This is a genomic window from Bradyrhizobium sp. URHC0002 (genome assembly GCF_054059515.1).
Genome location: NZ_JBSSCF010000001.1, coordinates 55608 through 242500, shown reverse-complemented (window position 1 = coordinate 242500; position 186893 = coordinate 55608). Strand labels below are relative to the sequence as shown.

163 protein-coding genes, 3 tRNA genes and 10 pseudogenes (2 of these 176 cut by a window edge) are annotated in these 186893 nt (G+C 62.7%); 109 read left to right on the top strand and 67 right to left on the bottom strand.

Annotated features, from left to right (window positions below; translation table 11 throughout):
• The 4 genes from ACVWVY_RS01140 to ACVWVY_RS01125 all read right to left on the bottom strand — a co-directional run.
• Positions 1–495: the beginning of a TRAP transporter substrate-binding protein gene (locus tag ACVWVY_RS01140; RefSeq protein WP_456624674.1), read on the bottom strand. 594 nt of this gene lie to the left of the window's left edge; 495 of the gene's 1089 nt are visible here — the first part of the coding sequence; its start codon is at positions 493–495; the stop codon falls past the left edge of the window.
• Between the two features lie 415 nt (positions 496–910).
• Positions 911–2224 carry an NAD(P)H-dependent oxidoreductase gene (locus ACVWVY_RS01135; protein WP_456624673.1) on the bottom strand — a complete coding sequence of 438 codons (1314 nt, stop codon included), beginning with the start codon at positions 2222–2224 and terminating at the stop codon, positions 911–913.
• Between the two features lie 164 nt (positions 2225–2388).
• Positions 2389–3189, bottom strand: a complete 801-nt coding sequence (locus ACVWVY_RS01130; protein ID WP_456624672.1) for a phytanoyl-CoA dioxygenase family protein — start codon at positions 3187–3189, stop codon at positions 2389–2391.
• 33 nt (positions 3190–3222) lie between these two features.
• A complete protein-coding gene (locus tag ACVWVY_RS01125) occupies positions 3223–3900 on the bottom strand; it encodes a GntR family transcriptional regulator (protein WP_456624671.1) in 678 nt (225 codons plus the stop codon).
• Positions 3901–4090: 190 nt separating this feature from the next.
• Between ACVWVY_RS01125 and ACVWVY_RS01120 the strand changes: the two genes are divergently transcribed.
• On the top strand, positions 4091–5824 hold the full coding sequence (locus ACVWVY_RS01120) for an adenylate/guanylate cyclase domain-containing protein (protein ID WP_456624670.1): 1734 nt from the start codon (positions 4091–4093) through the stop codon (positions 5822–5824).
• A 15-nt stretch (positions 5825–5839) separates the two neighbouring features.
• Here the strand turns inward: ACVWVY_RS01120 and ACVWVY_RS01115 are convergent, their stop codons facing one another.
• Together ACVWVY_RS01115 and ACVWVY_RS01110 are read right to left on the bottom strand one after the other, a co-directional pair.
• A complete protein-coding gene (locus tag ACVWVY_RS01115) occupies positions 5840–6664 on the bottom strand; it encodes an alpha/beta fold hydrolase (protein WP_456624669.1) in 825 nt (274 codons plus the stop codon).
• A 5-nt stretch (positions 6665–6669) separates the two neighbouring features.
• Positions 6670–7494, bottom strand: coding sequence for an alpha/beta fold hydrolase (locus ACVWVY_RS01110; protein WP_456624668.1), 825 nt, complete (start codon positions 7492–7494; stop codon positions 6670–6672).
• A gap of 180 nt (positions 7495–7674) precedes the next feature.
• On the opposite strand from ACVWVY_RS01110, the gene ACVWVY_RS01105 reads away from it, so the two are divergent.
• The gene (locus ACVWVY_RS01105; RefSeq protein WP_456624667.1) at positions 7675–8217 is read left to right on the top strand and encodes a methylated-DNA--[protein]-cysteine S-methyltransferase; all 543 of its coding nucleotides are present in this window, start codon (positions 7675–7677) and stop codon (positions 8215–8217) included.
• Positions 8218–8223: 6 nt separating this feature from the next.
• On the opposite strand, the gene ACVWVY_RS01100 is transcribed toward ACVWVY_RS01105, so the two are convergent.
• From ACVWVY_RS01100 to ACVWVY_RS01075, 6 genes and pseudogenes are all read right to left on the bottom strand, one after another.
• Positions 8224–9027 (bottom strand): enoyl-CoA hydratase/isomerase family protein, encoded by an 804-nt coding sequence (locus ACVWVY_RS01100; protein ID WP_456624666.1) that lies wholly within the window; start codon positions 9025–9027, stop codon positions 8224–8226.
• Positions 9024–9787: pseudogene (locus tag ACVWVY_RS01095) on the bottom strand (MBL fold metallo-hydrolase). The gene ACVWVY_RS01100 and the pseudogene ACVWVY_RS01095 overlap by 4 nt, the downstream one beginning before the upstream one ends.
• The gene (locus ACVWVY_RS01090) at positions 9784–10998 is read right to left on the bottom strand and encodes a serine hydrolase domain-containing protein (protein WP_456624665.1); all 1215 of its coding nucleotides are present in this window, start codon (positions 10996–10998) and stop codon (positions 9784–9786) included. Before ACVWVY_RS01090 ends, ACVWVY_RS01095 begins: the two are co-directional and overlap by 4 nt.
• 23 nt (positions 10999–11021) lie before the next feature.
• A complete protein-coding gene (locus ACVWVY_RS01085) occupies positions 11022–11636 on the bottom strand; it encodes a glutathione S-transferase family protein (protein ID WP_456624664.1) in 615 nt (204 codons plus the stop codon).
• A 160-nt stretch (positions 11637–11796) separates the two neighbouring features.
• A complete protein-coding gene (locus tag ACVWVY_RS01080; RefSeq protein WP_456624663.1) occupies positions 11797–12639 on the bottom strand; it encodes a fumarylacetoacetate hydrolase family protein in 843 nt (280 codons plus the stop codon).
• Between the two features lie 222 nt (positions 12640–12861).
• Positions 12862–13707: an MBL fold metallo-hydrolase gene (locus ACVWVY_RS01075; protein WP_456624662.1), complete on the bottom strand. Its 846-nt coding sequence runs from the start codon at positions 13705–13707 to the stop codon at positions 12862–12864.
• A gap of 116 nt (positions 13708–13823) precedes the next feature.
• Between ACVWVY_RS01075 and ACVWVY_RS01070 the strand changes: the two genes are divergently transcribed.
• Entirely contained in the window at positions 13824–14240 is a 417-nt protein-coding gene (locus ACVWVY_RS01070; protein WP_456624661.1) for a DUF3775 domain-containing protein, read from the top strand.
• A gap of 19 nt (positions 14241–14259) precedes the next feature.
• Here ACVWVY_RS01070 and ACVWVY_RS01065 read toward each other — a convergent pair whose 3' ends face one another.
• The 4 genes from ACVWVY_RS01065 to ACVWVY_RS01050 form a co-directional block, all read right to left on the bottom strand.
• Positions 14260–15249 (bottom strand): NADPH:quinone reductase, encoded by a 990-nt coding sequence (locus tag ACVWVY_RS01065; RefSeq protein ID WP_456624660.1) that lies wholly within the window; start codon positions 15247–15249, stop codon positions 14260–14262.
• The gene (locus tag ACVWVY_RS01060; protein WP_456624659.1) at positions 15246–16028 is read right to left on the bottom strand and encodes an SDR family oxidoreductase; all 783 of its coding nucleotides are present in this window, start codon (positions 16026–16028) and stop codon (positions 15246–15248) included. Before ACVWVY_RS01060 ends, ACVWVY_RS01065 begins: the two co-directional genes overlap by 4 nt.
• Positions 16029–16161: 133 nt before the next feature.
• Complete coding sequence (locus tag ACVWVY_RS01055) at positions 16162–16677, bottom strand: CvpA family protein (RefSeq protein ID WP_456624658.1); 516 nt, start codon at positions 16675–16677, stop codon at positions 16162–16164.
• Positions 16678–16964: 287 nt separating this feature from the next.
• Positions 16965–18572 (bottom strand): GMC family oxidoreductase, encoded by a 1608-nt coding sequence (locus tag ACVWVY_RS01050; protein ID WP_456624657.1) that lies wholly within the window; start codon positions 18570–18572, stop codon positions 16965–16967.
• 324 nt (positions 18573–18896) lie between these two features.
• Here ACVWVY_RS01050 and ACVWVY_RS01045 point away from each other — a divergent pair.
• From ACVWVY_RS01045 to ACVWVY_RS01015, 7 genes are all read left to right on the top strand, one after another.
• Positions 18897–18973 (top strand) — tRNA-Met (locus ACVWVY_RS01045).
• A gap of 823 nt (positions 18974–19796) precedes the next feature.
• Positions 19797–21740 carry an AMP-dependent synthetase/ligase gene (locus ACVWVY_RS01040; protein WP_456624656.1) on the top strand — a complete coding sequence of 648 codons (1944 nt, stop codon included), beginning with the start codon at positions 19797–19799 and terminating at the stop codon, positions 21738–21740.
• A 2-nt stretch (positions 21741–21742) separates the two neighbouring features.
• A complete protein-coding gene (locus ACVWVY_RS01035; protein ID WP_456624655.1) occupies positions 21743–22567 on the top strand; it encodes an ABC transporter ATP-binding protein in 825 nt (274 codons plus the stop codon).
• 9 nt (positions 22568–22576) lie between these two features.
• The gene (locus ACVWVY_RS01030) at positions 22577–23479 is read left to right on the top strand and encodes a branched-chain amino acid ABC transporter permease (protein WP_456624654.1); all 903 of its coding nucleotides are present in this window, start codon (positions 22577–22579) and stop codon (positions 23477–23479) included.
• 28 nt (positions 23480–23507) lie between these two features.
• Positions 23508–24572 carry a branched-chain amino acid ABC transporter permease gene (locus ACVWVY_RS01025; protein WP_456624653.1) on the top strand — a complete coding sequence of 355 codons (1065 nt, stop codon included), beginning with the start codon at positions 23508–23510 and terminating at the stop codon, positions 24570–24572.
• 59 nt (positions 24573–24631) lie between these two features.
• Positions 24632–25984: an ABC transporter substrate-binding protein gene (locus ACVWVY_RS01020; protein WP_456624652.1), complete on the top strand. Its 1353-nt coding sequence runs from the start codon at positions 24632–24634 to the stop codon at positions 25982–25984.
• 94 nt (positions 25985–26078) lie between these two features.
• The gene (locus tag ACVWVY_RS01015) at positions 26079–26933 is read left to right on the top strand and encodes an ABC transporter ATP-binding protein (RefSeq protein ID WP_456624651.1); all 855 of its coding nucleotides are present in this window, start codon (positions 26079–26081) and stop codon (positions 26931–26933) included.
• A gap of 74 nt (positions 26934–27007) precedes the next feature.
• On the opposite strand, the gene ACVWVY_RS01010 is transcribed toward ACVWVY_RS01015, so the two are convergent.
• Positions 27008–27676, bottom strand: a complete 669-nt coding sequence (locus tag ACVWVY_RS01010) for a TetR/AcrR family transcriptional regulator (RefSeq protein WP_456624650.1) — start codon at positions 27674–27676, stop codon at positions 27008–27010.
• A gap of 130 nt (positions 27677–27806) precedes the next feature.
• On the opposite strand from ACVWVY_RS01010, the gene ACVWVY_RS01005 reads away from it, so the two are divergent.
• The 7 genes from ACVWVY_RS01005 to ACVWVY_RS00975 all read left to right on the top strand — a co-directional run bounded on the left by ACVWVY_RS01005 (position 27807) and on the right by ACVWVY_RS00975 (position 34394).
• Positions 27807–28661 carry a sugar phosphate isomerase/epimerase family protein gene (locus tag ACVWVY_RS01005; protein ID WP_456624649.1) on the top strand — a complete coding sequence of 285 codons (855 nt, stop codon included), beginning with the start codon at positions 27807–27809 and terminating at the stop codon, positions 28659–28661.
• A gap of 13 nt (positions 28662–28674) precedes the next feature.
• Positions 28675–29763 carry a Gfo/Idh/MocA family protein gene (locus tag ACVWVY_RS01000; protein WP_456624648.1) on the top strand — a complete coding sequence of 363 codons (1089 nt, stop codon included), beginning with the start codon at positions 28675–28677 and terminating at the stop codon, positions 29761–29763.
• Between the two features lie 88 nt (positions 29764–29851).
• Positions 29852–30520, top strand: a complete 669-nt coding sequence (locus tag ACVWVY_RS00995; protein WP_456624647.1) for an amino acid ABC transporter permease — start codon at positions 29852–29854, stop codon at positions 30518–30520.
• A gap of 9 nt (positions 30521–30529) precedes the next feature.
• Positions 30530–31171 carry an amino acid ABC transporter permease gene (locus ACVWVY_RS00990; RefSeq protein WP_456624646.1) on the top strand — a complete coding sequence of 214 codons (642 nt, stop codon included), beginning with the start codon at positions 30530–30532 and terminating at the stop codon, positions 31169–31171.
• A gap of 44 nt (positions 31172–31215) precedes the next feature.
• A complete protein-coding gene (locus tag ACVWVY_RS00985) occupies positions 31216–32058 on the top strand; it encodes a transporter substrate-binding domain-containing protein (protein ID WP_456624645.1) in 843 nt (280 codons plus the stop codon).
• 43 nt (positions 32059–32101) lie between these two features.
• Positions 32102–32833 (top strand): amino acid ABC transporter ATP-binding protein, encoded by a 732-nt coding sequence (locus ACVWVY_RS00980; RefSeq protein WP_456632060.1) that lies wholly within the window; start codon positions 32102–32104, stop codon positions 32831–32833.
• A 361-nt stretch (positions 32834–33194) separates the two neighbouring features.
• Positions 33195–34394, top strand: a complete 1200-nt coding sequence (locus ACVWVY_RS00975) for an adenylate/guanylate cyclase domain-containing protein (protein ID WP_456624644.1) — start codon at positions 33195–33197, stop codon at positions 34392–34394.
• Positions 34395–34438: 44 nt separating this feature from the next.
• Here ACVWVY_RS00975 and ACVWVY_RS00970 read toward each other — a convergent pair whose 3' ends face one another.
• From ACVWVY_RS00970 to ACVWVY_RS00960, 3 genes are all read right to left on the bottom strand, one after another.
• On the bottom strand, positions 34439–35344 hold the full coding sequence (locus tag ACVWVY_RS00970) for an amino acid ABC transporter substrate-binding protein (protein WP_456624643.1): 906 nt from the start codon (positions 35342–35344) through the stop codon (positions 34439–34441).
• Between the two features lie 347 nt (positions 35345–35691).
• The gene (locus tag ACVWVY_RS00965) at positions 35692–36732 is read right to left on the bottom strand and encodes an AraC family transcriptional regulator (RefSeq protein ID WP_456624642.1); all 1041 of its coding nucleotides are present in this window, start codon (positions 36730–36732) and stop codon (positions 35692–35694) included.
• Between the two features lie 476 nt (positions 36733–37208).
• A complete protein-coding gene (locus ACVWVY_RS00960; RefSeq protein ID WP_456624641.1) occupies positions 37209–38183 on the bottom strand; it encodes a helix-turn-helix domain-containing protein in 975 nt (324 codons plus the stop codon).
• A gap of 181 nt (positions 38184–38364) precedes the next feature.
• Here ACVWVY_RS00960 and ACVWVY_RS00955 point away from each other — a divergent pair.
• The 4 genes and pseudogenes from ACVWVY_RS00955 to ACVWVY_RS00940 all read left to right on the top strand — a co-directional run bounded on the left by ACVWVY_RS00955 (position 38365) and on the right by ACVWVY_RS00940 (position 43967).
• Positions 38365–40313 (top strand): annotated as a pseudogene (locus tag ACVWVY_RS00955) (primary-amine oxidase).
• Positions 40314–40359: 46 nt separating this feature from the next.
• Positions 40360–41445, top strand: coding sequence for a TRAP transporter substrate-binding protein (locus tag ACVWVY_RS00950; protein ID WP_456624640.1), 1086 nt, complete (start codon positions 40360–40362; stop codon positions 41443–41445).
• Between the two features lie 21 nt (positions 41446–41466).
• Complete coding sequence (gene ggt / locus ACVWVY_RS00945; protein WP_456624639.1) at positions 41467–43089, top strand: gamma-glutamyltransferase; 1623 nt, start codon at positions 41467–41469, stop codon at positions 43087–43089.
• Positions 43090–43160: 71 nt separating this feature from the next.
• Positions 43161–43967: an MBL fold metallo-hydrolase gene (locus ACVWVY_RS00940; RefSeq protein ID WP_456624638.1), complete on the top strand. Its 807-nt coding sequence runs from the start codon at positions 43161–43163 to the stop codon at positions 43965–43967.
• A 48-nt stretch (positions 43968–44015) separates the two neighbouring features.
• Here ACVWVY_RS00940 and ACVWVY_RS00935 read toward each other — a convergent pair whose 3' ends face one another.
• The 3 genes from ACVWVY_RS00935 to ACVWVY_RS00925 all read right to left on the bottom strand — a co-directional run bounded on the left by ACVWVY_RS00935 (position 44016) and on the right by ACVWVY_RS00925 (position 48456).
• On the bottom strand, positions 44016–45098 hold the full coding sequence (locus tag ACVWVY_RS00935) for a 2Fe-2S iron-sulfur cluster-binding protein (RefSeq protein WP_456624637.1): 1083 nt from the start codon (positions 45096–45098) through the stop codon (positions 44016–44018).
• Positions 45099–46970: an ethylbenzene dehydrogenase-related protein gene (locus tag ACVWVY_RS00930; RefSeq protein ID WP_456624636.1), complete on the bottom strand. Its 1872-nt coding sequence runs from the start codon at positions 46968–46970 to the stop codon at positions 45099–45101.
• A gap of 262 nt (positions 46971–47232) precedes the next feature.
• The gene (locus ACVWVY_RS00925) at positions 47233–48456 is read right to left on the bottom strand and encodes a hypothetical protein (RefSeq protein ID WP_456624635.1); all 1224 of its coding nucleotides are present in this window, start codon (positions 48454–48456) and stop codon (positions 47233–47235) included.
• Between the two features lie 873 nt (positions 48457–49329).
• Here ACVWVY_RS00925 and ACVWVY_RS00920 point away from each other — a divergent pair.
• The 4 genes from ACVWVY_RS00920 to ACVWVY_RS00905 all read left to right on the top strand — a co-directional run bounded on the left by ACVWVY_RS00920 (position 49330) and on the right by ACVWVY_RS00905 (position 56351).
• Positions 49330–51042, top strand: a complete 1713-nt coding sequence (locus ACVWVY_RS00920; protein WP_456632059.1) for a type I secretion system permease/ATPase — start codon at positions 49330–49332, stop codon at positions 51040–51042.
• The gene (locus tag ACVWVY_RS00915; protein WP_456624634.1) at positions 51039–53048 is read left to right on the top strand and encodes an HlyD family type I secretion periplasmic adaptor subunit; all 2010 of its coding nucleotides are present in this window, start codon (positions 51039–51041) and stop codon (positions 53046–53048) included. The genes ACVWVY_RS00920 and ACVWVY_RS00915 overlap by 4 nt, the downstream gene beginning before the upstream one ends.
• Before the next feature lie 99 nt (positions 53049–53147).
• Positions 53148–55016 (top strand): molecular chaperone HtpG, encoded by a 1869-nt coding sequence (htpG, locus tag ACVWVY_RS00910; RefSeq protein WP_456624633.1) that lies wholly within the window; start codon positions 53148–53150, stop codon positions 55014–55016.
• A 180-nt stretch (positions 55017–55196) separates the two neighbouring features.
• Complete coding sequence (locus ACVWVY_RS00905) at positions 55197–56351, top strand: DUF3095 domain-containing protein (RefSeq protein ID WP_456624632.1); 1155 nt, start codon at positions 55197–55199, stop codon at positions 56349–56351.
• A gap of 1 nt (position 56352) precedes the next feature.
• Here the strand turns inward: ACVWVY_RS00905 and ACVWVY_RS00900 are convergent, their stop codons facing one another.
• The 3 genes from ACVWVY_RS00900 to ACVWVY_RS00890 all read right to left on the bottom strand — a co-directional run bounded on the left by ACVWVY_RS00900 (position 56353) and on the right by ACVWVY_RS00890 (position 58908).
• Positions 56353–56814, bottom strand: a complete 462-nt coding sequence (locus tag ACVWVY_RS00900; RefSeq protein ID WP_456624631.1) for a DUF2147 domain-containing protein — start codon at positions 56812–56814, stop codon at positions 56353–56355.
• 87 nt (positions 56815–56901) lie between these two features.
• On the bottom strand, positions 56902–58284 hold the full coding sequence (locus tag ACVWVY_RS00895; protein ID WP_456624630.1) for an MATE family efflux transporter: 1383 nt from the start codon (positions 58282–58284) through the stop codon (positions 56902–56904).
• A gap of 84 nt (positions 58285–58368) precedes the next feature.
• Positions 58369–58908 carry a GNAT family N-acetyltransferase gene (locus ACVWVY_RS00890; RefSeq protein ID WP_456624629.1) on the bottom strand — a complete coding sequence of 180 codons (540 nt, stop codon included), beginning with the start codon at positions 58906–58908 and terminating at the stop codon, positions 58369–58371.
• Positions 58909–59081: 173 nt separating this feature from the next.
• Here ACVWVY_RS00890 and ACVWVY_RS00885 point away from each other — a divergent pair, with 173 nt between their 5' ends.
• The 5 genes from ACVWVY_RS00885 (at position 59082) to ACVWVY_RS00865 (ending at position 62134) form a co-directional block, all read left to right on the top strand.
• Complete coding sequence (locus ACVWVY_RS00885; RefSeq protein ID WP_108520946.1) at positions 59082–59678, top strand: superoxide dismutase; 597 nt, start codon at positions 59082–59084, stop codon at positions 59676–59678.
• 158 nt (positions 59679–59836) lie between these two features.
• On the top strand, positions 59837–60211 hold the full coding sequence (gene crcB / locus ACVWVY_RS00880) for a fluoride efflux transporter CrcB (RefSeq protein ID WP_456624628.1): 375 nt from the start codon (positions 59837–59839) through the stop codon (positions 60209–60211).
• A gap of 153 nt (positions 60212–60364) precedes the next feature.
• A complete protein-coding gene (locus ACVWVY_RS00875; RefSeq protein WP_456624627.1) occupies positions 60365–60967 on the top strand; it encodes a permease in 603 nt (200 codons plus the stop codon).
• Positions 60964–61467 (top strand): hypothetical protein, encoded by a 504-nt coding sequence (locus ACVWVY_RS00870; RefSeq protein ID WP_456624626.1) that lies wholly within the window; start codon positions 60964–60966, stop codon positions 61465–61467. Before ACVWVY_RS00875 ends, ACVWVY_RS00870 begins: the two co-directional genes overlap by 4 nt.
• Before the next feature lie 478 nt (positions 61468–61945).
• Positions 61946–62134, top strand: a complete 189-nt coding sequence (locus ACVWVY_RS00865) for a hypothetical protein (RefSeq protein ID WP_456624625.1) — start codon at positions 61946–61948, stop codon at positions 62132–62134.
• Between the two features lie 624 nt (positions 62135–62758).
• Here the strand turns inward: ACVWVY_RS00865 and ACVWVY_RS00860 are convergent.
• On the bottom strand, positions 62759–63292 hold the full coding sequence (locus ACVWVY_RS00860) for a hypothetical protein (RefSeq protein WP_456624624.1): 534 nt from the start codon (positions 63290–63292) through the stop codon (positions 62759–62761).
• Positions 63293–63463: 171 nt separating this feature from the next.
• Here ACVWVY_RS00860 and ACVWVY_RS00855 point away from each other — a divergent pair, with 171 nt between their 5' ends.
• The 15 genes from ACVWVY_RS00855 (at position 63464) to ACVWVY_RS00785 (ending at position 76307) form a co-directional block, all read left to right on the top strand.
• A complete protein-coding gene (locus ACVWVY_RS00855; protein WP_456624623.1) occupies positions 63464–63724 on the top strand; it encodes a hypothetical protein in 261 nt (86 codons plus the stop codon).
• Between the two features lie 2 nt (positions 63725–63726).
• The gene (locus ACVWVY_RS00850; protein WP_456624622.1) at positions 63727–64485 is read left to right on the top strand and encodes a metal ABC transporter ATP-binding protein; all 759 of its coding nucleotides are present in this window, start codon (positions 63727–63729) and stop codon (positions 64483–64485) included.
• Positions 64485–65354 carry a metal ABC transporter permease gene (locus ACVWVY_RS00845; protein ID WP_456624621.1) on the top strand — a complete coding sequence of 290 codons (870 nt, stop codon included), beginning with the start codon at positions 64485–64487 and terminating at the stop codon, positions 65352–65354. Before ACVWVY_RS00850 ends, ACVWVY_RS00845 begins: the two co-directional genes overlap by 1 nt.
• A 2-nt stretch (positions 65355–65356) precedes the next feature.
• A complete protein-coding gene (locus ACVWVY_RS00840; protein WP_456624620.1) occupies positions 65357–66226 on the top strand; it encodes a metal ABC transporter solute-binding protein, Zn/Mn family in 870 nt (289 codons plus the stop codon).
• A gap of 107 nt (positions 66227–66333) precedes the next feature.
• Complete coding sequence (locus ACVWVY_RS00835; RefSeq protein ID WP_456624619.1) at positions 66334–67392, top strand: CobW family GTP-binding protein; 1059 nt, start codon at positions 66334–66336, stop codon at positions 67390–67392.
• Entirely contained in the window at positions 67392–68408 is a 1017-nt protein-coding gene (locus ACVWVY_RS00830; protein WP_456624618.1) for a WD40 repeat domain-containing protein, read from the top strand. Before ACVWVY_RS00835 ends, ACVWVY_RS00830 begins: the two co-directional genes overlap by 1 nt.
• A 33-nt stretch (positions 68409–68441) precedes the next feature.
• On the top strand, positions 68442–69158 hold the full coding sequence (locus ACVWVY_RS00825; protein ID WP_456624617.1) for an MgtC/SapB family protein: 717 nt from the start codon (positions 68442–68444) through the stop codon (positions 69156–69158).
• 55 nt (positions 69159–69213) lie between these two features.
• Positions 69214–69591, top strand: coding sequence for a hypothetical protein (locus tag ACVWVY_RS00820; RefSeq protein WP_456624616.1), 378 nt, complete (start codon positions 69214–69216; stop codon positions 69589–69591).
• Between the two features lie 231 nt (positions 69592–69822).
• Positions 69823–70764 carry a dioxygenase family protein gene (locus ACVWVY_RS00815; protein WP_456624615.1) on the top strand — a complete coding sequence of 314 codons (942 nt, stop codon included), beginning with the start codon at positions 69823–69825 and terminating at the stop codon, positions 70762–70764.
• Positions 70765–70854: 90 nt separating this feature from the next.
• Positions 70855–72099 (top strand): amino acid ABC transporter substrate-binding protein, encoded by a 1245-nt coding sequence (locus ACVWVY_RS00810; RefSeq protein ID WP_456624614.1) that lies wholly within the window; start codon positions 70855–70857, stop codon positions 72097–72099.
• Between the two features lie 56 nt (positions 72100–72155).
• A complete protein-coding gene (locus tag ACVWVY_RS00805; RefSeq protein ID WP_456632058.1) occupies positions 72156–73022 on the top strand; it encodes a branched-chain amino acid ABC transporter permease in 867 nt (288 codons plus the stop codon).
• Positions 73019–73984: a branched-chain amino acid ABC transporter permease gene (locus ACVWVY_RS00800; RefSeq protein WP_456624613.1), complete on the top strand. Its 966-nt coding sequence runs from the start codon at positions 73019–73021 to the stop codon at positions 73982–73984. Before ACVWVY_RS00805 ends, ACVWVY_RS00800 begins: the two co-directional genes overlap by 4 nt.
• Entirely contained in the window at positions 73981–74718 is a 738-nt protein-coding gene (locus tag ACVWVY_RS00795) for an ABC transporter ATP-binding protein (protein ID WP_456624612.1), read from the top strand. Before ACVWVY_RS00800 ends, ACVWVY_RS00795 begins: the two co-directional genes overlap by 4 nt.
• Positions 74708–75445 (top strand): ABC transporter ATP-binding protein, encoded by a 738-nt coding sequence (locus ACVWVY_RS00790; protein WP_456624611.1) that lies wholly within the window; start codon positions 74708–74710, stop codon positions 75443–75445. Before ACVWVY_RS00795 ends, ACVWVY_RS00790 begins: the two co-directional genes overlap by 11 nt.
• Positions 75446–75566: 121 nt before the next feature.
• Entirely contained in the window at positions 75567–76307 is a 741-nt protein-coding gene (locus ACVWVY_RS00785) for an acetoacetate decarboxylase (protein WP_456624610.1), read from the top strand.
• Between the two features lie 22 nt (positions 76308–76329).
• Here the strand turns inward: ACVWVY_RS00785 and ACVWVY_RS00780 are convergent, their stop codons facing one another.
• From ACVWVY_RS00780 to ACVWVY_RS00750, 7 genes are all read right to left on the bottom strand, one after another.
• Complete coding sequence (locus ACVWVY_RS00780) at positions 76330–76551, bottom strand: hypothetical protein (RefSeq protein WP_456624609.1); 222 nt, start codon at positions 76549–76551, stop codon at positions 76330–76332.
• Between the two features lie 276 nt (positions 76552–76827).
• Complete coding sequence (locus ACVWVY_RS00775) at positions 76828–78270, bottom strand: homospermidine synthase (RefSeq protein WP_456624608.1); 1443 nt, start codon at positions 78268–78270, stop codon at positions 76828–76830.
• Positions 78271–78312: 42 nt separating this feature from the next.
• Positions 78313–78702, bottom strand: a complete 390-nt coding sequence (locus tag ACVWVY_RS00770; protein WP_456624607.1) for a RidA family protein — start codon at positions 78700–78702, stop codon at positions 78313–78315.
• An 85-nt stretch (positions 78703–78787) separates the two neighbouring features.
• Positions 78788–78958, bottom strand: a complete 171-nt coding sequence (locus ACVWVY_RS00765) for a hypothetical protein (protein WP_456624606.1) — start codon at positions 78956–78958, stop codon at positions 78788–78790.
• A gap of 4 nt (positions 78959–78962) precedes the next feature.
• Complete coding sequence (locus tag ACVWVY_RS00760; RefSeq protein ID WP_456624605.1) at positions 78963–79562, bottom strand: GNAT family N-acetyltransferase; 600 nt, start codon at positions 79560–79562, stop codon at positions 78963–78965.
• A 120-nt stretch (positions 79563–79682) separates the two neighbouring features.
• A complete protein-coding gene (locus ACVWVY_RS00755) occupies positions 79683–80825 on the bottom strand; it encodes a type III PLP-dependent enzyme (protein ID WP_456624604.1) in 1143 nt (380 codons plus the stop codon).
• 649 nt (positions 80826–81474) lie between these two features.
• A complete protein-coding gene (locus ACVWVY_RS00750) occupies positions 81475–81735 on the bottom strand; it encodes a hypothetical protein (protein ID WP_108521008.1) in 261 nt (86 codons plus the stop codon).
• A 129-nt stretch (positions 81736–81864) separates the two neighbouring features.
• Between ACVWVY_RS00750 and ACVWVY_RS00745 the strand changes: the two are divergent.
• From ACVWVY_RS00745 to ACVWVY_RS00735, 3 genes and pseudogenes are all read left to right on the top strand, one after another.
• Positions 81865–83956 (top strand): annotated as a pseudogene (locus ACVWVY_RS00745) (M3 family metallopeptidase).
• A 143-nt stretch (positions 83957–84099) separates the two neighbouring features.
• Positions 84100–84735: a DUF1007 family protein gene (locus ACVWVY_RS00740; protein WP_456632057.1), complete on the top strand. Its 636-nt coding sequence runs from the start codon at positions 84100–84102 to the stop codon at positions 84733–84735.
• A gap of 62 nt (positions 84736–84797) precedes the next feature.
• Positions 84798–85859, top strand: a complete 1062-nt coding sequence (locus tag ACVWVY_RS00735) for a nickel/cobalt transporter (protein ID WP_456632056.1) — start codon at positions 84798–84800, stop codon at positions 85857–85859.
• Positions 85860–85902: 43 nt separating this feature from the next.
• Here the strand turns inward: ACVWVY_RS00735 and ACVWVY_RS00730 are convergent, their stop codons facing one another.
• On the bottom strand, positions 85903–86862 hold the full coding sequence (locus ACVWVY_RS00730; protein ID WP_456624603.1) for a hypothetical protein: 960 nt from the start codon (positions 86860–86862) through the stop codon (positions 85903–85905).
• A gap of 474 nt (positions 86863–87336) precedes the next feature.
• Here ACVWVY_RS00730 and ACVWVY_RS00725 point away from each other — a divergent pair, with 474 nt between their 5' ends.
• Positions 87337–87771: an acyl-CoA thioesterase gene (locus ACVWVY_RS00725; protein ID WP_456624602.1), complete on the top strand. Its 435-nt coding sequence runs from the start codon at positions 87337–87339 to the stop codon at positions 87769–87771.
• 44 nt (positions 87772–87815) lie between these two features.
• On the opposite strand, the gene ACVWVY_RS00720 is transcribed toward ACVWVY_RS00725, so the two are convergent.
• Complete coding sequence (locus ACVWVY_RS00720) at positions 87816–88214, bottom strand: MAPEG family protein (RefSeq protein ID WP_456624601.1); 399 nt, start codon at positions 88212–88214, stop codon at positions 87816–87818.
• An 81-nt stretch (positions 88215–88295) separates the two neighbouring features.
• Between ACVWVY_RS00720 and hemH the strand changes: the two genes are divergently transcribed.
• From hemH to ACVWVY_RS00705, 3 genes are all read left to right on the top strand, one after another.
• A complete protein-coding gene (gene hemH, locus ACVWVY_RS00715) occupies positions 88296–89333 on the top strand; it encodes a ferrochelatase (RefSeq protein ID WP_456624600.1) in 1038 nt (345 codons plus the stop codon).
• A gap of 187 nt (positions 89334–89520) precedes the next feature.
• The gene (locus ACVWVY_RS00710; protein ID WP_456624599.1) at positions 89521–90522 is read left to right on the top strand and encodes an SPFH domain-containing protein; all 1002 of its coding nucleotides are present in this window, start codon (positions 89521–89523) and stop codon (positions 90520–90522) included.
• 44 nt (positions 90523–90566) lie between these two features.
• Positions 90567–91013 carry an NfeD family protein gene (locus tag ACVWVY_RS00705; RefSeq protein ID WP_456624598.1) on the top strand — a complete coding sequence of 149 codons (447 nt, stop codon included), beginning with the start codon at positions 90567–90569 and terminating at the stop codon, positions 91011–91013.
• Here the strand turns inward: ACVWVY_RS00705 and ACVWVY_RS00700 are convergent.
• Positions 91010–91354, bottom strand: a complete 345-nt coding sequence (locus ACVWVY_RS00700) for a winged helix-turn-helix transcriptional regulator (RefSeq protein ID WP_456624597.1) — start codon at positions 91352–91354, stop codon at positions 91010–91012. The genes ACVWVY_RS00705 and ACVWVY_RS00700 overlap by 4 nt on opposite strands.
• A 73-nt stretch (positions 91355–91427) precedes the next feature.
• On the opposite strand from ACVWVY_RS00700, the gene ACVWVY_RS00695 reads away from it, so the two are divergent.
• A complete protein-coding gene (locus ACVWVY_RS00695) occupies positions 91428–91991 on the top strand; it encodes a carboxymuconolactone decarboxylase family protein (RefSeq protein ID WP_456624596.1) in 564 nt (187 codons plus the stop codon).
• Between the two features lie 100 nt (positions 91992–92091).
• On the opposite strand, the gene ACVWVY_RS00690 is transcribed toward ACVWVY_RS00695, so the two are convergent.
• Positions 92092–93111: a KpsF/GutQ family sugar-phosphate isomerase gene (locus ACVWVY_RS00690; protein ID WP_456624595.1), complete on the bottom strand. Its 1020-nt coding sequence runs from the start codon at positions 93109–93111 to the stop codon at positions 92092–92094.
• 209 nt (positions 93112–93320) lie between these two features.
• Between ACVWVY_RS00690 and ACVWVY_RS00685 the strand changes: the two genes are divergently transcribed.
• Entirely contained in the window at positions 93321–95009 is a 1689-nt protein-coding gene (locus tag ACVWVY_RS00685) for an outer membrane beta-barrel protein (RefSeq protein ID WP_456624594.1), read from the top strand.
• Between the two features lie 183 nt (positions 95010–95192).
• Here the strand turns inward: ACVWVY_RS00685 and ACVWVY_RS00680 are convergent, their stop codons facing one another.
• Entirely contained in the window at positions 95193–96650 is a 1458-nt protein-coding gene (locus tag ACVWVY_RS00680) for a glutamate synthase subunit beta (RefSeq protein WP_456624593.1), read from the bottom strand.
• Between the two features lie 150 nt (positions 96651–96800).
• Positions 96801–101549 carry a glutamate synthase large subunit gene (gene gltB, locus ACVWVY_RS00675; RefSeq protein WP_456624592.1) on the bottom strand — a complete coding sequence of 1583 codons (4749 nt, stop codon included), beginning with the start codon at positions 101547–101549 and terminating at the stop codon, positions 96801–96803.
• Positions 101550–102031: 482 nt separating this feature from the next.
• On the opposite strand from gltB, the gene ACVWVY_RS00670 reads away from it, so the two are divergent.
• On the top strand, positions 102032–102727 hold the full coding sequence (locus ACVWVY_RS00670) for a hypothetical protein (protein ID WP_456624591.1): 696 nt from the start codon (positions 102032–102034) through the stop codon (positions 102725–102727).
• Positions 102728–102812: 85 nt separating this feature from the next.
• Here the strand turns inward: ACVWVY_RS00670 and ACVWVY_RS00665 are convergent, their stop codons facing one another.
• Both ACVWVY_RS00665 and ACVWVY_RS00660 read right to left on the bottom strand, forming a co-directional pair.
• Positions 102813–103586, bottom strand: coding sequence for an alpha/beta fold hydrolase (locus ACVWVY_RS00665; protein ID WP_456624590.1), 774 nt, complete (start codon positions 103584–103586; stop codon positions 102813–102815).
• Between the two features lie 208 nt (positions 103587–103794).
• Complete coding sequence (locus ACVWVY_RS00660) at positions 103795–104262, bottom strand: Hsp20 family protein (protein ID WP_456624589.1); 468 nt, start codon at positions 104260–104262, stop codon at positions 103795–103797.
• A 222-nt stretch (positions 104263–104484) separates the two neighbouring features.
• Between ACVWVY_RS00660 and ACVWVY_RS00655 the strand changes: the two genes are divergently transcribed.
• Positions 104485–105432: an alpha/beta hydrolase gene (locus ACVWVY_RS00655; RefSeq protein ID WP_456624588.1), complete on the top strand. Its 948-nt coding sequence runs from the start codon at positions 104485–104487 to the stop codon at positions 105430–105432.
• 9 nt (positions 105433–105441) lie between these two features.
• Here ACVWVY_RS00655 and ACVWVY_RS00650 read toward each other — a convergent pair.
• Positions 105442–106107: pseudogene (locus ACVWVY_RS00650) on the bottom strand (di-heme-cytochrome C peroxidase); the annotation flags it as partial.
• Positions 106108–106264: 157 nt separating this feature from the next.
• Positions 106265–108079: a tetratricopeptide repeat protein gene (locus tag ACVWVY_RS00645; protein WP_456624587.1), complete on the bottom strand. Its 1815-nt coding sequence runs from the start codon at positions 108077–108079 to the stop codon at positions 106265–106267.
• A gap of 204 nt (positions 108080–108283) precedes the next feature.
• On the opposite strand from ACVWVY_RS00645, the gene ACVWVY_RS00640 reads away from it, so the two are divergent.
• Positions 108284–108931, top strand: a complete 648-nt coding sequence (locus ACVWVY_RS00640; protein ID WP_456624586.1) for a LysE family translocator — start codon at positions 108284–108286, stop codon at positions 108929–108931.
• 74 nt (positions 108932–109005) lie between these two features.
• On the opposite strand, the gene ACVWVY_RS00635 is transcribed toward ACVWVY_RS00640, so the two are convergent.
• Positions 109006–109758, bottom strand: coding sequence for a sulfite exporter TauE/SafE family protein (locus ACVWVY_RS00635; RefSeq protein WP_456624585.1), 753 nt, complete (start codon positions 109756–109758; stop codon positions 109006–109008).
• A gap of 200 nt (positions 109759–109958) precedes the next feature.
• Here ACVWVY_RS00635 and ACVWVY_RS00630 point away from each other — a divergent pair, with 200 nt between their 5' ends.
• Positions 109959–110852 (top strand): LysR substrate-binding domain-containing protein, encoded by an 894-nt coding sequence (locus tag ACVWVY_RS00630; protein ID WP_456624584.1) that lies wholly within the window; start codon positions 109959–109961, stop codon positions 110850–110852.
• A gap of 137 nt (positions 110853–110989) precedes the next feature.
• On the opposite strand, the gene ACVWVY_RS00625 is transcribed toward ACVWVY_RS00630, so the two are convergent.
• The 4 genes from ACVWVY_RS00625 to ACVWVY_RS00610 all read right to left on the bottom strand — a co-directional run bounded on the left by ACVWVY_RS00625 (position 110990) and on the right by ACVWVY_RS00610 (position 114826).
• The gene (locus ACVWVY_RS00625) at positions 110990–111958 is read right to left on the bottom strand and encodes a Bug family tripartite tricarboxylate transporter substrate binding protein (RefSeq protein WP_456624583.1); all 969 of its coding nucleotides are present in this window, start codon (positions 111956–111958) and stop codon (positions 110990–110992) included.
• Positions 111959–112061: 103 nt separating this feature from the next.
• Positions 112062–112589, bottom strand: coding sequence for an isochorismatase family protein (locus ACVWVY_RS00620; protein ID WP_456624582.1), 528 nt, complete (start codon positions 112587–112589; stop codon positions 112062–112064).
• 22 nt (positions 112590–112611) lie between these two features.
• A complete protein-coding gene (gene hisN / locus ACVWVY_RS00615) occupies positions 112612–113391 on the bottom strand; it encodes a histidinol-phosphatase (RefSeq protein WP_456624581.1) in 780 nt (259 codons plus the stop codon).
• 547 nt (positions 113392–113938) lie between these two features.
• Positions 113939–114826 carry an N-formylglutamate amidohydrolase gene (locus ACVWVY_RS00610; RefSeq protein ID WP_456624580.1) on the bottom strand — a complete coding sequence of 296 codons (888 nt, stop codon included), beginning with the start codon at positions 114824–114826 and terminating at the stop codon, positions 113939–113941.
• 321 nt (positions 114827–115147) lie between these two features.
• Between ACVWVY_RS00610 and cpdR the strand changes: the two genes are divergently transcribed.
• Positions 115148–115507: a cell cycle two-component system response regulator CpdR gene (gene cpdR / locus ACVWVY_RS00605; protein WP_074823489.1), complete on the top strand. Its 360-nt coding sequence runs from the start codon at positions 115148–115150 to the stop codon at positions 115505–115507.
• Between the two features lie 136 nt (positions 115508–115643).
• A tRNA-Val gene (locus ACVWVY_RS00600) sits at positions 115644–115718 on the top strand.
• A 2083-nt stretch (positions 115719–117801) separates the two neighbouring features.
• Here ACVWVY_RS00600 and ACVWVY_RS00595 read toward each other — a convergent pair.
• Both ACVWVY_RS00595 and traA read right to left on the bottom strand, forming a co-directional pair.
• On the bottom strand, positions 117802–118017 hold the full coding sequence (locus tag ACVWVY_RS00595) for a helix-turn-helix transcriptional regulator (protein ID WP_456624579.1): 216 nt from the start codon (positions 118015–118017) through the stop codon (positions 117802–117804).
• Between the two features lie 128 nt (positions 118018–118145).
• Positions 118146–121109, bottom strand: a complete 2964-nt coding sequence (gene traA / locus ACVWVY_RS00590; RefSeq protein ID WP_456624578.1) for a Ti-type conjugative transfer relaxase TraA — start codon at positions 121107–121109, stop codon at positions 118146–118148.
• Positions 121110–121280: 171 nt separating this feature from the next.
• Here traA and ACVWVY_RS00585 point away from each other — a divergent pair, with 171 nt between their 5' ends.
• The 15 genes and pseudogenes from ACVWVY_RS00585 to ACVWVY_RS00515 form a co-directional block, all read left to right on the top strand.
• On the top strand, positions 121281–121607 hold the full coding sequence (locus ACVWVY_RS00585) for a conjugal transfer protein TraD (RefSeq protein ID WP_456632055.1): 327 nt from the start codon (positions 121281–121283) through the stop codon (positions 121605–121607).
• Position 121608: 1 nt separating this feature from the next.
• Positions 121609–121878 carry a conjugal transfer protein TraD gene (locus tag ACVWVY_RS00580; protein WP_456624577.1) on the top strand — a complete coding sequence of 90 codons (270 nt, stop codon included), beginning with the start codon at positions 121609–121611 and terminating at the stop codon, positions 121876–121878.
• Positions 121875–122147, top strand: a complete 273-nt coding sequence (locus tag ACVWVY_RS00575; RefSeq protein ID WP_456624576.1) for a hypothetical protein — start codon at positions 121875–121877, stop codon at positions 122145–122147. Before ACVWVY_RS00580 ends, ACVWVY_RS00575 begins: the two co-directional genes overlap by 4 nt.
• A 239-nt stretch (positions 122148–122386) precedes the next feature.
• Positions 122387–122623, top strand: a pseudogene (locus tag ACVWVY_RS00570) (aldo/keto reductase); the annotation flags it as partial.
• Positions 122624–122636: 13 nt separating this feature from the next.
• On the top strand, positions 122637–122897 hold the full coding sequence (locus tag ACVWVY_RS00565; protein WP_456624575.1) for an aldo/keto reductase: 261 nt from the start codon (positions 122637–122639) through the stop codon (positions 122895–122897).
• 42 nt (positions 122898–122939) lie between these two features.
• Positions 122940–123912 (top strand): annotated as a pseudogene (locus ACVWVY_RS00560) (aldo/keto reductase).
• A 71-nt stretch (positions 123913–123983) separates the two neighbouring features.
• Positions 123984–124532 carry an SDR family oxidoreductase gene (locus ACVWVY_RS00555; RefSeq protein WP_456624574.1) on the top strand — a complete coding sequence of 183 codons (549 nt, stop codon included), beginning with the start codon at positions 123984–123986 and terminating at the stop codon, positions 124530–124532.
• A gap of 20 nt (positions 124533–124552) precedes the next feature.
• Positions 124553–124789, top strand: coding sequence for a hypothetical protein (locus ACVWVY_RS00550; RefSeq protein ID WP_456624573.1), 237 nt, complete (start codon positions 124553–124555; stop codon positions 124787–124789).
• Positions 124790–124855: 66 nt separating this feature from the next.
• Complete coding sequence (locus tag ACVWVY_RS00545; protein ID WP_456624572.1) at positions 124856–125341, top strand: SDR family oxidoreductase; 486 nt, start codon at positions 124856–124858, stop codon at positions 125339–125341.
• Positions 125338–125682, top strand: a complete 345-nt coding sequence (locus ACVWVY_RS00540; RefSeq protein ID WP_456624571.1) for an SDR family oxidoreductase — start codon at positions 125338–125340, stop codon at positions 125680–125682. Before ACVWVY_RS00545 ends, ACVWVY_RS00540 begins: the two co-directional genes overlap by 4 nt.
• Positions 125683–125780: 98 nt before the next feature.
• Positions 125781–126434 carry an aldehyde dehydrogenase iron-sulfur subunit PaoA gene (gene paoA / locus ACVWVY_RS00535; RefSeq protein ID WP_456624570.1) on the top strand — a complete coding sequence of 218 codons (654 nt, stop codon included), beginning with the start codon at positions 125781–125783 and terminating at the stop codon, positions 126432–126434.
• A complete protein-coding gene (locus ACVWVY_RS00530) occupies positions 126431–127381 on the top strand; it encodes an FAD binding domain-containing protein (RefSeq protein WP_456624569.1) in 951 nt (316 codons plus the stop codon). Before paoA ends, ACVWVY_RS00530 begins: the two co-directional genes overlap by 4 nt.
• A 5-nt stretch (positions 127382–127386) precedes the next feature.
• On the top strand, positions 127387–129651 hold the full coding sequence (locus tag ACVWVY_RS00525) for a molybdopterin cofactor-binding domain-containing protein (RefSeq protein ID WP_456624568.1): 2265 nt from the start codon (positions 127387–127389) through the stop codon (positions 129649–129651).
• A gap of 165 nt (positions 129652–129816) precedes the next feature.
• Positions 129817–130213 (top strand): annotated as a pseudogene (locus ACVWVY_RS00520) ((R)-mandelonitrile lyase).
• A 7-nt stretch (positions 130214–130220) separates the two neighbouring features.
• Positions 130221–130856, top strand: a pseudogene (locus tag ACVWVY_RS00515) (dihydrofolate reductase family protein); the annotation flags it as partial.
• Positions 130857–130948: 92 nt separating this feature from the next.
• Here ACVWVY_RS00515 and ACVWVY_RS00510 read toward each other — a convergent pair.
• Both ACVWVY_RS00510 and ACVWVY_RS00505 read right to left on the bottom strand, forming a co-directional pair.
• Positions 130949–131227: pseudogene (locus ACVWVY_RS00510) on the bottom strand (dioxygenase family protein); the annotation flags it as partial.
• Positions 131145–132245 carry a Bug family tripartite tricarboxylate transporter substrate binding protein gene (locus tag ACVWVY_RS00505; RefSeq protein WP_456624567.1) on the bottom strand — a complete coding sequence of 367 codons (1101 nt, stop codon included), beginning with the start codon at positions 132243–132245 and terminating at the stop codon, positions 131145–131147. The pseudogene ACVWVY_RS00510 and the gene ACVWVY_RS00505, both read right to left, overlap by 83 nt.
• A gap of 100 nt (positions 132246–132345) precedes the next feature.
• On the opposite strand from ACVWVY_RS00505, the gene ACVWVY_RS00500 reads away from it, so the two are divergent.
• From ACVWVY_RS00500 to ACVWVY_RS00475, 6 genes are all read left to right on the top strand, one after another.
• Complete coding sequence (locus ACVWVY_RS00500; protein ID WP_456624566.1) at positions 132346–133299, top strand: LysR family transcriptional regulator; 954 nt, start codon at positions 132346–132348, stop codon at positions 133297–133299.
• Between the two features lie 715 nt (positions 133300–134014).
• Positions 134015–134635: a septal ring lytic transglycosylase RlpA family protein gene (locus tag ACVWVY_RS00495; protein WP_456624565.1), complete on the top strand. Its 621-nt coding sequence runs from the start codon at positions 134015–134017 to the stop codon at positions 134633–134635.
• Positions 134636–135243: 608 nt separating this feature from the next.
• Positions 135244–135453: a hypothetical protein gene (locus tag ACVWVY_RS00490; protein WP_456624564.1), complete on the top strand. Its 210-nt coding sequence runs from the start codon at positions 135244–135246 to the stop codon at positions 135451–135453.
• 137 nt (positions 135454–135590) lie between these two features.
• Positions 135591–136655, top strand: a complete 1065-nt coding sequence (locus ACVWVY_RS00485) for a glycosyltransferase family 4 protein (RefSeq protein WP_456624563.1) — start codon at positions 135591–135593, stop codon at positions 136653–136655.
• Positions 136656–136667: 12 nt separating this feature from the next.
• A complete protein-coding gene (locus tag ACVWVY_RS00480) occupies positions 136668–137663 on the top strand; it encodes a L,D-transpeptidase family protein (RefSeq protein WP_456624562.1) in 996 nt (331 codons plus the stop codon).
• A 282-nt stretch (positions 137664–137945) separates the two neighbouring features.
• Positions 137946–139565, top strand: coding sequence for a peptidoglycan-binding protein (locus tag ACVWVY_RS00475; RefSeq protein WP_456624561.1), 1620 nt, complete (start codon positions 137946–137948; stop codon positions 139563–139565).
• 112 nt (positions 139566–139677) lie between these two features.
• On the opposite strand, the gene ACVWVY_RS00470 is transcribed toward ACVWVY_RS00475, so the two are convergent.
• Positions 139678–139830 (bottom strand): hypothetical protein, encoded by a 153-nt coding sequence (locus ACVWVY_RS00470; protein WP_456624560.1) that lies wholly within the window; start codon positions 139828–139830, stop codon positions 139678–139680.
• 598 nt (positions 139831–140428) lie between these two features.
• Positions 140429–140620, bottom strand: coding sequence for a CsbD family protein (locus tag ACVWVY_RS00465; protein ID WP_135179626.1), 192 nt, complete (start codon positions 140618–140620; stop codon positions 140429–140431).
• 399 nt (positions 140621–141019) lie between these two features.
• On the opposite strand from ACVWVY_RS00465, the gene ku reads away from it, so the two are divergent.
• Positions 141020–142153, top strand: a complete 1134-nt coding sequence (ku, locus tag ACVWVY_RS00460) for a non-homologous end joining protein Ku (RefSeq protein WP_456624559.1) — start codon at positions 141020–141022, stop codon at positions 142151–142153.
• Between the two features lie 720 nt (positions 142154–142873).
• Here the strand turns inward: ku and nagA are convergent.
• Positions 142874–143959, bottom strand: a complete 1086-nt coding sequence (nagA, locus tag ACVWVY_RS00455) for an N-acetylglucosamine-6-phosphate deacetylase (RefSeq protein WP_456632054.1) — start codon at positions 143957–143959, stop codon at positions 142874–142876.
• Between the two features lie 171 nt (positions 143960–144130).
• Here nagA and ACVWVY_RS00450 point away from each other — a divergent pair, with 171 nt between their 5' ends.
• The 14 genes and pseudogenes from ACVWVY_RS00450 to ACVWVY_RS00385 all read left to right on the top strand — a co-directional run bounded on the left by ACVWVY_RS00450 (position 144131) and on the right by ACVWVY_RS00385 (position 164973).
• Positions 144131–145054: a BadF/BadG/BcrA/BcrD ATPase family protein gene (locus ACVWVY_RS00450; protein ID WP_456632053.1), complete on the top strand. Its 924-nt coding sequence runs from the start codon at positions 144131–144133 to the stop codon at positions 145052–145054.
• A 19-nt stretch (positions 145055–145073) separates the two neighbouring features.
• Entirely contained in the window at positions 145074–146018 is a 945-nt protein-coding gene (locus ACVWVY_RS00445) for an N-acetylmuramic acid 6-phosphate etherase (protein ID WP_456632052.1), read from the top strand.
• An 11-nt stretch (positions 146019–146029) separates the two neighbouring features.
• Positions 146030–147028 (top strand): SIS domain-containing protein, encoded by a 999-nt coding sequence (locus tag ACVWVY_RS00440; protein WP_456624558.1) that lies wholly within the window; start codon positions 146030–146032, stop codon positions 147026–147028.
• A gap of 308 nt (positions 147029–147336) precedes the next feature.
• Positions 147337–147591 (top strand): hypothetical protein, encoded by a 255-nt coding sequence (locus ACVWVY_RS00435; protein ID WP_456624557.1) that lies wholly within the window; start codon positions 147337–147339, stop codon positions 147589–147591.
• A 392-nt stretch (positions 147592–147983) separates the two neighbouring features.
• Positions 147984–148451, top strand: a complete 468-nt coding sequence (locus ACVWVY_RS00430; RefSeq protein ID WP_456624556.1) for a hypothetical protein — start codon at positions 147984–147986, stop codon at positions 148449–148451.
• A 107-nt stretch (positions 148452–148558) separates the two neighbouring features.
• Positions 148559–150061: a glucan biosynthesis protein G gene (locus ACVWVY_RS00425; RefSeq protein ID WP_456624555.1), complete on the top strand. Its 1503-nt coding sequence runs from the start codon at positions 148559–148561 to the stop codon at positions 150059–150061.
• Positions 150049–152223 carry a glucans biosynthesis glucosyltransferase MdoH gene (gene mdoH, locus ACVWVY_RS00420; protein ID WP_456624554.1) on the top strand — a complete coding sequence of 725 codons (2175 nt, stop codon included), beginning with the start codon at positions 150049–150051 and terminating at the stop codon, positions 152221–152223. The genes ACVWVY_RS00425 and mdoH overlap by 13 nt, the downstream gene beginning before the upstream one ends.
• 2687 nt (positions 152224–154910) lie before the next feature.
• Positions 154911–156818 (top strand): VTT domain-containing protein, encoded by a 1908-nt coding sequence (locus tag ACVWVY_RS00415; RefSeq protein ID WP_456624553.1) that lies wholly within the window; start codon positions 154911–154913, stop codon positions 156816–156818.
• Positions 156815–157516, top strand: a complete 702-nt coding sequence (locus ACVWVY_RS00410) for an endonuclease/exonuclease/phosphatase family protein (protein WP_456624552.1) — start codon at positions 156815–156817, stop codon at positions 157514–157516. Before ACVWVY_RS00415 ends, ACVWVY_RS00410 begins: the two co-directional genes overlap by 4 nt.
• A gap of 341 nt (positions 157517–157857) precedes the next feature.
• Positions 157858–158426 (top strand): annotated as a pseudogene (locus ACVWVY_RS00405) (winged helix-turn-helix domain-containing protein); the annotation flags it as partial.
• Between the two features lie 404 nt (positions 158427–158830).
• On the top strand, positions 158831–159265 hold the full coding sequence (locus ACVWVY_RS00400; RefSeq protein WP_456624551.1) for a hypothetical protein: 435 nt from the start codon (positions 158831–158833) through the stop codon (positions 159263–159265).
• A 313-nt stretch (positions 159266–159578) separates the two neighbouring features.
• A complete protein-coding gene (locus ACVWVY_RS00395) occupies positions 159579–160190 on the top strand; it encodes a DUF2760 domain-containing protein (RefSeq protein ID WP_456624550.1) in 612 nt (203 codons plus the stop codon).
• A gap of 108 nt (positions 160191–160298) precedes the next feature.
• The gene (locus ACVWVY_RS00390; RefSeq protein WP_456624549.1) at positions 160299–162131 is read left to right on the top strand and encodes an Hsp70 family protein; all 1833 of its coding nucleotides are present in this window, start codon (positions 160299–160301) and stop codon (positions 162129–162131) included.
• A gap of 28 nt (positions 162132–162159) precedes the next feature.
• Positions 162160–164973: an Hsp70 family protein gene (locus ACVWVY_RS00385; RefSeq protein ID WP_456624548.1), complete on the top strand. Its 2814-nt coding sequence runs from the start codon at positions 162160–162162 to the stop codon at positions 164971–164973.
• 991 nt (positions 164974–165964) lie between these two features.
• Here the strand turns inward: ACVWVY_RS00385 and ACVWVY_RS00380 are convergent.
• The 3 genes from ACVWVY_RS00380 to ACVWVY_RS00370 form a co-directional block, all read right to left on the bottom strand.
• Positions 165965–166039 (bottom strand) — tRNA-Val (locus tag ACVWVY_RS00380).
• A gap of 116 nt (positions 166040–166155) precedes the next feature.
• Positions 166156–167436 carry a hypothetical protein gene (locus ACVWVY_RS00375; protein WP_456624547.1) on the bottom strand — a complete coding sequence of 427 codons (1281 nt, stop codon included), beginning with the start codon at positions 167434–167436 and terminating at the stop codon, positions 166156–166158.
• 124 nt (positions 167437–167560) lie between these two features.
• Positions 167561–168232: a DUF1134 domain-containing protein gene (locus ACVWVY_RS00370; RefSeq protein ID WP_456624546.1), complete on the bottom strand. Its 672-nt coding sequence runs from the start codon at positions 168230–168232 to the stop codon at positions 167561–167563.
• A gap of 110 nt (positions 168233–168342) precedes the next feature.
• Here ACVWVY_RS00370 and ACVWVY_RS00365 point away from each other — a divergent pair, with 110 nt between their 5' ends.
• On the top strand, positions 168343–168849 hold the full coding sequence (locus ACVWVY_RS00365; RefSeq protein ID WP_456624545.1) for a YHS domain-containing (seleno)protein: 507 nt from the start codon (positions 168343–168345) through the stop codon (positions 168847–168849).
• Between the two features lie 36 nt (positions 168850–168885).
• On the opposite strand, the gene cysQ is transcribed toward ACVWVY_RS00365, so the two are convergent.
• On the bottom strand, positions 168886–169704 hold the full coding sequence (gene cysQ / locus ACVWVY_RS00360; protein ID WP_456624544.1) for a 3'(2'),5'-bisphosphate nucleotidase CysQ: 819 nt from the start codon (positions 169702–169704) through the stop codon (positions 168886–168888).
• Positions 169705–169853: 149 nt separating this feature from the next.
• Here cysQ and chpT point away from each other — a divergent pair, with 149 nt between their 5' ends.
• From chpT to ACVWVY_RS00330, 6 genes are all read left to right on the top strand, one after another.
• Positions 169854–170501 (top strand): histidine phosphotransferase ChpT, encoded by a 648-nt coding sequence (gene chpT, locus ACVWVY_RS00355; protein WP_456624543.1) that lies wholly within the window; start codon positions 169854–169856, stop codon positions 170499–170501.
• Positions 170502–170694: 193 nt separating this feature from the next.
• A complete protein-coding gene (locus ACVWVY_RS00350) occupies positions 170695–173472 on the top strand; it encodes a hybrid sensor histidine kinase/response regulator (protein ID WP_456624542.1) in 2778 nt (925 codons plus the stop codon).
• Between the two features lie 72 nt (positions 173473–173544).
• Positions 173545–174015, top strand: a complete 471-nt coding sequence (locus tag ACVWVY_RS00345) for a chemotaxis protein CheW (protein WP_456624541.1) — start codon at positions 173545–173547, stop codon at positions 174013–174015.
• A gap of 58 nt (positions 174016–174073) precedes the next feature.
• Complete coding sequence (locus tag ACVWVY_RS00340; protein WP_108517399.1) at positions 174074–174439, top strand: response regulator; 366 nt, start codon at positions 174074–174076, stop codon at positions 174437–174439.
• Between the two features lie 83 nt (positions 174440–174522).
• Positions 174523–175692 (top strand): protein-glutamate methylesterase/protein-glutamine glutaminase, encoded by a 1170-nt coding sequence (locus tag ACVWVY_RS00335; protein ID WP_456624540.1) that lies wholly within the window; start codon positions 174523–174525, stop codon positions 175690–175692.
• Positions 175689–176567, top strand: coding sequence for a CheR family methyltransferase (locus ACVWVY_RS00330; RefSeq protein WP_456624539.1), 879 nt, complete (start codon positions 175689–175691; stop codon positions 176565–176567). Before ACVWVY_RS00335 ends, ACVWVY_RS00330 begins: the two co-directional genes overlap by 4 nt.
• 34 nt (positions 176568–176601) lie before the next feature.
• Here ACVWVY_RS00330 and ACVWVY_RS00325 read toward each other — a convergent pair whose 3' ends face one another.
• From ACVWVY_RS00325 to ACVWVY_RS00300, 6 genes are all read right to left on the bottom strand, one after another.
• Positions 176602–177759 carry a glutathionylspermidine synthase family protein gene (locus tag ACVWVY_RS00325; protein WP_456624538.1) on the bottom strand — a complete coding sequence of 386 codons (1158 nt, stop codon included), beginning with the start codon at positions 177757–177759 and terminating at the stop codon, positions 176602–176604.
• A 4-nt stretch (positions 177760–177763) separates the two neighbouring features.
• Positions 177764–178183, bottom strand: a complete 420-nt coding sequence (locus ACVWVY_RS00320; protein ID WP_456624537.1) for a hypothetical protein — start codon at positions 178181–178183, stop codon at positions 177764–177766.
• 2 nt (positions 178184–178185) lie between these two features.
• Positions 178186–178590: a DUF350 domain-containing protein gene (locus tag ACVWVY_RS00315; RefSeq protein WP_456624536.1), complete on the bottom strand. Its 405-nt coding sequence runs from the start codon at positions 178588–178590 to the stop codon at positions 178186–178188.
• A 159-nt stretch (positions 178591–178749) separates the two neighbouring features.
• The gene (locus ACVWVY_RS00310; RefSeq protein WP_456624535.1) at positions 178750–179556 is read right to left on the bottom strand and encodes a cytochrome P460 family protein; all 807 of its coding nucleotides are present in this window, start codon (positions 179554–179556) and stop codon (positions 178750–178752) included.
• A gap of 89 nt (positions 179557–179645) precedes the next feature.
• Positions 179646–180230: a DUF4126 domain-containing protein gene (locus ACVWVY_RS00305; protein ID WP_456624534.1), complete on the bottom strand. Its 585-nt coding sequence runs from the start codon at positions 180228–180230 to the stop codon at positions 179646–179648.
• 116 nt (positions 180231–180346) lie between these two features.
• On the bottom strand, positions 180347–180604 hold the full coding sequence (locus ACVWVY_RS00300; RefSeq protein WP_456624533.1) for a GlsB/YeaQ/YmgE family stress response membrane protein: 258 nt from the start codon (positions 180602–180604) through the stop codon (positions 180347–180349).
• A gap of 184 nt (positions 180605–180788) precedes the next feature.
• Between ACVWVY_RS00300 and ACVWVY_RS00295 the strand changes: the two genes are divergently transcribed.
• Both ACVWVY_RS00295 and ACVWVY_RS00290 read left to right on the top strand, forming a co-directional pair.
• Positions 180789–181943, top strand: a complete 1155-nt coding sequence (locus ACVWVY_RS00295; RefSeq protein ID WP_456624532.1) for a DUF937 domain-containing protein — start codon at positions 180789–180791, stop codon at positions 181941–181943.
• A gap of 182 nt (positions 181944–182125) precedes the next feature.
• Positions 182126–182563, top strand: a complete 438-nt coding sequence (locus tag ACVWVY_RS00290) for a hypothetical protein (protein WP_456624531.1) — start codon at positions 182126–182128, stop codon at positions 182561–182563.
• Between the two features lie 109 nt (positions 182564–182672).
• Here ACVWVY_RS00290 and ctrA read toward each other — a convergent pair whose 3' ends face one another.
• The gene (gene ctrA / locus ACVWVY_RS00285; RefSeq protein ID WP_008138878.1) at positions 182673–183374 is read right to left on the bottom strand and encodes a response regulator transcription factor CtrA; all 702 of its coding nucleotides are present in this window, start codon (positions 183372–183374) and stop codon (positions 182673–182675) included.
• 360 nt (positions 183375–183734) lie between these two features.
• Between ctrA and fliI the strand changes: the two genes are divergently transcribed.
• The 4 genes from fliI to ACVWVY_RS00265 all read left to right on the top strand — a co-directional run.
• Positions 183735–185060 carry a flagellar protein export ATPase FliI gene (gene fliI, locus ACVWVY_RS00280; protein ID WP_456624530.1) on the top strand — a complete coding sequence of 442 codons (1326 nt, stop codon included), beginning with the start codon at positions 183735–183737 and terminating at the stop codon, positions 185058–185060.
• 109 nt (positions 185061–185169) lie between these two features.
• On the top strand, positions 185170–185586 hold the full coding sequence (gene fliJ / locus ACVWVY_RS00275; protein WP_057842912.1) for a flagellar export protein FliJ: 417 nt from the start codon (positions 185170–185172) through the stop codon (positions 185584–185586).
• 182 nt (positions 185587–185768) lie between these two features.
• A complete protein-coding gene (locus ACVWVY_RS00270) occupies positions 185769–186314 on the top strand; it encodes a sigma-70 family RNA polymerase sigma factor (RefSeq protein WP_456624529.1) in 546 nt (181 codons plus the stop codon).
• Positions 186315–186331: 17 nt separating this feature from the next.
• Positions 186332–186893, top strand: partial view of an anti-sigma factor gene (locus ACVWVY_RS00265; protein WP_456624528.1) — the 5' portion only. Its footprint extends 341 nt past the window's final position; 562 of the gene's 903 nt are visible here — the first part of the coding sequence; its start codon is at positions 186332–186334; its stop codon lies off the right edge, out of view.

The window sequence follows — 186893 nt, the reverse complement described above, 5'->3', positions numbered from 1 at the left end:
CTTGATCTCTTTCCGGAACCAGCCGCCCATCTGGGCGCCGGTAGAACCGGTAGGCACGCCGACGCAGCCATATTCCTTCAGCAGGTCGTTGAGCATGTCCATGCCGCCACCGAAACGCAGCCAGGAAATATGCGAGCGCGTGTTGAGACCGAACGGCAGCGACGTGCCGAAGGTGAAGGCCGGGTTCTTGCCCCAGTAGTAGTAAAGCGCCGTGTTGCCCATCTCGACGGTGCCGTTCGAGACGGCGTCGAGTACCTGCAGACCCGGGACGATTTCGCCCGCAGCAAATGATTGAATCTGAAATTTATTGTCGGTGATCTCGGCAACGCGTTTGACGAAATATTCGCAGCCGCCGTAGAGCGTGTCGAGGGCCTTCGGCCAACTCGCCGTCAACCGCCACTTTATTTCTGGATTCGATTGCGCAATCGCAGGCGCTGCAACCGCGCTCGCGGCGAGACCGACGCCACCGACCTTCAAGAAATCACGACGTTTCATTTTGCTTCCCCTCCATGTTTTTGCCGATACCGACCAACGGACGACGATCTGATGTCGTCTTCTCGGGTTTACCGATGGCCGGTGCTGGACTGTTGTTTAGGAATGTGGGCCCCGAAACCTAGGCTCTTGGTGTTCGATGCAATCAATTTCCCGGCTTTATGGACCTGCAGGCAGGATGACGAATTAGTGATTGATAATCAAGGGTCTGGTTCCTCCGCAGTCTGCCCGAATATCAAGCGATTGGGCGGCTTCCACCCGACGAAAGACTAAGACGGCGAGTGATGCGTGGATGCTCGGCAAGCTAGTCGGAAATGCCGCATTGCAGTAATTCTGCCGGGCGAGCCCTCGGCGACGGCTGAACCTCATGCGCAGGGCGAAGAGATTTCCCGCCCCTGTGCCGGTGTGCGTCGCGTGATCATCGTCTTGCGGAGAATGCGGCTTCCATCGCCCGGCGCGTCTTGATGGTGTCGCTATTTTCGTCGACCTCGACATCGCTCCAGCGCACCACCGAGCCGTGGGCCACGTCGCTCTTCAGCTTGACGCGATGGGCAAGGCCGATCGGCAGTGCGCCGACGGAGAGACTTTTTCGTGCCGGCATCAGTTTGCCCCACACCGTGTAGCCGCCTTCGCCGTCGAGCATTTCGCCGGCGCGCAGATCGCGCTTTGCAACCGCTGCGACATCGCCGCGAAAATCATGCGGCTGCCCGGTCGGCTCGTTGCGCAGCGCCGCCGACAGGATCGAAATATTCAGTTCGAGCCCGATCAGATGATACGGCTTGTACATCGCTGCATATCGGCCTGAAGCATCGGTCTTCAGCCCATATTGCTTAAAGCAATCGGCGGCGTAGTCGTTCGGCGCTTCCAGCACGACATAGACACCCCAGCGCAGGTCCCGGAAGACAGGACGGCCGTCCCGCTCGAGCGACGAGACGACCTCTGCAAGGCCGGCCTTCTCCAGCACGCCGCCCGCATCGCGCGGCCGCATCACATGCGGCAGATCGTCGACGCCGCAAGGCGGAAACAGCAAGCCGTCCGATGGCACGTCGAGCCCGCAAGCGTTCGCAATCGCTGCCATCTCGATCGCGGATTTGGTGCCGTCCAGAAACGAATTGAACATCTGCGGGTTCATGCCGGCCGATTGCGCTTCGCCGGCGGTCAGTCCGTAATGGCTCCAGACGCCATCCGGCGTCACGTCGTGATAGGCCGGCAGATATTTGGTGCCTTTGCCGGCGGCGACGACGCGAAAGCCCGTTGCCCGCGCCCAGTCCACCATTTCAGCTGTCAGCGCCGGCTGGTCGCCATAGGCCAGCGAATAGACCACGCCGGCCTTGCGGGCTTCCTCGGCCAACAGCGGCCCGGCCAGCACGTCGGCCTCGACATTGACCATCACGACATGCTTGCCGGCTGCAATGGCCGCGCGGGCATGCCTGATGCCGACGGCCGGGTTACCGGTCGCTTCCACCACGACGTCCATTGCGCCGCCGGCAATCGCGCGCACGCCGTCATCGGTGAAGGCCGTTCGCGCGATCCGCTCTGCGTCCCAGCCGACGGTGCGGCACGCTTCGCGGGCGCGGTCGCGATCGAGATCGATGATGACGGACACTTCGAGTCCCGGCGTGTGCGGCACTTGCGACAGGAACATCGAGCCGAATTTGCCAGCGCCGATCAGCGCGACGCGAACCGGCTTGCCGGCCGCGGCGCGGGCGTTGAGGAGGCGATGGAGGTTCATGAGAGGGGTCCAACGAGTGAAATTGCTTGCGAACGCGTGGTGTATCTGTACTCGTCATGGCCGGGCTTGTCCCGGCCATCCACGTTCTTTGCAGCCGCGTATCAGGACGTGGATGCCCGGCACAAGGCCGGGCATGACGACCAATTGGTTTGGCGTGCGTGCGCCTACTCCGCGGCTTGCCGATGCGCACGCGCAAGCCGCAGCAGCGCATCGTCCTCCACCGTCTGGATCGGCGTGAAGTCGCGATGGGCGATATATTCCGGCCGGGTCGGCGTGCGGATGTAGTTCGAAACTGCGTTCAGCGTCAGGTAAACGATCTTGCGCGGATAGGGCGTGATGTTGCCGCTCGATCCGTGCACCAGATTGCCGTGGAACATCAGCATGCCGCCGGCCTTGCCGGTGGGTGCGACGATGCCGCCTTCCTTCACCAGCCGGGTGACGGTCGCCTCGTCGAGCGTCCACAGCGGATAGGAGGTGGTCTCCAGGTCGTGGGAGGCCTTGAGGTCGCCGGCGTGCTGGCTCTTCGGCACCAGCATCAAGGGTCCATTGATCGGCATCACCTCGTCGAGGAAGATGGCGATGTTCATCGCGCGCGGCTCAAGCATGCCGTCGTCGCGCTTCCAGGTGCCGTAATCCTGGTGCCACTGCCAGACGTCGCCCGTGAAGGCGGCTTTGGCGTTGATCTTGAACTGATGCATGTAGAGTTTTTCGCCAAAAATCTGCTCGATCGGCTCGATCATGCGTGGATGGGCGCCGAGAGCGCCGAACGCCTCGTTATAGAGATGCGCGGCAAAGGCGGTGCGCGGCGCGCCGCTCTTCTCGCGCCACACCTCGGGGCGATTGGCGTCGTAAATGCCTTCGGCTTCGCGCGCGAGATAGGCGACTTCCTCGGCGCTGAACAGCTCGGGCAGAAACAGCCAGCCTTCGCGGTTGAAGAATTCGATCTGCTGTGGCGTCAGTTTCATGGTGTTTCCTCCTGTGATTTTAATTGTCGGCGGTTATGCCGCCTTGTCGTCCGTCGCTCTCAGTCTCTCCTCAGTCATTCGTCCGGCGGTCTGCGCATGCGCCAGCGCGGCGGCTTCCGCCGCCTTGGCGTTGCCGGCCAAAATCTGCGCGGCGATCGCGTCGTGTTCGGCCCAGGCGCTTTCGCGGTAATCGAGCTCGGCCAGCACGGTCGCCATCGAGCGGCGCATATGCGGCCATTGCGGCGCGATCATTTCCTCGATCGCGGGATTGCCCGCGAGGCGATAGATCGCGCTGTGGAAATCGACGTCGAGCGCGATCAGCCGCGCCAGCGGCGTATCTTTGCCGATGGTCCGCCCCGCGCGCAGGGCCGCGTCGAGCTGCGCGCGTCCCGATGCATCGGACTTGGCCTGTCCGGCTGCCAGTCGTGCGGCCAGCGCGTCGATGGCGCCGCGCACCTCGTAGAGCTGGCGGATGCGCGAGGGATCGAGCCGGGTGACTTCAAAGCCGCGGCGGCCGCTTTCGGCGACGAGTCCCTGCCGGTGCAGCAGATGCAGCGCATGGGATACCGGCTGGCGCGATACGCCGAGCTTTTCCGCCAACTCGTTCTGCCGGATGCGATGCCCGGGCGGCAGCGAACGGTCGGTGATTGCCTCGAGGATCCGGGCATAGACCTGGTCGATCAGGTTGGGGAGGGGATCCAGGGGGATCATGCCGGCGAAATCCATTTCGGAATACGGAATTCCGTATTCAATACTCCCCGGCCAGGCGCGCGTCAACCGCCTTCCCGCGGGGAACGTGCCAAATCCGGCGCCACGCGCTAAGCAACGGACCCGCCCAATCGCAGATCGACCGGGCGTTCGCGTCATTCCCATTCTGTCCGCCACCTCAGGGCGCCACTCCATGCTGCAACCGACAATCCGAAAGCGAATCCTCGGCATCGCCCTCGGACTGATCTTCCTGATGGCGATCACGTCGGCGCTGTCGATGGTGATGACGCGCAAGATTGCCCACCAGCTCGACGAGTTTAGTTCCAAATATGTCGAGGCGTATGGGCATCTGGCGCGGATGAATATCCGTTCGCTGGAGCAGGCTCTTGCGCTGCGCCGGCTGATGATCGGCAAGATGCAGTCGCCGCCCGACGAGTCATCCATGGCGGACCAGCGCAAAATCTATGAGGCCAAGGGCCAGGAAATAGAGCAGGAAGCGCAGGCGGCGCGCGCCCTGGTCAATGCGATCATCGACGACAGCTCGACTGCATCCGATAATGCCCGGCTCGGCCGGATCGACGATCGGATCGAGCGCGTGACCAGCGATCTTCACCGCTACCTCGGTGAAGAATATAAGCGGCTGCTGATGCTGCTCGATGCCGGGAATATCGCGGAGGCACGGGTCAGCGTGGCGCGGACCGACACGCTGCGCGACGACCTCAACCAGAGGATCGAGGTTATTCGCACCGACATGCTCGCGCTGGTCCGCGAGGATGCTGTGATGACGATGCGCGACCAGAAGACGGCCATTGTCATCTCCGTGGTCCTGACCCTGCTCGCGAGCATTCTTGGATTGATATTTTCACTTTTTATAAGCACCGGAATAACCGGCCCGGTGCGGCGCCTTCTGGACGGCACCCGCGCCGTCGAAGCCGGCCAGCTCGATGGTTCCATCGATGTCACCACCCGCGACGAGATCGGCCAGCTCACGACGGCGTTCAACAACATGGTCGAGCAATTGCGTCACAAGGAACGCTTGCGCGAAACTTTCGGCCGCTACGTCGACCCGCGCGTCGTGGAAGGCCTGATCGAACGTCAATCCCAGACCGCCAGCGACGGCGAGCGACGGGTGATGACGGTGCTGTTCTGCGACATGAAGGGCTTTACCCGGCTGAGCGAAGGCACGACGCCGCAGGGCCTCGTCAAGGTGATGAACCACTATCTCTCGACGATGTCGGGGCCGATCCGCAGCCATCGCGGCATCATCGACAAATATATCGGCGACGCGATCATGGCCTACTGGGGCCCTCCATTTACCGAGCATAGCGAGCAGGCGCGGCTGGCCTGCCTGGCCGCCGTCGAGATGGCCGATCGGGGCGCGGCGCTGCGGACGGAATTGCCCGAACTGCTTGGCGTGCGCACGGTGCCGAGCGACTGCGACGTCCGTATCGGTGTGGCCACCGGCGAGGTGCTGGTCGGCAGCATCGGTTCGGAATTCATGATGAGCTACACGGTGATGGGCGACGCGGTGAACCTGGCGTCGCGGCTGGAGAACGTCAACAAGATCTACGGCACTCACTCGCTGGCCTCAGAACCCGCGATTACGGCGGCCGGCGATGCAGTCGCGGTTCGCGAGATCGACAGGCTGGTGGTGGTTGGACAGACCAAACCTGAAGCGGTATTCGAGATCATGGGCCGCAAGGGCGAGCTCGGTGAGAAACTGCTGGTGCTGCGGGAGCGATATGCCGAGGGACTCGTCGCCTATCGTGCGCAGCGTTGGGATGAGGCGCGCCGGGCATTCAGGGCTTGCCTCGAAGCGGTCCCCGGCGACGGGCCGTCGATGGCGCTGGCTCAGCGCGTCGAGGATTTTCAGGCCAACCCGCCCCCCGCCGATTGGGATGGCGCGTGGCGGCTCGATCAGAAGTAACGCGCCGCGGCGCGTTCACGCCTGCAGGAAATCCAGCACCACGTCGCTAAATTGCTGCGGCGCCTGTTCGAACATCCAGTGGCGCGTGCCCGGTATCACGGCGGTCCTCGCGCCTGGAATATGTTCGGCCAGCACACGCCAGATCACCGCCAGCGCGCCCTTGGTGTCGCCGCCGCCGATCAGCAATGTCGGTGTCCTGATCGATTCCGCTTCGCTCTTCAGGAACGGCTTGCGGTTCTCGCCGACCTGACCAAGCAGCGTATGGATATTGTCGCGTAACTGCTGCCGTGGTGCCGCAGGCCACCGCGCCCACGCGCCTTCGCCGTCGATCCCGTCGACGAACAGGGCGAGCGCGGCGTCAATGTCGCCGTTTCGCACCATCTCGGCTGCGATCGGAACGCGCGGCCCCAGCGGCACGGGGCCGGGAGGCGGACTGGCCGGCTGCAGTGATGGTTCGAGGTCGCCGCCTGGTTCAGCAAGAATGGCCTTGCGCAACAGATCCGGCCGCGCCTGCGCCACCCGGAATCCAATATGGCCGCCGCGGGAATGCCCCATCAGATCGACCGGCCCGGCGTTCAGCTTCTCGATGAAACCGATGACGTCGCCTGTGTGCTGCGCCATCAGATAGTCGTTGCCGACGCCGTCCCAATGCTCCGGAAAGAATCGCCGCAGGCTCAGCGCCACCACGCGGTGTTTTTTCGACAACGGGCCCAGCACGGCATTCCACGTGCGGAAATCGCCCAGCGTGCCGTGGACGAGAACCAGCGGCGGGCTGTTGGCCGTGCCCTTGCCGACATCGAGATAGGCCATGTCGTAGCCGTTAACGCTGAGTGTCTGCATCGCGATCAATCCTCCGCGAGATACGCCAGCACGATCTCGCAATATTTCCGTGGCGCCTGCTCGAACATGGGATGCGTGGTGTTCGGGATCATTTCGGTGCGCGATCCCCTCACGTTGGCCGCCAGCGCATGTAGCACCTGCGGGAACGTGCCCTTGGTGTTGGCGCCGCCGATGAACAGCGTCGGTGTCCGGATCGCTTCTGCATCCGCCTTGGAGAGCGGCGAACGCTGGTCGCGGGCCTGCCCGATCAACGTCGTGGCGTTGTCGCGCAAAAGCTGTTTCGGCGTCGCGGGCAAGCGCCTCCAAGCGCCGGGGCCTTCCAGCGCATCCAGGAAGATCTGCAGGCCGCCGTCGATGTCGGCTTTGCTGATCGCCTCGGCCGAAGCCGCGATCATTCCCGCGAGCGGCGAGGGGCCGGGCTTGTAGGCAGGATCGAGCGTAGCGTCGAGTTCGCCGCCGGGTTCGGCCAGGATCAGCTTGCGCAACAGATCAGGCCGGTGCTGCGCGACGCGAAAGCAGATGTTCCCGCCGCGGGAATGGCCCATCAGATCGACGGGCTTTGTGTCCAGCCTTTCGATGAAGCCGATGACGTCGTCGACATGCTGTGCGGTCGAGTAGGTTTCGCCGGCGCCGTCCCAATGGTCGGGGAAAAAATGCCGCAACGAAGGCGCGATGACGCGGTGCTTGCGCGTCAGCGCTCCTAGCACCGACGACCAGATCCGAAAATCGCACAGCGAACCATGCACGCAGACCAGCGGCGGGCGATTGCCAGCGCTTTTGCCGACCTCGAGATAGGCCATGTCATAGCCGTTGACATTTATGGTTTGCATGGGGGCTCGTAAGGGGGGCCAAGGGCCGTTGAAGGGCGCTGGCGAGACCCCAGATCATCGGAAGTTGTTCATGCCGTCAAGTTCCCTCAGGTTTCGGGTGGATAGCAATAATCTCCAAGCCTAGATTTGGGCTCAAGAGGAAGCTGGGGTGGCATTGACCAGGAGAATATGGAGCCAGCCATGACCGGGCACCATTTTACGATATTCGACACCCCGATCGGCCGCTGCGGCATCGTGTGGGGTGAGCGCGGCATCATCTCGGTGCAACTGCCGATGGGCGATGAAAAGAAGACCCGCGCCCGCCTGCAGCAACGCCATGCCGATCTCATCGAGGCGACGCCACCGGCGAAAGTGCAGGCCGCGATCGACGGGATCGTCGAGCTGCTCGCAGGCAAGCCGAACGACCTTGCCGACGTCGTGCTCGATCTCGACGGCGTCCCCGAATTCAACCGCGGCGTCTATGACATCGCGCGCACCATCCCGCCGGGCAAGACCATGACCTATGGCGATATCGCCAAGAAACTCGGCGGCGTTGAGCTGTCGCGCGACGTCGGCCAGGCGCTGGGTCGCAACCCCTGTCCGATCGTGGTGCCGTGCCACCGCGTGCTGGCGGCCGGCAACAAGCCCGGCGGTTTCTCCGCCAATGGCGGGGTGGTGACGAAACTGAAGATGCTGGCGATCGAAGGCGCGGCGGTGAACCACACGCCGAGCCTGTTCGATTGAGCGTAATTACCGCCCCTTGAAGTTCGGCGGCCGCTTCTCGTTGAAGGCCAGCACGCCCTCGCGGCGGTCCTCGGTCGGAACCATGCGGTTATAGGCCTCGATTTCCAGCGCGAGGCCATCCCGCAACGACAGTTGCAGGCCACGATGGATCGACAGCTTTGCCTGGCGGACGGAAATCGGCGCGTTGCGGGCGATCCGTGCCGCGGTGGCCAGCGCCGCCGGCAGCAGTTCGGATAGCGGAAACACTTCGTTCACAAGACCCCAGGCGTGGGCTTCGGCTGCGGTAAACGGCTTGCCGGTCAGGATCAGCTCCTTGGCGCGGCGCTCGCCGACGGCCCGGGCTAAGGTTTGCGTGCCGCCGCCGCCCGGCATGATGCCGAGCGTCACCTCGGTCAGCGCGAAGCGTGCGCTCTCCGCCGCATAGAGAAAATCGCAACAACCCGCGATCTCGCAGCCGCCGCCATAGGCCGCGCCATTGACGGCGCCGATGATCGGGACCGGGCAGTCGATCAGCGCCCGCACCATGCGCTCGAAGATGACGTGCTGGCGCGTCCACGCCTCGTCCGTCATGCCGCGCCGCTCCTTCAGGTCGCCGCCGGCGCAGAACGCCTTGTCGCCGGCGCCGGTCAGGATAATGCAGCGCAGGCTCTTCGGATCGAGTGCCGCATCCTCGAAACAGCGCACGAGGTCGCGGCCCATCTGGGTGTTGAGCGCGTTGGACGCGTCCGGCCGATTGAGCCTGACGATTGTCACATGCTCGTCGACCGGTTCGATCGAAAGCGTCTCGAACGTAGGCGTGTCCGCGTTCATATCGCCTCGCAGGAAAATCCGTTGCCCTTGCGCCGGATCTTTCCGACCGAAGGGGAGGGGAAATGCGCGGTGCAGCATAGCGTATCCGTATCGCAATAGCGCTCCATGAAATTGCGCCGCGTCGCCGCCGCCTGCGCCTGATCGACGTCGAACTTCACGGACATTTCCGGGTAGCGCGTTTGCAGCGGCGAATGCATCAGGTCGCCCGAGAACACGGCGGCGTCCTTGCCGCGGCCGAAGGTGAAGGCGACATGGCCGGGCGTGTGGCCTGGCGTCGGCAGGATGCGGGTGTGGTCGCCGATCTGGTAGTCGCTGCGGACGATCTCGGCCTGCCGCGCCTCGACGACAGGCAGCACGCTGTCGCCAAACGCCGGCACGGGTGTCTTGGCGTGCGTATCGGTCCAGTAGTCGAACTCGGTCTTGTCGAACACGTAGCGCGCCTTCGGAAAGGTCGGCACCCAGCGGCCGTTGTCGAGCCGCGTGTTCCAGCCGACATGGTCGACATGCAGATGCGTGCACATGACATAGTCGATGTCGCCGACGGAAAGCCCGGCGGCGGCCAACCCGCGCGCGTAAGTGTCGTCGGTCTTCATGTTCCATTTCGGTCGTCGAGCGCGCCGGCCTTTTGCATCCACGCCCGGTTCTCTGCGAGGATTTCCGGCGTCAGGCCCGGCAGCATTTCCAGGGCTGGCAGGAAGGTGGTTTCCTGTTCGATGATACGGTGGACGGTGAGGTCGCCGACGGCAAATTTCAGGCTCATGATTTCCCCGGCTTGATTATCGCGTTGTTGTCCCTGATGTAAGGAATGATGAAGTTGGCGAGGATATCGAGCGGAGCATTTCCTTGCCGGGGGCTGCCATAAAGGCCTGAAGTGGTCACCATCACAAGGTCGAGTTCGGGGACGATGAAGATCCGCTGGCCGCCGAGGCCCTGGGCCGCAATCCACTTCACGTCCTTGTCGCCGGATAGCGTGCGACCCATCCACCATTGCAGCCCGTAGTAGAACAGGCCCCCGAAAAAGCCGATCGCCTGGAAGCGCGGCGTGACCGACTGTTCGATCCATTTCGCCGAGACAATCTGTTTGCCGTTCCAGTCACCCTTGTTGAGCACGAGCTGGCCGATCTTTGCAGCGTCGCGCGGGCGCAGGCGAAGACCCGCGGCCGCCGAAATATGCTCGTTCCGGTTCTTCATCCATTCCCAGTCCGTAATGCCGAGGGGCGCGAACAGCGCCTCGCGCGCGAACGCCTCCAGCGACTTGCCTGATACACGCTCGATGACGTTGCCGAGCAGGTCCGTTCCACCGCTGGTGTAATTCCAGACGGTGTCCGGAGGTGCCGTGATCGGCTTCGACAGGACATAGCGGAACGGGTCGGCCTCGTTGCTGAGTTGCCGTTCGTCATTTTGCGGATCGGCCCAGGGGCGGTTCTGATCCCATTGCATGCCCGATGTCATGGTCAGGAGATGACGGAGGGTGACGGTGTCCCAGCCCGCGGTTTTCAGCGCCGAGTAGTCCGGAAAGAATTTAAGGATGGGCTCATCCACGCCCTTGATCAGTTCGCGATCGATCGCAATCCCCACCAGCAGCGAAGTCACGCTTTTCGAAACCGATCGCATGTCGTGCTTGGTGGTTGCGTCGAACTCGTGCGGCCCCCTGTCCGTTCCCCAGAGTTCGTCTTGTCCATTGAAGTATTGCTCGAACACCAGTCTGCCATGGCGCGCGATCACCACGGCATGCACGTTGGCATTGGTGGCCGCGAGCTTCGCCGCGATGCCGCACAGGCGTGGGCCATCGAGGCCGACGCTCTCCGGTGTCGCCGTCGGCCAGCTATCGTCGAGAGATGCCGGACTTCCGCAGGCGAGATTGCGCTGGCCGGTGGAGAATTCCTGCGTTTGCGCGCCGGCAGCGGATGCCGCGAGCATGAAGAGGGCGGCAAGGCCAAGGCGCCGCAATTTTTTGCCACCCTCGCGCATGCCGCTATCTCCATTCCCTTACGTTACGCCGGCGGCGGTACCGAGATTTTCACCGACGGCCGTTCCAGCATCTTCTGATGAAAGGCATCGAGCTTCGGATAGGCCTTGCGCCAGCCGCTATCGGCAAAGCGGAAATCGGCATAGCCGAGCACGCAAACAAGGCCGATCTGCGTAATATTGAACGGCCCGGACAACACGTCGGGCTTGTTCTCGAACCGCGCCATACCGGTCCAGGCCCGGTTCCAGTGATCGTCGGACCACGCCTTCCACCGCAGCGGCTCCGGCCGCACCATGGCCTCGTAGCGGCACAGCAGCATCGAATCGAGCATACCCTGCAGCAGGGAATGGTCGCTCTTCACCTTCCATCGGTCGGGGCCGGAGGTCGGGATCAATTTTCCGCCGCCGGCGAGCTCGTCGAGGTATTCGACGATGACGTAGGAATCGAGGATGACGTCGCCATTGTCGAGGATCAGCACCGGCAGCTTCTTCAGCGGCGTGATCTTCGAATATTCCTCGTTGGCCTGACCCGGCGCGACGGTCGCGGGGGTGAATTCTATTCTGTCGATCAGGCCGGTCTCGATCGCGGCGATGCGGACTTTTCGGGCGAACGGCGAGGCGGGGGAGAAGGTGAGTTTCATGCTGGGAATTCCTCGGAGGGCTTCTTCTTGTTATGTCCGGCGATGACGACTGCGCGATGTCATCATCCGCGAAGGCGGATGATCCAGTACGCCGCGGCCGTTCGGTTCTTTCACCAAGGCCGCGGCGTACTGGATACCCCGCCTTCGCGGGGTATGACGGCTAGGCCGCGATGATTTCCTGGCGCTGCTCGCCGAGCCCTTCGATGCCGAGCGTAACGACGTCGCCCACGTTGAGGAAGGTCGGCGGCTTCATACCGAGACCGACGCCAGGCGGGGTGCCTGTCGTGACGATGTCACCCGGCAACAGCGTCATGAACTGCGAGACGTAGGAAATGCACTTCGCCATCGAGAAGATCATGGTCGAGGTGTTGCCGGTTTGGCGGCGCTGGCCGTTGACGTCGAGCCACATGCCGAGCTTCTGCACGTCAGGGATTTCGTCCCTGGTCACCAGCCACGGGCCGAGCGGGCCGAAGGTGTCGTGCGACTTGCCCTTGGTCCACTGGCCGCCGCGCTCCTGCTGGAAATTGCGCTCGGAAACGTCATTGCAGACGCAATAGCCGGCGAGGTGATTGAGCGCGTCGGCTTCCGAGACGTACTTGGCGCGGGTGCCGATGATGGCGGCGATCTCGACTTCCCAGTCGAGCTTGGTGGAGCCGCGCGGCTTTTCGACCGCGTCGTTCGGACCCGACAGCGAGGTGTTGGCTTTGATGAAGAAGATCGGTTCGGTCGGGATCGGCGATCCCGTCTCCTTGGCGTGGTCGCTGTAATTCAGGCCGATCGCTACGAATTTCGAGATGCCGGTGACCGGGGCGCCGAAGCGCTGTTTGCCGTCGACGGCGGGAAGCTTGGAGGCATCCAGCGCGGCAAGCTTGGCGATGGAGGCCGGCGAATAGGCCTCGCCGTCGAGATCCCTGACCTGCGCCGAAAGATCGCGCAACTGGCCGGACTTATCGATCAGGCCGGGCTTTTCCGCGCCCTTGGCGCCGTAACGAACTAGCTTCATTTTATCGCTCCCTGCGGGGGTTTCTTGGGATTTGTCGGGGAATTTCTGCCCTTCAGACGCTTCTTGGAACAGCGGGCGCGGAAATTCAACTGCCGAAAGCGCAGGGTAGGGTGGGCAAAGGCGCCCTTTCGCCGTGCCACCACCAGCGTCTCGCACACGATGGTGGGCACGCGGAGCCTGTCATCGGGCGCGCCTTCGCGCGACCCGGTGGCTTTGCCTACCCTACAAGTTGTCGAACCGGAACGCGCCTCCGTCGCGCTTGAGGTGACCGGCACCGAAGTGGCCGCCGATCACCAGCGTCGGCGTATCGGCGAAGCGCGAGAATAGCTCGCGACGGGTCACCACGGACTGGGCGGGATCGGAATCGGCCGTGGACGACCAGTCGAGATGGGCCATCTGGCAGGGATGGTGGGCGGCGTCCCCTGTGAGCAGGGCCTCCGTGCCGTCCGACTTGATGTGAACGCTCATATGGCCGGGGCTGTGGCCGGGGGTCGGGATCAGGGTGATCTCGTCCGCAAGCTGGGCGTCGCTGGCGACGAGATCGGCCTTGCCGGCATCCGCAATCGGCTTCACGGAATCGTTGAACACCGCTGCCCTGTCAGGCGCGCCGCTGTGGTCGCGCCAATACTCAAACTCGGTCTTGCCGAACACATATCGGGCGTTGGTGAAGGTCGGCACCCATTTGCCGTCCACCAGTCGCGTGTTCCACCCGACATGGTCGACATGCAGATGCGTGCACAGCACCGTATCGATGCTGTCGGGCGGGAAGCCCGCCGCCGTCAGCCTGTCGAGGAACGGATCGTTGCGGTTGTTCCAGGTCGGCACGTTGCGACCCTGCTTGTCATTGCCGAGCCCGGTGTCGACGATGATGCGGCGCGACGGCGTTTCCACCAGCAGCGAGTGGATCGACATTTTGAGCCGGCCATCCTCCGTCGCGAAATCAGGGATCAGCCAGGGCAGTTTCTGGATTTCCTCGTGGCTCGCGAGCGGCAGGATGAAACGGGTGCTGCCGACGGTCTCCGTTTCGATGATTTTTGTGATTTTGACCCTGCCCACCGTCCAGCTCATCCGGCGCTTCCTTACGTTTCTGTTGTTGGGGCAAGGATGCGGGTTTCCATGTTCCGGTGCAATGGATCATCTGACGGCATCGGGCGTTATCGCATAGCCCGTATGAGGAACATGTGATGCCAGAACTCATGATTTCGTCCGAAAAAGTCGGCTTCCTGATCGAGAAGGCCCGCCAGTTCGACGTCAAGGAAGCCGCGTCCGATCCGGACTCCGGATCCAATCCCACCGACGACGATATGGTTGATGTGCTCGAGGACGATGGGCGCGACCTTGTCGCGCGCGAGATCGCCGGTTTCATCAATGCGCTGAGTGAGGACGAGCAGATCGACCTCGTCGCGCTGATGCGGCTCGGCCGCGGCGACGGAACCATCGAGGAATGGAAGGACTTGCGGCAGCAGGCCGCGGAGGGACGCAGTGGTGGCCCAACCGCGCGCTATCTGCTCGGCGAGCCGATGCTGGGCGACCTTCTCGCTGAAGGTCTCGGCGAGTTCGGCCTTTCCTGGACGGAGGCGCGGACCACGCCGGTCCAGTAGCTATCTGTAGCTGCTTGGGTTACTTGGCGCAGTCCACGATTACGGTGCCCAGCTTGTCGCCTTTCTCCACCGCAAGATGCGCCTGTGCGGTGTCCGAGAGGGCGAACTGCGCGGCTACGTTGTGAATGCGCGGACCCGCCGCCAGCCACTTCGAAATGTCCGCCTGCGCCGCCGCCAATAGCGGCTGTGGCAGCGCGAACAGCACCAGCGTGCGCAGCGCGATGCATTTTTCCATCAACTCGCGCATCGGCACGACGGGCGTGCGGTTGCCATTGGTGGCATACACCGCGATCGTCGAATTCATGCCCATCAGTTTCAGCGTGGTCTGGATATTGCCGCCGAAATCGACATCGACGACGCGGTCGACGCCGCGCTGCCCGGTGTAGGCCATCGCTTTGGCGGCGACGTCTTCGCTTCTGTAGTTGATGACGAGATCGGCGCCGGCAAGCCGGGCCTGCTCGGCCTTGGCCGCCGAACTGACGGTCGCGATCACCTTGGCGCCGCCCCATTTGGCGAGTTGCACGGCATAGTGACCGACGGCTCCGGCGCCACCGGTGACCAGCACCGTCTGTCCCACGATCGGGCCGTCGCAGAAGAGGCAGGTCCACGCGGTCATGCCGGGGATGCCGAGGGTGGCGCCTTCCGCAAACGACAAATTGTCGGGCAGCGGCGTCACCAGATGTTCGGCGAGCGCAATGTATTCAGCCGCGGTGCCGAACGCGCGGCCGTTGCGCTGGCCGTTGAACAGCCAGACGCGCTGGCCAATCTTGAGCCGCGTGACGCCGTCGCCGACCTGGTCGATGATCCCCGCACCGTCGCTGTTTGGAATGACGCGCGGATATTCCATCGCGCGATAGCTGCCGCCGCGGCGGCCGACATCGGCGGGATTGACGCCGGACGCCTCCAGCCGCACCCGGACTTCGCCCGGGCCGGCCAGTGGCGTCGGCATCTCGCCATAGCTCAGCACCTCGGGCGCGGGGCCCGCTCGCTCGTACCAGACTGCCTTCATAGCGTGCCCGGAAACGCGCCGCCGTCGAGCAGGATGTTCTGGCCGGTGATGTAGCCGGCCTTGGCGCCGCACAGGAACGCACAGGCATAGCCGAACTCATCGGGCTCGCCGAATCGCCCCGCCGGATTCTGCTTGGCGCGCTCGGCAAACACCTGGTCCGCCGTGATGCCGCGCTTCTCGGCTTCCGCTTTCCCCACACCGCGCAGGCGGTCGGTGTCGAACGGTCCCGGCAGCAGCGCGTTGATGGTGACGTTGCTGATCACGGTCTTGCGCGACAGCCCGGCGACGAAGCCGGTGAGGCCGGCACGCGCGCCGTTGGAAAGGCCGAGAATATCGATCGGCGCCTTCACCGCGGCGGAGGTGATGTTGACGATGCGGCCGAATTTCCGCGCCATCATGCCGTCCACCGTCGCCTTGATCAGTTCGATCGGTGTCAGCATGTTGGCGTCGATCGCCTTGATCCAGTCGTCGCGGGTCCAGTTGCGGAAATCGCCGGGCGGCGGGCCGCCGGCATTGTTGATCAGGATGTCCGGATCGGGACAGGCTTTCAGCGCGGCTTCGCGCCCTGCCGGAGTGGTGATGTCGCCGGCGACTTCCGTGACGGTGACGGTCGGATAGGCTTTGCGGATTTCGTCGGCGGTCTTTTTCAGTGCCTCCGCGCCGCGCGCGGTCAGCGTGACGTGCACGCCTTCATTGGCCAGCGCTATGGCGCAGGCGCGCCCCAGGCCCTTGCTCGATGCGCAGACGATGGCGCGGCGGTCTTTGATCCCAAGATCCACTGTTTCTCTCCCGTTGTGTCAGGTGATTTTCTGAAAGTCGGATGAGCCCACTTTAACCAAGTCGAGCGGCCCTGATAAGGAAGCGGCTACCGCCGAAACGCATATCAGGGAGACGGCGCCGATGACATGCCGATTATATGTGGCGGTCTTTCTTCAGGCGGTCGATCGCAGCCACGAGATCCGGCGGAAGGGAATTGACGCCCATTTGCCCGGCGGCCGACAGCATAGGCCGCAACCGCGAGCCGGTCATGAATGCCGGCTGAAGTTTTGCCGGCACAAGCTGGTCGAAGATCAGCACAACCGTGATCGCAATCAGGCCGACGCGCACTGCGCCGAGGGCGGCACCGCCAAGGCGGTCTCCGATGCCGGCTTGCGGTCCAATGATGTCGTCGAGGACCAGGCAGACCAGCTTTCCGAGCACCATGCCGATGACCAGAAAAGCTCCGAAGAACAGCGGCGAATTCTGCGCAAACGGCAGCGCATGCTGGCCGTCGGGCTGCGGCGACACCAGTGGCACCAGCCCTATCGCAATCGGCATCGCGGCGATGTAGGCCAGAATTGCAATTGCGCTACGCAATAGCCCGGTATTGAAACCGATGACCACCGCAATAATCAGTCCGAGATAGACGACGGCATCGAAACTGTTCATGGGGAAAACTCCACCCCGTTCCGATACCGATGCTTCGTCAATGAATCGGACCAACGATCGCTAAAATCGTCTGTATCAACCAAAGCGTGTGTGGTCGGAACTATGGAGCGCCGGCCTTGGACATCGCTTCGCTCAACCGGGCTACTGCACTGTGTCCGGCAGCGTGCATACGTGCTCGGGCTCGCTCCACGTCATTGCGGACAGCTGGATTGCTTCGTCGCGGGAGCCTGTTATCGGGCGCGCATTCGCGCGACCCGTTGGCTCCTCGCAATGACGGGTGCAATAAATCAACCCGCCCGCATCTCCGCCTTGATCATGTCGGCGGCCTTCTCGCCGATCATGATGGTCGGCGCGTTGGTGTTGCCGCCGATCAGCGTCGGCATGATGGAGGCATCGACCACCCGCAATCCCTCGACGCCGTACACTTTCAGCGTCGGATCGACCACGGCCAAGGGATCGTTGACGCCCATCTTGGCGGTGCCGACCGGGTGATAGACGGTGTCGACGCGGGCGCGCAGGAGGTTGCGGATCTCGTCATCGCTATGCACGCCTTCGGTGAACATCTCCTTTTTCTGCAACGCGCGCAGCGCCGGCGTCTCCATCAGCCGCCGCGTGGTCTTGAAGCCAGCGACCATGGCTTCCAGGTCGGCCTCTTCGCCGAAGAAGTTCGGATCGATCACCGGCGGGAGAAGCGGATGGGCGCTGCCGAGCGAAACGCTGCCGCGGCTCTTCGGCCGCAGCAGGCAGACGTGGCAGGTAAAGCCGGTGCCGCGATGGCGCTTGCGGCCGTGATCGTCGGCCAGCGCCATGCCGAAATGGAGCTGGATATCGGGCACCTCGAGGTCCGGCCGGGTTTTCAGGAAGCCGCCGCATTCGGCGAAGTTCGACGTCATCGGCCCGCGTCGTTCGCGCCGGTACTGGCTGATAGCGCGCATCAGCCGTGGCAACGCTTTGAGCGAGATGCCGTTGAAGTTCGGATTGTCGGACATGTAGCCGAACACGAAATCGGGATGATCCTGCAGGTTCTGTCCGACGCCGGGCAAATGATGCACGGTGGCGATGCCGTGGTTGCCAAGGGCCGCGCTGTCGCCGACGCCGGAGAGCATCAGGAGTTGCGGGGTCTGGAACGCACCGGCGGACACGATCACCTCGCGCCGGGCGCGGATCCGCTTGATTTCCTTGCCCTGGCGGTATTCGACGCCGACCGCGCGCTTGCCCTCGAACAGGATGCGGCTGGCGTGGGCATGCGTCTCGACGCGCAGATTGGCGCGGTTTCCCATATGCGGGTGGATATAGGCGCGCGCGGCGCTGCACCGCTCGCCGTTCTTCTGCGTCAGTTGATAGATGCCGAGCCCCTCATGGTCGTCGGCATTGAAATCCTCGCGCAGGCGAAACTGCGCTTCCTGCGCCGCTTGCAGAAAAATCTGCTGCACCGGATTGTCGCTGCGCGATTTGTTGACAGCCAGCGGCCCACCCTTGCCGTGATACTCGCCGCCGAAATCGGAATTGTCTTCCGCGCGCTTGAAGTAGGGCAGCACGTCGGCGAACGACCAGCCGGCATTGCCGAGCGAGGCCCATTGATCGTAGTCGGCGCGGTGGCCGCGGATATAGACCATCGCGTTGATGGCGGACGAGCCGCCGAGCCCCTTGCCGCGCGGCTGATAGCCGATGCGGCCGTTGAGGCCCTTTTGCGGCACGGTGTTGAAGGCCCAGTTGTTGACGTTGCCGGCGACCATCAGCACGAGTGCGAACGGCGTCGTGACCACCCAATTGTCGTTCCTGCCGCCGGCGTCCAGCACCGCCACCGAAATGTTCGGATCCTCCGACAGCCGTCCCGCCACCGTGCAGCCGCCGGAGCCGCCGCCCACCACCACGAAGTCGAATGTATCCGTCACGCGCATCCCCCGTTTTTTTGTTCTGGCAGGCCCGCACGGCCACGCTTTGGGGGCCAAAACTCCGCTTTTGCGGCGTTTATGGCAAGAGCGGTTCCACGAGGCGGTTTTTCCCCCTCAAACCCTCGTTTTTGCTGTCATAAAATCCTCAAAAGCGGAGCCTTGCCCCTTTCCAAAGCGGGACGACGTTGATACATACCCATCGCGCCCGACGGCTTCGGCCCGGTCGCCTTCTCAGGAAGCCTCCGGACGGGATCGATCGGCGTCATCTGGCGTTCGCCGTGAACGTTTCGGCACCGGCTTTTCGAAGGCAGCGCAACGGTTTAACGCGGGGTGGAGCAGCCCGGTAGCTCGTCAGGCTCATAACCTGAAGGTCATAGGTTCAAATCCTATCCCCGCAACCAACTACAATGCAAAACCCCGGCCCCGCGGCCGGGGTTTTCGTTTTTAGGGCAACCCGTCAAGCCGTCAACGCGTGATGCCGACGGGTGTCGGCGAGCGCCGTGCTGCGCGCGTCGGCCACTTCAGGGATCGAGAGGTCATCGGAAAGTTTGCCGCGACGTTATATCGCGTGGGACACAACCGCTTCACCACGGCGCATCATTTTTATCACCGTTCAAATCAACGGCGTTCGGACGCGCGTCATTCAAACGAATGAGTCAGACTAAAGTTCGACGCTCAATCAATTGTCCAAATTATGTCATCGGGATTCGCAATCAGTCGACGTAAGAATTTTTGTGCCCATAGGCTTTGCCTATGTCCCTTTGCCGATGTCATTCGCGCACACACACTTGGAATAAATCCAATCGGAAATCGACTCCGCATGATTGATACTGCATGTTGGCGCAACTCCCGACTGACACATTCTGCGCGTAAGCATTGGTCAGAGGAAAAACATGCGGGCGAAAACGGAGCAAAGGAATCTGGGAGCGCGAGGCGACCCTGAGTTCGGGTCGTGGCTTGCGTGCGCTTCGATTCTTGTCGTCGATAACGAAGGGACATCGTCACCGACAAGGATCAGGCATCGGGCCGATCCTTGCGCCGGACGATATGATTGCGAACATCGTGCGTTGTGTCGGCTAGCGCCGCGCGTGACTCATGGGTTTGCCAATCGTTGCACGCCGATCGCGGCGCAGCAGATCACTGCATTCCGACATTCTGTGGATGGTTTCGCCAGGCGCGCTCCGCGCGCCTCGGCGGCTGTGGAGGCATTGGGGAACGCGGCTAATGACAACTGGGAATTTGGACCTCGATACGTTTCCGAAGCTGCTCATGCATCACTCCCGCGAGCGGGGTGAACGTCCGGCCATCCGCGAAAAGAGCCGCGGCATCTGGTGCACCGTAACTTGGCGCGAACTGGCCGAAGAAGCCGCCGCGCTTGCAGCCGCGGCGTCGGAACGAGGCCTGCAACGCGGCGCCCATGTCGCTTTGCTGGGCGACAACCGGCCGCGGCTGTATGCGGCAATGTGCGCGGCGCAGTGGCTCGGCGCCGTCGTGGTGCCGCTCTATCAGGATGCGACGGCTGACGAGATCGCGTCGTCGATCGACAGCGCGAAAGTTACCCACGTCTTTGCCGAAAACCAGGAGCAGGTCGACAAGTTGCTCGAAATATTGCCGCGCTGTCCCACAGTTCGATGCATTGTCTACGACAAGGACCGCGGCATGCGCCACTACAAGCAGCCGGAGCTTGTCAGCTACGCTTCTTTGCTGCAGCACGGCCACCAACTCGCCGCCGAAAAGCGTGACTTCCTGCATGCCGAGGCCGCGCGCGGCAGCGGGCAGGATTCAGCCTTCGTGTTCTATACATCGGGCACGACCGGCCCCGCCAAGGGCGTCGTCCTCACCCATGCCTCGCTGATCGATCGCGCGCGTGTGGCCGCGTCGATGGGAGAATTGAAGGATACCGACGTGGCGATGGCCTACCTTCCGCCCGGATGGATCGGCCAGAACCTGTTCGGCTACGTCCAGCCGATGGTCGTCGGCTACTGCATCTGTTGCCCCGAATCCTCCGACACCATGCTTGCCGATATGCGCGAGATGGGTCCGACATATTTCCTCGCCACACCGCGCGTGCTTGAGACGCTGGCCAAACAGGTGTCGCTCCGAATGGAGGAGGCCGGCGGCTTCAATCAGGCTCTCTATCGCTATTGCATGGCAGTCGCGCGGCGGGTCAGTGCGCGGACGTTGGCCGGCGAAGCCGTTTCGGTCGGCGACCGGCTGGTGTCGATGGCGACCGATCTCTTGATGCGCGGACCGCTCCGCGATGTGCTCGGGATGAGCAAGGTGCGCCTGGCCTACACCGCCGGCGATGCGATCGATCCCGATCTGTTGATGTTTTTTCGTGCGCTGGGAATCAACCTGAAGCAGCTCTACGGCTCCACTGAAACCGGATTCTTCGTCGCGATGCAGCGCGACGGCGCGGTCAGGCCGGATACGGTCGGATCTCCGGTCGAAGGTGTGGAACTGAAAATGACGCCGCAGCGCGAAATCCTGGTGCGCTCACCCGGCCTTTTCAGGGAGTACCATGGTGACTCCGAGAGAACGGCGCGGGCATTAGACGCCGAGGGCTGGTTTCACACCGGCGACGCCGGTTACCTCGGCCAGGACGGGCAATTGCGGATCGTCGATCGCATGGCCTATGTCGGCGCGTTGAAAGACGGCACGCCATATGCGCCCAGGCTGCTCGAAAGCAAACTCAAGTTCCTGCCCTACATCAGGGAAGCGGTGGCGTTCGGCGACGGGCGCGACACGGTCTGCGCGCTCATCGACATCGAAATGGCCGCCACCAGCCGGTGGGCCGACAAGCTGAGCATTTCGTACATGGGGCACGCCGATCTCGCCTCGCGCGACGAAGTTTATGCACTGATTGCGGATTGTATCGCCAACGTAAACGCGCAGCTGGCGTCGGAGCCCTCGCTGGCGCAATCGCAGATCCAGCGCTTTGTCATCCTGAACCATGAGCTGAGCGCGGATGACGGCGTCCTCACGCGTACCGGCAAGCTGCGCCGCGACGTCATCGCGGAGCGATACCGGGCGCTGGTGGACGCGATGTATGACGGCCGAACCGAAATGCGTTTCGAGGCTGGAAGCGTCGAAGGGGCCGCGCCCGCAGAGATGAAAATCCGCGACGCGAAAGTCGTTGCATCCGCGCAGAACCGGAGAGCCGCCTGAACATGACGATATCAGTACAATCCTCCATTCTGCAGTCCGCGCAACGCGCCTTTGCTTTCGGTTCGCCGATCCTCGAACTCGACTCGATCTCGTTGCGCTTTGGCGGCGTGCAGGCGTTGTCCAATATTTCCTTCAATGTGCTCGAGCACGAGATCCGCGCCATCATCGGTCCGAACGGCGCCGGCAAGAGCTCGATGCTTAACGTCATCAACGGCATCTATGTGCCGCAGGAAGGCGGCATCACCTTCCGGGGCGAACGCCTGTCGGAAATGGCGCCGACACACGCTGCCCGGCTCGGTATCGCGCGCACCTTCCAGAACATTGCGCTGTTTCGGGGCATGTCGGTGCTCGACAACATCATGGCCGGCCGCAACCTGCATATGCACGCAAGCTTTCTCGAAGTGGCGCTGCAGTTGCCTCGTGCCCGTCGCGAGGAGGCCGAAAATCGCGCCGCGGTCGAGGAAATCATCGAGTTCCTCGAGATCGAGCACATCCGCAAGACGCCGGTGGCGCGCCTGCCCTACGGGCTGCAGAAGCGCGTCGAACTTGGCCGTGCGCTCGCCGCCGAACCGACCATCCTGCTGCTCGACGAGCCGATGGCCGGCATGAACATCGAGGAGAAGCAGGACATGTGCCGCTTCATCCTCGATGTCAACGACCACTACGGCACGACCATCGTGCTGATCGAGCACGACATGGGTGTGGTGATGGACATCTCCGACCGTGTCGTCGTGCTGGACTACGGCAAGAAGATCGGGGACGGCACGCCTGAAGAAGTGCGGGCGGACCAGAACGTCATCGACGCCTATCTCGGCGTCCCACACTGAGGACAGGCAATGCCGGACTTTTGGTTTTTTCTCGAGGTTCTGGTCGGCGGCCTGCTTTCGGGAACGATGTACGCGCTGGTCGCGCTCGGTTTTGTGCTCATCTACAAGGCCTCGTCGGTGTTCAACTTCGCGCAGGGCGCGATGGTCTTCTTCGCCGTGCTGTCCTTTGTCGGCTTCATGGAGCTCGGGCTGCCGTTCTGGGCGGCGCTGCCCGTCACTGTCGGCCTGATGATCCTCGTCGGCATGGGCACCGAACGCTTCGTTCTGCGTCCGCTGGTAAATCAGAGCGAGGACACGCTGCTGATGGCCACGATCGGTCTCGCCTTCGTCATCGAAGGCGTGGCGCAACTTGCTTGGGGCGTCGACGTGCGGCGCCTGGATCTCGGCATTCGGGACGAGCCGATCAACTGGGTGATGGACAAGACGGGCATGCTCGTCAGCCAGCTCGACGTCACGGCGGCAGCGGTCGCCGGCATCATGGTGGCGGCGCTGGCGCTGCTGTTCTCGCACACCAAGGTTGGGCGCGGGTTGCGTGCGGTCGCGGACGACCATGCCGCGGCGCTGTCGATCGGCATTCCCTTAAAACACATCTGGATGCTCGTGTGGGCCACGGCGGGCGTCGTTGCCCTGGTTGCGGGCATGCTGTGGGGCGCGCGCAGCGGCGTTCAGTTCGCGCTGGTGTGGGTCGCGCTCAAGGCCTTGCCGGTGCTGATCATCGGAGGTTTCACCTCGGTGCCGGGCGTCATCCTCGCCGGCCTGATCGTGGGCGCGGTCGAAAAACTCGGCGAGGTCTTCATCGGCCCGTTTTTCGGTGGCGGCATCGAGGGGTGGGCCCCGTACATGCTCGCCGTTCTCTTCCTGCTGATCAGACCGGAAGGCCTGTTCGGCGAAAAGATCATCCGTCGCGTCTGACGTCGCGCAACCCCGAGGATTCCGTTTCATGCTCTACCGAGAAGCCGGACAGTTCCGCACCAGTTACGCGCAGGACTCGCAGATCTTTCCGCTGCGTCAGGATCGTATCGGCATCGCGATCATGCTGATCGCTGCGGTGATGCTCCCGTTCGTCGCCAACAGCTACTGGCTGAGCGCGATCCTTATTCCATGGCTCGTACTTTCCCTGGTGGCGCTCGGGCAGAACATCCTGATGGGCTATGCCGGCCAGCTTTCGCTCGGATCGGCCGGCTTCATGGCTGTCGGAGCGTTCGCCTGTTACAACCTCATTCTTCGTATCGACGGCATTCCGTTTGTGGTCGCGGTCGGACTTTCCGGCGTCTGCGCAGCTTTGGTCGGCATCGTCTTCGGTCTGCCGAGCTTGCGTATTCGCGGACTGTATCTCGCGGTCGCGACGCTCGCATCGCAGTTCTTCATCGTCTGGGCGCTGGACAAGTTCGGCTGGTTCAAGAACTACGACCCGGCGGGCGTGATCACCGCGCAGCCGATCGTGATGTTCGGCCACAACTTCGCAACGCCCCGTGAGAAGTATTGGGTGGTGCTTGCGATCGTCGCAGTGCTCGCGCTTCTGGCCAAGAACATGGCGCGCGGCAGCATCGGGCGCGGCTGGATGGCGGTGCGTGACATGGATGTCGCGGCCGAAGTGATGGGTTTTTCGCTGCTGCGCACCAAGCTGCAGGCTTTTGCGATCAGTTCGTTCTATTGCGGCGTCGGCGGTGCGCTGTTCGCATTCGCCTACCTGCAGACCGTGGAGCCGTCGGCCTTCGGCATCGACCTGTCGTTCCGAATTCTCTTCATGGTCATCATCGGCGGTCTCGGCACCATTATGGGCTCGTTCCTGGGCGCGGGCTTCATCCTCCTGATGCCGATCTTCCTGAACATCTTCTTCCACACCGTTTTCGGCAAATCCGTCGACGCCACCATCACGTCGGCGCTCGAGCAGGTCATTTTCGGCGTGATGATCATCATGTTCCTGATCTTCGAGCCGCTCGGGCTGGCGCGGCTCTGGCAACTGACAAAGGAGAGACTGCGGCTATGGCCGTTCAAGCACTGAGGGTGATCATCCCAAAGAAACCAGCACGTCCAATAAACGCAGCAAGGGGAGAACCAGTAATGTTGACCAACAAGATGCTTCGCCGTGTAGTTCCCGCTATTTCCGCCGCCGCCACCTTCATCGCGATCGCAGCCGCATCGACGGCTGCAATGGTGCAGGAGGCCCAGGAACAGTATTTCGGAATTCCGAGCAGCCGCGTCGGACCGTACTCGGCCATGGGTACCGGCTACTACGGCGGCATCATCGACTATCTTAACTACGTAAACATCAAGGGCGGCGTCAATGGCGTGAAGCTGACCTATGATGAGTGCGAGACCGAATATAACGCCGCGCGCACCGTGGAATGCTACCAGCGCCTGCTCAACAAGGGCGATCAGAAGATGGTGGTGTTCGATACGCTTGGCACGCCCGGCGCCTATGCCGTGATCGGCCGCATGGCGCAGGACCACGTCGTGCTGGCTCAGTACGGCTATGGGCGAACCGATGCCGCCGACGGACGCGTCTGGCCATGGGTGTTCAATGCGGCAGGCCACTACTGGGGGCAGATCGCGGTCAAGATGAACTACATCGCCGAAAAGGAAGGCGGTGTCGACAAGATGAAGGGCAAGACGATCGTGCATCTGCACATCGACACGGCCTACGGCCGTGAGCCGTTGCCGGCGATGCGCCAGATTGCCAAGGACTGGGACTTCAAGCTGATCGAGATCGCCGTGCCGGCCCCGGGTCTGGAGCAGCAGTCGCAGTGGCTGCAAATCCGCAAGGAGAAGGCCGACTGGGTCACATTCTGGGGCGCTGGCTCCGGCATGAACTCAACCGCGATCACCACCGCCGCTCGTGTCGGCTTCCCGCGCGAGAAGATGTTTTATGTCACCTTCGGCGGCGCCGAGGAGGACATGATTCCGGCCGGCGACGCCGCGAAAGGTACTTATGTCGCCGCCAACGCCGCGCCCGGCAAGGACTACCCGCTGATCGCTGACATCCTGAAGGTGGTCTACGGCGCCGGCAAGGGCAACATGCAGAACCCGGAGCGGGTGGGGACGGTCTACTATAATCGCGGCGTCGGCGCGGCGGCGATGTGGATTGAAGCACTCAAGAACGCCCAGCAGATCCACAACAAGGTCGGCAAGACGGTCAACGGTGACGAGTTCCGCGATGGGTACGAAGCGCTCGACATCACCGACGAGAAGCTCAAGGAGATCGGCATTCTCGGCATGTCGGCGCCGTTCAAGATGTCGTGCGCGAAGCATGATGGCTCCGAGCGCTTCAAGGTCATGCAATGGGACGGCAAGAAGTTCCAGATATTGACGGACTGGGTGCCGGCGCCCGACCCGGCCTTCATCCGCAAGCTGATCGAAGACTCGGCGGCGAAGTTTGCCGCCGAGAACAACATCACGCCGCGCAAGTGCTCCTGATCGACAAGGCACGCTGCAAACGCGTCACAAGCGATGTCAGAGGGATGGGGTGACACCCATCCCCCGGACGGTTTCGACTTAAAGGGAGGCTGCCATGAATGTTTCTGTTGCACCGGCTGTTGATCGAACCGCAGCGGTTCAAGCTGCGGCGCGGCCTGTCCTGGCGGTGAAGAATATCGAGGTGATCTACAATCACGTGATCCTCGTGCTCCGCGGCGTTTCTCTCGAAGTGCCGCAAGGCAAGATCGTTGCGCTGCTTGGCGGCAACGGCGCCGGCAAGAGTACGACGCTGAAATCGATCTCGACGCTGCTGGGTTCGGAGAGAGGCGCCGTGACCAAGGGATCGATCGAATTCCGCGGGCAGCGAACTGACCAGCTCACGCCGGGCGAACTGGTCGGCATGGGTCTGGTGCAGGTGATGGAGGGAAGGCATTGCTTCGGGCATCTGACCGCCGAGGAGAACCTGATTACCGGGGCCTACGCGCGTTCCATCAGCAGGGCGCAGCTGCGCGAAGAGCTTGACCGGATCTACGCATACTTCCCACGGCTGAAAGTGCGGCGCAGCAGCCTTGCGGGCTACACGTCGGGCGGCGAACAGCAGATGATCGCCATCGGCCGCGCCATGATGGCGAAGCCGAACATGCTGTTGCTCGATGAGCCGTCGATGGGCTTGGCCCCGCAGATCGTAGCTGAGATTTTTGAAATCGTTCGCGACCTCAACCAGAAGGAGGGCGTGAGCATCCTGCTGGCCGAGCAGAATACCAACGTGGCGCTGAAATACGCCGACTACGGCTACATCCTGGAAAGCGGGCGCATCATGATGGACGGCCCGGCCAAGGCCCTGGCGGACAACAAGGACGTCAAGGAGTTCTATCTCGGAATGTCGTCGGAAGGGCGCAAGAGCTTTCGCGACATGAAGTCGTACCGCCGCCGCAAGCGCTGGGTTTGAGATCGACCGCTGGATAGCGTTTTCGAGCGAAGTGGGTAGCGGTTCGCGTGAAGAAAACGCGTCAAAACAAGAATCTACTCCTTGCGCACGTGGCGCCACAGCAGGTCGGCGATTTCGCGGCGGCGTTGCGCCCTGGCCTTGGGCGATGACATGTCCCAGCCGAATTGCGCCTCGAAGGTGTGGCGGTTCGCGACCGAGAAGAAGCAGAGCGCGTTCAGCGTCATGTGCAGTTCGATCGGATCGATGCCTGGTCTGATTGCACCGCTGCGAACGCCTCGCTCCAGCACCTTGCCGATCTGGTTGATGATGGGCCGCGTCATCTCCTTGAGCGTCCGGCTGGCGCTGATGTGCCGGCCGCGGTGGATGTTCTCGATCGTGACCAGGCGGATGTATTCCGGGTTGGCCTGGTCGAAATCGAAGGTGAATTCCGCAAGCCTTCGGATCGCGGCCTCCGGCTCCAGTGCCTCGAGATGCAGGTCTTCTTCGGCAAGGCGCATCTTGGCGTAGGCCATTTCGAGCACGGCGGTGAACAGCTCTTCCTTCGAGTTGAAGTAATAGAAGATCAGCCGCTTGGTGATGTTGGCGCGCGCGGCGATCGCGTCGGTGTTGCCGCCAAACAGGCCATTTTCGGCGAATTCCGCAAACGCAATCTCCAGGATCTCACGTTTGGTCCGTTCCCGGTCGCGCCGCCGGATCGGCGGCTCTTTCGCCTTCGCTGATGCGGGTGTTTTCGCAAGTGCCATCTGGCTGTCCGCTCCTTCCGCGCCCGAGCGGGCGCTTGCCCGCATCATGGATCGAATCGATCGCTATTGACAGCAATTATCCAATGGATTAATTATTACTATCCCATAGGTTAATTAGGGGAGGGAGGAGATGACGCGCATGGGGCTCGGCCTTGCCCACCTGACGGCCCTCGAATTGTCGCCGCCCGCGCTGGTCACCGAGGCGGCGCGCGCCGGTTTTGGGTCGGTTGGCCTGCGGGTTGTGCCGGCGACAGCAGGCGGTCCGGCCTATCCGACGCGGGTCGGAACGGAAGCCCACCGCGCGCTCAAACAAGTCCTGACGGCGGAGGGGGTCCGCGTCAGCGATATCGAATTCATCCAGCTCACGCCTGAAATCGACGTGCAGGCCTTCGCCGGCGTGTTAGAGGCTGCCGCCGATCTCGGCGCGATTTCGGCCACCGTATCCGGTGACGATCACGATCCTGCGCGGCTCACGGCGCACTTCGCCGAACTCTGCGACCTCGCGCATCCATTCGGTCTGCGCGTCGATCTCGAATTCATGCGCTGGCGCGCGATCGGCGCGCTGCCACAGGCCCTGGCAATCGTGCGAGAGGCGAACAAATCGAACGGCGCCATTCTCGTCGACGCCCTGCATCTCACCCGCTCCGGCGGCAAGGCAGCCGATTTGATCCCGACCCCTGACGAATGGCTGCGTGCGGCGCAAATCTGCGACGCCGGCGCTGAAGTGCCCACAACCGAGGCCGCCATCATCGCCGAGGCGCGCGAAGGACGGCTGCCGCCGGGAGAAGGCGCGCTGCCGCTCGGCGACCTTTTGGAAGCGCTCCCCGCCGACGCCTTCCTCAGCGTCGAGATGCCGATGCCGGCGCTGGCGACGCGGGCACGGATCGCCGCGGCCCATGACGCAACAAGGCGCCTGCTCGACCACAAGCAACTGGGCGCGATGCGACCCGAGCCCGGCCGCGCAGGTCGCGGGCCAAATCATTGACGGGATTCACGACATGAAGAACATCACCATCGGCGTGATCGGCGCGGGACTGATCGGACGCAAGCATCTTCGAAAGCTCGCCGAGCGAAGCGACTATGATCTGGTTGGCATCGCCGACGTGAATGTCGATCAGGTCAAGGCCGAGCATCCGAAGACACGCGTGTTTGCGGACTACCGTCACTTGCTCGACGAGACCCGGCCGGACGCCGTGATCATCGCTTCACCGAACCAGCTTCATGCCGAGACCGGCATCGATTGCGCAAGGCGGGGCATTGATATCCTGATCGAGAAGCCGGTCACCGATACGCTGGAGAGCGCGGTGGCTTTGCTGACTGAAGTCCACAAGAGCGGCATCAAATCGCTGGTCGGTCATCACCGCCGCCACCATCAGCAGGTGAGGGCGCTGAAGGCGCTGCTCGGCGAAGGGCGGATCGGCGACATCGTCGGGGTCTCGGCGATCTGGGCCACGCACAAGCCCGAAAGCTATTTTGAGGTTGCGCCGTGGCGGCGCCAGGCCGGTGGCGGTCCGGTCCTGATCAACCTGATCCACGAGATCGATTTCCTGCGCTTCACGGTCGGCGAAATCGTGGCCGTCGAGGCGATCGCCTCGAACCGCCAGCGCGGCTTTGCCGTCGAGGATACTGCTGCTGCGCTGATCGAATTCGCTGGTGGCGCGCTCGGCAGCTTCTTCATCAGCGACAGCGCGGTCTCTCCCTGGACGATGGAGCAGGGGCTCGGCGAGTCCGTGGAATTCCCGTTCAGCGGACAAGGCAGCTACCGCCTGATGGGCCGCCGCGGCGCAATCGAGTTTCCGAACCTGGTGCAATGGGCGCAAGCTGATGGCGCACAGGACTGGAACCAGCCGATCCAGGCCCGGCATATCCATGCCGGCTCGATCGATCCCTATGTCGCGCAACTCGACCATTTCCGCGACGTGATCCACGGCACCGCGTCATCGCTGCAGCCTGTCGAGGACGGCGCCCGCTCCCTGATCGCAACGCTTGCCATTGCCGAGGCCGCCACAGCCGGCCGCCGCATCGACCTGCGCGACCGCTACGCGGCGCTCGAACCTGCATTGAAGGACAAGCGAACGGTGCCGTAACGCAGACGATTTCGACAACAACGGGCAGAGCCACGGCGCCGGCGCTACCGGCGTCACACAAGAGGGCCGCTCGGAGGGGAGGAGCAACATGAACTACCAATTCGATTTTGCGCCCGTCATCGACGGTCTGCCGGATCTATTATGGGGCTGTGCCGGAACGCTCGGCCTGGCGCTTTCCGGCATGGCGCTCGCACTCGTCATTGGTATCGGCGGCGTCATGCTGCGCGACTCCCGCATTCCGGCATTGCGCTGGCTCGTCATCTCTTTCGTCGAGGTAATCCGGAACACGCCGTTCCTGGGGCAGATCTATTTCATCTTCTTTGCGCTGCCGCTCGCAGGCGTCAAACTCAATCCAACCGTTACGGCGATCATCGCGCTCGGCGTCAACGGCGGCGCCTACGCGATCGAGATCATCCGCGGCGGAGTGCAGTCGATCAACAAGGGACAGATCGAAGCGGGCTACGCGCTTGGCCTGAGCCGGACGCTGGTATTCCGCCTGATCGTGCTGAAGCCGGCGCTGCGGGCGATTTTCCCGTCGCTCACCAGCCAGTTCATCATGCTGACGCTGACGACGAGCATCGCGTCGGCGATATCGGCCTATGAACTGACCTCGGTCGGACAGGCGATCGAGAGCAACACGTTCCGCAGCTTCGAGGTCTATGGGGTCGTCACCCTGATGTATCTCGTCATGTCGTGGATGCTGATGCAGATGTTCGCGCAGATCAACGCGCGCTACCTCAGCTATCCCTTGAAGTGAGGGCGCGCCATGGACTGGAACCAGCTCCTGTTTCTGCTCGGCGGCCTCAAATGGACGCTTGCTCTCTCCACGATCGGCTTTGTGGTCGGCGCGATCGCCGGCCTTGGCGTCGCACTCGCGCGCACGTCGGGCCATCGCATGCTCGAGCGCTGCACCGCGGGCTACATCGCCCTGTTTCAGGGCACGCCGCTGCTGATGCAATTATTCGTGGTCTATTACGGCCTCGCGCTGATCGGCCTGAAACTCGATTCCTGGGTCGCGGTCGCGATCGGCTTCACCCTGCACGCCAGCGCCTATCTCGGTGAAATCTGGCGCGGCTCGATCGAGGCGGTGCCGCGCGGCCAGAGCGAAGCCGCCAAGGCGCTCAGCCTCAACTACATCTCGCGGATGAAGGATGTCGTGCTGCCGCAGGCGATCCGCATCTCGCTGCCGGCGACGATCGGGTTTCTGGTCCAGTTGATCAAGGGCACCTCGCTCGCCGCGATCATCGGCTTCACCGAGTTGATGCGGGCAGGAACCATCGTTTCCAACCAGAACTTCAAGCCGCTGCTCGTCCTCGGCGTGGTGGGTGTCTTCTATTTCGCAATCTGCTGGCCGCTCTCGTTCTACGGCGGGCGGCTCGAGCGCCGGCTCGCCACGGCCGCGCGATGAAGTCAGGTGGCAAACGAATGAACGGAACAACGGAGGAGGAAATCATGACAGGGAAGAAGAATACGACATTCAACCGGCGCCGCTTTCTGGCGCTGGGGGCCGCGGCATTGGCGTCACCAATGATACTGACGCGGACGGCCTTTGCCGTGACTCCATCGGAGATCAAGGCGCGGGGCAAGGTGCTGATCGGCATCCAGGGCGACAATCCGCCATGGGGATTTCTCGATGCTTCCGGAAAGCAGGATGGCTTCGATGGCGATATTTCCACGCTCTTCGCCAAAGAACTTGGCGTTCCCGCCGAATACACCCAACTGGCGGTGGCCAATCGCATCCCGGCCCTGACTTCGGGCCGCATCGATATTCTGTTCGCGACCATGGCGATGCTGCCGGAGCGGGCCAAGGCCGTGCAGTTCAGCAAGCCGTATGGCGCCAATATCATCACCGTCATTGCGCCAAAGGACGTCGAGATCAAATCGCCCGCCGACTTGGGGAAGTATGTCATCGGCGTTGCGCGCGGCAGCGTCCAGGACAGCGACGTGACCAAGGCCGCACCGGCTGGCACCACCATCCGGCGCTTCGACGGCGACGCGCCGACGATGCAGGCGCTGCTGTCCGGCCAGGTTCAGGCCGTGGGCGGCAACATCTTCTACGTGCCGCGCCTCAATGAATCCAAGCCAGGCACCTACGAGAACAAGCTGGAGTTCACCAAGCTCTACAACGGCGCCTGCACGCGGCTCGGCGAGAAGGAGATCAACGCCTTCGCCAACGAGTTCATCGACAAGATCAGGAACAACGGCGAGCTGGCGAAGATCTATCCGAAATGGATGAACAATCCGATGCCGGCCTTTCCGGACAGCATTCCGGGCATTTCCTTCACCGTCAGCTAAAGCCAAGGAGAGCGCCATGTCGGGCGGAACCGCGACGGAATCCATGATCGCCATGCACGGGGTCAACAAATGGTACGGGACGTTCCAGGTTTTGACCGATATCAACCTTTCGGTCCGCACCGGCGAAAAGATCGTTCTGTGCGGACCGTCCGGATCCGGCAAATCCACTCTTATCCGCTGCATCAACGCACTGGAGACCTATCAGAAGGGCGAGATCATCGTCGACGGTGTCAGCGTCAACGACAGTTCGCGGACCATCGAGGCGGTGCGGCGCGAGGTCGGAATGGTGTTCCAGCAGTTCAACCTGTTTCCGCACATGACGATCCTGGAGAATTGCATGCTGGCTCCGATGCGCTCCCGGGGCGCGCCGCGGGCGCAGGCGGAGGCCACGGCGCGGCGCCTGCTCGACAGGGTCAAGATCCTGAACCAGGCGGAGAAGTATCCGGCGCAAATGTCCGGCGGTCAGCAGCAGCGCGTGGCCATTGCCCGCGCGCTCTGCATGGAGCCCAAGGTCATGCTGTTCGACGAGCCGACCTCTGCGCTCGATCCCGAAATGGTCAAGGAGGTGCTCGATACCATGATCGGGCTTGCGACCGATGGCATGACTATGATCTGCGTGACCCACGAGATGGGTTTTGCGCGGCAGGTCGCCGATCGCGTGATCTTCATGGCTGATGGCGCAATCGTCGAGGAGGCTGTGCCGGAAACCTTCTTCAAAAACCCGCGGCACGACCGCACGAAGAAGTTTCTGGGCGAGATCCTGCGGCAGCAGTGAAGCCGCATGCGCAGGCGAAGCGAATGTCGGTATTGGCGGTTGCATCTCCCCGCAACCAAAACCGGCCTCCGATATCGAGAAACTGCAGAGGCTCAGTCCCGTTCGAGGCCCTGGCGGACAACAAGGACGTCAAGGAGTTCTATCTCGGAATGTCGTCCGAAGGGCGCAAGAGCTTTCGCGACATGAAATCATATCGCCGCCGCCAGCGCTGGGTTTGAGGCGCTTGCCCTCGAAGCGGCTTGCCGAGCGGTTCCGTCAGCCGGTGCGCGCAAAGAGATTGCGTCGGACGCCGTTGACGCCGTCGGGTAGGAACACGACATATCCTGTACCGCCGATCCAGGTCACTGCTCAGGAGCAAGATATGCACGCGCCGCCAAACATCGATCCCGTCGCCGCGCATTCTGACAACGAAATTGTGCACTGGCTGACAAACGGCACCCGCGAAGAGCGCTTCATCGATAATATTTTCGCTGAACTGTGTGTCCGGCTCCAGCGAGCGGGCATTCCCGTCAAGCGGGCGACGCTTCATCTCCTGATCCACCACCCGCAATGGCTTGGCGCCCGGATCTTGTGGGCCGACGGGATGCGTGAGGCCGAGCTTGCGCGGGTCGACTACGATGTCAGGGAGCGATCCGAATTCATCGGCAGTCCCGCCAACGAAATGCTTGATGGCGCCACCGAGGTGCGCGAGAATCTCGAACGCGATCCCACGCTGGGCCGCAAGCACGCCGTCTATGACGAGATGCGGGCGAAAGGCCTGACCGACTATGTGGCGTGGCCGCTGTACCATACGCTCGGCAAGCGGCATATCGTGACCTTTGCAACCGACCGGCCCGGTGGTTTCGACGACGCGCATATCGCCCGCCTGTCGCAACTGTTGCCGGTTCTGGCGCTGGTCAGCGAAATCCGCATGAAGAACCGGCTGGCGCGAACGCTGCTGGAGACCTATGTCGGGTCGCATGCCAGCGAGCTCATTTTGGCCGGCGCCACCAGGCGCGGCAGCGGGACGACGGTGCGCGCCGCCATCATGATCTGCGATCTGCGTGATTTCACCAGGATCTCCGACAACTGGCCGCGCGATGACGTCATTGATCTTCTGAACGGCTATTTCGACGCGATGTCGGAGCCGATTGCGCGACATGGCGGAGAAATACTGAAATTCATCGGCGACGGTCTGCTCGCCATTTTTCCGCTCAGCCAGCCGTCGGCCTGCGCAAATCTGCTGCGTGCCGTGACTGAGGCCCGTCAGGCCATGGTTGCCCTGAACGAAATGAACAGCGAAACCGGTCGTGCGCCGCTGAATTACGGCATCGGCGTCCACGTCGGAGACGTCATGTACGGCAATATCGGTTCGCGCAGCCGGCTCGACTTCACCGTTATCGGTCCTGCGGTCAACATGGCTTCGCGCCTCGAAACGCTCACCAAACAATTGGGGAGAACGGTGCTGCTGTCCCGCGCATTCGCCGACCTTGTCGAAAGCGATTTCGATCTCGAACGCGTCGGCGAACATCCGGTACGCGGCTTCAACGACCCCATCGAGCTGTTTGCGTATCACGGCTGAATGCCGCTTGCCGACGTCCCGCTACGAGCGCTGACCGTGGGCCCTCAGCGCTCGTAGCTTGCCGGGTCCGGGCTATCTGACGGATGTGCAAACGCCTTGCGCAAAACCGCTGACATCGGAGTCTTGAAATTGAGGCCGCTGGGCGGCACCGGCGATTCGAACCACTTCCCGTAAATCGCTTCAATCTCCGGGCTTCCATATAGGTCCGCGGTCGCCCGATCGGCCACGGCCTTGAAGAGGGCATCGTCCTTGCGCAGCATGATGCCATAGGGTTCAGCCCTGGATAAGGTTTCCGCGCTGATCATGTAGGCAGACGAATCCTTTGATCTCGCGATCGCGACGGCGAGTTGTACGTCGTCGAGGACATAGGCGGCCGCGCGGCCGGTCTCCAACATGAGAAACGCCTCCGCCTGGTCCTTGGCAGCGAGCGCCGTGATGCCCAGATTTCGCGCGGTATTGACCTGGTTGAGCTGCACCATGTTGGTCGAGCCCGATATCGCGACAACGGGCTTGCCTTTCAGCTGGTCAATCGTTGTGATGTTGTCGGATTTCCGCGCGGCAAAGCGGGTAGCCGACAGGAAATGCGAGTTTGTGAACGCCACCTGGCGCTGCCGCTCCGCATTGTTGGTGGTGGAAGAACAGACGAGATCGACGGTTCCGTTCATCATGAGCGGGATGCGATTGGACGATGTGACCGGAAGCGTCTCGACGGCAATGTCCGATACTTTGAGTTCGCGTTTGGCCGCGTCGACGATCCTCATGCAGATATCGACGGCGAATCCAATCGCCTTCTGGTCCCCGTCCAGATAGCTGAAAGGCACCGAGGCTTCTTGAATGCCGAGGATGATCCTGTTGGTCTCCTTGATCTTCTGGAGTGTCCCTGTCAGTTCGCCGGCATTTGCCGACATGCTTATCAGGGCAGCCGAGATCGTTACCGCAAATAGACGCATCGAGTTCACTCCAGGGACATCGGCAGTTCTTGTGAATGCCTGAGAAAATCTGCTCGCAGCAAAACGATCGCTCAGCTTTAGCCGATATTGTTCGCGCGAGGTATCAAAGGTTTCTTCTATCAGCTATCGAACGATTTTATCGGTGAGCCGCATATCCGGCCGCGAACGCCGGAGCCACCAATATCGCGCTCATGTGGCGTTCATCTTCGCGGCCCCGGGTCCCGGATGGACATGGATGGCATCCACAGGTTTGCTGGCTGGTATCGCAGCGATTGCCGAGCCTGGCCCGGCGCAGTTCGGCGCCTTAGTGTTCTGACAGCGTGCTGTCCTTTGCCACACTGCGCGCGCTAACAGGAAGGCTTGCCGGCGCGCAATTGCCGCGGGGTTATTCCTGTCCAGCGCCTGAAAGCATGGGTGAATGCGCTCACTTCCCGGTACCCCAGAAGCCATGCAATCTGCGAAATCGCCAGGTCGCCATGTGTAAGATATGCCTTGGCAAGGTTCACTCGATATTGATCCAGCAGTGCCGAGAAGGTCAGCCCCTCGGCTGCAAGCGCACGCGCGAGGGTACGACGGCTCATGCCAAGCTCACGGGCAATGGCCGCGACGCTTGCTCTGCCGTGGGGGAGTCGCGGCGCAATTGCCGCCTCGACCCTTGAGCGCACGCTCGCCTTGATAGGCGCGCTATCAACAAGCGCTTCCTCCGCGTATCGCACGAGCATCTCGTGAAGATGACAATCGGCGCTCGCGATCGGAAGCGAACCGACGGATTTCGGAAAGATGATCTCGTTTGCATCCGATGCAAATTCGACATCGCATCCGAGGAAGGTTCGGAATTCGGGAGGTGGCGCGTCTCGGGAATGCCTGACCTTCAGTTGACGTGGCGCCAATCGTGTGTCGGTGAGTTGTCGGCACATACGGATCACCGCGAACAGCCAAAATTCCATTTGATGCTGGCTGGATCCTGGTTTCACTCCGACACAATCGAGAGCGATTGCAGTCGCGCGGTCCAGACGGATGCGCAGCCGAATGCCCTCGTTGACAATCCGCGTATACCGTTCGGCATCGCTCAAGGCGTCGGCAAGTGTGTTGGAGGACGAGCATATGTAGTAAGGCAGGCCGATTTTACGCAGTTCGAAATCCGCTGCCATTCGGAATCCGAAAAGGTCGTCCTTGAGCTTTTCGGCGGCGATATCGAAAAGCTGGATCTGAGCCTTGACCTCAATGCGAGCCGCCGGATCATCAATCTGCTCGGCCTTCAGTCCTGCTTGCGACAAGAGAGGAGCGAGTGGTACTCCGGCCTCAAGCAGCTTCGCGCAGGCAAACCTTGCGGCTGCTCCAGTTGTGCTCGGAATCGAGTATAACGGCGAAAGTCCGGGCGCGCCCATGAGAGGCACCTCGTAATGCCATCTTCCGGATGGCGGTTCGTCGAGACCTTCTGGCACAAAATACCAAATCGTTGGCGCAATATAGCAAGATGTCGCTGAGGTTGTCCTCCTAAATGCTCCTGACATAGATCAATATACCAAAACGAAATATCTGGAGGCGGTTGCAAAGCTGTCCGGGGCTACCGTGACCACGGCAAAGCCTAGCGGCAGAATAACCAATGTGATCTACCGGCAGCCATTCAGCAAAGACGCCAAAATGCTTGGAACACGCTGGATAGAATGGGCGAAACCTGACGACCGGGACCGTCTTCTGAAGAGTTGGCGGAAGACATCCCAGCGAGGCGAGGAGTTCGAGTCTGAAGTTTCCTGACGGCTCATTTCACTCCGTCTGTTCGTATCTGACACCGCAAAGCGTCTTGGCCGTTGGGGCCGCCGAATAGAGCTGCCTTGGCTTCCATTCGTGCCACTTCTGGCGCTCAGGCGCGGCGTGTTGCCGCCTGTCCGAACGCAAGACGTTGCGCTCCGTGCTCGCGAAAGTCCCGTGGCGTGGCGCCAAATCGGTCCTTGAATGTGCGCGTGGCATGGGCGGCATCGGCGAAGCCGCACTGATGCGCAAGTCTCGCGATCGGAATGCTTATCAGGGAAGGCTGCCGCAGCAGGTCTTTGAACAATTCGACACGCAGATGAAGGACATGGCGTTCGAACGTGGTCGCGCGGTCGGCGAAGATACGATGAAAGGTCCGTTCCGAAATGCCGAACTCGGTGGCAAGCGCAGGCGCCGGCCGGATCGTGGCAATGTTTGCCCTCAGATAAGTGTCGATCAGCCTGAACAGACCCGGGCGGCTGAGCCCATGGCCAGCGCCGGCGGCAAGGCGGAGTATCGCCGAGAGATAAGCGACGATGTCAGGCTCGCTTTGTCTTGCCGGTGCGTCCGGCACGGAGATCGCATCGCGTACCAGCGCTGCAATGGCGCGCGCAACCGTCCCGGACAAGGGAATAGGTTTCGCACATAGTCGCTCCGCTTCGGGGATGGACCGCAGCAGCGACGAGGCGCGGACGGTGGCGATCAGCAATTCCACACGCGGCTCGGGACCGAACAGGCGATCCTCGAACGGACGCCGCGCATCGTAGAGCACGCCGTATCCCGGTTCGATCGTGCTTTCGTTTCCACCTTGCATGATCGAGCTTCGGCCGCGCCGCTGGAAATCGAACATGAATTCGTCCGAACCGGCCATGTTCACGAGCCGGGCATCGCGGGTGTAGCATTGTGGACTGCTGTCGAAGCGGACCAGCTTCGCACCGCCGATTTCGACGAATTCAAAATGACCGCTGACGACCGCCGAGCCGAGCGGCTTGGTCTCGACACTGGCGAACGACCGGCAGATCGCCTCGGTCCAATAGGCTGTTCTCTCGGCAGGGCGGATCGGGTCGGTGGAGACGCTGATCGGCATCGTGCGAATAAGATCCGGTTTGTGGTTCCCCAGCGTCGCCCAGGACCGGTGGCTCTGGCAAGGGCGATCCGGCCGGAGGTGGCAGGTTCATTCAAGACGCGGTGCCCCCGGCCGCCGTAGCCTGCGGCCAGATCCCCGGGGAATTCGGTCCGATATGGTACGCACAAAGCCATCTGCCGGCATGGATGCCGGTCATCCGCTCGATCCGCTCAGCGAGACCGAAGTCGCGCTGGCGTCCGAAATATTGCGGAAGGAAAAGAGGCTCGGCCCGCATGCGCGATTTACGCATGTGCAACTCGAAGAGCCGGCCAAATCCGACGTCCTGGGATGGAAGCGGGCTGCCGGGCACTCGCGGCGGGCCGCCGTCACCCTGTTCGACAGCAAGACGGTGCGACGCATGTCGCGACGGTAAATCTCGATTCGAAGCGCGTGACGGCGTGGCTGGAGTATCCGACCAAAGCCCATCCTTACGGCCAGCCGCCGATCACCATCGAGGAGGTGTTCAAGGTCGGCGACATCGTCAAGGCCGACGCGGACTGGCGGTGTGCCATGAAGCGACGCGGCTTGAAGGATGAGGACATCGAGTTGATTCAGGTCGATCCGTTTTCGGCCGGCTATTTCGACCGGGAGGTGGAGAAGGGCCGCAGGCTGGTCAGCGCCGTGTCCTACTGGCGCAAGGATATCAAGGACAATGGCTATGCGCACCCGATCGAAGGCGTGGTCGCGCTCGTCGACCTGATCGAGAACAAAATCGTCCACCTGGTCGATGAGCCCGACATCATTCCGATCCCGAAGAAATCGCGCAACTACGACCGCGCCTCGATCCCGCAAACCCGGAACGACGTGAAGCCGCTGGATGTCGTGCAGAAGGACGGCCCGAGCTTTAGGGTCGAGGGCTGGAAGGTCGATTGGCAGAACTGGTCGTTCCGCGTCGGCTGGACCGCGCGCGAGGGTCTCGTGCTGCATCAGTTAGCCTTCCACGACGGTGCCAGCGAGCGGCCGATCATTTACCGGGCCAGCGTCACCGACATGATCGTTCCCTACGCCGATCCGACCGCCAACCATTTCTGGAAATGCGCGTTCGATGCCGGAGAATATGGACTAGGCAAGCTCGCCAACGCGCTCGAACTCGGCTGCGACTGCCTCGGCCACATTCATTATTTCGACGTGCCGGTCGCCGACGATTACGGCAAGCCGGCCGTGATGAAGAATGCGATCTGCCTGCACGAGGAGGATTACGGGATCCTCTGGAAGCACTACGAATTCCGCAACGAGACATTTGAGGTGCGGCGATCACGCCGTCTCGTCGTCTCCTTCTTCACGACAGTCGGAAACTACGACTACGGCTTCTTCTGGTACTTCTACCAGGACGGCACCATCCAGCTCGAAGTCAAGCTCACCGGCATCATCCAGACGGCCGCGATCGCGCCGGGCAAGCCCTATCCGTGGGGCGGCATGGTCGCTGAAGATCTCGGCGGTCCCACCCACCAGCACTTCTTCAATGCCCGCCTGCACATGATGCTGGATGGCGAGGGCAATACGGTGACGGAGCATGAGTTCCGGCCACGGCCATGGGGAACAGATAATCCCTATGGTAACGTGTTCGACACCGCCACGCGCGTTCTCTCGCGCGAGCGCGATGCGGTCCGCGAGGCGGACGGGCGGACCGGGCGATACTGGAAGATCACCAATCCTAACAAGAAGAATAGCGTCGGCGGCCCGACGGCGTACAAACTGCTGGCACACAGCGCGCCGGTGATGCTGGCACAGCCGGGCTGCTACATGACCGAGCGCGGCGGATTTGCGACCAAGCACATCTGGGTGACGCGCTACGCGCCCGACGAGCGCTACGCCAGCGGCGAGTTTCCGAACCAGCATGCCGGCGGTGACGGCCTGCCGAAATATGTTGCCCAGAACCGCGAAATCGAAAACCAGGATATCGTAGTCTGGCACAGCTTTGGCGCGACGCATGTCTGCCGTCCCGAGGATTTTCCGGTGATGCCAGTCGAATATGTCGGCTTCACGCTGAAGCCGAACGGCTTCTTTGCCGAGAATCCGGCGATGGATCTGCCGCCCGACCGAAACAGCGCGAGCCGCGATAACCGCGACAAGGGGGCATGCTGTGGCTGATGGTCCGCGCGTTCGCTTTTCATTTCACCATGCAAGGAGACTGACCATGAATCGCAGGAAGCTCCTCAAGACCGCCGGTGCCGCCATCGCCTCCACGGCGGTCGCCGCGCCCGCGATCGCGCAGTCCACGCCCGCCTTGCGCTGGCGCCTCACCACATCCTTCCCCAAGACGCTAGATACGCTCTACGGCGCGTGCGAGATGTTTGCGAAGGCGATCGGCGAACTGTCGGATCAGAAATTCCAGATCAGCGTGTACGGTCCGGGTGAGATCGTACCGGCGTTTCAGGTGTTCGATGCGGTGGCGAACAACACCGTGGAGATGGGCAACAGCGCCTCGTACTACTACATCGGCAAGGATCTGGCGTTCGCGTTCGGCACTGCTGTTCCGTTCGGCCTCAACACGCGCCAGATGAATGCCTGGCTCGCCTATGGCGGCGGCCTCGACATGCTCAACGAGCTCTACGGGACCTTCGGAATTTTGGGCATCCCGTTCGGCAACACGACCGCACAGATGGGCGGATGGTTCCGTAAGGAGATCAAGACGCTCGACGACATGAAGGGTCTAAAATTCCGGGTCGGCGGCGTCGCAGGTCAGGTGTTGAGCCGGCTCGGCGTCGTGCCGCAGCAGATTCCGCCGGGCGACATCTATCCCGCGTTAGAGAAAGGCACCATCGACGCCGCCGAGTGGATCGGCCCCTATGATGACGAGAAGCTCGGTTTCCTCAAGGTCGCGCCCTATTACTACTATCCCGGCTGGTGGGAAGGATGCGCGAACGGCTTCCTCTATATCAACAGCGCGAAATGGGCCGAACTGCCAAAGCTCTATCAGAACATGGTGACGATTGCGGCCGCGCAGGTCGCGGCTGATCTCGCTGCCAAATATGATGCGCGCAACGCGGCCGCCATCAAGCGCCTGGTTGCGGCCGGCGCGCAATTGAGGCCGTTTTCGACCGAGATATTGGATGCGTCGTTCAAGGCGACCAACGAGCTGTTTGCCGAAGTTGCGGCAAAGAACCCGAAGTTCAAGGGACTGTACGATTCGACGATCGCATTCCGGAACGAACAGTACCAATGGCATCAGGTCTGCGAGGCCACCTACGACAATTACATGATCCGGCGGATTCGCGGTTGAGCGCAGACCAGGGGGCTTGAATTGGACATTCGTACCGGCCGGCCCGTCACGCTTGCTTCGAACGGCATGGTGACGTCGCCGCATTCGCTCGCCTCTGCGGCCGGCCTTGACGCGCTTCGCGCCGGCGGCTCCGCCATCGATGCGGCGATCGCGACCAGTGCGGTGCTCGCGGTCGTCTATCCGCACATGACCGGTCTCGGCGGCGATGCGTTCTGGCTTGTTCATGACGGCGCGAGCGGCGAGATCCGCACCCTCAATGGCGGCGGCAAGGCGGCGGAGGGCGCCACGCTGTCGGCGCTCGAAGCGCGTGGGCTGAATGAGATCCCGCTTCGGGGCATTGTGCCGGCGACGCTAACGGTGCCGGGCGCGGTGGCGAGCTGGACCGAGGCGCACAGCGTCCACGGGCGGCTGCCGCTCCGGCGTGTGCTGGACAGCGCTATTGGCTACGCGCGCGACGGCTTTCCGGTCACCGGCCGCGTTGCAAGCTTCATCGAGATGGTGCGCGATGATCTCTTGCGGAACCGCGAAGCCGCCGCGTTGTTTTTCCCGCAAGGCGCGCCCGCTGCGCCGGGCGAAAGGCTCGCCAACGCCAACCTGGCGCGCACGCTGCAGTCGATCGCAGATGAGGGATGGCAGGGCTTTTACCAGGGGCCGGTGGCCGCCGAGATGGCGCGCTTCTCGGAGGAAAACGCCGGCCTGTTCAGGCTTGCCGATTTCGGCCGGCAAAAGGCCGGTTGGGGCGAGCCCCTTATTGGCCGCTACCGCGACGTCACGGTCTTCAACACGCCGCCGCCGACGCAGGGTTTTACCGTGCTCGAAATGCTCAACCTCGTCGAGCCGCATGACCTGCACCGAAAGGACTTTCTTGGTCCCGACCATATCCATCTCCTGGTGCAGGCCAAGCAGATCGCCTATCACGACCGCGATCAGGTGCTGGCCGATCCCGCGTTCGCCGATGTGCCGGTCGAGCGTTTGATATCGAAGCAATACGCGGCCGAGCGCGGCCGGCTGATCGACGCAAGGTCGGCATTGAAATGGGACATGGTGCCGTCATTTGGCAGTCTGTCCGGCGATACGGTCTATGTCGCCGCTGTCGATCGCGACGGCAATGCGGCGTCGCTGATTCAAAGCCTGTATGGCGCATTCGGATCCTGCGTGGTTGCGGGAAACACCGGCGTCGTCCTGCAAAACCGCAGCGCGTATTTCTCGCTGGATCGCAACCACCCTAATCGCCTCGAGCCCGGCAAGATCCCGCTGCATACGCTGATTGCCTCGATGGCCAAGCGCGACGGCAAGCTCTGGAGCGTGCTGGGCTGCATGGGTGCAGATGGCCAGCCGCAAATCCAGATGCAGCTCTATTCAGCGATGATCGATTTCGGTCTCGACATCCAGGAAGCGATCGAGATGCCGCGGTTTCTTTCCGGCCGCTTCGCCATCGGTGAGGCGCGCGACACGTTGCATATCGAGAGCCGCTTCCCCGAAGCTACGATCGACGCGCTCGCGCGACGCGGCCATACGATCAACCGTTGGGACGCCTGGAACGAAATGGCCGGTCATGCGCACGGCATCACGATCGATCAGCGGAACGGCACGTTAAGCGGCGGCTCGGATCCACGCAGCGATGGGGCGGCGATCGGGTACTAGCGCCTTGCTAGCTTGGCATTGGCTCGTCCTTTCATTTTGCGCTACCACTCCTTTGGATGGGAGTGACGCCGATGCCGCTATGGACTTGCGAACAATGTGGGGCCCAGTTTCCCGAAAGCGCCGCGCCGCCTGCGGCGTGTCCCGTCTGCGAAGACGAACGGCAATATGTGAACTGGAAGGGCCAGGTGTGGCTGACGCGCGAGGAGCTGGCGAAGCGTCACAAGCTGGTCTGGCGCGACGATCTCGGCATCCCCGGCATCGGCGGCGAGCCGGCTTTTGCGATCGGACAGCGCGCGCTGTTGGTCCCTAAGGCCGATGGCTGCGTGATGTGGGATTGTGTGCCGCTGGCCACCCGCGAAGCCATCGATTACGTCCGCTCGCTCGGCGGCCTGAAGGCGATCGCCGTCTCGCATCCGCATTATTATGGCGCGGTTGCCGACTGGAGCGAGGCGTTCGGCGGCGTACCGGTCTATCTGCATGGCGACGATCGCGCCTTCGTCACGCGGCAGCACTCCGCCATCGTGCCATGGACCGGCGACAGCCACAGGCTCTCTGACGACATTGTTCTGGTGCGGACCGGCGGACATTTCGCTGGCGGCACGATCATGCACTGGCGCGCGGGCGCGGAGGGCCGGGGCGCGCTGCTCACCGGCGATGTCGCGATGGTGGCGGGGGACCGACGTTCGGTCAGCTTCATGTACAGTTTTCCGAACTACATCCCGCTCAACGCCACGGCGGTGCGCCGCATCGCTGGCGCGGTCGAACCGCTGGCGTTCGACCGCATCTATGGTGCGTGGTGGGACCGCAACATCGCCGACAATGCCAAGGCGGCGTTCGAGATGTCCGTCCGGCGCTATATCGCGGCGATCTCCGGCTGAAGGCGCATCTCGCCGATCCCATCTTTATGGGGGTTCGCTTGCGGCCGGCTAGCGGTTGCCCGCACCAACCGCGGCTACTCCCCGCGGCATCGGCGCCGGCTTTTGCGCCGGAACTGTCCCGCCGCTTTTGGGCTCGTTGAGCCAGCCGGTGAGGCGCGACATCAGGCCCGCCTGTTCCGCAGTCCTTGGCTCCTGCACGAAGGGGTCGGTGTAGCACTGGGCACCCGCGGCCTTGGCAACCCGCGCCACCGCATCGGTCATCGCCGGCGCGCCCGCGGTATAGACCACGTCGTCGGGCGACAGTTTTGGCAGATGATCGGTCGGCCGGCCGCCCTGAATGGCGTGCGAGATCTGTTGCGGCTCCGACACCATCGGGATCAGCGTGACGTTGGGAAACAGCGCCAGCCGGCACAGCGCCGTGTGCATGTAGAGCGAGCGGATGCTGCGGGCCTGCACGATGAAGACCATTTCGCGCTGCGGCTGCTCCATGATCGCGGCGACCGCGACCGACCACATCGGGGCGAAACCGGTACCGCTGGCGACGAGAACGATGCGGCCGGCATGGCCTTGCCTGAAAAAGGCGCGGCCGTACGGTCCCGTCAATCTGACGCGGTGCCCGGGGCGGATTTCGTGGCCGAGCGCCGAGGAAACCAGCCCGTCCGTGACCTTCCGGATGTGGAAGTGCAGCATGCGATCGTCAGGAGCGCCCTCCAGCGGAAAGGTCGGGCTGTAGGACCTTGCCGGGAATCCCTGAAACTGCAGCTTGCAATACTGGCCGGGAAGGTAGTCGAGCGGCTTCGGCAGTTCGATGTCGACGCCCACGATATCGGGCGCGAGCTGAACGGTTTGCGCCACTTCCGCCGACAGCGCCATCGGCTCAGGGGCGGCCTCGATCGAAATCTTGAGATCGGAGACGATTCGGGCCTGGCAGGCATGGATCATGTCGTCGCCCCGGCTGTGGCCGCCGAACACCTGTCCGTCGACCAGGCGCACGCGGCAGGCGCCGCAGATTCCGGAGCGGCAATCGTGCGGAAGATCGACGCCGTTCATCAATGCCCAATCGAGCAGAAGCTCGCCGCGATTCGCCAGAAACGGCTCGTCGTTGATGGTGACTTTGCAAATCTTGGACATTTATTCCACCTCGATACGAATCGGCCGAACGTGCCGTGTATGTCTGATCTGGCTGTGGTCGAAAGCGGCGACCCGCATGAAGACGCCGGTCTTGATCGGCACGTCAAACTGGCTTGTTGTGTCGAGCCGGCGTTTCACCTCAAGCGCCCAAAGGCCGGAGGCCCAGCGGGCTGCAGATTGAACGTCGGCGCGATCGCCTGAAAATTCGCCGTTCACGATGACGCCCGGGATCACGGTCCCGGTCGGGATGCGGGCGTCGACATCGGTCGAATAGGGAACGGAATCCTTCTCGGTCATGAACCAGCGCGCGCCGTCGCTTTCGCCGTGATTGGGATCGAGGTCGATATCCCCCAGCGCGTCCGTCGTGGCGGCGACGACTTTGGGCAGGCGCAGTGGGGCAACCAGGCGGCTGCGGCGCGGACCGCCTGACGAGTCGGCCTCGACGGTGAAATTGTCCCGGTAATTTGCCGTTCCAGGATCCGGCGCGAACCCGCCCTTGTACGGAACGACGTTTGCCGCCTGCATCGGGGTCGGATTCAACGGCGGCCCGAAATGGGCGTCGTCCATCCATCCGGTCGCACCGCTGGTGGCTTTCCACTGCCAGACGTCGGCATAGCCGGCTTCCGTGTAGTGCAGTCCGCGGCCGCTCATGGTGGCTGGCGCGCCGGCGACCGGCTGTGGCCCTGGATGAAAGGTTCGGCCACCGGCCAGCGTGACATCCGAGGTGGTCAGCAGCACGGAAAACTTGTCTTCGTTGTATTGATGCTCGTCGCCGAGCTGAAAGCCGGAATGAAGCAGGTGCCATCCGTCGGCTTCCTTGACGAGCGGCAGGTGCTTGAGCGAACGCGTCGAATCCTGCCAGGTAAAGAGGAGGTACGCATAGGTGCCGTCGTGCACCGCGCGGACCTCGATCCTGGCTTCTCCCTTGCCGTCGAAATTTCCGCCTTCTCCGGTCAGCAGCGAAAACGGCTTGACGCCGCGCCAGGCCCGATCGGACGTGTCGCCGTCGAGGATCGGTGCGTCGGCGGCGTTGATGCGGCGAATCTGCACGCTATCCACCGCCAGCCGATCCGTGGCGACGATGAGCGAACCACCGGTGATAGCGGCGGCTGCCGCGACCACGAACGCATTGGCCTGCAGGGTCGGATTTCGCGATCGCGCAGGCCTGGCTGCCGGATCCGGCTCACCCGTTCGATCGCGACGCATGTCGGCGCGGGGCTGCAACGGGTGGGACGAGGCATCGGGCGGCGCATCCTGGTTTTCGGATTCCTGCGAACGCGCCGACTGCTCGACCAAGAGGCCCAGCAGTTCGACGGCATCGAGCCGCGGCGGCGGCGCAGGCAGCGGGGCGGGACGAAAGATGCGCAGCAGTTGCGCTGCGCCGCCGCTTTTGAACTGGGTCAGGACATGCAGGACGACAAAGGCGAGGATCACCCAGGTCCCCACCCAGTGCAGCATCGCCACGTCATAGCCGGAGTAGAAACCGAAATAGAGCAGGCCGCCGCTGACCAATAGCCCCGACATCGTGACAAAGAAAATCCAGTACATCAGGGCGATCACGGCGCTCAACCTCGCCTGCCCGCGGCCGAACAGTCCACGCAGCCGAACCCTGTCGATCTGGACGCGGCGGCCGAGTCCGGAGCGGAGCATATAGACGACGTAGCCGATCGCCACTGCGACCAGGACGACGGCGGCCTGCATATGGGCGACCCACACGCTGTCGCGCGGCAACACGACGTCGAACCAGTTGATCCAGGTTCGATCGGGTGTTTCAGTCGCAATACGTAAACCGGTAACGAGCGCAACGGCGAAGGCTGCCACGAACGTCCAGTGTAGAATGATGGTCCCATAGTCCGTCTTACGTTGCCTCACGCATACGCCCCGCTACTTTAGTTCCGGGGCAACAACCGCGCCGATTCCTCCAACCGCCGATGTCGCTGCCGTACCAATGATGGTCCCCAATGCCGTCGTTGGGGCCATCGTCTAAAGATCGTCCTTTGCGGGCGCAGGCCGATGAAAAGGTCTTCTGTGCATCCGCCGCGTGAGCCGGATCGGCGAACGCGTTCTTGACTCGATGTATCGGCCTCCAGCATCCCCGGAGCATCAGGGAAGCTGGAGGCCGCGCCGCGCGTCGCTATCCCCACGTGTGATGTAAATGATGCGCCAAATCGGGCATGCCCGACTGGGCGTGGTCCTCGACCCCGACGGTGACGTCGGCTGTTGCTAGCGTTACCGGCTCGCCGGTGGTGGGGGCTGCGGGGTGTGCCGGGGCCGGCTCCGCGGCTGCGGCAGTGGTGGCCGGCGTTTCGGCCACCGGCGCCGTCCCCAGTACTTCAGCGACCGTCACACCGTCAGTATGGTAGGTGCCTCCGGTGAGGGGAATATTGTTGCCGCCGACATCGGCCGCGTTGCCGTGCATCTGGTCCGCCGCCGCCGTGACCAGGGTGGCGTCGCCGCTTTGCAGCCCCTTGATCATCGCGGCAACCTCGGCGCCGAGCGCGCCGGTCGCATCGAGCAATGCGTTGCCGCCCTGCGCCGCGTCGAAATCGGCCACGAACTTTTCGAATGCCTTGAGGTCGGCGATCAGCGCGGCAATGGCTTTGGTGTCGCCGCTGCCGACGAGGTCGATGGCCTGCTGCCCGAGCGAATTGGACTGGGCGATGAAGTTGGCCGCGAACACCGTCTGCACATCATTTTCGAGATGCGTTGGCGCCTGATTTGCGGCACCCGGAAGCGGCGAGAAGCCGCTGATGCCATTTTGCGTCGCCATGTCAGCCAGTTTGGGGTCGCCCTGAATGATATCTATGATGTCGAGGATGTTGTCGACGCTGGCGCGTGCCGCATCGGGGCTGATGTTGGGGTCATTGATATAGGTGAGCTCGAGCTGGAGCTGACGCACCACCGCGTCGGCATGTTCGCCGGTCAACCCCTCGAACAGTTGCGGGTTGGCGCTGATCAACGCCTCCATGTCCGTGATCACGGCATTGATGTCGTCGGTGATCTCGGCCCGGTTGGCGTCATTGACGCCAGTGAGGATCTTGTCGGCCGCGTCATTGAAGATCGCGCCGATCTCCGCGAGGTTGGCGTGCGGCGCGTCCGGCGCCGCCGGAGTACCCGGCGCGGCCGCAAGTGCGAGGTTGGTCAGTGCGACATCGGTCTTGACGGTGTTGATGATGTCGAGATGGCTGGCGCGGAGCGCTTGTTCTGCGGCAGCCGTGCTGCCGAACGTGCTGCTGTTTACCGTGGCGTTGGCCGTCGAAATCGCAGTGTTGATGTCGGACAGGATGGCCTGAACATGGCCGAGCGCGGCGCCGGATAATTGCCCTTTGTTGACCTCCGCCAGCAGGCCGTTATGCACCGCGGTGAGCTCGGTCGTAAAATTGTTGACGCTGCCAGGCGCCTGGCCGCCTCCCTCCACCGGGGTTTGCGACAGGCCGCCCGCCGGCGCCTGAGTGGCGTTGTAGAAGGTCGTGCCGAGGCCGGAGAAGCTCGGTGCGGTGGATGGCGACGGCGTCTCAATGACCGGAGGTGCTTCCTCCGGTGCTGTTGTGGACGGAGGAGCGGGGGCCACCGGCGGGCTCGGGGCCTCATCGATCGGCAGATCGAGATCGAGGAGGCGCTGATCTCCTCTGAGAGTGAAACGAGCCATTCTTGGTCCCCTGTCATCCAGTCGAATTTATTGATGTGTGGGCGCGGTCATCCGCCAGGGAGCAGGATGGGCGCACGGTGAAGGATCAGTTAGGTTCGTGGCGTCAATCGGCCGACACAGCGACCATTGAGCGTCGAAGCAAGGTGATAGGCGGACGAATCCATGACGTGCGCCGCGCCGAAAAACTGCGAATGATCCGCACTCGAATCAAAGATGTGGCGGCCCTTGTGCGTCCGTTGCGAGAATCCGCGGCGCTATTCCTCTTGTGCCGGAATTTTATCCGGCCGCGCACACACGGGATGGACGACAACGAGGCCTTTGCCATCGTTCTACCCGCGAGCGAACTTGAACAATCGGCATTCGTCGCATTCCTGCCGAAAAATGGTCTGCATCCCGCGTCAAGGAGACTTCAGGGAGATCCGACGGTCGAGCGGGTCGAAGGGCAATTCAATGGGTATCGCTCAGGGGCAGGCACAGAACCGAGCGCGGGCAGTGCCGACGCCCCGCGCAATTTCGGGTCTGCTTTCGACGCTGGCCGCCGACGATCCCGTCGCGAGCGCGATGCGGGCGAGCGCGCGCCGCATGATCGGCGTCGCCGTGTTCAGCGGCGTCATCAACATTCTGATGCTGTCGGGCTCCCTTTATATGTTGCAGGTGTACGACCGGGTGATTCCGAGCCGTAACCTCGCGACCCTGTTCGGCCTGTCCTTGATGGTGCTGATCGCCTACCTTGTGCAGGGATATTTCGATGCGATGCGGTCGCGGATGCTTTGCCGGATCGCTACGCTGTTCGACGGCGCGCTGCAGGAATCGATCCATTCGGCGCTCGCTACCCTGCCGCTGCGCGGGGTGAAGCCGGTCCTGATGCAGCAGCCGCTGCGCGATCTCGATCAGGTGCGCACCTTCATGTCGGGCATGGGACCGACGGCGTTCCTGGACATGCCGTGGATTCCCGTCTTTCTGATCGGGCTGTTTCTGTTTCACCCGATGATCGGCTTCACGGCGCTGCTTGGCACCGCGGCGATCGTTGCCATGACGCTGGTGACCGAGCGGATCTCGCGCGGCGCGACCAAGGCGGCGACGGAATTGAACGCGCAGCGGCAGGTGCTGGCGGATGCGACACAGCGCAATGCGGAAATCGTTCGCGCGCTCGGCATGACGGATCGGCTGACGGCGCGCTGGTCGCAGGCCAACGAGCGCTACCTGCAGGAAAACATCCGCGCGACCGACGTCTATGCCAATCTCGGCGCGAGCGCGAAGGTGCTGCGCTACATCCTGCAGTCGGGAATGCTGGGCATGGGCGCCTATCTCGTCGTCGCCGACAAGGCGTCGGGCGGCATCATGATCGCGTCCTCGATCCTGATGGGGCGCGCGCTCGCGCCCGTCGAAATCGCGCTTGGCACCTGGAAGCAACTGTCGGCCGCGCGCCAGGGCCTCGCGCGCCTGCGCGACATCTTGAAGGCGACCGCTCAGCCTCCGGCACCGCCGGTCAAGCTGCCGCGACCGGGCCGCGAATTGTCCGTGCAGAATCTCGCGGTGGCAGCGCCGGGTTTTGACATGCCGATCGTGTCGGGTGTCACGTTTTCGCTCAAGGCCGGTTCGGGGCTGGCGCTATTGGGCGCCAGCGCGTCGGGCAAGACCTCGCTCTCGAAGGCGCTGGTTGGAATCTGGCCGGCGCATCGCGGCGCCGTGCGGCTCGACGGCGCGGCGCTCGATCAATGGCGCAACGAGGACCTCGGCCGGCATATCGGCTATCTGCCGCAGGATGTCGGCCTGTTCGACGGCACCGTGGCGGAGAACATCTGCCGCTTCGACGAACACGCAAGTTCGGATGCCATCCTGAAGGCTGCGCAGATCGCAGGTGTCCACGACATCATCCTGCGCCTGCCGGAGGGCTATGCGACGCGAATAGGGCAGGGCGGCATGTCGCTGTCAGCTGGCCAGAAGCAGCGGGTTGGCTTGGCGCGGGCGGTGTTCGGTGACCCGTTCCTGCTGGTGCTCGATGAGCCCAACGCCAATCTGGATGCCGACGGTGAGAACGCCTTGACGCGCGCCATCGGGATCATGCGCCAGAACAAATCCATCGTCGTCGTCATCTCGCATCGCCCGAGCGCGCTCTCCGCGCTGGATATGACGATGGTGCTCTACGAAGGCAAGGCGATTGCGTTCGGCCCGAGCGCAGAAGTGTTCGCGCGCGTCCGCAACGCCGGCGGCAAGGCGCCGGGATCGCCGCAGCCGCCGCCGCAGGCCAAGGCAGAGCAGCGCGCATCTATTGCCGAGAGTGTTTCATCATGAAGGGTTTTGATCACGTGCATGCCGATGAAAGAGTGGCGCGCCACCGGACCGGCGGGACGGATGAGGACGTCGCGGCACCGCAGGGCCAGGCGCTGATCCTCGAGCTGCAGCGATTGCGGCAGGCCTTCGAGCACGACAATCAGCAGGACCAGCGGGCGCCGCTTCGTCGCCCGGCGAATGACGAACCACGTCAGGGCGCGCGGCGTTCGCGCCAGGCCCGGCCGAAGCGGTCGAAAAAGAAAGGCAAGATGGGACGGGTGCTGGATTGGCTCGGCCCCTTCGGATCCCAGTCCGACGGCTTCGAGGCCGAGCCGCCGCCGCGCGTCGGACGCAGCACGCGACAGCCGCAGTTCATGCCCCCGCCGGCGGCGAACGGCACGCGCGGGCCGGCAGGCAATGCTTCGGCAAACAATGCTCCCTCAGGCAATTATTGGCGGAATGAACGGCAGGCGCGCGGTCCGATGATCGCGCCCGACGATCCGTCGCTCATGAACATACCGAGGTCGCGGCCGGAGGTTTTGTCGATCGACGACACGCGGCTGCCGCCTCGCATCGAGGCTCCCCAATTGGCGCCGCCGAGCCCGGCGGGCCCGGTGCCGCGCGATCGTTCCGTGACGGGAGTCGTTCGCAATGGCTTGACCGCTGGCGTCGCATTCCTTGCCAATCGCGATGGTTCGGCGGACGTGGCGGGCGCACCCGGCGAAAGCATCGTGGTGCGGGCGGGGCGCGCCTTTGAGGGCGAATTGCGCACAGGCTTGCGGGCGTTGCTCGTCGTCGGCGGGTTGGCGGGCGGGTGGATGACGCTGGTGCCGTTGTCGGGCGCTGTCGTGGTGCCGGGCAATCTGGTGGTGCAGTCCAACGTCAAGACCATCCAGCATCCGACCGGCGGCGTGGTCGCGCAGATCCCGGTCCATAACGGCATGCGGGTCAACGCCGGCGATCTGCTGCTGCGGCTGGACGCCACGCAGGCGCAGGCCAGCCTTCAGGTGGTCAGCAAGCAACTCGACGAAGTGCGGGCGAAGAGCGCGCGGCTGGTCGCCGAGCGCGACGGTCTGCCCCGGCCGGCGATCCCACCCGAAATGTCGTCGCGGCTGGACGACAACAATGTCAAGACGGTGCTGGCTTCAGAGGCATCGCTGTTCCGGGCGCGGACGACCGCCCGCGAGAGCCAGAAGGAACTGCTCAAGAGCAAGGTATCGCAGCTCGGCGAGGAGATCGTGGGCCTTGAGGCGCAGGTCGCGTCCAAGGCCAAGCAACTGGAGTTGATCACGGGCGAACTCACGGGCGTGCAGGAGCTGTTCGACAAGCGTCTCGTGCCGATCGCGCGGCTCACGGCCCTGCAGCGCGAGGCCGCCAGAATCGAGGGTGAACGGGGACAGTTGATCTCCACCATCGCCGAAACCAAGACCAAGGTCGACGAGGCGAAGCTGCAACTGGTCAGGCTCGACCAGGATGTCCGCACCGAAGTCGTCAAGGATCTCGGCGAGGCGCAGGGCAAGGAAGCCGAACTCAGCGAGCGAAGCGTCGCCGCGCGCGACGTCCTCGAGCGCATCGAGATGCGCGCGCCGACGTCGGGCGTGATCCATCAGTTGAACGCGCACACCATCGGCGGCGTGATTCGCGCCGGCGACGCCGTCATGGAGGTGGTGCCGGATTCCGATGATCTGCAGATCGAGGCGAGGTTGCAGCCGAACGACATCGACCAGGTGCGCAAAGGCCAGCAGGCTTTCGTCCGCTTCTCGGCCTTCAACCAGCGGGTGACACCGCAGCTGATCGGTCAGGTGTCCTATGTCTCGCCCGACACCACCCGCGACCAGCAGACCAGCACGTCCTATTTCACGGTCCGGATCATGCTGCCGGAAGAAGAGCGCCGGCGGCTGGCCGGGTTGCAGCTCTCCTCGGGCATGCCGGCGGAAGTGTTCATGCAAACCGGCAGCCGGACCATGCTGAGCTATCTGCTCAAGCCGATCCTGGATCAGTTCCAGCGCGCATTCGTCGAGCGGTGAGGGGACGACATAGGGTTGCAGCGAGGCTAAATCTTGCCACCCGAGATGGTATCGCTATATCAGGGCTTTGCTTTGGCCCTGTTCCCTGCGAGCCCCCGTATGACCACCACCACTGCCCCCGAATCCCAGCCGTTCCAGGCCGAGGTCGCCGAACTTTTGAACCTGATGGTGCACTCGGTCTATTCGGAGACCGACATCTTCCTGCGCGAGCTGATTTCGAACGCATCGGATGCCTGCGACAAGCTGCGCTATGAGGCGATATCAGCGCCCGAACTGATCGCCGACGGCGCGCCGCCCAGGATCCGCATCGCGCCGAACAAGAAGGCCGATACGCTTTCCGTCGTCGACAGCGGCATCGGCATGGACCGGCAGGAGCTGATCGACAATCTCGGCACCATCGCACGCTCCGGCACCAAGTCCTTTCTCTCCCGCCTCACCGAGGCCAAGGACGGCACCAATCTGATCGGCCAGTTCGGGGTCGGCTTCTATGCGGCGTTCATGGTTGCCGATCGTATCGTGGTCACCAGCCGCCGCGCCGGTTCGGATGAGGTTTTCGTCTGGTCGTCCTCGGGCGGCAGCGGGTTTGAAATCGCGCCGGCCAGCGATGAGGACGCTGCGCGGGTCACGCGCGGCACCGAGATCGTCCTGCATCTGAAAAAGGACGCGGCGAAATATCTCGAGACGCACGAGATCGAGCGCATCGTCCGCGCCTGGTCCGACAACATCCAGTTCCCGATCGAACTGGTGCCGGAGGAGGGCGAGCCACGCCAGATCAATTCGGCCAGCGCGCTGTGGCAGCGGCCGAAATCGGAACTCTCGGTGGAGGACTACAAGCAGGCCTACCAGCAGATCGCCGGCGCATTCGACGAGCCGGCGATGACGCTGCATTATCGCGCCGAGGGCCGGCAGTCCTATGCGGTGCTGCTGTTCGCGCCATCGACGAAGCCGTTCGATCTGTTCGATCAGGCGCGCAAGGGAAAGATCAAGCTGTATGTCCGCCGCGTCTTCATCGCCGACGACGCCGATGTCCTGCCGGCTTACTTGCGCTTCATCCGCGGCGTGATCGACAGCGAGGATTTGCCGCTCAACATTTCCAGAGAGATGCTGCAGAACAATCCGCAGCTCACCCAGATCCGAAAGGCCGTCACCGGCCGCGTGATATCGGAGCTGGAAAGCCTCGGCGACAAGGAGCCGGAAGCGTTCGCCAAAATCTGGGACGCGTTCGGCCCCGTGATCAAGGAAGGCATCTGGGAGGACTTTGAGCGCCGCGAGAAACTGTTGGGATTGTCGCGCTTCACTACGACCAAGGGCGAGAACCGCTCGCTCAAGCAGTATGTCGAGGATCTCAAGCCGAACCAGACCGACATCTATTACCTGACCGGCGACAGCATCGAACGGCTGAAGGCGAACCCGAAGCTGGAGTCCGCCACCGCCCGCGGCATCGAAGTGCTGCTGTTGACCGATCCGGTCGATGCGTTCTGGACCTCGGCGCCGCTCGATTTCGGCGGCAAGCCGCTGAAGTCGCTGAGCCAGGGCGATCTCGATTTCGCCCTGATCCCGCTCCTGGATGACAAGGCCGACGACAAGAAGGACGAGCCCGGCGCAGACGAGGCCACCACGATTGCGCTGATCAAGGATGCGCTCGGCGAGCGCGTCTCCGACGTCCGCGCCTCGCAGCGGCTGACGGCGAGCGCCTCATGCCTGGTCGCCGGCGGCGGCGCGCACGACCGCATGCTCGAACGCCTGCTGGTGATGCAGAACAAGGTTCCCACCACCAAGCCGATCCTGGAGATCAACATGCGCCATCCCCTGGTCGCGGCGATCGCCGGCGACAAGGATGCGGCCAAGGACCTGTCGTTCCTGCTCCTGGAGCAGGCGCAGATCCTCGACGGCGAGTTGCCGGAAGATCCGGCGGCGTTTGCCAGCCGGCTCAATCAGCTGGTGCTGCGCGGGCTGGCGAAGGGGTAGGACGTTTAGCCGCGCCAACCGATTTCAGAATCGGCCGTATCTGCTGCAGCATGATGCGGAAAATTGGATACCGGTTTTCCGAAAAGATCATGCTCGAACAAAAAGTTAGAGCGAGATGACGAATCGAAGAGAAGTCATCTGCGCTCTGGAGAGGTTTGATAACCGGGGGCCTTCATCGCCATGACGACGCCTGACGGAACCGACATTTTCTACGGCTCGATCCCGGTCTTTCGCGGCTTTGGCAGCCTGATGGACCCGGCGATGTATGCGCCGTTGCCTGATGACTGGACCGTCGGCGTCGCCGACATTGTGGAATCGACCAAGGCGATTGCGAACCAGCGGTACAAGGCGGTCAACATGGCCGGCGCTGCCGTGATCGCCGCCGTTACCAACGCGCTTGACGGGCGCGAATTTCCGTTCGTGTTCGGCGGCGATGGCGCCAGCTTCGCGGTGTCGCCCGGCGACCTCGCGCGCGCCCGCGACGCACTGGCGGCGACGGCGGCATGGGTCCGCGAAGATCTCGATCTGATGATGCGGGTGGCGCTGGTGCCGGTGAGGGACATCCGCGCGCAAGGCCTCGATATCAGGGTCGCCCGCTTCGGCCCGTCGGCGAATCTCTCCTATGCGATGTTTTCCGGCGGGGGGGTGGGCTGGGCGGATGCCGCGATGAAGCGGGGCGAGTTTGCGGTGCCGGCGGCTGCGCCGGGCACGCAACCCGATCTGTCCGGGCTGTCGTGCCGGTTCGAGGAAATGCCTTCCACGCGTGGGATCATTCTGTCCGTGCTGGTGGTGCCCACAAAGGGTGCCGATCCGCATCATTTCCGCAAGGTGATCGAGGACGTCATCAAACTGGTCGAACAGTCTCCGGATGCCGGTCGGCCGGTGCCGCCGGGCGGGCCGCCGCTGCGCTGGCCGCCGGCCGGCGTGGAGTATGAAGCGCGCGCCGCGCGCGGCGGGCCGCTGTTGAAGCGGCGCGGAGTCGTGCTCGCGGTGACGTTGTGGGCCTATGTCGTGATGCGCCTCGGCATCAAGGTCGGCAATTTCGTGCCGAAGAATTATGTGAAGCAGGTGGTGGAGAATTCCGACTTCCGCAAATATGACGACGGCCTGCGGATGATCCTCGATTGCACGGAGGAGCTGGAGCGCGCACTGGCGGAGCTTCTGGCCAAGGCGGCTTCAGCGAGGGTCGTGCGCTACGGCCTGCACCGGCAGGACGCGGCGATGATGACCTGCTTCACGCCATCGGTGATGCGCAGCGATCACGTTCACTTTATCGACGGCGCCCGCGGCGGCTACGCCTCGGCGGCGACCGCGTTGAAGGCGATGGCGGCGTAATCTACCGCCCGACCCGCGTCCAGGTCTCGCCGCCGCAGAGCGCGCCGACGCAGCCTTCGACGCGCAGCGTATCCGGGCCTGCCACCGTGATGCTGCTCGCATAGGTGCCGCCGTCATCGGCGTTGTAGATCTGGCCCGACCATTTGTTGGGCGCGACCGGGTGCATGCCGCTGAACAGCGCCAGGCCGATCATCGGCCGCCGCTTCAGGGCCGGGTTGGGATTCTTGTCATCGACCTGGGGCTTGCCGGTGGCCGGATCGATCGGGTCTTTGAGGCCGACGATCACGCCGCAGAGACCGCCACCGCATTTGCTGACTTTCACCCGCGCGTCGCCGGCCTGCGTCAGCCAGACACCGGTCGGCTCAGTGGTGCCCTGCGCGCGAGCCGATGGGGCGGCCAGCAATGCCGCCGCAATCGCGATGATGAAAGCGGTCGCAATGATGGAAGATGTTTTGCAAGCCATGAACCATTCCTTCGAAAAAGCAGGCTTGCATAGCAACAAATCAGATTCGTGCAACTTCACATTAAGTTCGGTTTACAACCTGGCCGATCATTTGCTCCAGCGGGTGAGGCGGATCGACAGCGCCGTGCCGAGGCCGTAAACGACCATCGCCGCGCCCACCAGCGCGAACAGCGTCCATGCCGGCGCGCCCCCGGAGGCCAGCCACCAGCCACCGCCGCCGACGATCAGCAATCGCGCTGTGCCGGCCATCACGGGACCGCCGACCTTGGCGGCCCCCTGCGACGAGAAATAGAGGCAGGCGCCCATCCCGAAAAAGGCGAATGCCGGGCCAGCCCAGACCAGATAGGAAGACGCCGCGGCGGTGACGCCGGGATCGCTGGTGAACAGCGACACCCAGAGCGACGGCATCACGGCGACGATCAGTCCGATGGCGCCCACGGTGATGCCGGCCGCGGCGCCCGCGGTCCACGCCACCTGCCGTGCGCGCGTCACGAGGCCGGCGCCCATTGCCATGCCGACCATCGGCACCGAGGCGACACCAAAAGCAAATGCGATCGGGGTCAGCAAAAATTCCAGCCGCGAGCCCATCCCGTAGCCGGCCAGCGTCTCGGTGCCGTAACCGGCCAGGATTTTGGTGAAGATCAGCACCGTCAGCACGGTTTGCAGCGGCGACAGACACGCCACCGCGCCGACCCTCAGAATGTCGAAGAACATGGCGCGCTGGAATCTGAAGCCCTTGAAGTTCAGTGTCAGCCGGCTGCGGCCGCTGATGAGATACCAGGCGAGGAAGATCGCACCGAGCGTGAAAGCGGTGAGCTGGCCCGCGGCGACGCCGCTCATGCCGAGTTTGGGCAGGCCGAGCAGCCCGAGGCCCAGCGCACCGCCAACCGTGATCTGCACCAGCGCGGTGCCGATCAATGTTATCGATGGAATCCGCATGTCGCCGGTGCCGCGCACCACCGAGGCCAGCGTGTTGACAAGCCAGATCGCCATCGCGCCGGAGAACAGCACGTGCGAATATTGCATGGCCTGATCGAGCACGCCGCCGCGCCCGCCGAGCAGCGCGTAAAACGCGTGGCCGAAAATCAGCATCGTCACGGTGAAAAAGATTCCGGCGCAGGCGCCGATCATCGCGGCATGCAGCGCCAGCGTTGCGGCGCGGTCGCGATCGCCTGCGCCGATCGCCCGGCTGATGGCGGAGGAAACGCCGCCGCCCATCGCGCCCGCCGACATCATCTGCGTCAGCATCACGAAGGGAAACACCAGCGCGATGCCGGCGAGCGGCTCGGTGCCGAGCCGGCCGATATAGGAAGTCTCGGCGACGGCAACCAGCGTCGTGCCCACCATGGCGATCGCATTGGGCAGCGCGAGCTTCAACAGCGTCGGCAGGATCGGCGAGGTGAGCAGGCCGTTGATGGGAGCGGCCGGGACCGCGGCGGGGCGCATGTCGAGCTGTGCGTCAATGGTCATCCGTCACCGGTCATCCAAATCAATAGATTATGCATGACATGTTATGCGGGCGTCCGGCCGCAACCACCCACAGCCATGCAGGGGTCACCATGGCAGGCCGCATAGGTCGATTATTCCATCACGCGGCTTGCGCGTGAAATCGAATACATAGGGCGCCATCGCCTCGAAGCGAATTCTTCCCTCCGGCTGCTCGGCATAGACCTCGCCGCTGAACGCATGCCAGCCGCGCGCCTGATAGAACGCTTCATTATGCGGCTCGCAGAACAGCATCGCAAACCGCACCGCTTCGTGATCGCGCAGGGTCCGGATCGCGGCGTTGAGCGCCAGGGTAGCGTAGCCGCGTCCCCGGCAATCCTCGCGGGTCGAGACGCCGCCAATGCCGCCGATCTGGACCTTGCGCCCATCCCAAAGGGCGGTGCGGAAGTAGATGCCGACATGGCAGGCAAGTCCCGGCCTCGGAGAATCCTCGCCCGTCTCGATCAGCACGCGCAAATCGGCATGGGCCCATTCGATGTGACCCCATGCCAGCTTCTCGACCACATGACGTGGCCAGACCGCCTTCATCAGCGGTTCGACCTTCGCCCATGATGCGTCTCCGTTCAGGACGTCGATCTCGATGCTCATTTCATCACCCTGTTGCGCCAATACCGCTGCCGTCCCGTCATACGCCGGACGCGGAGCGGCTGTACCGGAGAAGCTCCCGTTCTTGCCAAATTGCGGTGTTTATGCGCAATGGAACCTTCTATAAGGGTTCCCGTTAGACCAGACCACGTCTCCCATCAGTTCGGACATCACCCATGACCTTCACGCTGCCCAATCTGCCCTATTCCCACGACGCCCTTGCGCCCCACATGTCCAAGGAAACGCTGGAATACCACCACGACAAGCATCACCAGGCTTACGTGACCAACGGAAACAACGCGATCAAGGGGACCGAATTCGAAGGCAAGTCCCTGGAAGAGATCGTCAAGGGTTCGTTCGGCAAGAATCCGGCCGTGTTCAACAATGCCGGCCAGCACTACAACCATCTCCATTTCTGGAACTGGATGAAGCCGAACGGCGGCGGCAGCAAGCTGCCCGGCCGGCTGGAAAAGAAGATCACCGAAGACCTCGGCGGTCTCGACAAGTTCAAAGCCGATTTCGCCGCTGCCGGCGTCGGTCAGTTCGGCTCCGGCTGGTGCTGGCTGTCGGTCAAGAACGGCAAGCTCGAAATCTCCAAGACTGCGAACGGCGAAAGCCCGCTGGTCCATGGCGCCACGCCGATCCTCGGCTGCGACGTCTGGGAGCACTCCTACTACATCGACTATCGCAACCGCCGTCCCGACTATCTGAAGGCGTTCTGCGATAACCTGATCAACTGGGACTATGTCGACGAGCTGTTTGGCAAGGTCTGATTCCAGACCGCTCGAAGCCAGCGATTTCGAAGGGGCGGTAGCTGCGGCTGCCGCCCCTTTTTCGTTGGGCGTAGCGCCGTCCTGATCCTTGCAGGGAGCGCTGCTAACAGGCACAAGCGGTTTGCCGGGTGACTTCGCCGATCTGGGAAAATGCTGCGATGAGCTATTTGCTGGTCTTTATCGGTGGCGGGCTTGGCGCGAGCCTCCGCCATCTCATCAACGTCACCTGCGCCCGCTGCCTCGGCACCGGATTTCCCTGGGGCACCTTCATCATCAACATCACGGGCTCGACCGTGATGGGGTTGATCGCGGGCTATCTCGCCTTCAAGGGCGAGGCGTCGCAGCCCTGGCGGCTGTTTTTGATGACCGGCATTCTCGGCGGCTACACCACGTTCTCGGCCTACTCGCTCGATGCGGCGCTGCTCTACGAGCGCGGCGAACTCGCATCCGCGGCGCTTTACGTCGTTGGCTCGGTCGTGCTCTCGATTGCCGGACTGTTTGCCGGCCTTGCGCTGGTTCGCCAGTTCACCTGAACGAATGGCCCGCGGCGCGCGGTCAGAGCCGCGTGACGCCCCCGCATGGGCATGCCCCGGGATGCGCATGGGTATCGGCCAGCTTCCGTTTGCGTCGCCACCATGGCGGGACTAAGCAGGGTGAATTCGCATCACTCCTCCGACTCATCGCCTTTGTCAGAACCTCCGATAAAAGATCCGGCACCTGCCGATGACGGCGAGACGCGCCCAAAGCGCGCCCGCAAGCCGGTCGGCTGGTCGATGATCGTGATCGGCGCGCTGGTCGCGCTTTGCGCGGGCCTGGTCTGGCGGCGCGACGGCATCGATGGCGTGCTCAAGATCCTCACCCATGATCTCTGGCTGTTCGGGGAAATCATGCCGCGCGTGCTGGCCGGCTGCCTGCTCGGCGCCTTCATCGCGGAAATTCTGCCGCACGAGAAAGTCTCGCTGGCGCTGGGGCCGAACTCGGGCCTGAAGGGACTTTTGATCGGGACGGCGTTCGGCGCGATCCTGCCCGGCGGTCCCTTCACCGCCTATCCGGTGGCGGCGGCGCTGCTCACGGTCGGCGCCGATTTCGGGGCCACCATCGCCATGGTCGTGAGCTGGACGCTGATCGGCTACGGCCGCGCGGTCGCCTGGGAATTGCCGATCCTCGGCACTGAGTTCACGCTTTGGCGGATCGTGATCTCGCTGCCGATCCCGATTCTTGCGGGCGCGCTCGGCCGCTTCGTCTTCGTGCGGATGTACCCGAAGGGCGAGCCGGAGCCGCCGGCATGACCCTCTCCGCGCTGATCATCGACATCACCCTGTGGGGCTCGGTCGCCATCCTCGGCTTCATGGCCTGGCGGCGCGGCCGCGTGGTGCTGGTGTCGTCGGTGCGCGAGGGCAGCATGGACTTCATCAACATCGTGCCGCGCATTGCGCTCGGCGTGATCGGTTCGGGCTACATCGCCGCCGTGATTCCGCCGGAAGTTATCACCGGCTGGCTCGGGCCGGACTCGGGCTGGTTCGGCGTGCTGACTGCTGTGATTGCAGGTGCTGCGACCCCGGGCGGCCCGGTGGTCGGCTTTTCGATCGGCGCGGTGGCGTTGAAAGTCGGCGGCGGCCCGCCGCAGGTGATCGCCTATGTCGTCGCCTGGGCGCTGTTCGCCTTCCAGCGCATGATCTTGTGGGAAATCCCGTTCATGCCGGCCCGGTTCGTCTGGTTTCGTGCCGCGGTCTCGGTGCCGTTTCCGTTCATGGCGGCGGCGATCGCGATGGTGATCGGGAAGCCGTGAATTCGCGCGCACAGGGTGTGCCGGATGGATTGTTGATACCAGAGGCTGGCAGTCACCCGTAATTTTACGGATAAAGAGCGTTGTTCCGCCCTTGGACCTCGGATATGAATCCCCGCCGGGGTGGGTCAGCCTTTAAGGGGTGCAAATGAAGAAGGGTGACGTAACGTGCCCAAACTGCGGAGCCGGATTCAGACGGCTTGAGCTTTCGTCACAAGTTGGGGCCAAGGGCGAATATCACTGCCCTGTCTGCGATATGGCGCTGGAGGTCATGGACGGTAGCAAGCTCGTTGCTTATCGCCTCACGATCCAGCCTTCCACTCGGACCTTGAGAGCCTAGCGGGGCCGCCTGCCTTGCTCTGAAATTCAGTTGGCCCCTGCCGGCCATATTAATCGTCCTGCCCCGTAGGCAGCGGCTATGGTCAGCAAACGAAACACAAGCAAATCTATTTGAAAGTCTTATGACAGAGGCCGTCTCCGGTTGGCGGCCTCTTTGCAGGCGCCTACGCAAGAGATCGCGCCGGACGTTCGGATGGATGTTTTCAAGTACGTCGGGATCGTCCACCGCATCGAAGATCTGTTTCCGTTTCGCGTGGATGTTTCACACCGGATTGCGCTCAAGCCTCATGTGAAGCCGATTGCCGAGCGCGAAGCCATTTATGCATTCTGAGTCCGTCAAGCAGGCCCTGTACAACATTCGGGACAATGTCCTGCTCGCCAGCGAATTTGTCGAAGGCTTGACTTCCGAGACGTTCGGCGAGTCACTTTGCATCTCCATGCCGTGACGCGGGTACCTCGAAATTATCTCGGAAGCCAGCCGCCGGTTGCCCGACGATCTGCGCGATCGACATCCGCAATTGCCTCGGCGGTCCATCCGCGATGTTGGCAATTTCTACCGGCATGGAAGCTTGGGGTACAGTAAGGCCGCCTCAGTTGGCGGCCTCTTTCATTTCGCGGTCGGGAGAGAGGCGGCCCCAGCAGCGGGGGGCTAGAGGCTGAAACCGGGACCGCCCATTCCAACCGCCGGCAACGCGGATACAAGCGGCCAACGGTCAGCCAAATTACCGCAACTCGGGTGATCGTTCCGAACTAGTTTGGAGTACCCCCGGTGGAGCGGATCGCGGCCGGAACCCGTGCCGCATCTTCATCGTTAACAACTTATGAAAGCCGTCGCCGCCGCATTTGTTGCGCTGTTCGTCCTGTGGGTCGTTGACGTCAACTTCAACGGCGGCCGTTACACCGACGTTGCGATGCGGATGATCCGGCCGGTGGCCTCATCGATTGGCATTCGAAATTAAGGCCGCCTCAGTTTCGGAAGTGGCTTCATCTGGACGCGGTGCTGTCTCAGCGAATGCGGCGCACGCCAGCCGACCAACATGATCTGCGCAAAAATCCTGATCCCAAGCAGCGCCAGCCACGCCGCGCACAGCAAGGTCAGCGGGTGAGACGAGGTGGCCGTCGCCGGCCACAACTCCCAAAGCCAGTAGGCTTGAGCGATCCCGGGCAGCAGGAACGTGAAGACCAGTCCCATGGCGCTGGTGCCTGCGGGAACCATCATGAGGGTGCCCAGATGGATCGCCGGGGCGAGCCAGACGAGCAGGACTTCGCAAATTCCCGCGAGCAATTTCCAATTCAGGCCGTGCAGGGAATGCGTCAGCGTGTAAGCGCCGACGAAAACGATGAGCCCGGCGAGGCCGCCTTCTGGACGGTAATAGAAGACGGCCAGCGCACCCACGCCCAGCGCCAGCGCGTCGATCAGCCATGCGCGCAGGCTGTTGCCGCGCTCGGGATCGGCGGGACGGCTCTCTGGATTGGCGTTCTCGGTCATCATGGGAATTGGTCGCCTTCGTCGGCGGCCGCGTTCAAGCGGCGGGGTTCCGGCTTCTCCTGGCCTCGCGGAAATAGCGGCGTCAAAGTCGGGCCGGGCCGTTCGATAAGGCCGGCCTAGCCGCCGTGCCAACGCGTAGACTCCCGTAATGTTATATTATAACGTCTCCCCATGCCTCACGACCATTCCCACGACCCCGGCCATCACCATGGCCCCGGCCATCACCATGGCCCCGGCCATCACCATGGCCCCGGCCATCACCATGGCTCCGGTCATCACCACGGCCACGCCCATTCCCATGGCCCGGCAACGCCGCATCCGGCGCAGCCCGCGCCCTGGTCGATCCTGCGCATGACCGTGACCGCGCGTCTCGCCGCGGCACTGGCGGTCAGCGCCGGGCTGTGGGTCGTCGTCCTGGTGGCGATGAGGTGAGCATGGCCGCGCAGCTCAAATTCCGCGACGTCACGCTGGGCTACGACCGCCATCCGGCGGTGCATCATCTCAATGGCGAGGTTGCGCAAGGCGCGCTGCTGGCGGTGGTCGGGCCGAACGGCGCCGGCAAGTCGACATTGTTTCGCGGGCTCGCCGGCATTTTGAAGCCGCTTTCGGGGTCGATCGACCTCGGCGGCCTCGATGTCAGGGACATCGCCTATCTGCCGCAGAGCGTCGACATCGACCGGACTTTTCCGATCTCGGTGTTCGATCTGGTCGGCACCGGCCTGTGGCGGTCGACCGGCTTTTTCGGCGGCATGGGCAAACAGGCGCGCGAGAAGATCACGCAGGCGCTCGCCGCCGTCGGCCTCAACGGGTTCGAAAACCGCTCGATCGGCACGCTGTCCGGCGGCCAGATGCAGCGCATGTTGTTCGCACGCGTGCTGCTGCAGGACGCGCGGCTGATCGTGCTCGACGAGCCGTTCAACGCCATCGACGCCAAAACCTCGACCGACCTGCTGGCGCTGGTGCAGCGCTGGCACGGCGAGGGGCGCACAGTGCTGGCGGCGCTGCACGACATGGACCTGGTGCGCGCGCATTTTCCGGAAACGCTGCTGCTCGCGCGCGGGCCGGTGGCGTGGGGCTTGACCGCGCAAGTGCTCACGCCCGAAAACCTCGCCGAGGCGCGACGGATGTGCGAGGCGTTCGACGAGACGGCGGCCGCCTGCGCCGTGGACGCCATGCCGTCGCAGGCCGCCTGATGCTGTACGACGCGCTGATCGCGCCCTTCACCGAATTCGAGTTCATGCGCCGCGCGCTCGCCGCCGTGATCGCGCTCGCGCTTGGCGCAGCACCCATCGGCGTGTTCCTGATGCTGCGGCGGATGAGCCTCGTCGGCGACGCCATGGCGCACGCGATCCTGCCGGGGGCGGCGATCGGCTTCCTAGTCTCCGGGCTCAATCTGTTCGCGATGACGACGGGCGGGCTGCTCGCAGGCTTTACAGTCGCGCTGCTTGCAGGCCTTGTCGCGCGCCACACGGAGCTGAAGGAAGACGCCTCGCTTGCGACCTTCTATCTGGTGTCGCTGGCGCTCGGCGTCACCATCGTTTCCGTCAAGGGCACCAATATCGATCTCTTGCACGTGCTGTTCGGCAACATCCTGGCGATGGACGACCAGACGCTGCTCGTCATCGCCTTCAACGCCACCATCACGCTGCTGGTGATGGCCGTGATCTACCGGCCGCTGGTGATCGAATGCGTCGATCCGGTGTTCCTGCGCACCGTCTCTCGCGCCGGGGCGCCCGCGCACCTGGCCTTCCTGGCGCTGGTCGTGATCAACCTCGTCAACGGTTTTCACGCGCTCGGCACGCTGCTCGGTGTCGGCCTGATGATCCTGCCCGCCGGCATCGCGCGGTTCTGGTCGCCCGACATCACCGGCATGATCTGCATCGCGGTCGCAAGCGCCATTGTCTCGGGCTATGCCGGGCTGGTGCTGTCGTTCCAGACCAAGATTCCTTCGGGGCCGGCGATCATCCTGGTCGCGGCAGTGCTCTATGTGGCCTCGCTGTTGTTCGGCCCCGTCAGCGGATTGGTGCGGCAGATGTTCCCCGGCCGTCACCTCGAGGCGTAGCCATGATCCGGGTTTGGCTGATCGCTCTCACTTTGATCGCGGTTGTTGGTCCGGCCCGCGCCGCGGAGCGCCTCAACGTCGTCGCCAGCTTCTCGATCCTCGGCGATTTCGTCCGCAATGTCGGTGGCGATCGCGTCAATGTCACCACGTTGGTCGGCCCCAATAGCGATGCCCATGTCTATCTGCCGACGCCTGCGGATGCAAAAAAAGTGGCGGATGCGAAGCTCGTCTTCGTCAACGGTCTCGGCTTTGAGGGCTGGCTGCCGCGGCTGGTAAAATCCGCCGGCGGCAAGGCTGCTGTCGTGACCGTTACAACTGGCATCGCGCCGCTCAAGCTCGGCTCGGAGGCCGATCCGCACGCCTGGCAATCGGTTGCGAACGCGAAGATCTATGTCGCCAATGTCAGCGATGCGCTGTCAGCGGCGGCGCCTGCGGATGCCGAGGCCTTCAAATCCAGGGCGGGGGCCTATCTGGTTGAGCTCGACGCGCTGGAACGTGAGGTGCGCGAGGCGATCGCGAAAATTCCGGAAAACCGCCGCAAGGTGATCTCAACCCACAATGCCTTCGGCTATTTCGCCGCCGCCTATGGCGTCGAATTCATCGCGCCGCTCCGCGTCTCGACCGAGTCCGAGGCTAGCGCCCGCGATATCGCAGGAATCATCACCCAGGTCAGGGCGGCTAAAATACCGGCCGTGTTTCTGGAAAATATCAGCGATCCCCGCCTGATGGGCCGGATCTCGGCCGAGACCGGCGCCAGGGTCGGCGGAACGCTCTATTCGGACAGCCTGACGGCCGAAAAGGGCGATTCTCCCACTTACATTGCAATGGTCAGGCACAATATAAAGGCCCTGACCAGCGCGCTGAGCCCATAGGGCAGGGGCCTCCCTGCTTGCTCGCGCGGCCATACAGCATGATCCGGAAAAGTGGGTACCGGTTTTCCGATAAGATCATGCTCAGCTAAGGTGATGCCGGAGTTATTATGTCTGATCTTTCGTCTCAAAAAATTCCAGTGACCGTGCTGACGGGCTATCTCGGCGCCGGCAAGACCACGCTGCTCAACCGCATCCTGTCGGAAAACCACGGCAAGAAATACGCCGTCATCGTCAACGAATTCGGCGAGATCGGCATCGACAACGACCTCATCATCGGCGCCGACGAGGAAGTGTTCGAGATGAACAATGGCTGCGTCTGCTGCACCGTGCGCGGCGACCTCGTCCGCATTCTCGACGGCCTGATGAAGCGCAAGGGCAAGTTCGACGCCATCATCGTCGAGACGACGGGATTGGCGGACCCGGCCCCGGTGGCGCAGACCTTCTTCGTCGATGAGGACGTGCAGAAGAACGCCCGGCTCGATGCGGTGGTGACGGTCGCCGACGCCAAATGGCTGAGCGACCGCCTGAAGGATGCGCCGGAAGCCAAGAACCAGATCGCGTTCGCCGACGTCATCGTGCTGAACAAGACCGACCTCGTTTCCAAGCCGGAGCTGGCCGAGGTCGAGGCCCGGATCCGCGGCATCAACCCTTACGCAAAACTGCACCGCACCGAGCGTTGCAAGGTCGCTCTCTCGGACGTGCTGGAGCGCGGCGCGTTCGATCTGGATCGGATCCTCGAGATCGAGCCGGAATTCCTCGACGCCGGCGACGGTCACGATCATCACCATGACCACGATCATCATCACGGCCATGACCATCACCACGATCACGGCCACAGCCATGGCGGGCTGAAGCACTATCACGACGAGGACATGCAATCGCTGTCGCTGCGGTCGGACAAGCCGCTCGACCCCACCCTATTCATGCCGTGGCTGCAAAACCTCGTCGCCACCGAGGGTCAGAAGATTTTGCGCTCGAAGGGCATCCTCGCCTTCAGCGACGACGACGACCGCTACGTATTCCAGGGCGTGCACATGATGCTGGAAGGCGATCATCAGAGGAAGTGGAAGGAAGGCGAACGCCGCGAAAGCCGCGTCGTCTTCATCGGCCGTGAATTGCCGGAGCAGATTATCCGCGACGGTTTTGAAAGCTGTATCGTCACGTGATGAAAGAGTTTGATCCGGGCGACGCGCCCTCCATTGCTTCCCTCACCGACAAGGTGCGGACGGTGCCGGTCGGCATGCCCGTGACCTCGATCCATTTCCTTGGCGATACCGCGGTGTTCGTCGGCGCCGAGGAAAACGCTGTCATGGTGAACGAAGCGAGCGAAGTTTCGAAAGTCGCCATTCACGGCGGCGCCGTGCTGTGCGTGGCCTCCGACGGCAAGCGTATCGTCACCGGCGGCGATGACGGCAAGGTCGTCGCGCTCGACGCCAAGGGCGAGGTAGCGGTGCTCGCGACCGACGCAAAACGGCGCTGGATCGATAACATCGCGCTGCATCCCGAGGGTACAGTGGCGTGGTCGGCCGGCAAGACCGCGTTCGTCCGCAGTAGCAAGGGCGACGAGAAGACTTTTGATGCGCCGTCGACCGTCGGCGGGCTCGCCTTCGCGCCCAAGGGCTTGCGGGTGGCGGTTGCCCATTACAATGGCGTGACGCTGTGGTTTCCAAACATGGCGGCGAAGCCGGAATTTCTGGAATGGGCCGGCTCGCATCTCGGCGTGATCTTCAGCCCCGACAACAAATTCCTGGTCACCGCGATGCACGAGCCGGCGCTGCACGGCTGGCGGCTTGCCGATAACAGGCACATGCGGATGAGCGGCTATCCCGGCCGTGTCCGTTCGATGTCGTGGAGCGTGGGCGGCAAGGGGCTCGCCACTTCGGGCGCCGACACCGTGATCATCTGGCCGTTCACCAGCAAGGACGGCCCGATGGGCAAGGAGCCGGCGATGCTGGCGCCGCTGCAGGCGCGCGTCTCCATGGTCGCCTGTCACCCGAAGCAGGACATCATGGCGACAGGCTATAGCGATGGCACCGTGCTGATCGTGCGGCTCGAGGACGGCGCGGAAATTCTGGTGCGCCGCAATGGCAGCGAGCCGGTCTCGGCGCTGGCCTGGAACGCCAGGGGCACGCTGCTGGCCTTTGGCACGGAGGACGGCGACGCCGGGATGCTGGAATTTTAATCGATCTGTCGTATTCAGCCGTTATGTGGGGCCATGCGGTTTCTGACCACCTTCCAGATTCACGATTTCATCGACACGCTGGTCAGCCTGACCGCCGCGTTTGTACTCGGCACCTTGATCGGTGCGGAGCGGCAATATAGGCAGCGCACCGCGGGCTTGCGCACCAACGTGCTCGTCGCCGTTGGCGCGGCGGCCTTCGTCGACCTCGCCATGCACCTGACCGGTGCTGACGGTGCGGTGCGCGTGGTCGCCTATGTCGTGTCGGGGATCGGCTTCCTCGGCGCCGGCGTCATCATGAAGCAGGGCATGGACGTGCGCGGCCTCAACACCGCGGCGACGCTGTGGGCGTCGGCTGCGGTCGGATCCTGCGCCGGCGCCGACATGATCGCGCAGGCGGTGGCGCTCACCGTCTTCGTGATCGCCGGCAATACGTTGCTGCGTCCCCTCGTGAACGCGATTAACCGTATTCCGCTGAACGAGCAGTCGTCGGAAGCAACCTATTATTTCAAGCTCGCGGTCACCCCTGAAGCGCTGCCCGACATGCGCGACCGCCTGGTCGAGAGGCTGGAAGCCGCCAACTACCCGGTGGCCGATGTCAACGTGGTCGAACTCGGCGACGATCTCCTGGAGATCGTGGCGACGCTGGTCAGTACCGCGGTCAATCCCAACGAACTCAATCCCGTTGTGGTCGACCTGCAGCATCAACCCGGCGTGAGGCATGCCACCTGGGAGGTGAGCACGACGGATTAGTTCCGCGTGGTTAGCGCAGTTCCACCGCAGGCGTTCCGCGGAACCAGGCTCCGCCATGTTCGTTGATGTCGTGAACAATTTCGTGGGGTTGAACGACATGCCTGCCCAAGACCGCCAACGCGAATACCGACGCGAAATGCTGCTCGCGTCCCTGCTGATCGCGGCCGGGCTGGCCGTTTCGGCGCTGGCACTGACCGTGCTTACCGCCCGCGATCCCCTGCAGATCGCGCAGGCGACGCAGCCTACGCAATCGACGCCGGGCGCGGAAACGAAGCCAACCGCGCCGGCCGAGCCGGGCACGACCGGCCAGAGGCCGTCAGACATTCCGCCGCAACCGGCCCGGCCTGATCCGGACGCGCAGAAGGCGGGCGCTCAGCCCGCGCTGCCGCCGGCGCCGGCAGAGAAGGTCGCGCCGCCGATCCGCGAGAGGTGATCCCACTTCCGCGGCCCTGAATGAGCAATCGCAATATCGTGGGCCGCCGAACCGCGGTGCGCGCTGACGCATCATTGTGCAACCAAGTGCCCCCATAGCCTCGTATCAATTCGTAGGAGGGGGCGTTGGCGTCGCCTCCGAACGCCTTGTGTTGATCCCCAACAAGCGGTTAGGCTTGCTGCAATAACAGCCGGCAGGTCGAATAACGGCCGGCAGCTCAGGGAGTGACGCATGCGTGAGTTAACGCCTGAAACGATCACGGATGCCGTGCTCGACCAGATGGCGACAACGCCCGACCCGCGCCTGAAGACGATCATGGCGTCGGCGGTCAAGCACCTCCATGCGTTCGCCCGCGAGGTCAATCTGACCCCGGCGGAATGGATCAAGGGCATCGAATTCATGACCGCCGCCGGCAAGATGTGCTCGCCGGAGCGGCAGGAATTCATCCTGCTGTCCGACACGCTCGGCCTTTCGGCGCTCGTCAACGGCCTGCACGACGCCACCGCCCTCGAGGAAGCCACCAACACCAGCCTGCTCGGCCCATTCTACCGCGAGGCCACGCCGACGCTGGCCGCCGGCAGTTCGATCGCCAAAAACCCGCAGCCGGGCAGCGAATGCGCTCTTTATGGCCGCGTCACCGATGCCACCGGCAAGCCGGTCGCCAACGCCACCGTCTCGATCTGGCAGACCGGCGCCGACGGTCTCTACGACATTCAGGCCAGCGCGACATCGGTCGATTATCGCGGCGTGTTCGCAACCGACGCCGATGGACACTATGTGCTGCGGACCGTCAAGCCGCTCGGATATTCGATTCCCATGGACGGGCCTGTCGGCACGATGGTGAAGGCGCAGGCGCGGCATGGCATGCGGCCGGCGCATATTCACTTCCTGGTCGGTGCAGCAGGCTATCGCGAGTTGGTCACCGCGCTCTATCTGCGCGACGATCCCCACCTGGCCGACGACGTCGTATTCGGTTCGTCGGGCGATCTCGCCGTCGACGTGGCGGCAAATGATCCGGACTGCCCGATCAAGGGGATGCCCAGCATCCGCTTCGACATGCGCCTTGCGCGCGAAAGCGAGGCCGACAAGACCAGCGGGCGCGTCGGCGCCGATCCGTCGGCGATCATGAAAAAATCAGCCAGAAACGAATCCGCGCCGGTCGGAGCCAAATAGTCTCGGCCAGACCTGACCATTCGCCGCGACCGGGCAGAGATCCGGCGGAGCCGAAATGACTGACAGCAATGACAAAATAAGGGGGACTCAATGAAACGCAGGACATTTCTCGGCGGTGCGATGGCGGTGGCGGTGGCTGGGCGGGGCTCAAGCGCACTCGCACAGCAGCCGCCGATCAAGATCGGCATGTCGATGGCACAGACCGGCGGCCTCGCGGGTGGTGGCAAGGCTTCGCAGCTCGGCATCGAGGTCTGGCGCGACGACGTCAACGCCAAGGGTGGCCTGCTCGGCCGCAAGGTTGAACTCATCGTCTATGACGACAAGTCGAGTGCATCGGAGACGCCGGCGATCTACGCCAAGCTGGTCGACGTCGACAAGGTCGACCTGCTGTTCGCGCCCTACGCGACTGTGCCCACCGCGCCGCTCATGCCGTTCGTCAAGCAGCGCGGCATGCTGCTGATGGGGAATTTCTCGTTCCAGGTAAACAGCAAGGTCGGCCACGATATGTGGTTCAACAATGCACCGTGGGGCCCGGCGGATAGCTGGGCATCCTCGTTCCTCGATCTCGGTCAAAAGGCGGGAGGCAAGAGCATGGCGCTGCTTGCGGCGGACCAGGAGTTCGCCCAGAACCTCGCCCTGACCGCGCGGGATGTTGCCAAGCAGCGAGGCCTCCCCATTGTGTTCGACCAGTCCTATCCGCCGAACACGGTGGAATTCGCTTCCATCATCCGCGCGCTCAAGGCCGCCAAGCCCGACATCGTTTATGTCGCGTCTTATCCGCCCGACTCGGCCGGCATTTTGCGCGCCGTGAACGAGATCGGCATCGGCGACGATGTCAAGATTTTCGGCGGCGGCATGGTCGGTCTGCAGTTCGCGGCCGTGATGTCCAATCTGGGCTCGCTGCTCAATGGTGTCGTGAACTACAATACCTGGCTGCCGGAATCGAGCATGTATTTCGACGGCACCAAGGCGTTTTTCGACACCTACACCAAGCGCGCCATCGAGGCCAAGGTCGATCCGCTCGGCTATTATCTGGCGCCGTTTGGCTATGCGATGGGACAGATGATCGAGGCGGCGGTCAATTCTACCAAGTCGCTCGACCAGAAAGGCATCGCCAAATATCTGCGCGAGAATGAGCACAAGACCATCGTCGGGCCGATCGCGTTTTCGGCGGATGGCGAACGCAAGGAAACGGCGACGCTACAGGCCCAGTTCCGGAGCGTGAAGGACAAGGACATCGAACAGTTCCGCTCCTCCGGCAAGCAGGTGATCCTGTTCCCGGATAAACTGAAGACTGGAAATCTCATCAGTCCCTTCGAGGCTGCCCGCAAATAGGCTAGCGGCCGTTTTTCCGGTCCTGAACGGGCCAAGGGGGATCTGAATTGTTTTCGATGGACCTGCTGCTAGGTGCTGTCGTGCTTGGGGTGCTGCTCGGCTGCTTCTATGCCGCCGTCAGCGTCGGGCTGTCCGTTTCGTTCGGATTGCTCGACGTTCCCCATGTCGCGCATCCGGCGTTTCTGGTGCTCGCCTCCTACGGTGTGTTTCAGCTCAACGAAAGCTACGACATCGACCCGTTGCTGGCGGGGCTCGCGATCACGCCGCTGTTTTTCCTGTTCGGCCTGCTCGCCTACCGCGTTTATTATGAGACCTTCGAGCGGCGCGGCAGCGATGCTGGCGTGCGCGGCATTGCGTTTTTCTTCGGCATCGCCTTCATCATCGAGGTGCTGATCATCATGCAATTCGGCGTCGACCAGCGCTCGGTCACGGCGACCTATATCGGTAAGTCCTGGCGGTTCGGCGAGTTTCGGATCCCGATCCGGCAACTCGTCGCGTTCGCGGTGGCGCTGGCGCTGACGGTGCTGCTCTCGGTGTATCTGTCGAAAACCTTCATGGGCCGCGCGATCCGCGCCGTTGCGCAGGATGAGGAGGCGCTGCGGCTGATGGGCGCCAATCCGGTCCGCATCAAGCAGTTTGCCTTCGGCATCGCCACCGCCGTGCTCGGGATCGCCGGCGCGCTGCTGATCATCGTCGCTCCCGTGGAGCCGACGCTCGACCGCGCCTATATCGGGCGGACCTTCTGCGTCGTCGTCATGGCCGGGCTCGGCAGCATCAGCGGAACGCTGATCGCGGCCATCATCCTCGGTGTCGCCGAATCGATCGTGCTGACGATGTTCGGCGCTTCCTGGGCGCCGGCGATCTCGTTCGCGATGCTACTCGGCGTGCTCGCCGTCCGGCCGCAAGGTCTGCTTGGCCGATGATGAAGCATCGCAACAGCATCGTATTCTGGGCCGGTGTCGTCATCTTCCTCGCCGCCGTGCTGTCGATGACGCAAATCGTCCGCAACGAATATCCGTTCTTCGCCGGCTACGTCATCCTGCAGTTCATCGCGCTCGCGGTCGCCTGGAGCATCCTGGGCGGCTATGCCGGATACGTCAATTTCGGCACCAACGCCTTCTTCGGCGTCGGCGTCTACACGGCGGTCGCCCTGTTCAAGGCGACGGGGGCGCCGCTCGTGGTACAGATCGCCGCCGCCGCTGTGATCGGCATGCTGCTCGGCTTTGGCGTCGGCCTGCTGACCCTGCGGATGCGCGGCATCTTCTTCTCGATTGCGACCATCGCGCTTGCGATCATCATCGAGACCTTCGTGATGAACTGGCGGTTCGTCGGCGGCGCAGCCGGCATCCAGTTGCAGCGGCCACCGGTGACGGCGCCGTTCGACAGTTACGTGAAAATGCTGTTCTTCGTGCAGGCAGTGCTAGTAGTCATTGCTGTTTCGATCTCGCGCTACATCCAGAACTCCCGGATCGGTCGCGGCCTGCAAGCGCTGAGGGACGACGAACTTGCCGCCGAATGCACGGGTGTACCGACCCTGAAGCTGAAACTGGTCGCCTGCATGATATCGGGCGCGTTGATCTCGGCCGCCGGGGCGCCCGCTGCCATGTACCTGCAGTATGCCGATCCCTCCTCGGCATTCAATTTGAGCTACTCGGTGTCGGCGCTGGCGATGGCGCTGATCGGCGGAACCGCCCACTGGATCGGCCCGGTGCTCGGCGCCATCCTGCTCGGCTCGACGCAACAGCTCCTCGCCGTGACCATCTCATCGGAAGTCAACGTGCTGGTGCTCGGCATCATGCTGGTGCTGTTCGTGGTCGGCGCGCCCAAGGGCATCATCGGGCTGCTGCGGCCGCGCTACCGTCTGCGCGCGGGAGGCAAGCCATGACGGTGATATCAGCGCCGGACGCACCCCTGCTGCAAGTCGGAACCCTCACCAAGACCTTCGGCGGGTTCACCGCGCTCGACAGTATCAGCGTGGATATAAAACAAGGCGAACGGTTCGGCCTGATCGGGCCGAACGGCTCGGGCAAGACCACGTTGATCAACTGTATATCCGGCGCGCTGCGTCCGCAGGTCGGCAGCGTGATTTTCTGCGGCGAGGACATCACCCAATTGCCGCCGCATCAGCGCGCGCGCCGCGGCATCGCCCGCAGCTTCCAGATTCCGCGCCCCTTCAAGAGCATGACGGTGCTCGAAAACCTCATGGTCGGGCTCGACTTCGCCTCCGTCGGTTCGAGCCTGCCGGAGGAAGACGTCGCGATGTCGATCCTGACGCGGATGGGCCTTGCCTCGAAGGCCGGCGCGCCGACCGATACGCTGAGCCAGGTGGAATTGCGCAAGATGGAGCTCGCGCGTGCGCTGGCAGTGCGGCCGAAACTCTTGATTTCCGACGAGGCCATGGCGGGACTTTCCTCGTCCGAAGTCGACGAGGTGCTGGATCTTCTGATCAGTCTCGGTGAGGAGGACATCACCATCATCATGATCGAGCACATCATGCAGGCGGTGATGCGCTTTTCGGAGCGGGTGATGTGCCTGGACGCGGGAAAAATCATCGCGATCGGCGCGCCGGCCGAGGTGATGGCCAACAAGCGGGTGCAGGAGGCCTATCTTGGCACTTAGCCTTGCCATCGAGGGTCTCGATGCCGGCTACGGCGCCGTCAAGGCGCTGCGCGGCGTGACGCTGCATGTCGAGGCTGGCGAGACCGTCGCCTTGCTCGGCACCAACGGCAACGGCAAGAGCACGCTGATGAAGTGCATCATGGGTCTGGTCCGGCCGGACCGCGGCCGGCTGTCTCTGACGATCGACGGCGAGGTGCACGACCTTACAAGGCTCTCGCCTGAGGCGATTGTCGATCTCGGCGTGGCGCTGGTGCCGGAGGGGCGGCGGCTGTTTCCCAAGCTGACGGTGGCGGAAAACCTGATGCTCGGTGCATTCCGCAAGGTCGCGCGCAGCGCCATCGATCGCAATCTGGCGCTGGCCTATGAGACGTTTCCCGCGCTGAAGGAGCGCCGCAACCAGCTCGCGGGCACCATGTCCGGCGGACAGCAGCAGATGCTCGCGATTGCGCGGGCGCTGATGTCCTCGCCGCGGCTGCTGCTGATCGACGAGCCGTCGGTCGGCCTGTCACCGCTATTGGTGTCGCAGACCATCGCCAAGATCGGCGAACTCAAGCAGCGCGTGGGACTGACGGTCTTGATGGCCGAGCAGAATTTCAACCAGGCGATCCGGATCGCCGACCGCGGCTACATCATCGTCCATGGCGAGATCGCAGTGGCGGCACAGTCGGTCGACGAGTTGAAGGCCAACGATATCGTCAAGCGGCTTTATCTCGGCGGCGTCGCCTGACGGATATAACGGCATCGTGACGGTGTCTGGGCCGTTCTGCCGATTTTACAGCCTCGCCTGTTGCCATCGGCTGCCCCATAATCTCTCATCGCGTCAGTGTAGATGACAGATGAGGCAGGCGATGAAGATCGATGACGTCAGGCGAACCGCCTATTCGATGCCGCTCACCAACCCGTCGTTCCCGCCGGGGCCGTATCGTTTCTTCAACCGTGAATATTTCATCATCACCTATCGCACCGACCCCGATGCGCTTGCCGCTGTCGTACCCGAGCCGCTCGAAGTGGCTGAGCCGGTCGTAAAATACGAATTCATCCGCATGCCTGATTCAACCGGCTTCGGTGACTACACCGAGACCGGCCAGGTGATCCCGGTCCGCTTCAAGGGCGAGGAGGGCGTCTACGTTCATTCGATGTATCTGGACGACGAGGGGCCGATCGCCGGCGGGCGGGAGCTCTGGGGCTTTCCCAAGAAACTGGCTTCACCGAAAATCGTCGTCGAGAGCGACGTGCTGGTCGGCACCTTGCACTACGGCTCGGTGCTGTGCGCTTCCGCCACCATGGGCTACAAGCACCGCCCGGTCGATCACGACGCGGTGCTGAAAGCGATGAAGGCGCCGAACTTCATGCTCAAGATCATTCCGCATGTCGACGGCAGCCATCGGATCTGCGAACTGGTGCGCTATTATCTGGAAGACATCACGCTGAAGGAGGCATGGACCGGCCCTGCGGCGCTCGGCCTTTTCCCGCATGCGCTTTGCGACGTGGCGCGGCTGCCGGTTCGCGAGGTGGTCTCCGCGCTGCATTTCAAGGCGGACCTGACGTTGGGCCTGGGGACGGTGGCGTTCGATTATCTGGCGAAGTGACGCGCGGGATTTTTACCCGTGATCACTGCGCCCCCCTCAGCGTGCAGGCGGTGGAGCAGGTGGTGGTCACGCCGCGCTCGCAGGCGATGCACACCGCGACGCACTGTTTCTTGTCCTTGGGATTGTACTGGCTGTAGAGCTTGCGGGCACAGTTGTCGACCGAGCCCGTGACGTCATTGTTGCTCTCAGGCGTGCACGCGGCCAGCGCCGCGGCCGTCAGGATGATGGCAATAATGACGCGCATGTTGGTCGCTCCAACCGGGAGCCCCTCGCTCAAAACGCTGCGGCGACGGCCGTGAGCCGTCGCAAAAGTTACCCCTCAGGGTCGCGCGATTGAATTAATCGAGTGTTACGACGGGGGCGGGTTCCCGTGGGTAGTTCTACGCCCGGAATCCAGGGGCAGGCTGTGCCCTGCAGCGGCAACCGCCGGGACTCGCCTGCCGCCTCACGCAGCCGGCCTTAACTCGATTTCGACAATGGCCGGCGCAGCGCATCTTGGGCTTGCGCCGGTGCCGCACGGCTACCGCACCAGAACGTTCCTGAACTGCCAGGGGTCCGACGTGTCGATGTCCTCCGGGAACAGTCCCGGCCGGTCGGTGAGCGGCGTCCAGTCGGTGTAAAAGCCTTTCACCGGGCCGAGATACGGCATCTGGATTTCCAGCAGACGATCGAAATCCATCTCGTCGGCTTCGACGATGCCTTCGTTCGGGTTTTCCAGCGCCCACACCATGCCGCCGAGCACGGCGGAGGTCACTTGCAGGCCGGTGGCGTTCTGATAAGGCGCGAGTTTGCGGGTCTCTTCGATGGAGAGCTGCGAGCCGTACCAGTAGGCGTTGTTGTCATGGCCGAACAGCAGCACGCCGAGTTCGTCGATGCCGTCGACGATTTCGTTCTCATCGAGGATGTGGTGCTTTTCCTGCATCTTCGCCGCGCGGCCGAACATTTCATGCAGCGACAGCACGGCATCGTCAGCCGGATGATAGGCATAATGGCAGGTCGGCCGATAGATCGCCTTGCCAGATGGGTCACGCACCGTGAAGTAGTCGGCGATCGAGATCGACTCGTTGTGGGTGACGAGGAAGCCATACTGCGCGCCGCGGGTCGGGCACCAGGTGCGTACGCGCGTGTTGGCGCCGGGCTGCATCAGATAGATGGCGGCGCCGCAGCCGGCTTCGTGGGTACGCGCATTCTCGGGCATCCATTTTTCATGGGTGCCCCAACCGAGTTCGGACGGCTGTACGCCTTCCGACAGGAAACCTTCCACCGACCAGGTGTTGACGAAGACATCAGGTTCTTTCGGCGACTTGGAGCGCTGGGTGTCGCGTTCGGCGATGTGGATGCCTTTGATCCCAGCCTGCCGCATCAGGTCCGCCCATTCGGCCTTGGTCTTCGGCTTGGGGGCATTGAGCTTCAGATCCGCGGCGACATTTAGCAGCGCCTGCTTGACGAAAAACGAGACCATGCCCGGATTGGCGCCGCAGCAGGAGACGGCCGTCGTCGAGCCCGCGGGGCGCGCCTTCTTGGCGGCCAGCGTCGCTTCGCGAAGGGCGTAGTTGGAGCGCGCTTCCGGGCCCTTCGAGGAATCGAAATAGAAGCCGAGCCACGGCTCGTTGACGGTGTCGATATAGAGAGCACCAAGCTCGTTGCAGAGTTCCATGATGTCGGTCGAGCCGGTATCGACCGAGAGATTGACGCAAAAGCCCTGGCCGCCGCCCTCCGTGAGCAGCGGGGTCAGCAACTCGCGATAATTGTCCCTGGTCACGCCCTTCTGGATGAAGCGTACATTGTGCTTCTCGCAATGCGCCTTGCGGCCCTCGTCCTTGGGATCGATCACGGTGACGCGCGACTTGTCATAGTCGAGGTGCCGCTCGATCAGTGGCAACGTGCCTTTGCCGATGGAGCCGAAGCCGACCATGACGATGGGGCCGGTAATCTTGGCGTAGATCTGCGAGGCGGGGCTCATGAGCGGGTCTCCGGAAAAATGCGGTCTGTCGTGAATGTGGGATCAGGCGGTGCGGCGCTTTGCGGTGACTTCGATCTCGACCTTCATCTCGGGTCTTGCGAGACCAACGACGATCAGCAGCGTCGCCGCGGGGCGAATGTCGCCGAGGACTTCGCCACAGACGGCGAAGTGGGCATCCACGTCCTTGGCGTCGGTGACGTAGTAGGTCGCGCGGACAATATCGGCCATCGCGAAGCCGCCCTCTTTCAGGGCGGCCTCGATGGTCCTGAAGCAGTTCCGTGACTGGCTCGTGACATCCGGTGGCATCGTCATGGTGGCGTAGTCATAGCCGGTGGTACCGGCGACGAAGGCGAAGTCGCCGTCAATGACGGCGCGGCTGTAGCCGACAGTCTTCTCAAGGGGCGAGCCGGTGGAAATCAGGCGGCGGGGCATCAGGAACCTCGGTCCAGGCTTGATCGGGGAGCGGGATTGGCGCGGTTTAAGGGCTTTTCCCCGACGCGCGCAACCCCTGGCGGGTTTACCGGGATTGCCGGGTCAGGTCGGATGCTGGGGGCGTGGCCGCGCCCCAGCGACGTACGAAGATGTCCCTGACGATCATGACCGATATCATGATCAGCAGGACCGTCGTGATCGCGCTGCGGACGCGCGAACGCGTACCGTCATACGGTGCGGGAAGGCTCTCCGGCATGGCATCAAGCCACGCGCGGCACGAGCAGTGCCTTCCTGACGCGGCTTGCCCTCGGTTCAGGCAGCGGCCTGCCGGTCGGAGCGATCATCCCCCAGGTGCCGTCGAGCGCGCCTTCGCGGAGTTCGAGGCCGAGCAGCCGGTCGCGCTCGAAGGTGCCCGGCAGCGTCAACTCCGCGGTCTTGGCGGCCGAGAAGCCGAAGCGGGCGTAATAGGGCGCGTCGCCCAGCAGGATTACCGCGCGATGGCCACGCGCCTTCGCCGCCGCGAGCGCGTGGTCCATCAGCGCAGCCCCGACGCCGAGCTGGCGGGAGGATGCCTCCACCGCCAGCGGGCCGAGCATGAGCGCCGGGATGCCCCCGGCGCTGACGTGCCACAACCGCACGGATCCGACCAGGCGGCCCTGGCGCACGGCCGACAAGGCAAGGCCTTCGGCGGGCGCGCGTCCGTCGCGCAGGCGCTGGCAGGTGCGCGTATGGCGGTTGTCGCCAAAGCAGGCATCCAGCAGCGCCTCGCGCGCAGCGACGTCCGAGGCTCGCTCCGCACGGATCGCGAACGGAGCGGCATCGGAGATGAGGGCAGCAGTGGTCTTCCGCAAAGCAGTCATGGCACGTCAGTCCCCGCTCGCAACGGCAAGCTGCCGCGCAAAGCGTTGTCTTGAATTCGCATAGGAAGGGGAGGGAGCCGGCGCACCGGCTCCCGTTATTCAAGCCTCAAACGAGGCTGATCAGATGTGGTAGGTCCGCAGCGGCGGGATGCCGTTGAACGCCACCGACGAGTAGGTCGACGTATAGGCGCCGGTGCCTTCGATCAGCAGCTTGTCGCCGATCTCGAGCGTCACCGGAAGCGGATACGGCATCTTCTCGTACAGTACGTCGGCGCTATCGCAGGTGGGCCCAGCGAGCACGCACGGCGTCATCTCCGCACCGTCATGCGGGGTGCGGATGGCGTAGCGGATCGACTCGTCCATCGTCTCGGCGAGACCGCCGAATTTGCCGATGTCGAGATATACCCAGCGCACCTCGTCCTCGTCGCTCTTCCTGGAGATCAGGACGACTTCGGTCTCGATGATCCCTGCATTTCCGACCATGCCGCGGCCCGGCTCGATGATGGTCTCCGGGATCTGGTTGCCGAAATGCTTGCGCAGCGCACGGAAGATCGACCGGCCGTACTGCACGACCGGAGGAACGTCCTTGAGGTACTTGGTCGGGAAGCCGCCGCCCATGTTAACCATGGACAGGTTGATCCCGCGCTCGGCGCAGTCACGAAACACCGTCGAGGCCATCGACAGGGCACGATCCCACGCCTTCACCTTGCGCTGCTGCGAGCCGACATGGAACGAGATGCCGCACGGCTCCAGGCCCAGACGCTTGGCGAGATCGAGCACCTCGACCGCCATCTCCGGATCGCAACCGAACTTGCGCGACAGCGGCCACTCGGCGCCTGCGCAGTCATAGAGGATGCGGCAGAACACCTTGGCGCCGGGGGCGGCACGGGCGATCTTCTCGACCTCTGCTGCGCAGTCGACCGCGAACAGGCGAATGCCGAGCGCGAAGGCACGCGCGATGTCGCGCTCCTTCTTGATCGTATTGCCATAGGAGATGCGGTCCGGCGTCGCTCCAGCGGACAGCGCCATTTCGATCTCGGCAACGGTCGCCGTGTCGAAGCACGAGCCCATGGAGGCCAAGAGCTGCAGCACTTCCGGCGAAGGGTTCGCCTTCACCGCGTAGAACACGCGGCTGTCCGGCAGGGCCTTCGCGAAGGTCTGGTAGTTGTCGCGCACGACTTCGAGGTCGACCACGAGGCACGGCTCGGTGTCCTGGCCCTCGCTGCGGCGGTTGCGCAGGAATTCCTGAATACGTTCGGTCATAGCACCCTCCAAACGGCCCAGCGACGGGACCCGTTCAAATGTGATCTCGGACATGAGTTTGCTGGCGTTGCCGCACGATGGAGACGCGACAAGGCCTTGAACTCAGACCGAATTGTGCTGCCGTGGATTGGTTGGGAATTTCCCGCCCGCACACCTGGCAATGAAGGACAAGCCTTTTCAGTAGCCCGCGCCGGCGTTGGAATGCCGGTAGAGACCAAAAAAGCCCGATCCGTCGTTGCTTTAAGTCGCGTCCCCCGTTGAGAGCGGGGTGCGCCGGTTCGCCTCCGGCTGCCAGTCACGGTTGCAAAGGATGCAGAGACCTTCAACGGCATCTCTTGAGAGAGATGCTGGCCGCTTATGGAGCGACCCTCGGTTCTTCATCCCTTGGCGGCTGTCCGGCCTCTTGTCCGGATACCTACCGACTGACACACGACCACAGGCACGTGCGAAATTGGGCAAGGCTGGAAATAAGACTTTTGATTCTGCTTCGCAACAATTTTTTTAGGCTGGGGACAAATTTCCCCATGCGTGCTTACAAATTGGTTCTCAGCGCGCGCCGGTGACGACGAATATGAATGGACGTTAAGATTCCTGGGAGATGCGTGAGCGCTTCAGCGCCTGTGCCGCAGCGCTTTCTTGAACGCGCGCGTCAGGCGCGCTTGAAGAACGGCTCGATGCGTTGCGCGGCGCGGATGAACGCCACCATGATCAGCACGCCGATCCCGAACAGCACCGCCTGGAGGATGTGCGCGGCGGTGTCGTCGAGCCCGAACAGGATCGCGAGCGCCCAGCCGCCGGCAAACGCCGCGCCGAACACTTCGGCGCCGATCAGGATCGCCGCCGAGATGACGGTGATGACGCTCGGCCAGACGATCGCGCGGGAGGAGGTGGAAGCGGGCTGTGGGCTCATGGAAAAGGTCCTGTTCAAGGGGCGCAATCTCTCCGAAAAGGGCCCATCTATCAAGCGCAAAAGGCCCAAAAATGCCTCATCGCGTGATATAGATTGCCGCATGTTTTCAAGGAAAAGGCGGGATTTATGATGTCAGAAACCCTGCAGACGGCGGCTGCTCCGGAAGCTGGAGCAAATCCGCTGCTCAAGCCGTGGCAGACGCCGTTCGAGACGCCGCCTTTTGCCGAGATCGAGCCGGCGCACTTCCTGCCCGCCTTCGAGCAGGCCTTTGCCGACCATGCCGCCGAGATCGCGGCGATCAGCCATGATCCCACCCTGCCGGACTTCGCCAACACCATCACGGCGCTGGAGCGCTCCGGCAAGCTGCTCTCCAAGGTCGCAGCCGTGTTCTACGACCTGGTCTCGGCGCACTCCAATCCGGCGATCCTCGAGATCGACAAGGAAGTCTCCTTGCGGATGGCGCGGCACTGGAACCCGATCATGATGAACGCGGTGCTGTTCGGCCGCATCGCGATGCTGCACGAGAAGCGCCCCACGCTCGGCCTGACCGGTGAGCAGATGCGGCTCCTGGAGCGCACCTACACCAATTTCTACCGCGCCGGCGCCGGCCTCGACGAGGTTGCCAAGAAGCGCCGGGCCGAGATCAACGAGCGGCTGGCCCAGCTCGGCACCTCGTTCAGCCACCATCTGCTCGGCGACGAGCAGGACTGGTTCATGGAGCTCGGCGAGGACGATCGCGCCGGCCTTCCCGAGGCCTTCGTCGCCCGCGGCCAGGGCGGATGCGGAAGCGCGGGGCATGGAAGGCAAGGCGATCGTGACGTTGTCGCGCTCGTCCGTGGAGCCGTTCCTGAAGAGCTCCTCCCGCCGCGACCTGCGCGAGAAGGTCTTCAAGGCCTTTACCGCGCGCGGCGACAATGGCAACGCCAACGACAACAACGCCACCATCGTGGAGATCCTTGAGCTCCGCGAGGAGGCCGCCAAGATCATGGGCTTTGCGACCTACGCCGCCTACCGGCTGGAGGATTCCATGGCCAAGACGCCGGAGGCCGTGCGCAGCCTGCTGGAGCGGGTCTGGAAGCCGGCCCGGGCACGGGCGCTGGCCGACCGCGACGCCCTGCAGGCGCTGATCGCGGAGGAGGGCGGCAACTTCACCCTGTCCCCGTGGGACTGGCGCTACTACGCCGAGATCCTCCGCCAGCGCCGCGCCAATTTCGACGACGCCGCGATCAAGCCCTATCTCGTCCTCGACCACATGATCGATGCCGCCTTCGACTGCGCCACCCGCCTGTTCGGGATCACCTTCTCGGAGCGGAAAGACATCCCGGTCTGGCACCCGGACGTCCGGGTCTGGGAGGTCAGGGATGCCGATGGCAAGCACAAGGCGCTGTTCTATGGAGATTACTTCGCCAGGCCTTCGAAGCGCTCCGGCGCCTGGATGACCTCGCTGCGCGACCAGCAGAAGCTCGACGGCGAGATCGCCCCGCTGGTCATCAACGTCTGCAACTTTGCCAGGGGCGCCAATGGCGAGCCGTCGCTGCTGTCGCCGGACGACGCCCGGACCCTGTTCCACGAGTTCGGCCATGGCCTGCACGGCATGCTGTCCAACGTGACCTACCCCTCGTTGTCCGGCACGTCTGTCTTCACCGACTTCGTCGAACTGCCCTCGCAGCTCTACGAGCACTGGCAGGAGCAGCCGCAGGTGCTGCGGCAGTTCGCAAAGCATTACCAGACCGGCGAGCCGCTGCCGGACGACCTGCTGGCCCGCTTCCTCGCCGCCCGCAAGTTCAACCAGGGCTTTGCCACCGTGGAGTTCGTCTCCTCGGCGCTGATCGACCTTGAATTCCACACCCAGCCGGCCGAGGCCAGCCGCGACGTCTCGGCGTTCGAGAAGGCCGAGCTGGAAAAGATCGGGATGCCCGCGGAAATCGCGCTGCGGCACCGGCCCACGCAGTTCGGCCACATCTTCTCCGGCGATCATTATGCGTCCGGATATTACAGCTACATGTGGTCGGAAGTGATGGATGCCGACGCGTTCGGCGCGTTCGAGGAAGCCGGCGACATCTTCGATCCCGCCACCGCCAGGCGACTGCATGACGACATCTATTCGTCGGGCGGCTCGCGCGAGCCCGAGGATGCCTATGTCGCGTTCCGTGGCCGCGAGCCGGAGGCGGACGCGCTGTTGCGGCGTCGGGGCCTGCTCGAAACGCCGGAGGCCGCTTGATCAGCCGACACAGCCTCCACGCGTCGTCCCTGCGAAAGCAGGGACCCATAACCCCCGTCGTTCGTCGTGAGGGAAGGCCTTTGCCACATTACCAGAAAGAAACCGCGCGGCGTACGGGTCCCTGCGTTCGCAGGGACGACGTGCTGCGCGTGCTGTTCGGATTGGTGGGCTTGATCGTCGCGTGGTCGCTCGGCGCCTCGCGCGCCGAAGCGCATCCGCATGTCTGGATCACCGCAAAGAGCGAGGTGGTCTACGCCCCCGACGGCTCGATCACCGGCGTCCGCCACGCCTGGACCTTTGACGAGATGTTCACGACCTACGCGCTTCAGGGTCTCGCGGCCAAGACCAAGGGAGTCTACACCCGCGAAGAGCTGGCGCCGCTGGCGCAGACCAATGTCGAATCGCTGAAGGAGTTCAACTTCTTCACCTTCGCCAAGGCCGACGGCAAGAAGGAGAAGTTTGTCGAGCCGGTCGATTACTTCCTCGAATACAAGGACAATGAGCTGACGCTGCATTTCACCCTGCCGGTCAAGACGCCGTTCAAGGCGAAGCAGACCGCGCTTGAAGTCTTCGACCCATCCTACTTCATCGACTTCAAGTTCGACGACAAGGACCCGATCAAGCTCAACGGCGCGCCTGCCGCCTGCAAGATGCAGTTCCAGCGGCCGACTGACGGCACTGCCAATGCACAACGCCTCAACGAACAGAATTTCATGAACGGCGACAATTCCAACTATGGCGCGATGTACGCCAACAAGATCATGGTTGACTGCCCGTGAGGCGGGCGCCGGCACGCCTTGCGCAAGGCATAACGGTCACGCTTGCCGCGCTTGCGGCCGTCATGGTGTTCGACGCGACCGTGCACGCGTTGATGGCGCAGAATCCGTTCGGCGGGCCGCGCCCGCCGGCCGAGCCGCAGGTCGGCGGCATCATCGGATGGATCCTCGCCAAGCAATCCGAATTCTATCGCGAGATGTCGGCGACCATACGCGCGGCGAAGTCGGATGGCAGCGCGGTCTGGACGCTGCTTGGGATTTCCTTTGCCTACGGCATCTTTCACGCCGCCGGCCCCGGCCACGGCAAGGCGGTGATCTCGTCCTATCTCGTCGCCAACGAGGAAACCGCGCGGCGCGGCATCGCACTGTCGTTCGCCTCGGCCCTGCTGCAGGCGCTGGTGGCGGTCGCGCTGGTTGCGGTCCTCGCCTGGCTGCTCTCCTCCACCGCCAAGACGATGTGCTCCGCGGAGAAAGCAATCGAGATCGCAAGCTATGGCCTGATCGCGGCCTTCGGCGCCCGGCTGGTCTGGACCAAGGGTGGCGGTTTCATGCGCGCGTTGCAGGCGAAGCCGGCGCCGGCGATGGCGGCGGCGCACCATCATCATGATCATGGCCCCCACGATCACGGACATGACCACGGTCATCACCACCACGGTCACGATCATGGCCGTGATCAAGGACATGACCATGGTCATCACCACCATGATCATGCTCACGGCGACGACCATGTTCATGACGAGCATTGCGGCCATTCGCACGGGCCGACGCCGGATCAACTGGCCGGTCCCGGCGGCTGGCAGCGCGGCCTCGGCGCGATCTTCGCCGTCGGCATGCGGCCCTGTTCGGGCGCGATCCTGGTGCTGGTGTTTTCGCTGGCGCAGGGGCTGTTCTGGGCCGGCATCGCCGCGACCTTCGTGATGGGGTTAGGGACCGCGATCACGGTCGCGACCATTGCCGTCGTTGCCGTGTCCGCCAAGGGGCTCGCCCGGCGGGTCAGCGCAGGAAGCGAGGGCGGCGGCACGCTCATCATGCGCGGCATCGAATTCGGTGCGGCCGGGCTCGTGCTGCTGTTCGGCCTCGGTCTGTTGTTCGGCTATCTCGCCGCCGAACGCGCGACGTGTCTCTGATCGCCAGCCACCGACAACGGACATTCGACTGCGAAGTTCAGCATCAAGAGGCCGTGTCGCGATCGATTTTTCGCAACCGGACGAAGGCGGCCCAAGCTTTGGGAAATTCCTCATCCTTCGGATTGATTGCGAGCAGCGCGCGGCAGGCTTCTTTGATCTCGTCAGATGAAGGACGCGAGTTGGAGGCTCCAGAATTCGATTGCTTCCAACGGTCCTCGACATCCTTGGCCAAGGCCATGGCTTGAGCCGTGGTCCGTTTTTGCGCTGGTCTCGCCAGCGGGTGGTCCAAGGGAAACGTCGGCCATGCGGCGGGTGGCTGTTCGCTGCGCCACTCGCTCTCGTTCCCTAGTGCGGCCTTGAATCTCGAATTTGCCTGTTGCTGTCCTGCTAACCCAGGCTTTCCTCCTAACCCGGGCTGGCCTGCCGAACTGAGCTGGCTTGCCATCTGACCAACTTGTTGTTCCAACGTTCCACCGGACGACTTTGCGCCTCCCGCTGACATATCCGGCATCATGGTGGACAGAACCGAGGGATCCGCTGTTGGCATGATCGTTTGAATGGCTTTCGCCATCGAGGCTGTGCCGGGCGTTATCGGCATCTTGCGCCGGGCTACGTCTTCTTCCTCCGAGATTGGGCATCTCCTGAAGGCACCATGCCGATATGCAATCCGACCATCGTCGTCGATACGGGCAAGGTCGGTCGTCACCGTGTAAACGAAGGCGCGGTACTCGACGTAATGGCCGGATTTATCTTTCGCCCTGACGGTGCCGCAAACGTACTCCGCCGCGTTTTCCTCAACCGATCGCAACGCACTGAAATCCGCCGATGCCGGATCGATCAGCAAACGCGTGACTGCAGTGCGAGCTTTCGAGTGCTTCGTTGCGAAGACCATGCCCAGCGAGTAGTCGGGTGTGATCAAAGAAGACCGATACTGAAAGGCATTCATCGCCGCGAATAATGCTGCGCCGATGGCGGCGGAGATGATTGCGGCGGGTACGTTCATATGTGCAGCTCCAAGACCACGCCGCCCGCAACCATCATCATCGCGTAAAGCGTCGCTCCTGCCGTAGAGCCAGCGAGATGACGGCGATTTGACTGCGATGAATCTATAGTTGTAATTTTTTACATTTACGATCTTAAGGTGGGCGACTTAATGAACGGTAAAATAAGGTGTGCAAGCTGAAATGGAACCCTCTGGTTGTGTTGGTTGATGAAAGAAGAAAAGTCCCTGACCCACGAGTCAATGTGAAGCGGCGAGCCCACGATCATCAGAAGAAGGGTCTGCCTTTGACACTTTTTTGGGCCTTCACACGATGCACGACGTGAGTCCGGAATGCGTTTCAAGGCAGACATCGGCCGGCCAATCTGAATTTTTGGGGTTCACGCTCTAATCCGGCCTACGCCTCGGCTTTATGAAACGGATTCCGTGGGATATGCAGGCAGCATTTGAACACGCCAAGGCACAGCCGGAGCCCCGATGTCACGCGAGCAATTCTGGTTCTTTCACCCGTTTCGGGTGCGCTATTCCGAGATCGACGGCCAGGGCGTTGTCTTCAACGCGCATTACCTGACTTATTTCGACACCACCATCACCGAGTATTTCCGCGCGCTCGGCTACGATCAGTATGCCGACGCCAAGCAGACGGGCGAGGATTTCCACGTCGTCAAATCGGTCATCGAATACAAGGCGCCGGTCCGGTTCGACCAGGAGTTGGACGTCGGTGCGCGGGTGGCGCGGATCGGCAATTCGAGCCTCACCTTCGAACTCGCGATCTTCCTGAAGGGCGGCCATGAGGCACTCGTGACTGGCGAGATCGTCTGGGTCAACACCAACCAGCAAACCCATCGCCCGGTCCCGGTATCGAAGGCGATCCGGGAGCGGATCGCTGCGCGGGAGAAGCATCTGGCCTGATCCACGCGTCATTGCGGGAGCAGGAGATGGCGACCGGGCCTGCCCTACACCGGCAAGTATCCCTTGATCGCCGGCAGGAAGAAAATTGCGATGTTGATCGCAAAGCCAATGCTCCAGAGAATCGAGCGCAGCGTCGGGCGATTGCCGAGATAGGTGAAGACATAGGCGATCCGCACGATCAGGAACAGAACCGCGAGCTCGTCGATCAGGTGCTGTGGCGCCAGGCGGAATTCCGCCAGCAGGACGGCGGCCGCAAAGAACGGAAACGCCTCGATGCCGTTCTGGTGGGCGCCGAGCGCGCGGGCACGGATCGCGTCATCGTAGAAGGTGGGATCGCGCGGTCTGGCATTGTCGAAATGGCGATGCCCGCCCCATTTGACCGAGACGATCGTCAGCAAATAGAGCATCAGCGTTCCGAAAACGCACCACTCGGCGATCGTCATGGTTCCTCCCGCCCGCGGCAATCGTACCGAACGGAGGGTTGTCTTGACAAGGATAGTGCAACGCGCGAAGCCATCGAAATCATGACCGCGGTCGCCTCCATTGGACATCCAAAGCCGGCATCGGCAGCCCTGCCGCAACGCGTCGGCGTGCTGCTGGTCAATCTCGGCACCCCCGATACATCGGACGCCCGGGGCGTGCGTGTCTACCTCAAGGAATTTCTCTCCGACCCGCGTGTGATCGAGGATCAGGGCCTGCTCTGGAAGCTGATCCTCAACGGCATTATTCTGCGCGTGCGTCCGTCCCGCAAGGCGCGCGACTACCAGAAGATCTGGAACACCGAGCGAGACGAATCCCCGCTCAAGACGATCACCCGTGCGCAGGCCGAGAAGCTCGCGGAGGCGATCGCCGATCACGACCACGTCGTGGTCGATTGGGCGATGCGCTACGGCAACCCGTCGATCCGCTCGCGCATCGATGCGCTGACCGCGCAGGGCTGCGACCGGTTGCTGGTCGTGCCGCTCTATCCCCAATATTCCGCGGCGACGTCGGCGACCGTCTGCGACGAAGTGTTTCGCGTTTTGGCCGACATGCGCGCGCAGCCGACGCTGCGGGTGAGCCCGCCTTATTACGACGATCCTGATTATATCGAGGCGCTCGCGGTCTCGATCAAGGCGCATCTGGCGACCTTGCCGTTTCAGCCTGAACTGATCGTGGCGTCGTTTCACGGCATGCCGCAGAAATATGTCGACAAGGGCGATCCCTACCAGGCGCAGTGCGTTGCAACAACGGACGCGCTTCGCAAGCGCATGGGCCTTGATGCCGCAAAACTGATCCTTACATTTCAATCGCGCTTCGGCTTCGACGAGTGGCTGCAGCCCTATACGGACAAGACCATCGAAAAACTTGCGAAAGACGGTGTGAAACGCATTGCCGTCGTGACCCCCGGCTTCTCCGCCGATTGCCTGGAGACGCTGGAGGAGATCGCGCAGGAAAATGCCGAAATCTTCAAGCACAATGGCGGCGAGCAATTTTCCGCCATTCCGTGCCTCAACGATAGCGATCCCGGCATGGACGTCATCCGCCAGCTTGTTTTGCGCGAGCTTCAAGGCTGGATATAGCTGCCTGAAAATTTTTAGATACCTTGCCGCCGTTCGGGCCTTGCGAAGATCTGGTGGCCGCAAAGCCGTTCCCTAGCTATATAACGATAAACTGAGAATAGCCGGTCGAACCGGCGACGCGGCCTTGCCGACTCATGATGAGAGACCGCGTCCGGCAACGCTCACCTTGCCGGCTTTGGAGGACTTTATGACTGGTTTCGACATTTTCGCGATCGCCTTTGTTCTGCTCGTCATTGTGACGCTGTTTGCGGGCGTCAAGACGGTGCCGCAGGGCTATGACTGGACCATCGAGCGGTTCGGCAAATATACGCGCACGTTAGCGCCTGGGTTGAATCTCATCATTCCCTATTTCGATCGCGTCGGCCGCAAGATGAACATGATGGAGCAGGTGATCAACATTCCCGAGCAGGAGGTGATCACCAAGGACAATGCCACCGTGACGGTGGACGGCGTCGCGTTCTTCCAGGTGTTCGATGCTGCGAAGGCGAGCTACGAGGTTGCCAATCTCGAGCAGGCGATCATCGTCCTGACCATGACCAACATCCGTTCGGTGATGGGTTCGATGGATCTCGACCAGGTGCTGTCGCATCGCGACGAGATCAACGAGCGGCTGCTGCGTGTGGTCGACGCCGCAGTGTCGCCGTGGGGCCTGAAGGTCAACCGCATCGAGATCAAGGACATCGTGCCGCCGGCCGATCTGGTCGAGGCGATGGGCCGGCAGATGAAGGCCGAGCGCGTCAAGCGCGCCGACATCCTGCAGGCCGAAGGCCAGCGCCAGTCGGAAATCCTGCGCGCGGAAGGCGCCAAGCAGGGCCAGATTTTGCAGGCCGAAGGCCGCAAGGAGGCTGCGTTCCGCGACGCCGAGGCGCGCGAACGTTCCGCGGAGGCCGAGGCCAAGGCGACGCAGATGGTCTCCGAGGCCATCGCCAAGGGCGACGTCGCTGCGCTGAACTATTTTATCGCCGACAAATACATCAAGGCGTTCGGGCAGCTTGCGGATTCGCCGAACCAGAAGATCGTCATGCTGCCGATCGAAGCGATGAGCATTTTGGGATCGCTGGCCGGCATCGGCGAGATCGCCAAGGCGACCTTCGGCGAAAGCGCGGCCTCAGCGGCAGCCGCTGCACGGCGGACGTCTTCGGTGCCGAACACCGGCCCGACGCCGCCGCCAGTCGCGCCGCAGCGGTGAGTATCGATCCCAAAGTTCATTCTCGCTGATTAGAGGTTCGTGTCATGGCCGAGATGTTTTCTACCCTGGGCACCTGGAACTGGCTGATTTTCGGCTTCATCCTGATGGCGCTGGAGCTGCTCGCGCCGGGTGTCTTCATGTTCTGGCTCGGGCTTGCCGCGCTGTTGGTGGGGCTGCTGTCGTTTGCGATCAACCCGTCCTGGCAGACGCAGCTCCTGATGTTTGCGGTGTTCGCGGTAGCCGCCGTGCCGGCGTGGCGGCATTTTGCGCGCAGCGAGAGCAGCCGCAGCCAGAGCAACCCGTTCCTCAACAAGCGGACCGAGGCGCTGATCGGCCGGGAATTCACCCTGGAGAGGCCGATCGTCGACGGGACGGGCACCGTGCGGATCGACGACACGATCTGGCGCGTCGCCGGCCCCGACGCGCCGGCCGGCAGCCGCGTGAGGGTCGTGCAGGCCGATGGCGCGAGCCTGACGGTGGCCGTGGCTTAGCCTGCTGTTCGCTTGTTGCTCCATCGCTCGGCGAAGTGATGCAATGGCAGGAAGCTCTCCATCAGCTCCCGGCCCAGCGGCGTCAGGCGATAGCCGTCGCCCGCCAGGAGTTCGACGAGGCCGGCCTCGCGCAGCTCGGTCAGCCGGGCCTGCATCACGGTCGGCGACGCCTCGTCGCAGGCGGTGCGCAGCGCGCGTGACGTCAGCGGACCGTCGCGAAGCTCCCAGATGATGCGGAGCGTCCAGCGCCGCCCCAGCAGATCGAGCAGGGCCATGATCGGCCGGCCCGTTCTGGAGCCGCGAACGGCAGTTTTCCTGGTGACGGCGGCCGGTTTCGGCATCGAAAGCCCTCTTGCATGTCGCTACAGATAATGTAGCGTTCTGCTACGTTATTTGTAGCACGGGAGCCCGCCGATGTCACAGACCATGCCGCGTATCGCGCCGCTGCAGCCGCCCTATGCACCTGACATTGCCGGGCAGTTCGACCGCATCATGCGCGGCGCGCCGCCGCTGGTGCTGTTTCGCGTCATGGCCAGCAATGCCCGCGCCTGGGAAAAATTCCGCGCCGGTGGCCTGTTGGATCGCGGGCCGCTGTCGTTGCGGGAGCGCGAGATCGTCATCGATCGCACCTGCGCACGAACGGGGTGCGAGTACGAATGGGGCGTGCATGTCACGACGTTCGCCGAAGCGGCGAAACTGACGGAACAACAAGTCCGCGCCACCGTGCATGGCGCCGCCAACGAGGCCTGCTGGTCGGAGGCCGAGCAGGCGCTGATCGCCGCCGTCGATGCGCTGCACGAGCGGGCGACGCTGGGTGAAGCCGAATTCGCTGACCTGTCGGCGCATTATGACGAGGCGCAGATATTCGAGGTCATCCTGCTATGCGGATTCTACCGCACGGTGTCATATCTCGCGAATGGACTGGCGCTGCCGCTGGAGGAGAAGGCGGCACGGTTTCCGAACGTGACGGAGCCGTAGGGTGGGCAAAGCGAAGCGTGCCCACCATCTCGCAGCTCGGGGGCTGATGGTTGGTGGGCACGTCGCTTCGCGCCTTTGCCCACCCTACGAGACCTTCGAACTACGCCACGCCCGCGCGCAAAAAATCGTGCAGGTGCACGATGCCGACCGGCTTGCCGGCATCCGTCACGATCAGCGTCGTGATCTTCGAGGAGTTGAGGATCTCCAGCGCCTCGCCGGCCAGCACGTCGCGATCGATCGTCTTCGGATTTTTGGTCATCACCTCGTCGACGGTGGCGATCATCAGATCGGGCCCCATGTGCATGTGGCGGCGTAGATCGCCGTCGGTGACGATGCCGGCGAGGTGTCCTCTGCTGTCAACGATGCCGACGCAGCCAAAGCCCTTCGACGTCATCTCGACCAGCGCGTCGGACATTTTGGTCCCCAGCGGTTTCAGCGGCACCGCGTCGCCGGAATGCATGAGGTCGCGGGTGTATTTCAGCAGCGCGCCGAGCTTGCCGCCCGGATGCAGCACGCTGAAATCGATGGACGTAAAGCCGCGGCCTTCCAAGAGCGCGATCGCCAGCGCATCGCCGAGCGCCAGCATCATCAGCGAGGAGGTGGTGGGGGCGAGATTATGCGGGCAGGCCTCGCGCGCCTTGGGCAGCGTCAGCGCGACGTCGGCCGCCTTCGCTAGCGAGGATTCCCGCTCCGAGGTCATCGCGATCACGGCAATCCGGAACCGTGCGGCGTAACTGATCAGGTTCTTCATCTCCGGCTGCTCGCCGGACCATGACAGCGCCAGGATGACGTCCTCGGCCGTGATCATGCCGAGGTCGCCATGGCTGGCTTCCGCGGCATGGACGAAGAAGGCGGGGGTGCCGGTGGAGGCAAAGGTCGCGGCAATCTTGCGGCCGATATGGCCCGACTTGCCGAGCCCGGTGACGATCAGCCGTCCCTTGGCATTCCGGATCAGGTCGGCGGCGGCGACGAACGGCGCCCGCAGATCGGATTGCAGCGCCGCTGACAAGGCGGCGATCCCGCCGCCCTCGGCATCGAGCGTGCGCAGGGCCGACTGGACGGCAGCGTCAGCGGGTTCGGTGCCGGATGATTTTGCCATCAGCGGGTTCGGATTAGCCATGTCGGTTTCCAGGGAGAGGGGCGTTGCCCCCGAGCCCTTCCTTAGCATGGCCCGTCCCGCGATGCGACGCGCGCGGCGCGGCTCTCAACGGCTCATTAACCATAATTGTTTTAACTCCATTAACGACGTGATCCTGCGGGCGCTTGGGGCGTACCAATCAAGTATCTGTTTTTGTTGGAGTATTTATTGTCGTGATGGCGGGGCCAGCAATGGGCCGGAACAGCCGCGCGCGCGTCTTTCGCGCAGCCTTGCCGTGCCTTGCGCTGATGGCGCTGTTGGGAACCGCAGCGAGAGCGCAGACCGTCACGCCGGACCTGTTCAGCTCAACGCGCACCAGCCAGGTCACGTCGCCGGATTCGCCGCTGCGCCGGACCGCGGCAGAGGTGAACGATCCGCTCAATAGTCCGAAGCTGCAGGAGCGTGACCAGCCCGCGCCGTCACGGATCGGGCAGATCCTGAAATACGGTCTGCCGGCCGCGAGTGGCGCTGCCGATTCCGGCTACGACTCGCTCAACCGCAAGCGCAAGAAACCGAAATTCTATCCTGGGCAGGCCAAGCCGAAGCCGCCGGTCGGTCCCGGCAGTCCACCGCCGCCGATTGCCGCGAATACGCGGCTGCGGCTTTCGGTTCCTCCGTCGGAGTCGGCGCACAAAACGCCCATCCCGCCGGCGATGGCGGGCACGGTGGTGGGGCAGCCGGCGCGCAAGCGCCTTCGGATCGACGACGATCCCTTCGGCGCGGTCGGCGATTACGCCGGCAGTTTCCTGATCAAGTCAGCAGTCGAATTCTCGGGCGGCTACGACACCAATCCCGGCCGGCTCGCCGCTGCCCAAGCCAAGCCGTTCTACGTGATCGCGCCGGAATTCGTCGCGTTCTCCGACTGGGAACGTCACGCGCTGGTCGCCGATCTGCGCGGCTCCTTCACCGGCTACACCAGCAATCTCACGCCGAACGCCGATGGTACGGCGCTGTCGGCGCCGCTCGATATCGACCGGCCCAACTTCATCGGCCATGTCGACGGCCGGCTCGATGTCAGCCGCGACACAAGGCTGCTGGCGCAAGGGCGGCTGTTTGTCTCGACCGACAATCCCGGCAGCCCGAACGTGCAGGCGGGCCTTGCCAGATACCCGATCTACACCACGGTCGGCGGCACCGTCGGCGTCGACCAGAGCTTCAACCGGTTGCAGGTTTCCGCCGGCGCCACCGTCGATCGCACTGACTATACCAACTCAAAGCTCACCGACGGCACGTCGAGCACCAACGACGACCGCAACTTCAATCAGTACGGCGGCATCGGCCGCGTCAGCTATGATTTGCGGCCCGGCCTGAAGCCGTTCGTCGAAGTGCAGGGCGACAGCCGCGTGCATGACCTCAGGCTCGACCGCAGCGGATACGCGCGCGATTCCGCTGGCGGTTACGTCAAGGGCGGCACCAGCTTCGAATTCTCGCGGCTCTTGACCGGCGAAATTGCCGTCGGCTACGCCGCGCGCGATTATGTCGATCCGAGGCTGAATCGCTTGGAAGGCCTGCTCGTCTCGTCCTCGCTGGTGTGGACCGCGACGCCGCTGACCACCGCAAAGTTCTATTCCGACACCTCGATCGCAGAGACCACGCTGCCCGGCACGTCGGGCGTGCTGACGCACATCTACACCGTCGAAGTCGACCACGACTTCCGCCGCTGGCTGACCGCGATCGGCAAGTTCACCTGGGGCACGCTCGACTACCAGGGCGACAACCGCAAGGACAGGATCTACACGGTCTCGGGCGAGGCGATCTACAAGATGAACCGCAACGTCTGGCTCCGGGGCACGCTGCGCCGCGACTGGCTGGATTCGAATCTGCCGGGGAATAGCACGGTGTCGACGGTGGGAATGCTGGGGGTGAGGGTGCAGAATTGAGGGTGCGTTCGCGCTCCACTCGTCATGCCCCGCGCAGGCGGGGCATCCAGTACGCCGCGGCTTATCCGAATCCCCCAGGGGTCTCTGGAATACTGGATCACCCGCTCCAGTGCGCAATTGCGCACAAGGCGGGTGATGACAGCCTTGATTGTTGGTTGAGGTCGCCTTCGATGGGCTAATCGCTCACCGCGGCAGCGTCGTCGACCCCATCAGATACTGATCGATCGCCCGCGCGCACAGCCGGCCCTCGCGGATCGCCCAGACCACCAGCGACTGGCCGCGGCGCATGTCGCCGGCGGAGAACACGTTGGGCAGCGAGGTCTGGTAGTCGTGCGTGTTGGCGCGGACGTTGCCGCGCTGGTCGAGATCGACACCGAGGCTCTTCAGCATGCCCTCGTGCACCGGATGCACGAAGCCCATGGCGAGCAGCACGAGCTGCGCGTCGAGTTCGAATTCGGTTCCCGCTATCGGCTTGAACTTGTCGTCGACCTGGACGCAGTGCAGCTTTTGCACCTTGCCGTCGACGCCCGAGAATTTCTGCGTCAGCACCGCGAATTCGCGCTTGGCGCCTTCGGCCTGGCTCGACGAGGTCCGCATCTTCAAGGGCCAGTTCGGCCAGGTGATGCCCTTGTTCTCGTGCTCGGGCGGCGCCGGCATGATTTCAAGTTGCGTGACGGATTTCGCGCCCTGCCGGAACGAGGTGCCGATGCAGTCCGAACCGGTGTCGCCGCCGCCGATGACGACGACATGCTTGCCTTCGGCGAGAATCTCGGTGGCGTCGCCGAGCGGCTCGGAGGAGACGCGGCGATTTTGTTGCGGCAGGAAATCCATCGCAAAGTGGATGCCGTCGAGGTCGCGGCCGGGGATCGGCAGATCTCGGCCGGCTTCGGCGCCGCCGGTCAATGCCACCGCGTCATACTGGTTCAGCAGCTCGCGCGGATCGATCGCTCCTTGCGAAGTGCCGCCGACATGGACGCCGTAATGGAACGTCACGCCCTCGGCTTCCATCTGCGCCACGCGGCGGTCGATGACGTGCTTTTCCATCTTGAAGTCGGGAATGCCGTAACGAAGCAACCCGCCGGCCTTGGCGAATTTTTCGTAGACGTGGACGTCGTGGCCGGCGCGCGCGAGCTGCTGCGCAGCCGCAAGTCCTGCGGGTCCGGAGCCGATGATCGCGACCTTCTTGCCGGTCTTGACCGGCGCAATCTCCGGCTTCAGCCAGCCATTGTCCCAGGCGCGATCGACGATGGCGCATTCGATGGTCTTGATGGTGACCGGGTTGTCGTCGATGTTGAGCGTGCAGGACGCTTCGCACGGCGCGGGGCAGATGCGACCGGTGAACTCGGGGAAATTGTTGGTCGAGTGCAGGTTGCGCGAGGCCTCTTCCCAGTTGGCCTGATAGACGAGGTCGTTGAAATCGGGGATCTGGTTGTTGACCGGGCAGCCCGGCGTGCCCGGCGCCACCGAACCGGTGCCGTGGCAATAGGGGATGCCGCAATTCATGCAGCGCGCGGCCTGGTCGCGGGTGTCCTTCTCGCTTAAGGGAATGACGAATTCGCGATAATGCTTCAAACGATCCGCGACCGGCGCATACTTGCGATCATGCCGGTCGATTTCCAGAAAACCTGTGATCTTGCCCATTAAACCTGATGCCCCTGCATCTCTCGTTCGTATCTATTTGTTTCCGTCACTCTCCGTCATTGCGAGGTGCGCTGGCGACGAAGCAATCCATGGTTCGGCTTGTGGCGCTATGGATTGCTTCGCTGCGCTCGCAATGACGGGCTCGTATAACTAGGCCCCGATCGCGATTTTTGGCTCGGCGTCGGCGTTCGCCTTCATTTCCTTCAGTGCGCGGCGGTATTCCACCGGCATCACCTTGCGGAATTTCAGGAGCCACGTCTTCCAGTCGGCGAGGATTTCGGCCGCTTTCTTCGAGCCCGTCAGCTTGGCGTGGCGCGTGATCAGGATGTGCAGCCGCTCGATATCGGACTCCAGCAGATTGGCGAACACGTCGACCCGGCCATGCGCTTCGAGGTCACCGGAGTGGTTGTAGGTGTTGGCGTTGATCAGCTCTTCCGACAGCACAGGTTCGAGCTCGACCATCGCCATGTTGCAGAGTTTGGCGAAGTCGCCGGCCTCGTCCAGCACATAGGCGATGCCGCCCGACATGCCGGCCGCGAAATTGCGCCCGGTCTTGCCAAGCACCACGACGATGCCGCCGGTCATGTATTCGCAGCAATGGTCGCCGGCGCCTTCGACGACCGCAATCGCGCCGGAGTTACGCACCGCAAAGCGCTCGCCGGCGATACCGCGGAAGTAGCATTCGCCCTCGATCGCGCCGTACATCACCGTGTTGCCGACGATGATGGATTCCTCCGGCACGATGCCGGAGTTCCGCGGCGGCTTGACGATGATGCGGCCGCCGGAAAGGCCCTTGCCGACATAGTCGTTGCCTTCGCCTTCGAGATCGAAGGTGACGCCGCGCGCCAGCCACGCGCCAAATGCCTGGCCCGCGGTGCCCTTCAGGCTGACATGAATGGTGTCATGCGGCAGCCCGGCATGGCCGTAGATCCTGGCCACCGTGCCCGACAGCATCGCGCCGGCGGAGCGGTCGGTGTTGTTGATCTCTTCCTCGATTTTGACCGGCGCGCCGCGGTCGAGCGCGGCCTGCGCCTTCTCGATCAGCCGGCGGTCGAGCACCTTCTCCAGATGATGGTTCTGTGCCTCGGCGTGATAGATCTTCTGGCCCTTCTCTTCCTTCTGGCGGACGAAGAGTTTTGAGAAATCGAGCCCCTTGGCCTTCCAGTGCGCCACCAGCGTGGACTGGTCGAGCATCTGGGTCTGGCCGACCATCTCGTCGAACTTCTTGTAGCCGAGCTGTGCCATGATCTCGCGCACCTCTTCCGCCACGAAGAAGAAGTAGTTGATGACGTGCTCGGGCTGGCCGGTGAAGCGCTTGCGCAGCACCGGATCCTGCGTCGCGACGCCGACCGGGCAGGTGTTGAGGTGGCACTTGCGCATCATGATGCAGCCGGCCGCGATCAAAGGCGCGGTGGCAAAGCCGAATTCGTCGGCGCCCAGGAGCGCGCCGATCACGACGTCGCGTCCGGTGCGGAAGCCGCCGTCGACCTGGACCACGATGCGGCTGCGCAGCCGCTCGCGCACCAGCGTCTGGTGGGTTTCGGCAAGGCCGATTTCCCACGGCGAACCGGCGTGCTTGATCGAGGTTAAGGGGGACGCGCCGGTGCCGCCCTCGAAGCCTGCAATCGTCACGTGGTCGGCGCGTGCTTTCGCCACGCCCGCGGCCACCGTGCCGACGCCGATTTCGGACACCAGCTTGACCGAGACCTGTCCGTCCGGATTGACGTTCTTGAGGTCGTAGATCAGCTGCGCCAGATCCTCGATCGAATAGATGTCGTGATGCGGCGGCGGCGAAATGAGACCGACGCCCGGCGTCGAATGCCGCACGCGCGCAATCGTCGCGTCGACCTTGTGGCCGGGCAACTGGCCGCCTTCGCCGGGCTTGGCGCCCTGCGCCATCTTGATCTGCATCATGTCGGAGTTGACGAGATATTCCGTCGTCACGCCGAACCGGCCCGAGGCGACCTGCTTGATCGCCGAGCGCATGCTGTCGCCGTTCGGCAGCGGCTTGAAGCGATCGGATTCTTCACCGCCTTCGCCGGTGTTGGACTTGCCGCCGATCCGGTTCATGGCGATCGCCAGCGTGGTGTGCGCCTCGCGCGAGATCGAGCCGAACGACATGGCTCCCGTGGCGAAGCGCTTGACGATTTCGGCGGCCGGCTCGACCTGGTCGAGCTTCACGGGCTTCCGCTTCTCGTCCTCGGCAGTCTTGAGGCGGAACAGGCCGCGCAGCGTCAGGAGCCGTTCCGACTGCTCGTTGAGGATCTTGGCGAACGCCCGGTAGCGCTCCTGCGAATTGCCGCGCACGGCATGTTGCAGTGTCGAGACGGACTCAGCCGTCCAGGCATGGTCCTCGCCGCGGGTGCGGTAGGCGTATTCGCCGCCGACATCGAGCGCGGTCTTGTAGACCTGCGCTTCGCCGAACGCGTCCGTATGGCGGCGCGCGGTTTCCTCGGCGATTTCGGCCAGGCCCACGCCCTCGATGCGGGTATGGGTACCGGCGAAATACTTGGCGACGAAATCCGCCTTCAGCCCGACGGCGTCAAAAATCTGCGCGCCGCAATAGGATTGATAGGTCGAGATGCCCATCTTGGACATCACCTTCAACAGGCCCTTGCCGATCGACTTGATGTAGCGCTTGACGATTTCATAGTCGTCGAGCGAGCCGGGCAGGCGATCCTTCATCGCGATGATGGTTTCGAACGCGAGGTAAGGATTGATCGCTTCGGCGCCGTAGCCCGCCAGACATGCGAAATGATGCACTTCGCGCGGTTCGCCGGATTCGACGACGAGACCGACCGAGGTGCGCAATCCCGTGCGGATCAGATGATGATGCACGGCGGCGCAGGCCAGGAGCGAGGGGATCGGAATCCGGTCCGAACCCGCCATGCGGTCGGACAGGATGATGATGTTGACGCCTTCGCGCACCGCGCCTTCGGCGCGCGCACAGAGTTCGTCGAGCACCTGCTCCATCCCCGCCGCGCCGAAGCCGGCATGGAATGTGGTGTCGAGCGTGCGCGACTTGAAATGGGTGCCCGCGACATCGGAGATCGAGCGGATCTTTTCCAGGTCCGCATCGGTCAGGATCGGCTGGCGCACTTCGAGCCGCTTGGTCGAGGCCATGCCCTGCAGGTCGAACAGGTTCGGTCGCGGCCCGATGATCGAGACCAGGCTCATCACGAGCTCCTCGCGGATCGGATCGATCGGCGGGTTGGTGACCTGCGCAAAGTTCTGCTTGAAATAGGTGAACAGCGGCTTCGGCCGGTGCGACAGCGCCGAGATCGGCGTGTCGTTGCCCATCGAGCCCGCGGCTTCCTCACCGGTGGCCGCCATCGGCGTCATCAGGATGGTGACGTCTTCCTGGCTGTAGCCAAACGCCTGCTGCCGGTCGAGCAGCGGCAGGTTTGAGCGCATGCCCTTGGTGGGCGCGTCAGGCAGTTCCTCCAGCACGAGCTGGGTGCGATGCAGCCAGTCGCTGTAGGGATGGCTCTTGGCCAGCGTCGCCTTGATCTCGTCGTCGGGAATGAGGCGTCCCTGTTCGAGGTCGACCAGCAGCATCTTGCCGGGCTGCAGCCGCCACTTGGTGACGATCTGGTCCTCGGGAATCTTCAGCACGCCCATTTCGGACGCCATCACGATGCGGTCGTCCTTGGTGACGAGATAGCGCGCCGGACGAAGCCCGTTGCGGTCGAGGGTCGCGCCGATCTGACGGCCGTCGGTGAAGGCGATCGCGGCGGGGCCGTCCCACGGCTCCATCAGTGCGGCGTGATATTCGTAGAAGGCGCGGCGCGTCTCATCCATCAGGGGATTGCCGGCCCACGCTTCCGGAATCATCATCATGACGGCGTGCGGCAGCGAGTAGCCGCCCTGCACCAGGAATTCGAGTGCGTTGTCGAAGCAGGCGGTGTCGCTCTGGCCTTCATAGGAAATCGGCCACAGACGGCTGATATCCTTGCCGTAGAGCTCCGAATGCACGGAGGCCTGGCGCGCCGCCATCCAGTTGACGTTGCCGCGCAGCGTGTTGATTTCGCCGTTATGGGCGATCATCCGGTAGGGATGCGCCAGCGACCAGGTCGGGAACGTGTTGGTCGAGAAGCGCTGATGCACCAGCGCCAGCGCGCTCTCGAAATCCGCTTCGTGCAAATCCGGATAGTACTTGCCGAGTTGGTCGGCGAGGAACATGCCCTTGTAGATCACGGTGCGGCACGACAGCGAGACCGGGTAGTAGCCGGCCATGCCGCGGTCGCGGCGCTGATAGATCGCCTGCGAGATCGACTTGCGCAGGATGTAGAGCCTGCGCTCGAACTCTTCCTCGGTCTTCGCCGTGCCGTTGCGGCCGATGAACACCTGCATGTGGTAGGGCTCGGTCGGCTTGACGGTTACGCCGAGCGAAGCGTTGTCGGACGGCACGTCGCGCCAGCCGAGCAGCACGAGGCCCTCTTCCTTGATCTGTTCGGCGATGATGCTCTGGATCACCTTTCGCCACGCCGTCTCCTTCGGCATGAACAGCGCGCCGATCGCGTAGTGACCGGGCTCCGGCAGCTTGAAGCCGATCTCGGCGGCCTTGCGAGCGAAGAAGGCATGCGGGATCTGCACCAGAATGCCGGCGCCGTCGCCGGCACGCGGATCGGCGCCGACCGCGCCGCGATGTTCGAGGTTGCAGAGAATGTTGATCGCGTCGGAGACGATCTGATGCGACTTCTTGCCCTTGATGTTGGCGATGAAGCCGACGCCGCAGGAATCCTTCTCCATCGAGAGGTCGTACATGCCCTCGGCCGGCGGGCGCCAGCTGTGCTCGCGCGGAGAATCTTCAAGCAAAGTGTCGGCCGGTTTCGAAGCCGCGGTCGCCGACAGTGCTTCTGCCACGATGTTTTCGCGCTCGAATTCCGACCCGCTCATCTTATTCCTCTCAAAAAAAGGCTAAGGGCCTCACCGCATCGTCGGCGCACCTTGGACGCTTGCGGCACCCACCGGGCCACCGCTCGTCCTCCGCGAGCCGCAATTTCTTAAATTCAGGCTTGGGCGTTCAACGTCCCTGAGGAACGGCCTTGCCTGCACTGCCCTGGAGCTCGTGGCACCACGGTTTCGTTGCAATCCCTGTGCCGGGATGGCCCCGCAATTGAGACAGTGATACTGTCCTAACTCCGACAATGCCAAATTTTTGTCTATCACACAAGCGCGTGAAAGTCCTCGCCCGCATGTGGATCGGCGCTTTGCGGCCGGGGAAAAACCCGCCGGCGCGGGTTTACGGCGGCGGCGCCCCGATCCCGCCCAAGGACCGCCGGATTTCGCAATGAAATATTGGCCTGGGCCGGCAGGCGAGCGAGCGAAATGCTCCCGTTCAGGGCTCGGTGGCTGCGGGGTTACAGGAGCTTTCGGTGATGAAGTTTTTCACGGGATCTTTGGCGGCGGGACTGGTCCTTCTGGCGGGCAGCGCGCAGGCGCAGGTACCCGGGCCCTACACGGCGGCATCGGATGTCGAGACCCCCTATGCGGCAGCACCGCAGGTGGTTCCCCCGCCGAACTACGGACCCGGGCCGCGCTACGGAAACAGCCCAAGCCTGCTGCCGTCGACGGAAGTCTATTCCGTGCTCCGCGATAACGGATTCTCGCCGCTCGGCATCCCCAGGCTCCGCGGCTTCGTCTACACGATCGCTGCCATCGATCGCGGCGGCGCGGACGGACGGCTGATTATCGACGCGCGAAATGGCCGGATCATCCGCTTCCTGCCGGCCTACCGCATGGGCGGGGACAATTACTACGAAGAGCAGAGCGCCCTCCGTGGGCCCTTCATGGATCAGCCGCCGCAGGCCCACCTGGCGCCGGACCATGTCCAGGCCGCGCCGCAGCCGTCACGGCCAGCTCCTCGCGTCGCGAGCCGCACGGTGCCGATGCCGAAGGCCAATCCACTGGCCTCCAAACCTGATACCGCGCCGATTAAGCAGGCGGCCGCGCCTGCGCCAAAACCGGCTGAGGCGCTGGTAGCCGCGCCGGTGACAACCGGCTCGGCTCCAGCCAAGCCTGCCCCGCAGATTGCGCCGACCCAGGACATGCCTTCGATGCAGGGTCTGGAATAGCCTCTACCGTGGTCCCTGCTTTCGCAGGGAGGACAAAAAACGCCCCGGTCTTTCCGGGGCGTTTTTCATTGCCGCACGTTGCGAGCTATTCGCGCGCGCCTGCGGCGGCCAGGATCAGGTCGGCGACCTTGTCGGGCTGCGAGACCAGCGACAGATGGCCGGCGTCCAGTTCGACCGTCGTCGCATTCATCCGCTTGGCGAGAAACCGCTCGAGATCGGGATTGATGGTGTAGTCGAGCTTCGACACGGCATACCAGCTCGGCTTGCTGCGCCACGCCGCCTCCGTGGTGCGGCCGGTGAAAATGGAAGCCGCAGTCGGCCATTGCACGGCATAGAGGACTTTCGCGGTCGTCGGATCGACCCCATTGGCGAAATATTTCAGGAAGGCATCCTCGGATAATTTGGTGAAGCCGTCATGCTCCTGCACGCCGGCTCGCGCGGGGCCTGCCGGAAACTTCTGCGAAAGCGCGACGAAATCCTCGCCCGCATCCGGCGCGCGCGCCGCGATATAGACGAGCCCTGTGACCTTCGGGTCGGTGCCGACTTCGCTGATCACGGTGCCACCCCAGGAATGCGCCACCAGCACCGTCGGGCCGTCCTGTTGCGCCAACACGCGGCGTGTCTCGGCAACGGAGTCTGCCAACGAGGTCAGCGGATTCTGTACCGCGGTGACGTGAAGTCCCGCCGCCTGAAGCTTTGGAATGACCTGCGCCCAGCTCGATCCGTCAGCCCATGCGCCGTGCACCAGCACGACATTCTTCGCCTTGACGGTGCCGGCGGCCAGCGCCGGCGCGGCTTGCACGCCGAGTGATCCCGCAAGGACGCCGGCAACGATTGTCAGTGTTCGTAACATGCTCATCGGTCTGCTCCATGATCGGCTTGATAAGCGGCTCGCCCGCTCCAGTTCCAAATTCGAGGAGAGCGACCGCATCGTTACACAACCTCACGGCGACGTGAGCCCCGCGAGGCCTTCAAAATTGCAGGTCAGGAATGCGCGCAAAAAAAAACGCCCCGGTTTCCCGGGGCGTTTTCGCGTTCAGCCAATATCGGCTGAAACCTGTACCGTGTTACGCCGCGACCGAAGCATCGACCACCTGCGGGGTCTGCGCGCCGGAATTGATCGGAATGCTGCGCGGCTTCTTGGCCTCGGGAATCTCGCGGACGAGATCGACGTGAAGCAGGCCGTTCTCGAGCGAGGCGTTCTTCACCTGCACGAAATCGGCAAGCTGGAATGCGCGCTCGAAGGCACGCGCGGCGATGCCGCGGTAGAGCACTTCGGAATTGTCCTTGCCGTTTTCGTTGGCTGACTTCTCGCCCTTGATCGTCAGCGTGTTTTCTTTCGCGACGATCGAAAGCTCGCCTTGCGAGAAGCCGGAAACCGCAACGCTGATGCGGTAGGCGTTCTCGCCGGTGCGCTCGATATTGTAGGGGGGATAGCCGGGGCTGCCGTCTGACGTTGCCTGGTCGAGCAGATTGAAGAAGCGGTCGAAGCCGACGGTGGAGCGATAGAACGGGGTGAGATCGTAGGTACGCATGGGTAGTCCTCCATTGAGCGACTGTTTCAGGTAACCCGCCCGCCATCGGGCCGGGCTTTCGCAACTGCGCAGCCTTTGTGTTTCGGTTCTGAAACACTGGTAGCGGCCTGCACAGAAATGATATGGGAGGGGTGAAACAGCGTTCAAGAGGGGTCAAACAGGCTCGTTTTCGACGCTCCCACCCTTGATTTCCAGTCCTTTTCACCTAGCCGGTTGCCCGTCATGACGCTCGTCTCTATCCCCGCCAATCCGGTTCCGGAGGACGTCGTCTCAGGCACCATCAAGACGCCCGACGGCGCGGAATTGCGGTTCGCGCGCTGGGCGCCACCGGCAGGACGCAAGGGCACGGTCTGCGTCTTCCCCGGGCGGACCGAGCCGATCGAGAAATATTTCGAGACGGTGCGTGACTTGCGCGATCGCGGGTTTGCGGTGGCGATGATCGACTGGCGCGGCCAAGGGCATTCCTCGCGCCGCCTGCGCGACCCGCGCAAGGGCTATGTCCGCGACTTCTCCGATTACGAGGTCGACGTCGAAACCTTCGTGCAGCAGGTGGTGCTGCCGGATTGCCCGCCGCCCTTTTTCGCGCTGGCGCATTCGATGGGCGGGGCAGTCATGCTGCGGGTGGCGCGTGCGGGAAAACGCTGGTTCGACCGCATGGTGCTGTCGGCGCCGATGATCGACCTGCCGGGGCGCACGACCGCGTTCCCGACGCGGGCATTGCTTCGGGTCATGCGGCTGATGGGGCAGGGCGGCCGCTACGTGCCCGGCGGCAGCGACGCGCTGACCGGAACGGAATCCTTCATCAACAACCCCTTCACCAGCGATCCCGTGCGCTTCGCCCGCAACGCTGCGATCCTGGAAGAAGACCCGACGCTGGGCATCGGCTCGCCGACGGTGGCCTGGGCCGATACCGCCTTCAGCGCGATGCATACCTTTCGTGGCGTGAGCTACCCGTCCGAAATCCGCCAGCCGATCCTGATGCTGGCCGCCAGCAACGACACCATTGTCTCCACGGCCGCGATCGAGGAATTCGCCTATCATCTGCGCGCCGGCTCGCATCTGGTGATCGCGGGCTCCAGGCACGAGATCCTGCAGGAGCAGGATCGCTACCGCGCGCAATTCTGGGCGGCGTTCGACGCCTTCGTACCGGGCACGCCACTGTTCAAGTGATGCTCAGCGCGAGGCCGGCTTCGGCAGCCGCGCCGTGATCCGCCCGGGCAGCCGCTTCTCGACGAACAGGGTCCTGACTTCGGCGACGCTGAGATAACGCTCCTCGCCTTCGCCCTTGCCGAGAATTTTCAGCAGCACCGGCCATTCGCCCTTCATCAGCATGGGGTAGTACCAGCGCGCCGCATCGCCGTCGCGCTTGAGATTGGCCTTCATGAAGGTGTCGATCTCCTTTGCCGTCAGCCCGCGCTCGACGCCGCCTCCGACAGGATCCTTGCGGTCCTTGCCGAAGCCGGCGAGCCGGGCGATTTCGTCCTCATGGACCTTCGCATCGACGTCGAGAATGCGCGAGCCGCCGCCATGCTTGTCGAGCGGGCCATCGCGCAGTTCGTCGAGAACGGCGCCGGAGGTTGCGCTCTTCAACACGCTCAGCGGACCGAGGCCGTTCGCAATGACAGCGACCATTTTGGTTTTCAGCCGCACCTCGTTTTGGGCAGAGCCGGTTTCGCCGCTCGCCAATCCGATCATTTCGGAGAGTTGCGAAAGCGGCACGACGTGACCGCCAACATAGCCGTTGGCGACCAGCGCGCGCAAAAACGGGCAGGGATTGTTGGGTGAAACGGCAAACTGCCCGGCGGGCGCAGCGCCCGTGGTGGTGGCAATGCGGTCGTCTGACATGGTTCAAATCCTTAAATGGCGCCGAATCTGAAAAATGGCCAGTGCCCGCCGCGGAGCGGATGACGGTTCTGAAAAGGGAGTTCGGCGGCGCGCTACTTCAGCGTGTAGGCAAGTTTTGGCGGAATTCGACGCTGTGTCAACCGGCCGGCTTACACGCTCAGGATTCTGCGGCGAGCTTTGGCGAGGATTCGACGAGGGTCAATCTGTTGAAGGGGATGCCGGCCTTCACAAGGCCGCCACGGTAATGGGCAACATCGCCCGGCAGCTTCCAGCGGAAATTGCGCAAGTGCCGGTCAACGGTCAGGCCGGGATAGTTGCTCAGCAGAACCTCGGTGGCGTTTACCGCTTCCGCAGTCCGGCCCAATTGAGCCAGGGCCGCAGCCCGGATGGCGAGCGCCTGAAGATGATTGGGATTCACATAAAGCTGTTCGCGCGCCCAGGACAGCGAAGCATCGTACTGTCCGAGCAGGTAATGGGCGAACGCGTTCACGGCGGCCCATTGGTACCGGGGGTCGTTGCTGCCGCTCTGCGCCGCCGTCGTAAACAGTTCGATAGCGTGCCGATGTTCGCCGCACACGAGATGACAGACCCCAAGCACGCCGCGGGCGCCCATATCATACGGATTGAGCCCGACTGCCCGCTTGGCGGCATCCATCGCCGCGTCGTACTGCCCTTCAGCCGCGTGAACGTAGGCGAGAATCTGGAACGCGAAGGACGAACGGGGATCGAGCCGGACGCTGCTCTCCGCAAGGCACATCGTGGAATCCCACACTTCGCGCGTGCCCTTGATCCAGCCGAGCTGGATGGCCTGAACCTGGATGGTGGCGAGATAGGCGCGCGCGATCGACAGCGTCGGATCGAGCGCGATGGCTTCCTTGAACAGGCCGATCGAGGTTTCGACGTCGGCTTTGGTCTGCAGGTAATAGTAGGACAGCCCCTTGAGGAAGCGATCCCATGCGGTGATGTCGTTCGACGACGAGCGGGGCGGGGCGGAGGCCTCCGCCCGGTAGATCTCGGCCGCGATCGCCGCGGACAGGCTGGTCGTGAGCTCATCCTGCATCGCAAACAGGTCGCCGATGTCGCGGTCGAACCGGCCGGTCCACAACTGCTCGCCATTCTCCGGCGCAATCAGCTCGGCGGTGACGCGGATCTTGGTTGCGGCGCGCCGGACCGAGCCCTGGATCAGGTAGCTCGCATCGATCTCGCGCGCGATCAGGCGGGTGCTCACATTCCGGCCCTTGAAGGAGAAGGTCGAGTTGCGGCTCAGTACCCGGTAGAACGATTGCAGTGAAAGCGCGTGGATCAGGTCTTCGGTCAGCCCGTCGGAAAAATACTCGTCCGCGCTTTCGCTCAGATTCGCAAACGGCAGCACGCCCACGATCGCCGTCCGATACTGGGCCGGAAGATTGGTGACCGATGTTTCGGTCGCGGCTTTGGGCATAGGTCCGCTGGCGTCGGAGCCGGCGGGTTGCCAGGTCCAGACCTGGATCGGCTCGTCGATGTTCTTGAACCGGTGCGGGCCGGCGTCGGCGAGCGCGACGCTGAGGCGTTTGCCGGCCTCATGGCAGGCCTTGCCCGAAACCGCCACGCCGCCGGGGGCGGCGACCGATTCGAGGCGGACGGCGATGTTGACGTTGTCGCCGAACACCTCGTCCTCGTCGGCCATCACGTCGCCCATGTGGATGCCCATGCGGAACTGCATGGATCGATCGGCAGGGAGGTGCTCGTTTCGCTCGGCCATCACCATCTGCATCGCGATCGCGGCCTCGATGGCGCCGACGATAGAGGGAAACTCCAGCAGAAAGCCGTCGCCGGTGTTCTTCACCAGGCGGCCGCCGTGATTGAGGATGATCGGGTAGATCGCGGTGCGATGGGCCTTGAACGTGGCGTGCGTCCCCGCCTCGTCGGCTCCCATCATGCGGGAATAGCCGGCGACGTCCGCGCACACGATGGCTGCAAGGCGTCTTTCCATGTCTCGACTATATCCCCAATGGCGCTGGAATGAGCTGGATAACAACTACGTGGTCGGTCGACCGATTCCAATGTTTATAAAATATGCGCAATCTCGTGGAAGCCCGATTTGCTCATGATAGTACTGCAAACCGTCTAGAATTGGCACACGCGCAAATCAGCACACGCTCAAATTAAGAGTAGGCAGGGTTAGGGAACCGGTCAAATGATGGTTGAGACGCTCGGCATTCACGAACTCTGGCTTTTCATCCTCTCCGGGTTGCTGCTCAACATCACGCCGGGGCCGGACACGGCCTATATTATCGGCCGCAGCATCCAGTTCGGCTGGCGCGGCGGGGCGGCAGCGGCGATCGGCATCTGCTGCGGCTGTCTGGTCCATGTATTCGGCGCCGCCATCGGGCTTTCGGCGCTGTTGATGGCGTCATCGACCGCCTTCACGGTGCTGAAATGGGCCGGTGCCGCCTATCTGTTGTTTACGGGCGTCCAGATGTTGCTGTCACATTCACGCCCGCTGGTGGAGGCGGCCGGGGAAAGCAACGAGACGTCGCTTTCCCGCGTGTTTTGGCAGGGCGCGTTGACCAACGTGCTCAATCCGAAGGTGGCGCTGTTCTTTCTGGCATTCCTGCCGCAATTCGTGGTGGCGGAATCTGCCCACAAGACGCTGGCCTTCCTGGCTCTGGGCATGATCTTCATCTCCACCGGCACGCTGTGGTGCCTCGGGATTGCAGCCTTCGCGGCGAGAGCGGCCAGCCGTATCCGGCAATCGGCCAACGTGATGGCCTGGATCAACCGCGTACTCGGCGGGCTGTTCGTCTATCTCGGCATCCGCGTTGCGATGCTGGAGGCGCGATAGGTTCGACTGTCCGCCTGTCCTCAGAATTCCGTCGCTGGGAATTCGCAGGCTTTCCTGCGCGGCTTCCGGGGAAGTTACGACATCAGCTTCGCAAGCGCATTGCTGGCGAGGTAGAGGCCGAGAACAATCATGCCGATCTGGAACCAGTGCCGAAAGACTTCAGGCTGAAGTCGCGTCCGCACCGCCTGTCCGACAAACATGCCGGCAAAGGACGCCGCCATGGCCACCGCGCCCGGCAGTGCGGTTGCGGCCGTCAGCAGACCGGCGCCGGTGAGGTTGAGGCCAAGTGCGAGGGTCGCGACCGTGAAGAACACGCCCAATGCCTGGATCAGCTCTTCCTTCTCCATGCCGATCGCCTGCAGGAACGGCACCGACGGAATGACCTGCACGCCGGTGGCCGCCGAAATCATGCCGGTGATCAGCCCGACGATGCCGCCGACCCACTTTTCGTTTCGGCGGGCAACGGTGAAATCGAATTTGCTCAGGCCGATGACGGCATTGATCGCCAGCAGCAGGCCGAGTGCGATCGTGGTGTAGCGCGCATAGGGCCCCGTCAGCGATCCCGCGTTCAGCCAGATGCCGGCGGCCGTTCCGGCCAGCAATGGCCATAGCCGCCGGAAAATATCGCGCAAGTAAGGACCGCCGAAGGTTTGCCAGATGTTGGTGACGATCGCCGGCACGATGACGATGGCGATCGCCTGGGCCGGCGGCATCGACACGGCAAGCAGGCCCATCGACACCGTCGGCAGGCCGAGCCCGAGTGCGCCCTTCACGAAGCCTGCGAGCAGGAAGGTGGCGGTGACGAGGAGAAGCAGGGAATCGAACATGGGGGCGACATTGACCTATCGGCATAAAGCGCACAATCTGGAGATTACGGAGACAGCCTTCGGCTAGGCCGAAGGCTGGGTTGACTCTTCCGTCATTGCGAGCGAAGCGAAGCAATCCATCTATCAGTTCTGCCGCGCCAGGATTGCTTCGCTTCGCTCGCAATGACGGCTCAAAGCCGATCACTTCGCAAGGAATACCGATGCGCTTCGATCTGGTCGATCTTCAGCTCTTCGTCGCGGTGGCCGAGACGCGCAGCATCACCAACGGCGCGGCAAAAGTTCATCTCGCGCTGGCCTCGGGGAGTGAGCGAATCAAGGGGCTGGAAGAAGCGCTCGGCGTATCGCTGCTGGCGCGCGGCCGACGCGGCGTCGAGCTGACGCCGGCCGGCGAAAGCCTGCTCGATCACGCCAGGCTCGTGCTCCACAATGTGGAGGCGATGCGCGGCGATCTGGCCGCTTTTGCCCGCGGTGAGAAGGCCACCGTCCGCTTCTTCGCCAACACATCGGGGCTTTCGGAATACCTGCCGAAGGCACTGGCTGCCTTTCTGGCCGCGCATCCTCACATTTCGATCGACGTCGAGGAACGCGAAAGCGCCGACATCGCCCGCGCGATTCTGACCGGCGCCGCCGATCTCGGACTCGCCGCCGAACACGCGCTTGCGGACAATATCGAGCGGATCCCGTTCAGCGAAGACCGCCTGGTGCTGGTCACCTCGCGCGAGGACGAACTGGCGAACCGGCGGCAGGTCGATTTTAGTGAAGTGGTGGAGCGCGATTTCGTCGGACTGATCAGCTCGATCGCGTTGCACACCCATATCAGTGGGCACGCGGCGCGGCTCGGCGCGCGTCTGCGCTTTCGTGCGCGGCTGAACAGTTTCGATGCGATCGGCCAGATGGTCGCCGCCGGCATCGGGATCGGCGTGATGCCTGAAGTCGCGGCAAAACGATGCGCGCGATCGATGAAGATCAATGTCGTCAGGATCAGGGATAGCTGGGCCAACCGGCGGCTCGTGATCTGCACGCGGAGCTTTCGGGCGTTGCCCAAGCCGGCGCAGCAATTGGCCGAGCATCTGCGCAAGTGCGCGCCGCGTTGAAGGCCGGGAGGAGACCGACATGCTTAAAAGTCGGGGGATGCCGCGCTATGGGAACGCGAAGCGTTCCGAAGCCACATCATGATTCCGTTCGGGGAATTGCGTGGACGCCTTGATTCTCGATGGGCGGAAGCCTGACCTCATTTGCCCGTGGCAAGGCCAGCGGCCTTGATGACGTGCGCCCACTTCTGGGTCTCGGCTCCGATGTAGTCGCGAAAATGCCCCGGCGTGTCGCCGGCAACCGTCAGGCCCTGATCGGCGAGCTTCTGCTTCACCTGCGGGTCGTTCATCGCCTCGTTGGCGATACGGTTCAGAGTGGTGACGATCGCCTCGGACGTCCCGCCCGGCGCGACCATGCCGTACCAGTTTTCGATCAGGAGGCCTGGCATGCCGACCTCCGCGGTGGTCGGTACGTCAGGTGAGGTGGGCGCGCGTTGCGGAGCGCCAAGCGCAATCGGGCGCAGGGTGCCCGCCTTGATATGCGGCAGCAGCACCGGCAAATCGAGGAACGCCATCTGCACCTGCTGGCCGAGCAGATCGTTGATGGCGGGCGCCGCGCCCCGGTAGGGCACGTGCACAATGTCGATCCTGGCCGTCAGCTTGAGCAATTCACCGGCAAGATGCGGCAGGCCGCCGACGCCGGCGGATGCGAAATTGAGTTTCCCCGGCTGGGCCTTGGCGAGCGCGACCAGGTCCTTCATGTCGCTGGCGGGCACGTTGCTGGCGACGACAAGCATTTCCGGCACCGTCGCCACCAGCGTGACGGGCGCAAGATCCTTCGTCACGTCGTAGGGCACCTTCTCCATCGTCGGGTTGATGACCAGCGCGCTCGCGCTAACGATCCCGATCGTGTAGCCGTCGGGGGCTGCCTTGGCGATCGCATCGGTGCCGAGCACGCCGGCCTGGCCGCCGCGATTGTCGATCAGCACCGGCTGCCTGGTGATTTCCGACATGCGCTGGCCGACCAGGCGCGCGATGATGTCGTTGGGACCCCCGGCCGGGAACGGCACGATCAGCTTGATGGGTTTTGCGGGGAAGTCCTGGGCCGAGGCCAGGGCGGGTAACAACAGCAGCGTCAGTCCGGCAAGCAGCTTGCTCAGCAGTCTCATGACTACTCCCCGACGGCGCATCTGTCGTGCGCGTTGGCGGGCATCGTACGCGATGAAGTGTTCGATGCAAGGTTTTGTCGGCTGGGACCGGAGCCGCGCCTCGTCAAAGCATGAGTTCGTCGGTGCGCGCGAGCCTGACCGATCGTTGCGTGATCAGATTGCCCCAGACCCAGTTGTGGTGACGAATGACGCTCGCCGCGTCGAGGTGGGGACGGTCGTTCAAGGTGTGGGCGTCCGCGACCACGACGACATCGTAATGGTTTGAAACAGCGGACCGCACAGTCGCATCGACGCAAAAATCCGTCGCCCATCCCGCGACGAGGACCCGGTCCGGCGCGATCGCTTGCAGGCGGGCGGAGAGTTCGGTCCCGGCAAAAGGATCGTTCAGGGTCTTCCGAATCACGACATCGGCAGGGTCGCGGCGCAGTTCTGGAAGCAGGGCCCAACCCGGCGTTTCCGGCTCGAAATCATCTCCCTTGCCGCCGCAGTGCTGGACAAAGATGACGCGGCCTGACCGTTCGCGGACTTTGGCCGCGAGCAGGTTGATGCGCCCGATGACGCCGTGCAGATCGTGCTTCGGCTGCCCGGCGAGGAGCCCGACCTGCATATCGACGACGATCAATGCATCCATCGGGCCCTGCGCGGTGGTGTCCCTAGCTGTTGAGAAGTTTCAGCGTGGCCTCGTGCAGGCGGGGGTCGCCGGCCGCGACGATGCGGCCTCCGCTCTGGGCGGGCTTGCCTTCCCAGTCGGTCACGACGCCGCCGGCGCCGGTGACGATCGGGATCAAGGCTGCGATGTCGTAGGGCTTGAGTTCGGTCTCGATCACGAGGTCGAGATGGCCGGCCGCCAGCATGCAGTAGGAATAGCAGTCGCCGCCATAGCGCGACAGCTTTACCGCACTCTCGACCCGGCCGAAGATCTCGCGGTCGGCGGCGTTCATCAGCAGTGGACTGGTGGTGAAGGAGGTCGCTTCCTTCAGCGTCGCGCAGCGCCGCACCGTCAGCCGCCGCTCACCGGACGGCCCGGAATACTGCGCCGAGCCGGAATCGCCGGAAAAGCGCTCGCCGATATAGGGCTGGTGCATCATGCCGAACACCGGCGTGCCCTTGTGCAGGAGCGCGATCAGTGTGCCCCAGATCGGAAATCCCGCGATGAAGGAGTTGGTGCCGTCGATGGGATCGAGCACCCAGACATATTCGGCGTCCTCGCGCTCGTTGCCGAACTCCTCGCCGACGATGCCGTGCTCGGGAAAGTTGGCCTTGATCAGGCGGCGCATCACCGCTTCGGCGGCGCGGTCGGCCTCGGTGACCGGATCGAAGTCGCTGGCGCTCTTGTTGTCGATCGAGAGCGAGGTCCGGAAGAACGGCAGGATGGTTTCGCCGGACGCAGTCGCGAGGCGGCCGATGAAGGCTGTGAAATCGATGACCGTCACGGCTGTCCCTTACCGCACTAGAGAAAGAATTCTTGCCTCTTGCCTAGCTCAATCCGCACCGTCGCGCACCGCCAACGGCGCGTTATTCCCATTCGTATTACGAACTGGCTTTCGAATCGGCTTTCGAAAAGGCTTCGTTTAAGCGTGGATTTTTGGTTAGCCCTGCCATCACGAAGTTGCGAGTTTTGGCATACCAGCACTGCAGTGGGGCCGGGACTTGGCCAGGTGTCCTCATAACATATTGATTTTGCTTGCTTAAAACTCATGTCGGAGCGGTGTTGCCGATCCGCCAGCCTGTTCCACTTTGGATACAAACCGAACCGAAAACCCTTGCGTTTTGTGCAGCGCGGCCGCATATTGTTGCGGTGCGGTAGGGCCTCGCCCTATCGCTGCCCTCCTTGGGCGTTTCCTCCCTAGACTTGGGCCGCTTGTTCATTCAAGCGGCCCTTTTTTCTTGGGCGAATTTCTCTCTGCTCGTTATTCCCCGATGTGCAATGGCAGATCTGAGGACGACGCGCAGCGCAAGTCGGAATGATGAAGTTAGAGTCTACTCCGCCGCCGCCTGGAACGGCCCGAGATCCCCGAGCGGCACCTTCGCCAGTGCGTCGGCGAGCGCGGCGAAATCGGTGGCCACTTGCGCAAAGCGCGGGCTGCGCTCGCGCCGCCGCTCGTCCATATAGATCGCACGGTTGAGCTCGAGCTGCACGGTATGCAGTCCGCTGGCCGGGTTGCCGTAGTGCTCGGTGATGAAGCCGCCGGCATAGGGCTTGTTGCGGCCGATCGAATAGCCGAGCTTGCTCATGATTTCCTCGACGACATCGGGCAGCAGGCTGGCGCAACTGGTGCCGTAGCGGTCGCCGATCACGATGTCGGGCCGCCGCGGCTCGTCGCGCGAGACGCCCACCGACGGCATCGAATGGCAATCCACCAGGATCACGGTCCCGAACGCCTGATGGGCCTTGTTGATCAGCCGCCGCAGCGCGCGGTGATACGGCTTGTAGAGCGCCTCGATCCGCCCCAGCGCGTCGTCCACCGAAAGCCGTTCGCGATAGATTTCCTGCCCGTCCCCGACCACTCGCGGGATGGTGCCGAGGCCGCCGGCCACCCGCATCGAGCGGGTATTGGCGAAGCTCGGCAGGCGCCCGGTGAACATCCGCGGATCGAGCTCATAGGGCTCGCGGTTCACGTCGACATAGGAGCGGGGGAAATTGACCCGGACGGTCGGAAAGCCCTGCTCGCTCAGGTCTCCAATCAACTCGTCCATGAACGAATCCTCGGAGCGGCGCAGCGCGGCGAGGTCGATCCGGGACGCGTTGAGAAACTCGAGCGGATACACCGATCCGGAATGGGGCGAGTTGAAGATGATCGGCGCACGCCAATGCGCGGGCTCCACGATCTCGAACGGGGGCGACAGCTCGCCATCAAACTGGGTCATCGTGGGGCGCCGTCCCTTGAATGTCCGCATTTCCCTTCGGCGGAATCGACCATGCGACCGATTCTGCCGAAGGGCAGGGCTTTGTAAGGATGTATTGTCCGTAATCGTAATCATTCTGCCAAGCGAAAAAAGCCGCTGAACTACTGGAAGGTGTCGCAAACGCCTGAAAAGCGCCGCCTTGATCTATCTTGGTACATTTCGCTACAGAAATAGCGCCGCCCGCCGCCGCCAAGACACCGTTACCTTTTAACTGAAATTTACCCTCTGTCGGGCTTAGTGGGCGCCAATGATCCTCCAAGCCAGGCTCGATGACTGACCGCCATGCACAAGATTCTCCTCGCCGAAGACGACAACGACATGCGCCGCTTCCTGGTCAAGGCGCTGGAAAACGCGGGGTTTCAGGTCTCGCCCCACGACAATGGCTTGTCGGCCTATCAACGGCTGCGCGAGGAGCCATTCGAGATGCTGCTCACCGATATCGTGATGCCCGAAATGGACGGCATCGAGCTGGCGCGCCGGGCCTCGGAACTCGACCCCGACATCAAGATCATGTTCATCACCGGCTTTGCTGCGGTGGCGCTGAATTCCGATTCGGAAGCGCCCAAGAACGCCAAGGTGCTGGCCAAGCCGGTTCACCTGCGTGAACTGGTCAGCGAAGTGAACAAGATGCTGGCGGCCTGATTCGGCCTCGATTTCCGTCGAAATCACATCAGAAATTACGTCCAAGCGTCCTTGCGGGCGCGCTTTGGAGCCGATATACGGACCCCACCCAATACGATTAAAGCTGGAGCGGGATGACAAGGTCATTCCATTTCCAGGGCGCGTAGCTCAGCGGGAGAGCACTACCTTGACATGGTAGGGGTCACAGGTTCGATCCCTGTCGCGCCCACCACCAACTCTCTGTTTTCTCAGCATTTCTGGAATCACCCTCGCCCCGATCGCGTGCAAATCCTTCTTCGTCAACAGTACGTCAACAGCAAATAGCGGCCTGCCGCAGTGCTGCTGGATTAGTGCGATTACGCAATCGGTGGCCAGCGCGACATCCGCGAGCATTTCCGGATCGTCTGACTCGTAATTCGCCGTTGTGCGCGAGCCGTCACGCACGACGTGACCCATCCACAATGAGCGCTGCTCGCGCGGCACATTCCGGAAAAGCTTCTTTATTTGGTCGGCCATGAAATGGCGCAAGCTGTACTGCGAAAACCCCATCAGTCCGAGCTCTGCGCCGATACGTCGAAAGGCGCGCTTCACGGTTGCGACACGCTTGCCCTTGTACACGATGAGTCCGAGCTCAGGTGGGGTCCGATCCGCGGCAAGGGCGGCCGCTCGCCGAGCCTCATCTTCTATGTTCCAGACCGGCAGCCAGCCCGCGAGGCACCCCGTGAGCGGCTGGCGGGGCCGGCGCTTCTTCGTGGGTACCCAACCGATCGGAGCGAGATCAATCAAGCCACCGTTCCAATCAACCTGAGTTGCCGGATCGAAATCGATGATGGCTTGTGGCCGAGCCCATGTGCACAGACTTATTATGGCGAAACGGAAGAGATGGGGGGTTTTGAGTGATTCCAGCACCGCGGCCATCTGCTCGACGGAGAGTGTCGCCGGTCGCGGCCGACGTGCTGGGATTTTGAGTTCAGTAGCGATTGCCTCACGTTTCCACACTATTTTCGGCGCGTGGCTCATCAGCGCCGTCTCGACCTTGTTACCGACGGCATCCAATCGAATTTTGGTGACGCATGCGTCGTTGAATGCAGATCTCATCACATTGAACAACCGTTCGATGTAGCCCGCGGAATGCCGGTGTTTTTCGACGCACCATTTAGCCAACTCGAGCTGCCGGGCTGGCGTCCAAAATGCGACAGGTGCATCGATCTTGCTTATGCTGGCAAGATAGTCCGTGAACAGCTCCACCGCCCGCTCGGCCGCACCCTCTGATGCAATGTGTGACCCGCGTTCGTCGAGATATGCCTTGAGCGCGGCCACACTGAGGATCTGGTCGGGTCCGGGTGGTCCTACCCGGTTCGCGCTGCTGGGAGCGGACGCGACAAGCGCCGCAAGCCTGACTTTGGCCTCTTCGAAATCTGTTGTCTTAAGACTTCTGCGGCGGACTTGGCGAGTTCCGGGGTCATATCTGCAAGCGTACCAGAAGCCGAGATGCTCTGGATGGGGGCGCTCGAGATAGTAGCCGCCGAGCTCGAATCTCCACTGCTGCTGAGTGCCTGGTGAGGCGCCCTGCTGTCTAATTGCGGGCATTCAGATATCCTAAGATATGTACGGTCAATGTAGCTCTGCACCTGCTCTGGCGTATAGCGAGGCCCGCCGCTTTTCTTTCGGAAACTGTAGAACTCGATCCTTGGCGGGTTCGCTCGGCGGGCGCGCCGCAGCTCCGCCTTCGTGAGCATAGGCCATCGCTCGAGCACCTCGTTTTCAAACAAGAAATCCGCCGGATCAATGACACGCATCGAAAATTTCTCTCACGGCCAATCGAGCAATGAGCTCGGACGAACCATCACGGTCGCAGAGGGCTGACCCGAGGTGAACAAGTTGATGCTGAGGTCGTTGAATCGGTGGCCAAGTCGTGCAAATAGGTGGGTTGCTCCGAATGTCGTTGAGCTCAACTCCGCCTGCGCGAGCCGCCGACAGACTACGAATCTGAGGGTCGGACGTTCGAATCGTTCCGGGCGCGCCAGCTATCTTCTTCATGTGTCGTCGATTTTCAGTACGTCCCCCGGACTAAAATTTGCGTTTAGTCTGGGATTTAGTCTGGGGAAATTTTTCGCCGGCAAGCTCCGCTGCTTTCCGTCCCGGATTGGAAGCGTGACCGCTTCCAATCTGCCCTTGTCTGCTCGGAGAGCCCAAACCGGGGCGGCGTCAGGCCGTCAAGGCCGAAGCCGCGAAGCGGGGGCGCGATAGCGTCCGCCTTTACTGCCTGACGCCGGTCCGGTTCACTGTCGCCGGCAGCAAGCCGACCGCGGACGTCATCTGGCCGCATCGAACTCGCGCTTCGGTCGCCATGCGACGGGATCAGCAATCCAGCGGTTGATGTCGGACTCATGCCAGCCGCTCCCGTTGACGCTGATCCTGATCTGCGGCGGGAACGTGCCCTCGGCGATCTTGCGGTAGATGGTGGACCGGGACAGCCCGGTCCGGGAAAGAACGGTTATGAGGCGGATGATACGTTCTGGTTCGCGCATAGCTGCGCTGCCTCCTGCTGGCTACTTCTGAGGGCCTCTGAGCCCAGACAGGACAAGCAAGTGTAGGCGGGCAAGAGGGTTGTTCGACCCGTCGTAGCGTGGCGTCGAGACGGCGGCAGATGGATGGATCAAATTCCGATGCCGCGGCCTCTGCCGATGTCGAGGCCGTGAGTGAAAGCCAATTCCTGGCCGAGTCGGCGGCCTGATTCGAACGATATGCCGAGCTCTCGCTTGCGGTTGGCGAGGATGGATTCCAGTTGCGGATCGCGTTCAAGGCTTTTGGCCATGTCGCCCATCGCCGAGCGCGTCGCCTTGTAGCCGGAGATGTCGCCCGCCTGATAGTGGCGCTGGCTGGCCTGGTCGAGCTTCTGCCAGCGTTCCACGAAACGGTCGGCACGGCGGCCGGGATCGGTGCGCAACTCGGTCTCGAGCTGGAGAGCGCGGACGGCGCGGGCGGAGTTGCCCGAAGCGGCTTCAAGCGCGAGTTCCGGGTTCTTCTTGTAGGCCGCTTCGGCGTCGTGCGAGCCGTACGGCCGCACCTCCTCGAAGACCTTGCGGGCCTCCTGCAATTCCTTCACCTGCTCCGGGCTGGCCTTGCCGCCCTGCTCCTGCATATCGAAGATCGCATTCACGGCTCGGGCATGACGGATGAGAGCCTTCGTGCGGGCCTTACGCAGCGCCGCTTCCGGGTCTTCCACCACCTTCCTTTCCGGCGCTTCCCGTTGCGGCCTCCGCGCGCTGCCTGTGCCAGGCACAGCTTCGGCAGACGGGCGCAGGCCATCGAACATGCCGCGCAACTTTTCCGGAACGACCTTGCGCACGATCTCGGCCAGGCGCTCGCGGAAGGTGATCCCACGCCGCTCGGCATAGTTTTGGGCCGGATCGGCGCGTTCGTAATCCGAGGCCATGTCTTTGGCCCGGTCGCGCGACAGGGTGCGGACAAGCCGGTCCCGACTGGCAAAATCGTCACGGCCATAATGCAGGTCCACACCGTCGCGGTGCCGCGACAAGGCGACATAGCTGCCATGGACGTCCATGCCTGGCGTCGCCAGCACATGGGCGCGGTCCACCGTCATGCCCTGAGCCTTGTGGATGGTCGCGGCATAGCCATGGTCGATCCGGTTATAATCCCTGAGGTCGAAGCGAACGGATCGGCCATCGTCGGTCTGCACGGCCATGGATTGCGCGCTGACCTGTTCGATGGTTCCAAGCGTGCCGTTCTTCACGCTGAGTCCGCGCTCGTTTTGCAGGAACATGACGCGGTCCCCGCTGGCGAAGCGGCGCTCGCCGCGCTCGACCGTCAGGCGCACGTCATCCCCAAGACCACCCTCAACCCGCATCCGCTCCCGCGCAGCCTCGTTGAGGGCGCGGACCTCGTCGTTGGTGTGGGTGAGAATGATCCGGCTGCGCTTCGGTGCTGCCTGCCGGTCGCGATCCCAGCGCTCGATCAGATCGCCGCGCGCCTGCTCGCGTGTTGCCGCCTCATGCACCATGCCTCGGGAGCGGTAGGCTTCGAGCGCATTGCCGGTCCTGCCGGTCGCCAGATCGCGCGTGGCATCGCGCTGCCAGTCCTCGCGCTGGCGGCGCACCTCGCCGATTTCGGCCCCGCCGTGACGTTCATGGATGGACCGGAACGCCGCGCCAGCTTCGATGGCTTGCAACTGCTTGACATCGCCAACCAGCACGACTTTCGCGTTGGCCTCTGCCGCATGCGATAGGACGCGCTCCAACTGGCGCGTGCCGACCATGCCCGCCTCGTCGATTACCAGAACGTCGCGCGCAGTGAGAAGATCGCGACCCTGTCCCCAGCCATGTTCCATGCTGGCGATGGTGCGGGACGCAATGCCCGATCCGCTTTCGAGATTTTCCGCAGCGATGCCGGAAAGAGCGACACCGCGAACCTCATAACCCGCCGCTTCCCATGCCCCCCGCGCCACGCCCAGCATGGCGCTCTTGCCGGTCCCGGCATAGCCGACCACGATCGAAAGATCGCGCCCGTCCGTGACATGCGTCAGCGCGTCGGCCTGCTCGCGGGACAGGACAAGGCCGCGCTGTTCGCCAGGTGCCAAAGCGGCTTGGCGGTGCCTGTCATTCACCTCATGGCGTTCCCGCTCGGCCATCAATTCCGCTGCGCGGTGCAGGCGTTGTTCCGCCTCGATCATCTGCCGGGTAGTGAAGCGACTATCGCCGCGCCCGTCCCTGCCGAGTTCGACCAGATCGGGCGCTCCGCGCATCGCACCCATGACCTTATTAAACTGGTCGATGCCGTCGCTGTGACGATGCGCAAACTTCGCCATGTCGCGGCTTGTGAAGGTCGATTGCTGATGAGTGATCGCGTGCAATGCAAGCGAAGGATCGGCGATGATCCGCGCGCCATTGACGCGCGCAATCTCGTGGTGCATCTCGGCGCGGTCGGCCTCGATCCCTTCGCCCTCGATGCGCCGGTCCTCGATACCTTTGGCGGGCGCACCGATCTGGCTTTGCGGCTCCAGCGCGATGCCCTGCGCCTCTAGGCTGCGATGGTCGATGCGCGCGTCAATGTCGAGTTCGGCCAGGCGCTCATTGGCGAGCTCCGCCCAGCGTTCGCGCCAGCGCTCGACCATCTCCGTGCGGTTCCAGTCCCGCACCTTCGGGCCGAAATCGTTCTCGTCCACCGCGCGCATTGTCAGCATGACATGGGCATGCGGTTTGGGGCTTCCATCCTCCGCCATATCCCAATGCACATTGAGATCGGCGATCATGCCCCGGTCCACAAACTCAGCCTGCACGAAGTCGCGGGCCAGCTCGATGCCCTGAGCCTGGGTCATCTCGCGGGGAAGCGCGAATTCCACCTCGCGGGCAAGCTGGGCGTCCTTGCGGACTTCGAACGCCTCGACATCGTTCCAGAGCCGTTCGCGGTCCTTCCACACAGCGGGCGCGTTCTCCGGCAGCAGCACCTCGGAATGGACGACGCCGCGCTTTGCGGAAAAATCGTGGCTGCGATCAAGCCGCTCGTCGCGCAGCCGCGAGCCCGAGCGGTAGGCGGCTGACGCCACCGCGCTGCTCCCGGCCTTGCGGCCAATGACCTTGACGTGAAGATGATAGATCGCCATCGCGATCGGATCAGTGGCACGGTCAAGCGCACGTCGGAACGACGTATAAGCGCGCCCTCCCTCGAAAAATTCTCGGGCGGGACTACACCGTCTCAAGCCGTCCCGGCGACGTTAAAGCATTATGCCCAGGGCTCAACTATCATCGCTCCATCAACATTGCTGGAGGACGTGATGCGCAAGCCGCGGGATTTCGACGGGGAACTGAAAGCGCTTCAGGACAAGGCGCGCGACCTCAAGAGCCGCAAGGTGCAGCAGCTCGGCGAGTTGGTCATCGCCACCGGGGCAGACAGCCTCAGCGTCGATGAACTGGCAGGCGCGCTGATCGTGCTGACTGAGACCAAAGATGCTGGAAAGAGGGAGGCATGGGCCAGGCGAGGAGCTGCGTTCTTTCAGAGCCGGGCGCGGCGAACTGCTCCGGCAGCTGAGCGCCACACTGGCGGCGCTCGAGCGCAACCGGGCGGCGCGCAACCGTCAACAGGCAACAAGGGCGCGGCATGATATGCGCGCATGGCAAGTCGAGCGCCGCAAGCGCACGCGGCACCTGATTGAACTGGGCGGCCTCGTCGTCAAAGCTGGTGTGGTGGACCTGACCGGCGATGATCGCGCCATCATCCTCGGCGCGCTGCTCTGGATGGCAGACAGGCTCAAAAGCAATCACGGCGAACAGGCGCGGGTGCTCTGGGCCGCAAAGGGAAAGGGGGCATTCGCTGTGGAACGGGCGACAGATGCGTCCACCATCTCGCAGGAAACGCCACAGGATCGGGCATGACCGATGGCCGGCGGCGCGGAGACTCCAAATATCGCAGCGCTGCCCGCCATCGCGCGGCTTGGCGCCGACCGGAAAGCCACCGTACAGTTCCCGCGGCTCCCTGCGCAGATCTTGGTCAGCAATTGCTGTTCAAGGGCAATGTCAATCAGGTTGTCATCCGTGATCATTCGGAACTGGGCGCCAAGGTTGTCACGAAGATCGAAACTACTCAGAGCGCTCCTCCTTTTGCGCGTGGTTATGTCGAAACAACTATTGCGCCTTTTCGATAGGCTATTTGGGATAGATCAACGGGCAACCGACACGCGACCCTGTGCCTCGTCCGCATTTCTTAGGGTCGGTATTGCCATTGCGCGCAACTGTTTTTGCGACGCTCGCGCCAGCAACGTTATAGGAATCGCATAGTTGCAGCGCGATTTTCGGTCTCTTGCTGCGGAGCGCCAGTTCGGTATGGAACGCCGCTCGCTTCCCATTCAGCGACTCGCGTCGCCACCGGAGAGACATTGAATTTATGTTTCACGCGGCTCACGCGCCAATGAAGTTTGGTGCATACTCGGCTAGCTTTTCATGGATGCGCGAACCGGAAGAAACGAAGTTCGCACTGTGTGAAGAGCTCGGCATCGGCCTGGTCGCCTGGGGACCGCTCGGTCAGGGATTCCTGACGGGCGCCATCACAAGGGACATGAAATTCGACGATCCGGACGACCTCAGGAAAGACTTTCCGCGCTTCACCCCTGAAGCGCTGGAAGCCAACTTCAGAATTGTCGATTTCCTCATGGAGCTCGCCGCCCAAAAGGGCATCACACCCGGCTCAGATCGCGCTGGCGTGGCTGCTGGCCCAGAAACCTTGGATCGTACCGATCCCTGGCGGCACCAAGCTTGCGCATCTGGACGACAACCTGGCCGCTGCGAACGTCGAGCTGTCCACCGAAGACCTGGGCGAGATCGATAGCGCCTTCTCCAGCATCGACATCAAGGGCGCGCCGCTTTCGACTGCGCTGGATGCCGCGATCGACCGCTGACCGGCGGTGCACCGGCACGACTGACTGACAGGAGTTTAGAACATGAAAATGCGTGAACTTGGCAGAAGCGGTCTCAAGGTCTCGGCTTTGGGGCTGGGCTGCATGGAATGACCGGCAATTACGGCCCACCCGAAGATAAGCAGGCCACGATCGCGCTGTTGCGGACGGCGTTCGAGCGCGGAGTGACCTTTTTCGATACGGCGGAAGTGTACGGTCCGTTCGCCAACGAGGAACTGGTCGGCGAAGGCTTGGCTCCCGTTCGCGATCGGGTCGTGATCGCCACGAAATTCGGGTTCGACATCGATCCTGCGACGCGCGAGCGGCGCGGCTTTGACAGTCGTCCGGAACATATCAAGAGGGTTGTCGAAGGCGCCTGAAGACGGACCGCATCGATCTGCTCTATCAGCATCGCGTCGATCCGAACGTGCCGATCGAAGAGGTCGCGGGCGCCGTGAAGGACCTCGTCGCCGAAGGCAAAGTGAAGCACTTCGGTCTGTCGGAGACCGGAGCCAAGACCATCCGCCGGGCTCACGCCGTTCGGCCAGTCGCCGCAGTTCAGAACGAGTATTCGTTATGGGCGCGGGATCCGGAAGCAGAAGTGCTGCCAACCTGCGAGGAGCTCGGAATTGGCTTCGTGCCGTGGCGCCCGTTCGGACAAGGTTTCCTGACGGGAAAGGTCGCCCCAGACTCGACCTTCGCGAAATCCGACGTGAGGTCGTGGTTTCCTCGGTTCACGCCTGAAGCCATGAAGAACAACCAGGCTCTGGTTGATCTGTTGGTGCAGATTGCCGAGAGCAAGAAAGCGACCCCGGCACAAATCGCGTTGGCATGGCTGTTGGCGCAAGAACCCTGGATCGTGCCTATCCCCGGCACGCGCAAGCTCAGCCATCTCGATGAGAATCTCGCGTCGATCGAGATCGATCTCACCGCCGACGACCTGCGTGAGATCGACGCTGCTGCATCGACGATCGAAATCCAGGGTGCGCGAGGAACCGGAAACGAACGGTACTTGTAGTCGTCAAGGCTGCAGACGCGTTGCATCGGAGCCGAGCGCAGCGAGCCTGAAGGGCAAAAAGGAAACTCAAAATGACCGAAGCACCCCTTACCGTGTTGGTTGTTGGCGCGACCGGAAGCATCGGGCGCCTGCTTGTCGAGGAAGCTCTCGGTCAGGGCCACGTCGTTCGCGCCTTGGTGCGTACGGAGTGCAAGGCTCGCCAGGTCAACTCTCGGGCGCAGGTGGTCGTCGGCGACGTGACCCGCCCGGATACGCTTGGTGATGTCGTCGACGGTATCGACGCAATCGTTTTCACGCTCGGTTCCGATGGCCTGGGCAAAGCTGGTGCGGAGACGGTCGACTATGGTGGCGTGCGCAATGTCCTTGCGGCGCTGAGTTCAAAGAACGTGAGGATCGCCCTGATGACATCCATCGGGGTGACCGATCGAGTGGGCAGCTACAACCGCACGACCGAGGCCCATGACTGGAAGCGGCGGTCGGAGCGGCTCGTCCGCGCGAGCGGCATGCCGTACACGATCGCACGTCCCGGCTGGTTCGATTACAACGCCAAGGATCAGCACTGGCTCGTCCTGCTACAGGGCGATCGGCGGCACGCCGGCACAGTAGCGATGGGGTCATAGCGCGTCGGCAGATCGCGCAAGTGCTGGTCAACAGCCTCCGCTCCGACCTGGCTTTGCGCAAGACGTTCGAGCTGGTCGCCGATACGGGCGCCGCCACGCACGACTTCGACGCGCTGTTCGCCCGGCTCGATGCCGACCCGGAGGGGGCGCTCGATGGAGTGCGCGACCTGCCCAACATGCCACTTGCGGAGGAGCCGCAACGCGTCCGCGACGATCTTGCAAAGGTCGCCGCGCACCGGGCGGCAGCCGCGGCCTGAAGAGAAAGCGCGGACAACGAATGCAACGGCGACAACCGGTCGCCATTTTCGAGAAGGGAAAGTGCCATGACCAACGTTATCGTCGTCATCGGAGCCGGATCAATCGGCCAAGCGATCGCGCGGCGCGTCAGCGCGGGCAAGCACGTTTTGCTGGCCGACCTGCGTCCGGAGAATGCCGACGCGGCGGCAAAGGTGCTGAGCGAAGCCGGCTTCGAGGTGAGTACCGCGACCGTCGATGTGTCTTCGCGCGAGTCGGTCCACGCGCTCGTTGAGACAGCGACGGCGATCGGCGAGCGCTCCGGCGTCATTCACGCCGCCGGCGTCTCGCCGTCACAGGCACCGCCGGCAGTCATCCTGAATGTCGACCTCTACGGGACGGCACTAGTGCTCGAGGAATTCGGCAATGTCATTGCCCAGGGCGGCTCTTGCGTCGTCATCGCTTCGATGTCCGGCCATCGCCTGCCGGCGCTGACGGCCGAACAGGACAAGGCTCTTGCAACGACACCTGCCGACGAGCTGTTTCGCTTGCCATGTTGCAGCCTGATCCGGTGACGGATCCCCTCCATGCCTATCAGATATCCAAGCGCTGCAATTCGCTGCGGGTCATGGCCGAAGCGGTGAGGTGGGGTAAACGCGGTGCGCGGGTGAACACCATCAGCCCAGGCATCATCATCACTCCGCTCGCCAAGGACGAACTGTCAGGCCCGCGAGGAGAAGGCTACCGGCGCATGATCGATTTGTGTCCGACCGGCCGGGCCGGAACGCCGGATGAGGTCGGGACCGTGGGGGCTCTCCTGATGGGCGCCGACGGCGCCTTCATCACCGGCAGCGACTTCCTCATGGATGGTGGAGTCACTGCCTCTTACTGGTTCGGCGATCTTGCGTCGAAATAACGCGCCGATCTCGCGGCCCCCACGGATTTTTCCTTGTGGGGAACATTCGGCGCCACCGACGTTGATTCAAGACTTCAGCAAGCGACGGAACCCGTGAAATGCACAAACTTGGCACATTCGAGCTTTCTAGGCGGAACATGTTGATGGGAACCGCCGCTACTGTGGCCCTTGGCGTCAAATCGTCGCCTTCCCAAGCTCAGACCAGCCCGCCCGCAGTCCCGGCCATCACCGATGGTCTTGCGAACAGTCGGGTCTCGTTCACGGTCAACGGCTTGCCACGGGACCTGGAACTCGATACCCGCACCACGCTCCTCGATGCGCTGCGCGAGCACCTGCATCTGACGGGTTCCAAGAAGGGTTGCGACCACGGTCAATGCGGCGCTTGCACGGTGATCGTCGACGGACGGCGGATCAACTCCTGCCTGTCGCTGGCTGTGATGCATGACGGCGACAGTGTCACGACGATCGAGGGACTCGGCACGCCCGACAACCTGCACGCGATGCAGGCGGCGTTCGTCAAACACGACGGCTACCAGTGCGGCTACTGCACGCCTGGCCAGATCTGCTCCGCGGTAGCCGTCCTCGACGAGATCAAGGCCGGGATCCCGAGCCATGTCACCGTCGATCTGAACGCGCCGGCACAATTGACGAACGCCGAGCTGCGCGAACGCATGAGCGGCAACATCTGCCGCTGCGGAGCCTACTCCAACATCGCTGAGGCGATCACCGAGGTTGCCGGGAGGCCGTCATGAAATCATTCACCTATGAACGCGCCAAATCGCCCGCTGAGGCCGCAGCGGCTGCTGCACGAGTCCCGGACGCAAAGTTCATCGCGGGCGGCACCAATCTGCTCGATCTGATGAAGCTCGAGATCGAGAAGCCGGCCCACCTCATCGACGTCAACCGTCTGGCGCTCGACAAGATCGAAGCGTTGCCGGACGGCGGATTGCGCATCGGAGCACTGGTCCGCAACACGGATCTCGCCGCCGATGAACGTGTGAAGCGGGACTACGCAGTGCTCTCGCGTGCCTTGCTTGCCGGCGCGTCCGGCCAGTTGCGCAACAAGGCGACTACGGCGGGCAACCTTCTGCAGCGAACCCGCTGTCCCTATTTTTACGACACCAACATGCCATGCAACAAACGCCAGCCGGATAGCGGCTGTTCGGCGATCGGCGGCTTCAGCCGGCAACACGCCATCATTGGCGGAAGTGATGCCTGCATTGCAACCCATCCGAGCGACATGGCGGTCGCCATGCGCGCCCTCGACGCGAAAGTCGAGACCGTGCGCCCCGATGGATCGGCACGTTCGGTCCCGATCGCTGACTTCCATCGGCTGCCGGGTGACACTCCGCAGATCGAGACGGTGCTTGTGCCCGGCGAGCTCATCACGGCGGTCTCGCTGCCGAAGCCTGTCGGCGGTACGCACATCTACCGCAAGGTCCGGGACCGCGCGTCGTACGCCTTCGCGCTGGTTTCGGTCGCAGCCATCGTGCAGCGCGACAGCAGCGGATCCGTCGCGCTCGGAGGCGTCGCCCACAAGCCATGGCGGGTAGAAGCCGCGGAGCGCGAACTGCCGCGCGGCGCCAGGGCGGCGACGGCGCAGCTTCTGGCAGGTGCGCAACCGACCGATCAGAATGCGTTCAAGGTCTCGCTGGCCGAGCGCACGCTCGCCTCAGTGTTGGCGGAAGCGAAAGGCTAGATCCCATGAAGTTCGAAACACCAGCGACCACCAATCCGATCGACCAATTGAAGATCGTCGGCAAGCCCGTGGACCGGATCGACGGTCGACTGAAGACCACCGGAACGGCGCCCTACGCTTATGAACGGCACGACGCCGTGGCGAATCCCGCCTACGGCTACGTGGTCGGCTCGGCGATCGCCAAGGGCCGCATCGCATCGATCGACCTCGCGAGCGCCAAGGCCGCGTCTGGCGTGCTTGCCATCGTCACGGCGGAGAATGCCGGCAAGCTCGACAAGGGCAATCTCAACACCGCCAAGTTGTTGGGAGGTCCCGAGATCCAGCACTATCACCAGGCCGTCGCCGTCGTCGTCGCGGAGACCTTCGAGCAGGCCCGTGCCGCAGCGCAGTTGGTCAAAGTCGATTACGTCCGCGCGGACGGCGCTTTTGACCTGTCGAGCGAATTAGGCGCTGCGAAGCCGCAGAAAATTACCGGGGGGGCCGGCGACAGCGCGGTCGGCGATTTTGAGGGCACATTCTCATCGGCGCAGGTCCAGCTCGATGCCACCTACACAACGCCCGACGAGGCGCATGCGATGATGGAGCCGCATGCTTCGACGGCGGCCTGGGAAGGCGACAAGCTGACGCTCTGGACCTCGAACCAGATGATTGCCTGGAATACGGCCGACATCGCCAAGACGCTCGGCATCCCGAAAGAAAAGGTGCGTCTTATCTCGCCATTCATCGGCGGGGGGTTCGGCGGCAAACTTTTTCCGCGTGCGGATGCGCTGCTCGCTGCACTCGGAGCCAGGGCGGCCGGACGCCCGGTCAAGGTCGCCCTGCAACGTCCGCTGGTGTTCAACAACACCACCCACCGTCCGGCAACGATCCAGCGGGTCAGGATCGGAGCGACCAAGGACGGCAAGATCACGGTGATCGGCCACGAAAGCTGGTCAGGCGACCTGCCCGGCGGCAAGGCCGACGGCGCCGTTGCGCCGACGCGGATGCTCTACGCCGGCGCCAACCGAATGACGGCGACAAAGCTCACCGTGCTCGACCTGCCCGAGGGCAACGCCATGCGTGCGCCCGGCGAAGCCACCGGCATGATGGCGCTCGAGATAGCGATCGACGAAATGGCGGAAAAGCTTGGCATCGATCCGATCGAGTTCCGCATTCTCAACGATACCCAGGTCGTTCCGGACCGGCCCAGCCCCACTTCGTCGCAGGATCCCCAGAATCATGCGGACGCGCAGACCGACAAACAGCCGAGCCTTCCGTTCTCGCAACGCCAGCTTGTGGAGTGTTTTCGGCTCGGCGCCCAGCGCTTCGGCTGGAGCAAACGGAACGCTGAACCCGGTCAAGTCCGCGACGGGCACTGGATGACGGGAGTCGGGACGGCCGCCGCGTTCCGAAACAATCAACTGACGAAGTCCGCCGCGCGGGTCCGGCTTGAAAAGGACGGGTCCGTGACCGTCGAGACCGACATGACCGACATCGGCACCGGCACCTACACCATCATCGCGCAAACCGCCGCTGAGATGATGGGCCTGCCGCTTGATCGGGTGACCGTCCGTCTCGGCGACTCGACGTTCCCGGTTTCAGCCGGTTCGGGCGGTCAATGGGGCGCCAACAATTCCACCGCAGGCGTCTACGCCGCGTGCGTGAAGCTGCGGGAGATGATCGCGCAGAAGCTCGGCTTCAACTCAGCTGAGACCGAGTTCGCAGAAGGCGAGGTTCGCGCCGGCAATCGTGGCGTGCCATTGGCCGAGGCCGCGCGAAAGGGCAGCCTCAGTGCGGAAGATGCCATCGAATACGGAGATCTTCATAAGAAGTACCAGCAGTCGACTTTCGGCGCGCATTTCGTCGAGGTCGGCGTTGATATTGCGACGGCGGAAATCCGCGTTCGGCGTATGCTGGCCGTGTGCGCCGCGGGCCGCATTCTCAACCCCAAATCGGCGCGCAGCCAGGTGATCGGTGCGATGACGATGGGAGTGGGCGCCGCACTGATGGAAGAGCTCGTCGTGGACAAGCGCGTCGGCTTCTTCGTCAACCACGATCTGGCCGCGTACGAAGTGCCGGTTCATGCCGACATTCCCCATCAGGAGATGATCTTCCTCGACGAGACCGATCCAATGTCCTCGCCGATGAAGGCCAAGGGCGTCGCCGAATTGGGCATTTGCGGGGTCGCCGCCGCCGTCGCCAACGCGATCTACAACGCTACAGGCGTCCGCGTGCGCAATTATCCGATCACCCTCGATAAGCTGATCGATAAGCTGCCGGCGGTTGGCTGACGCAGAGCCAAACGTTGAAGAACCTCTCTTGCCGATTTCACGAAGAAAGCTGCTTGCCTGGTCGGCCAAAGTCTTCACGTTCGTTGTGTGAACATCGCTGCCCGAAAGATGTTCGATATCGCGGCCTCCGCGACCATTATGAAAACGACAGGAAGGACAGCGCAGATGGAGATCACCCGAAGCGGTTCGCAGCCGTCTGCGAAAGGTCCCGAACAGTATTTTACCGGCAGCGTCAGGATCGATGCGCCGTTCAAGGGCACCGGCGCAGCCCGGGTAGGCGGCGCGACCGTCACCTTCGAGCCCGGTGCACGCACCGCCTGGCATACCCATCCTCTCGGCCAGACGTTGCTCATTTCCGCCGGCCTCGGCCGCGTCCAGCGCGAGGGTGGGCCGATCGAGAGCATCCGTCCTGGAGACATCGTCTGGTTCGCGCCGGGAGAGAAGCATTGGCATGGCGCCGTGCCCGATTGCGCGATGACGCACGTCGCCATTGCCGAAGCGCTCGACGGCAAGGTCGTCGAATGGATGGAGAAAGGTCACCGACGAGCAATACGGAAAGTGATGATCGAATGAAACCGCAAGTCATCTGCCTCATGGCCTCCAGCGTCGACGGCCGAACGCTTCCGAGCCGTTGGCGTCCCAAGGGAGCGGCCGGAGAGGCGTTCGAGTGGTTGCATGACGACTCGCCGGCGACGCCTGGTTCGTCGGGCGCGTCACCGGCCGGGAGTTCGCCAAGGGTAAGCCTTATCCCCTGTCGACGCAGCAGACCTTTGCGCGGGAGCCATGGTTCGCGCGGCGCGATGCAAAGGCATATGGCATCGTGCTGGATGCCAACGGAAAGATAGCTTGGGGCCGTTCCGACATCGGCGGCGATCCGATCGTGGTCGTCCTATCCGAGGCGGTCGGGGATGCGCACCTGGCCGGCCTGCGCAGGGAAGGCGTATCCTACGTATTCGGCGGAAAATCGAAGCTCGACCTGGAACTCACCTTGGGCATCCTCGGTCGCGAACTCGGCGAGAAGCGCCTGTTGCTCGAAGGTGGGGGCGGAGCCAATGGCGCCTTTCTGCGCGCCGGGCTGGTCGACGAGCTCAACCTGATCATCTGCCCCGCCGTGGACGGCGAAAGGGGCGCCGAGCGTCTTCGACTCCACGGAAGCCGCGGCCGACCAGCGCGCCCCCGTTACGGCGATGACGCTGGAGAGCAGCCAACGCCGATTGACATGCGGCGCCCGCGTCCAGCCGTCCATCGCTGGATATGCGCCCGGCTTCACGGTCCGGATCCGATATGAGCCGCTTCGTTGGAGTGGACTTCGCAGAAATCCGTGGAAGTTCGGATCTAGCGGCGCTTTCGTCAGATCATTGGGTTGTGCGTAACGGCCAAAGCAGTTGGCTTGCCAAACAAGGATTCGAGCGCCCCGAATCGGCTCGTTCTCAACATTGACGACGCGGCCACCGATTTCGACGATCTCCCCCAGCGCGCGACCAGCACCCCCACTATTCGATGTCAGGTCGCCGCTGGTCACGGGGCTTATTCCCGTCGGGAAGTAAGGACCGAGAATCTGCTCTGGCGTACGCATTATACTCTTTCGGGATGAGGTCGAGGGTGAAGGGTCGCCTATTGCGGCATCTTGATCCCGGACTCTCGGATGACCTTTCCCAGCAAGCAACCTGCTCCGTGAGCAGAGCTCCGAACGCGTCGGGCGTTCCTCCCGCCGGCGTTGCGCCAAGCTTGGCAAAGGTTTCAACGATCCTGGGTTTCTGAAGCGCCTTGTTCATCGCCTTGTTAAGGGTCGCCACGATATCGCCGGGGGTGCCGCTCTTGACAGCGAAGCCCACGTAGTCTTCTAGAACCAGTTCAGGAAAGCCTTGCTCGACCACCGTCGGTACGTCCTTCAGCCCAGCCACACGCTCAGGCGCGGTCACGCCGAGGGCGCGAAGCCGGCCGGTTTCTACGAAATCGGCTACTGTAACTGTCGCAAGAAAATCGAAATGGTTGGTGCCATTCATGAGGTCGCCGACACGTTGCTGTTGCTGCTGATAAGGCACGTGGATTGCTTGTACGCCTGTCTGCATTTTGAACATCTCTCCGATGAGGTGCGCCGGGGTTCCAAATCCAGCTGATGAGAAATTGTATTTTCCAGGCTCCCGCTTGAGGATGGCTACCAACTCGGCAATGGACTTCGCCGGAAAAGAAGGGGGCACCACGAGTGCGTTGTAAGACTTCGAAAGCTTGATAACGGGGATGAAATCGACCTCTGGCCGCATCCCCAGGTTCGGCATCAGGGCGGGCACGGCCGCGGTCGGTACGCTCATGGAATAGATCGTGTAGCCGTCCGCCGGCTGCTTAAGTACCTCGGCTATACCAATGCTTTGAAGCGCGCCGGGCTTATTCTCTACAACCGTCCGCCAGCCCTCTGCTTCGAGTTCGGTTGCGATAACCCGGCTGATGACGTCTGGTGGCGTCCCCGGTCCGGTTGGGACCACGATGCGGATAAGATTCGAAGGATACCCCTCCGCGTGAGCCGCCACAACGCCGCTGCCAAGCAACGGCAACGCCGTTACGATATATCGAGCGATGCATCTGATTGCATTCATTGAGGCTCTCCTGGGGTCTTGAATGTCCTAACCTTGTGGGCTTTTGGCATAGACGTTAAGTTCTATTTTCCACAGGGCCTATAGCTTTTTGGAATGTCGCATGGCGCAACGCTCCGAGACGATCAGTCGCCGACTTAAATTGCGGCAACTAAATGTGCTTGTTGCAGTGGCCCGTTGGGGCAGCATGGCGAAAGCAGCCGAACACCTCGCAATCTCGCAACCCGTTGTATCGAAGGCGATCGCGGAGCTGGAGCAGGTCGTGGGCGTACGTTTGTTTGACCGCGTGGCTGGCGGGGTCGAACCCACACCTCATGGACGGGCGTTGGTGAAGCGCAGCGTTGCGATCTTCGATGATCTACGGACGAGCGTGAGTGAACTAGAGACCTTATCCGATCCGACGGCCGGGGAACTGCGGATCGGATGTGAGGAGAACTTGAGCACCGGTTTGCTTCCGACACTGATCGACCAACTGACGCAACGATATCCGAGGTTGCTGTTCGACGTTGCTCTCGGGGACCCGGCGACATTACAGCAGCGGGACTTGCTGAACCGGCGGGTTGAACTTGCGATCATGCGAATTGCACACGGTGACCTCGATCAAGCTTTAGAAGCTTCAGTCCTTTGTCACGATCGAATGTGGGTCGTCGCAGGCGCCGACAGTCCGTTGGCTCGGCGACGAAAGCTGGGGCTGGCCGACTTGGTAAACGAAAGATGGTGTCTTCCACCACCGGATCACCCCGTGGGTGCTTTGGTCATCGAGGCATTCAACAGTATTGGCCTTGATCCTCCCCAAAGAGCTGTCTCCGTAGGGTCAGCGCTTTGCACGAGTAACATCGTGGCACGAGGCCACTACCTCGGGGTCCTTGGGAGCATGTTCCTGCACTTCAATCCGCCTAGTGTGAAATTGAAAGTGCTCCCGATAAATTTTCCCGTAGGGGCGCCACCGATCAGCGTCATCATGCTGAAGGACCGGACACTCAGCCCTGCCGCTCAGCTGTTTCTCGAATTTACGCGCGGGATCGTTAAGCCTGTGGCTTCCCCCAAATTGGGATAGATAACCGCACATAGCTGCCCCAAATGAGGTATGCGGACCTTGAGGTATGCTTCTGGCGGCAAAGCAGACGTTCCGTCGCAACCAGGCCGCTAGCGCGATGCACGCCTCTTCGTTTGCGTTGTCCGATTCGTCATTACCCCTGGTTGGCTAGGTAAAAGCTTCGATTAAGCGAAAGCAGGGGGAGCTTCTGGGGAGCACGGAAACAACAAAGCGATGATCGTCGCAAGCGGCTTGGCAATGACAGGAGCGCGGGTCAATGTTTCAGATCTTTGGTCTGTCTGGCAAAGCGCAATCTTACCCGGATACGAAATCTGGGCACCCCACACGCAACTCGGGGCGCGGCAAGGTTTTGGCCCCGATCAGATATTCGAAAATACGATGGGGGCTACGTCCACCGAGAGGCAAGCGCGGCTACGCCTCCAAGGTAATCCGAACTGCGCGCCGCTAACATCGCTGGTGGACTTGGCCTGCGCCGTTTTCCCGCACCTGACCTGCCCATATTTGCGGGCCCCAACCGATGTCCCCTAGAAGGTGGAGAGACGACGGGCGCGATGAACTCTCCCTGAGATACGGTGCGAATAGTGACTTGCTGCGTTGCGCCTAAGCGCTGGATGGTATCGAATCACCTTTATCGCATCTAACCATCCAGGGGTAGGAACAGAGTACTGTGGGCTTGCGTTGTTCTTCTGTTTTTACATTGGGCGTGAGGCCGTTCATGAGGGTGCTTTTTGGAATAGTAACCATAGTCTCAATCCCGGTTTGGCTATGCGCGCCTGCTAATACTGTCGCAGCACAGACCTTCAATGATAGATGGTCTATCATTCCAAAAGCCCACGCTGAACCGGCTCCTGAGGCTTCCGACCAGGCAAAGCAAGATACGCAAGAGCGGTCAGAGACTCAAAATACGTCAGAGCGGACTGGGGGTGGAGAACCGACGGTTCGGCCGGATGTTCGCTCAGGCCGTCGATCTTCCAAACGAGTGTTCTCCGGAAAAGCTTCTTACTATTCATATTCAGGAGGAAAAACAGCGAGTGGTTCGCCGTTCAATCGGCATTCCTTGACCGCTGCCCATCGCAATCTACCCTTCGGCACGAAAGTTCGCGTAACTGATCTCGCAAGCAGCAAGTCCGTCGTGGTTCGTATCACCGACCGGGGTCCATGGATCCGCGACCGCGTCCTCGACCTTTCACTGGGCGCTGCGCCGCAATTTGGGGATCTCAGAAAAAGGCGTGGCTCGGGTTCGCGCCGAGGTGCTTTAGTACGAAGGGGGCCGTCTCGGTTAGAGGTTAACGCCCAACAGATTGGGGCCCATGCCACCAAGCCAACCGGTTCATGAACTGCGTCTTGATCAACTACCCAGCCATAGAGGACCGCGAATGGGATGCGGTTGTCACCCGGATCAGTTTGTCACTGGCTAAATAGTGATTCTTCGCCTTAGCATACCTGCGCCAACCAAAGAGCTTCAACAAGCATGGATCGGTTGCGAGCGATAGAGAGGCGCTCGGGCAAACCCGTCCGAAATCACTTCCTAGTTCACGAAAGCAAAGCGCTGATGGAACGGGTCTAGGTCGCCTCGTGAGCCGGTTAGGGAGAGGGTCATGGGGGTGTTCATCGAAGCTCCTGCATCGATTGCTTACAGGAGCTCCGAAAAGTACAAACTCGCACTGACTGGCGCGGGAGGAGCTCTCTAAGCGATCCGCTGCCGCGGGACACCTCTAGCGGGCTCTTCGACCTTCCTAATGCCGGATCGCCGCGTGCTCGAAGATCGCGGATAAGGCGTGGCGACTGGCCAATCCCGGCCGTGACGCAAAGATCTGCGCCGCGGTTGCGTTGCGTCAGTTCGGGTTGCGTCAGTTCGGATGGTGCGGTTACCCGGGAAAAAGTGGAAACATTTCGCACTTCGGCGAGTTGCCAAGGACTGATGTCTCCGCGCTCGGAGCTTGAATGGTCGACACTGTTACCTTGCGGACGGCGGTCGAAACGGCCTGGTCCATCTTTTCCGCGACCCATGATGGTGTCGATGTCGCCGACAGTCGTCGCTGCCTGCTCGAGCGTCATCTCCAAGGGAGATGCGAAGCGCGCGAAGAGGAGGTGGACGAGCTCGCAAGCTTCGGCCTCGCCTATCTCGCGCGGCTTCCTGAAGACGAATGTTGAGGCCGCTGGCGAGACTGGCGGAGTGGATCGTCTTCCGCAGCGCTCGCCCTCAGTGGACGCTTCTGGCCGTGTCCTACCTGATATCGGGTGCCGTGACCTGGGTCATGCGCGCCGTCTTCGGGGAGGCCGGGTAACGAATGCGCATCGCCCAGCTCGCTCCTCTTGCCGAAAGCGTGCCTCCAAAGCTCTACGGCGGCACCGAGCGTGTGGTCGCCTGGGTGGTAGACGAGCTGGTGGGGCTCGGCCACGATGTCACGCTGTTCGCGAGCGGCGACTCCCGGACCGAGGGAAAGCTCCATTCGGTGTGGCCGAGGGCGCTGCGACTCGGTCGCAAGGGCGCAGACCCGAGCGCCGCGTGCGCCCTTTCTCTGGAAGTGATCGCCAAACGCGCCGCCGACTTCGACGTCATTCACTTCCACGTCGACTGGCTACCGCTCCCACTGCTCAGCCGGCTCGGAGTGCCGTTTCTCACGACGGCGCATGGTCGGCTGGACCTTCCGGGATTGCCCGACGTCGTTCGGGAGTTTTCGGGAGCGGGGTTCGTCGCGATTTCCGACAACCAGCGCCGACAGCTTCCGGAGGCCAGATGGATCGCACGGATCCATCACGGCTTGCCCTGCGGCTTATTCAGCCCTTCTTACGATCAAGGGTCCTACCTGGCGTTCCTAGGGCGCTTGACCGCGGAGAAGGGGCCGGAGGATGCCATTCGCATCGCGGAAGCTGTCGGAATGCCGCTGCGCATCGCCGCCAAAATTCCGAGGGCCGAAACCGCCTACTTTAAGAGGCAGCTGCAGCCCCACATCGATGGCGAAAGGGTAACTCTGGTCGGCGAAGTCGACGACGAGAAGAAGCAGCCTTTCTTGGCCGGCGCCGCCGCATTGCTATTTCCGATCGACTGGCCCGAGCCGTTCGGTCTGGTTATGATCGAGGCGATGGCGTGCGGGACGCCCGTGATCGCGTACCGCTCCGGTTCCGTGCCGGAAGTCATCGAGGACGGCGTGACCGGTTTCATCGTAGATGGCGAGGAAGAGGCCATCCGAGCCGTCCGCGAGCTGCCGCGTCTCGACCGACGGATTATCCGCGCCCGTTTCGAGGAGCGCTTCACGGCCGTCCGGATGGCGAGAGAGTACGAGGCACGCTACCGCGACCTGGTTGCCAACGCTGAAGCCGAGGCGGGCGTCTTCGAGACAGCGGCCAAATGAAAAGGACAGCACATGTGGTCTTCGAGAGTAAACCTGGCACTCGTCTTAATAGCGGTGTTCGCCGCGAATCCGGCATTCGCGGCCGAACTCAGCCCCGATACGATCAATTCTGCCGAGCCCTCGAAAAAATCGCTCTCCAAGGACAAGGCCACGCCTGCCGGCGTCCGGCTGCAGGTCCTCCTCGACAGGGCGCACTTCTCGCCGGGTGAGATCGACGGCAAGTTCGGAGAGAATGCGAGGAAGGCCTTGCGGGCCTACGCGGAGGCTCAACAATTGCCTAGCGCCGATCGGCCTACGGAGGAAGTTTGGAAGGCCCTGCGCGCGGACGATCGGTCGGCCACCTCGGATTACACGATCACGGAGAAGGACGTGGCCGGTCCGTTCCTAGAGAAGCTTCCTCCCAAAATGGAGGACATGAAGGACATTCCGAAACTCGGCTACACGAGTCCCAGAGAGGCCATCGCCGAGAAGTTTCACATGAGCGAGCAGCTTCTGACAGCCCTCAATCCCGGGAAGAAGTTCGACCGCGCCGGCGAAACCATCGTGGTGGTGGATACGGGCGTCGGGGAGAACAGTGAATCCGCGAAGGCAGATAGAGTGGAGGTGGACAAGACGCGGCAGACCGTCAAGCTGTTCGACAAGTCCAACGCCCTGATCGGCTTCTATCCGGCCACCATCGGAAGCGAAGAGAAGCCGTCGCCGTCGGGCACGCTGAAGGTGACCGAGGTGAGCCGAAATCCGACCTATCGCTACAATCCGGATTACCACTTCAAGGGCGTGCGTTCCGACAAACCGTTCACGATCAAGCCGGGCCCCAACAATCCCGTCGGCACGGTGTGGATCAGCTTGTCGGCGGAAGGATACGGGATCCACGGCACGCCCGAACCTGGAAAAGTCTCGAAGGCGGAATCGCACGGCTGCGTGCGTCTTACGAATTGGGATGCCGAGCGCGTGGCCGCGCGAGTGTCGAAAGGCACGCCCGTGGAATTCGCCGCCGACCGTCCCTGAGGTCTGGCGGGCTTATCGAGAGAGATCGCGAAAGCACCGCCGGGAACGCCCTCGCGGCGGTGAACGACGGACCTTGGCTGAGCCTCAGGTCAATTCCATCTGTTGATGACGATATGGTTCATCGGCATTGCCAGAATTCAACTATCGACGATCGTCGGTAACCGGAACGATTGCATCCCCGCCCAGTTGCTCAGGACGGACACTCGCGTCCTGAAGTGGCGTCGATCTGTCCAGCGTCAACCCAAATGGAAAGCGAGCGAGCAACCAAGGAGGAGAAATTCGATGATGAATAGAATGAGCAGCAGGTTTCTAGTCACGACGGCAGTATTGCTCGCCGGCGTGGGCCTTGCGTCAGCGCAAGGCGTTGGTGGCCCGGGCGGTGCCGGCGGCGCGGCGAGCGAAAAGGGAATATCGGCGGGTGGCCATTCCGGTGGCGGAATGGGCGGTGGCGCTTCCGGCAGGGAAGGCGCTTCCCACAACGAAGGAATGACGCAGGGCCGCGGGTCCGAATCTCGCGAGAGCGGCCGGGCCGAAGGTTCCTCCGCACGCGGCAGCGAGTCCAGCCGCGCGCAGCGCGAGGAGTCCGGCACGCAAGAGCGTGGCCGAGCCGAAGGCCCGCGCGACAGCAGCAAGGGTCAGGCGGTGGGCCAGGGGCGATCCGAGCGTGACTCCGACCGCGACAATGCGCGTCATTCGCAGGAGTCCAACAAGGAACAGCGCGACAGCAGCAAGGATCGGGCGCAGCAGCACGGCCAGAAGGACAAGGATCAAACAGCCGGTCACGGCAAGTCCGAGCGCGACAATATGCAGCGGTCGGAAGACCGCACGCAGGACAAGGGCAAGGCCGACGCCAAGGCTGACAGCAGGTCCAATAGCCAGCAAAGCGGATCCGGCCAGAGCGCCCAGGACCGAAATTCGAACTCCGGCACCAGCCAGAACGCGGCCCAGGGCCAGACCAACACGCAGGCTCAGACCCAGAGTCAGACCACGGCCAACGCCCAGACCCAGAGCGGCAAGAACGTGACGGCGCAGCAGCGGACGACGCTGCAACAATCCGTTTTGCAAGCCAGCAACGCTCCGCGCGTCAACGCGAACTCGGTCAATTTCCAGGTTCGCGCCGGCATCGCGGTCCCCTCGAGCGTGACTATCGCCTCTGTCTCGACCTATCCGGCGCTGATCGACGTGTTCCCTGCCTATCGCGACGATAGCTTCTTCGTCGTGGAAGACGAGGTCGTGATCGTCGACCGCGAGCGCCGCATTGTCGATGTGGTTCCGGTCGGTCCCCGCGCTCGCTTCGCCGGCGGTGGCAGCGGTCACGGCGGCGGCGGGCAAGTTGCCGTGGTTGATCTTCCGCCTGACGACATTCGTGTGATCCAGCGCGTGTTGATCGAGCGTGGCGTGCTGCATGGTGAAGCCGACGGCATCTGGGGTCCGGATACCCGCGAAGCCATCACCGTGTATCAGCGCCAGCAAGGGATTGCGGTGACCGGCAGCATCGACATGCGCACGGTGTCGTCGCTTGGCGTCTCCGGCCGGCTGAGCCAGCAGGCAAGTCAGAGCATCCAGTCGCAGTCTCCCTCGACCGGCGCTCAGACGTCGACAGGCACCTCTACCGGCACCCAGACCTCCACGGGTCAGGGACAGACCGAGACCGGCACCGCTCAGAGCCAGACGGGCCAGCCCTCCAACCAGCAGAACGCGGCCGGTCAGACGCCGAACCAGAGCTCGGGCCAGGCGCAGAACCAGCCGCCTTCGACGGCGGGACAGACCGCGCCCGATCAGTCGAACACGACAGGTCAGTCCTCCTCGCAGAGCGGAAGCTCATCGACGGCCAGTCAGCCAAGCGCAAACCAGAGCACGTCGCCGAGTTCGTCGTCGGGCTCCGGTTCGAGCAAGAACTAGCGTTCGTGCAAGGAGCTCCGTCCTTTGGCGGGGCTCCTTGCTTGTGCTCCTTGGCTATGTACGGGGCTCGGTGCTCCCACCGAAACTAAGCCGCAACCACTCTCCGACGAGGCTAGACAGACTTGTCCTTCCTGTCTCGAGTTCGTCCTTCGACCAGCAGCCAAAGTGGCTCATCGCCGCCCTCAGCTACCACCAGCTTCAGGCTCATCATGGCCGCCACGTCGTGGGAGGCATGTTCGTGCTGGCCGTCGCCAGCCTGCAGCACTACCGCTTCGTGTCGCGGTCTGCGGACGAGCGGATCGCACGTTCGCTAGACATCGCGGTCGAGCATTACCAACAAGGTCTTCGAAGAGATCGAACTGCTGTTTTCGAGCGTCGAGGGGAATAAGCGACGCCGCACCGGCGGCATCGCGCATGATTTCAACAACCTGCTGTCGATCGTGATGGGCAACCTCGAAGCCATCGTCCGGCGCACGCCCGAGGACGACAAGACATCGGCAGGCCCGCAACGCGCTCACTGGCGCCGCGCGCGCGTCGCAGCTCGTGCGGCTACTTGCCTTCTTGCCGGTAGCCGCTTTCTCCAAAGCCCCTCGACGTCAACCAGGTCGTCACCCAGGCCACGGCCCTCCTGATCAGATCGTGGGGAGAGAAAAATCCGGATCGATACGTTCACGGAGGTAGATCCGGTCCAGCTGGAGGCCTCGATCATCAACCTGGCCATCAATGCCCGTGATGCCATGCCGGAAGGCGGAAGGCTGATGATCGACTCGCGTAAACCATTCGACCAGCAGACTGCTCTAGCCATCGCTCAGTGCAAAGAAAAGGCCGCCCGGAGGCGGCTAGTTCTTGGTCATCCCTCTCGCTTATTTTTTGAGGGCGTCAGCGGCGTCCCGCGCTGCATCCTTCACATCTCCCGCGGCGTTGTGGGCGGATCCCTTGGCCTTATCGATCTTGCCTTCGGTTTCCATGTCCTTGTCACCACTGAGCTTACCGGCACCTTCTTTGATGGCGCCTTTTGCCTTGTCGGCAGCGCCCTTCACATGTTCGCGATCCATGATCGTGTTCCTTTGCTGTCTGCGATACGGGACAACGAAAGAGTTGCGCAGGGGTTCCTTGGAGGACATTACCTGAAGCGCGGTCGCCGCAACGTTCGCAGACATGCCCCTTATCTGGACGAGCCGTTGAGGTCGAAGCCCGTGGGTGGATTTGAACGTTCGCTGGAGCTAGACGCTTTCCAGCCGATGGATTGGCTCTACAGCCCGGAGGTTTCCAGAATCAAACGGCGCCTCAACCTTCACAGGGTTGAGCTCTCAGAGCGAGACATGTTTGTTGTCCCGCTCCCGGGGAAATGAAGGACGATCTGATCCTGCGGAGGTTGAGGCCCTGAACTCCTGTGCCGTGATGGTTTGTGTTTGACGCCGTGTGCGGTCGGAACGAGGAGGCACGATTCAGCGATGGCTACGCACAAGACACAGGGTAATCGCCGGACAGTGGCGCAAAATGCGGAACACAGCACGAATGCCTTGAAACTCTCGTGGCTTTGGCCCGTTAGTCCGCGTGTCCTTGTCGCGTTGGAGTTTTCCTTGCCTGCGTCCCGCGCCTACTGGAAGGGCTATCTGAAGTTGTCCTTTGTTTCGTGTCCGATCGCGCTTTACCCCGCGACCTCTCCTGCTGAGCGCATCTCATTCCGGCAGGTCAACCGACGTACCGGTCATCGTCTCAGGCACAAGCTCGTTGATTCCGTCACCGGTGAAGCTGTGGATTCATCAAACAAGGCGCGTGGATACGAGATAGGCGAGCACGAGTTTTTGCTGGTTGAGGACCGCGACCTTGCGCGGGCGCGGAGTGAGCGTCCGCCGACCGGCACTCTGGAATTTGCCGAGCCGTCCCGACGAGAAAGTCCCCCGACCGTCCCCGCTGGATTGCACGAGCAGGACGAGGCACAGAGCGAGGATGATGAAGAGCAGGAGATCGCCCACGCCCCGCGTCCGCAAAGCACGCGTACTATTGAGATCGAGCGCTTTCTGCTGGGGGGACAGATCGACGCACGATATTTTGAGAAGCCTTACTACATCGTGCCGCGCGAGGAGATCGGACAAGAGTCCTTCGCGGTCATCCGCGACGCGATGAGCCGTGAGGGCCTCATCGGGCTAGGGCGCATCGTACTGTCTTCGCGCGAGCGGCCGTTTCTTGTCGAGCCCATGGGCGCAGGGCTCCGCGGTGTGACGCTGCGATTTTCGCATGAAGTACGCAGCGCAGACGATTATTTCAGCGAAATTCCGCAGATGAAGCTTCCGGCAGAGATGATGAAGCTCGCGCAGCACATCATCAGGACGAAATCGGCAGAATTCGATCCGTCTATGCTTAGCGATCATTACCGCAGCGCCCTCGTGCGCATTCTGCGTAAGAAGCAGGCGAAGCGTCCGGCGCACATGCCTGCGGTCAAACCCTCGCAGGAGAATGTCTTCAATCTTATGGACGCGCTTCGCCGCAGCATCGCCGCTGAGCCTAAGGCAAAGGCCGCGCCGAGGGGCAGCAGGGCAAAGCAGTCGGCACTCCCTCCCGCCTGGGCGCCGAAAGCACGATGAAAGTTTCCCTCGCGTGGCGCAAGGAAGCGTATTCGGCTTATTAGAGGTTCATGTGCACGGAACAAATCTTGGTGAATAGGCTTTCGGCTGAGACCAAGAAGGCTTTCCGATTATTAGGCGGCCCTGCCACCCGGCGCATTTTCCCCCCTTCGTCGGGAATCGGACTTACCGCTCTTGACGAGTAAGCGGATCTGCGCCGTTTTGAAGAACGGCAAGCGCATGAGGGGCCATTTCTATCAATCATTGTCCGTCTTCGCCGCCGAATTTTCATTTCGCGCATGGGCTATATTTGACATTGGCGCCTGCACGGTTGAACGACGAGAAAGCCGCGCGCGAGGTCGTTGCGGAGATGTGTGCCGACCTCAAAGGCAGAGGTCTCCCGATACGCCACGCGGGAAGCTTCGGATTCGACTTTGCCGCGGCGGAATGGGCTGAGGACAGAACGAGGGATCGGTACATGGTTAGGCTCGCGGCCGCTGATCTGCCAACCCTGATATGGGACGAGATTGTTGCCGAAGTTGCTGCTTGGTGGAAGGCTCGCGAAAAGGCAATCGCGGTGTTGCCATCGCGGACAAACCACCGCGCGGCGGTGACCCGCTGCCGAGCTGTCGGCGCGGTTCGAGGCAACCTCACCTCCGCGCGTTCAGGCGACGCCATATTTTTGCAAGATGATCGGATGATTGCGCAACTAGCCTCGGTGCGAACTACTTTCACTCGCGCCTACCAACCGATACCATCCACCCACGTGCGGAAAACTTCAAAGTTGCTGTTGAAGGCGACGAGATCCGCGCGATATCCGGGTGCGATCCGCCCAAGCTCCGATTCCAGGCCGAGGAATGCCGCCGGAGTCCGGGAGCCCATGACAAGGGCATCGCTAAGCGGGATTTCAAGAAGGGTCACCGCGTTCCGCACGGCCTCGATCATGGTGAGGTGAGCCCCCGCAAGCGTACCGTCGGGGGCGGTCAGGCGATTTTCATGCAACGTGATCTGCCTTCCATGCAGCAGGAATTGCCGCTCATGGGTTCCGGCCAGCGGCATGGCATCCGTGACCAGCATCAATCGCCCTGGGCCCTTGCAACGGACGGCAATGCGCAAGACGGTGGGATCAACGTGGATTCCGTCGCAGATGATCCCTGCAAACAGCCTATCGTCCCCAAGGGCCGCGCCGACGAGCCCCGGCTCCCGCGCGCTCAGCTGTGACATGGCATTGAATAGATGTGTCACGCCGGAAACTCCGAGGTTGGTTGCCCGATCCATCTCGGCTGCGGTTACCTCGCTATGGCCGGCCGCGACGCGCAGTCCGGCGCCGACCAATTCCTCGATCATGGATTTCGGCATGCATTCCGGCGCCACCGTCACCAGCGATCGGCCATAGCTGCCAAAACTTCTGATCGCGGCGAGATCGCGTTCATCCGGCAAGCGGATTTCACAATCTAGGTGAATGCCCTTGCGTGACCTGTTGAGTGCCGGCCCCTCGAGATGGAAACCCAGGACGCCGGGAATTTTCAGGCAGGCGGAAGCGACGCCAGCCAAGCGCTCCATGATCTCGATTCGATCGGTGATGAGGGTGGGCAAGCAGCCGGTAGTGCCCGACTTACGATGAGCCGCGACGATGCGCTGCACGCCAACCGCTGTCGGCTGGTCGTTGAGAAGCACCCCACCGCCTCCGTTCACCTGCACGTCGATCAATCCGGGTGCAAGGATCACATCGGCGGGAAGCTGGACAGTTGCGCCCTTTCCCGAGGCCCCGAGGCTGATGTGCTCGATCCGCCCCTCCGAAATACCAACCGACCCGCTGCCACGCATGTCATGGCCGTCGAAAATGCGCTCAGCGGCAATCGTGAGAGAGGCAGAGTCAGCCATCAGTGTTCACCCGCGTGCACTATCGCAAACTGTTGGGGCGATTGCCGCAATTAAACTCGTACGTACTCAAGGAGCGGTTCAAGGACCTTGAACGCCGCTATTGCGTTAACGTTCATGGGAACATTAGGGACCACGTATCTGGGCGTAGACGGCGGCGGAACTCGCTGCCGCGCCCGTATTGAGGACGAGGACGGCCGGCTGCTGGGCGCGGCGAACTCGGGACCCGCCACGACGCGGATCGGCATTGACAAAGCGTGGCGGTCCATCATGGAGGCCGCCGAGGCGGCGGCCGCCCAAGCCGGCGTCGCGGGTAATGATTTTGCGCGGGTGCACGCGGCAATTGGGCTCGCCGGCATTGGCCGCAGGGGTGCGGAAGCCGCGCTCAACAATATCGGGCATCCGTTTGCGTCGAGAATCTTCATCAGCGACGGCGTGGCGGCCTGTCTGGGTGCCCACAACGGGGCGGACGGCGCCATTGTGGTGGCGGGCACCGGGTCGGTCGGGGTCGGTCTGATCGGCGGCCGAGAAATCCGCATCGCAGGCTATGGCTTCCCGGTCTCCGATGAAGGCAGCGGCGCCGATATAGGTTTGCAGGTCGTGCGATTGGCGCTGCGGGCAGCGGACCGGCGCTTTGAGATGACCCCCTTGCTTTCGGAGGTGCTGGCCGCATTCGATTCGGATCCCTACCAGGCGGTCGCCTGGTCCGAGGAAGCCCGAGCGACGGACTATGCGGCCTTCGCGCCAATCGTGATCCGGCACGCCAATGAGGGCGACCCAGTAGGGCGTCGCATCGTCGAACGCGCGGCCGATGCCATCGGCGATCTCCTTGATCTGTTCCTGGCTCAAGGAATCGAGCGGCTCTCGCTGGTGGGCGGGCTCGCCGAGGCCATTGCGCCGTGGCTGACGCCGGATCTGCGTGCCCGCCTGAGACGTCCCGTCGCCGATGCGGCGGCCGGCGCATTGCTCGTGGCGCGAGGGCGGATCGCACTGCCTACAAAGGACATCAACCATAAACAGGCTACGAAGTTTTGCGTTTGAGAAAGCATGGATCAGATACATGGCGACCGAAGAAGTAGACCCGCGCTTTGCCGATCTTGATGCATGGCAGCTTTCTTCCGCGATGGAGGCCATGTGGGAGGGCCAGCTTGCGGCCATCGCGGCGATCGGCCCTGCGCTGCCATCAATTACGGGTGCAACCGAAGCCGCCAAAGGTGCGCTCGGCGATCACGGACGTATTATCTACGTTGGCGCTGGTACCTCGGGTCGCGTTGCCGTTCAGGACGGCGCCGAACTGATGCCGACCTTTGCCTGGCCCAACACACGTGTCGGCTTCATCGTCGCGGGTGGCGAGACCGCGTTCGTCACCAGCGTCGAGGGTGCCGAAGACGATGTCGGCGACGCAATACAGCAGGTCAAGGCTGCACGACTGACACTGCACGACGTGGTGATCGCGGTTTCTGCCAGCGGCACGACGCCATTCACGGTGGCTGCATTGCAGCAAGCAGGCTCCTCCGGTGCGGTCACGATTGGTGTCGCAAACAATCCCGGCACCGCACTACTGAAAACGGCAAAGTTCCCAATATTGGTCGAGACCGGCCGCGAACTGATCGCGGGCTCGACACGGATGAAAGCGGGCACTGCGCAGAAGGTCGTCCTCAACCTGATCTCCTCCGGCATCATGTTGCGGCTCGGGCGGGTCTATCGCGGCATGATGGTGAACATGCTGCCAACAAACGCCAAGCTGAAGCGACGGGCGGAGGCCATGGTGTCACAGATTGCGGATTGCGATCCCGCGCAGGCGGCACGCGCGCTTGAAGAGGCGGAGGGGGAAATCAAGGTGGCCGTCCTTCTGACGCTTGGAGCGGACACAGCCGAAGCCGAGACCATCTTGAGACAATATGACGGCAATCTTCGTCGGGTTTTTGCCGAGCTTGCCAAACAGAAAAACCCTCCTGCCAAGACAGCCTCTGTGCGCAAGCGAGATTGGGCGGTTGAGCCGTGACGATGTCAGCGATGGCCAGCGAAATCAGAGAAAGCGCCGATGTCGTCGCTAGAATTGTCGCTAATCGGTCCGCAACACGCGACATCGCAGGTCGGATCGGGGCCGACTCCGCGCCCCTGTGCGTCGTCTGCGGCCGCGGAAGCTCGGGACACACCGGCATTTTTCTACGGTATCTCATCGAGACCCGGCTTCGCCTTCCGGTCTCGGCAAGTGCGCCTTCGGTTATCACGGCGTTTCGCACATCCTTGAAACTGCGCGATGCGTTGTTCATCGTGATCTCTCAATCCGGACGCAGCCCGGATCTCGTTGAGGCAACCATGTCTGCGCGCACGGCGGGCGCTCGCACCATCGCGATCGTCAACGCGACCACTTCGCCGGTGGCCGATGCGGCAGAGTTCGTCATTCCTATCGGGGCCGGTCATGAGCACTCCGTCGCGGCCACGAAGACCGTGATCGGCTCGATGGCCGCGGGCGTTGCGCTCATTGCTGAGCTTGCCGGTGATGGCGCGCTCAGAGGCGCCCTCGAAAGGCTGCCCGGGCGCCTTACTCGTGCGTTTCCGCTCGACTGGTCGTACATCGCAGATGATCTCGCTGCCGCATCGGCAGTCTTCGTGGCGGGGCGAGGCCTGGCGCTGGGCTCAGTGCGCGAAATCGCTCTGAAACTTTCCGAGGTCCTCCGCCTGCCTTCGATCGGTGTTTCCGCCGCCGAGCTGCAGCATGGCCCGCGAGCCGCTTTATCATCGCGCACGCCGATAATTATGATGCGCCTGATGGACAAAACGGCTCCGATGGTGGATGCACTGTCTAAGGAATTGCGTGCGCAAAATATTGGGGTGCATCTAGTTGGAGGTCCGCTTAGCTCGTTGCAGTGGCTTGCGGAGGATGATCCCGCCACCGACGCGATCACTATGCTTGTCCCGGCCTACCAAATGATCGAGCAGGCAGCGCGCGCCTTCGGATTCGATCCGGATCGTCCCCCTCGCCTTAGCAAAATTACCGAAACCTTTTGACTCAAATCAGCTTTCTTATTTTTCCCGAGCCGGAACGGAGTCTGGATTCCAGCGTTCGTGGCATAACGGGAGTGACCATCATGGCGTCGAACGCGCGAGCATTCTTTGTCGGGGTCGGAACAACGTTCGTCATTCTAGCCATAGGCTTCGGCGGTGGCCTTTTGCTGGCGAAGAATGCCATGGAACCGGCCCCTTCTATCACAGCTCGATCCACGGCCGGTTCGTTGCCGACGCCGGCGCGCATTATCCTCCCCGCATAAGCTGAATCAGCACAACCGCCACAACCATCCGCAGCCGGACTCGAACCCGTGCCGCAGGCCATCCCCACTACAGAAATTCAGCAGCCCATAGAGCTGAATGAATCGGCCAAGCGGGCCGAACAACGAAAGGGTGAATATCAACAACGTGGACGTCGCAAGAGGGTGGCAGAGCGCAGAGCGAAGCGAGAAGCAACTCGCCTAGCGATGCAGCAGCAAGAACAGCAACATCAGCGGCCAGGCATTATGGCTTCAGGTGGTGACAAAGATCCGCAGGGTTTTGGTGGCGGCTTCTTTGGAAATTGATTGCATTGAAGGCCAGCCGAGCGGCGGTCGAAACCTATGTGATTCAGCTGCGATTTGTAGTCTTTGGCATTCGGCCAAAAACTGCGCGGTAAGCGCGTCCCCTGGGGGATATCCGGCAAATGTCGCTGATAGATTCAGTATCTGTCGTGCCAAGTTCGAATCTTGAGAAGGGTGAGCTCCGCACGCGGGTAGTTGACCGAAGCGGCATACGAAAGCCTCGCTTCGGTGTGCCTGCGTCCGACTTCGCGACTGTACGACATTCGCCTTTCACAGTTCAGTCATTGCCGTCCAGTGTAGAATAATCGTTGGAGAACTCGCACGGTTGCTGAATTCAACCCGGAACGAAGGCTGAGCGAATTGAATTGTTCTCAACTCGAACCGGAGGTCGTTTCATGCGCTCGCAATGCCTGCCCGTCGTCCTAGTTTTGGCCCTAACGCCCACGCTTGCGTTTGCGGGCGAAACAGATTGGCGGCGATACGCGATCCCGAGCGCTAAAACCAGCGTCGAGATGCCGGTCACGATCTTCACACGAGATGCGGGCCCGCCGGAAGGTGGAACAGGGCGACGTTTTTTCACCGACGATAACCGCACCGATGTGACGGTGCAGTCCGTGCCCAATCCCTACAACAATTCACCCGCGACATTCCTGGCAAAGAAAGGGCCGCCGGCCGGCATCATCTACAAACGGGTGACGACGGATTTCTTCGTCGTGTCCAGCATTCGCAACGATCGCATCTGGTATAACCGGTGCAACCGGGCGAACGGCGCCATGAACTGCGTGCTGATCAATCATCCTGCTGCGGAAAAGCGACCGTGGGACAGCGTTGTCACGCGGATAAGCCACACGCTTAGGGGTTAGAGCCCCAAATTTCACGGGAAAAAGCTGCAATCCAGTTCCAACACGAGGAACTCTGCGATGTGCACTGCGTTGCAAAGGGTCGCCGTCGGTAACCGCAGGGTTGTTTCGTGAACCGCAGAGATTTCCTCGCTGCTTCGGCGTTGGTATCCGTTGCCGCGCCCGAGCTTCTCGCGCGCGCGTACGCCCAGCCGGCGCCGTTCGACAGGGCCACCGTGCGGCAAATGGCCCGCGACCTTGCCGCCAAGCCATACAAGGCGCCCGATGACAGCCTCCCCGAAAATCTCAGGGATATCGACTATGACCACTATCGGGCGATCCGGTTCTTGCCGGAGCGTGCACTCTGGCGCGGCGAAAAACTGCCGTTCGAGGCGCAGTTCTTTCATCGCGGGTTTTTCTACAAGAACCGGGTCGACATCTTCGAGGTGAATAACGGCCAGGCCTCAAAAATTGTCTACCAGCCCGCATTGTTTTCGTTCGGCGACCTGACGCCCCCGGGCCCCGCGGTGGACCTAGGCTTTGCCGGTTTTCGCTTGCATGCGCCGATCAACAAGCCCGACTATTACGACGAGGTCTGCGTTTTTCTCGGCGCAAGTTATTTTCGCGCGGTAGCCAAGGGACAACTGTACGGCCTGTCGGCGCGGGGCCTCGCTGTCAACACCGGCGAAGCAAAGGGCGAGGAATTCCCGTTCTTCAAGATCTTCTGGATCGAGAAACCCGCGGCGGGCGCCAATTCCATTGTTGTGAACGCGCTGCTCGACAGCGAGAGTGCTGCGGCAGCCTATCGCTTCACCATCCGGCCCGGCGACACCACCGTGTTCGATGTTGAGATGGCGGTCTATCCACGGGTTGATCTGGACCGCGCCGGACTAACGCCGATGACGAGCATGTTCTTCTTTGGACCGAACGACCGCAAGGACGTCGACGACTTCCGGCCGTCGGTCCATGATTCGGATGGCCTTGCGATCTTCAACGGCCGGGGTGAGGAGCTTTGGCGGCCGCTACATAATCCGCGCGATCTTCAGGTCTCCTCGTTTGCCGACCTCAACCCGCGCGGTTTCGGCCTGATGCAGCGTCAAAAGGATTTTGCCGCCTACCAGGACCTTGAATCGAACTTTGAACGCCGGCCGAGCCTGTGGGCGGAGCCGATCGGCGATTGGGGTGAAGGCGCGGTTAAGCTGCTCGAGATTCCAACCAACGAAGAGGTTCACGACAACATCGCAACCTTCTGGCAACCGAAAGCGCCGTTGCCGGCGAAGAGCGAGCATACCTACACCTACCGCTTGCACTGGGGACCGGACGCCCCCAAGCCGACCGCGCTGGCACGGGTTTCCCGGACCGGCATCGGCGCAAGGGGCGACAACGCCATCATCTTCGTGCTCGACGTCACCGGCGAGAAGCTGAAATCCGTCGATCCCAAAACGCTCCGCGGCGTCGTGACGGCCGAGAAGGCCAAACTCCAGAACATTGTTACCCAGCCAAATCCCGCCACCGGTGGCTGGCGACTGAGTTTCGAATTAATGAAAGAAAAGGCCCCGGTCGAAATCCGCGCATCACTCATGCAGGACAATGAAGCGGTATCGGAGGTCTGGGTTTATCGATGGACACCCTAACGAAAGTGCGTGCTTCGCCCGAGAGCGGCGGTATTCCATCGAGCGCGTTTCTGCCTGCGGAATCGCCGATGGACATGGCGGTCCAGCCATTGCGGCGGTTTGCGCCGCCGCCCGCCCCCCGCTTTGCACCGATGTGGGCGCGGCGTGCATTCATCCTGGCTGGCACGGCCATTCTGACCGCGGCAGGCTGTTACGAGATGTACAGCGTCCTCAAGGTCGGCGGCATCACGATCCTGGAATCGATCATCCTGGGGCTATTCGTGCTGCTATTCGCTTGGATCGCATTTTCCTTTATGTCCGCGCTTGCGGGCTTTGCCGTGCTGCTGTTCCGGAAGAACGACGAACTCGGCATCGATTCCGCTGCACTCCTTCCGGCGATCCGCAGCCGGACCGCGATGCTGCTGCCGACCTACAACGAGGATCCGTATCGCGTGCTGGCGAGACTGCGCGCAATCTATGAATCGGTCGAGGAAACCGGAAACGACGCAAATTTCGACTGGTTTGTTCTGAGCGACACGACCGACCCCACGATCTGGATCGCCGAGGAAAAGTGTTTCCTCCGGCTCCGGCAGGAGGTCGGGAGCGCGGCCAGAATTTTCTATCGCCATCGCCCCGAAAACACCGCGCGCAAATCCGGCAATATCGAGGAATGGATACGGCGGTTCGGCTCCGACTATGAGTGCATGCTGATCCTGGACGCCGACAGCCTGATGACCGGCGACGCAATCGTTCGCCTTGTGGCAGCCATGGAAGAACATCCGAAGGCGGCCTTGATCCAAACGCTGCCCATCGTCGTCAATGCGAGATCGCTGTTCGCGCGATGGCAGCAATTCGCCGGGCGGTTATACGGCCCGCTGCTGGCTGCCGGGATTGCATGGTGGCACGGCTCCGAAGGTAATTACTGGGGACACAACGCCATCATCCGTATCCGTGCCTTTGCGCAATATGCTGGGCTTCCCGAACTGGGAGGACGCAAGCCGTTCGGCGGACATATTCTCAGCCACGACTTCATCGAAGCAGCGCTGATGCGGCGCGGCGGGTGGGCCATCCACATGGCGCCAAAGCTCGGCGGAAGCTACGAGGAATCCCCGCCCACCCTTTCGGATTTTGCCGCGCGCGACAGGCGCTGGTGCCAGGGCAATCTGCAGCATCTGGCGCTGCTTCCGACACGCGGCTTTCACTGGATTTCGCGGCTTCATTTGCTGACGGGTATTGGATCGTACCTCACCGCGCCGCTCTGGCTGATCTTTCTGGTGTCCGGAATCCTGGTATCGCTGCAGGCGCAATTCGTCCGGCCCGAGTACTTTCCGAAAGGATACTCGCTGTTTCCACAATGGCCGGCGCAGGATCCGATTCTGGCGGCCTGGGTGTTCGTCGGCACGATGGGAATGCTGATCGCGCCAAAGCTGCTCGCCTTCCTCGTGCTGCTGACCGATCGCGATACACGTGAGAAATTCGGTGGCGCCTTTCGGGTGCTAGCCGGCATCATCACCGAGACGATCCTATCGGGCCTGACCGCACCTGTCATGATGATCTTCCAATCCTTCGCCGTCAGCGAAGTCCTGCTAGGACGTGACGCCGGATGGCAGGTTCAGCGCCGGGACGACGGCGGCGTCTCGCACCGTGACACGGTCCGCACCTATGCCGCGCCGACGTTTTTTGGGATCGCCATGGCGGTGAGCGCCTATGCCGTGTCGCTGCCGTTGCTGCTCTGGATGATGCCGGTGATCCTCGGCCTGTTGCTGGCCATACCGATTGCCATGCTGTCCTCATCCGCGGGCTTCCGACGAAGCCCCGGATTGTTCAAGACCCCTGAGCAGACTGCGCCTCCGGCCGTCCTGGCGAGAGCCAATGAACTGGCCAACGCACCGCATCCGCCCATTACCTGCCCGTTGCACGAGCTGGGCCACGACGCCGGCCTCCGGGAGGCGCACCTGAACAACCTTTCGGATCAAAGGCCGCGAATGCGTGGTGAGGTCGATCCACATCTCGCGATCGCACGTGCAAAGATCGAAGACGCCGAAACTTTTGAGGAAGCATCGAGCTTTCTAAGCCGGCGGGAACAATTTGCGGTGCTCAGTTCGCCATCCATTCTCGCCACTCTGATCGCCTTACGAAACTCGCGGTCCCGGGAGCGGGACAATAAACATGTCTCGCTATGAGAGCTCAACCCTGTGAAGGTTCGGGCCTAGTGCAGTAGTGGCTGCAGCTCCGGCGGCATTGCGGCGGAAGCTGCGCAAGGGGAGCGGAGGGGGAGCGAAAAACCGTTGCACACGCCGTCTCCCGAATTGCTTGCGGCTGATCCGGTCTTGTCGGACGCGTCCGGCGCCTCTACTACCGCGTGCAACTTCCGCTTGCCTTTGACACCATCGCCAACCCTCCCGGCCAAAATACCTAATTGCACCTCCACTCGGAGCGAATCTGCCGTGGGGTTATTGATCTAACTCAACGCTGCACCGCTCAGGGTCGGCATCCGGACGGTCTGTAGCTCGAAGAGCGGCCGGACATCGGCGCCGCGGTGGCCGCAACCTGACAGGTGAATTTCGGCTCTAGGCGGCCAACTGAGGCGGCCCTCAAACTCCAAACGAATGCCGCATCTGAGTCACCACGCATCCAACCGCGCTGGTGTATTTGCCTTGGGCGTATTGCTGGTCGGCGAGGTAGAGGGTGCCAAGGAAGCCCGCAGCGATTAGAAATCCCCTCATCCGATGCATCTCCGGAAAGAGGACTAGATTAATGCTCCCGTATTCCGTGCGCTAGATGAGAAGTATAACGCGCGACGCCACCTTGCCATCAGGCGAACAGTTCAGCCCCGGACTGGGTGAACTTAGCATATGTTCCGGACTCGTGCAGTGTGAGCCATCCGGGCTTGATCGCCAGCTCGAGCCCGGCGCTGTATTCCGCCGGCGTGCCCTTGTCGCCGAACAGAAACGGGCCGTTGATCTTCTCGATATAGATCTGGCCCTCCTGGATGGGTTCGAAGGCCTAAGCGTACTCCATGAGGCGGCGCGCAGCCTGTTCGGATCGGAGTAGGGGTGGTTGGTCGCGTATTTCATCGGTCGGCGCTAGTGAGCCTCAACTTCTGATCTTCCTTGTAGCTGCTTTTGATTTAATCGAGACGCCGAGTCGTATCGACCTGTTCCGTATGCCATCAAGTGTCCGATCCATAGCCTTCGCAATCTGCTCAAGGGTCTTTCCAGATTCGGCTAGCTCCGATAGGCGACGATCTTCCTTATAGGACCAGCCCTTCCGAATCATCGCAATCCTTCTATTTCCCCTTCGCCTTCAGCCCAAGCTCGCAAGCCGGCGAATCTATACTTTCCAGAACAATCTGTCGGTCGATTTATCCAACCGTCTGTCCCCACCTACCGAGTTTAGGTGACCTACGAGTTCGCCCGTGGGCTTGTAAATCTTCTGGCCTCGGAGGTGGTACAGCCTTTTGCCGGCTAGGTCATAAATTGCGTTTGCCCTGATGTCGGCGACGTACTGTCCGTCGCTGTTGAATATTTTTCCTTCCATCAGATTACTTCTTCTTTGGCAGATCTACACGAGTCTTGCGAAACTCCAGCGGTCCCTTGGGCGAGGGCATGGAAAATGCGAATCGAAACGGTGCTGCCGGGTGGTTCATCGTAACTTGGGCGACGAGCCAATGAAGGGCACTGCTGACGGCAGTAAGCGCAGTCCCGGCATCTCCAAACGATGGCTGAATGCCCTCACTATGGCAGGGTCACATGATTCAGCGGAAGCGGCCAACACTTCCGCCGCTTCAATCAAATCCGCCAGCCAAACGTTGCTGGGACCGGCACTCGGTACGGTACGGCCCATAAAAATACCCATCAGCGCGTCCGATACGCGTCGAAAGCATGAACAACGAAGATGCTGATGCTGAAAATGACACCCGCTGCCGCGACTACCTCGGTCATCCGGCAAAAGCGCCGCAATTCCCCATGGCGGACGATAGGAGTGCGAGAACAGAGCTGCAACCTTGCTGCGCAAAATCGTTAAGGAATGGTTAATGCCGAAGCCGACGAATGGTCTGCGCTGTTCGGCCTTCGGTAGCCTTTGGATTAACCGCGCGGCGTCTTCCAGGATGGCGAGCTGATTGCCCGCCGGGCAGGGAGATTGGATTTCGGTCGACTACTACCAGTCCTCCCCTGGAAACGGACATCGTCAGGGCCGGTCGGCATGTCTCAAAAGTGCCACGAACGGACATGGCTAGCATCTACGTTCGTATCCCCACCAATGTAGAAACTGCGGCCCGATAGGGCTGCAAGCGGATTAGATGGACTCGAGCCGTTTGGGAGCACATCCAATACCGGTTTGCTCCGTTGCAGAATGGCGGGAGATGCGTCCGCCCCTTTCCGAGCGTGTCCTCCACCACCGGGACAAAACTGCCGCACCTCTGCATAGCTCGCCTCGTACTCCACCGAGCCGTCTAGCCCTACTGTGAGCATTCGCTCTGGCACCGTATAGTGCTCGGCTTCGCGTATGACCGCGTGGATGCCCGTAGGCGGACACGTGACGCTGGTCAATGGGCAGAAAGCCCGAGCAGAGCTATCTCGCGGGAACCGACCAAGTACAGGGGCGTTTGACCGGGTGTTGGCTGTTGCCGGACACTAACAGTATTTGACCCAATTGGCCGAGGTGACCACTGCTCCAGAGTTCATCCATCCTGATTCCCGGTCAGACCGTCTGGAGGCGCTGCGAAGCCTCCAGGGTCGCCGTTCTCAATGACGCCGCCGAATACTTCGCGGCGCTGAGGGCCGCACTGCTGCTTGCCGAGCGACAGGTGCACATCATCGGGTGGGATATTCACAGTGAAACAGCGTTGGTCGGACCATCCGGTCGCGTGGACGACGGATTGCCGATCGCGCTAGGTCCGTTCTTCACGGCACTCCTTGAGCTCAAGCCCGCGCTTCAGGTCAACATCCTGATCTGGAATTTTGCGGCGTTGTATGCCGCGGAGCGGGAATGGAACTCCGCCGGCAAGTTCACGGCGGCCGGCCGGGGGCGGATTCACTTCTGTCTGGATTCCAGCCTTCCGCTGGGATCTGCGCAGCATCAGAAGATCGTCGTAATCGATAACGCGGTTGCGTTTTCGGGCGGGCTGGATCTGACGATCCGGCGCTGGGACACCAGCGAGCATCTCGCCGACCACCCGCTGCGCCGGGACCCGCACGGCAGGCCCTATCCGCCATTTCACGATGTCCAGTGCTTGGTGGATGGCGAGGCTGCGGTTGCGCTCGGCCAGATCGTGACGGCGCGATGGGCGGCTGCCGGTTGCCCGCAGGAACCTTGCGAGCCCGTCGAGGGCGATCGCTGGCCCGCATCGGTGCCAGCAGGGGCGAGGCTGATACCGGCTGGGATCGCGAGGACCGAGGTGAAGACCATTGTGAGCAGCGGAGTTGACGAAGTCGCCAGGCTGTTCGAGGCCTCGATCAATACGGCCCGCCGTCTTATCTATATCGAGAACCAATTCACCAGCGCGCCCGAGATTGCGCAGGCACTGGCGCAGCGGTTGGTCGACGCGCCGTCGCTGCAGGTCCTGATCGTTACGCCGACGGCGCATTCATCATGGCTGGAATCGCAGGCCATGCAGGGCGGCCGCGGCGGCTTCATCAGCCCGTTCGTTTCGGCAGGGGTCGCCAACCGGCTGCGCATCGTCTGCCCACGATCAAGTGACGGGAAGTCATCATCGGCAGTGATGGTGCACAGTAAAGTCATGATCGTAGACGATGGCTTTCTCCGGATTGGCTCGGCCAATATCAATAACCGGTCGATGGGCGCGGACACCGAATGCGATCTCGCGTTCGAGGCGGCCTCCGAAGATCACCGGGATTTCATCCGTAGCCTGCGGCGCCGGCTGATCGGACATTTTTGTGGGCTCGGCGAAGATGCCATCGCTGACAAGGAAGATGATCTGCTTGGATTTATCGACCGACATGCGGGAAGCGACGCACGTAGGACGCTGCAACCGATCGATCCGGACGGTGCGCCGCTGCGCGCGGTGACCGACATCATCCAGCCGATCGCGGATCCGAAGCGGCCGCTCAATCTTGAAAACACCGCGCGCCGTATGTGGACCGTGCGGACCGTGTTGGCGGTGGCCGGAACCATGGCCTCGCTCATGGGGCTGGCGTTGGCATGGCAATATACGCGACTCAGCGACTACGCCGACATCGGCTATGTAGCGTCAGTCATCTCGAGGCATGCGCAATCGGCGTTCGCGCCGCTATTCGCGGTGGCCGCGTTCGCGTTGGGCGGGCTGGTTGCATTCCCGGTCATTGTGCTGATCGCCGCGACGGCTGCCGCATTGGGCCCATGGATCGGTGGCTTGAGCGCGACCGCCGGCGTGCTCTTGAGTTCGCTGCTGCTGTTCATGATCGGCCGTTTTCTCGGCCACAAGCGGCTGCAATCGCTGCTCGGTAGGCGCGCCTTACGCGTTCAGCGCCACATCATCGGACAGGGCATGGTCGCGGTGGCGATGATCCGGATGGTTCCGATCGCACCATTTTCGCTCGTCAACCTGCTTGCCGGCGCGAGCCAGTTGCGATTGAGAGATTTCCTGATCGGCACTATTCTCGGCATGGCGCCGGGTATCATCACGATGGCCGCGCTCGGCTCGCAGATCGCGGATTTTGCAAAGAATGCCTCATGGTCGAACGCGCTGTTGCTTGGGCTGACGATCGTGCTTTGGATCTCGGTCTGTCTCGCGGTTCAGTTCGTGGTGACGTGGTGGAGTCGGCGCCGCTCGTGAGCGATACCATCCGCATCATTACATGGAACGTGCACGGCACGTTCAATCTCAATCCGCATTTCGACCTCGACGGCGTCTGCGCGATCATCGAAAAATGGGCGCCCGATATTGTCGCTCTGCAGGAGGTCGATTCGCGTGGGCGCAGCGACGACGTGTTCGGCAAGCTTGCCGACAGCGTCGGCGAACACCGCGTGGAAGCCCGCTCGATCATTGCCGAGGATGGCCACTACGGACAGGTGTTGCTGAGCCGCTGGCCGTTCGCGGCTGAACCGAAGATAACCGACGTTTCCTACCAGGAGCGCGAGCCTCGCCGGGCTATCTCCGCCCGCGTCCGCCTTCCGATCGGCGAGGTGACTGTAATCGCAACCCATTTGGGCCTGAGTATCCACGAGCGCTACGCACAGGCGCGGGCGCTCGTCGACCTGATCGATAAACCCAGAAGTATCGTGCTTGGGGACTTCAACGACTGGTTTTGGGTTAAGTCGGTCCGCCGTGCGCTGGCGTCGCACTGCCCGGTGCGAACGCGATTGCGCACGTTTCCGTCCCGGTTTCCCGTTCTGCGGCTCGACCGCATCTACACCACGCCGGGCGGAAAGATCCTCAAGGCATGGGCCGACCATGAGGCGAGGTCGTACTCAGATCATCTGCCGGTGGTGGCGGATATCGCCTTTGAGAATGTGCGGGACGGAGACCGGTAGTCCCGAGGTGTTAAACCAAGAGCTTTCGACATTGTGAACTGCAGCGCAACGCCCACGATTCGGAGCGTCGACGCGCTAGGTATCCTCAGGAAGCCTGAAATCCACGTCGGGAATGGACCGATTTAGCCGACCGAAGCGCTTTGGCACGCCAATTTCTGAAGCGCTGCATCCTCAATCTAACAAAACACGATGCAGCGACTCTGCAAATTCGGTAAGTGGATGCGACCGGCAGGCCAGCATATGGCTGGGACCGTCGTTGAGCGCGTTCGCGGAGCCCCACATGAGGTCCGAGTTGGGTCTTGGCCGTGTAAAAACACCCTTCCAAGGAAGTCGGTGAGAGGCTGCTTGAATACCTGATCCGAAACAGAGAGCGCGTCGTCAGCAAGGACGACCTCATCAACGCCGTTTGGAAGGGTCGCATCGTCTCGGATGCTGCGCTGACGACTCGCCTGAATGCTGCCCGGAGTGCAATCGGCGACACGGGTGAGAAACAGCACTTAATCAAAACATTGCCGCGCAAAGGTTTCCGCTTCGTTGGTGCCGTGCAGGAAGCCCGGAGGCTCCCAAATGAGATAGTTGGCCCAGTCGAGCGAACCGGCGACACGCCGCCGCGCCTATCCATCGTCGTGCTACCCTTCGCGAACCTGAGCGGTGATCGTGAGCAGGACTATTTCGTGGATGGCGTAACCGAGAGTTTGACCACAGACTTGTCAGCATCGCTGGTTCATTTGTAATCGCACGGAACAGCGCCGTCTCATACAAGGGTAGAGCAGTCGATGTACGGCAAGTCGGCCGCGAATTAAGCGTTCGCTACGTGCTGGAAGGTTCAGTGCAACGCAGCGGCAAGCGGCTTCGGATGAACGTGCAGTTGATCGATGCTAATAGCGGCCAGCATCTTTGGGCCGAGCGTTGCCTGAGCCAGAGGCCGCCTTTTGCTGGCGGCCTCTTCACGCTCTGTTTTTTTTACCTATCGAGCCTGGCGTGAACGATCCCCATCATTGACGGACATTGGAAAAGGGGCTCGGTTTTGATCATCGATGGGCCGTGGAGCAGGTAACGTTTCGTCTCACAGTGGGGTTCCTCTTCCTCGATGGCGCCGTCATCGTGATTCGAGCGTTTCACTTATGATGGCGTCGACCTCGCGTTGCATCGCCAGCAGTTTCTGGTTGGATTCCGCGGTGCGCAATCCGCAAGCTCCTTTACTTTAGTCTTAGCCAGGATTGGCGGCGGCAAATCTTCGCCTGCCGTAAGCGAACTGTCCAACGATCGCCATGAACGCCGGCGAGTTTGGGCCGGCGAACCAATCGGAACACCATGTCCTCCAGCTCAAACACCATTATCGCTAAGAAAGCTTACACCACGGCCGAGGCGGATTTTGCCACTTGGCTCATGATGGCCAAGCTCGGTGGTTTCGATGACCTTCCGTCAAACGCACAGAGCTTTCTGACTAACTATCGAACTCGACTCGAGACGATGAGCGAGGCTGATTCCACGGCCCTGGCGGTTCGTGAGGTCTACAGCGCTTATTACAGCGAGATGGGTGGCGTGGGCGCGGCACCCGAACCAAAGGCTCGCACACCGACGACACAGGATAAAGTTGTGCGGTTCCAGAGAGGGCCTAAACCTCAGCCCGCTCTATCGGCTGCGCGCCAATCGACCACCCCAATGATCCGAAAATCCCTCTCGGCGCTGCTGATTTTCGCGAGCATAGGCGCTCTGATTGTCGCATATAGATTCTTGACGCAGTAACACCGCCGGCAGATTGTATGCGACTTCCGCTTTTCCCTCGATAGCTGCCAAATAGCAGACATCGTGCGACTTCGCATTTGGGCCAACAACGGCCAATTCAGCAACGCGCTTGTCGTCGCTTAACTTTAGAACATTTCGTAGTTCGCTCGCTAGGAGCAGAAACGTTCATTCGAACCGGCGCTCACCGCTCTAATAAATCGCCGCGAGCGCGGCAGACCGATTAGGTTTCCACAATCGTCGATATCCTATAATCTTCGTGCGTCAATCAAGCCTGACGCGTGTCAAAAGGGAGCTGCGGCTGAACATGCATGGGATGAAAGCGATCGCGATCATAGCGGTCCTGCTCTTGGTCGTGGTGAACGCACTGGAATTGCTGCCGGCAGCGAGGGCATTCCAAATGTATCTATCGGGTGGGGCGGTGGCGCTGAGCCTTATCGCGTTGATAGCGATCCTGGTCGGGCGCGGCCCGTCACGGGATAACCGAAGTGCTGGCGCTGAGGCGGCCCGACCGATGCCTGTTACGGCTCGCGCAAACCAGGCAGACGCCGAGATTGTCAGTTTTTTGGCGATGCTGCAGGCAAGGGGCCGGCTAGTCGATTTTCTGATGGACGACATCAACGCGCATAACGACGCACAGGTCGGAGCCGCCGCTCGCGTGGTCCATGCCGGATGCAAGACCGTCCTGCTGGAGTACTTCCGGATCTCCCCCGTGCGCGCAGAGAGCGAGGGATCGTTGGTGCAGGTCGTCGCTGGCTATTCGCCGGATGAGTACCGACTGGTGGGCAAGATCAGCGGCCAGGCCCCGTTCTCGGGGGTGCTTGTCCATCACGGCTGGAAAACGGATGCGGTGAACCTGCCACGGGTTTTTCGGAGCTCGACCCATCGACTTCCAGCAATCGCTCCGGCGGAAGTGGAACTGAGATAAGCGGGCTCGCGTCGGCCGGCTCCCGGAATGTAAAACCGGTGCTTTCCACCACGCGCGCTTATTGACGCAAACGCGAATTGTCAGCACGACAACCAGGACAACCTCCCCATGAGCGCTCGTTTCAGTCTTGCTATCGACCTCGGCACTAGCAACAGCGCAATCGCGATCGCCGACCTCGAGAGTGGTGAGACCAGGATTATCGAGATCGCGCAGAACCTGGAACTAAGTCAAATCGGCGAAATGCCGACACTGCCGTCCGCCGTTTACATCCCGCACTCTGATGAGTTCCCAGAGAGTTCGTTTCCTCTGCCCTGGAGCGATGCCGGGGAGCGCACGATCATTGGCCAGTTCGCGCGCGAGCGGGGGGCACTCGTGCCTGATCGCGTCGCGACCTCCGCCAAATCCTGGCTGTCCAACCCCCATGTCGACCCGAAGCAGCGGATCCTGCCCTGGGGATCCGACATCGCGGAAGAGAAGCTCTCGCCGTTCGAATGCTCACGCCTTTACATCCAACATCTCAGGGACGCATTCCTGCACTCCGAACGCGCGCAAGGGAGGGATTGTGACCTCTCGGAAGGCGAGATCGTTGTAACCGTTCCTGCCTCGTTCGATGAGGTCGCAAGAAGCCTCACCGCCGAGGCCGCCAAGGCGGCGGGTCTTGGGGACGTCACATTGCTGGAGGAGCCGCAGGCTGCATTCTACGCCTGGATGGCGCAGACGCGCACAGAATGGCGAAACCTGATTGCTGATGGCGACATCGTGCTGGTCTGCGATGTCGGTGGCGGGACAGCCGATTTCAGCTTGATCGCGGTCACAGATGCCGAAGGCCGCCTGGAACTGGAGCGCGTCAGCGTCGGCGAGCACATTCTGCTGGGGGGCGACAATATGGATTTGGCGCTCGCATATGCGCTGAACGCAAAGCTCGAGGCCGCGGGCAAACGGCTGGACTCCTGGCAGTTCCTGGCGCTCGTGCATGCCGCCTCCAAAGCCAAGATCGGCCTGTTTGACGATGGCCGGCTGGCGCAGGCGCCAATCGCGGTCCCCTCGCGCGGCTCCAGCCTGTTTGCCAAAACTGTCTCAACGGCTCTCGATCGCGAGACGCTGGAGCAAGTTGTTGTCGACGGTTTTTTCGCCAGAACCAGCGTTGACGACCTGCCGCACGAGAGCCGTACGGGAGGGCTGCAGGAATTCGGTCTTCCCTATGCTTCCGATCCGGTCGTCAGCAAGCATATCGCGCGGTTTCTCGCTCAGAGCCTGCAGAACGTGAAGTCAAGCGAAAAGCTTGCCGCTCTGGTGGGAGCATCGGCAGGCACGCAGATTCTGATGCCGACCGCGGTCTTGTTCAATGGGGGCGTTTTCAAGGCCGCGCCAATCCGGGCCCGGGTGCTTGATCTGCTGGCGTCCTGGAATGGGGGCCAGCCAGTCCGCGAATTGCAGGGCTTTGAGCCAGACCTCGCCGTCGCACGCGGCGGCGCGATCTACGGACGTCTCCGCGCCACTGGCAAAGGCATGCGCATCAAGGCCGGCGCGGCGCGCTCCTATTACATCGGCCTGGAAACGTCGATGCCCTCCATTCCAGGCTACAAGCCGCCGCTGAAGGCATTGTGCGTTGTTCCGCAGGGGATGCAGGAAGGCACGGAACTGCTGATCGAAGGACGCGAGTTCGGCCTAGTCACCGGCCGCACGGCCGAGTTTCGGTTTTTCTCTTCCTCGGTACGAAGCGGCGATACGCCGGGACAGATACTTCCCGACGCAGAGCGTGAGCTTGACGACGCTGGCCTGCTTGAAGTCGCGATCCCGGCACAGGACGTCCCGGTGGGGCAGGCGGTGCCGGTCCTCGTCAGCCCCGTCGTCACCGAACTTGGCATCCTTGAGCTTTGGATGAGGCACACGAACTCCGATCGCCGATGGAAAGTTGAGTTCCAGGTCCGCACGGAATAGGGGCCGGGCCGCCCTCTGGAGGTAATTCTTGACGAAAGACCGCGCCCGCTTCGCCATTGGTATTGATCTCGGCACGACCAATTCCGCACTCGCATTTGCGCCACTGGTTGGCGAGGGAACGCCAGAGGTCCTTCTCGTCCCGCAATGGGAGGGCCTGGCGCGTCTGACCGAGAAGCAAACGCTACCTTGTTTCCTGTACCTGCCAGAGGAAGCGGTCGCAGCATACTTGCGCGGTGAGGAGGTCGGGGCCGGGCAATGGATCGTCGGCGTTTTTGCGCGCATGAAGGCAAGCGAAGCGCCCGGACGGGTCGTCCACTCCGCGAAGTCGTGGCTATGTCATCACGCCGCCGACCGGTCGGCACCCTTTCTGCCATGGGGATCAAAGGTTCTGGCACGTGAGCAGAAAATCTCACCGGTACGCGCGTCGGCACTGATTCTGAACTATCTGCGGGGGACCTGGAACAGCCGGTTTGCCCAGGCCGGGTTTGCGTTCGATGATCAGGACATCACGGTTACCGTCCCGGCTTCCTTCGATGCGGCGGCGCAGCGGCTGACGATTACCGCCGCCGAGGAAGCGGGCTTCCCCGGCGATGTGCGATTGCTCGAAGAGCCGCAGGCTGCGTTTTATTGCTGGCTGGAAAGCCACGACCCAGCGCGCGAATTATGGCAGCGGCCCGACAACGGCGATGCCGGGCTGCGACACGTGCTGGTCATCGATATCGGCGGCGGCACCTCGGATTTCAGCATTTTTGAAGTTCGCCTGAACGCGCAAACGCCGGACCCTGACATCAAGCGTGTCGCGGTGAGCGAGCATACGCTGCTCGGCGGCGACAATATCGACCTTGCCGTCGCCCAATTCCTAGAGCCGCAGCTTGCCGGGGCGGGCGGCCGGCTTTCCGGCCCGCAATGGGATCAGCTCGTCGCCGCCTGCCGTCATCTGAAAGAGCACGCGCTGGCCGCTACAGGGCCACCGGATGAGCGGTTCGTTGTCGCACTGGCCGGTCGCGGGTCGGGGATGGTCGGCGGCTCGCAGACGGCGACGGTGATGCGGGCGGAAATCGAGAGCCTCTTGCTGGACGGATTTTTTCCCTTCTGCGACGCGGCGGCGCGGCCTTACCGGACGCACGCGGCATTGAGGGAATGGGGTCTTCCTTATCCTTCCGACAGCGCGATAACCCGACATCTTGCCGAATTCCTCAACGATCGCCCGCGCATTGATGCCGTCCTGTTCAACGGCGGATCCGTCCGACCGCCGCTCCTGCGGCAAAGACTCCGCGAGCAGATCGGAGGCTGGCAGGACGGCTTCGTACCGCAGGTTCTGGAGAACGAGGAGCCGGATCTGGCGGTGGCGCGCGGAGCCGCGCGATTTGGTGCTCTCCTCCACCACCGTTCGGGTCGCATCGCCGCTGGGGCTGCCGCTGCGATCTTTCTCGAAGTGGAGGGGATACAGGCAACGGATCGCCACACAGTGCGTCCACCCCTAGTATGCGTTCTTCCTCAGGGTGCAGGGCCGTCACAGCTTTTTGAGATCGCTGATCTTGGGCTTAAGCTCCGCACCGATCAGCTGGTGCGCTTCCAGGCTTATTCCTCAACCCGGAAGAGCGTCAGCCGGGCCGGAGACATCGTTTCATGGTCCGAAGGCGAATTTCACCCGTTGCCCCCGCTCCAGACCATCGTCAGGACGGCTGAGCTAGCCGGCCCGGAAGCGGGCGGGATGTTGCCCGTCGGTCTGACGGCGCGGATGAACGCACTGGGGCTGCTCCACATCTCGTGCGTCAGCGCCGATCCCGCCGTCCAGCAGTCCTGGCCGCTGGAATTCAACATGCGCGAGCACGTCCAAGGCGTCGCGGGCGCGTCCGGTGCGGGGCAGGCGCGGGAGGCAAACGCTCCGATTGAACCGAACGCTTCAGCGGACGCGCTGGAAACGGCACGCAGGCAGATCGGGATCGTGTTCACCCAGCCTGCCAATAACAGCAAAAAGAACAAGATTACTGCTGCCAAGATCCTCAAGGGTATGGAGCACATCCTCGCGTCCCCCAGAAGTGAATGGAACGGGCCCCTGCTGCGCGCCCTTTGGCCTGCGCTCGAGGAGCGGCGGGACGACAGACGACGTTCGGCGGACCACGAAGAGGCATGGCTCATCATGGCTGGATTCCTGCTGCGCCCGGGCTTCGGCGTTGTCCGGGACGACCTTCGTATCGATGCCCTGTGGCGGGTACACGATGATGGCCCGTGTTTTCCGGGTCGGCGCATCAAGAGTCAGGAATACATCCTCTGGCGCCGGGTGGCGGGCGGGCTCACGCGCGAACGCCAGACCAGGCTTATGGCCGGAGAGATCGACAGGATCCGCAGCGGCAGGGCGCCGGACGAACTCGTGCGCCTGGCGGGATCCCTGGAACTGATCCACCACGACACCAAGGCGGAACTGGTGCGTTGCTTCTGCGACATGGCGGTGACGCTTGCACGGGACAAGCGGCACTGCGCTCCTTATCTTGCGGCGCTCGGGCTCCTGCTCAACCGAACTCCGCTCTACGCCGGGCCGGAGACTGTCGTCTCGCCCGATCTCGTCGAGCACGCGTATCAAGCTTTTCAACGCTTCGATTGGACTACGCCGGAGCTGCTCGACCTTCAGATTCTGTTCCTCCGGGCCGCGCGCGTCGTCGACGATCGGAGCCTGGATCTACCCATGCCTTTGCGCGGCCTGATTGCCAGCAAGCTGGAGAAATCCGGCGTCCCTGCGCTGCAGACCGCAAAAATCAAAGGGTTCGTTCCGATCGGACGATCCGACCGGGCCAGTCTATACGACGAGTCACTCCCTCCCGGTCTGATCCTGATCGAATAGACATGCGCGAGGCCCGCGCCGCTAGCAACCATGCCGCCGCCGCGCCGCCGCGAAGCGTGATGAAGTCGCAAGCACTGTCGCCGTCGCAGCGGTTTAACGTAATTTAATGTTTCTACTAGTTTGACGCGCCGCATATCGGACATCCCGTGTTTGTTGCGATGGTTCGGCTTCGGGTCTTGGCTGTGTGAAAACGCGAAGACGCTCAATCGCGATAGAAGAAGTTATTCGTCCAAAACCGTTTTAGTCGCTCAACGCGCAAGCGGATTCAACTTGGAGATCGAACTGAAGAATCATTCTTCGTCGCGTTTCGATTTTTGAGTTTTTACACAGCCAGGGTCATGTGTGGACGACGCCCGCGTTGCAAAAGCGGCTTCATCCCGCGCATGTACTTTGCGCGGTCACGTTAATGCGCAGACGATGTCCAGCTTAGGTGAGTGATTCGCCCCAAAAATCCTAGCAGGCGGAGAATTGCCTCGCGTGCTACCCGGGTGTTACCCCGGTTAGTTAATAGGGGACAAGTAGCTCTGCTAAATAGTTGAGATTGTTGGCGCACCCGACACGATTCGAACGTGTGACCTTTGCCTTCGGAGGCAACGCTAAGCGACCGCCTGAAATAGCAATTTGAGATGGTTGCGTGTCCCCGATTTGAATCTATCAAATCGATGGCGTTGTGCGCGGATCCCTTCGACCGCCGATCTCATCATGGTGCGCAACGCGGTGAAAGCAACCGCGGTGCGATGCCGAAAGAATCAAACTCTTCGGCTCCGTTGATCCTTATCGCTTTACGATGCTGCCGATACGGATGTCATCGTAATGGATCAGCTAGGTCACTTGATCGGCGTCGGGATCGCGGTGGCAACGCGAGAGGGTATGCCATGGCGGAGCGATTTTCGTCAAACTGCCAAAGCGAGGTGCCCCTATTGTGCCCCAGCTTTTTTGGGGCACGCATCTGGGGAAACAATTCTCTAAATCATTGATTTTAAAGGCCTGGTGGTGGACGCACAAGGGATCGAACCTTGGACCTCTCCCGTGTGAAGGGAACGCTCTCCCGCTGAGCTATGCGTCCGGGAAATCTGGGCGAACAATGAGCCCGTCAGAGCCCGCGATTTACGAAGTAGGGGCCCCTGGTGTCAAGCGATCAGTCGGGCCGCAATCTCGCGATTTCGCGTTGGCTAAGGCGAATTACGCCCCTTGCTGGCGGGCCCGCGAAGCGTGCGATTGCAGCGCGCGGATGCGTTCGGCCAGCGTCCCGCCGCCTTCGGAGATGGGGGCGGTGCCGGCAATGTCATTGGCGGGCTTGGCCGGGGTTCTCGGCACGTCCGGTTCCGCGGCCAGCATCGCTTCGATCGCCGAATTCGGGCCCTCCAGCTGCATGGCGAGTTTGGCGACCTCGGCGGCGATGTCATTGATGCGCTCGCGCAGCAGCGCGTTTTCCATCCGCTCGGTCTGCCAGGAGCTTTCGGCCTGCTGCTGGATCGCGTTGATGTCACGCTGCAGTTTTGCGCGCTCGTCGCGGGCGACACGAAGCTGCTCCTCGACCGCGGCTTTCTCAGCTCGCAGTTTCTCGACGACCGGCGATTTGCCGCCGCCCGTCGCCGCGATCTCCTCGCGCAGTTCGCGCGCGGCGCGTTCGGTGTTTTCGTTGACCTGCCTGAGCTGGTTGTTTTCGTATTCGCGTTCGGCCAGGATCTTGCCTTGTGTCGCCAGCCGCACTTCGAGATCGTTGACGCGGTTGCCGAGCATCTCGGCCTCCTTGACCTGGACGATCAATTGCCGGTCGAGGTCGGTGACGCGCTGGCTCAAATTTTCGACGCGGCTGCGCGCTTCGCTCAGTTCGTACGTCGCGCGCTCGGAGTCGGCGCGCTCCTGGGCGAGGCGCGCCTGCGTCGTCGAAAATTCCTTTTCGGCGTCGCCGACGCGGCCCTTCAATTCATCGATCTGCGTGCGCACCGCGACCAGCTCGACCTGGCGGCTGTCCGCCGTCATCGAACGATCATTCAATTCGTCATTGATCCTGGCGAGCTCGCCCCGTTTGTCGGTCAGCGCCTGTTCGGCGTTGCGCAACAGTTCGGTCTTGGCCGCGAATTCCTCTTCGGTGGCGCGCAACTGCTCCTTCACCGCCTTCTCGCGCGCCTCGAGCGAAAAGATCGTGGCGTTCTTTTCGCCGAGCTCGATCTTCATGCGGTTGATCGCGTCGCTCTTCTTGCCGAGTTCGGCGAGCTGGCTCGTGGTCTTGTTCTTGAGCTGCTCGACGTTCATTTCGAGCCGTCGCGCCGACATCGCGAATTCCGCGCGCAACTGGTCCTTGTCGGCCTGGATCTCGGCCATCGACAGCGGGGTTGCCGCCTCGAGCCGCCGCGTCGTCAGCCGCACCGCGCGGTTATGCACCAGCGGCACGATCATCAGACCGAACAGCATGGAGACCAGAAAACCGATCGCCAGATACATGATCGGCTCGATCATGGGTTACTCCACACAGACAAGGATTCGTTAATCACATTGCCACGCCCGGCTGGGCTTACGCCAGCCCATTGCCGCGTTAACCTGAATCGGCGGGACGAGATGCGTGTGGATATCCGACAACGGCTCAGAACGGGTTCCAGGTCGCGCGCGGGGTAAATTTGAGATAGCCGACATTGGCGCCGAGCCGCAGGCCGATGCCGGAGCGGATCGGCACCAGCACGATGTTGTTGGCGGTCAGCGCGGTCATGCCGAAGCCGCCGACGATATAGGCGGAGCCGTCGATGCCGACGAAGCGCTGATAGATCGCGTTGGTGGCGGGCAGGTTGTAGACCAGCGTCATGGTGCGCGCGCCATCGCCGCCCCAGTCGAAGCCGACCGACGGTCCCTGCCAGTACACCCGCAGGTCGCCGGCATTCTTGGTGTAGAGCGTGCCTTCGCCATACCGCAGGCCTGCCACAAAAGCGCCCGAGCCTTCCTCGCCGAGCACGTAGCCGTTGGGAAGTCCCCACTGGCTGACCGCGCGCTCGATGATGGATGCGAGCCCGCGCGAGACGTTGCCGAAGAATTTATGCCCGGCCGAAACCAGTTCGCCAGGTTCGAACGTGTCCGGCCCCTGCTGGCGTTGCGGTGGCGGCACCGGCGCAGGCTGCTGGTATTGCTGCTGCGGCGGTGGCTGCTGGTATTGCTGCTGCGGCGGTGGCAACGGCGCCGGCTGCACCTGCTGTGCGGAAGCCGGTACGGTCCAGCACATCAGCGCGGCAAACGTCACCGCGGCAAAGCGTGAAGCAAACGTCATGAAAGAACCCCTGGCATCGAAATTCTGGCCGCCGCCTTAACCTGACGCCAACAGCATGGCTCTAGGTTGCGCCCAGTGTCCCCTCGACTCGCATGTTATCGGCACCAACTATGACGGCACAACGGCAGGAAAGATACGGTTCGCGCCCCGGAATAGCCCTTTTTGCCTTATTGGCGAGCTTTTTTGCTGCACTCAGCCTTGATTCTGCCGCGTCGGCCGCGACCACCGAGCGGGTGGTGGTGAGCCGATATTCCGGACTCGCCATCGAGGGCTTCGATCCCGTCGCCTATTTCACGGAATCCATGGCAGCCCTGGGGTTGCCCGACTTCGAAGCCCGCGAATCCGGCGCCGTCTGGCGTTTCCGCAACCAGGGCAACCGCGCCTCTTTCGTGGCGCATCCGGAGATCTACGGGCCCCAGTTCGGCGGCTATGACCCGGTCGACCTGGGACGAGGGGTGACCTATGCGGGCAACCCGCGCTTTTGGGTGGTCGCTGGCCAGCGGCTCTATCTGTTCGGCCGCGAGGAAAACCGCGATGCGTTCGCCGCCGAGCCGGCACGTTTCCTGAAAGACGCCACCGCGCGCTGGCCGGCGCTGGAGCAAGGGCTGGCGCGGTAGATTGCGAGCTGCCCGCAGCCCGGGCTGCGGATTTCGCTAGGATGCCGCGCGCGGATCGCCCCAGGCGATGAATTCCGGAACGATGAAGTCCTTCCGCCCGGAGCCAAAAACCAGCGCCGCACCATTTGAATCCGTAATCCGGCCGCCGGCGGCCGTAACGACCGCATGGCCTGCCGCGACGTCCCATTCCGAAGTCGGCGACAGCCGGGGATAGATATCGACCGCGCCTTCGGCCACCCGGCCGAATTTTACGGCCGAGCCGAGTTCGCAGCGGACCGCGCCGGGCCGTGCCGCAATGAAGGCTTCGGTCCTGGCATCGCCATGCGAGCGGCTGACCGCGACCGTCCACGGCTGGCCGCGCGGCGGGCAAAGGTGGCTGCGAATCGGCTCGATCACCGGTTTGCCCTGGCCAAGCGTCAGCCGTTCCGCGCCGCGACCGACAATGCCGCGCCAGATCAGCCCGAGCGCGGGCGCGCCGATAATGCCGAGCAGCGGTGTTCCCTGGGTCACCAGCGCCAGATTGACGGTGAATTCGTTGCGGCCGGCGACGAATTCCTTGGTGCCGTCCAGCGGGTCGATCAGGAAGAAGCTTTCCGTATGGGGCAGCGTGGCCTGCTTGGCGCGCTCTTCCGACAGCGCCGCTATGTCGGGCGCCACCTGGGCCAGGCCCTCGGCGATGATTCGATCGGCCGCCAGGTCGGCCTCGGTTACCGGCGAGCCGTCGGTCTTGCCGTCGACCTTCATGGCGGAACGGTTGACGGCGAGGATGGCCGCACCCGCCCGAATCACGATGTCGGTCAGCGGTTCGATCAGCGCCGCGGCGGCATCACGGTCGAGTGGACGTGCCTCATTCATGGCTTAAGCCTATTTGCTGTTCGTCTGCCTTACCATTGCCGCCCCGTGCTGGCAGCAGGGGGCTGCACAGTGTATCAAACCGATAAGCACGCGTGATTCGTAACTGCCCGCCAGCAATTTGCGACCAGGCGGCTTTCCAGGAACCCATGATGTCTGGCACTCCGTCTCCCGGTCCGGCTCCCGATGCCCTCGAACTCGCGGCGCTGTTGTGTTCGCGAGTCTGTCACGATCTCATCAGCCCGGTTGGCGCGATCGTCAATGGGCTTGAGGTGCTTGACGACAACCCGAAGCCCGAAGACCGCGAGTTCGCGCTCGATCTGATCCGCAAGAGCGCCAAGACCGCTTCGGCACGATTGCAGTTCTGCCGCCTGGCGTTTGGAGCTGCGGGATCGGCGGGGGCGCAGATCGATCTCGGCGATGCGCAGAGCATGGCGCGCGGTCACATCGAGGACGGCAAGATCACCATCACCTGGAACCTGCCGCGGCTGTTGCTGCCGAAGAATCGCGTCAAGCTGCTGTTGAACATGCTGATCATTGCGCAGCAGACGATCCCGCGCGGCGGTACGTTCACGATCGATCCGATCGGTGATGGCGAGACGATGAGTTTTCGCGTGACCGCGGCCGGCCTGAACGCCCGCCTGCCGCAGAACATCGCCGATCTCCTGAGCGCGGACTCGACGGCTTCCGTCGATGCGCACGCGGTGCAGCCTTACTATACGCGGCTGCTGGCGCAGGCCTGCGGGCTCAGCGTGACGCTCGCGCTCGACGGCGAAAAGGTGATCGTTACCGCGGCCTAAAGTGCGCCAATGCGCGATCATGGTTAACCAAGCGTTGAAAACAGGCGGCAGAATTCATTTCTGCCGTCTTATCTCTTTGTTGATCCCGTTCTTTTCCATTTGAGCAACCAATATTAAACGCTTTGCATAGAAGCTGGCCAAGTTCCGTAAGGCACGTCGATGTCGCGTGCCGGTGCGTACGAAGGCCAGTTTCATGGATGATTTGTTGCGGGAGTTTTTGACCGAAACCAGCGAGAGCCTGGATACGGTCGACAATCAATTGGTTCGGTTCGAGCAGGACCCGAGCGACGCGAAGATCCTGGATAACATCTTCCGCCTGGTGCACACCATCAAGGGCACCTGCGGCTTCCTGGGCTTGCCGCGGCTGGAAGCGCTGGCCCATGCCGGCGAGACTTTGATGGGCAAATTCCGCGACGGCATGCCGGTCAAGGCCGAGGCCGTGACGTTGATCCTGTCCTCGATCGACCGCATTAAAGAGATTTTGGCCGGCCTCGAGGCCACCGAGACCGAGCCCGAGGGCACCGACGAAGATTTGATCGAGCAGCTGCATGCGATGGCCGAAGGCGCCAAGCATGCGGCGGCAGAAGCGCCCGCTCAACCCGCCCCCGTGCCCGTCGTCGCCGCCCCACCGGTGCAGCCCGCAATAACGGCGGGCACGCTGGTGGACCAGGTGCTGGAACGCCCGCTGCGTCCCGGCGAAGTCTCGCTCGACGACCTCGAGCGCGCCTTTCGCGAGACCGAGACCGAAGCCGCACCCGCGCCCAAACCCGCGCCGGCCCCTGTCGCCAAGCAGGCCGCATCTGCGCCCGCGCCGGAAGCCAAGGAAGCCGTCAAGGAAACTGCCAAGGAAACTGCTAAGGAAACCGTCAAGGCAAAACCGGCCAAGCGCGCCGCGGCCGTCGACACCGATGTCCAGGAAGCCGACAAGATCGCCAACCAGTCGATCCGCGTCAACGTCGACACGCTCGAACATCTGATGACCATGGTCTCCGAGCTGGTCCTGACCCGCAACCAGCTTCTGGAAATCTCCCGCCGCAACGAGGACACCGAGTTCAAGGTGCCGCTGCAGCGGCTGTCCAACGTCACCGCCGAGCTGCAGGAAGGCGTCATGAAGACGCGGATGCAGCCGATCGGCAATGCCTGGCAGAAGCTGCCAAGGATCGTCCGCGACCTCTCGGGCGAACTCGGCAAGCAGATCGAACTCGAGATGCACGGCGCCGACACCGAACTCGACCGCCAGGTGCTCGACCTGATCAAGGATCCGTTGACGCACATGGTGCGCAACTCCGCCGACCACGGCCTGGAAACGCCGGCCGAGCGGCTGGCCAGCGGCAAGGGCGAGCAGGGCACCATCCGGCTGTCCGCCTATCACGAGGGCGGCCACATCATCATCTGCATCGCGGACAACGGCCGCGGCCTCAACACCGAGCGGATCAAGGCCAAGGCGCTCCAGAACGGTCTCGTCACCGAGGCCGAGCTGGAGAAGATGACGGAAGCCCAGATCCACAAGTTCATCTTTGCGCCGGGCTTCTCCACCGCCGCCACCGTCACCTCGGTCTCCGGCCGCGGCGTCGGCATGGACGTGGTGCGTACCAATATCGACCAGATCGGCGGCACCATCGACATCAAGTCGGTGGCCGGCGAGGGCTCTTCCGTCACCATCAAGATCCCGCTGACGCTCGCCATCGTCTCGGCCCTGATCGTGGAAGCCGCCGGTGACCGGTTTGCGATCCCGCAGCTCTCCGTGGTCGAACTGGTGCGCGCCCGCGCCAACTCCGAACACCGCATCGAGCGCATCAAGGACACCGCGGTGCTCAGGTTGCGCAACAAGCTGTTGCCGCTGATGCACCTGAAGAAGCTGCTCAAGATCGACGACGGCTCGTCAAGCGACCCCGAGAACGGCTTCATCGTGGTGACCCAGGTCGGCAGCCAGACCTTTGGCATCGTGGTCGACGGCGTGTTCCACACCGAAGAAATCGTGGTCAAGCCGATGTCGACAAAACTGCGGCACATCGACATGTTCTCCGGCAACACCATTCTGGGCGATGGCGCCGTGATCATGATCATCGATCCCAACGGCATTGCCAAGGCGCTCGGCGCCTCCGGCGCCTCGGCCCATGAGATGGCAGATGAAGCGTCTGCGGCGCATGCGATCGGCGGCGAACAGCTGACGTCGCTATTGGTGTTCCGCGCCGGATCGAGCCAGCCCAAGGCGGTTCCGCTCGGCCTCGTCACCCGGCTGGAGGAGATCGCCACCGACAAGATCGAGCTCTCGAACGGCCGCTACATGGTGCAGTACCGCGAGCAACTGATGCCGCTGGTGCAGATGGCCGGGGTCAGCGTCCAGACCCAGGGCTCGCAGCCGATCCTGGTGTTCGCCGACGACGGCCGCTCGATGGGGCTCGTGGTCGACGAGATCATCGATATCGTCGAGGAGCGGCTGCACATCGAAGTCGCCGGCCAGCAGGACGGCATTCTGGGTTCGGCCGTGATCAAGGGCCAGGCCACCGAAGTGATCGACGTCGGCCACTTCCTGCCGATGGCGTTTGCCGACTGGTTCTCGCGCAAGGAAATGCGGGAGTCATCGACGGCGCGATCGGTGCTGCTGGTCGATGACAGTGCCTTCTTCCGCAACATGCTGGCGCCGGTGCTGAAAGCCGCCGGCTACAAGGTGCGGGTCGCCGTCAACGCGCAGGAGGGGCTGTCGGCGCTGCGCTCGGGCCACAACTACGACGTGGTGCTGACCGACATCGAGATGCCGGAAATGAACGGCTTCGAGTTCGCCGAAACCATCCGTGCCGACAACAATTTGAGCACGATGCCGATCATCGCGCTGTCCTCGCTGACGTCGCCGGCGGCGATCGAGCGCGGGCGGCAGGCCGGCTTCCATGATTTCGTCGCCAAGTTCGACCGTCCCGGCCTGATCGCGGCGCTGAAGGAACAGACCGCCGAGACCAGGAAAGCGGCGTAAGGAATCGAGCATGATCCGGAAAAGTGGGAACCGGTTTTCCGAAAAGATCATGCTCAAACAAGGTAAGCGCACATGACAACCAAGACCGAGACCACCGAAGGCACTGTCGCCGAATACGTCACCGCGGTGATCGGCGGGCAATTGTTCGGCCTGCCGATCTCGCGGGTGCAGGACGTGTTCATGCCGGAACGGCTGACGCGGGTGCCGCTGGCCTCTAGCGAGATCGCCGGCGTGCTCAACCTGCGCGGCCGCATCGTCACCGTGGTCGACATGCGCGCCCGGCTCGGCTTACCCAAGAACGACGACGGCAAGCCGCCGATGGCGGTCGGCGTCGATTCGCGCGGCGAGTCCTACGGCCTCCTGATCGACCAGATCGGCGAGGTCTTGAAACTCCACGATAACGGCCGCGAGGAAAACCCCGTCAATCTCGATCCCCGCATGGCCAAGCTCGCCGGCGGTGTTCACCGTCTCGACGGCCAGCTCATGGTCGTCCTCGACGTCGATCGCGTTCTCGAAATCGTGCCTGACCTGATGGCGGCATGAAGACCGAACCTGGAACGGAAACATCCCTGTTGGGATCTGGTGTAATTGGAGGCCTAAAATGAAAACATGTCTGGTCGTCGACGACTCGAGCGTCATCCGAAAAGTCGCACGCCGAATCCTCGAAGGTCTCGACTTTCAAATCGTCGAAGCCGAGGACGGCCAAAAGGCGCTTGAAGTCTGCAAGCGCGCCATGCCCGAAGCGGTTCTGCTCGACTGGAACATGCCCGTCATGGACGGCTATGAATTCCTCGGCAATCTGCGCCGGATGCCCGGTGGCGATGCGCCCAAGGTGGTGTTCTGCACCACCGAAAACGACGTCGCACACATTGCGCGCGCGCTGCATGCCGGCGCCAACGAGTACATCATGAAGCCGTTCGACAAGGACATCGTCACAGCGAAGTTCCAGGAAGTCGGCCTGCTCTGATCTCGCCTGTTTGATCCGGTGGCTCAACGGCCTTCGGCGTTGTTTTTGTAAGTGTGCCGCTTGAGTTGGGGTCGGGTGAAGTAATGAGTGTTGCGTTGACGAGGTCTCCACCGCCAATCTCGACACGGCAAGAAAAGCTGCGCGTCATGGTGGTCGACGACTCCGTCGTGATCCGCGGGATGATCTCGCGCTGGATCGGCGCCGAGCCGGACATGGAGGTCTCGGCCTCCTTGCGTACCGGTCTCGACGCCGTCAATCAGATCGAACGCATCAAGCCCGATGTTGCCGTGCTCGATATCGAAATGCCGGAGCTCGACGGCATTTCGGCGCTGCCGCAACTCCTGGCGAAAAAGCGCGACCTCGTCATCATCATGGCGTCGACGCTGACCCGCCGCAATGCGGAGATCAGCTTCAAGGCGCTTTCGCTCGGCGCGGCCGACTACATTCCAAAGCCGGAGAGCACGCGCGAAGCCACCGCGGCCGAGACCTTTCACCACGATCTGATTCAGAAGATTCGTCATTTGGGCGCCAGGGCCCGCCGGCGTGCGCAGCCTTCCGCGAGCCCGTCCGTGGCGCCGGCCCCCGAGCGGGTACGTGAAGTATCGGTCCAGCCGGCCGCTGCACCGGTTGCGCAACTGCAACTGGCGCGCCAGCCCTTCAGCATGCTGGCGCCGCGGGTGCTCCTGATCGGTTCGTCGACCGGTGGCCCGCAGGCCCTGATGACGCTGGTCGCCGAGATCGGCCCGGTGATCGATCGCTTTCCGGTGCTGATCACCCAGCACATGCCGCCGACTTTCACCACGATTCTTGCCGAACATCTCGGGCGCGCAAGCCGCCGACCGGCGCATGAAGCCGTCGATGGCGAGATCGTCAAGCCCGGCCGGATCTATCTCGCGCCGGGCGGCCGCCACATGCGCGTGGTGCGCCATGGCGCCGAGACTGCGATCGCGCTCGACGACGGGCCGCCGGTGAATTTCTGCAAACCCGCGGTCGACCCGCTGTTCAACTCGGCCATCGACGTCTGGCAGGGCGGCATCATGTCGGTGATTCTGACCGGCATGGGCTCCGACGGCATGCGCGGCGGCAAGGACATCGTCGCCGCCGGCGGTAGCGTGATTGCCCAGGACGAAGCGACCAGCGTCGTGTGGGGCATGCCGGGCGCGGCCGCCAATGCAGGTATTTGCGCGGCGGTTCTGCCGCTCAATCAGATCGCGCCCAAACTGGTTCGGTTGTTTTCGGGAGATCGTTCGTGACGCCTTCAGACTATGAGTATCTGCGTAAGCTTCTGAAAGAGCGCTCCGGGCTCGATCTTTCCGCCGACAAGCAATATCTGGTCGAAAGCCGGCTGTTGCCGCTGGCGCGCAAGTCCAGCCTGCCGGGCATTTCCGAACTCGTCGAGAAGATGAAGGGCGGAGCCAACGCGGTGACGGCGGAGGTGGTCGAGGCGATGACCACCAACGAAACGTTCTTCTTTCGCGACAAGATTCCGTTCGACCATTTGCGGGAGACGATCCTCCCGGCGCTGGCGCAGGCGCGCGCGGCCCGTCGTTCCCTACGTATCTGGTGCGCGGCCTCCTCCACCGGGCAGGAGCCGTACTCGATCGCGATGTGCCTGAAGGAAGCCGGACCCTTGCTGTCGGGTTGGCGCACCGAGATCGTCGCGACCGACCTGTCGCAGGCGGTGCTGGAAAAATCGAAGGCCGGAATCTTCAGCCAGTTCGAGGTGCAGCGCGGACTGCCGATCGGGTTGCTGGTGAAGTACTTCACCCAGAACGGCGAACTCTGGCAGATCAACGCCGAAATCCGCAGCATGGTGCAGCATCGTCAGCTCAACCTGTTGCAGGACTTCTCCCATCTCGGCGTGTTCGACATCGTCTTCTGCCGCAACGTGCTGATCTATTTCGATCAGAATACCAAGACCAATATCTTCGAGCGGCTCTCCCGGATGCTGGAGCCCGATGGCGTGCTGGCGCTGGGTGCGGCCGAATCCGTGGTCGGCATTACCAACACCTTCAAGCCCTATCCGGAGCGCCGCGGACTTTATCGTCCGAACATCGCGCCGGTGATCCGGGTGGGGGCATCGACCCTGGTGCCGCAAACCCTGCGGGCCGTCGCCGCGGCGGGCTGAGCCTGGTCTTCGCCGCGTCTGCCGGCGAGCCGCGCTACAATATCGCGTGCGGCAGAAAGCGCGACGTGTTGCCGGTGATCGGGTTCTCGTCCTCGCGGATCGACAGGCCGCAAGGCGTGTGATCGACCAGCCAGCTTCCGACCACGGCGTATTGGTCGGAAAAGCTCGGCAGCGGCGCGAAAGCCTGCCGGATGAACCCTTCCGCCCCGTATGGGCCTTGCTGTTCCATCAGCGTGGTGCCGGCGCTGACGAGGGCTATGTTGGCGCCTTCGCGCGAATAAAGCGGCTTGCGCACGAACGAGGAGCCGAGCATGGACGCCTTCGGATCGTCCTCGAAATAGGCCGGCAGCAAATTGGGGTGCTTCGGAAACATCTCCCAGAGCAGCGGCAGAATGCCCTTGTTGGAAAGGATCGCTTTCCAGGGCGGCTCGATCCAGCGCGTCGGCGCGCTTGCCAGCTTCGCGCCGAACGTGTCGTGAAACATCCATTCCCAGGGATAGAGCTTGAAGGCGAGTTCGATGGCGCGGTCGTCGAGATCGACGAAGCGGCCATCGCCGCCGAGACCGACGTCCTTGATGTCCATCAGCGTGGTCTGCAATCCAGCTTGGCTCGCGGTATCCTGCAGGTAGGCCAGCGTGCCGGCATCCTCGGTATTGTCATTCATGCCGGCGAGATGCAGATGCTTCGCACCGCCGTGTTTCTTCCAGGCGTCGATCAGACGCTCATGGATTGAATTGAACTGGTCGGCGCGCTTCGGGATGATGTTGCGTTCCATCGCCTGTTCGAGCCAGGTCCACTGGAAAACCGCGGCTTCGAAAATCGAAGTCGGCGTATCCGCGTTGTACTCCAGCAGTTTCGCCGGGCTCCAGCCGTCGTAGCTCAGATCCAGCCGGCCATAGAGGCTGGCGTCGCGGCGGCGCCAGCTCTCCGAAATCAGCGGCCAGAACGCTTCCGGTATCTTCAGCCGGCGCAGATATTTCTCATCCTTGATCGTACGGCCGACCAGTTCGAGGCACATCGCCTCGATCTCGCCGGTGGGCGCCTCGATCCGCCGTTCGATCTCGTTGAGCGTGAACGCGTAATAGGCCCGCTCGTCCCAATAGCGTTCGCCGTCGATGGCGTGAAAAGTGAAGCCTACGCCTTCGGCGGTGGCACGCCAGTCGTCGCGTTCGGGGCAGGGGATGCGCTGCATGAATTCAGCCGCCTGAAAAACCGACCGCATGCCCGAACGAGCCGAAGCCGCCGCGCTGCACGCTGTGCGAGCCGGAATCGGAAGTGCCCGAGGATGAATGGCTTGAGGACGAATCGCTCGAGTAGTAGCTGCTGCGCGACGAACTGCCGCCGGAGCCGCCACCTGAACTGCCATGGCTGCTGGACGAAGAGCCGCGCGATGAGCACTCGGTACTACCTTGCTGGAGCGACGGCGAGGCCGCATTCGGCGATGGTTCGCAATTCCGGTTCGGCATCAGCGCATAGGCGGCAGTGCCGACCGCAAACGTACCCATCAGCAGCAGCGCAACGTGGCCCGAACGTTTCGCCGGCGGACCGGGGCGCGGCGATGCCGGCACCGAGACCGGTTTGCGCTTGCCGAAATCCTTGTCCGATTTGTTTGCCATGGTCAGTAGATCATGCAGGCGGCGTTGAGTGCGCCGGCGGCCAGCGAGGCCAGCCCGAGCCAGATCGCGGCGGCGAGTTCGCCGGAAGCGATCCGCTCCGACAATTTCGGTACCGGAACCCTGACGAGGAAATAGACGATGATTTGCACGATCAGCGCGATCAAAGCCCAGATCAGGCAATCCCAGACATTGGCGGAATGGGCGATGGCGCTGACCAGCGGCAGCACGAAGCCGAGCAGGCTCAGGCCCAGCGCAATTGCGGCCGCCGGCTCATTGGCGCGGATCAGCTCGAACTCATTGTGCGGCGTGACGCGGGTATAGACGAAGAGGTAGGCGACCACGGCAACAATCGCCGTGCAGAAATACACCAGGAACGCCGGCAGCCCGGCGAGCGATTGAAGGATCATGAACTCGCCCCCACTCGTGCGTCCTGACAGGTTCGCACAATCTCTCAGTCGGTGCATAGGAGCAGGGGGTTCAATCCCAATAAAAACTGTGCCCAAACAAAAACCCCGCCATCTCGGGCGAGGTTCGCAAATCGTTCGTGGCGGCGTTGACGCAGCCGGCTATTCCCTGACCTCGATCTTGCCCTTCATGGCCGGGTGCAGGCCGCAGATGTAATCGTAGATTCCTGCATCAGTGAGGCTCAGCTGGGTGGTCTGGCCTTTCAGCGCGATCGACGAGCGCTGCGCCTTGGGGCCGGTGATCGTCACCTGGTGCGGCGAGGAATCAGCGTTGTGCCAGGTGATGGTCTGGCCCTTGCTGACGACGACGGTCTCCGGCCCGAACTTGAAGTCGGAGATCGAGACCACGCCGGGGCCCGGCGCGGGCTTTGCCATGGCGCCTTCGGCCGTGCCCTTCAGGCCCGCTAGCGAGATGACAAAATCCTGCCCGGCATGCGGCTTGTGGCAGGTGAAGCAGGTCGTCAAATTGGCCTTGTCGTTGACTTTCTTGTCCGGGCCGAACGCCTGGTATTCCCATTCGCCGTTCCGAATGTCGTCCTTGTACTCGGTGCCCCAGCCGTCGCGCTTTTCCATCACCGTGTAGGCGACGAGGTCGCCCTTCTGGAAACGGCCGTTGGCATCCTTGAGTGGCTCGCCGGCCGCATCGAGCTGGGCCTTGTACTGCACCAGCGTCAGCACCGTGCCGCTCGGGATCGGCTGCCCCTTGCGTGCCGCATCGACCGCCGCCGGCGTCGCATAGAGCTCGCGATACTGCTTGTTGTCGTAACGATCGACTGTGGCGTAGAGCGTGCCCTTGTCGAAATTCTCCGGGAAGGCGACCTTGTCGCCGCCGGCGAGCGCCGAATAACCGATGAGCGCGCCCGATACCGATCCGAGCGCAACAGCGGCAACCAGCCTGACGTTTTTCATGACTTCCCCCTCGTTGTGGAATTCCTGCAAGTACGAGACACCGCGAAGCGGGTTTCAATCCAGAGGAAACGATTTCGTCGCGTAAGCGGCTATTGTTCGTTTGGCCGACGCGATCCCCGAGCCAGGCCCCGGAGCAGGCGGAATGCCAGCCAGAAGAAGAGGATGACCAGTGCGAGCGCGGCGATCGGCGCCGTCAGCGCCAGGATCGAGATCAGCGAGGCGCTCCCGAGTTCGGCCGTGGCAACCGCCGAATTGCCAAGGCCACCGGTGAAGACGGTGGATTTGGCCCTGAGCATCGCGGTCAAACCTTGCGTGATGCCGGCAACGCCGCCTCCCGCGATAATGGCCGCCGTCCATTTCACCATCGGCGGCAGGTCGGTCATAACAGCGGCGGACACGATCGTCCCTGCGACGACGGCGCCGGGCGTCGCCACCGTATCGAGCAAATTGTCCACGCCAGGAATGTAGAACGCGGCGATCTCCACGATGGCTGCCGTGCCGAGCATGATGAGGGCGGCTGGTGTGCCGAGCCATGCGAAGCCCTCGTTCAGGCTTGCATGTCCGGTGTAAGCCGCGCCGCTCAGAATCAGCAGCGGCAGGAACAACCGGAAGCCGGTTGCGGCGGCGAGTCCGATGCCAAGTGCAACCGACAGTGCAAGATCCAGGTTCGACATGTGCGCAGGCTCCATCGGCCCCAGTTCAGGGCAGCGTGAAGGATCAGCCGATGCTGACCGGCGCTACCGGCGGCGAGGCTTCCGCGATCCGACATCGCCCGACATGAACGCGCCTTTCAAGTCGTTTGCCGGCTCGTGACGAGGCCATACACGAACAAGACGATGATCGCCCCGACGACCGCGCCGATAAGCCCTGCACCTTCACCCGGGCTGTACCAGCCGAGGGCTCGTCCGAGATACGATGCAACGAAAGCGCCGACGATCCCAAGGATCGTCGTCATGATGAAGCCTGATGGCTCCTTGTCGCCCGGCATAATGAATTTGGCGATGACTCCGGCGATAAAGCCGATGATGATCGTCCACAGAATTCCCATTCGCGTAACCCCTTGCGTTGAGGAGCGATACTTCTTCGCTGGGAGCCAGATCGTAGCAGCTTTTGTGGAACTCGGATTAGTCCGGTGCGGTTGTAATATAAGGTGATTAAACTTGGGAGACGCAATCCAGACTGGACGGACTAACTTGAGCAGGTAACTGCACCCCTTGCTCGGGAGGATCGCAATGGCGACAAATTTGGTCTCTGTGGTGATGCAATTCCTCACGCCGGACATGATCGCGAAGATCGCATCTGTTCTGGGTATTGATCGTAATGTTGCGCAAAAAGCCATCGCGGGTGGGATTCCCGCGCTTCTTGCAAGCTTCGCTGACGTTGCCTCCACTCCCAATGGGGCACGCCAGCTCACCAACACGCTGTCTCAACAATCCGGGTCGCTTGAGAGCCTCAAGAATCTCACCGGCGCTTCCGGCCAGAACTCGCTGGCGGAAACGGGATCGAACATGCTTTCGGGCCTGTTCGGTGGCGGCACGCTGGACTCATTGGCACAGACGATAGGCAAGTTCGCGGGGATCGGCGAGGGCACCAGCAAGTCGATGCTCAGCATGCTTGGCCCCTTGGTCCTTGGTGCGTTAGGTCAGCAGCAACGCAGCACGGGTCTCGACGCAAGCGGGCTGGTGTCTCTTCTCACTTCACAGAAGGATCAGATCGCCGCGGCAATACCGTCCGGTCTCGCCGGTCAGTTGAGTGCCGCTGGTCTCATTGACGGAGCGACTGGAAGCTTGCGCAGCGGTGCGGCGGCAGCCAGCGCGGCTGGCGGCCGGGTTGCGGACGCTTCGGAGCGGATCATTTCCGGGGCCGGTCAGTCAGCCTCGGCGGTGGCCAGCCGAACAGCGGTGCCACAATGGCCGTACTGGTTGGTCGCCGCGGCGGTATTGGGTGGTCTCGCTTGGTTCGCCTTTGGTCGGTCAGGGGAGGACACAGTCGCTCAGGTGTCGCCTCCCGCCATGACGCGGACCGAGACCGGAACCGTCGGCAAGGCTCCGGCGGATTTGACGGTCGGAGGGATGAATCTGGCGAACCAGATCAACGTGTCGGTTGGTTCCATCAGGACCTTGCTTCCCGGCATCACCGATGCCGCTTCGGCCCAAGCCGCCGTGCCCAAGCTGAAGGAGGCAGTAGCTCAATTGAATGAGGTCAGTTCCCGCGCAACGCAGCTCTCTCCTGAAGGGAAGAGCACCCTCGTAAAGCTTATTGTGGTCGCGACCCCCACGATCAACCAGATGTGTGACAAGGTGCTGGCGACGCCCGGCGCCGGCGATATTGCGAAGCCGGCGATTGATGAGCTTCGAGGCAAGCTCGACGCGCTCGCGCGCTCCTGAATTTCAGAACGTCGTGCCGTCCGGCCTGCGCCGGACGGCTGCTCAACGTATTGTCGGGGGCTTTGCACACTCGCGCTGCTGAGGATCGCTCAATCCGCCGTTTGTATTCACCAGGAGTATGATCAATGGCTGACAAGACAAGCTTCACAAAGGATGAGTGGACGCTGTTGCTGGAGAGCCCGATGATCGCCGGGATGGCCATCACCGCGGCCGAACCCAGTGGGCTCTGGGGACTGTTGAAGGAGTCATTTGCCGGAGGTACGGCGCTCGCCCAGGCGGCGACCGGCTCCGGTACCAACGCGCTGGTCAAGTCGGTCGTCACGGACTTTTCCAGCGGCGAGGGGCGAAGCGCCGCGCGAGACGGCCTGAAAACAAAATTTGCGAATAGCAAGCCGGCCGAAATGAAAGACAAATGCATCGATGAGCTGCGGCATGTTTCTGCCTTGCTTGCCGCGAAGGCGCCCGGTGATGCGGCGGAGTTCAAGAACTGGCTCCGGCAGATCAGTCAAAGCACCGCCGAGGCGGCGTCGGAAGGCGGGGGCCTGTTCAGTGCTGGGGTCAAGGTGAGCGACGCCGAGAAGGCGACCCTCGGCGAGATATCGACCGCGCTGGGCGCTTAAGCGACCATCCCGGCAGGCCACAAAGCCCCCCCAAACAAAAACCCCGCCATTTGCGGCGGGGTTCCAGTCGGGAGGAGTGAGCCTTTCGGCTCGCCGTAAAACCCTGGTGTCAGGCGGGAATGCGCTCTTCGTGCTCGTGCGGCTCGCGCAGCACGTAGCCGCGGCCCCACACGGTTTCGATGAAGTTGCGGCCTTCGGAGGCGTTGGCCAGCTTCTTGCGCAGCTTGCAGATGAAGACGTCGATGATCTTCAGCTCGGGCTCGTCCATGCCGCCATAGAGATGGTTGAGGAACATTTCCTTGGTGAGGGTGGTTCCCTTGCGGAGCGAGAGCAGCTCCAGCATCTGGTATTCCTTGCCCGTCAGGTGCACGCGCTGGCCGCCGACTTCGACCGTCTTGGTGTCGAGGTTGACGACGAGGTCGCCGGTCTGGATGACCGACTGGGCATGACCCTTGGAACGGCGCACGATCGCATGGATACGGGCAACCAGTTCGTCCTTGTGGAAAGGCTTGGTCATGTAGTCATCGGCGCCGACGCCGAGGCCCTTGACCTTATCCTCGATGCCGGCGAGACCGGAGAGGATCAGGATGGGGGTCTTGATCTTGGAAACCCGGAGCTGCTTGAGCACGTCGTAGCCGGACATGTCGGGCAGGTTAAGGTCGAGAAGGATAATATCGTAATCATAGAGCTTACCGAGGTCGACGCCTTCTTCTCCGAGATCCGTCGTATAGACGTTGAAACTCTCGGATTTGAGCATCAGCTCGATCGACTGCGCGACTGCGCTGTCATCTTCAATCAGCAAAACGCGCATGCCAGTCCCCTTTAGTCCGCCGCTCCGGGCGTCAGGTCGGCCGCACTTGCGGCACTCAAAACGCCTTTAACAACTGATTCGGATCCTGACAGACACATGGTTAACAAATCCTGATTCCGGTTCGCAAGCTCTTTAAGTGCAATTTTTAGCGAATCGCCCTAAGATGTTGCTCGAAAGCAGCTTTTCTCTACCGTGTCCACTCAAGCTCCAGATTAAGAGACGGACCTAACCGACTCCCGCGTTTCGCCCTTCTGGGCGAGCGCTCTCAGTCACCAAAGACAGTGACGCAATGATTAATGATGCGGGTAAACACGAGGTTAAGCGCCGCGCTCAAATGCGTGGAAACTTAAGGTTTTCGCAATGAAGGCGCTCGCAGAGCAGATCGGCGATATCGACGGCGTCAATATATATGGCCGTGTTGTGGGCGTGCGCGGGCTGATGGTCGAGATCGCGGGGCCCATTCATGCGATGTCGGTCGGCGCGCGGATCGTGATCGATACCGGGGGCAACCGCTTCATTCCGGCCGAGGTGATCGGATTTTCCGGCAGCAATGCTGTCGTGATGCCGTTCGGCGGGCTCGACGGTGTGCGGCGCGGTTGCCGCGCGGTCATTGCCACGGCGGCCAGCCAGGTGCGGCCGTCACCGGCCTGGCTCGGTCGTGTCATCAACGCCATGGGGGAACCGATCGACGGCAAGGGGCCGCTGGCGCAGGGACCGTCGCCGATGCCCTACCGCAATTCGCCGCCGCCGGCGCATTCGCGCAAGCGCGTCGGGGCGCCGCTCGATCTCGGGGTGCGAGCGCTCAACACGTTCCTGACCTGCTGCCGCGGCCAGCGGCTCGGCATCTTCGCCGGTTCCGGCGTCGGCAAATCGGTGCTGCTGTCGATGCTGGCGCGCAACGTCGATGCCGACATTACCGTCATCGGCCTGATCGGCGAACGTGGCCGCGAGGTGCAGGAATTTCTGCAGGAGGATCTCGGCGACGAGGGTCTTGCCCGCTCGGTCGTGGTGGTGGCGACTTCGGACGAGCCCGCTTTGATGCGGCGGCAGGCGGCCTATCTGACGTTGGCGATTGCGGAGTATTTCCGCGACGAGGACAAGGACGTGCTGTGCCTGATGGATTCGGTCACGCGCTTTGCGATGGCGCAGCGCGAGATCGGGTTGTCGGCCGGCGAGCCGCCGACGGCCAAGGGCTATACGCCGACCGTGTTCACCGAATTGCCGAAACTCCTGGAGCGGGCAGGGCCGGGCACCGGCGTTGGCACCATCACCGGCATTTTCACGGTGCTGGTCGATGGCGACGACCATAACGAGCCGATCGCCGACGCGGTCCGCGGCATTCTCGACGGCCACGTCGTGATGCAACGCTCGATTGCGGAGCGCGGACGGTTTCCCGCGATCAACATCCTCAAATCGGTCTCCCGCACCATGCCGAGATCGGCCAATCCCGATTATCTGCCCGTGATCATGCGGGGCCGCCAGGTGATGGCGACCTACGCCGATATGGAGGAACTGATCCGGCTCGGCGCCTACCGGGCGGGTTCGAGTCCCGAAGTCGACGAGGCGATCCGGCTGCATGAGCCGCTGGAAGCCTTCCTGCGCCAGGCCAAGGACGAAAAATCGAGCCTGGATGACGGCTACCGCCAGTTGGCGCAAATCCTCGCCAATTTGGAAACGGAACGCTAACTTTGTCAGGCCATCATCCCCGTCACATGATTAATGAAGCCGGTGGGGCCCCCCGGGGGAGCCGGCTCCGTCCCGCGTTCAGATTGGGACTTCTGGGGAGTATGAGTCGATGAAGTCACGAGAAACGCTGATCCGCCTGAAGAAATTTCAGGTCGACGAGAAGCGCCGAAGGGTTACCCAGATCGAAGGCATGATCGCCGACTTCCAGCGCATGTCGGTCGATCTGGAGCGCGAAATCCAGACCGAACAGGAGCGGGCCGGGATCAACGATCCCTCCCATTTCGCCTACCCCACCTACGCCAAGGCCGCGATCCAGCGCCGGGAGAACTTGACCCGTTCCGCCGACGAGCTGCGTATCCAGCTCGAGGACGCCAAGAGCCTGCTGAGCGAAGCGTTCGAGGAGCTCAAGAAGGTCGAACTGCTCGACGAGCGCGACCAGGCGCGCGAGCGCGCCGAGGAGAGCGCCCGGGAGCAGGCCGACATGGATTCCATCGGCCTGATGCGCGCCCGGCTTGGCGTCGCCTGACGCCTCTCACACTCATCGGTTGCAACGATCAAACCCCCGGGCTGCAAGGCCTGGGGTTTTTCTTGTCCGGAATCGGCGAAACCGGCGACTTGGTGGCCCCTTTGGCGCAGGGTATGCTACGAAACTTCCCGATTGCTCCGGCGTAAGCACGCGATGGAGGATCGCGATTTGGGGGACGCTGAATGCTGACGCCAGCGGAGCTGGTATGGCTGATTGCCGCGGTTGCGAAGGGGGATGAGGCCGCTTTTGAGCGCCTTTACGCCGCCACGCGCGCGAAACTCTTCGGCGTCGTGCTCCGTATCTTGCGGCGTCAGGACCTCGCGGAGGAGGTCATTCAGGAGGCTTACGTCAAGATCTGGAATAGCGCCGGACAGTTCAATCCGGCGCTTGCTTCGCCGATTACATGGATGGCGTCGATCGCCCGCAACCGGGCGATCGACGTGGTGCGCAAGAAGAGCGAGGTTTCGATCGAGGAGGAGCCGACCGCGATGGAAGTGGCGGCCGATTCACCCGATCCGCTGGCGCGCCGCGAGATGACGGAAGAATTGAAGCGGTTGCTGGAATGCGTCGGCCGTCTCGAGCCGGATCGGCAGAAGCTGGTGCTGCTGGCCTATTACAACGGCTGGAGCCGTGAGCAACTCGCCGCCAAGTTCGAGACGCCGGTAAATACGGTGAAGACGTGGCTGCGCCGCAGCATGATGGAAATCAGGGAGTGTCTCGGGCTGTGAGGCCCGGATCTTGAACGATGGCCTATAGCGAAGACCATATCGCGCTCGCCGCGGAATACGCGCTCGGCACCCTCGATGCCGACGAGCGCGCGCAGGTCGAGACCATGATGGCCGTCGATACCGAATTTACCGCCATCGTGCATGCCTGGGAATACCGGCTCGGCGTGCTGAACCAGATGGTCGGCTCCGTCGAGCCGCGGCCGATCGTGTGGGAGAACATCAAGGCCGCGATCGGACATTCCACCGAACAGCAGGCGCCGCTGGTGCTGCCCGAGGCGCCACAGCCTCCGCCGCCTGAGCCTCCGGCTGAACCGGTGGTGGTGGCCGAGCCCGTGGCGGCCGAGGCGCCGTCCGCTCCCGTGGACAATTCGAACGTCATCCAGTTGCCCGATCGGGCGAAGCGCTGGCGCAATGTCGCCTCCGTCGCCACGGCGCTTGCCGCAGCCCTGGTCGGGATGCTGGCGGTACAGGTCTATCGGCCGGAGCTGCTGCCTGAAGCGCTGCGGCCGAAGCCGCGCATCCAGACGGTCGAGGTCAAGACGCCGGCGCCACAGCCCGTGCCTTCGGCGCAATACGTTG

Bases quoted from the DNA above. Each gene is read 5' to 3' on its own strand.
- ACVWVY_RS01135 (WP_456624673.1), bottom strand. From the start codon at position 2,224: ATGAACCTCCATCGCCTCCTCAACGCCCGCGCCGCGGCCGGCAAGCCG.
- ACVWVY_RS01130 (WP_456624672.1), bottom strand. From the start codon at position 3,189: ATGAAACTGACGCCACAGCAGATCGAATTCTTCAACCGCGAAGGCTGG.
- ACVWVY_RS01125 (WP_456624671.1), bottom strand. From the start codon at position 3,900: ATGATCCCCCTGGATCCCCTCCCCAACCTGATCGACCAGGTCTATGCC.
- ACVWVY_RS01120 (WP_456624670.1), top strand. From the start codon at position 4,091: ATGCTGCAACCGACAATCCGAAAGCGAATCCTCGGCATCGCCCTCGGA.
- ACVWVY_RS01115 (WP_456624669.1), bottom strand. From the start codon at position 6,664: ATGCAGACACTCAGCGTTAACGGCTACGACATGGCCTATCTCGATGTC.
- ACVWVY_RS01110 (WP_456624668.1), bottom strand. From the start codon at position 7,494: ATGCAAACCATAAATGTCAACGGCTATGACATGGCCTATCTCGAGGTC.
- ACVWVY_RS01105 (WP_456624667.1), top strand. From the start codon at position 7,675: ATGACCGGGCACCATTTTACGATATTCGACACCCCGATCGGCCGCTGC.
- ACVWVY_RS01100 (WP_456624666.1), bottom strand. From the start codon at position 9,027: ATGAACGCGGACACGCCTACGTTCGAGACGCTTTCGATCGAACCGGTC.
- ACVWVY_RS01090 (WP_456624665.1), bottom strand. From the start codon at position 10,998: ATGCGCGAGGGTGGCAAAAAATTGCGGCGCCTTGGCCTTGCCGCCCTC.
- ACVWVY_RS01085 (WP_456624664.1), bottom strand. From the start codon at position 11,636: ATGAAACTCACCTTCTCCCCCGCCTCGCCGTTCGCCCGAAAAGTCCGC.
- ACVWVY_RS01080 (WP_456624663.1), bottom strand. From the start codon at position 12,639: ATGAAGCTAGTTCGTTACGGCGCCAAGGGCGCGGAAAAGCCCGGCCTG.
- ACVWVY_RS01075 (WP_456624662.1), bottom strand. From the start codon at position 13,707: ATGAGCTGGACGGTGGGCAGGGTCAAAATCACAAAAATCATCGAAACG.
- ACVWVY_RS01070 (WP_456624661.1), top strand. From the start codon at position 13,824: ATGCCAGAACTCATGATTTCGTCCGAAAAAGTCGGCTTCCTGATCGAG.
- ACVWVY_RS01065 (WP_456624660.1), bottom strand. From the start codon at position 15,249: ATGAAGGCAGTCTGGTACGAGCGAGCGGGCCCCGCGCCCGAGGTGCTG.
- ACVWVY_RS01055 (WP_456624658.1), bottom strand. From the start codon at position 16,677: ATGAACAGTTTCGATGCCGTCGTCTATCTCGGACTGATTATTGCGGTG.
- ACVWVY_RS01040 (WP_456624656.1), top strand. From the start codon at position 19,797: ATGACAACTGGGAATTTGGACCTCGATACGTTTCCGAAGCTGCTCATG.
- ACVWVY_RS01035 (WP_456624655.1), top strand. From the start codon at position 21,743: ATGACGATATCAGTACAATCCTCCATTCTGCAGTCCGCGCAACGCGCC.
- ACVWVY_RS01030 (WP_456624654.1), top strand. From the start codon at position 22,577: ATGCCGGACTTTTGGTTTTTTCTCGAGGTTCTGGTCGGCGGCCTGCTT.
- ACVWVY_RS01025 (WP_456624653.1), top strand. From the start codon at position 23,508: ATGCTCTACCGAGAAGCCGGACAGTTCCGCACCAGTTACGCGCAGGAC.
- ACVWVY_RS01020 (WP_456624652.1), top strand. From the start codon at position 24,632: ATGTTGACCAACAAGATGCTTCGCCGTGTAGTTCCCGCTATTTCCGCC.
- ACVWVY_RS01015 (WP_456624651.1), top strand. From the start codon at position 26,079: ATGAATGTTTCTGTTGCACCGGCTGTTGATCGAACCGCAGCGGTTCAA.
- ACVWVY_RS01010 (WP_456624650.1), bottom strand. From the start codon at position 27,676: ATGGCACTTGCGAAAACACCCGCATCAGCGAAGGCGAAAGAGCCGCCG.
- ACVWVY_RS01005 (WP_456624649.1), top strand. From the start codon at position 27,807: ATGACGCGCATGGGGCTCGGCCTTGCCCACCTGACGGCCCTCGAATTG.
- ACVWVY_RS01000 (WP_456624648.1), top strand. From the start codon at position 28,675: ATGAAGAACATCACCATCGGCGTGATCGGCGCGGGACTGATCGGACGC.
- ACVWVY_RS00995 (WP_456624647.1), top strand. From the start codon at position 29,852: ATGAACTACCAATTCGATTTTGCGCCCGTCATCGACGGTCTGCCGGAT.
- ACVWVY_RS00990 (WP_456624646.1), top strand. From the start codon at position 30,530: ATGGACTGGAACCAGCTCCTGTTTCTGCTCGGCGGCCTCAAATGGACG.
- ACVWVY_RS00985 (WP_456624645.1), top strand. From the start codon at position 31,216: ATGACAGGGAAGAAGAATACGACATTCAACCGGCGCCGCTTTCTGGCG.
- ACVWVY_RS00980 (WP_456632060.1), top strand. From the start codon at position 32,102: ATGATCGCCATGCACGGGGTCAACAAATGGTACGGGACGTTCCAGGTT.
- ACVWVY_RS00975 (WP_456624644.1), top strand. From the start codon at position 33,195: ATGCACGCGCCGCCAAACATCGATCCCGTCGCCGCGCATTCTGACAAC.
- ACVWVY_RS00970 (WP_456624643.1), bottom strand. From the start codon at position 35,344: ATGCGTCTATTTGCGGTAACGATCTCGGCTGCCCTGATAAGCATGTCG.
- ACVWVY_RS00965 (WP_456624642.1), bottom strand. From the start codon at position 36,732: ATGGGCGCGCCCGGACTTTCGCCGTTATACTCGATTCCGAGCACAACT.
- ACVWVY_RS00960 (WP_456624641.1), bottom strand. From the start codon at position 38,183: ATGCCGATCAGCGTCTCCACCGACCCGATCCGCCCTGCCGAGAGAACA.
- ACVWVY_RS00950 (WP_456624640.1), top strand. From the start codon at position 40,360: ATGAATCGCAGGAAGCTCCTCAAGACCGCCGGTGCCGCCATCGCCTCC.
- ACVWVY_RS00940 (WP_456624638.1), top strand. From the start codon at position 43,161: ATGCCGCTATGGACTTGCGAACAATGTGGGGCCCAGTTTCCCGAAAGC.
- ACVWVY_RS00935 (WP_456624637.1), bottom strand. From the start codon at position 45,098: ATGTCCAAGATTTGCAAAGTCACCATCAACGACGAGCCGTTTCTGGCG.
- ACVWVY_RS00920 (WP_456632059.1), top strand. From the start codon at position 49,330: ATGATCGGCGTCGCCGTGTTCAGCGGCGTCATCAACATTCTGATGCTG.
- ACVWVY_RS00915 (WP_456624634.1), top strand. From the start codon at position 51,039: ATGAAGGGTTTTGATCACGTGCATGCCGATGAAAGAGTGGCGCGCCAC.
- htpG (WP_456624633.1), top strand. From the start codon at position 53,148: ATGACCACCACCACTGCCCCCGAATCCCAGCCGTTCCAGGCCGAGGTC.
- ACVWVY_RS00905 (WP_456624632.1), top strand. From the start codon at position 55,197: ATGACGACGCCTGACGGAACCGACATTTTCTACGGCTCGATCCCGGTC.
- ACVWVY_RS00900 (WP_456624631.1), bottom strand. From the start codon at position 56,814: ATGGCTTGCAAAACATCTTCCATCATTGCGACCGCTTTCATCATCGCG.
- ACVWVY_RS00895 (WP_456624630.1), bottom strand. From the start codon at position 58,284: ATGACCATTGACGCACAGCTCGACATGCGCCCCGCCGCGGTCCCGGCC.
- ACVWVY_RS00890 (WP_456624629.1), bottom strand. From the start codon at position 58,908: ATGAGCATCGAGATCGACGTCCTGAACGGAGACGCATCATGGGCGAAG.
- ACVWVY_RS00885 (WP_108520946.1), top strand. From the start codon at position 59,082: ATGACCTTCACGCTGCCCAATCTGCCCTATTCCCACGACGCCCTTGCG.
- crcB (WP_456624628.1), top strand. From the start codon at position 59,837: ATGAGCTATTTGCTGGTCTTTATCGGTGGCGGGCTTGGCGCGAGCCTC.
- ACVWVY_RS00870 (WP_456624626.1), top strand. From the start codon at position 60,964: ATGACCCTCTCCGCGCTGATCATCGACATCACCCTGTGGGGCTCGGTC.
- ACVWVY_RS00860 (WP_456624624.1), bottom strand. From the start codon at position 63,292: ATGACCGAGAACGCCAATCCAGAGAGCCGTCCCGCCGATCCCGAGCGC.
- ACVWVY_RS00855 (WP_456624623.1), top strand. From the start codon at position 63,464: ATGCCTCACGACCATTCCCACGACCCCGGCCATCACCATGGCCCCGGC.
- ACVWVY_RS00850 (WP_456624622.1), top strand. From the start codon at position 63,727: ATGGCCGCGCAGCTCAAATTCCGCGACGTCACGCTGGGCTACGACCGC.
- ACVWVY_RS00845 (WP_456624621.1), top strand. From the start codon at position 64,485: ATGCTGTACGACGCGCTGATCGCGCCCTTCACCGAATTCGAGTTCATG.
- ACVWVY_RS00840 (WP_456624620.1), top strand. From the start codon at position 65,357: ATGATCCGGGTTTGGCTGATCGCTCTCACTTTGATCGCGGTTGTTGGT.
- ACVWVY_RS00835 (WP_456624619.1), top strand. From the start codon at position 66,334: ATGTCTGATCTTTCGTCTCAAAAAATTCCAGTGACCGTGCTGACGGGC.
- ACVWVY_RS00830 (WP_456624618.1), top strand. From the start codon at position 67,392: ATGAAAGAGTTTGATCCGGGCGACGCGCCCTCCATTGCTTCCCTCACC.
- ACVWVY_RS00825 (WP_456624617.1), top strand. From the start codon at position 68,442: ATGCGGTTTCTGACCACCTTCCAGATTCACGATTTCATCGACACGCTG.
- ACVWVY_RS00820 (WP_456624616.1), top strand. From the start codon at position 69,214: ATGTTCGTTGATGTCGTGAACAATTTCGTGGGGTTGAACGACATGCCT.
- ACVWVY_RS00815 (WP_456624615.1), top strand. From the start codon at position 69,823: ATGCGTGAGTTAACGCCTGAAACGATCACGGATGCCGTGCTCGACCAG.
- ACVWVY_RS00810 (WP_456624614.1), top strand. From the start codon at position 70,855: ATGAAACGCAGGACATTTCTCGGCGGTGCGATGGCGGTGGCGGTGGCT.
- ACVWVY_RS00805 (WP_456632058.1), top strand. From the start codon at position 72,156: ATGGACCTGCTGCTAGGTGCTGTCGTGCTTGGGGTGCTGCTCGGCTGC.
- ACVWVY_RS00800 (WP_456624613.1), top strand. From the start codon at position 73,019: ATGATGAAGCATCGCAACAGCATCGTATTCTGGGCCGGTGTCGTCATC.
- ACVWVY_RS00795 (WP_456624612.1), top strand. From the start codon at position 73,981: ATGACGGTGATATCAGCGCCGGACGCACCCCTGCTGCAAGTCGGAACC.
- ACVWVY_RS00785 (WP_456624610.1), top strand. From the start codon at position 75,567: ATGAAGATCGATGACGTCAGGCGAACCGCCTATTCGATGCCGCTCACC.
- ACVWVY_RS00780 (WP_456624609.1), bottom strand. From the start codon at position 76,551: ATGCGCGTCATTATTGCCATCATCCTGACGGCCGCGGCGCTGGCCGCG.
- ACVWVY_RS00775 (WP_456624608.1), bottom strand. From the start codon at position 78,270: ATGAGCCCCGCCTCGCAGATCTACGCCAAGATTACCGGCCCCATCGTC.
- ACVWVY_RS00770 (WP_456624607.1), bottom strand. From the start codon at position 78,702: ATGCCCCGCCGCCTGATTTCCACCGGCTCGCCCCTTGAGAAGACTGTC.
- ACVWVY_RS00765 (WP_456624606.1), bottom strand. From the start codon at position 78,958: ATGCCGGAGAGCCTTCCCGCACCGTATGACGGTACGCGTTCGCGCGTC.
- ACVWVY_RS00760 (WP_456624605.1), bottom strand. From the start codon at position 79,562: ATGACTGCTTTGCGGAAGACCACTGCTGCCCTCATCTCCGATGCCGCT.
- ACVWVY_RS00755 (WP_456624604.1), bottom strand. From the start codon at position 80,825: ATGACCGAACGTATTCAGGAATTCCTGCGCAACCGCCGCAGCGAGGGC.
- ACVWVY_RS00750 (WP_108521008.1), bottom strand. From the start codon at position 81,735: ATGAGCCCACAGCCCGCTTCCACCTCCTCCCGCGCGATCGTCTGGCCG.
- ACVWVY_RS00735 (WP_456632056.1), top strand. From the start codon at position 84,798: ATGGTGTTCGACGCGACCGTGCACGCGTTGATGGCGCAGAATCCGTTC.
- ACVWVY_RS00730 (WP_456624603.1), bottom strand. From the start codon at position 86,862: ATGAACGTACCCGCCGCAATCATCTCCGCCGCCATCGGCGCAGCATTA.
- ACVWVY_RS00725 (WP_456624602.1), top strand. From the start codon at position 87,337: ATGTCACGCGAGCAATTCTGGTTCTTTCACCCGTTTCGGGTGCGCTAT.
- ACVWVY_RS00720 (WP_456624601.1), bottom strand. From the start codon at position 88,214: ATGACGATCGCCGAGTGGTGCGTTTTCGGAACGCTGATGCTCTATTTG.
- hemH (WP_456624600.1), top strand. From the start codon at position 88,296: ATGACCGCGGTCGCCTCCATTGGACATCCAAAGCCGGCATCGGCAGCC.
- ACVWVY_RS00710 (WP_456624599.1), top strand. From the start codon at position 89,521: ATGACTGGTTTCGACATTTTCGCGATCGCCTTTGTTCTGCTCGTCATT.
- ACVWVY_RS00705 (WP_456624598.1), top strand. From the start codon at position 90,567: ATGGCCGAGATGTTTTCTACCCTGGGCACCTGGAACTGGCTGATTTTC.
- ACVWVY_RS00700 (WP_456624597.1), bottom strand. From the start codon at position 91,354: ATGCCGAAACCGGCCGCCGTCACCAGGAAAACTGCCGTTCGCGGCTCC.
- ACVWVY_RS00695 (WP_456624596.1), top strand. From the start codon at position 91,428: ATGTCACAGACCATGCCGCGTATCGCGCCGCTGCAGCCGCCCTATGCA.
- ACVWVY_RS00690 (WP_456624595.1), bottom strand. From the start codon at position 93,111: ATGGCTAATCCGAACCCGCTGATGGCAAAATCATCCGGCACCGAACCC.
- ACVWVY_RS00685 (WP_456624594.1), top strand. From the start codon at position 93,321: ATGGGCCGGAACAGCCGCGCGCGCGTCTTTCGCGCAGCCTTGCCGTGC.
- ACVWVY_RS00680 (WP_456624593.1), bottom strand. From the start codon at position 96,650: ATGGGCAAGATCACAGGTTTTCTGGAAATCGACCGGCATGATCGCAAG.
- gltB (WP_456624592.1), bottom strand. From the start codon at position 101,549: ATGAGCGGGTCGGAATTCGAGCGCGAAAACATCGTGGCAGAAGCACTG.
- ACVWVY_RS00670 (WP_456624591.1), top strand. From the start codon at position 102,032: ATGAAGTTTTTCACGGGATCTTTGGCGGCGGGACTGGTCCTTCTGGCG.
- ACVWVY_RS00665 (WP_456624590.1), bottom strand. From the start codon at position 103,586: ATGAGCATGTTACGAACACTGACAATCGTTGCCGGCGTCCTTGCGGGA.
- ACVWVY_RS00660 (WP_456624589.1), bottom strand. From the start codon at position 104,262: ATGCGTACCTACGATCTCACCCCGTTCTATCGCTCCACCGTCGGCTTC.
- ACVWVY_RS00655 (WP_456624588.1), top strand. From the start codon at position 104,485: ATGACGCTCGTCTCTATCCCCGCCAATCCGGTTCCGGAGGACGTCGTC.
- ACVWVY_RS00645 (WP_456624587.1), bottom strand. From the start codon at position 108,079: ATGGAAAGACGCCTTGCAGCCATCGTGTGCGCGGACGTCGCCGGCTAT.
- ACVWVY_RS00640 (WP_456624586.1), top strand. From the start codon at position 108,284: ATGATGGTTGAGACGCTCGGCATTCACGAACTCTGGCTTTTCATCCTC.
- ACVWVY_RS00635 (WP_456624585.1), bottom strand. From the start codon at position 109,758: ATGTTCGATTCCCTGCTTCTCCTCGTCACCGCCACCTTCCTGCTCGCA.
- ACVWVY_RS00630 (WP_456624584.1), top strand. From the start codon at position 109,959: ATGCGCTTCGATCTGGTCGATCTTCAGCTCTTCGTCGCGGTGGCCGAG.
- ACVWVY_RS00625 (WP_456624583.1), bottom strand. From the start codon at position 111,958: ATGAGACTGCTGAGCAAGCTGCTTGCCGGACTGACGCTGCTGTTGTTA.
- ACVWVY_RS00620 (WP_456624582.1), bottom strand. From the start codon at position 112,589: ATGGATGCATTGATCGTCGTCGATATGCAGGTCGGGCTCCTCGCCGGG.
- ACVWVY_RS00610 (WP_456624580.1), bottom strand. From the start codon at position 114,826: ATGACCCAGTTTGATGGCGAGCTGTCGCCCCCGTTCGAGATCGTGGAG.
- cpdR (WP_074823489.1), top strand. From the start codon at position 115,148: ATGCACAAGATTCTCCTCGCCGAAGACGACAACGACATGCGCCGCTTC.
- ACVWVY_RS00595 (WP_456624579.1), bottom strand. From the start codon at position 118,017: ATGCGCGAACCAGAACGTATCATCCGCCTCATAACCGTTCTTTCCCGG.
- traA (WP_456624578.1), bottom strand. From the start codon at position 121,109: ATGGCGATCTATCATCTTCACGTCAAGGTCATTGGCCGCAAGGCCGGG.
- ACVWVY_RS00585 (WP_456632055.1), top strand. From the start codon at position 121,281: ATGCGCAAGCCGCGGGATTTCGACGGGGAACTGAAAGCGCTTCAGGAC.
- ACVWVY_RS00580 (WP_456624577.1), top strand. From the start codon at position 121,609: ATGCGCGCATGGCAAGTCGAGCGCCGCAAGCGCACGCGGCACCTGATT.
- ACVWVY_RS00575 (WP_456624576.1), top strand. From the start codon at position 121,875: ATGACCGATGGCCGGCGGCGCGGAGACTCCAAATATCGCAGCGCTGCC.
- ACVWVY_RS00555 (WP_456624574.1), top strand. From the start codon at position 123,984: ATGACCGAAGCACCCCTTACCGTGTTGGTTGTTGGCGCGACCGGAAGC.
- ACVWVY_RS00545 (WP_456624572.1), top strand. From the start codon at position 124,856: ATGACCAACGTTATCGTCGTCATCGGAGCCGGATCAATCGGCCAAGCG.
- paoA (WP_456624570.1), top strand. From the start codon at position 125,781: ATGCACAAACTTGGCACATTCGAGCTTTCTAGGCGGAACATGTTGATG.
- ACVWVY_RS00530 (WP_456624569.1), top strand. From the start codon at position 126,431: ATGAAATCATTCACCTATGAACGCGCCAAATCGCCCGCTGAGGCCGCA.
- ACVWVY_RS00525 (WP_456624568.1), top strand. From the start codon at position 127,387: ATGAAGTTCGAAACACCAGCGACCACCAATCCGATCGACCAATTGAAG.
- ACVWVY_RS00505 (WP_456624567.1), bottom strand. From the start codon at position 132,245: ATGAATGCAATCAGATGCATCGCTCGATATATCGTAACGGCGTTGCCG.
- ACVWVY_RS00500 (WP_456624566.1), top strand. From the start codon at position 132,346: ATGGCGCAACGCTCCGAGACGATCAGTCGCCGACTTAAATTGCGGCAA.
- ACVWVY_RS00495 (WP_456624565.1), top strand. From the start codon at position 134,015: ATGAGGGTGCTTTTTGGAATAGTAACCATAGTCTCAATCCCGGTTTGG.
- ACVWVY_RS00490 (WP_456624564.1), top strand. From the start codon at position 135,244: ATGGTCGACACTGTTACCTTGCGGACGGCGGTCGAAACGGCCTGGTCC.
- ACVWVY_RS00485 (WP_456624563.1), top strand. From the start codon at position 135,591: ATGCGCATCGCCCAGCTCGCTCCTCTTGCCGAAAGCGTGCCTCCAAAG.
- ACVWVY_RS00480 (WP_456624562.1), top strand. From the start codon at position 136,668: ATGTGGTCTTCGAGAGTAAACCTGGCACTCGTCTTAATAGCGGTGTTC.
- ACVWVY_RS00475 (WP_456624561.1), top strand. From the start codon at position 137,946: ATGATGAATAGAATGAGCAGCAGGTTTCTAGTCACGACGGCAGTATTG.
- ACVWVY_RS00465 (WP_135179626.1), bottom strand. From the start codon at position 140,620: ATGGATCGCGAACATGTGAAGGGCGCTGCCGACAAGGCAAAAGGCGCC.
- ku (WP_456624559.1), top strand. From the start codon at position 141,020: ATGGCTACGCACAAGACACAGGGTAATCGCCGGACAGTGGCGCAAAAT.
- nagA (WP_456632054.1), bottom strand. From the start codon at position 143,959: ATGCGTGGCAGCGGGTCGGTTGGTATTTCGGAGGGGCGGATCGAGCAC.
- ACVWVY_RS00450 (WP_456632053.1), top strand. From the start codon at position 144,131: ATGGGAACATTAGGGACCACGTATCTGGGCGTAGACGGCGGCGGAACT.
- ACVWVY_RS00445 (WP_456632052.1), top strand. From the start codon at position 145,074: ATGGCGACCGAAGAAGTAGACCCGCGCTTTGCCGATCTTGATGCATGG.
- ACVWVY_RS00440 (WP_456624558.1), top strand. From the start codon at position 146,030: ATGGCCAGCGAAATCAGAGAAAGCGCCGATGTCGTCGCTAGAATTGTC.
- ACVWVY_RS00430 (WP_456624556.1), top strand. From the start codon at position 147,984: ATGCGCTCGCAATGCCTGCCCGTCGTCCTAGTTTTGGCCCTAACGCCC.
- mdoH (WP_456624554.1), top strand. From the start codon at position 150,049: ATGGACACCCTAACGAAAGTGCGTGCTTCGCCCGAGAGCGGCGGTATT.
- ACVWVY_RS00400 (WP_456624551.1), top strand. From the start codon at position 158,831: ATGTCCTCCAGCTCAAACACCATTATCGCTAAGAAAGCTTACACCACG.
- ACVWVY_RS00395 (WP_456624550.1), top strand. From the start codon at position 159,579: ATGAAAGCGATCGCGATCATAGCGGTCCTGCTCTTGGTCGTGGTGAAC.
- ACVWVY_RS00390 (WP_456624549.1), top strand. From the start codon at position 160,299: ATGAGCGCTCGTTTCAGTCTTGCTATCGACCTCGGCACTAGCAACAGC.
- ACVWVY_RS00375 (WP_456624547.1), bottom strand. From the start codon at position 167,436: ATGATCGAGCCGATCATGTATCTGGCGATCGGTTTTCTGGTCTCCATG.
- ACVWVY_RS00370 (WP_456624546.1), bottom strand. From the start codon at position 168,232: ATGACGTTTGCTTCACGCTTTGCCGCGGTGACGTTTGCCGCGCTGATG.
- ACVWVY_RS00365 (WP_456624545.1), top strand. From the start codon at position 168,343: ATGACGGCACAACGGCAGGAAAGATACGGTTCGCGCCCCGGAATAGCC.
- cysQ (WP_456624544.1), bottom strand. From the start codon at position 169,704: ATGAATGAGGCACGTCCACTCGACCGTGATGCCGCCGCGGCGCTGATC.
- chpT (WP_456624543.1), top strand. From the start codon at position 169,854: ATGTCTGGCACTCCGTCTCCCGGTCCGGCTCCCGATGCCCTCGAACTC.
- ACVWVY_RS00350 (WP_456624542.1), top strand. From the start codon at position 170,695: ATGGATGATTTGTTGCGGGAGTTTTTGACCGAAACCAGCGAGAGCCTG.
- ACVWVY_RS00345 (WP_456624541.1), top strand. From the start codon at position 173,545: ATGACAACCAAGACCGAGACCACCGAAGGCACTGTCGCCGAATACGTC.
- ACVWVY_RS00340 (WP_108517399.1), top strand. From the start codon at position 174,074: ATGAAAACATGTCTGGTCGTCGACGACTCGAGCGTCATCCGAAAAGTC.
- ACVWVY_RS00335 (WP_456624540.1), top strand. From the start codon at position 174,523: ATGAGTGTTGCGTTGACGAGGTCTCCACCGCCAATCTCGACACGGCAA.
- ACVWVY_RS00325 (WP_456624538.1), bottom strand. From the start codon at position 177,759: ATGCAGCGCATCCCCTGCCCCGAACGCGACGACTGGCGTGCCACCGCC.
- ACVWVY_RS00320 (WP_456624537.1), bottom strand. From the start codon at position 178,183: ATGGCAAACAAATCGGACAAGGATTTCGGCAAGCGCAAACCGGTCTCG.
- ACVWVY_RS00315 (WP_456624536.1), bottom strand. From the start codon at position 178,590: ATGATCCTTCAATCGCTCGCCGGGCTGCCGGCGTTCCTGGTGTATTTC.
- ACVWVY_RS00310 (WP_456624535.1), bottom strand. From the start codon at position 179,556: ATGAAAAACGTCAGGCTGGTTGCCGCTGTTGCGCTCGGATCGGTATCG.
- ACVWVY_RS00305 (WP_456624534.1), bottom strand. From the start codon at position 180,230: ATGTCGAACCTGGATCTTGCACTGTCGGTTGCACTTGGCATCGGACTC.
- ACVWVY_RS00300 (WP_456624533.1), bottom strand. From the start codon at position 180,604: ATGGGAATTCTGTGGACGATCATCATCGGCTTTATCGCCGGAGTCATC.
- ACVWVY_RS00295 (WP_456624532.1), top strand. From the start codon at position 180,789: ATGGCGACAAATTTGGTCTCTGTGGTGATGCAATTCCTCACGCCGGAC.
- ACVWVY_RS00290 (WP_456624531.1), top strand. From the start codon at position 182,126: ATGATCGCCGGGATGGCCATCACCGCGGCCGAACCCAGTGGGCTCTGG.
- ctrA (WP_008138878.1), bottom strand. From the start codon at position 183,374: ATGCGCGTTTTGCTGATTGAAGATGACAGCGCAGTCGCGCAGTCGATC.
- fliI (WP_456624530.1), top strand. From the start codon at position 183,735: ATGAAGGCGCTCGCAGAGCAGATCGGCGATATCGACGGCGTCAATATA.
- fliJ (WP_057842912.1), top strand. From the start codon at position 185,170: ATGAAGTCACGAGAAACGCTGATCCGCCTGAAGAAATTTCAGGTCGAC.
- ACVWVY_RS00270 (WP_456624529.1), top strand. From the start codon at position 185,769: ATGCTGACGCCAGCGGAGCTGGTATGGCTGATTGCCGCGGTTGCGAAG.